203 protein-coding genes and 1 pseudogene are annotated in these 229,444 nt (G+C 72.9%); 85 read left to right on the top strand and 119 right to left on the bottom strand.

All coding sequences use genetic code 11. The features are described from left to right. Positions 1-9 precede the first annotated feature (9 nt). From ACIA8L_RS37510 to ACIA8L_RS37450, 13 genes are all read left to right on the top strand, one after another. On the top strand, positions 10-540 hold the full coding sequence (locus ACIA8L_RS37510; protein WP_395912097.1) for an RNA polymerase sigma factor: 531 nt from the start codon (positions 10-12) through the stop codon (positions 538-540). Between the two features lie 13 nt (positions 541-553). Continuing rightward, positions 554-1,342, top strand: a complete 789-nt coding sequence (locus ACIA8L_RS37505; protein ID WP_395912096.1) for a hypothetical protein — start codon at positions 554-556, stop codon at positions 1,340-1,342. Beyond that, positions 1,339-2,181 (top strand): ABC transporter ATP-binding protein, encoded by an 843-nt coding sequence (locus ACIA8L_RS37500; protein ID WP_395912094.1) that lies wholly within the window; start codon positions 1,339-1,341, stop codon positions 2,179-2,181. Before ACIA8L_RS37505 ends, ACIA8L_RS37500 begins: the two co-directional genes overlap by 4 nt. Further along, positions 2,178-2,924, top strand: coding sequence for a hypothetical protein (locus tag ACIA8L_RS37495; protein WP_395912092.1), 747 nt, complete (start codon positions 2,178-2,180; stop codon positions 2,922-2,924). The genes ACIA8L_RS37500 and ACIA8L_RS37495 overlap by 4 nt, the downstream gene beginning before the upstream one ends. After that, positions 2,921-3,550 carry a hypothetical protein gene (locus ACIA8L_RS37490; RefSeq protein ID WP_395912090.1) on the top strand — a complete coding sequence of 210 codons (630 nt, stop codon included), beginning with the start codon at positions 2,921-2,923 and terminating at the stop codon, positions 3,548-3,550. Before ACIA8L_RS37495 ends, ACIA8L_RS37490 begins: the two co-directional genes overlap by 4 nt. 278 nt (positions 3,551-3,828) lie before the next feature. Further along, on the top strand, positions 3,829-4,410 hold the full coding sequence (locus ACIA8L_RS37485; protein ID WP_395912089.1) for a hypothetical protein: 582 nt from the start codon (positions 3,829-3,831) through the stop codon (positions 4,408-4,410). A 414-nt stretch (positions 4,411-4,824) separates the two neighbouring features. Then, positions 4,825-7,005 (top strand): DUF3488 and DUF4129 domain-containing transglutaminase family protein, encoded by a 2,181-nt coding sequence (locus ACIA8L_RS37480; RefSeq protein WP_395912088.1) that lies wholly within the window; start codon positions 4,825-4,827, stop codon positions 7,003-7,005. 117 nt (positions 7,006-7,122) lie between these two features. Beyond that, a complete protein-coding gene (locus ACIA8L_RS37475) occupies positions 7,123-7,380 on the top strand; it encodes a hypothetical protein (protein ID WP_395912086.1) in 258 nt (85 codons plus the stop codon). A 167-nt stretch (positions 7,381-7,547) separates the two neighbouring features. Continuing rightward, positions 7,548-8,219 (top strand): YesL family protein, encoded by a 672-nt coding sequence (locus tag ACIA8L_RS37470; RefSeq protein ID WP_395912085.1) that lies wholly within the window; start codon positions 7,548-7,550, stop codon positions 8,217-8,219. 14 nt (positions 8,220-8,233) lie between these two features. After that, a complete protein-coding gene (locus ACIA8L_RS37465) occupies positions 8,234-9,772 on the top strand; it encodes an extracellular solute-binding protein (protein WP_395912083.1) in 1,539 nt (512 codons plus the stop codon). Positions 9,773-9,777: 5 nt separating this feature from the next. Further along, positions 9,778-10,662, top strand: a complete 885-nt coding sequence (locus ACIA8L_RS37460; protein WP_395912082.1) for an ABC transporter permease — start codon at positions 9,778-9,780, stop codon at positions 10,660-10,662. Continuing rightward, positions 10,662-11,528 (top strand): carbohydrate ABC transporter permease, encoded by an 867-nt coding sequence (locus ACIA8L_RS37455; protein WP_395912081.1) that lies wholly within the window; start codon positions 10,662-10,664, stop codon positions 11,526-11,528. Before ACIA8L_RS37460 ends, ACIA8L_RS37455 begins: the two co-directional genes overlap by 1 nt. Beyond that, positions 11,525-13,996: a hypothetical protein gene (locus tag ACIA8L_RS37450; RefSeq protein WP_395912079.1), complete on the top strand. Its 2,472-nt coding sequence runs from the start codon at positions 11,525-11,527 to the stop codon at positions 13,994-13,996. Before ACIA8L_RS37455 ends, ACIA8L_RS37450 begins: the two co-directional genes overlap by 4 nt. On the opposite strand, the gene ACIA8L_RS37445 is transcribed toward ACIA8L_RS37450, so the two are convergent. The 4 genes from ACIA8L_RS37445 to ACIA8L_RS37430 all read right to left on the bottom strand — a co-directional run bounded on the left by ACIA8L_RS37445 (position 13,986) and on the right by ACIA8L_RS37430 (position 19,535). Next, a complete protein-coding gene (locus ACIA8L_RS37445) occupies positions 13,986-16,244 on the bottom strand; it encodes a S8 family serine peptidase (RefSeq protein ID WP_395912077.1) in 2,259 nt (752 codons plus the stop codon). The genes ACIA8L_RS37450 and ACIA8L_RS37445 overlap by 11 nt on opposite strands. Positions 16,245-16,339: 95 nt before the next feature. Continuing rightward, positions 16,340-17,059 carry a discoidin domain-containing protein gene (locus tag ACIA8L_RS37440; protein ID WP_395912325.1) on the bottom strand — a complete coding sequence of 240 codons (720 nt, stop codon included), beginning with the start codon at positions 17,057-17,059 and terminating at the stop codon, positions 16,340-16,342. Between the two features lie 35 nt (positions 17,060-17,094). Beyond that, a complete protein-coding gene (locus ACIA8L_RS37435; protein WP_395912075.1) occupies positions 17,095-18,390 on the bottom strand; it encodes a glycosyltransferase family 2 protein in 1,296 nt (431 codons plus the stop codon). Next, on the bottom strand, positions 18,387-19,535 hold the full coding sequence (locus ACIA8L_RS37430) for a glycosyltransferase (protein WP_395912073.1): 1,149 nt from the start codon (positions 19,533-19,535) through the stop codon (positions 18,387-18,389). The genes ACIA8L_RS37435 and ACIA8L_RS37430 overlap by 4 nt, the downstream gene beginning before the upstream one ends. Positions 19,536-19,570: 35 nt before the next feature. On the opposite strand from ACIA8L_RS37430, the gene ACIA8L_RS37425 reads away from it, so the two are divergent. Beyond that, the gene (locus tag ACIA8L_RS37425) at positions 19,571-19,828 is read left to right on the top strand and encodes an acyl carrier protein (protein WP_395912071.1); all 258 of its coding nucleotides are present in this window, start codon (positions 19,571-19,573) and stop codon (positions 19,826-19,828) included. Here ACIA8L_RS37425 and ACIA8L_RS37420 read toward each other — a convergent pair. Genes ACIA8L_RS37420 through ACIA8L_RS37410 form a run of 3 tightly spaced genes read right to left on the bottom strand, consistent with a single transcriptional unit; the run spans position 19,803 to position 22,683 of the window. Continuing rightward, positions 19,803-20,480 carry a hypothetical protein gene (locus ACIA8L_RS37420; RefSeq protein ID WP_395912070.1) on the bottom strand — a complete coding sequence of 226 codons (678 nt, stop codon included), beginning with the start codon at positions 20,478-20,480 and terminating at the stop codon, positions 19,803-19,805. The two genes, ACIA8L_RS37425 and ACIA8L_RS37420, sit on opposite strands and share 26 nt — an antisense overlap. Before the next feature lie 5 nt (positions 20,481-20,485). After that, the gene (locus ACIA8L_RS37415) at positions 20,486-21,412 is read right to left on the bottom strand and encodes a 3-oxoacyl-[acyl-carrier-protein] synthase III C-terminal domain-containing protein (RefSeq protein WP_395912069.1); all 927 of its coding nucleotides are present in this window, start codon (positions 21,410-21,412) and stop codon (positions 20,486-20,488) included. Next, positions 21,409-22,683 carry a condensation domain-containing protein gene (locus ACIA8L_RS37410; protein ID WP_395912067.1) on the bottom strand — a complete coding sequence of 425 codons (1,275 nt, stop codon included), beginning with the start codon at positions 22,681-22,683 and terminating at the stop codon, positions 21,409-21,411. The genes ACIA8L_RS37415 and ACIA8L_RS37410 overlap by 4 nt, the downstream gene beginning before the upstream one ends. A 194-nt stretch (positions 22,684-22,877) precedes the next feature. On the opposite strand from ACIA8L_RS37410, the gene ACIA8L_RS37405 reads away from it, so the two are divergent. After that, positions 22,878-24,503 carry a class I adenylate-forming enzyme family protein gene (locus ACIA8L_RS37405; protein ID WP_395912065.1) on the top strand — a complete coding sequence of 542 codons (1,626 nt, stop codon included), beginning with the start codon at positions 22,878-22,880 and terminating at the stop codon, positions 24,501-24,503. Positions 24,504-24,786: 283 nt separating this feature from the next. Next, positions 24,787-25,887 carry an LPXTG cell wall anchor domain-containing protein gene (locus ACIA8L_RS37400; RefSeq protein WP_395912063.1) on the top strand — a complete coding sequence of 367 codons (1,101 nt, stop codon included), beginning with the start codon at positions 24,787-24,789 and terminating at the stop codon, positions 25,885-25,887. Between the two features lie 116 nt (positions 25,888-26,003). Here ACIA8L_RS37400 and ACIA8L_RS37395 read toward each other — a convergent pair whose 3' ends face one another. The 5 genes from ACIA8L_RS37395 to ACIA8L_RS37375 form a co-directional block, all read right to left on the bottom strand. After that, positions 26,004-28,400 (bottom strand): FtsX-like permease family protein, encoded by a 2,397-nt coding sequence (locus ACIA8L_RS37395; RefSeq protein ID WP_395912062.1) that lies wholly within the window; start codon positions 28,398-28,400, stop codon positions 26,004-26,006. Positions 28,401-28,503: 103 nt separating this feature from the next. Beyond that, positions 28,504-29,229, bottom strand: a complete 726-nt coding sequence (locus ACIA8L_RS37390; RefSeq protein WP_395912060.1) for an ABC transporter ATP-binding protein — start codon at positions 29,227-29,229, stop codon at positions 28,504-28,506. Beyond that, positions 29,226-29,807, bottom strand: a complete 582-nt coding sequence (locus ACIA8L_RS37385) for a PadR family transcriptional regulator (protein ID WP_395912058.1) — start codon at positions 29,805-29,807, stop codon at positions 29,226-29,228. The genes ACIA8L_RS37390 and ACIA8L_RS37385 overlap by 4 nt, the downstream gene beginning before the upstream one ends. Positions 29,808-29,889: 82 nt before the next feature. Continuing rightward, entirely contained in the window at positions 29,890-30,318 is a 429-nt protein-coding gene (locus ACIA8L_RS37380; RefSeq protein ID WP_395912056.1) for a LuxR C-terminal-related transcriptional regulator, read from the bottom strand. 14 nt (positions 30,319-30,332) lie between these two features. Next, complete coding sequence (locus ACIA8L_RS37375; RefSeq protein ID WP_395912054.1) at positions 30,333-31,229, bottom strand: hypothetical protein; 897 nt, start codon at positions 31,227-31,229, stop codon at positions 30,333-30,335. A gap of 50 nt (positions 31,230-31,279) precedes the next feature. Between ACIA8L_RS37375 and ACIA8L_RS37370 the strand changes: the two genes are divergently transcribed. Beyond that, a complete protein-coding gene (locus ACIA8L_RS37370) occupies positions 31,280-31,495 on the top strand; it encodes a hypothetical protein (protein ID WP_395912052.1) in 216 nt (71 codons plus the stop codon). Here the strand turns inward: ACIA8L_RS37370 and ACIA8L_RS37365 are convergent. From ACIA8L_RS37365 to ACIA8L_RS37355, 3 genes are read right to left on the bottom strand one after another with little or no spacing between them, the layout of a single operon-like run. Beyond that, positions 31,484-31,792 carry a hypothetical protein gene (locus ACIA8L_RS37365; RefSeq protein ID WP_395912050.1) on the bottom strand — a complete coding sequence of 103 codons (309 nt, stop codon included), beginning with the start codon at positions 31,790-31,792 and terminating at the stop codon, positions 31,484-31,486. The two genes, ACIA8L_RS37370 and ACIA8L_RS37365, sit on opposite strands and share 12 nt — an antisense overlap. Positions 31,793-31,806: 14 nt before the next feature. Further along, positions 31,807-32,463, bottom strand: coding sequence for a DJ-1/PfpI family protein (locus ACIA8L_RS37360; protein ID WP_395912048.1), 657 nt, complete (start codon positions 32,461-32,463; stop codon positions 31,807-31,809). A 55-nt stretch (positions 32,464-32,518) separates the two neighbouring features. Next, a complete protein-coding gene (locus ACIA8L_RS37355) occupies positions 32,519-32,935 on the bottom strand; it encodes a MarR family winged helix-turn-helix transcriptional regulator (RefSeq protein ID WP_395912046.1) in 417 nt (138 codons plus the stop codon). Positions 32,936-32,999: 64 nt separating this feature from the next. On the opposite strand from ACIA8L_RS37355, the gene ACIA8L_RS37350 reads away from it, so the two are divergent. Together ACIA8L_RS37350 and ACIA8L_RS37345 are read left to right on the top strand one after the other, a co-directional pair. Then, positions 33,000-33,362, top strand: coding sequence for a hypothetical protein (locus ACIA8L_RS37350; RefSeq protein WP_395912045.1), 363 nt, complete (start codon positions 33,000-33,002; stop codon positions 33,360-33,362). Beyond that, entirely contained in the window at positions 33,359-34,894 is a 1,536-nt protein-coding gene (locus ACIA8L_RS37345) for a multicopper oxidase family protein (protein ID WP_395912043.1), read from the top strand. The genes ACIA8L_RS37350 and ACIA8L_RS37345 overlap by 4 nt, the downstream gene beginning before the upstream one ends. A 50-nt stretch (positions 34,895-34,944) precedes the next feature. Here the strand turns inward: ACIA8L_RS37345 and ACIA8L_RS37340 are convergent, their stop codons facing one another. From ACIA8L_RS37340 to ACIA8L_RS37325, 4 genes are all read right to left on the bottom strand, one after another. Next, positions 34,945-36,408, bottom strand: coding sequence for a flippase-like domain-containing protein (locus ACIA8L_RS37340; RefSeq protein WP_395912042.1), 1,464 nt, complete (start codon positions 36,406-36,408; stop codon positions 34,945-34,947). Positions 36,409-36,496: 88 nt separating this feature from the next. After that, a complete protein-coding gene (locus tag ACIA8L_RS37335; protein ID WP_395912040.1) occupies positions 36,497-38,113 on the bottom strand; it encodes a M48 family metalloprotease in 1,617 nt (538 codons plus the stop codon). A gap of 160 nt (positions 38,114-38,273) precedes the next feature. Beyond that, positions 38,274-38,648, bottom strand: coding sequence for a BlaI/MecI/CopY family transcriptional regulator (locus ACIA8L_RS37330; protein WP_395912039.1), 375 nt, complete (start codon positions 38,646-38,648; stop codon positions 38,274-38,276). A gap of 46 nt (positions 38,649-38,694) precedes the next feature. Continuing rightward, positions 38,695-39,306 carry a DedA family protein gene (locus tag ACIA8L_RS37325; protein ID WP_395912038.1) on the bottom strand — a complete coding sequence of 204 codons (612 nt, stop codon included), beginning with the start codon at positions 39,304-39,306 and terminating at the stop codon, positions 38,695-38,697. A gap of 232 nt (positions 39,307-39,538) precedes the next feature. On the opposite strand from ACIA8L_RS37325, the gene ACIA8L_RS37320 reads away from it, so the two are divergent. After that, positions 39,539-40,390 carry a hypothetical protein gene (locus ACIA8L_RS37320; RefSeq protein ID WP_395912037.1) on the top strand — a complete coding sequence of 284 codons (852 nt, stop codon included), beginning with the start codon at positions 39,539-39,541 and terminating at the stop codon, positions 40,388-40,390. Positions 40,391-40,440: 50 nt separating this feature from the next. Here the strand turns inward: ACIA8L_RS37320 and ACIA8L_RS37315 are convergent, their stop codons facing one another. After that, the gene (locus ACIA8L_RS37315) at positions 40,441-41,424 is read right to left on the bottom strand and encodes a LacI family DNA-binding transcriptional regulator (protein WP_395912035.1); all 984 of its coding nucleotides are present in this window, start codon (positions 41,422-41,424) and stop codon (positions 40,441-40,443) included. A gap of 169 nt (positions 41,425-41,593) precedes the next feature. On the opposite strand from ACIA8L_RS37315, the gene ACIA8L_RS37310 reads away from it, so the two are divergent. After that, the gene (locus ACIA8L_RS37310; protein ID WP_395912033.1) at positions 41,594-44,563 is read left to right on the top strand and encodes a TIM-barrel domain-containing protein; all 2,970 of its coding nucleotides are present in this window, start codon (positions 41,594-41,596) and stop codon (positions 44,561-44,563) included. Here the strand turns inward: ACIA8L_RS37310 and ACIA8L_RS37305 are convergent. The 10 genes from ACIA8L_RS37305 to ACIA8L_RS37260 form a co-directional block, all read right to left on the bottom strand. Further along, on the bottom strand, positions 44,556-45,560 hold the full coding sequence (locus tag ACIA8L_RS37305; RefSeq protein ID WP_395912031.1) for a LacI family DNA-binding transcriptional regulator: 1,005 nt from the start codon (positions 45,558-45,560) through the stop codon (positions 44,556-44,558). The two genes, ACIA8L_RS37310 and ACIA8L_RS37305, sit on opposite strands and share 8 nt — an antisense overlap. An 85-nt stretch (positions 45,561-45,645) precedes the next feature. Further along, on the bottom strand, positions 45,646-46,038 hold the full coding sequence (locus tag ACIA8L_RS37300) for a cupin domain-containing protein (protein ID WP_395912029.1): 393 nt from the start codon (positions 46,036-46,038) through the stop codon (positions 45,646-45,648). Further along, on the bottom strand, positions 46,038-46,454 hold the full coding sequence (locus ACIA8L_RS37295; protein WP_395912027.1) for a cupin domain-containing protein: 417 nt from the start codon (positions 46,452-46,454) through the stop codon (positions 46,038-46,040). The genes ACIA8L_RS37300 and ACIA8L_RS37295 overlap by 1 nt, the downstream gene beginning before the upstream one ends. Further along, positions 46,451-47,278, bottom strand: a complete 828-nt coding sequence (locus tag ACIA8L_RS37290) for a phosphoenolpyruvate hydrolase family protein (RefSeq protein ID WP_395912026.1) — start codon at positions 47,276-47,278, stop codon at positions 46,451-46,453. The genes ACIA8L_RS37295 and ACIA8L_RS37290 overlap by 4 nt, the downstream gene beginning before the upstream one ends. A 2-nt stretch (positions 47,279-47,280) precedes the next feature. Next, positions 47,281-48,558 carry a Tm-1-like ATP-binding domain-containing protein gene (locus ACIA8L_RS37285; protein ID WP_395912024.1) on the bottom strand — a complete coding sequence of 426 codons (1,278 nt, stop codon included), beginning with the start codon at positions 48,556-48,558 and terminating at the stop codon, positions 47,281-47,283. Between the two features lie 37 nt (positions 48,559-48,595). After that, complete coding sequence (locus ACIA8L_RS37280) at positions 48,596-49,204, bottom strand: hypothetical protein (RefSeq protein WP_395912022.1); 609 nt, start codon at positions 49,202-49,204, stop codon at positions 48,596-48,598. Positions 49,205-49,296: 92 nt separating this feature from the next. Beyond that, a complete protein-coding gene (locus ACIA8L_RS37275; protein WP_395912021.1) occupies positions 49,297-51,570 on the bottom strand; it encodes a bifunctional lysylphosphatidylglycerol flippase/synthetase MprF in 2,274 nt (757 codons plus the stop codon). Continuing rightward, the gene (locus ACIA8L_RS37270; protein WP_395912019.1) at positions 51,567-52,883 is read right to left on the bottom strand and encodes an alpha/beta hydrolase-fold protein; all 1,317 of its coding nucleotides are present in this window, start codon (positions 52,881-52,883) and stop codon (positions 51,567-51,569) included. Before ACIA8L_RS37270 ends, ACIA8L_RS37275 begins: the two co-directional genes overlap by 4 nt. Beyond that, positions 52,880-53,149: a hypothetical protein gene (locus ACIA8L_RS37265; RefSeq protein WP_395912018.1), complete on the bottom strand. Its 270-nt coding sequence runs from the start codon at positions 53,147-53,149 to the stop codon at positions 52,880-52,882. The genes ACIA8L_RS37270 and ACIA8L_RS37265 overlap by 4 nt, the downstream gene beginning before the upstream one ends. 109 nt (positions 53,150-53,258) lie before the next feature. After that, positions 53,259-54,857: an alkaline phosphatase D family protein gene (locus ACIA8L_RS37260; protein ID WP_395912016.1), complete on the bottom strand. Its 1,599-nt coding sequence runs from the start codon at positions 54,855-54,857 to the stop codon at positions 53,259-53,261. Between the two features lie 115 nt (positions 54,858-54,972). Between ACIA8L_RS37260 and ACIA8L_RS37255 the strand changes: the two genes are divergently transcribed. Next, positions 54,973-55,488: a SigE family RNA polymerase sigma factor gene (locus ACIA8L_RS37255; RefSeq protein ID WP_395912014.1), complete on the top strand. Its 516-nt coding sequence runs from the start codon at positions 54,973-54,975 to the stop codon at positions 55,486-55,488. Then, complete coding sequence (locus ACIA8L_RS37250) at positions 55,485-56,663, top strand: hypothetical protein (RefSeq protein ID WP_395912012.1); 1,179 nt, start codon at positions 55,485-55,487, stop codon at positions 56,661-56,663. The genes ACIA8L_RS37255 and ACIA8L_RS37250 overlap by 4 nt, the downstream gene beginning before the upstream one ends. A gap of 119 nt (positions 56,664-56,782) precedes the next feature. Here the strand turns inward: ACIA8L_RS37250 and ACIA8L_RS37245 are convergent, their stop codons facing one another. Continuing rightward, a complete protein-coding gene (locus ACIA8L_RS37245) occupies positions 56,783-56,947 on the bottom strand; it encodes a hypothetical protein (RefSeq protein WP_395912010.1) in 165 nt (54 codons plus the stop codon). 153 nt (positions 56,948-57,100) lie between these two features. Here ACIA8L_RS37245 and ACIA8L_RS37240 point away from each other — a divergent pair, with 153 nt between their 5' ends. The 3 genes from ACIA8L_RS37240 to ACIA8L_RS37230 are packed head-to-tail and all read left to right on the top strand — an operon-like array spanning position 57,101 to position 59,990. Further along, entirely contained in the window at positions 57,101-58,282 is a 1,182-nt protein-coding gene (locus ACIA8L_RS37240) for an ATP-binding protein (protein WP_395912008.1), read from the top strand. After that, complete coding sequence (locus tag ACIA8L_RS37235) at positions 58,270-59,346, top strand: hypothetical protein (RefSeq protein ID WP_395912007.1); 1,077 nt, start codon at positions 58,270-58,272, stop codon at positions 59,344-59,346. The genes ACIA8L_RS37240 and ACIA8L_RS37235 overlap by 13 nt, the downstream gene beginning before the upstream one ends. Then, positions 59,334-59,990: a response regulator gene (locus tag ACIA8L_RS37230; RefSeq protein WP_395912005.1), complete on the top strand. Its 657-nt coding sequence runs from the start codon at positions 59,334-59,336 to the stop codon at positions 59,988-59,990. The genes ACIA8L_RS37235 and ACIA8L_RS37230 overlap by 13 nt, the downstream gene beginning before the upstream one ends. A gap of 34 nt (positions 59,991-60,024) precedes the next feature. On the opposite strand, the gene ACIA8L_RS37225 is transcribed toward ACIA8L_RS37230, so the two are convergent. Beyond that, a complete protein-coding gene (locus ACIA8L_RS37225; RefSeq protein ID WP_395912004.1) occupies positions 60,025-60,612 on the bottom strand; it encodes a TetR/AcrR family transcriptional regulator in 588 nt (195 codons plus the stop codon). Positions 60,613-60,706: 94 nt separating this feature from the next. Between ACIA8L_RS37225 and ACIA8L_RS37220 the strand changes: the two genes are divergently transcribed. Together ACIA8L_RS37220 and ACIA8L_RS37215 are read left to right on the top strand one after the other, a co-directional pair. Next, a complete protein-coding gene (locus ACIA8L_RS37220; RefSeq protein ID WP_395912002.1) occupies positions 60,707-61,447 on the top strand; it encodes an SDR family NAD(P)-dependent oxidoreductase in 741 nt (246 codons plus the stop codon). 14 nt (positions 61,448-61,461) lie between these two features. Then, on the top strand, positions 61,462-62,367 hold the full coding sequence (locus ACIA8L_RS37215) for an NADP-dependent oxidoreductase (protein ID WP_395912001.1): 906 nt from the start codon (positions 61,462-61,464) through the stop codon (positions 62,365-62,367). Here ACIA8L_RS37215 and ACIA8L_RS37210 read toward each other — a convergent pair. From ACIA8L_RS37210 to ACIA8L_RS37190, 5 genes are read right to left on the bottom strand one after another with little or no spacing between them, the layout of a single operon-like run. After that, positions 62,357-63,559 (bottom strand): cysteine desulfurase-like protein, encoded by a 1,203-nt coding sequence (locus ACIA8L_RS37210; protein WP_395911999.1) that lies wholly within the window; start codon positions 63,557-63,559, stop codon positions 62,357-62,359. The two genes, ACIA8L_RS37215 and ACIA8L_RS37210, sit on opposite strands and share 11 nt — an antisense overlap. A 47-nt stretch (positions 63,560-63,606) precedes the next feature. Continuing rightward, the gene (locus ACIA8L_RS37205) at positions 63,607-64,005 is read right to left on the bottom strand and encodes a S26 family signal peptidase (protein ID WP_395911998.1); all 399 of its coding nucleotides are present in this window, start codon (positions 64,003-64,005) and stop codon (positions 63,607-63,609) included. Beyond that, positions 64,002-65,822 (bottom strand): ABC transporter ATP-binding protein, encoded by a 1,821-nt coding sequence (locus tag ACIA8L_RS37200; RefSeq protein WP_395911996.1) that lies wholly within the window; start codon positions 65,820-65,822, stop codon positions 64,002-64,004. The genes ACIA8L_RS37205 and ACIA8L_RS37200 overlap by 4 nt, the downstream gene beginning before the upstream one ends. A 1-nt stretch (position 65,823) precedes the next feature. After that, positions 65,824-66,354, bottom strand: a complete 531-nt coding sequence (locus ACIA8L_RS37195) for a hypothetical protein (RefSeq protein ID WP_395911994.1) — start codon at positions 66,352-66,354, stop codon at positions 65,824-65,826. A gap of 15 nt (positions 66,355-66,369) precedes the next feature. Beyond that, positions 66,370-66,585 carry a hypothetical protein gene (locus ACIA8L_RS37190; RefSeq protein ID WP_395911993.1) on the bottom strand — a complete coding sequence of 72 codons (216 nt, stop codon included), beginning with the start codon at positions 66,583-66,585 and terminating at the stop codon, positions 66,370-66,372. Positions 66,586-66,727: 142 nt separating this feature from the next. Here ACIA8L_RS37190 and ACIA8L_RS37185 point away from each other — a divergent pair, with 142 nt between their 5' ends. After that, positions 66,728-69,289, top strand: coding sequence for an ATP-binding protein (locus tag ACIA8L_RS37185; protein WP_395911991.1), 2,562 nt, complete (start codon positions 66,728-66,730; stop codon positions 69,287-69,289). 31 nt (positions 69,290-69,320) lie between these two features. Here the strand turns inward: ACIA8L_RS37185 and ACIA8L_RS37180 are convergent, their stop codons facing one another. Further along, positions 69,321-69,974, bottom strand: a complete 654-nt coding sequence (locus tag ACIA8L_RS37180) for a hypothetical protein (RefSeq protein ID WP_395911989.1) — start codon at positions 69,972-69,974, stop codon at positions 69,321-69,323. Beyond that, complete coding sequence (locus tag ACIA8L_RS37175; RefSeq protein WP_395911987.1) at positions 69,971-71,116, bottom strand: type VII secretion protein EccE; 1,146 nt, start codon at positions 71,114-71,116, stop codon at positions 69,971-69,973. The genes ACIA8L_RS37180 and ACIA8L_RS37175 overlap by 4 nt, the downstream gene beginning before the upstream one ends. Before the next feature lie 103 nt (positions 71,117-71,219). On the opposite strand from ACIA8L_RS37175, the gene eccB reads away from it, so the two are divergent. After that, complete coding sequence (gene eccB / locus ACIA8L_RS37170; protein ID WP_395911985.1) at positions 71,220-72,590, top strand: type VII secretion protein EccB; 1,371 nt, start codon at positions 71,220-71,222, stop codon at positions 72,588-72,590. A gap of 3 nt (positions 72,591-72,593) precedes the next feature. Here eccB and ACIA8L_RS37165 read toward each other — a convergent pair whose 3' ends face one another. Continuing rightward, positions 72,594-73,658 carry a glycoside hydrolase family 43 protein gene (locus ACIA8L_RS37165; RefSeq protein WP_395911983.1) on the bottom strand — a complete coding sequence of 355 codons (1,065 nt, stop codon included), beginning with the start codon at positions 73,656-73,658 and terminating at the stop codon, positions 72,594-72,596. A 116-nt stretch (positions 73,659-73,774) separates the two neighbouring features. Between ACIA8L_RS37165 and ACIA8L_RS37160 the strand changes: the two genes are divergently transcribed. Both ACIA8L_RS37160 and ACIA8L_RS37155 read left to right on the top strand, forming a co-directional pair. Further along, positions 73,775-74,629 carry a hypothetical protein gene (locus ACIA8L_RS37160; RefSeq protein WP_395911982.1) on the top strand — a complete coding sequence of 285 codons (855 nt, stop codon included), beginning with the start codon at positions 73,775-73,777 and terminating at the stop codon, positions 74,627-74,629. A 41-nt stretch (positions 74,630-74,670) separates the two neighbouring features. Beyond that, complete coding sequence (locus tag ACIA8L_RS37155) at positions 74,671-78,420, top strand: tetratricopeptide repeat protein (RefSeq protein WP_395911980.1); 3,750 nt, start codon at positions 74,671-74,673, stop codon at positions 78,418-78,420. Positions 78,421-78,427: 7 nt separating this feature from the next. Here ACIA8L_RS37155 and ACIA8L_RS37150 read toward each other — a convergent pair whose 3' ends face one another. After that, positions 78,428-80,320, bottom strand: a complete 1,893-nt coding sequence (locus ACIA8L_RS37150; protein WP_395911978.1) for a hypothetical protein — start codon at positions 80,318-80,320, stop codon at positions 78,428-78,430. Between the two features lie 161 nt (positions 80,321-80,481). Here ACIA8L_RS37150 and ACIA8L_RS37145 point away from each other — a divergent pair, with 161 nt between their 5' ends. Further along, entirely contained in the window at positions 80,482-83,211 is a 2,730-nt protein-coding gene (locus ACIA8L_RS37145; RefSeq protein ID WP_395911977.1) for a hypothetical protein, read from the top strand. A 51-nt stretch (positions 83,212-83,262) separates the two neighbouring features. On the opposite strand, the gene ACIA8L_RS37140 is transcribed toward ACIA8L_RS37145, so the two are convergent. The 7 genes from ACIA8L_RS37140 to eccCa all read right to left on the bottom strand — a co-directional run bounded on the left by ACIA8L_RS37140 (position 83,263) and on the right by eccCa (position 90,894). Beyond that, the gene (locus ACIA8L_RS37140; protein WP_395911975.1) at positions 83,263-83,598 is read right to left on the bottom strand and encodes a hypothetical protein; all 336 of its coding nucleotides are present in this window, start codon (positions 83,596-83,598) and stop codon (positions 83,263-83,265) included. A gap of 15 nt (positions 83,599-83,613) precedes the next feature. Beyond that, a complete protein-coding gene (locus ACIA8L_RS37135; RefSeq protein WP_395911973.1) occupies positions 83,614-85,194 on the bottom strand; it encodes a hypothetical protein in 1,581 nt (526 codons plus the stop codon). 12 nt (positions 85,195-85,206) lie between these two features. Further along, entirely contained in the window at positions 85,207-85,548 is a 342-nt protein-coding gene (locus tag ACIA8L_RS37130; RefSeq protein WP_395911971.1) for a hypothetical protein, read from the bottom strand. 62 nt (positions 85,549-85,610) lie between these two features. Continuing rightward, positions 85,611-85,910, bottom strand: coding sequence for a hypothetical protein (locus ACIA8L_RS37125; protein WP_395911970.1), 300 nt, complete (start codon positions 85,908-85,910; stop codon positions 85,611-85,613). A 16-nt stretch (positions 85,911-85,926) separates the two neighbouring features. Next, positions 85,927-86,247 (bottom strand): hypothetical protein, encoded by a 321-nt coding sequence (locus ACIA8L_RS37120; RefSeq protein WP_395911968.1) that lies wholly within the window; start codon positions 86,245-86,247, stop codon positions 85,927-85,929. 37 nt (positions 86,248-86,284) lie between these two features. Further along, positions 86,285-86,899 carry a hypothetical protein gene (locus ACIA8L_RS37115; protein ID WP_395911966.1) on the bottom strand — a complete coding sequence of 205 codons (615 nt, stop codon included), beginning with the start codon at positions 86,897-86,899 and terminating at the stop codon, positions 86,285-86,287. Positions 86,900-86,967: 68 nt separating this feature from the next. Further along, the gene (gene eccCa, locus ACIA8L_RS37110) at positions 86,968-90,894 is read right to left on the bottom strand and encodes a type VII secretion protein EccCa (protein WP_395911964.1); all 3,927 of its coding nucleotides are present in this window, start codon (positions 90,892-90,894) and stop codon (positions 86,968-86,970) included. Positions 90,895-91,070: 176 nt separating this feature from the next. Between eccCa and eccD the strand changes: the two genes are divergently transcribed. The 6 genes from eccD (at position 91,071) to ACIA8L_RS37080 (ending at position 97,673) form a co-directional block, all read left to right on the top strand. Beyond that, positions 91,071-92,462, top strand: a complete 1,392-nt coding sequence (gene eccD / locus ACIA8L_RS37105; protein ID WP_395911962.1) for a type VII secretion integral membrane protein EccD — start codon at positions 91,071-91,073, stop codon at positions 92,460-92,462. Next, positions 92,459-93,718, top strand: a complete 1,260-nt coding sequence (locus ACIA8L_RS37100) for a S8 family serine peptidase (protein WP_395911961.1) — start codon at positions 92,459-92,461, stop codon at positions 93,716-93,718. Before eccD ends, ACIA8L_RS37100 begins: the two co-directional genes overlap by 4 nt. 268 nt (positions 93,719-93,986) lie before the next feature. Next, positions 93,987-94,907: a hypothetical protein gene (locus tag ACIA8L_RS37095; protein ID WP_395911960.1), complete on the top strand. Its 921-nt coding sequence runs from the start codon at positions 93,987-93,989 to the stop codon at positions 94,905-94,907. Further along, complete coding sequence (locus ACIA8L_RS37090) at positions 94,904-95,419, top strand: hypothetical protein (RefSeq protein WP_395911959.1); 516 nt, start codon at positions 94,904-94,906, stop codon at positions 95,417-95,419. Before ACIA8L_RS37095 ends, ACIA8L_RS37090 begins: the two co-directional genes overlap by 4 nt. After that, entirely contained in the window at positions 95,416-96,696 is a 1,281-nt protein-coding gene (locus ACIA8L_RS37085; protein ID WP_395911957.1) for a ThiF family adenylyltransferase, read from the top strand. Before ACIA8L_RS37090 ends, ACIA8L_RS37085 begins: the two co-directional genes overlap by 4 nt. 95 nt (positions 96,697-96,791) lie before the next feature. Then, complete coding sequence (locus ACIA8L_RS37080) at positions 96,792-97,673, top strand: hypothetical protein (protein WP_395911955.1); 882 nt, start codon at positions 96,792-96,794, stop codon at positions 97,671-97,673. Here ACIA8L_RS37080 and ACIA8L_RS37075 read toward each other — a convergent pair. From ACIA8L_RS37075 to ACIA8L_RS37060, 4 genes are all read right to left on the bottom strand, one after another. After that, the gene (locus ACIA8L_RS37075; protein ID WP_395911953.1) at positions 97,660-98,730 is read right to left on the bottom strand and encodes a DUF3616 domain-containing protein; all 1,071 of its coding nucleotides are present in this window, start codon (positions 98,728-98,730) and stop codon (positions 97,660-97,662) included. The genes ACIA8L_RS37080 and ACIA8L_RS37075 overlap by 14 nt on opposite strands. A 4-nt stretch (positions 98,731-98,734) precedes the next feature. Beyond that, positions 98,735-99,598, bottom strand: a complete 864-nt coding sequence (locus ACIA8L_RS37070) for an ion transporter (protein ID WP_395911951.1) — start codon at positions 99,596-99,598, stop codon at positions 98,735-98,737. A gap of 71 nt (positions 99,599-99,669) precedes the next feature. Further along, positions 99,670-101,235, bottom strand: coding sequence for a pectate lyase (locus ACIA8L_RS37065; protein ID WP_395911949.1), 1,566 nt, complete (start codon positions 101,233-101,235; stop codon positions 99,670-99,672). A 191-nt stretch (positions 101,236-101,426) separates the two neighbouring features. After that, complete coding sequence (locus tag ACIA8L_RS37060; RefSeq protein ID WP_395911948.1) at positions 101,427-101,870, bottom strand: hypothetical protein; 444 nt, start codon at positions 101,868-101,870, stop codon at positions 101,427-101,429. Between ACIA8L_RS37060 and ACIA8L_RS37055 the strand changes: the two genes are divergently transcribed. The 3 genes from ACIA8L_RS37055 to ACIA8L_RS37045 are packed head-to-tail and all read left to right on the top strand — an operon-like array spanning position 101,848 to position 102,800. After that, positions 101,848-102,168, top strand: a complete 321-nt coding sequence (locus tag ACIA8L_RS37055) for a phage tail protein (protein WP_395911946.1) — start codon at positions 101,848-101,850, stop codon at positions 102,166-102,168. The two genes, ACIA8L_RS37060 and ACIA8L_RS37055, sit on opposite strands and share 23 nt — an antisense overlap. Before the next feature lie 5 nt (positions 102,169-102,173). After that, positions 102,174-102,299 (top strand): hypothetical protein, encoded by a 126-nt coding sequence (locus ACIA8L_RS37050; protein ID WP_395911945.1) that lies wholly within the window; start codon positions 102,174-102,176, stop codon positions 102,297-102,299. A gap of 9 nt (positions 102,300-102,308) precedes the next feature. Beyond that, positions 102,309-102,800: a phage tail protein gene (locus ACIA8L_RS37045; protein WP_395911943.1), complete on the top strand. Its 492-nt coding sequence runs from the start codon at positions 102,309-102,311 to the stop codon at positions 102,798-102,800. A gap of 13 nt (positions 102,801-102,813) precedes the next feature. On the opposite strand, the gene ACIA8L_RS37040 is transcribed toward ACIA8L_RS37045, so the two are convergent. The 11 genes from ACIA8L_RS37040 to ACIA8L_RS36990 form a co-directional block, all read right to left on the bottom strand. Next, the gene (locus tag ACIA8L_RS37040) at positions 102,814-103,050 is read right to left on the bottom strand and encodes a hypothetical protein (RefSeq protein ID WP_395911941.1); all 237 of its coding nucleotides are present in this window, start codon (positions 103,048-103,050) and stop codon (positions 102,814-102,816) included. A 12-nt stretch (positions 103,051-103,062) separates the two neighbouring features. Beyond that, on the bottom strand, positions 103,063-104,058 hold the full coding sequence (locus tag ACIA8L_RS37035; protein WP_395911939.1) for a hypothetical protein: 996 nt from the start codon (positions 104,056-104,058) through the stop codon (positions 103,063-103,065). Between the two features lie 239 nt (positions 104,059-104,297). Continuing rightward, positions 104,298-104,471 (bottom strand): hypothetical protein, encoded by a 174-nt coding sequence (locus tag ACIA8L_RS37030; RefSeq protein WP_395911938.1) that lies wholly within the window; start codon positions 104,469-104,471, stop codon positions 104,298-104,300. Positions 104,472-104,536: 65 nt separating this feature from the next. After that, entirely contained in the window at positions 104,537-105,220 is a 684-nt protein-coding gene (locus ACIA8L_RS37025) for a GPP34 family phosphoprotein (RefSeq protein ID WP_395911936.1), read from the bottom strand. A 32-nt stretch (positions 105,221-105,252) separates the two neighbouring features. Next, positions 105,253-106,515 (bottom strand): sensor histidine kinase, encoded by a 1,263-nt coding sequence (locus ACIA8L_RS37020; RefSeq protein WP_395911935.1) that lies wholly within the window; start codon positions 106,513-106,515, stop codon positions 105,253-105,255. Beyond that, positions 106,512-107,183, bottom strand: coding sequence for a response regulator transcription factor (locus ACIA8L_RS37015; RefSeq protein WP_395911934.1), 672 nt, complete (start codon positions 107,181-107,183; stop codon positions 106,512-106,514). Before ACIA8L_RS37015 ends, ACIA8L_RS37020 begins: the two co-directional genes overlap by 4 nt. 18 nt (positions 107,184-107,201) lie before the next feature. Continuing rightward, positions 107,202-108,482: a cation:proton antiporter gene (locus ACIA8L_RS37010; protein ID WP_395911932.1), complete on the bottom strand. Its 1,281-nt coding sequence runs from the start codon at positions 108,480-108,482 to the stop codon at positions 107,202-107,204. Then, a complete protein-coding gene (locus ACIA8L_RS37005; protein ID WP_395911930.1) occupies positions 108,479-109,810 on the bottom strand; it encodes a cytochrome P450 in 1,332 nt (443 codons plus the stop codon). Before ACIA8L_RS37005 ends, ACIA8L_RS37010 begins: the two co-directional genes overlap by 4 nt. After that, positions 109,807-110,832, bottom strand: coding sequence for an alpha-hydroxy acid oxidase (locus ACIA8L_RS37000; RefSeq protein ID WP_395911928.1), 1,026 nt, complete (start codon positions 110,830-110,832; stop codon positions 109,807-109,809). Before ACIA8L_RS37000 ends, ACIA8L_RS37005 begins: the two co-directional genes overlap by 4 nt. After that, positions 110,822-112,363 carry an NAD(P)-binding domain-containing protein gene (locus tag ACIA8L_RS36995; protein WP_395911927.1) on the bottom strand — a complete coding sequence of 514 codons (1,542 nt, stop codon included), beginning with the start codon at positions 112,361-112,363 and terminating at the stop codon, positions 110,822-110,824. Before ACIA8L_RS36995 ends, ACIA8L_RS37000 begins: the two co-directional genes overlap by 11 nt. 5 nt (positions 112,364-112,368) lie before the next feature. Next, positions 112,369-113,844 (bottom strand): aromatic amino acid ammonia-lyase, encoded by a 1,476-nt coding sequence (locus ACIA8L_RS36990; protein ID WP_395911925.1) that lies wholly within the window; start codon positions 113,842-113,844, stop codon positions 112,369-112,371. Between the two features lie 63 nt (positions 113,845-113,907). Between ACIA8L_RS36990 and ACIA8L_RS36985 the strand changes: the two genes are divergently transcribed. From ACIA8L_RS36985 to ACIA8L_RS36975, 3 genes are read left to right on the top strand one after another with little or no spacing between them, the layout of a single operon-like run. Further along, the gene (locus tag ACIA8L_RS36985; RefSeq protein ID WP_395911924.1) at positions 113,908-115,458 is read left to right on the top strand and encodes an NAD(P)-binding domain-containing protein; all 1,551 of its coding nucleotides are present in this window, start codon (positions 113,908-113,910) and stop codon (positions 115,456-115,458) included. Further along, positions 115,448-116,815, top strand: coding sequence for a class I adenylate-forming enzyme family protein (locus ACIA8L_RS36980; protein ID WP_395911922.1), 1,368 nt, complete (start codon positions 115,448-115,450; stop codon positions 116,813-116,815). Before ACIA8L_RS36985 ends, ACIA8L_RS36980 begins: the two co-directional genes overlap by 11 nt. A 28-nt stretch (positions 116,816-116,843) precedes the next feature. Next, positions 116,844-118,076 (top strand): glycosyltransferase, encoded by a 1,233-nt coding sequence (locus ACIA8L_RS36975; RefSeq protein ID WP_395911920.1) that lies wholly within the window; start codon positions 116,844-116,846, stop codon positions 118,074-118,076. Here ACIA8L_RS36975 and ACIA8L_RS36970 read toward each other — a convergent pair. The 3 genes from ACIA8L_RS36970 to ACIA8L_RS36960 all read right to left on the bottom strand — a co-directional run bounded on the left by ACIA8L_RS36970 (position 118,059) and on the right by ACIA8L_RS36960 (position 120,678). Continuing rightward, positions 118,059-118,361 carry a hypothetical protein gene (locus ACIA8L_RS36970; RefSeq protein ID WP_395911919.1) on the bottom strand — a complete coding sequence of 101 codons (303 nt, stop codon included), beginning with the start codon at positions 118,359-118,361 and terminating at the stop codon, positions 118,059-118,061. The two genes, ACIA8L_RS36975 and ACIA8L_RS36970, sit on opposite strands and share 18 nt — an antisense overlap. A gap of 132 nt (positions 118,362-118,493) precedes the next feature. Beyond that, positions 118,494-119,087 carry a GrpB family protein gene (locus tag ACIA8L_RS36965; protein WP_395911917.1) on the bottom strand — a complete coding sequence of 198 codons (594 nt, stop codon included), beginning with the start codon at positions 119,085-119,087 and terminating at the stop codon, positions 118,494-118,496. A 28-nt stretch (positions 119,088-119,115) separates the two neighbouring features. Continuing rightward, positions 119,116-120,678, bottom strand: coding sequence for a condensation domain-containing protein (locus ACIA8L_RS36960; protein ID WP_395911915.1), 1,563 nt, complete (start codon positions 120,676-120,678; stop codon positions 119,116-119,118). 173 nt (positions 120,679-120,851) lie between these two features. Between ACIA8L_RS36960 and ACIA8L_RS36955 the strand changes: the two genes are divergently transcribed. From ACIA8L_RS36955 to ACIA8L_RS36910, 10 genes are all read left to right on the top strand, one after another. Beyond that, on the top strand, positions 120,852-121,532 hold the full coding sequence (locus tag ACIA8L_RS36955; protein WP_395911914.1) for a hypothetical protein: 681 nt from the start codon (positions 120,852-120,854) through the stop codon (positions 121,530-121,532). A 45-nt stretch (positions 121,533-121,577) separates the two neighbouring features. Continuing rightward, positions 121,578-122,375 (top strand): AIM24 family protein, encoded by a 798-nt coding sequence (locus ACIA8L_RS36950; RefSeq protein ID WP_395911912.1) that lies wholly within the window; start codon positions 121,578-121,580, stop codon positions 122,373-122,375. A 2-nt stretch (positions 122,376-122,377) separates the two neighbouring features. Beyond that, positions 122,378-123,271: an AIM24 family protein gene (locus ACIA8L_RS36945; RefSeq protein WP_395911910.1), complete on the top strand. Its 894-nt coding sequence runs from the start codon at positions 122,378-122,380 to the stop codon at positions 123,269-123,271. Positions 123,272-123,346: 75 nt separating this feature from the next. Next, on the top strand, positions 123,347-124,360 hold the full coding sequence (locus tag ACIA8L_RS36940; RefSeq protein WP_395911908.1) for an arabinan endo-1,5-alpha-L-arabinosidase: 1,014 nt from the start codon (positions 123,347-123,349) through the stop codon (positions 124,358-124,360). Positions 124,361-125,017: 657 nt separating this feature from the next. Further along, entirely contained in the window at positions 125,018-125,851 is an 834-nt protein-coding gene (locus ACIA8L_RS36935; RefSeq protein ID WP_395911906.1) for a lysostaphin resistance A-like protein, read from the top strand. Beyond that, positions 125,848-126,933 carry a sensor histidine kinase gene (locus ACIA8L_RS36930; RefSeq protein WP_395911904.1) on the top strand — a complete coding sequence of 362 codons (1,086 nt, stop codon included), beginning with the start codon at positions 125,848-125,850 and terminating at the stop codon, positions 126,931-126,933. Before ACIA8L_RS36935 ends, ACIA8L_RS36930 begins: the two co-directional genes overlap by 4 nt. Further along, positions 126,930-127,592: a response regulator gene (locus ACIA8L_RS36925; protein WP_395911902.1), complete on the top strand. Its 663-nt coding sequence runs from the start codon at positions 126,930-126,932 to the stop codon at positions 127,590-127,592. The genes ACIA8L_RS36930 and ACIA8L_RS36925 overlap by 4 nt, the downstream gene beginning before the upstream one ends. Before the next feature lie 604 nt (positions 127,593-128,196). After that, positions 128,197-128,886: a Crp/Fnr family transcriptional regulator gene (locus ACIA8L_RS36920; protein ID WP_395911900.1), complete on the top strand. Its 690-nt coding sequence runs from the start codon at positions 128,197-128,199 to the stop codon at positions 128,884-128,886. Between the two features lie 219 nt (positions 128,887-129,105). Then, entirely contained in the window at positions 129,106-130,110 is a 1,005-nt protein-coding gene (locus ACIA8L_RS36915) for an SDR family NAD(P)-dependent oxidoreductase (RefSeq protein ID WP_395911899.1), read from the top strand. Positions 130,111-130,281: 171 nt separating this feature from the next. Continuing rightward, a complete protein-coding gene (locus tag ACIA8L_RS36910) occupies positions 130,282-131,229 on the top strand; it encodes an alpha/beta fold hydrolase (RefSeq protein WP_395911898.1) in 948 nt (315 codons plus the stop codon). A 91-nt stretch (positions 131,230-131,320) separates the two neighbouring features. Here the strand turns inward: ACIA8L_RS36910 and ACIA8L_RS36905 are convergent, their stop codons facing one another. After that, on the bottom strand, positions 131,321-131,833 hold the full coding sequence (locus ACIA8L_RS36905; protein ID WP_395911896.1) for a class I adenylate-forming enzyme family protein: 513 nt from the start codon (positions 131,831-131,833) through the stop codon (positions 131,321-131,323). A gap of 98 nt (positions 131,834-131,931) precedes the next feature. Here ACIA8L_RS36905 and ACIA8L_RS36900 point away from each other — a divergent pair, with 98 nt between their 5' ends. From ACIA8L_RS36900 to ACIA8L_RS36885, 4 genes are read left to right on the top strand one after another with little or no spacing between them, the layout of a single operon-like run. Then, positions 131,932-132,282, top strand: coding sequence for a hypothetical protein (locus ACIA8L_RS36900; protein WP_395911895.1), 351 nt, complete (start codon positions 131,932-131,934; stop codon positions 132,280-132,282). Then, a complete protein-coding gene (locus tag ACIA8L_RS36895; RefSeq protein ID WP_395911893.1) occupies positions 132,233-132,967 on the top strand; it encodes a WD40 repeat domain-containing protein in 735 nt (244 codons plus the stop codon). The genes ACIA8L_RS36900 and ACIA8L_RS36895 overlap by 50 nt, the downstream gene beginning before the upstream one ends. Positions 132,968-133,022: 55 nt before the next feature. Further along, complete coding sequence (locus ACIA8L_RS36890; RefSeq protein ID WP_395911891.1) at positions 133,023-133,784, top strand: cyclase family protein; 762 nt, start codon at positions 133,023-133,025, stop codon at positions 133,782-133,784. After that, entirely contained in the window at positions 133,781-135,397 is a 1,617-nt protein-coding gene (locus ACIA8L_RS36885; RefSeq protein ID WP_395911890.1) for a thiamine pyrophosphate-binding protein, read from the top strand. The genes ACIA8L_RS36890 and ACIA8L_RS36885 overlap by 4 nt, the downstream gene beginning before the upstream one ends. Before the next feature lie 162 nt (positions 135,398-135,559). Here the strand turns inward: ACIA8L_RS36885 and ACIA8L_RS36880 are convergent, their stop codons facing one another. Continuing rightward, a complete protein-coding gene (locus ACIA8L_RS36880) occupies positions 135,560-136,078 on the bottom strand; it encodes a GtrA family protein (RefSeq protein ID WP_395911888.1) in 519 nt (172 codons plus the stop codon). An 80-nt stretch (positions 136,079-136,158) separates the two neighbouring features. On the opposite strand from ACIA8L_RS36880, the gene ACIA8L_RS36875 reads away from it, so the two are divergent. Further along, the gene (locus ACIA8L_RS36875) at positions 136,159-136,416 is read left to right on the top strand and encodes an acyl-CoA-binding protein (RefSeq protein ID WP_395911887.1); all 258 of its coding nucleotides are present in this window, start codon (positions 136,159-136,161) and stop codon (positions 136,414-136,416) included. Positions 136,417-136,517: 101 nt separating this feature from the next. Here the strand turns inward: ACIA8L_RS36875 and ACIA8L_RS36870 are convergent, their stop codons facing one another. Further along, positions 136,518-137,225, bottom strand: coding sequence for a TioE family transcriptional regulator (locus ACIA8L_RS36870; RefSeq protein ID WP_395911886.1), 708 nt, complete (start codon positions 137,223-137,225; stop codon positions 136,518-136,520). A 59-nt stretch (positions 137,226-137,284) separates the two neighbouring features. Between ACIA8L_RS36870 and ACIA8L_RS36865 the strand changes: the two genes are divergently transcribed. The 3 genes from ACIA8L_RS36865 to ACIA8L_RS36855 are packed head-to-tail and all read left to right on the top strand — an operon-like array spanning position 137,285 to position 143,775. Then, the gene (locus ACIA8L_RS36865) at positions 137,285-138,124 is read left to right on the top strand and encodes an alpha/beta fold hydrolase (RefSeq protein WP_395911885.1); all 840 of its coding nucleotides are present in this window, start codon (positions 137,285-137,287) and stop codon (positions 138,122-138,124) included. 9 nt (positions 138,125-138,133) lie between these two features. Beyond that, the gene (locus tag ACIA8L_RS36860) at positions 138,134-140,887 is read left to right on the top strand and encodes an FtsX-like permease family protein (protein ID WP_395911883.1); all 2,754 of its coding nucleotides are present in this window, start codon (positions 138,134-138,136) and stop codon (positions 140,885-140,887) included. Continuing rightward, the gene (locus tag ACIA8L_RS36855) at positions 140,884-143,775 is read left to right on the top strand and encodes a hypothetical protein (protein ID WP_395911881.1); all 2,892 of its coding nucleotides are present in this window, start codon (positions 140,884-140,886) and stop codon (positions 143,773-143,775) included. The genes ACIA8L_RS36860 and ACIA8L_RS36855 overlap by 4 nt, the downstream gene beginning before the upstream one ends. Positions 143,776-143,786: 11 nt before the next feature. Here ACIA8L_RS36855 and ACIA8L_RS36850 read toward each other — a convergent pair whose 3' ends face one another. From ACIA8L_RS36850 to ACIA8L_RS36835, 4 genes are all read right to left on the bottom strand, one after another. Continuing rightward, positions 143,787-144,605 (bottom strand): endonuclease/exonuclease/phosphatase family protein, encoded by an 819-nt coding sequence (locus ACIA8L_RS36850; RefSeq protein WP_395911879.1) that lies wholly within the window; start codon positions 144,603-144,605, stop codon positions 143,787-143,789. Between the two features lie 107 nt (positions 144,606-144,712). Then, the gene (locus tag ACIA8L_RS36845; RefSeq protein ID WP_395911878.1) at positions 144,713-145,249 is read right to left on the bottom strand and encodes a snapalysin family zinc-dependent metalloprotease; all 537 of its coding nucleotides are present in this window, start codon (positions 145,247-145,249) and stop codon (positions 144,713-144,715) included. Positions 145,250-145,321: 72 nt separating this feature from the next. After that, positions 145,322-146,914, bottom strand: a complete 1,593-nt coding sequence (locus ACIA8L_RS36840; protein ID WP_395911876.1) for a mucoidy inhibitor MuiA family protein — start codon at positions 146,912-146,914, stop codon at positions 145,322-145,324. 24 nt (positions 146,915-146,938) lie between these two features. After that, positions 146,939-147,757, bottom strand: a complete 819-nt coding sequence (locus ACIA8L_RS36835) for a S1 family peptidase (protein WP_395911874.1) — start codon at positions 147,755-147,757, stop codon at positions 146,939-146,941. Positions 147,758-147,887: 130 nt separating this feature from the next. Here ACIA8L_RS36835 and ACIA8L_RS36830 point away from each other — a divergent pair, with 130 nt between their 5' ends. Together ACIA8L_RS36830 and ACIA8L_RS36825 are read left to right on the top strand one after the other, a co-directional pair. Continuing rightward, positions 147,888-149,789, top strand: coding sequence for a hypothetical protein (locus ACIA8L_RS36830; protein WP_395911872.1), 1,902 nt, complete (start codon positions 147,888-147,890; stop codon positions 149,787-149,789). Beyond that, the gene (locus ACIA8L_RS36825; protein ID WP_395911870.1) at positions 149,786-151,003 is read left to right on the top strand and encodes a CHAT domain-containing protein; all 1,218 of its coding nucleotides are present in this window, start codon (positions 149,786-149,788) and stop codon (positions 151,001-151,003) included. The genes ACIA8L_RS36830 and ACIA8L_RS36825 overlap by 4 nt, the downstream gene beginning before the upstream one ends. A gap of 30 nt (positions 151,004-151,033) precedes the next feature. Here ACIA8L_RS36825 and ACIA8L_RS36820 read toward each other — a convergent pair whose 3' ends face one another. After that, positions 151,034-151,519 carry a hypothetical protein gene (locus ACIA8L_RS36820; RefSeq protein ID WP_395911868.1) on the bottom strand — a complete coding sequence of 162 codons (486 nt, stop codon included), beginning with the start codon at positions 151,517-151,519 and terminating at the stop codon, positions 151,034-151,036. 127 nt (positions 151,520-151,646) lie between these two features. Between ACIA8L_RS36820 and ACIA8L_RS36815 the strand changes: the two genes are divergently transcribed. After that, the gene (locus tag ACIA8L_RS36815) at positions 151,647-153,413 is read left to right on the top strand and encodes a P-loop NTPase fold protein (RefSeq protein ID WP_395911866.1); all 1,767 of its coding nucleotides are present in this window, start codon (positions 151,647-151,649) and stop codon (positions 153,411-153,413) included. Between the two features lie 22 nt (positions 153,414-153,435). After that, entirely contained in the window at positions 153,436-154,125 is a 690-nt protein-coding gene (locus tag ACIA8L_RS36810) for a class I SAM-dependent methyltransferase (protein ID WP_395911864.1), read from the top strand. On the opposite strand, the gene ACIA8L_RS36805 is transcribed toward ACIA8L_RS36810, so the two are convergent. The 5 genes from ACIA8L_RS36805 to ACIA8L_RS36785 are packed head-to-tail and all read right to left on the bottom strand — an operon-like array spanning position 154,122 to position 162,106. After that, a complete protein-coding gene (locus ACIA8L_RS36805) occupies positions 154,122-156,473 on the bottom strand; it encodes a glycosyl hydrolase family 95 catalytic domain-containing protein (RefSeq protein WP_395911862.1) in 2,352 nt (783 codons plus the stop codon). The two genes, ACIA8L_RS36810 and ACIA8L_RS36805, sit on opposite strands and share 4 nt — an antisense overlap. Positions 156,474-156,508: 35 nt before the next feature. Beyond that, entirely contained in the window at positions 156,509-158,482 is a 1,974-nt protein-coding gene (locus tag ACIA8L_RS36800) for a beta-galactosidase (protein ID WP_395911860.1), read from the bottom strand. A gap of 4 nt (positions 158,483-158,486) precedes the next feature. Then, positions 158,487-159,431, bottom strand: coding sequence for a carbohydrate ABC transporter permease (locus tag ACIA8L_RS36795; protein WP_395911858.1), 945 nt, complete (start codon positions 159,429-159,431; stop codon positions 158,487-158,489). Then, positions 159,421-160,407, bottom strand: coding sequence for an ABC transporter permease (locus ACIA8L_RS36790; protein WP_395911857.1), 987 nt, complete (start codon positions 160,405-160,407; stop codon positions 159,421-159,423). Before ACIA8L_RS36790 ends, ACIA8L_RS36795 begins: the two co-directional genes overlap by 11 nt. 25 nt (positions 160,408-160,432) lie before the next feature. Continuing rightward, a complete protein-coding gene (locus tag ACIA8L_RS36785; RefSeq protein ID WP_395911855.1) occupies positions 160,433-162,106 on the bottom strand; it encodes a hypothetical protein in 1,674 nt (557 codons plus the stop codon). 251 nt (positions 162,107-162,357) lie between these two features. Between ACIA8L_RS36785 and ACIA8L_RS36780 the strand changes: the two genes are divergently transcribed. Both ACIA8L_RS36780 and ACIA8L_RS36775 read left to right on the top strand, forming a co-directional pair. Further along, on the top strand, positions 162,358-164,649 hold the full coding sequence (locus tag ACIA8L_RS36780) for a beta-glucosidase (RefSeq protein ID WP_395911854.1): 2,292 nt from the start codon (positions 162,358-162,360) through the stop codon (positions 164,647-164,649). Between the two features lie 84 nt (positions 164,650-164,733). After that, a complete protein-coding gene (locus ACIA8L_RS36775; RefSeq protein WP_395911852.1) occupies positions 164,734-166,434 on the top strand; it encodes a protein kinase in 1,701 nt (566 codons plus the stop codon). A 3-nt stretch (positions 166,435-166,437) separates the two neighbouring features. Here the strand turns inward: ACIA8L_RS36775 and ACIA8L_RS36770 are convergent, their stop codons facing one another. Then, the gene (locus ACIA8L_RS36770; protein WP_395911850.1) at positions 166,438-169,233 is read right to left on the bottom strand and encodes a BTAD domain-containing putative transcriptional regulator; all 2,796 of its coding nucleotides are present in this window, start codon (positions 169,231-169,233) and stop codon (positions 166,438-166,440) included. A gap of 352 nt (positions 169,234-169,585) precedes the next feature. Here ACIA8L_RS36770 and ACIA8L_RS36765 point away from each other — a divergent pair, with 352 nt between their 5' ends. Continuing rightward, positions 169,586-171,451, top strand: coding sequence for a BTAD domain-containing putative transcriptional regulator (locus ACIA8L_RS36765; protein ID WP_395911848.1), 1,866 nt, complete (start codon positions 169,586-169,588; stop codon positions 171,449-171,451). A 3-nt stretch (positions 171,452-171,454) separates the two neighbouring features. Here the strand turns inward: ACIA8L_RS36765 and ACIA8L_RS36760 are convergent, their stop codons facing one another. Further along, a complete protein-coding gene (locus tag ACIA8L_RS36760) occupies positions 171,455-173,074 on the bottom strand; it encodes a GH25 family lysozyme (protein ID WP_395911847.1) in 1,620 nt (539 codons plus the stop codon). 73 nt (positions 173,075-173,147) lie between these two features. Further along, positions 173,148-174,596, bottom strand: a complete 1,449-nt coding sequence (locus tag ACIA8L_RS36755) for a CHAP domain-containing protein (RefSeq protein ID WP_395911846.1) — start codon at positions 174,594-174,596, stop codon at positions 173,148-173,150. Between the two features lie 211 nt (positions 174,597-174,807). Here ACIA8L_RS36755 and ACIA8L_RS36750 point away from each other — a divergent pair, with 211 nt between their 5' ends. Both ACIA8L_RS36750 and ACIA8L_RS36745 read left to right on the top strand, forming a co-directional pair. Beyond that, positions 174,808-176,217, top strand: coding sequence for a cellulase family glycosylhydrolase (locus ACIA8L_RS36750; protein ID WP_395911844.1), 1,410 nt, complete (start codon positions 174,808-174,810; stop codon positions 176,215-176,217). Between the two features lie 125 nt (positions 176,218-176,342). After that, positions 176,343-177,848 carry a family 43 glycosylhydrolase gene (locus ACIA8L_RS36745; protein ID WP_395911842.1) on the top strand — a complete coding sequence of 502 codons (1,506 nt, stop codon included), beginning with the start codon at positions 176,343-176,345 and terminating at the stop codon, positions 177,846-177,848. An 81-nt stretch (positions 177,849-177,929) separates the two neighbouring features. Here ACIA8L_RS36745 and ACIA8L_RS36740 read toward each other — a convergent pair whose 3' ends face one another. Next, the gene (locus tag ACIA8L_RS36740; RefSeq protein ID WP_395911840.1) at positions 177,930-178,445 is read right to left on the bottom strand and encodes a TlpA family protein disulfide reductase; all 516 of its coding nucleotides are present in this window, start codon (positions 178,443-178,445) and stop codon (positions 177,930-177,932) included. Between the two features lie 70 nt (positions 178,446-178,515). Further along, positions 178,516-178,707: a hypothetical protein gene (locus ACIA8L_RS36735; protein ID WP_395911839.1), complete on the bottom strand. Its 192-nt coding sequence runs from the start codon at positions 178,705-178,707 to the stop codon at positions 178,516-178,518. Positions 178,708-178,871: 164 nt separating this feature from the next. Here ACIA8L_RS36735 and ACIA8L_RS36730 point away from each other — a divergent pair, with 164 nt between their 5' ends. Beyond that, positions 178,872-179,600: a GntR family transcriptional regulator gene (locus tag ACIA8L_RS36730; RefSeq protein ID WP_395911837.1), complete on the top strand. Its 729-nt coding sequence runs from the start codon at positions 178,872-178,874 to the stop codon at positions 179,598-179,600. Here the strand turns inward: ACIA8L_RS36730 and ACIA8L_RS36725 are convergent. From ACIA8L_RS36725 to ACIA8L_RS36715, 3 genes are all read right to left on the bottom strand, one after another. Further along, positions 179,534-180,322 carry an aspartate/glutamate racemase family protein gene (locus tag ACIA8L_RS36725; RefSeq protein WP_395911835.1) on the bottom strand — a complete coding sequence of 263 codons (789 nt, stop codon included), beginning with the start codon at positions 180,320-180,322 and terminating at the stop codon, positions 179,534-179,536. The genes ACIA8L_RS36730 and ACIA8L_RS36725 overlap by 67 nt on opposite strands. Next, positions 180,322-181,842 (bottom strand): NCS1 family nucleobase:cation symporter-1, encoded by a 1,521-nt coding sequence (locus ACIA8L_RS36720; protein ID WP_395911833.1) that lies wholly within the window; start codon positions 181,840-181,842, stop codon positions 180,322-180,324. The genes ACIA8L_RS36725 and ACIA8L_RS36720 overlap by 1 nt, the downstream gene beginning before the upstream one ends. Positions 181,843-181,916: 74 nt before the next feature. Further along, positions 181,917-182,576, bottom strand: a complete 660-nt coding sequence (locus tag ACIA8L_RS36715) for a TetR/AcrR family transcriptional regulator (protein WP_395911831.1) — start codon at positions 182,574-182,576, stop codon at positions 181,917-181,919. Positions 182,577-182,765: 189 nt separating this feature from the next. On the opposite strand from ACIA8L_RS36715, the gene ACIA8L_RS36710 reads away from it, so the two are divergent. Further along, positions 182,766-183,455, top strand: coding sequence for a Crp/Fnr family transcriptional regulator (locus tag ACIA8L_RS36710; protein WP_395912323.1), 690 nt, complete (start codon positions 182,766-182,768; stop codon positions 183,453-183,455). Positions 183,456-183,512: 57 nt separating this feature from the next. On the opposite strand, the gene ACIA8L_RS36705 is transcribed toward ACIA8L_RS36710, so the two are convergent. Then, positions 183,513-184,190, bottom strand: coding sequence for a Crp/Fnr family transcriptional regulator (locus tag ACIA8L_RS36705; protein ID WP_395911829.1), 678 nt, complete (start codon positions 184,188-184,190; stop codon positions 183,513-183,515). Between the two features lie 175 nt (positions 184,191-184,365). Here ACIA8L_RS36705 and ACIA8L_RS36700 point away from each other — a divergent pair, with 175 nt between their 5' ends. Continuing rightward, complete coding sequence (locus ACIA8L_RS36700; RefSeq protein WP_395911827.1) at positions 184,366-184,689, top strand: putative quinol monooxygenase; 324 nt, start codon at positions 184,366-184,368, stop codon at positions 184,687-184,689. On the opposite strand, the gene ACIA8L_RS36695 is transcribed toward ACIA8L_RS36700, so the two are convergent. From ACIA8L_RS36695 to ACIA8L_RS36675, 5 genes are all read right to left on the bottom strand, one after another. Further along, positions 184,686-186,569, bottom strand: a complete 1,884-nt coding sequence (locus ACIA8L_RS36695; RefSeq protein ID WP_395911825.1) for an Hsp70 family protein — start codon at positions 186,567-186,569, stop codon at positions 184,686-184,688. The genes ACIA8L_RS36700 and ACIA8L_RS36695 overlap by 4 nt on opposite strands. A 79-nt stretch (positions 186,570-186,648) precedes the next feature. Next, positions 186,649-187,515 (bottom strand): PIG-L deacetylase family protein, encoded by an 867-nt coding sequence (locus ACIA8L_RS36690; RefSeq protein ID WP_395911823.1) that lies wholly within the window; start codon positions 187,513-187,515, stop codon positions 186,649-186,651. Between the two features lie 35 nt (positions 187,516-187,550). Further along, a complete protein-coding gene (locus ACIA8L_RS36685; protein WP_395911822.1) occupies positions 187,551-188,639 on the bottom strand; it encodes an alanine racemase in 1,089 nt (362 codons plus the stop codon). Then, the gene (locus ACIA8L_RS36680; protein WP_395911820.1) at positions 188,636-189,472 is read right to left on the bottom strand and encodes an amidohydrolase family protein; all 837 of its coding nucleotides are present in this window, start codon (positions 189,470-189,472) and stop codon (positions 188,636-188,638) included. The genes ACIA8L_RS36685 and ACIA8L_RS36680 overlap by 4 nt, the downstream gene beginning before the upstream one ends. Then, positions 189,469-191,043, bottom strand: coding sequence for an amidohydrolase family protein (locus ACIA8L_RS36675; protein WP_395911819.1), 1,575 nt, complete (start codon positions 191,041-191,043; stop codon positions 189,469-189,471). Before ACIA8L_RS36675 ends, ACIA8L_RS36680 begins: the two co-directional genes overlap by 4 nt. Before the next feature lie 6 nt (positions 191,044-191,049). On the opposite strand from ACIA8L_RS36675, the gene ACIA8L_RS36670 reads away from it, so the two are divergent. After that, positions 191,050-191,430: a RidA family protein gene (locus ACIA8L_RS36670; protein WP_395911817.1), complete on the top strand. Its 381-nt coding sequence runs from the start codon at positions 191,050-191,052 to the stop codon at positions 191,428-191,430. Positions 191,431-191,438: 8 nt separating this feature from the next. Here ACIA8L_RS36670 and ACIA8L_RS36665 read toward each other — a convergent pair whose 3' ends face one another. The 9 genes from ACIA8L_RS36665 to ACIA8L_RS36625 form a co-directional block, all read right to left on the bottom strand. Then, positions 191,439-192,302 carry an IclR family transcriptional regulator gene (locus ACIA8L_RS36665; protein WP_395911816.1) on the bottom strand — a complete coding sequence of 288 codons (864 nt, stop codon included), beginning with the start codon at positions 192,300-192,302 and terminating at the stop codon, positions 191,439-191,441. Continuing rightward, on the bottom strand, positions 192,302-193,348 hold the full coding sequence (locus tag ACIA8L_RS36660) for an ABC transporter ATP-binding protein (RefSeq protein ID WP_395911814.1): 1,047 nt from the start codon (positions 193,346-193,348) through the stop codon (positions 192,302-192,304). Before ACIA8L_RS36660 ends, ACIA8L_RS36665 begins: the two co-directional genes overlap by 1 nt. After that, a complete protein-coding gene (locus ACIA8L_RS36655; protein WP_395911813.1) occupies positions 193,345-194,319 on the bottom strand; it encodes an ABC transporter ATP-binding protein in 975 nt (324 codons plus the stop codon). The genes ACIA8L_RS36660 and ACIA8L_RS36655 overlap by 4 nt, the downstream gene beginning before the upstream one ends. Continuing rightward, positions 194,316-195,203, bottom strand: coding sequence for an ABC transporter permease (locus ACIA8L_RS36650; protein WP_395911811.1), 888 nt, complete (start codon positions 195,201-195,203; stop codon positions 194,316-194,318). The genes ACIA8L_RS36655 and ACIA8L_RS36650 overlap by 4 nt, the downstream gene beginning before the upstream one ends. Beyond that, positions 195,200-196,159, bottom strand: coding sequence for an ABC transporter permease (locus ACIA8L_RS36645; protein ID WP_395911809.1), 960 nt, complete (start codon positions 196,157-196,159; stop codon positions 195,200-195,202). The genes ACIA8L_RS36650 and ACIA8L_RS36645 overlap by 4 nt, the downstream gene beginning before the upstream one ends. 65 nt (positions 196,160-196,224) lie before the next feature. Next, the gene (locus ACIA8L_RS36640) at positions 196,225-197,820 is read right to left on the bottom strand and encodes an ABC transporter substrate-binding protein (RefSeq protein WP_395911807.1); all 1,596 of its coding nucleotides are present in this window, start codon (positions 197,818-197,820) and stop codon (positions 196,225-196,227) included. Positions 197,821-197,873: 53 nt separating this feature from the next. Next, on the bottom strand, positions 197,874-198,725 hold the full coding sequence (locus ACIA8L_RS36635; RefSeq protein WP_395911805.1) for a fumarylacetoacetate hydrolase family protein: 852 nt from the start codon (positions 198,723-198,725) through the stop codon (positions 197,874-197,876). Continuing rightward, a complete protein-coding gene (locus ACIA8L_RS36630) occupies positions 198,712-199,584 on the bottom strand; it encodes a Gfo/Idh/MocA family protein (RefSeq protein WP_395911803.1) in 873 nt (290 codons plus the stop codon). The genes ACIA8L_RS36635 and ACIA8L_RS36630 overlap by 14 nt, the downstream gene beginning before the upstream one ends. Beyond that, positions 199,581-200,582, bottom strand: a complete 1,002-nt coding sequence (locus ACIA8L_RS36625; protein ID WP_395911802.1) for a Gfo/Idh/MocA family protein — start codon at positions 200,580-200,582, stop codon at positions 199,581-199,583. Before ACIA8L_RS36625 ends, ACIA8L_RS36630 begins: the two co-directional genes overlap by 4 nt. 135 nt (positions 200,583-200,717) lie before the next feature. On the opposite strand from ACIA8L_RS36625, the gene ACIA8L_RS36620 reads away from it, so the two are divergent. From ACIA8L_RS36620 to ACIA8L_RS36610, 3 genes are read left to right on the top strand one after another with little or no spacing between them, the layout of a single operon-like run. After that, the gene (locus tag ACIA8L_RS36620; protein WP_395911801.1) at positions 200,718-202,040 is read left to right on the top strand and encodes an aspartate aminotransferase family protein; all 1,323 of its coding nucleotides are present in this window, start codon (positions 200,718-200,720) and stop codon (positions 202,038-202,040) included. After that, positions 202,040-203,332, top strand: coding sequence for a histidinol dehydrogenase (gene hisD / locus ACIA8L_RS36615; RefSeq protein ID WP_395911799.1), 1,293 nt, complete (start codon positions 202,040-202,042; stop codon positions 203,330-203,332). Before ACIA8L_RS36620 ends, hisD begins: the two co-directional genes overlap by 1 nt. Further along, positions 203,329-203,952, top strand: a complete 624-nt coding sequence (locus tag ACIA8L_RS36610) for an SGNH/GDSL hydrolase family protein (RefSeq protein ID WP_395911797.1) — start codon at positions 203,329-203,331, stop codon at positions 203,950-203,952. Before hisD ends, ACIA8L_RS36610 begins: the two co-directional genes overlap by 4 nt. Here the strand turns inward: ACIA8L_RS36610 and ACIA8L_RS36605 are convergent. Together ACIA8L_RS36605 and ACIA8L_RS36600 are read right to left on the bottom strand one after the other, a co-directional pair. Then, positions 203,939-204,955, bottom strand: coding sequence for a zinc-binding dehydrogenase (locus ACIA8L_RS36605; protein ID WP_395911795.1), 1,017 nt, complete (start codon positions 204,953-204,955; stop codon positions 203,939-203,941). The genes ACIA8L_RS36610 and ACIA8L_RS36605 overlap by 14 nt on opposite strands. Then, complete coding sequence (locus ACIA8L_RS36600; protein ID WP_395911793.1) at positions 204,937-205,836, bottom strand: SMP-30/gluconolactonase/LRE family protein; 900 nt, start codon at positions 205,834-205,836, stop codon at positions 204,937-204,939. The genes ACIA8L_RS36605 and ACIA8L_RS36600 overlap by 19 nt, the downstream gene beginning before the upstream one ends. 27 nt (positions 205,837-205,863) lie before the next feature. Here ACIA8L_RS36600 and ACIA8L_RS36595 point away from each other — a divergent pair, with 27 nt between their 5' ends. Beyond that, complete coding sequence (locus tag ACIA8L_RS36595) at positions 205,864-207,570, top strand: IlvD/Edd family dehydratase (RefSeq protein ID WP_395911791.1); 1,707 nt, start codon at positions 205,864-205,866, stop codon at positions 207,568-207,570. Between the two features lie 6 nt (positions 207,571-207,576). Here the strand turns inward: ACIA8L_RS36595 and ACIA8L_RS36590 are convergent, their stop codons facing one another. Then, positions 207,577-208,311, bottom strand: a complete 735-nt coding sequence (locus ACIA8L_RS36590; RefSeq protein ID WP_395911789.1) for a VOC family protein — start codon at positions 208,309-208,311, stop codon at positions 207,577-207,579. Between the two features lie 90 nt (positions 208,312-208,401). Here ACIA8L_RS36590 and ACIA8L_RS36585 point away from each other — a divergent pair, with 90 nt between their 5' ends. Together ACIA8L_RS36585 and ACIA8L_RS36580 are read left to right on the top strand one after the other, a co-directional pair. Beyond that, positions 208,402-209,259, top strand: coding sequence for a family 43 glycosylhydrolase (locus tag ACIA8L_RS36585; RefSeq protein WP_395911787.1), 858 nt, complete (start codon positions 208,402-208,404; stop codon positions 209,257-209,259). Between the two features lie 34 nt (positions 209,260-209,293). Then, positions 209,294-210,721 (top strand): RICIN domain-containing protein, encoded by a 1,428-nt coding sequence (locus ACIA8L_RS36580; protein WP_395911785.1) that lies wholly within the window; start codon positions 209,294-209,296, stop codon positions 210,719-210,721. Between the two features lie 164 nt (positions 210,722-210,885). Here the strand turns inward: ACIA8L_RS36580 and ACIA8L_RS36575 are convergent, their stop codons facing one another. Further along, on the bottom strand, positions 210,886-211,362 hold the full coding sequence (locus tag ACIA8L_RS36575; protein WP_395911784.1) for a winged helix-turn-helix domain-containing protein: 477 nt from the start codon (positions 211,360-211,362) through the stop codon (positions 210,886-210,888). Positions 211,363-211,412: 50 nt separating this feature from the next. Here ACIA8L_RS36575 and def point away from each other — a divergent pair. Further along, a pseudogene (def, locus tag ACIA8L_RS36570) lies at positions 211,413-211,922 on the top strand (peptide deformylase); the annotation flags it as partial. 167 nt (positions 211,923-212,089) lie between these two features. On the opposite strand, the gene ACIA8L_RS36565 reads toward def, so the two are convergent. Together ACIA8L_RS36565 and ACIA8L_RS36560 are read right to left on the bottom strand one after the other, a co-directional pair. Beyond that, positions 212,090-212,746 (bottom strand): hypothetical protein, encoded by a 657-nt coding sequence (locus ACIA8L_RS36565; RefSeq protein WP_395911783.1) that lies wholly within the window; start codon positions 212,744-212,746, stop codon positions 212,090-212,092. After that, positions 212,743-214,140: a cytosine permease gene (locus tag ACIA8L_RS36560; RefSeq protein WP_395911781.1), complete on the bottom strand. Its 1,398-nt coding sequence runs from the start codon at positions 214,138-214,140 to the stop codon at positions 212,743-212,745. The genes ACIA8L_RS36565 and ACIA8L_RS36560 overlap by 4 nt, the downstream gene beginning before the upstream one ends. A 91-nt stretch (positions 214,141-214,231) precedes the next feature. Here ACIA8L_RS36560 and asnB point away from each other — a divergent pair, with 91 nt between their 5' ends. Further along, a complete protein-coding gene (gene asnB / locus ACIA8L_RS36555) occupies positions 214,232-216,109 on the top strand; it encodes an asparagine synthase (glutamine-hydrolyzing) (protein ID WP_395911779.1) in 1,878 nt (625 codons plus the stop codon). 43 nt (positions 216,110-216,152) lie between these two features. Here the strand turns inward: asnB and ACIA8L_RS36550 are convergent, their stop codons facing one another. The 11 genes from ACIA8L_RS36550 to ACIA8L_RS36500 all read right to left on the bottom strand — a co-directional run bounded on the left by ACIA8L_RS36550 (position 216,153) and on the right by ACIA8L_RS36500 (position 229,212). Beyond that, a complete protein-coding gene (locus tag ACIA8L_RS36550; RefSeq protein WP_395911777.1) occupies positions 216,153-218,246 on the bottom strand; it encodes a diguanylate cyclase in 2,094 nt (697 codons plus the stop codon). Between the two features lie 394 nt (positions 218,247-218,640). Then, positions 218,641-219,849, bottom strand: coding sequence for an MFS transporter (locus ACIA8L_RS36545; protein WP_395912321.1), 1,209 nt, complete (start codon positions 219,847-219,849; stop codon positions 218,641-218,643). Between the two features lie 33 nt (positions 219,850-219,882). Further along, on the bottom strand, positions 219,883-220,188 hold the full coding sequence (locus tag ACIA8L_RS36540) for a hypothetical protein (RefSeq protein WP_395911775.1): 306 nt from the start codon (positions 220,186-220,188) through the stop codon (positions 219,883-219,885). Between the two features lie 12 nt (positions 220,189-220,200). Further along, positions 220,201-221,379: a glycoside hydrolase family 27 protein gene (locus ACIA8L_RS36535; protein WP_395911774.1), complete on the bottom strand. Its 1,179-nt coding sequence runs from the start codon at positions 221,377-221,379 to the stop codon at positions 220,201-220,203. A gap of 34 nt (positions 221,380-221,413) precedes the next feature. Then, positions 221,414-222,682, bottom strand: coding sequence for a Gfo/Idh/MocA family protein (locus tag ACIA8L_RS36530; protein WP_395911773.1), 1,269 nt, complete (start codon positions 222,680-222,682; stop codon positions 221,414-221,416). A gap of 34 nt (positions 222,683-222,716) precedes the next feature. Beyond that, positions 222,717-223,613, bottom strand: coding sequence for a PmoA family protein (locus ACIA8L_RS36525; protein ID WP_395911771.1), 897 nt, complete (start codon positions 223,611-223,613; stop codon positions 222,717-222,719). Then, positions 223,610-224,719 (bottom strand): Gfo/Idh/MocA family protein, encoded by a 1,110-nt coding sequence (locus ACIA8L_RS36520; RefSeq protein ID WP_395911769.1) that lies wholly within the window; start codon positions 224,717-224,719, stop codon positions 223,610-223,612. The genes ACIA8L_RS36525 and ACIA8L_RS36520 overlap by 4 nt, the downstream gene beginning before the upstream one ends. Beyond that, complete coding sequence (locus ACIA8L_RS36515) at positions 224,709-226,022, bottom strand: ABC transporter substrate-binding protein (protein WP_395911768.1); 1,314 nt, start codon at positions 226,020-226,022, stop codon at positions 224,709-224,711. The genes ACIA8L_RS36520 and ACIA8L_RS36515 overlap by 11 nt, the downstream gene beginning before the upstream one ends. Before the next feature lie 11 nt (positions 226,023-226,033). Beyond that, positions 226,034-226,840 carry a carbohydrate ABC transporter permease gene (locus tag ACIA8L_RS36510; RefSeq protein ID WP_395911766.1) on the bottom strand — a complete coding sequence of 269 codons (807 nt, stop codon included), beginning with the start codon at positions 226,838-226,840 and terminating at the stop codon, positions 226,034-226,036. A gap of 76 nt (positions 226,841-226,916) precedes the next feature. After that, positions 226,917-227,843 (bottom strand): carbohydrate ABC transporter permease, encoded by a 927-nt coding sequence (locus ACIA8L_RS36505; RefSeq protein ID WP_395911765.1) that lies wholly within the window; start codon positions 227,841-227,843, stop codon positions 226,917-226,919. Positions 227,844-228,162: 319 nt separating this feature from the next. Next, entirely contained in the window at positions 228,163-229,212 is a 1,050-nt protein-coding gene (locus ACIA8L_RS36500; protein WP_395911763.1) for a LacI family DNA-binding transcriptional regulator, read from the bottom strand. Positions 229,213-229,238: 26 nt separating this feature from the next. Between ACIA8L_RS36500 and ACIA8L_RS36495 the strand changes: the two genes are divergently transcribed. Further along, positions 229,239-229,444: hypothetical protein (locus tag ACIA8L_RS36495; RefSeq protein ID WP_395911762.1), on the top strand; the 206-nt coding region annotated here is incomplete at its 3' end.

Here is a 229,444-nt window from a genome sequence, read left to right as displayed (position 1 = left end):
AGTAGGGGTGTGGACCCAGACCCCCGCGACGACGCCCGGCTCCTCGCGGCGACCGCCGACGGTGACCGGGCGGCGTTCGGCGAGCTGTACCGGCGCCACCTGCCGTGGCTGCTCGCCCGGCTGAGCCGGCGCTGCGCCTCGCCGGAGCTGGTCGACGAGGTCGTCCAGGACACGTTCGTGGCGATCTGGCGCTCGGCCGGGAAGTGGGACGGCCGGGGCGAGCCGGCCGCGTGGATCTGGGGCATCGGCATCCGCCGCCTCGTCGACACGCTGCGCCGCAGCCACCCACCGGCCGGCGAGCTGATCGAGTTCCCCGGCGTCGAGACGTCCGCGGAGGAGCACGTGCTGCTCGCCGTCCAGTACGGCGACGTCGGCGCGGCCCTGGCCAGCCTGTCGCCGGAGCTGCGGGCCGTGGTGCAGGCGACCGTCCTCGACGGGCTGACCACGCGGGAGGCGGCCCGGCTGCTGGGCATCCCGCCCGGGACCGTCAAGACGCGGATGATGCGGGCCCGGGCCCAGCTCCGGGAGCGGCTGACATGACGGGGGGACGGCGATGACCGAATGGCACCTGGAACCGGCGACGATCGGGCAGTACACCCGAAACGCCCTGGCTCTTGAGCAGACGGCGTCGGTGGAGGCGCATCTGCTGCGGTGCGGGCAGTGCCGGGCCGTGCTCGCGCCGCACGTCGACGCCGGGCGGGCCGCGGCGATCTGGGCCGAGGTGGCCGACCGCATCGACGCGCCCCGGCCGGCCTGGCCCGAGCGGCTGCTGATCCGGCTCGGCGTCCGGGCGGAGACGGCCCGCCTGGTCGCCGCGACCCCGACGCTGCGCGGGCCGTGGCTCCTCGCGATCGCCGCGGTCCTCGCGTTCGCGGTCTGGGCGGCCCAGCTCGACCAGCGCCTCCTGCCCCTGTTCCCGGTCGCCGCGCCGCTCGGGCCCCTCGCCGGGGTCGCGGTCGCCTTCGCCGGCGGGCTCGACCCGACCCGGGAGATCGGGCTGGCCGCGCCGTACTCGGGCCTGCGGCTGCTGCTGATCCGCACGGCCACGGTCCTGGCCGTGACCGTACCGATTGTCGCCGTCGCCGGGCTCGCGCTCCCGGGTCCGCACTGGGCGGCCGCCGCCTGGCTCCTGCCGACGGCCGGGCTCACCGGGGCCGCACTGGCGCTCACCGGCCGCCTGACCCCGCTCGCCGCGGCCGCCGTCGTGGCCGCGGCCTGGCTGCTCGTCACCGTGCCGATCACCGCCGCCGGCCGGCTCGACCTGGCGTTCGGCGCGGCCGCCCAGGTCTTCTGGCTCGCCCTGGCCGCCGCCGCCCTGTTCAAGCTGAGGAGCATCGCATGAGCACCGTTGTCGTGCGGGGCGCGACGAAGTCCTTCGGCCGCACGGCGGCCCTCGACGGCGTCGGCTTCGAGGCCGGCCCGGGCGTGACCGGGCTGCTCGGGCCGAACGGCGCCGGCAAGACGACACTGCTGCGGATCATCGCCACGGTGCTGGCCCCCGACGCGGGAACGGTGACCCTGCTCGGGCGCGACCCGGCCCGCCCCGGCGAGCGCACCGGCATCCGGGAACGCCTCGGCTACCTGCCGCAGGACCCCGGCTTCCACCGCGGCTTCACGGTCTTCGAGTTCATCGACTACGTGGCGATCCTGAAGGAACAGACCGACCGCCGCCCCCGCCACGACGAGGTCCGCCGGGTCATCGCCGAGACCGGCCTCGAGTCCGTCAGCGCCAAACGGATCCGCTCGCTCTCCGGCGGGATGCGCCGCCGGGTCGGCCTCGCCCAGGCCCTGCTCGGCCGGCCCGACCTGCTGGTCCTCGACGAGCCGACGGTCGGCCTCGACCCCGAGCAGCGCCTGCGCTTCCGCGAGATGATCTCCGCCGCGGGCGAGGGCCGCACCGTGGTCATGTCCAGCCACCAGACCGAGGACATCACCGCCCTGTGCACCCGGATCGCCGTGATCCATCAGGGCCGCGCCCGCTTCACCGGCACCCCGGCCGAGCTGACCGCGCAGGCCGCCGGCCGCGTCTGGACCGAGGGCCGCCGCTCCCCCGCCGCCCTCGCGGCCTGGGGCACCGGCGACGGCACCTACCGCAACATCGGCGACCCTCCACCCGGCGCGGCCCTGACCCCGCCCACGCTCGAGGACGCGTACCTGCTGCTGATGGCGGCGCCGTCATGACCGCGCTGACCCTCCGCGAGTCGTACCGCCTGGCCCGCCACCCCGTCATCTGGCTGATCCCGGTCATCGTCCTCACCGCCTCCGCCCTGGACGGCGCCACCAACGGCCGCGGCCCCGCCTACTGGTACGACACGATCTTCATCGCCCTCACGTTCTTCGGCCCGATCTTCACCCTCTTCGCGGCCAACCTCGTCGCCGGCAGCGCCCGCCGCAGCCGCGCCGAGGAGATGCTCCAGGCCACACCCGCCTCCGACCCGGCCCGGACCTGGGCGATGGCCCTGGGGATCGCCCTGCCCCTGCTCGCCGCCGGCCTGATCGGCGTGGGCGCCATGGCCCTCCTCGACACCGGCTACGACCTCCCGCCCGACGTGGCACTGAGCCCCGGCGAACTCGCACAACTCCCGCTCATCCTGCCCGGCGCCGGCCTCCTCGGCCTCCTCGCGGCCCGCCGGCTGCCGTTCACGGGCGGCGTCCTGATCATGTTCGTCGCCGCCACCATCGGCGCCCTCGTGCTCTTCCGCCGCTTCGACGCCGGCCTCTGGTGGATGTGGTGGACGACCGCCCAGCCCCCCGAGGGCACCGCCCCGCCGCCGGGCCGGCCGTGGCTGCACGCGGCCTACCTGGCCGGCCTCTGCACCTGCGCCGCCGTGGCCGCCGTCCACCGTGACCGCCGCCGCCTCCTGCTCACCGGCGCGCCGATCCTGGCCGCGACGCTGATCGTCGGCTGGCTGCAGCTGCGGTGACGGTCACCTGGGAACTCGTCCGGGCCGGGCACCTGGTGCGCAGCGTGCGCCTGGCCCCGCTCCTCCCCGCCGTCGCCACCGCCGCCGTACTGCTGGTGACCCGCCGCGACGGCACCCCGGACGCCTTGGGCGACCTGCGGTTGCTGGCGTTGCTGCTGGCGCTCGGGTGCGGCTACGTGCTCGACGACAGCGCAGCCGGCTTGCTGCAGGCCAGCCCCTGGAGCCTGGCCCGCCGCCTCACGCTGCGCATGGGCTGCGCCACGGCCGTCACCGCTCCACTGTGGACGCTGATGCTGGCCTACCTGCTGCCCTCGGCCCCGGCGGCCGACCGCTGGGACCTCGGCCTCGGCACCACCATCGAGCTGGCCGCGGCCCTCGGAGTCGTCTGGGCGGTCGCGGCTTGGGCCCGCCGCCGCGGCGTCGACCACCCCGGCCTCATCACCAGCCCGGCCCTGCTCGCGGCGCTACTCCTGGCAGCGTCGATGTCCCGCGCGCCGATGCTGGTGAGCACAGGTCCACAGTGGACGACAGCGCACCTGCGCTGGTCCGCCGTCCTGGCCGCCGCGACCGTCACGCTCCTGGCCGCAATGCGCGACCCAGCCCACCGACTCCCGCATATTCCGTAGCCGAAGGCCCCCGCCATGCTCCTGGCCGCGATGCGCGACCCACCCACCGACTCCCGCCTATTCTGTGGCCGAAGGCCCCCCGGCCCGTTACCACCGAAAGACGACCACGACGGACCCGCCGGATTCTTCACGGACCGCAACCAACAAACCGCAACCAACCCACGGTCCGGACCACGCTACCCGGTAGTTACCATCGGCCGAGCTCACATCGCGGTGCCCCTCGAACCGGCCGTAAAATGGGTAGTGCGAATGATCTTTAGGTTTGCGATAATCAATACATGCGGGGGCAGATGAGCTTCTTCAGCAAGAGCGAACAGGCGACAATGCGCGATCGGACCCGGTCGCGGAAATACAGCCCGATGGTGGAAGAGTTTCGCCGCGTGCACCAGGAACAGCGCGACTGGGGCCTCGAACAACGCCACGCCGCCAAGCTCCGCCGGATCTATGGCGACAACGTGCCGGTGACCAAGGAGGAGTGGCTGCAGGCCCGGGCTGCTCGGCTTGCACAGGTCGTCGAGCCGTCGGAGCAGATCGTCGAGCCGCTGGTCGTTGAGCCACAGGTCGTCGAACCGCAGGTCGTCGAACCGCAGGTCGTTGAGTCGCCGGAGCAGGTTGTCGAGCCACAGGTTGTTGCGTCCCGGGAGGAGGCCATCGAGTCGCGGGTCGTCGAGTCGTGGGAGGAGGTTGGAGAGCTTGAGCGGACTTGCCCGGTGAGTTATGGACCGTCGCGGTCGGGGCGTCCGGCTGGTCGGCGGGTGTTGCGCTCGTGGGGGGCCCGGTTCACCATGTGCCGGTTGGAGGGGCACCGCGTTGTGGGCTCGGCCGATGGGAACTACCGGGTAGCGTGGTCCGGACCGTAGTTTGGGTGCGGTTTGTTTGGTTGCGGTTCGTCTGTCGGTGCGCGGTCCGTCGTGGCCACTTTTCGGTGGGCGCGATTCGTGGCGCCTTCGGCGAGGGGAATTACTTTCACTCGTGGGCGCGATTCGTGGCGGCTTCGGCCGAGGGAATTACTTCTATTCGTGACCGCGATTTGTGGCGGCTTCGGCTAGGGAGTTACTTCATCGTGGGCGCGATTTGTGGTGGCTTCGGCCAGGGCAAAGATTTTGGGTCTTGGTTGCTATTTGTGGCGGCTTCTGTTGGAGTCATGAATTGGTTCGTGGTCTTTCGGGGTGACGGATTCCCTCGTCGGCGTTGATGTCGTTTTGTGTGGCGCTTCGGGTGGCTGCCGTGCGCGGCTCGTCTCGTCTTCGGTTTCGGGCTGCCTCGAAGGGGTCATGGGCGGTCGGCAACCTTGGGGGGGCGTCGGGCGTTCTATCGATATGAACGAACGTGTGCGGCTTACGCCCGTCGCTCTCGGTGCGGCTGGGCTGGCTGCTTTGCCGCTGGTGAATCTGTTCACCGGATACACGTGGGTTTGGGAGTCGGCGCTCGTGCTGGTCGCCATGGGCTTGGCCGGGGGGTTCGTGCGGCGGCTGCCCGCGCCCGCCTGGTTCGCGAGTGCGGCGATGGCGGGGGTGGCCTTGGTCGTGGTCGGCTGGATGTTTCGCGGCAGTTCGCCCGGCGTGCTCGTCGGGGAGGCGGTGGCGCAGCTGCGGCGGTTCGCGGCGCCGGTCGACGAGTATGACGGGCTGCGGTTTCTGGCCGTCGCCGGGGTCGCGGCCCTCGGGCTCGTCGTTGACGTGCTCGTGGTGGAGCTGCGGCGGGCGGCGCTCGCCGGGCTGCCGATGCTCCTCGTCTACACCGTGCCGGTGGCGGTGCTGCCGGATAGCACCGGGTGGTTGCCGTTCGCACTCGGGGCGCTCGGGTTCGTGTGGCTGCTCGGCGCGGACTGGATCGGGCGGGTGCGCGGGTTCGGGCGCAACGTCGGCGGTGACGGGCGGCGGGTCACGGCCTCGCTCGCGGCGGCCGGGCGGGGGCTCGGGCTGGCCGGGGTCGCCCTCGCGGTCGTGCTGCCGTTCCTGGTGCCGGCCGCGCTGCCCGCCGTCCGGCCGTGGGAGGCCGGCGCCGGTGCTCCCGGGCGCGCCGACCCCGGCGACGTGGACCTGCTCGCGATGCTGTCCGGTGAGCTCAACCGGCCCGACAAGGTCGACCTGCTCGAGGTCACGGACGTCGACGACACCGCGCCCGGCAACCTGCGGATGGCGGTCCTCGAAGGGCTCACCAACCGCGGGTTCGAGCCGCTGCCGCCCGGGCCCTCGGTCCCCGTCGCCGCCGGCCTGCCGCGGCCCGGCTGGGGACCGGAGACGCGGGCCGGGGCCCACCGGGCCGAGGTGCGCGTCAGCGACCGGTTCCACGCCCAGCAGCTGCCTGTCTACGCAACGCCGACCGGCATCGAAGGTGTCGATCCGAGCTGGCGGTTCGACACCCGGACGCAGCAGGTGTACTCCGAGCGCCGCACAACCGCGAGCCAGCGGTACACGGTCGACTATCTGCGCCCCGAGCCCGTCCCCGAGCAGCTGCGGCGCGCGGCCGCGGTGGACGCCGCCGACCCGGCGCTGCGCGATGTCCTGGCGGCGCCGGCCAACCTGGTCGTGCGCTCCCTCGTGCCACAGCTGGTGGCGGGCCGGACCAACGAGTACGACCAGGTCACCGCCGTCCGGGAGTACTTCGCACCGGCGAACGGCTTCGTCTACGACACGGCGACCGGGCCGGCGACGAGCGGTACCGCCATCATCGATTTCTTGCAGAATAAACGTGGCTTCTGCACGCAGTATGCCGCCGCCTTCGCCTGGCTCCTGCGCGCGGCCGGCATTCCGGCCCGCGTCGCCATCGGCTTCGCCACCCACGGCGGCCGCGGGCGCACGACGACGCTGACCAACCACGACCTGCACGCCTGGACCGAGGTGTACTTCCCCGGCCACGGCTGGCTCCCGTTCGACGCCACCCCGCCCGCCGCCACCGGCGCACCCGCCCCGGCCGCGACCACCCCGCCGTCCGCCACCCCCGCGCCCGCAGCGCCGACCGCTTCGGCCGCCCCCGCCGCGCCGCTGTCCGGATCGAGCTCGACGCCGGGTGGGCCACCGGCCGGGTGGGCGCTCGGCGGGCTGCTGGTCGCGCTGCTGGCCCTGCCCGCACTGACCCGGGCCCGCACCCGCCGCCGCCGGCTCCGCGCCCGGGCGTCCGGCGGCGCCGCGGTCCACGACGCGTGGGCCGAGCTGCTCGACTCGCTGACCGACTACCGCGTGGGGGCGAGCGGGGCGGAGACACCGCGGACGGTGGCCGGGCGCCTCGCCGGCCTGGGCGAAGCGGCCGAGGCGGGCGGGCGGGTGCTGCAGACGGCGGAGGAGCACGCCCGGTATGCGGCCCGGCCGCGGCCGCCGGAGGACCTGCGGGCCGCGGTCCTCGCGGTCCGGGCCGGCCTGGCCGCCCACGCCACCCACCGAACCCGCCTCCGCGCCGCCGTCCTGCCGCCGTCGGTCCTGCGCCGCATCAGGATCAGGCGAGCCGGCCGGTGACGCGCTCCCGGCTCCGCGCAGCGTTCTGGGCGGAGCCGGTGCCGCCGCTGTCGTTTGCCGCCGCCGCCGCTGTCGTTTGCCGTCGCCGCCGTCGTTTGCTGTCGCCGCCGCTGTCGTTTGCTGTCGCCGCCGCTGTCGTTTGTTGCCGCCGCCGCTGTCGTTGTCGTCGCCGCTGTCACTGTCGTCGCCGCCGCAATCGCCGCAGTCGCCGTGACCGCCGCCGCAACCGCCGCAATCGCCGTGACCGCCGCCGCCGCAACCGCCGCAACCGCCGTGACCGCCGCCGCCGCAACCGCCGCAGTCGCCGTGGCCGCCGCCGACGCCGCCGCTGTCGGCGTCCTCGAAGCGCCCGTCGTGCACCAGGCACCCCGATGAAGGCGTAGTCGCTGCGCGGGAAACTTTCAGCCCGGCGGGGCGGCGGCGGGGACTTTGAGCGCTGTCGATTGACAAGTATGACATCGATCGTGCACTATCTGGCGAATCGCGCGGCTGTGAGCGCTCACACACACCCAATTGAAACGTTCGATCGGCGGTGATGGACCATGACGTCGCACCACTGGACCGTGCGCGTGCACGCCGCGGCCTCCGTCGTGGCCTGGTGTTGTGCGCTCAACGCGATGTGGCTGGCGTTCACCCTGCTCGGCGGCGTGGTGTTCGGCGTCGGGCCGGCCACCGTCACCGCCTGCGTCCTGGCCCGCCGGCACGCCCGCGGTGAGGCGGTCGGCGTGCGGGACTTCGCGCGGACGTGGCGGCGGGAGTTCGTCCGCGGGAGCGTCGTCGTGCTGCCGATCCTGGCCGTGGCGGCGGTGCTGTGGTCCAACTACGCGACCTTCTCGGCGCTGCCGGGCACCGGGCCGGGCCGGGTCGCGACGCTCGTGGCGTTCGGGCTGACCCTGGCCGCGCTCATCTACGCCGGGCCCATGTACGCGCACTACGAGCTGCCGCTGTGGCGGTACGGGCCGATGGCGCTGCGGTTCGCGCTGCGCCGCCCGCACGCGACGGTCCTGCTGCTGCTCGTCTTCGCCGCCTTCGCCTTCGCGAGCGCGGCCCAGCCGATCCTGCCGCTCACCGTGAGCGTGGGCGCCTGGCTGCACACCAGCACGTGGCTCGGCGTGCGCTTCTTCACCGAGAACCAGCGCCGGCTGGCCGCCGGCGACGACCTCGGCGATCACGACGGCGCCGGCCTCCCCGCCGAACCGCTTCGCATCCTGTGAGAGGGCAGACAACCGTGAGATGGAACGCCTCGATCGTGCCGGCCGTGCTCGCCGTCGCCGTGCTCGCCGCGTGCACGTCCGCGCCGGAGAGCGGCCCGGCCGACCCCGCGGATCTCGCCACGCTCGACATGATGGCCCCGGTCATCAGCACCCAGGCCCCGGCCGCGACGGGTGAGATGCAGAAGGCCGTCGAGCAGCTCACCGGCAAGAAGCTGAACATCACGTGGGTACCCAACTCCAGCTACAACGACAAGACGAACATCACCCTCGCGTCCGGCACGATCCCCGAGGTCATGGTGGTCCAGGGGAAGATCCCGGCGTTCGTGCAGAACGCGAAGGCGGGCGCGTTCTGGGATCTCACGGACCGGATCGACAAGTATCCGAACCTGGCCAAGGCCAACAAGCAGACCCGGCAGAGCGCGTCCGTCGACGGGCACCTCTACGGGCTGCCCCGGGAGCGGCAGCTGATGCGGGTGGCGGTGACGATCCGCAAGGACTGGCTGGCGAAGCTCGGCCTGGCGGAGCCGGCGACGGTCCAGGACCTCTACGCGGTGGCGAAGGCGTTCACCGAGAACGACCCGGACGGCAACGGCAAGCGGGACACGTACGGCGTGCTGTTCCCGAAGTGGCCGAGCGGGTACGCCTCGGGCAGCCCCTATGACGTGATCGAGACCTGGTTCGGCGCGCCCAACGGGTGGGGGCCGCGGGACGGGAAGCTGGTCCCCGGGTTCGACACGGCGCAGTTCCTCGACGGCGCGCGGTACATCCGCCGGCTCTTCGACGAGAAACTTGTCAACCCGGACTTCGCGACGCTCGACTCCGGCAAGCCGTGGGAGGACGCGTTCACCAACGGCAAGGGCGGCATCATCATCGACACGAGCTCGCGGTCGCTGAACATCCTGAGCACGTTCAAGCAGAAGGACGCCGCGAACTACGGCAAGTATGTGACAGTGGTCGGCAACCTGGCCGGGCCGGACGGCGCCAAGCATTCGCTGCCGACCACCGGCTACTCGGGCTTCCTGGCCGTGTCCAAGCAGAGCGTGCCGACGGAGGCCGAGCTGGGCGACGTCCTCGGGGTGCTGGACAAGCTCGCCGCCAAGGAGGGGCAGATCCTGCTCAACAACGGCCTGGAGGGGCGCAACTTCACCCTCTCCGGCGGCGGGGCGAAGCCGGTGACGAGCACCGACCCGGCGATCGTGACGCTGAAGAACGACCTGCAGTCCTTCGGCCAGATCGGCTCGCTGGGCAACGACTTCTACCAGCCGGTGCCGGCCGGGGCGCCGGAGCAGGAGATCGTCGACAAGCGGGCGGTGTTCCACGCCAAGGACCTGGAGACGGCCGTCTACAACCCGGCCGCGCCGTTCGTCTCCGCCACCTACACGTCGCAGGGCGCGCAGCTGGACCTGATCGTCGGCGACGCGCAGGTGAAGTACTTCGCCGGCCAGCTCGACGAGGCCGGGCTCAAGAAAGAGACGCAGCGCTGGCACAGCGAGGGCGGGGACAAGGTCGCGAGCGAGATGAACGAGCTCTACGCGAAGGCCGGTGGAAAATAAACGCAATGCTGCGATACCGGTGGCTGTACCTCATGCTCGTGCCCGGCATCGCCTACTTCGCGATCTTCAAGTACGGGCCCATGTACGGCGTCGTCATCGCGTTCAAGGACTACGTGCCGTTCCTGGGCATCAACAACAGTCCGTGGGTCGGGCTCAAGTACTTCCAGCAGCTCTTCGCCGGCCCCGACTTCGTGCGCATCCTGACCAACACGCTGATCCTGGCCGCGCTGAAGCTGGTGTTCGCGTTCCCGGCCCCGATCGTCGTGGCGCTGCTGCTCAACGAGGTGCGGGTGGCGGTCGTCAAGCGCTGCGTCCAGACCGCCATCTACATCCCGCACTTCCTGTCCTGGACGATCGTGGCGTCACTGACCTACCTGCTGTTCGCGGTGGACAGCGGCGCCGTCACCCACCTCGCCAACGCCGTATTCGGCACCGAGTTCGACTTCCTCGCCGACCCGGACTGGTTCCGGCCGCTGATCGTGCTCCAGTCGCTGTGGAAGGACACCGGCTGGGGCACCATCATCTACCTGGCCGCCCTGGCCGGGGTCGACCCGACGCTGTACGAGGCAGCGCGGATGGACGGCGCGAACCGGTGGCAGCAGGTGCGGCACGTGACCCTGCCGGCGATCCGCTCGACGGTCGTCATCATGCTGATCCTGACCCTCGGGCACGTGCTGGACACCGGCTTCGACCAGATCTTCCTGATGACCAACGCCCTGAACCGCTCGGTCGCGGACGTGTTCGACACGTTCGTCTACACCATCGGCATCACGCAGGGCGCGTTCAGCTACTCCACGGCGATCGGGCTGTTCAAGGGGGTGGTCGGCGTCATCCTGGTGGTCGGCGCCAACTGGCTGGCCAGGCGCAAGGACGAGGCCGGGCTGTTCTGATGCGGACCAGGCCGAGCGTCTTCGACGTCCTCAATGTGCTCGTGCTGACGGCCATTGCGATTTCGACGGTACTGCCCTTCGTCTACGTCCTCGCCGGTTCGCTGGCGAGCGAGGCCGAGATCGGCGAGCGCTCCTTCTTCCTCTGGCCGCGCGAGGTCGTCACCGGCACCTACCGCTACATCTTCGCGACCAACGGCGCCTTCGTCCGCAGCCTCATCGTCACGATCGCCGTCACCGCAGTCGGCACCCTGGTGCACCTGGCGCTGACGTTCACGATGGCCTACCCGCTCGCCAAGCGCCGGCTGCCCGGCCGCAACCTGCTGCTGAGCCTGGTCGTGTTCACGATGGTCTTCAGCGGCGGCCTGATCCCGCTGTACCTCGTCGTGCGCAACGTGGGCCTGCTCAACTCCTACTGGGCGCTGATCCTGCCCGCCGCGATCAGCCCGTTCTACCTCATCATCGTGAAGAACTTCCTGCAGGAGCTGCCGGTGGAGCTGCAGGAGGCGGCCGAGATCGACGGGTGCACGGAGCTCGGCGTGTTCTGGCGGATCGTCCTGCCGCTGTCCAAGCCGATCCTGGCGACGATGGCGCTGTTCTTCGCGGTCGGGATCTGGAACGACTTCATGTCGCCGCTGCTGTACATCTCCGACCCGAGCATGTGGACCCTGCAGATGTTCGTCCGGCAGGTGACCGTCTCCCCCGACGTCAACTCGACGCTCGGCGTCGGCGACCCCAACATCCAGCCGCCGGAGCAGGGCCTGAAGTTCGCCGTCATCGTCGTCGCGACGCTGCCGATCCTGCTGATGTACCCGTTCCTGCAGAAGCACTTCGCCAAGGGCATGCTGATCGGCTCGGTCAAGGGGTGACGACGCTGCGCTGGCTCACCGTCCCCCACACCGCCGGGGTGACGTGCGGCGTGCCCTGGCCGCGGGGCACCGTCCCGGCCGGCAGTCCGTTCGCGGCATCGGTGCCCGTGCAGAGCTGGGTCACCGCGACGTGGCCGGACGGCTCGGTGAAGTGGTCGGCCCACGCGTTCGCGCCGCAGTCCGCGCCCGCCCCGGCCTACACCCTCGTCCCGGGCGAGGAGCCCGCGCCGGTCGCGGAGCCGATCGAGGTGACCGAGTCCGAGGACGCGATCGTCGTGGACACCGGGGCCGCGACCTGGGTGCTGCCCCGCGGCGGCCCGGTCCTGGTCCGCTCGGTCAGCCGCGGCCGCCGGGAGGTGGCCCGGGACGTGCGCACCACCGATCCCGGGCTGGTCGAGACGGTGACGGTCGAGCAGGCGGGGCCGATCCGGGCCGTGGTGAAGCTGACCGGCCGGTCCCGGCGGCCGTTCACCGTCCGGCTGTACTTCTACGCCGGCGCCGCCGAGGCCCGACTGCTGCACACCGTCGTCTGGGACACCGATGCCCCGGTCACCGGGTTCGGGTTGCGGGTGGACGTCCCCATGCGTGACGAGCTCCACGACCGGCACGTCCGGCTCGCCGGTCCGGAAGGGCAGGACGGCCGCCCCGGCTTCCTCACCGAGGCGGTCAGGGGCATCACCGGCCTGCGCCGCGACCCCGGTGCCGCCCATCGCGCGGCCCAGGTCGCCGGGCAGCCGTGCGGCCCGGTCACCGCCTGGCCGGAGACGGTGTCGAAGCGGATCCATCTCGTCCCCACCTTCGGCGACTGGACCCTCGACCAGCTCAGCCCCGACGGCTTCACCCTCGCCAAGCGCACCCGGCCCGGCCACGCCTGGGTCACGATCCCCGGCGCGACCCGGGCGGCCGGCTACGGCTATGTCGGCGGGGTCAGCGGCGGCCTGGGGTTCGGGCTGCGGGACTTCTGGCGGCTGTACCCGACCCGCCTCGACGTCCGCGCCGCCGCCACCGGCACCGCGACCGCCACCGTCTGGCTGTGGTCGCCGTCCGCGCCCGCCATGGACCTCCGCGGCTACCACGACGGGCTCGGCCAGGACACGCACGCCGAGCAGCTCGAAGGCCTGGAGATCACCTACGAGGACTACGAGCCCGGCTTCGCCGACGCCCGCGGTATCGCCCGCACCCACGAGCTCGTCCTGCGCCCCTATGCGGCCACCCCGGGCGGCGACGTCCTGGCCGCCGACGCCGCCGCGCTGAACGACCCGCCTCAGCTCGTACCCCCGCCGCATCGGCTCTTGGAAGCCGACGTCTTCGGCGATTGGTCCACAGTGGACCGCTCGACACCACGGCGGGCCGCGATCGAGGACCGTCTGGACTTCCTGTTCGACTTCTACGCCGGGCAGCGCGAGCAGCGCCGCTGGTACGGGTTCTGGGACTACGGCGACGTGATGCACACCTACGACCCGGACCGGCACCAGTGGCGCTACGACGTCGGCGGCTACGCCTGGGCCAACTCGGAGCTGTCACCGGACCTGTGGCTGTGGTACCAGTTTCTGCGCACCGGCCGCGCCGACGTCTTCCGGTTCGCCGAGGCGATGACCCGCCACACCGGCGAGGTCGACGTCTACCACACCGGCCCGTGGGCCGGCCTCGGCAGCCGGCACAACGTCCAGCACTGGGGCTGCAGCTGCAAACAGCTGCGCATCTCCAGCGCCGTCTACCGCCGGTTCCACTACTACCTCACCGCCGACGAGCGCACCGGCGACCTGCTCCGCGAGGTGGCCACCGCCGAACTCCCCGGCCTCGACCCACTCCGCAAGATCCGCCGCGACCCGCACCCCGGCGCCGTCACGATCGGCCTCGGCACCGACTGGGGTGCCCTGGCCGCGGCGTGGCTGACCGAGTGGGAGCGCACCGGCGACGAGCGGGCCCGGGACAAGCTGCTGACGTCGATGGCCGACATCGCGGCCATGCCCGACGGCTTCTTCACCGCCGAGGCCGTCCTGGACCCGCGGACCGGCCACCTGACCCCGCTCGGCGAAGGTCCCGCGATCTCCCACCTGTCGGCGGTGTTCGGCCTGGTCGAGATCTGCTCGGAGCTGATCGCCCTCACCGCCGCCACCGCGGTCGGCCCGGCGTTCGAGGCGGCCTGGCTGCGGTACTGCCGCCGCTATCTGACCTCGCCCCTCCCGGGGGTCTCGCTCATCCAGGCCCACAGCCGCCTGGCCGCCTACGCCGCGGCGCGGACCGGCGACCGGGACCTGGCCGCCCTGGCCTGGCGCGCGTTCACCGACGGCCCCGGCGACCAGCTCAACACCAACCCGCTGCAGGCCGAGCCGGTGTGGCGGACCACCGCGGTGACCGGCCCGCAGGTCCTGACCCCGGTCGACGAGGCCGCCTTCGTCTCCACGAACGACGCCGCCCAGTATGCCCTGGCCGCCATCCAGCTCCTGGCCCTGCTCACGGAGTGATGTCGATGTAGTTCGACCAGCCGCCGGCGTAGTACTTGTAGTACGCGTGGCCGTCCTGCGCCAGGGTGTAGGCCTCGGTCGTCCCGAACCGCGGGTTGTACAGCACCGACGGGCTGCCCGCGGTCGTGCCGCCGAGGTTGTTCCAGCCGGACCACCCACCCAGGTAGTACACGTACTGCAGGGTGTCGGCGGGCGTGTGGACGTACACCTCCGTCGTCCCGGAACCGCGGTTGTAGATGACGCCCGGGTCCTGGTCGAGGGTCCCGCCGAGCCCGGTCCAGCCCGACCAGCCGCCCAGGTAGTACACGTACGCGAGCTCGTTCGTGGCCGTGCGCAGGTAGACCTCGGTCGTGCCGTACTTCGGGTTGTACAGCACCGCCGGCGCCCCCTGGACCGTCCCGCCGAGGTTGATCCAGCCGGACCAGCCGCCGAGGTAGTACTGGTACTGCAGGCCGGTCCCGGTGACCGTGTAGGCCTCGGTGGTCCCGTACTTCGGGTTGTACAGGACGCCCGGGTCACCGCTCAGCGTGCCGCCGAGGTCCGTCCACCCGGACCAGCCACCGGCGTAGTAGACGTAGGCGAGGGAGTTCGCCGCGGTGCGCACGTAGACCTCGGTCGTGCCCGACTTCGGGTTGAAGATGACCGCCGGGTTCCCCGCGAGACTCCCGCCGAGATCGATCCACGGGGACCACCCGCCGGAGAAGTACCGGTAGCCGAGGTGGTTGTTCGACAGCCGCGCGTAGACCTCGGTGGTGCCGTAGTTGGGGTTGTACAGCACCGCCGGGTCGCCGACGATCGGGCCGCCGAGGTCCATCCAGGCCGACCAGTCCCGGGACCAGTAGGCGTAGATCAGGTGGTCGGCGTTGTCGGAGCGGGCGTAGACCTCGGTGGTGCCGTACTTCGGGTTGAACAGGGTCCGGGTCTTGCCGACCGGGCGGGCCGGCTCGGCCTGGCGGACGTAGAGCAGCCGGTTCTGGCTCGCCTGCGACGCGTACGGCGGGATGGCGGTCATGTCCAGCGCGCCGACCGTCGAACCCTGGATGAGGGCGCCGCGGACCTGGGCCGGGGTGTAGTCCTGGTGCGCCTGCAGGATCAGCGCGGCCGCGCCGGTCGCGTAGGCGGCCGCCATCGACGAGCCGCTCATCGTCACCGTGTCCACGTCCGACGCGATCCCGTCGCCCGGGATGCTGTCGCCGGGCGCCCACAGGTCCAGGCAGCTGCCCCAGTTCGAGTAGTAGGCCGGGCTGTCGTAGTAGCTCGACGCCCCGACGACGAGCGTGTCGGCGCCGCCGGTCGGCGAGAAGTAGCAGGCGTTGTCCCCGCCCTGGTACCAGTCGCCGGCCGGGACGATCCAGGTGATCCCGGAGCCGATCGAGCGCTGGACGGCGGCGTCGATGAGGATGGTCCGGCGGTACCAGTTGTCGAGCTCGGCCACGGCCGGGTGCTGGGCGTGCGCGGTGACCCAGTCGATGCCGCCGACCGCCTCGGAGACGAACCCGGCGCTGAGGCAGTCCAGCACCCGGACCGCGACCAGCGCGATCTGCTTCGCCACACCGTAGGTGGTGCCGCCGACGGTGCCGGCCGAGTGGGTGCCGTAGCCGTCGCAGTCGTTGGCGTTGGCCGGGTCGTTGCTGTTGTTGACGTTGGCCGGGTCGGGGATCGGGTTCAGGACCCGGTCGACGAAGTTGCGCCCGTAGGTGGCCCGCCCGGCGAAGTCGTTGTGGCTGATCCGGATGCCGCCGTCGAGCAGGTAGGCGGTGACGCCGGGAGCCGTGTTCGGATAGTCGAACGCGCCGTCGATGCTCCGTTCGTGGTGGTCGATGCGGTCCAGCCCCCACGTCGGCCCGCTCTGCGTGCCACCATTGGCCGTGATCGGCGGCGGCTGCGGCGAACGCTTCATCAGGGCGTTGCGCTCGACCACGGCCACACCGGGCGCGGCCGCGAGCTGACGGGCCCGCGTCTCGTCGATACCGGTGATCGCGAAGCCGCTGATGGCGCTGCTGTACTGCGCGCTGACCGTCCCCCCGAAGCGTTGGGCGAGATCATCGGCCCGCGATGCGACGAAATCGGCGGCGGCCGCCGCGTCCTGCGCCCCGGGGGCGTCCTGGAGCTGGACGACGTAGCCGGAGTACACCGCATTGGGGTCGCCGTAGACGGTTCCCTCGCCCGGTGCCGCGCTCGCGGCCGAGCCGGCCCCGCCGACCACCGCGGCCACGACCGCTGCCACAACACCGAACCTGCGCGCCATCAGCTCTCACCCCGTGAGACGATATGATTACTCAGGGTGATGATAGCAGCTCATGGGGCCACCGGCCGCAGAGGCGACAGCGGCCCGGCGTGCGTTCAGCCGCCGTAGACGGCGAACTCCCAGAGCGAGAAGCCGTAGTGGGTGCCCCGCTTCGCGGCGTCGAGGCGGACGTACCGCGCCGGCGGGTAGCCGGAGCTGCCGCCGATCACGTCGCCGCCGTAGCCGGTCGTCGTGCTGAACTGCGGCTGCCAGGTGACGCCGTCGGCCGAGGTGCGGATGGCGTACTCGACCGCGTAGGCGGCCTCCCACAGCAGTTTGTAGGAGGTGACGGTGTACAGCCCGCCGAGGTCGACCTGCAGCCACTGATTGTCGGCGAACGCGCTCGACCAGCGGGTGGCGGGGTTGCCGTCGAACGCCGCCGCGGCGGGGAAGTGGGCGCTCTCGACCGACGAGGCGGTGGCCGGCCTGCCGCGGGCCAGGCTGCCGGGCGGCTCGGCGATGTAGGGCAGGCCGGACACCTGGATCTCGGTCAGGGAGAAGCCGGACCCGGCCGCGGCGACCAGGCAGTTGACCCGCACGTAGCGGGCCGCGAAGCCGGCGTCCTGGTCGCCCGTGGCGAGCGGGGTCTTCAGGCCGGGGCCGTCGTTGCCGGTCGTCATGTAGGGGGTGCTCCAGTGCACCCCGTCGACCGAGAGCTGCAGCTCGTACGCGAGGGCGTGGGCCGCGCCCCAGTACAGGTCGACCCGGGTGAGGCTGTAGGTGGCGCCGAGGTCGATGCGGATCCACTGCCCGTCGCGGCCGGCGCGCTCGACCAGGCGGTGCCGGGCCCGGCGCAGAGCGGGCGCCTTCCTCAGCGGACCGTGAGGACGGTACCCCCGCCATGGGTTGTCGTTGCCACTTTGAAGTGGGCGCCGAGCAGATCGGCGACGTAGCCGACGTCGCCGACGAACGGCAGCGGCAGCAGGCTCTCCGGGGCGGGGGCGCCGGCCGTGGCGACGAGGTCGATGCGGTCCGCCTTCATGAGGCCCTTGGTCACGAAGAGGTTCAGGTCCTCGGGCATGAGGAAGCGCCACAGGTCGATGTTGACGATGCGGTCGAACTGGCCGGTCTTGAAGTGTTGCAGCATCAGGCCGAGCAGATGCCAGTTGGTGTCGCTGGGCGGGGCGTCGTGGTCGAACGTGTGTGAGCCCTCCCCCAGCGCCAGCTTCGCGACCCCGAACCCGATGGCCAGGGTGCGGGCCGGACCGGAATCGTCGAAGGCACCGGGGCGGCCGAGGCCGAGGCGGCGGCAGGTGTCGATGGAGTCGCCGTACAGCCGGACCCGGCCCAGGATGTCGCCCAGGGCGCCGGGGCTGTGCATGGCCTCGAAGTCCCAGCGGCGGTGCTTGCGGGCCACGTAGTTGATGTTGTCCAGGGTCGCGAGGAGGGCGCGGGTCGGGCGGTAGTGCGGCAGGTGGTACGCGACCGCGTCGTCGCTCAGCGCGAACACGTCCGGCGCGCCGCCGTGGTGGTGGAAGACCCGGTAGAACAGCTCGGTGTCCTCCAGGCCCCAGCGGACGATGGCCTCGTCGAAGCCGCCGACCGCGGTGAACGTGGCCCGGTCCACGGAGACGTTGTGGCTGAAGCCGAGCAGCCACGGCGCGCGGTGCAGGTCGGCCCGGTGCTGGGGCAGCACGACGTTGGCGTCGCGGGGGTCGCCGCGGTATCCGTCCAGCATCGCCGCCGTCGGCGGCTCGCCCCGGCGCAGGGCGTCGACGCCGGCCCAGTCGATGTCGAACCGGCGCCCGAGCAGCACACCCGGGCGCCCCGCCCGGTCCGCGTGGAAGGCGGCGTGGTGGCCGAGCAGCTCCGGGTGGGGCACGGTGTCGGAGTCCAGGAAGACCAGGACGCCGGCGCGGGCCTCGGCCGCGCCGGCGTTGCGGTTCGCCGACCGGCCCCGGTTCTTCTCGGCGCGGACGCAGCCGATGTTCAGGCGGTCGGCGTACTTGTCGGCCACCGGGCCGAGCGGCTCCCGCGAGCCGTCGTCGCACACGATGACCTCGAACTCGGCCGCCGGGAACGTCTGCCGGGCCAGCGCGGCCAGGGTGACGTCCAGCTGGGAGGCGTTGTCGTAGGCGGGGATGATCACGCTCAGGCGGATAGTCATCGGCGCACCGTTCCTCTCGGGAGCTGTTCCAGGTGCCGGACCGCCGCGGCGGCACCGCCGGCGGCCGGGAAGGAGTCGCCGACGCGGCGGGCGCCGGTGCGGTAGGCGGGGTCGTCGAGCACAGTGGTGACGGCGGTGCGCAGCTCGTCCGCGGTCAGGCCGAGGAACGGCACGCGGACGCCGGCCCCGGCCGCCGCGACCAGGTCGGCCACGGCGGGCTGGTCGTAGCGGATGGGGGCGATGACGAGCGGTACCCCGTTGGCGAGGGCCTCACCGACGATGCCCATGCCGCCGTGGGCGACGACGGCGTGCAGCTGCGGCATCATCCGCAGGGTCGGGACCCGGCCGGTGACCAGGATGTGCGGGGGCGGGTCGGGCACGGCGGCGGCCGGGGCGATGAGCACCGCCTGGAGCCGGTCACCGAGGTCCGCGAGGGCGCGCACCGCAGTACCGAAGAAGGCTCGGTCAACGCCGTCGGCCAAGGTGCCGACGGTGATCAGGACGTGCTGCCGGTCCGGATCGAACCAGTCCCAGTCGAAGCCGTCGTAGGCGGGGCCGCGGCCGTGCGCGGGGCCGACCGGGACGCAGGACTGCGGGAGGCGGGTCGAGCCGAGGAGTGCCTTCGTGGTGAAGGCCAGGACCAGGTGCGGCGAGAAGAGGATCTCGGCGACCGGGCCCGGCGGCAGGCCGGCCTTCTCCCGGAGCCGGTCGAGGTGCGGCTTGGCCAGGTCGTCGGCGTCGGGTCCGCGGGTCAGCTCGAGGGCGCTCGGGGCCAGGGTCGCCCAGGGCCGGCCGTGCCGGAGCGCGACCAGGGCGCCGGCGAAGGCGTGCTGGTCGGCCACGATGACGTCGGGCTGGTACGCGGCCACGGCCCGCTCGACCTTGGCCAGGGTGAAACGGGCCATCGGTACCAGATAGGACTCCCAGACGAAGCGCAGCGCCTCCGGTCCGTGGCCGTCCTGCTCGGGGTAGTAGCGCGAGCCCGTCGGATGGACGGCGGCGTCCGGGCCGACCAGCGGGCGCAGATAGGACTCCGGGCCGCACCAGGCGACGTCGTGCCCGGCCCGGCGCAGCGCCTCCGCCACCGCGAGCGGGGCGTTGATGTGTCCGGCCAATGGGAGTACCACAAACAGGAAGCGAGTCATTTGACATCCATCGGCGGCGCTGTTGTCATGTCGGCATGGCGGAGCTCAGGGAGCAGGTTGTCGCGTCGATGTCGGATCTGCTCGTGCGGATGCTGCGGCTCGAGCGGCCGGTGACCGAGGGGTCGAAGCTGGAGGAGGAGCTCGGGATGAGTTCGTCCCAGGGCGTGCAGCTGATCCTCGACCTCGAGCGGGACCTGGCCATCATGATCGATGTCGAGGACCTCGAGCAGGAGGAGCTGGCGACCGTCGGCGAGCTGGCCGACTTCATCACGGCCCACGCGACGCCCCAGTAGTTTCGAAGGTCGCGGTGCACCGGTAGCGCAGCGCCGGGTCGTAGCGCTCGACGGTCGCGGGCAGGTCCCACCAACCGGCGGTGAGCGGCTGCGGGTCGGCGCGGCCCGCGGAGTCGGTGCGCACCCGGATCTCGCCGAGCCGGACGGGGCCGGGGTCCGCACCGCACAGCAGGGCCACGCCGGCATTGCGCGCCGTCACCGGGGCCGGATAGTGCAATGTGGACTGTTCGAGGATCAGCAGCAGGGCCCGCCGGCAGGTGCCCGAGTCGACATAGGAGCGGATCAGCCGCAGCGCGGTGAACGGCGCCGCGACGCCCTGGTCGCAGATGGCGAACGAGCGCGGGTTGCCGGGGCAGACGTGGCTCAGGTACGTCGCCGTGGCCCGGCCGGGCCGCACGTCGGGCACGTCGAACGCCAGGACCAGCAGGTCGACGGGCTCGTCCGGGCCGACGACGGCGGCGATCAGCTCGGCCCCCATCTCGCCGTAGGACTGCCCGGCGCCGGTCGCGAGGAGCTCCTCGTCCAGGGCCAGGCCGTGCGGGCGCAGCAGGTCCGCCACATACGTCCCGATCTCCGCGCGGTGCCGCGGGGTGCGCAGGAACTCGCAATCCCCGTCGAAGGTGCGCCGCTCGACCCGGTTGATGTACAACACGGCCCCTAATGCTCGATGACCAGCGCGGAGAACGTCGCGCCGAGCCCGGCCCCGGCGGCGGCGACGAGATATCGCTCCCCCGCCCGTAACCGGCCCCGCTCGCGCGCGGTCTCATAGTTGAGGAACATGTCGGCGCAGAACATGTGCCCGGCTTTGAGGACATTGTCCAGAAGCACTTGCTCCGGGGGTACTGCCAGAGCCTTGCACACCCGCCGCCAGGACCCGAGATTCACGTTGTGCGGCAGGATCACACTGAGCTCGTCGAGTGTGACGCCCGCATCCTCGAGCGCGGCCCGGATGGCGGCCGCCATGCTCGGCGTGTAGCCACGCTGGAACAGCGGCGCCACCTCGTCCGGCTCGCCGTCGAAGTCGCCGCGCTCCAGGCTGGCGTAGGCGAGCACCCGGTCGCGCGGACCGTCCCGGCTGACCAGGCACGCGGCCGAGCCCTCGGAGAAGATGGAGGTGCCGTCCAGCATCCGCGAGTCGCGGGTGAACGCCTTCTCCCCGGCGACGACGAGCGCGAGGGCGGCCGGCTCCGCACAGTCCGCGAGGAGCCGGCCCGCGAGGTCGATCGCGAGCAGGCCGGTCGCGCACGACTGCTGGGTCACGGTGAACGCCTCCGCATGGCCCAGCCCCCGCAATGCGCACAGCTCGTGCAGCGGGTTGACCGGATACGGCGTCACCACCGGAAAGGCGCGGGCGTGCAGCACGAACCGGACCCGGTGTTCGTTGCCGCGCAGTGCTTCGAGTCGGTCGACGGCCGCGAGGAGCAGGTCCCGCAGGGACTCGTCGGCCCGGCGGACCTCGGTCAGCTTGTGGAACCGCTCGAACATCGCGACCTGGATCGACGACAGGCCCAGCTCGCCGGCCAGCGCGGCAACGGGGACCCGGCGCCGCGGCACGTAGGTGGCGACCGCCTCGATCGCGGTCATCGCCGCACCGCCGCTTCGACGGCGATGGCCTCCATCTCCCGCAGCACCGCCTCGAGGTCGTCCGGCGCGAGGTAGTGGGTGTCGGTCCACGCGGTGAGCTCGACGACGTCGGCGGCGTCCTCGGCGTTGACGAACAGCGGCTCTCTGGGGTGGTCGGTCCTGCTCTGCCAGGTGAAGGTGCTCGTGCCCAGCGCCGCCTTGACGTCGGCCGCGCCGGGCGTGGCGCCGGTCGTGCGGTCGATCCGCCGGTCGTTGAACAGGCAGCCGAGGTCGAGCGCCTCGCCGCGTTCCGCCTCGATCCGGGCGATCAGGCCGGCCCGGGCCCGCGGGTCGTAGTACGCGTGCTTGTAGACGCTCATGCTCCGGCGGCGGCTGCCTTTTACGAGATCGTCGATCGACGCTGTATTGACGTCCAGTACCCAGAGGCCGGCCTGGTTGACCGGGGCGAACACGTCGGCCAGGTGCGAGTGGAACCGGTTGCCGACCACCAGCTGCAGCACGACCGGGTCGGCGCCGGTCACCCGGTTGAGGGCGAGCGCGAACACCGCGAGGAGCGGCGCGGTCGCCGCGCCCGCGCCCGGCGCGATCGCCTGCAGCGCCAGGTACAGCGCTCGCGACCGGAACTCCGCCTGCCACCAGCGCGGGGTGCGCGGATCGGTCGGCGGCGCGAACCGGCGGGCCGGGATCGCCCGGAGCTGCTTCTCCCAGTACGCCATCGAGGCCGCGCTCAACCGGCGGGCCTCCGCGCCGCGCTCCCACTCCGCGAGCCGCAGGGGCTGCGGGCCCTCGCCCCGCACCTGCCGGGCCAGGGCGTCGAGCACCAGATGGCAGTACACGCTCACCAGCAGGACGGGCGTGCTGTGGCGCAGCACGACGGCCGGGCGGACCGGCCAGTCCTCGGCGTGGTCGTGGGGCGTGGCCGAGTAGCGCCGGCTGATCTCGGCGGCGAGCGCGGCCGGGTCACCGTCGCCGGCCTCGAAGACCTCCAGGCCGATCGCACCGGCCGCGGCCACGACCTGGCGCGGCTCGCCGTCCGGCCCGAACTCCAGCCTGGTGCGCATTGCGTCAAATCGCAGTATTCGGGACCGCAGCATTTCCACGACGTCGTCGAGCGTGGTGAAAGATTCAAGCGGCTCGGTGAAGAAGATCGGCAGCCAGGACCGCTGGCTGACCATCGCGTTCCAGATTTCGCGCTGGCCCCACGTCAGCTCCCCGGCGCCCGAGGTCGAGGCGTGGAACGGCACGACGATCCGGCGTAACGCGCTCTCCAAGGCCGGTCTCCTCGCTGGATGTCGATGCCGCGAAGCCGCCGCTGGCCGACTGCGTGTGTGCCGACGAGGCCTGTGTCGCCTGCGCAGTATGACCGCCGAGTGCGGGACAGTTCAATATTTACATTCGCGGAAGGCCGGTGGTATCAAGTAGCCGCGCCCTGCCCCGAAGTCCGCCGCGAATGAGGGAGATGACCGTGGGCTTACCCAGCCTTCGCACCAAACTGGTCGCCGATACCGACCTCGGCGCCGGCAATGTCCTGGCGAAGCTGCGGGAGCACGGCGTCTCGCCCGATGAACCGACGATCACCTTCGACGTCGAGGTCGACGGCCACCCGGCCTGGACCGCCCTGACCCTGGGCGAGCTGGAGAGCCGGGTCGCGGCCCGGGCGGCCTGGCTGGAGGGGCACGGCATCGGCCGGCGCGACCCGGTCGCCGTCTACGTCACCTCGGCCGCCGACGTGTTCCTCAACTACCTCGCGCTCACCTGGCTGGGCGCGATCCCGGCACTGATGAACGGCAACATGCCCGGCGACGTCGCGGCCGGCTACATCCAGCGGCTGGGCGCGGCCGCGGTGATCACCGCGGCCGCGCACCGGGACTTCGTCGGCAGCGCGGACACCGTCTTCGCGGCCGCCGACACCGGCACCGGCGATCCGGCCCGCGCACCCGCGCATTTCCACCACCATGCGGACGATCCGATCGCCATCACACATTCTTCGGGTACCACGCGCGTGCCGGCGCCCGTCGTGCACTCCCACAGCAGCCTCTTCGCCGCCGTCCGCGCGATCCGCCTGGCGGAGCCGCGCTCGCACGAGCCGGTGCGGCACATGTCGGCCCTGCCCGCCGCCCACGCGGCCGGGATCATCACCCTCAACCAGGCCCTGTGCAACCGCTACGAGCTGCTGTGCCTGTCGGCGCAGGGCGGGCCGTTCGGCCACAACGGCGCGGCCGTCGTCGACGCGATCGAACGCTGGCGCCCGACCGGCGTGTTCGGGTTCGCGGTGACCTGGGCCGAGATCGCCGCCCTCGACCTCAGTGCGCGGGACCTGGCCTCGGTGCGGGTGTGGTTCAACACCGGCGACTGCGCGCACGAGACCCACGTGCGCCGCCTCATCGCCGCCGGCAGCCACCCGACGTGGACCCGGCAGGGCCTGGTCACCGTCCCCGGGTCGCGCTTCACCGACGGCATCGGCTCGACCGAGATGGGCCACTCGGCGTTCCACGTGACCCACCGCGAGGGCACCGACCACTACGACCGCTGCGTCGGCAAGCCGTACCCGTTCGCCGACGTCGTCCTGCTGGACCTCGACACCGGCGAGCCGGTCGCGGACGGCGAGGTCGGCCACGTCGGCCTGAAGTCCCCGACCCTCGCCCCCGGCTACTGGAACGACCACGTCAACACCTACCGCAACCGGCTCGGCGGCTACTACCTGACCGGCGACCTGATGTACCGCACCGAGGCCGGCTGCTACCACCACGTCGACCGCGCCGTCGACGCCGTCGAGCTGGGCGAGGGCCAGTGGCTCTACACCGCCCTGGCCGAGGAGCGCATCCTGGCCCGCTGCCCGGACGTGCGCGACTGCACGGTCGTGGCCCGCCGCGAGGGCACCGAGGTCGACACCGACGTCCTGCTGATCCTCGCCTCCGGCGCCGACCCGGCGGCCGACCGCACCGAGCGGATCCGCGCCGCGATCGGCGGCCCGGCCGGCGCCACCGTCCGCCGCGCCGTCGTGGTGAGCGAGGACGACATCGTCCTCGGCCCGACGGGCAAGGTCCGCAAGTTCCTCATGCGCCAGCGCCACCTCGCCGCGACCCGCTGACCGGCCGTTTCCCGCGGGCGGTGCCGGCGCCGGCTGTTCACCCGCCGGCGCCGCCTCCGCGCGACCCGCTGAGCGGCCCGTTGCCGCCGGCCGAGGTCGTCCTTGTCGGGTGATCGGGCAGATCGCCGCTCCGGCCGGTCCGGCAACCCTCCGAGTCCTTGTGAGCAACCGAACCGCTCCCGCACAGTGACTCCACCGAGCTGATCACTCTTCGAAGTTGCTCGGTGACCCACAGTTCGCTGTTCGGAGGTACGTCATGCACAAATGGGTGTTGCGTGGTCTCGTGACCGCGGGGTTCGCCGGTGGGGTGTGGTTGCTGAGCGCGGGGGCCGCACAGGCCTCCGACGCGCCCGGCGGCCTGGGGCTCACCATTCCGGGCGTCGCGTCGATCACCGTGGGCGGCTCGGGCGCGTCGGTCAACGTGGGCGGCGGGCTGGCGACCGTCGACCTGGGCACGACCAACGGCGTCCAGGCCGGCGTCACTGTCGGGTCCGGAGCCACCGGAACCACCGGCACGGGCGGCACAGGCGGCACGGGCGGCGCCTCGGGCGGTGGCGGCGTGCAGGTCGGCGTCACCGTCGGCGGTGCTCCCGCGTCCGGCGGCGGCTCCAACGGCGGCGGTGGCTCCAACGGCGGCTCTGGTGGCGGCGGGGTGCAGGCCGGGGTCACCGTCGGCACCATCGCGAACGTCGACGCGAACCTGGACAACTCGGGCATCCAGGCGACCATCGACCTCGGCGGCACCGCACCCGCGACCGCTCCGATCAGCGTGGTCGTCGACGCCGGCACCACCGGCACGACGGCCGGCGTCACCGTTGACGACATGGTCGACGTCGACCTGACCATCGACCTCACCGACCCGTCCCTCGACCTCGCGGCCGACCTGGGCGACGACGTGTCCGCCGACGCGACGCTCGACCTCGCCGACGGCATCGCCGCCGACGCGACCCTCGAGGTGGGCGGCATCGCCTCCGTCGACCTGGACGCCGGCCTCGGCACCACGGACCCGGGCCTGTCGCTCGACGTGGCCCTCCTGCCGCTTGCCACCTCCGAAAGCACGGGCTCCGGCACCGACCCGGCCACGGGCCCCGGTACCACACCGGGCAACGGCAACGGCGAGGGAACGGTCACCAACCCCGGCCCGGGCACTGGAGCCGGCGATGGAACCGGAGCCGGGGCCGGGACCGGCGCGGGCACTGGGACCGGTGTCGCAACTGGAGCCGGCACCGTCACCGTCGTCGACCTCACAACGGCCGCCGCCGGTGGCTCCACGGGCGCGGGCGCCCTGCCGGTCACGGGGGTGCAGACGACCGGCATCGCCCTCGTCGGCCTGATCATGATCGGCCTGGGGCTGCTGCTGCTCCGTCGCCGCCGCCAGTACTGAGCGGCCCGGCTGCCATCGCGCCGCACAGGAGACCGCCGGTGGGGCCCGTGCACGGTCGCGGGCCCCACCGGCGGCGCGGCACTGTCGCGGGCCGGGCGCGCCGCCCCGGTGGCCGGTCACTCCAGGGGCGGCCGGGCGATCGCGCGGGCCTCGCGGCCGGTGAGGAGCCAGCCGCCCAGGTATGCGACGACCGGGAGGCCGGCCAGGATCGCGGCCAGGTTGAGCAGCGGCGGGTGGTACAGCCAGTGCGGCTCGCGGTGGAACCAGGCCAGCATCGCCAGGTACGCGCCGGCCGTGCCGATCACCGCGCCCGTCAGTGCCAGCGAGCCCGCCGTCGCCGCCGTGAGTGCGCGGCGGGTGCGGCGGCGGGCGCCGGCGGCGGCCAGGGTGCGCAGGTCGCGGGCCGTCTCGCTGCGGATGAGGCCGACGGTCATGGCCAGGACGCCCAGGGCGACGGTGATGCCGGCCGCCGTGAACTGCGAGGCCAGCCGGGCCTCGCCGGTGCCGGTCGGGCGGGACTCGATGCTCACGCCGGCGGCGAGGGCGGCCTGTTCGGCCCGGGTGACCTGGGCCGGGGTCAGGGCGGCCGGGGCGTCCAGCAGCCAGCCGACCGGGCGCGGGGTCAGGTTTCGCGCGGCCAGGCCGTGTTCGGTGATGAGGACGGTGGGCAGGGAGGTGTAGGCGGGCAGGACCACCCGCTGCAGGACCGGCCGCCAGCCGCTGTTGCGGCCGGGGATCAGGTCGTAGCCGTCGACGCTCGGCAGCGAGGTCAGCAGGTCGGTGCCGGGGTTGATGCTCGCCGGGTCGATGCCGTAGTGGGCCAGGAGCTCCGGGGTCGCGACGAACACGCCGAGCATGTCAGTGTCGCTGTACACCACGTTGCCCGGTTCGCCGGGGCCGGGGTCGTGCGGCTTGCCCAGGGCGGCCACCGGGCGGCCGCCATCGCGATCAATGGGCCATGTGGGGTCGTAGGCGCCGGTCAGCGGTACCAGTGCCGCGTCCGGCACGTCGGCGGCGATGCCGGTGACCTGCCGCTGCAGCGCGTCCAGCGGCGCCGGCGCAACGACCGAGACGGTGCCGGTCATGCCGCCCGGGGACAGCCAGACCATGACCTGGTCGGCCGGCAGATTGCCGCCGGTGGGGGCGGCGGCCTTGGCGGCGGTGACGGCGGCGGCCAGGGTGACGACGGCGGCGATGCCGACGGCCAGCGCGATCGCGGCCAGGGCGGCGCCGGAGCGGGACCGGTAGCGGGCCAGGTCGCGCAGGGCCAGCCGGGGCGCGAGCGGGGCGTGGCGGGCCAGGCGGCCGAGGGTGGCGATGCCGGCCGGGGCGAGCAGCAGCAGCGCGACGGCCGTGGTGAGCACGCCGCCGATGATGTACGGCGCCTTCGCCTGCTGCGCCAGGTACAGCAGCAGGAGTCCGGCGACCAGCAGTACCGCGCCCAGGGCGGCGAACCGGTGCGCGGGGCGGGGCGGGGCCGGGCGCGCCGACAGGGCCGCGACCACCGGGATGCGCGCGACCGCCCGGGCCGGCCACCACGCGGCGGCGACGGCGGTGACGATCGCCAGCACGACGGCGACGAGCACGGTCCCCCACGGTACCGAGAGCCGGTCGATCCGATGCCCCAGCGGCGACTCCAGCAGCGGGCTGAGCCCGATCCAGCCGACGGCCCCGGCGGCCGCCCCGGCGAGCGCACCGGCCGCGCCGACGACCGCGCCGTTGGCGAGCAGGACGAGGCGGATGTGCCGGTGCCCGGCCCCGATCGCGGCGAGCATCCCCAGCGCCCGCAGCCGCCGCTGGGCCATCACCGTGAAGCCGGCGACGGCGAGCAGGCCGACGAAGACCAGACCGACGGTGCCGAGGACCAGGACCAGAATCTTCGCGGTGCCGGTCTCGCCGTCCGAGCGGACCTGGGTCGTGGCGCCGTCCGGGCGCGGTCTGCCGCGGTACTGCTCGTCAGAGACCCGCAGCAGCACGTCGACCCGGCTCAGCGCGGCCGCCTGCCCGGGCGCGACGAGGACGAACACGTCACGCAGGTCCATCGGGTTCTCGACCACGCCGACCACGGTCCGGGCCCGCCCGTCGCGATCCCAGGCGCCACCGACGCGCAGTCCGAGCGCGGTCGCGACCCGCTCGGTGACGGCGATCTCGGCGGGACCCTGCGGCCAGCGGCCCTCCCGCAGGTGCAGCATCGAGCGGCCGTACGGTCCGGCCGGGTCCTGGGCGCGCACGTCGATCCCGTTGGCCGAGCCCGGCAGCGCGACCTTCCGGCCGTGCTCGACGACGTCGACGGGGCCGAACGAGCCGCGCAGCGTCGCCACGCCGGCGTCGGCGCCGCCCGGGTCGAGCGTCACGAGGTGATCGGCGGTGCCGAAGACGCCGGCCTGGGACGGCGCGTTGGCGGCGATCGCCAGGCCGACCGTCGTGGCGGCCACCGCGAGCCCGAGCATGGCCAGCACGAGCAGCTGCTGGCGCCACTCCCGGCGGAACAGCCGCCACGCCCATCGCGCCACCGCCCGCCGCGCCGCCGGCGAGCTCCTGCCTCGCCGCGGGCCGCTCACGCCTTGCCGCGTGCCGCTCACGCCGTCGCCCCCGCTCCGCCGCGCGCCGTGGCGCTCACGCGTTCACCTCGCCGGTCAGCAGCGACTCCGGGCCGGGGCGCGGGCCGGTCCGGTCGACCAGGCGGCCGTCGCGGATGAAGACGACCCGGTCCGCCCACGACGCCAGCTGCGCGTCATGGGTGACCATCACCGCGGCCAGCCCCCGTTTGCAGGCCGTGAGCATCATCCGCATGACCGCCTCGCCGTTGGCGGAGTCGAGGGCTCCGGTCGGCTCGTCGGCCAGCAGCAGCCGCCGCTCCCCCACCACCGCCCGGGCGATCGCGACCCGCTGCCGCTCGCCGCCGGAGAGCTGGTCCGGGAAGCGGCCCGCGCGATCGGCCAGGCCGAGCTCGTCCAGGGCCCGCAGGCCGGCCGCCCGCGCCTTGGCGGCCTTGAGCCCGTCGAGCTCCAGGGGCAGGGCCACGTTCTCGGCCGCGGTGAGGCCGGGCAGGAGGTTGAAGTCCTGGAAGACGTAGCCGATGGCGCGCCGCCGTAGCCCGGCCCGCTCGTCGCGGGACAGTGCCGACAGCGGCTGCCCGGCGATCAGCACCTCGCCGGCGGTCGGCTCCTCGAGGGTGCCGGCGATGGTCAGCAGCGTGCTCTTGCCGGACCCGCTCGGCCCCATGACGGCGACCAGCTTGCCGGCCTCGACGCTCAGGTCGACATCGCGCAGGGCGTGGACCTCGTCGGCGCCGTCCAGATAGGACTTCGACACCTGCCGCAGCTCGAGGACCCCGGTCATCGCCGCACCCCCGCCCGGCGGCGCAGCTGCGGCCCGGCCGCCCGGGCCGGTGGCGCCGGTTCGAGCGCGGCCCGCTTGAGCCGGCCGTCGGCGGTGTCGAGCCAGCGCACGACGGAGTCGAGGCGGAACAGCTCGGCGTCGACGACCAGGGCGAGCCCGAGGTCGAGGTCGCCCTCCTCCTCCTTGAGGTGCGTCCATTGCTGCATCAGCTCCAGGAGGTACCGCCGATGCTCCTGAATGATCCCGTGGACGTCCACACCGGGCAGCCGTACCGCGATGAGAATCTTGATGACGAGCTCGTCGCGCGGGGGCGAGGCCAGGTCCGGCGGCGTCCGCAGCCACACGGCCAGCGCCTCGGCCCCGTCCGCGGTGATCTGGAAGCCTTTCTGCGGCCCGGGCTCACCCTCGTCGTCGGACTCGACCAGGCCGTCGCGCTCGAGCCGCTGCAGGGTCGTGTACACCTGCCCGACGTTGAGCGGCCACACCTCACCGGTGCGCGCCTCGAACTCCTCACGCAGTTGCAGCCCGTACTTGGGCCCCTCGTTGAGCAGCGCCAGCAGCGCATACCGGATCGACATGCCGAGTATCATACCCAGTATACAGTCGCTTCGACAAGGCCGGCGATGCCGAGCCGGTTGACGGGAGCTGCGCTACGGGCCGTCAAGGCCGCCCCAGGCCGGCCCGGCGGGCGTGGAGCATCGCCTCGGCCCGCCCGGTCAGGTGCAGCTTGGCGAAGATGCTGGAGACGTGGTTGCGCACCGTCTTCGGGCTCAGATGCAGCCGCACCGCGATCGCCGCGTTGGTGCACCCGTCGGCGAGCAGCTGCAGGATCTCCCGCTCGCGCGGCGTCAGGTCGGCGAGGCCGTCGCGCGGGCGCGCCGCCGCGAAGTGGTCGATGATCCGGTGCCTGGCCGCGGCCGTGCGCGAGCAGGCGGCCCGACTCGGCGGGCCGGTCGCCATCACCGTCGACGCCGGCCACGGCGCGGCGGCCCGCCCGCGGTGTGCCGGGCCGGGGTGGGGCTGCGCTCGATCCGGGACCGGTGGCGGCGCCGACGTGCGCACCGCGGCCGGGGGCGGGACCGTGGTCACCGCCCGGCTGCCGATCAGCTGAGGGGCCGGTGGTACAGCATGGGGCCGCCCTCGCCGTCGGCCGCCCCGGCGTGGAACAGGTAGGCGGTGACCACCAGCGTCGGCCGCGGACCTTCGAGCAGGGTGACCGCCGGGTTGGCGATCGCGGCGCTCCCGCCGTGCGTGCGGATGGGCAACGGCCAGGCTGTCTGCGCCGCGACGTCGTACAGGTAGGTCCGCCAGGTGTGCCAGCCGCCGGGCTCGGTCTGCCCCTCGATGAGCAGGTACTCCCGCCCTTTCCAGGTGAACGCGTCACGCCCGCCGATGTTGCCGCGCACGCCCCAGTGCTCCAGGGCGGCGTCGATCCGCGGCTCCCGCCGGGTGGACCAGTCCGCGAACCCGGTCAGCACCCCGCGCGCCTGCCGGTCGACCCGCCCACGCCGCCAGTAGTGGAACCCGATGTCGATGCGCGAGCGGTCCGGGGTGGCGGCGTAGATGTTCGGGGTGCCTTCCGCGTGCTTGCGCCGCGGGACGAGCGTGTGCGGCGCGTCGAACCGCCGGGCCGCGGCGCCGGCGAGCAGGTCGTCCCGGCCGGCGTAGTCGAGGACCCGCACCCACGGCGGCGTGCCCGCCCCGCCCGCCTCGAGGGCGACGAGGAACCCGCCGTCGGGCATGGCCACGATGTGCGGCTGGGACGCGAGCTCGTCCAGCCGCGCCCGCCACGCCCAGCGGGCCAGGTCCGGGGAGGTCGCCACGTGCACGTCGAACCGCCCCCGGCCGACGCCGCAGTGGTAGACGGCCAGGTAGCCGCCGGCCGGGTCGGCGATGACCTTCAGGGTGTCCATCGCCCGCCCCTGGTCGTCACGCAGGTCGTAGGCGACGGTGGCGCCTGTCACATCACAAAGCGCTTCGACGAGGTCCGGCTCCGGCATCGCGCCATTGTCTCAAGGTCGCCACAGGTTCGCCTCCGTAGCGTGTCGGCATGACCTCCGTGCTGACGTGCGCCGCCGTCGCCGCGGCGGTGCTGCTGCTCGCCCGCGTCCGCAACTGCCGCCCCGCACCACCCCCGGCCCGCCCGTCCCACGCCCGCCCGTCCCACGCCCGCCCGTCCCACGCCCGTCCGACTGGTCGCCGCCGGCTCCGGCCGCGGGTCCGGCGCCGGCGGACCAGGCCGCCGGCCCGCGGGTCACGCCGCTGAGCGCCGGGTGCCGCTGACCGCGGTGCCGGGCAGGCGGCCGGCGCGGGAGTGCCCGGTGAGCGTCTCGCCGTCCACGACCACGTCGAACTCGAGGTTGAGGCGCATCGGCCGGGTGACGGACTGCCGCCAGGTCACCCGCGGCCCGTCGGACCGGATGTCGGTGAGCTCGACGGTCTCGGACTTCGTCGCCGCGGTGCCCGTGAGCCCGCCGCCGGTGTCCGTGAACGCGTATACGGCCTGGATCGTGCCGATCGGGGTCTTCATCCGGACGTCCCAGGTGCCGAGGATCGATGCCATCGCGGGTCCGCCGTTCAGACCGTGACGGGCGTGCGGCCGGTGTTGCGCCAGACGATGCCGCGCCGCTCATACTCGAAGAGCGTCTCGACCGCGTGCGCGACCCGCGGCCCGAACTCGCGCTCCACGATGTGCAGACCGAGGTCCAGCCCGGAGGTGACGCCGCCGGCGCTGATGAGGTCGCCGTCGTCGACGACCCGGGCCCGGACGACGTCGACGCCGGTCGCCTCCAGCACGTCCAGGCCCACGTGGTGGGTCACGGCCGGCCGGCCCTCGAGCAGCCCGGCCATGGCCAGGGCCAGTGACCCGCCGCAGACGGTGGCGACCGTCACCTCGGGGTGCTCGAGGGCGGCCCGCAGCAGCGGCACCGCCGCCGACTGGGCGAACCGGGCCAGCAGCACGGGGATCGTCTCCACGCCGTCGTCGGGGTCACCGGCGATCGGGCCGCTGGCACCCGGTACCACCACATAGCCTGGGCGGTCAGGCCGCAGCGCCGCGGTCGCCCGCAGCGTCAGTCCGCGCGTGCCGCTGACCACCTCCCGGGGCCCCTCGGCCGCCACGAGCTCGACGTCGAGCCCGCCTCCGGCCGCGTCCCCGCCGGCCGCGAGGACCTCGAACGGCGCGACGACATCGAGCGGGTCGAACCCGTCGAACAACACGATCTGCACCAACATGCCCTTGATCCTCGGCCGCGCCGGCGCCCCCGAACAGTGGCCGGAATGCCAGGCCTCAACGGGTTTCGGCCGCCAGGAAGCGGCGGAGGTGGTGGCGGAGGCCTTCGCGCTCGTCCGCGGTCATGTGCGCCAGGAGCTCGTCGTTGACCCTGGCCGCCACCCGCTCGGCCGCGGCGAAGCGTTCCCGGCCGGCGTCGGTGAGCTCCACGACGTTGACCCGGCGGTCGCCCGCGGCCGCGCGCCGCACGACCAGCCCGCGGGCCGCCAGCTCGTCGATGGTCCTGGTCATCGTCGACTTGTCGCTGCCGGTCCGCCCGGACAGCTCCCGCTGGTTGGCCGGGCCGCCGCGGTGCAGGTTGAGCAGCACGCCGAAGTGGCGGCCCTCGATGTCGAGCGGGGCCAGCCCGGCCGCGAACGCGTCCGCCGCCCGCCGGCCGGCCAGCCGCAGCAGCGGCCCGAGGTTGTACTCCATGCCGGCCATCCTAGTCGCAGGTGATACCTTCTCACATGAGAACATCTCAACGGGGAGGAACACTATGCGCTGGCCGTTCCGGATCGCCATGAGCACCACGGCGGTGATGCTCTTCGACCAGGCCGTCTTCGCCGGGCAGTTCCTCGCCGGGACGTTCGGGGCGCTGCACACGCACCGCGCCAACGCGACCTACAGCGGGATCGCGGTCCTGGTCGCGGCCGCGGCCGCCGTGCCGCTGCGGTGGCCGGGGCGGGGGCCGCTGTGGCCGGTGCTCGCGTGCCTCGGGCTGTTCGGGCTCATCGCGCTGCAGATCGTCCTCGGGTTTCAGCGGCTCCTCACCGTGCACGTCCCGCTCGGGGTGGCGATCATCGGCCTCGCCGCCGGGCTGGCCGTCTGGTCGTGGCGGCCGGACCGGGTCGCCGCGTGAGACGGCGGGAGCTGCTGGGGCTGCTCGCGGCCGCGGCCGGCGTCGGGGTGCCCCTCGCCGGAGGCTGGCGGGGTTCGACGTCCACCGGGCTGCTGCTGCCGAGCCGCCGCCCGCGGCCGGTGCCGTTCCGGGTGCCGCTGCCGGTGCCGGCGGTGCTGCGGCCGGTCCGCCACGATGACGAGGGCGAGCACTACGAGATCGTGCAGCGGGTCGCCCGGGTGGAGATCCTGCCCGGGGTGTCGACGGAGATCTGGGGGTACGGCGGAAGCTTCCCCGGGCCGACGATCCTCTCCCGCTCCGGCCGCCCCGCGGTGGTCGTGCACCGCAACGAACTGCCGGTGCCGACCGTCGCGCACCTGCACGGCGGGCGGACACCGGCCGAGTCCGACGGCTACCCCACCGACCTGCTGCTGCCGGCCGGCTCCAGCGACCACGCCGCCCACATGCCGGCGATGTTCGACGCGCGGGCCGTCATCAAGACCGGTTCGCGGGGGTACCGCTACCCGCTCCGACAGCCCGCCGGCACACTCTGGTATCACGACCACCGCATGGACTTCACCGGCCCCGGCGTGTGGCGCGGCCTCGCCGGCTTCCACCTCGTCAGCGACACCGCCGAGGACAACCTTCCCCTCCCCCGCGGCCCGCGCGACCTGCCGCTGATGCTCATGGACCGCTCGTTCGGCCCCGACGGCGAACTGCTGTATCCCAGCGCCGACCCGGCCCTGGTCACCCCCGGCGTCACCGGCGGGTTCGGTGCGGGCGTGCTCGGCGACGTGATCCTCGTCAACGGCGCGCCGTGGCCGGTCGCCGACGTCGACGCCGCCCGCTACCGGCTGCGGCTGCTCAACGCGTCCAACGCCCGCCGCTTCCGGCTGGCCCTCGACCCGCCCCGGGGCGGCTTCACCCAGATCGGCGCGGACGGCGGCCTCCTGGACCGGCCCGTGCACCACGACGCGGTGGAACTGGCCCCGGCGCAGCGGCTCGACGTTGTCGTGGACTTCAGCGGATACCGGATCGGGCAGGAAGTCACGATCCTCAACACCTTCGGCACCGGCGGCACCGAGAACGTCCTGCGGTTCCGGGTCGTGCGCGCGGCCCCGGACGACACCGCGATCCCAGCGACACTGCCCGGCGAGCCCGGTCCGGCCACCGACGCCCGCACGCCGGTGCGGACGATGGAGTTCCGCCACGCCGAGGTCGGCGGCATGCCCGGCTGGGCCGTCAACGGCCGGCCGTTCGCACCCGACGCCGTCCACGCGCGGGTGCGCCGCGGCGGGGTCGAGGTGTGGCGCCTGGCCGGCGACTTCCACCACCCGATCCACCTGCACGGCGCCACGTTCCAGGTCCTGACCCGCGGCAACGGCGGCCCGGGCCCCTACGACGCCGGCTGGCGCGACACCCTCGACCTGCGCCCGGCCGAGCAGGCGACGATCGCGGTCCGCTTCGGCGACGACCCCGGCCGGTACGTCTTCCACTGCCACAACCTCGAACACGAGGACATGTCCATGATGGGCAACATCGTCATCGAGTGACCGCTCCCCTCACCGGCGCGGCGCCGTTCACCCGACCGGCGCGGCTCCCTTCACCCGACCGGCGCCGCCGCCTGAGCGCGGAGCCCTTCCGCCGCACTGACCCGGAGCGGTGACCCCGCCGTGCCCGACTTGAGCGGTGTCGGCGCCGTGCTGGGCTGGAGCGGTGCCGATGCCAGGCTCGGCTGGAGCGGTGTGCCCGCCGTGCGGGGCTTGAGCGGTGCCGGCGCCGTGCTCGGCTGGAGCGGAACGTTCTCGGTGGCGGGGGCCGGGGCCGGGGTGTTCGCTTTGGTGGCGCGCCAGGACAGCAGGCCGACGGGGAGGTCGATCCAGCACGAGAGGATGCGGTACAGCAGCACTGCGGCCGCGGCCGGGGCGGCGGGGGCGCCCGCGGTGGTCAGGGCGACGAGGAGGCTCGCCTCGATCACGCCGATGCCGCCGGGGGTCGCGGGGATCTGGCGGAGCAGCTGGGCGATGAGGTAGCCGGTCGCGATGGTCGTGGCCGGCACGTCGAGCCCGGCGGCGCGGACGGCACAGATGAGGCAGGCGAGGTCGGCCAGCCAGTTGAGGACCGCTATCGACAGTACCGCCAGCCAGCGGCCCGCCGACACGGTGAACGCCAAGGACAGCGTGTGCCGGAGGATGGCCTTGACCTTCGCGACCCGACCGGCGTCGGCGGCGAGCTCGGGCTCGGCCACGCTCCGGCGATGCTCCTGCCGCGGCGCGTCGACCCCGTTCGCCGGCGCACTCGAAAACCTGCCCACGCCTCGGTCCGCGTCGATGGCCGTCGCCGACGCGCGCGAAGGCCCGACCACGCCTCGGTCCACGTCGATGGCCGTCGCCGGCGCGCGCGAAGGCCCAGCCCCGCCTCGGTCCGCGTCGATCGCCGTCGCCGGCGCGCGCAAAGGCCCAGCCACGCCTCGGTCCACGTCGATGGCCGTCGCCGGCGCGCGCGAAGGCCCGACCACGCCTCGGTTGGCGTCGGTGGTCGCGCCCGCGCGCCGTACCGCCCGGGCATGCACCACGCCGAGGACACCGGCGACGGACACGGCGCCGATGATGCCGAGGGCGGCGGCCGAGGGGCGGGCGAGGACGAGGACGTTGCCGGCGTAGAGCAGCGCCAGCCCGACGAGCGACGCCGCGCCGGACAGGAGCATCACCGCGGCCGCGACCGCGCGGGTGGCACCGTTGGCGCGGAAGCGGCTGAACGCGTAGCCGGCCGAGACCGCGGACCCTGCCGGCAGCGCGGCCGCCATCGCCGAGCGGGTGTAGGTGAGGCCGAGGGAGGCCCCGGCCCCCATCCGCGAGCCGAACGCGGCCAGGAGCTGCCGCTGCTGCTCCGAGAACGCGACCATGGCCACGATCGACAGTGCGGCCGCCGCGGCCAGCCACCCGGTCCCGGCCGTACGCAGCGTCGCCCAGGTGGCCCCCGGCGACGGCAGGTGCCCACGCAGTTCCAGCCCGCCCACGACCACGCCGACGACGAGGAGTCCGGTCCGCCAGTACCTCAGCTTCACGGACTCAATCTTCGGCAGCCACAGTAAGAACGAGCCCGCCCCCCGCATAAGAATTACGTGAGAGAACGCCGCCCGCCGACGCCCCCGCTCAGCCCGCCGGCAGCCAGGCCTGCAACAGCGCCACGAACTCGAGGACCGCCAGCCCGGCCACCGTGACCGAGAGCACACCCACCCCGGCAGCCCCCGACACCGTGAAGTCCCGCGCCCGCCCCCGATCCGGCCGGACCAACGCCTCGACCCGCCGCACAGTACTGGACCCGCCAAACCCGAGCACGTCCGGCGAACCCGGCACACCCTCCGGCCCGCCATGCACACCGCCCGCCCCACGCCCGCCCTCCGAGCCGCACGCGACATCCGAGGCGGGCAAGCCATCGGAGCCGCGCGCGAGATCGGAACCGCGCGCGAAGTCGGAGCTGGACGCGCACTCGGAGCCGTGGGCGGCGAGCGCGACCTTCGCGATGCTGTGCGCGACATCCGGCCCATGCGCTACATCCGAGCCACGCGCGAGATCGGAGCTGGACGCGCACTCGGAGCCGTGGGCGGCGAGCGCGACCTTCGCGATGCTGTGCGCGACATCCGGCCCACGCGCTACATGCGAGCCGCGCGCGAACTCGGAGCTGGACGCGAACTCCGAGCCGTGGGCGGCGAGCGCGACCTTCGCGATGGTGTGCGCGACGAGCCGCCGGTCGGCGACGGTGCGGGCGGCGTCCTCGTCGGCGCTGCGTTCGACCAGCAGGCAGACGGCGGACTCGACCGGGCGCAGCAGCGGGTTGATGGCCGTCGCGACCGCGGCGACGGCGGTCGTGCGGTGATGGTTGTAGCGCAGATGGGCCCGCTCGTGCGCGAGGACGGCGGCCCGCTCCCGGGCGTCGAGCAGCCGCAGCAGACCGCTCGTCACGAGCACATGTCCCCGACGACCGCGTCCGGGTGGCACCGCGACCGCGCGCGGGCTGTCCCAGTCGGCGACCACCAGCCCGTCATCACCCCACCCCGCATCGCCCCGCCTCATGCCGCGCAACCCGCCCTCGCCCGGCCCGACACTGTGCTCCCCGACATCGCCCGGCCACGCGCCGTGCCGCACGTCCTCAGCCGGTCCCGCGTTGTGCGGCGCATCCTCGGCCGGCCCCGTGTTGTGCAAAGCATCCTCGGCCCGCCCCGCGACGTGCAAAGCATCCTCAGCCGGCCCCGCGACGTGCAAAGCATCCCCGGCCGGCCCCGCGACGTGCAAAGCATCCCCGGCCGGCCCCGCGACGTGCAAAGCATCCCCGGCCGGCCCCGCGACGTACAAAGCATCCCCGCCCCGCCCTGCTATGTGCGACGCGTCCTCGGTCCGCCCGGTGCCGTGCAGCGTGCGGGTGACGGTGCGGCGGCGGTGGAGGCCGGTCGCGAGGCGGGCGCCGATCCAGAGCAGCAGCAGGGCCGCAGTGATGGCCAGGGGGTCGGGGACGGGTTCGGGCAGGTGGCGGCCGTCGGCGGTGGAGAGGTGCGCGTACCGCTCGACGGCCGGCAGGTCATCCACCAGCGTGGCCGCGACGAGCAGGAGGCACACCAAACCGGAGACCCCCGTGGCGAGTGAACCCGCGGCGAGGGCCCGGGCCGCCCGCTCGGGCCGTCCGACGCGCGCGGCCAACCGAGCCAACGGCCACAGCAGCGCCGGCAGCAGCAGCATCAGCATCGCGGCCGGAGCGTGCACGAGCCACGTCATCCGGCGTCCAGACCGGACGAACAAGCCAACGCCAAACCGGGCGAAGAAGCCAACGCCAAACCGGGCGACGAGGCCAACGCCAAACCGGGCAAAGGCGCCGACACCAGACCCGGCGACGAGGCCAACGACGGAGCCGGCGCTGGAGCGGGCACGAGCCAGGTCATCCGGCGTCCGGGTCTTGGAGCAGTGCGCGCAGGAGGGCGGCGTCGGCGGGCTCCAGGTCGGCCGTGAACTGGCGCAGGACGGCGGAGCGGTCGCCGGGGCCGTCGAGGGCGGCGCGCATCCGGCGGGCGGCCGCGGTGGCCTGGTCCTCGGCCGGGAAGTATTCGTAGCCGCGGCCGCCGCCGAGGCTGGCGCGCCGCCGCACCCGGCCCTTCTCGAGGAGCCGGGTCAGGATCGTCAGGACGGTGTTGTAGGCCCGGTCGCCGCCGAGGCGCTGCTGGACCTGGGCCGGGCTCAGCGGGCCGTCGGCGGCCCACAGCGCGGCCATGACGTCCGACTCGAGGGAGCCCCAGGCGCGGCGGTCGGTACTCACCGGGCAACAGTACCGAGCGGGCGGCCGGACGCGGAACGACCGGCCACTATCGGGACCGGGCGCGGGTGCGGGCGCGGAGCAGTTCGACGGCGATGGGGACGACGGAGAGCACGACGATGCCGATGAGGATGAGCTCGATGTTGTCGCGGACGAACGCGATCCGGCCGAGGAAGTAGCCGAGGGTCGTGACGCCGCAGGACCAGATGACGCCGCCGATGATGTTGTAGAGGACGAAGGTGCGGTAGTGCATGTGGCTCGCGCCCGCGACGATCGGGGTGAAGGTGCGCACGATCGGCACGAAGCGGGCCAGGACGATGGAGCGGGCGCCGTAGCGGTCGAAGAACTCCTGGGCCTTCGTCAGGTTGGACTGTTTGAACAGCCGGGCGTCGGGGCGGCGGAACAGCGACGGGCCGACGCGGCGGCCGAAGAGGTAGCCGACCTGGTCCCCGGCGATGGCGGCGATCGAGATGAGCAGGCAGACGAGCCACAGCGGCTGGTGCAGGTAGGTGCCGGAGGCGACCAGCAGGCCGGTGGTGAACAGCAGCGAGTCGCCGGGCAGGAAGAACCCGATCAGCAGGCCGGACTCGGCGAACACGATCGCGAGAATGCCGATCAGGCCGAACGTCGAGATGAGGTACTGCGGATCCAGGAAATGCATGGCGCGGGCGACCTCTTACATATTGTAGGTGACGACCTCCCCCGACCATACCCGGGCTTCCTGAAAACAAGTTGAGAGCCGTGCTCTGAAAATTTCAGCGCGAAACACCAGCTCAGGCCGCATGCGAGAGATCGATTGAACCCTGGCCGCACAGGTTGCCGTACCACGCGACGAGACCGCCGCGGGGCCTCACGGAACCAACCCATAGCTGCTCTGAAGGGTCGGCACTCGCATGTCCACAATCGACACCAAGACATCTATCTTTCGACGGCGGAAGTGGCTGCTCCTCGGCGCCGGCGTGGCCGCGGTGGCCAGCGTCGGGCTCGGGCTCGGCGTCGCGGGCGCACAGACCAGCTCCGGCGCGAACGCCTCGCCCGGCAACATCGTCTGCCCGACGGTGTCGGACAAGCTGCCGGCGGTCCCCGTCGAGGCCCGGGCCGAGGTCGAGCGCAACCTGCAGCTGCTCAACACCCAGGTCGCCGAGGCCAATCAGCGTCTGGTGAGCAGCGTCGGCCAGGGCGGCGCCAACTTCGTCAACAACGCGATCCTCGGACCGCTCAAGGACAAGCGGGCCTCGACCATCGACCGGATCGCCATCGCCATCGGCCGGCACGCGGCCAAGCCGACCGGCCTGGAGTCCCTGGCCGGCTGCCAGCTCGTGAAGGGTCAGCCCCCGGCGACGGCCGTCGTGCCCGCGCCGGTGGTGACGAAGACGACCACGGCGACGAGGACGACCGCGCCACCGGCCGGCAACCAGACCGGCGGCAACCAGACGGGCGGCAACCAGGCCGGCCGCACCATCGCCTGCCCGTCCGTCGCCGACAAGCTGCCCGCGATCCCGGCACCGGCGCAGGAAGAGGTCGACCGCAACCTGACGCTGCTGCAGACCCAGATCGCCGAGGCCGAGCAGCGCCTGGCCACGAGCGTGGGCCAGGGCGGCCCCAACTTCGTCAACAACGCGATCCTCGGACCGCTGCAGGACAAGCGGTTCGCCACCATCAACCGGATCGCGACCGCGATCGGCCGGCACGCGCCCCGCCCGGAGGGCCTGGCCGAGTCCCTGTCCACCTGCACCCTGGCCTAGAACCACGAACATTCGGCGGGGGTACTGCGGCGGCCGCAGTACCCCCGCCATCAATGCTCTGGGCCCGTCGAGCCGCGCACGATCAGCCGGGTCGGCAGCGAGAGGCGGGCGGCGGCGGGGCGGTCCCGGTCCTCGATCAGGTCGTTGAGGAGGTCGACGCCGGCCCGGCCGCACTGGTCCTTCGGCTGGGCGACGGTCGTGAGGGCCGGGCTGACCAGGGCGGCGGCCGGAATGTCGTCGAAGCCCACGATGCTGACGTCGGCCGGGACCCGCACGCCGCGGATGGCGAAGCGGCTCATGAGGCCCAGGCCGATCATGTCGTTGTACGCGATGACCGCCGTGACCGACGCGGCCAGGACGAGGTCGGCGGCGGCGACACCACCCTCGAAGTCGGGCGACACCGGGCCCGTCTCGGCCACCTCGAGGCCGAGGGCGGCGGCGACGGCGCGCACCGCGCGGGCGCGTTCGCGGTTGACCCAGGAGGCCCGCGGGCCGGCCACGTAGGCGACCCGCCGGTGGCCGAGGGCGGCGAGGTGGGCGAGGGCCTGGCGGACGCCGTCGGCGTTGTCGAAGATGATCGACGGCAGCGGGCCGACCCGGCGGTTGAGCAGGACGACCGGGATGTCGCCACAGACGGAGCGCAGCTCGTCGTCGGGAGCTCGGGGCGCGCACAGGACGAAGCCGTCGACCTGTTTCGTGAGCGTGCGGATGACCTCGACCTCGGTGGCGGGGTCCTCGTCGGAGTCGGCGAGCAGGACGGCCAGTCCGAACTCCCGTGACCGGCGCTGGGCCGCCTTCACGATGCCCGGGAAGAACGGGTTGGCGATGTCGGGCACCACCAGGCCGATGGTGCCGGTGCGCCCGGTGCTCAGGCCGCGCGCGATCCCGCTGGGCCGATACCCGAGCCGGGCGACGGCCCGCTCGACCCGCTCCCGGGTGGCCGGCCGGACCTGGTCCGGTGTCGCCAGGGCCCGGGACACCGACGACTGGGAGACCCCGGCCAGCCGGGCCACGTCCTTGATCGTCGCCGCCATGCGAGACCTCCCGACGCCCGCTCGAACCGGTTCCAGAATGTGTCAGTTCCTGACGGCAAAATACGGTGGTGATCGATGTATTGACAAGTATCGAGCTACGGGACCAGGGTGGAACCGTTTCCGGAGAGCTCGTCCGCCAACCAGCCCGGAGACCGAGGAGAGCCGACACATGAAGAGAAGGAACCTGCTCGGCGCGGCCGCCGGGCTGTCGATCGGCGCGGTCGCCGCCGCACCGGGCCGGGCCGTCGCCGCCGTCGGTGAGCAGCTCGGCAACTACGCGAGCCACGTCACCGACGCCCGCAGCGTCACCGTCACCAGCGCGTCCGGCCAGCGGCTGCGCATCACCGCCTACGGCAACCAGATCGTCCGCGTCCGCGCGATCCGCAGCGGCGAGACGTTCTTCGCCGACTCGCGCTACGAGATGGTCGTGCCCGCCAACCACGCCGGCATGGGCGGCACGCTGACCGTCACCGACGCCGGGGCCGCGCTGACGATCGTCACCGGTGCCGCCGACGGCGTCCGGATCGTGCTGTCGAAGAACCCGCTGCGGCTGGAGTTCTACCATCGGGGTACCGGCGCGCTCCTGGCCAAGGAGGACGCCACCCGCAGCATCACGTGGGGCGGTACCAACAACAGCATTGTCACGGAGGCGTTCGTCCCGCCGCCGGCCGACGAGCACTTCGTCAAGGGCGGTCACGGCTTCTTCGGGCGCTCCCCGCGCGTCGACCGCACCGGCGACGTCGTGGCCCACAACTACGGCACCGTCCGCAACGACCAGGCCCCGGCGATCGTGCCGCTGTATTTGTCCACCAAGGGCTACGGGGTGTTCTGCAACACGACGTTCGACGTCACCTACTCCTTCGCCGCCGGCACCGCCCGCGACTACTCGTTCGCCACCGACGAGCACAACACCGCCGGCGTGCGGCCGCAGCTGGACTACTTCCTCATCAACGGGCCCGAGTTCGCGAAGCTGCTCGACCGCTACACGCAGCTGACCGGCCGCCCGCGCCTGCCCCGGCTGGCCATCTTCGGCCTGCACATGACCGACAAGAACTTCCCCGACGTCAGCGACCAGACCTGGTGGCGCACGAAGATCACCCAGCACCGCAACGCGGGCTTCCCGTTCGACCACCACGTCAACGACAACCGCTGGCGGGCCGGGACGGGCGCGTGGGGCGGCTCGTGGTTCGAGTTCAGCCCCGTGCGCTGGCCCGACCCGGCCGGCTACCAGACCTGGGCGGCCGACAACGGCGTGACGATGACGCTGGACTACAACCGCAACAACTCCAACCTCATGGCCGGCTGGGTCGGCGGACCGCCCCCCGGCTACAGCTTCAAGGCCGCCGACCTCACCGGCGTCGCCGACAACGGCTCGGTCCCCGACTGGAGCAACCCGGCCACCCGCGCCTGGGTGTGGAGCGTGTTCTGGTCAAAGGCTTTGAACCCGTCGCTGGGGTACCCGGGGGACGGCCTCTGGCTCGACGAGCCCGACGAGCTCGGCCCGATCCCCTACAACGCCGACAGCGCCGGTGGCAAGAAATGGTCGGAGCTGCGCAACGCCTACTTCTTCTACCTCCACAAGGGCGTCGGGGAGGAAGGCTGGGACCGCGCCCTCGCGAGGCGGCCGTGGACCTGGAGCCGGGGCGCGTCGGCCGGGCAGCAGCGCTACGGGCACTACTGGACCGGTGACATCGCCTCCACCTACGACGAGATGCAGCAGCAGATCCGCGGCATGCTCAACGGCGGGATGGGCGGGTTCCCCTACTCCAACATCGACGGCGGCGGCTTCCAGGGCGGCACCGGCGGCCTGATCTCCGAGCCGTTCTACCGCAACTGGACGGCCGCGTGGTCGAGCCTGTCGCCGATCTGGCGGCCGCACAGCGGGGCCAGCACCACCTCGCAGGGCGCGGTCGCGTCCCGCTGGCCCCTCGATCAGAGCGCGGCGATCCAGGCCGACTTCCGCAAGTACGGCGAGCTGCGGTACACGCTGCTGCCCTACATCTACAGCATCGCCCACGAGGCCGCGGCCACGGGCCTGCCGATGGCGCGGGCGATGGTCATCGACTACCAGAGCCGCCCCAACGCCTACACGCACGACCTGCAGTACCTGTGGGGCCCGTCGATCCTCGTCGCCCCGGTCACGTCGGACGGCGGAGCCACCCAGAACGTCTGGCTGCCGGCCGGCTCCACCTGGTACAACTTCTGGGCCGACGTCAAGCATGTCGGCACCGACGCCGCCGACCTGCCCTACGTCACCCACACCGGCGAGATCGTCCTGTTCGTCAAGGCCGGCGCGATCCTGCCGAAGTACCAGTACGCGCAGAGCACCGCGTACCTGAACAAGCGGCAGCTGGAGCTGGAGATCTGGGCCGGCGCCGACGGCTCGTTCAACCTGGTCGAGGACGACGGCGTCACCGAGGCCTACCGGGTGTCCGGCGCGAAGAGCACCACCACGCTCACGTGGACCGACGCCGCGACCCGGGCCACCGTCGGCACACCGCAGGGCACCTACACCGGGGCACCGGCCGCGCGCCGCTACGTCGTGCGGATCCACGGGCTGACCGCTCCGGTCGGCATGCGGGTCAACGGCGGTGCCACCCTGCCGGCCTACAACACCGAAGCAACGGCCATGACAAGCGGCGGGGGTACTGTCTGGGACGGCACCCGGAAGATACTGACCGTCGTCACCTCGTCGATCCCCACCACGACCGCGGTCACCGTCGAGCCGAGCGGAGCCGCGTTCCCCGCGGCCACCGGCGGCACCGCCTACCCGGCGGAGCGGGCCGTGCTCAGCGGCGCCGTCATCGACACCCGCCACCCCGACTACACGGGCACGGGTTTCGTCGACTTCTCCGACGCGACCGGGGCCTATGTGCAGTGGACGGTCGCCAACACCACCGCCGGCGCCCGGACCCTGACGTTCCGCTACGCCAACGCCGGCACCGCCAACCGGCCACTGTCCATCTCGGTCAACGGCACGGTCGTCAACGGCGCCCTGGCCTTCAACCCGACCGGCTCCTGGGACACCTGGGCCACCACCTCGTTCACGACCACCCTGCCGGCCAGCGGCTCGATCACCGTCCGGGCCACGACCACCGGCGCCAACGGTGCGAACATCGACAGCCTGACGGTCAGTTAGCGCGTCGGGTGCTGCGGCGGACGACCAGGTCCGGGGCGAACACCCGGTGGCTCGCCGCGGCACCCTCGAGGACGGCCAGCAGCAGGTCGAGGGCGGCGATACCGAACTCCTCGTGCGGCGCCCGCACGGAGGTGAGCGGCACCAGGGAGTTCTCCGCGTACTCGATGTCGTCGTAGCCGACGACCGCGATGTCCTCGGGGACCCGGACCCCGCCGGTCGCCAGGGTCTGGATCAGGCCGATGCCGAGCAGGTCGTTGACCGCGAAGATGCCGTCCGGGCGGCGCTCGGCGGGCCGCTCGAGCAGCTGCGCGGCGATCCGGTGCCCGGTGGCGATGACCCGCGGCTCGACGTCGATGACCTCCAGGGTCACGGTGCCGGCCGCCCGGACCGCGTTGCTGGCCCCCTGGAGCCGGTCCGCGACCTGGCGGATGCCGAGCGGCCCGCCGACGAACGCGATGTGCCCGCAGCCGGCCTCGATGAGGTGCTGGACGGCGAGGTACCCGCCGGAGACGTCGTCGATCGACACCGACGGCTGGGCCGCGCCCTCCGCCGCCCGGCCGACGAGGACCGACGGCGTCCCCCGGTCCCGGATCGCGGCCAGGCGGTGCTCGATCGGGCGGGGCGAGGCGACCAGCATTCCCCGGACCCCGTGCTCCTCGAACAGCTCGAGGTAGGAGTCCTCGCGGGCCGGGTCGCCGCCGGAGTTGGCGATGAACATCGACAGGCCGGCCGCGGCCGCGCGGCGCTCCGCCCCCTCGGCGATGGTGGCGAAGAACGGGTTGCTCACGTCCGGGACGATGTACGCGATGGTGGTCGAGTGCCCGAGCCGCAGCTGCCGGCCCGCGTTGTTGCGCACGAAGCCGAGCCGCTCGATGGCGTCCTGGATGCGCTTCGCCTTCTCCGCCGACACCCGGTCCGGGTGGTTGAGGTAGTGCGACACCGTGCCCAGGGAGACGCCGGCCGCGTTCGCCACGTCCCGGATGCCGATCCTCGCCAACTCCCACCATCCACCCCGAGCCGGCCCCGCGCCGCCTACGCGGGACCGGCCCCCTTTACCCCACTCGGTGCAACGCTTGTGTTCGTTACCGGTTCGGGAAGTCCTCCGGCACCGGGCCGGCGGGCACGGCGTGGCCTTCCGCGTCGGCCGGGTCGCGGTACAGGTGGCCGAAGCGGCCGCCGGTCGGGAACCCCGTCTGCACGAAGAAGCCGTGCAGGTCCTCGTAGACCGCGAGGACGTCGTGGGTGTCGCCGGCCTGGGTCAGTACCATGTCGCCGGTCTGCACGTAATGCTCGTCCCCGTCGACCAGGACCCGGGCCTTCCCGCCCGCGATGAACCACAGCTCGTGGTCGTCGTGGTGGTGCCGCTCGAACCGGCCGCCGGCCACCGGCACCGCGAACCGGCCGGCCCCGGCGACCTCGCACCACTCGGGCCGGTCCGCCGGATTGAGCCAGCGGCCGGGCGGGAACACCGGCATCAGCGGACCTGGCTCCAGGCCGGCGCCACCCCGGGGTCGATGATGCGGGCGTCGGGCAGCCCGTCGAGGCCCGTCTCGGCGCCGCCCGGGGTGTAGACGACGACCAGGCGCAGCGGCCGCCACGTGGTGTTGTAGGTGGAGTGCAGGGTGTTGGCCGGGATGTACACGGCGTCGCCCTCCCGGATCGGGAACGCCGGCCCGTCGCCGATCGTCTGCTCGCCCTCGCCGGAGATCACGTAGATGACCTCCTCCTCGTTGGGGTGCACGTGCGGCGCGTGGCCCTGCGCCGGGTAGACGATCACCTCGCCGGTGGTCAGCCCGGCGCCCTCGTCGAGGTGCGGAGTGACCAGCCACTTGATGGTGCCCCAGTCGAACACCCGGGTCGGGTTGTCGTCGGGGCGGCGGAAGGTCGTCATGCGGACTCCTTGATGGCTTTGAACGCGGTCAGCTGGGCCTCGATGGCCCGTTCGGTGGGGAGGCGCTCGACCGAGGAGGCGCCGAAGAAGCCGACCACCCCCGTCGTGTTGGCCAGGATGTAGCGGGCGTCGTCGGGCTCGGCGATGGGCCCGCCGTGGCAGAGCACGATGATGTCCGGGTTGACGGCCACGGCCGCGTCGCGCATCGCCTGCACCCGCCGCGCCGACTCCTCCAGGCTCAGCGCCGTCCGCGCGCCGATCGAGCCGCTGGTCGTCAGCCCCATGTGCGGCACCAGAACGTCGGCCCCGGCGTCGGCCATGGCCGCGGCCTGCTCGACGTCGAACACGTAGGGCGCGGTGAGCAGCTCCCGCTCGCGCGCCAGCCGGACCATGTCGATCTCGAGCTGGAAGCTCATGCCGGTCTCTTCCAGGTTCTGCCGGAACACGCCGTCGATGAGCCCGACGGTCGGGAAGTTCTGCACCCCGGCGAACCCGAGCCCGGCCAGCTCGTCGAGGAACCGCCCCATGACCCGGAACGGATCGGTACCGTTGACACCCGCGAGCACGGGGGTGTCGCGGACGATGGGCAGTACCTCCCGGCTCATGTCCACGACGATCTGGTTCGCGTCGCCGTAGGCGAGCAGCCCACTGAGCGACCCCCGCCCCGCCATCCGGTAACGCCCCGAGTTGTAGATGATGATCAGGTCGGCGCCACCGGCCTCGGCCGCTTTCGCCGAGATCCCGGTCCCGGCCCCGGCCCCGATGACCGGCCGCCCGGCCGCGACGGTGGCCCGCAGCCGCTCCAGCGCGGAAGTCCGATCCATGCTCACACCACCGCCGTCGAGCGCTGGGCCGCGATGAGCGCATGCAGCCGCTCGGCCGCGGCGACCGCGAACTCGGGATCGTTGATGTGCAGGGGCGAGTCGACCACTTCGACCGCGCCGGCCTCGTGGAGTACCGCGTCGAACAGCGCCTTGGACGCGTCGGGGTCCTCGAACGGCATCCCGGGGGCGTCGAGCGCGGACACCCCGCCCCGGGGCACCGCGAGGACGGTCGGCCCGGTGGCGGCCGCGAGCTTCCGCCCGATCCGGCGCCCGAGCTCCGCGTTCTCCTCAGGGGTGGTCCGCATCAAGGTGACGGTCGGGTTGTGCACGAAGAACTGCCGATGCGCGAAGGCCGGCGGTACCGTCTCCCGGGGCCCGAAGTTCACCATGTCGAGCGCCCCGAGGCTGACCACCTGCGCAACGCCGGCGATTCCGGCCGCGGTGAGCCGGTCCGGCCCCGCCGACAGCACACCCCCGACGAGGTCATCGGCGAGCTCGGTCGTCGTCAGGTCGAGCACGCCGGCGAGGAGCCCGGAGCGGGCCAGCCCCTCCAGGGCCCGCCCACCGGACCCGGTGGCGTGGAAGACGAGCACCTCGTAGCCGAGCTCCTCCAGCCGCCCCCGGGCGGCGTCGACGGCCGGCGTGGTGACCCCGAACATGGACGCGGCCACCAGGGGCCGATCGTCGGCGACGGCCTCCCGCCGCGAGTAGGCGGCCGCCATCCCCGCGATCCCGGCCGCGGCGTTGCCGAGGATGGCCCGGGAGAGCTGGTTGATGCCCGAAATGTCGACCACGCTGTACATCATGGTCACATCCGCCGCCCCCACGTACGGCGAAACGTCTCCCGCCGCCATCGTGGACACGATCAGCTTCGGCAGCCCGATGGGCAGATCCCGGACCGCCCGGGCCGCGATGGACGACCCACCGCTCCCCCCGAGCGCGAGCACACCGTGCACAGCCCCCCGGGCGACGAGCGGCGCGAGCACAGCGGCGGCCCCTTCCCCCATGGCCGTGACCGCAACCCCACGATCGTTCCCGTCCCGAAGCGCGGCAATGCTGGTCCCAGCCGCGGCCGCGACGTCTTCCTGCCCGATCACGGACGAGGGCGCCACGGGCGTCAGGGGCGCCGGAAACCCAACACCCGGCCGAATCCCGACGTCGACAACCAGCACCCCAACCCCGTGCCGAGCGAGCCGCTCAGCCACCCACTCGTACTCAGCACCTTTGGTATCAAGCGTCCCCACCAGGGCCACAGTCGGACGCGAGCCAACGTCAGTCATGCGCACGCCCGGGGTGCGTGCGGCGGTATGAGTAGCGTCACCACCCCATCCTGAATCCCATTCTGAAACGTGTCAACCACTCGGATGGTGCGCACGAGGATCTTGTTTTGGAACGTGTCAGCCCAACGCTGCGCGGCGAGTTCGAAGGCGACGCGCAGGAGGTGGCCTCCCAAACCGGACCCTTCCCGCCCAAGCCCCCAACGACCCGGCCGCCGACCACACCGCACACAGGCACACAGCGGCAGCGCGCGGACGCGCACACGAACCAACGCACGCAAACGCACACGCGCACGAAACAGCGCACGGACGCGCGCACGAAACAGCGCGCGGACGCGCGCACGAAGCAACGCACGGACGCGGACAGGAAGCAACGCGCGAACGCGGATGCGAGCACGAAGCGATGCGCGAACGCGGACGCGAGCACGAAGCGATGCGCGAACGCGGACGCGAGCACGAAGCGATGCGCGAACGCGGACGCGAGCACGAAGCGATGCGCGGACGCGGACGCGAGCACGAAGCGATGCGCGGACGCGGACGCGAGCACGAAGCGATGCGCGAACGCGGATGCGAGCACGAAGCGATGCGCGAACGCGGACGCGAGCACGAAGCGATGCGCGGACGTGAAGCAACGCGCGGACGCAGACACGAGCACGAAGCAGGCCGGCCAGTGGGGCGGCCGTCGTGGGGAAGCCGCGCCCAAGTCGTGAGCGCGGTCGTGGGCGTGCGAGGTGGGTCGGGTTAGGAGCGCAGTAGGCGGCGGGCCAGGCGGACGCTCTGGGTAGCGGTCAGTTCGGGTAGGTAGGCGCGCAGGACGGCGGTGCCGATCGCGGGTAGGGCGGCCGGGTCGGTGTAGGCCAGGTACAGGGGGCGGTACTGGGGTTGGAACTTGGATTTGAAGGCCAGGAGGGCCCGGAAACCGTACACCGGCTCGAGGCGGGTCGCGGCGTGGTGCAGGAGGTGGGGCAGGCCGGTTGGTGGGGGTGGTTCGCGCAGGGCCAGGGGAACGCCGGAGAGGCTCACGTATTCGGCGCCTTCGTCGCGGAACTGCTGGGCGGCGGTGGCGATCAGGAACTCCATGACGCCGTTGGCGCTGCCCGGGAGGCGGCGCATCACGTCCAGCGTCCAGGCCTTGACGGCGCCCTCGCAGTACACCGGAAGCCAGCTCGTGATGCCGTGAACCTGGCCGGCCGCGTCCACAGCGATCAGGCAGCGCACCGCGTCGTCGTTGAGCTCGTTGACGCCGCCGAGGGTGAAGCGCATCTCCGGCAGGCCCTTGGCGTCCGTCCACTCGTCGGAGACAGCCCGGATCTGGGCGGCGATCGCCGGTGGGGCTTCGCGGAAGCGGTGCCATTCGGCGGTGAGGCCGTCGCGGGCGGCCCGGTTGAGGGCGGTGCGCACATCCTGCCACTGCCGGCCCCGGAACGTCAGGGCGGGCAGGCCGACGCGGGTCTCCTCGGCGACCTGGACCAGGCTCCACCCGGCCGCGGCCAGGGATCGCGCGGTCTCCTCGTCGATGCTGTAGAAGCACGGGCGCCAGCCGCGGGCCAGGCAGTCGCGGCTGAACGCCTCCATCGCGGCGGCGCGGCCGGCCGGGTCGCCGACGGGGCCGCCGAGGGTGAGGGCCACCGACGAGTGGACGCGGTAGGCGATGGCGGTGCGGCCGTCGGCGCTGAACCAGTAGGTGTTGCCGGGCCAGGTCAGCATGTAGGACAGGGCGTCGCCGCCGTGCTGGACGAGCAGGTCGCGGGCGCGGGCGGCGTCGTCGGCGGCGGCCGGGGCGCGGTCGCCGGCGTAGGTGCGGGCGATGCCGGTGAGCACCGCCAGCCAGGCCGCGGTCCCGGCCCAGCCGAGCAGGACCGTGGCGGCCGGGGAGCGGGCGACGAACGCGGGCGGGACGGCGTCGAGGTAGCCGACCGGCAGCAGCCGTGTCGGCAGGTCCAGCAGGAGACCGGTGAAGGTCGGGACGGGCTCGAGCTCGTGGCGCAGCAGCCAGCCGCCGGCGAGGTACACCCCGCACGCCAGCAGCGGCCCGCCGGCCCCGAACGCCCACGCGGCCCGCACCCGCGCCGGGTCGGAACGGGCCGGGAAGTAGCGCCGGTGGGCGGCGAGCAGGGCGGCGACGAGGAGCGGCAGGGCCACGGACGCGACGACGGCCACCGCCTCGGCCGGGTCGTCGAACGGCGCACCGGGCGCGCGCAGCCGCGGCACCAGGTCGAACGCGAGCGCCCCGGCCAGGGCCAGCACCACGTTGGCGGCCACGGCCAGCCACAGCCCGAGCCGCCGGCCCCGCCGCAGCCCCTCGGCCGCGAGCAGCAGCAGCCCGACCGGCAGCACGGACAGCAGCAGCGGCCCGAGCCCGTCGGCCCGCAATTGCGCGACCAGGGACCGGCACTGGGCGCGCAGCTCCGGGTCGGTGCACGCGGCCTGCAGTTCCGTGACGTCCGGCGGCGTGGCCAGGACCACGAACCGGAGCACCGCGAGGGGTCCTTGGGGCTCGGCCGCGAGCACGGCGATCAGGGGCCCGACGGCACCGGCGGCGACGACGAGCGCCAATAACGTGCGGATTTCGGGGGTACTGGGAGCAACCGGCACCCCGCCACTGCCCCGCCGTCGCAGCAGCGGCCCTACCGCCAGCCCGGCCCCGGCGCACACGAGCAGCGCGAAGTCGGCGGGCCGGCCGGCGTAGAGCAGCATCATGCACGCGGGCACCAGCAGCAGCCGGGTCCGCCGCCGCCACAGCGGGGCCAGGACGGCACTGCCGGCGAGCGTCAGCCCGAGCACCGCCGGCAGTGCCCCGATCGTCAGCAGGGTGCGCACCAGCGGGGCCGGGGCGGGCGGCGGCACCCACCAGCCGGGGATGCGGTCCAGCACCGCCAGCAGCGCCAGCGCGGCGGGCACGACGACGAGCTCCAGCCCGGCGAGCACGGCGGCCGTGCGCAGCCGGCCGATCCGCCGGGCGAACGGCACCGCCAGCCCGAACACGGCGGCCGTGGTCACGAGCGCGGCGATCATCGCGGCTCCCCGGCGGTGAGGCCCAGCCGGGCGGTGAGCACGGGCAGCGCCACGACCAGGCCCTGGCCCCAGACGGCCCAGCTGTGCGGGCCCGGCAGCTCCCACCACTCGACCCGCATCGCGGCGCCTTCGCAGGCCAGCCGCATCCGCTTCTGCTGCGGCCCGTAGTCGGTGTCGTCCCGCCCGGAGACCAGCAGCGCCAGGCTGTCGGGGAACTGCCGGGCGGCCAGGATGTCGCGCGGGTTGGCCCGGGCGAAGGCGGCCGCGTCGCCGCCGAACGCGGCCGCGACGGTGCTCTTGCGGTCGTTCAGGGTCGGCTCGTCCTGGCCGGAGATGTCCAGGAACGTCGGGTATCGGTCGGGCCGCCGGACGCCGAGCTGCAGGGCGCAGGTCCCGCCGTAGGAGTAGCCGCCGACGGCCCAGTGCCGCGGGTCCGGGTCGACGTCGAGGTGCTCGCGCAGCCAGGCCGGGACGTCATCGGCGAGGTAGGTCTCGGCGTTGCCGAGCTTCGAGTCCATGCACAGCGGGTTGGCCATCACCGAGCCGAGGCCGTCGGGCATGACGACGATCGGGGCGAGCCCGTCGTGGTGGCGGGCGAAGTCGTTCATGAGCGTCTCGACGTGCCCGCCGTCGAGCCAGTCCCGCGGCGTCCCCGGCTGCCCGGAGATCAGCACGAGCACCGGCAGCTGGGCCCGGGGCGTCGACAGGTAGGCCGGGGGCAGGTAGACCCAGGCCGGGCGGGCCGTGAACCCGGACCGGGTCCCCGGGATCGGCGTGTTCATCAGCCGCCCGTGCAGGCCGAGCTCGGCCGGGCGCCGCCACACCGGCGCGAGGCCGCGCCCGGGGGCGGGCGTGACCAGCCGGGGCGCGGCCACGGTGGCGTCGGCGACGCTGATGGCGTTGGACGGGCGCAGCCCGAGCGCGGCCCGGAGGCTGTCGTACTGCCCGAACATGGCGTTGATCTCGGAGGCGCAGCCGAGCACCGCGACCCCGGCCACGACCACGCTGAGCAGCCGCCGCAGCGTGCGGGAGCCGGGCCACCACAGGGCGGCCAGCCCGACCGCGGCCAGGCCCAGCCCGGCCCACACCAGCACCATCGTGGGCAGCCGGTCGGGGAACGGCCGCCAGACCCGGTCGACGAGGTAGCCGGCGGTCAGGGCCAGGGTCGCGGCGACACCGCAGGTGACCAGGGCGCGGCCGGGGCGGCGGCGGGCGACGCCGTGCAGCAGCAGGCCGAGCGCGACGATCGCGGCCGCGGACACCGCGAACGGCACCGGTCCGTGCAGCAGCGACCAGTCCAGGGGCCGCTTCATCGGGCCAGGGTCCGGGGGCCGGGCCGGTCGGGGCGCACCGGGTGCATCGGGTGGCCCTTGGGGCGGTGGCAGTGCCAGGTCGAGCGGCGGCCGGGCGGCAGGGCCCGGTGCGACGGCGCCGGTGACCGGGCGGCCGAGCGGCTCGGGCACGAGGGCGTGGTGTAGTCCGTGCGGATCACCGCGGGCTGTGGCCGGCCCGCGGCCGCCGAGACCAGGTCGACCGCCGCGCCCAGCACCACTGCCGCGCCGAGCAACGCCGCCGCCATCCGAGTTCGCACACTCTCATGACGTTTCGATCGAGACGCCTGGTTCCTTCCGCGGCCACGAAAAATCCGGGCGGCTGCGGAGCGCAGCCGCCCGGTGCCGGTGCGTCGATCAGGCGGCGTGCAGGGCCGAGGTGCCGGCCGCCACGGCGTAGGACGCGGTCGTGGTCACCGGCGTCTGGCGGACGTCGATCGTGTCGACGGTGCGGGCGTCGGTCCGCCACTCGTGCCGGTCGACGGTGCAGCGCAGATAGCCGCGGCGGGAGCCGTCGAAGTAGCGCACGTGCGGGTTGAGGGTCGGGTTGAGCGCCTTCAGCGGGGCGTCGAACGCGATCGGGAAGTCGGAGCTGATCGACGTGGCCGTGAACTCGACCGCCACCGGGGCCTGCTCGGGCCGGTCGAAGTCGACCCGCAGCTCGCTCATCCAGGTCGAGTGGATGTCACCGGCCAGGATCACCGGGTTGCGGACCTTCGCGTCGACGAGGTGTTGCAGCAGCCGGGCCCGCTGCGGGGCGTAGCCGTCCCACTGGTCCAGGTTGGCGATGATCGGGGGCACGCCGCCGGTCGGGTTGGGGAACTTGATCCGGCTCATCATCACCTGCTGCGCGATGACGTTCCAGCGGGCCGGCGAGTGGTTGAGCCCGTCGGCCAGCCAGCGCTCCTGGTCCTCGCCGGTCAGGGTGCCGGTGACGTTGGCGGTGCCGGCCTGGGCGAGGCCGAAGTCGCCGGGGAAGCCGCCGGGCTGGTCGGTGCGATACTGCCGGGTGTCGAGCACGTTGACCCGGGCCAGCCGGCCGAAGTCGAAGCGGCGGAAGATCCGCAGGTCCGCACTGCCCGGCTTCAGGTTGGCGCGGATCGGCATGTGCTCGTAATACGCCTGGTAGGCCGCGGCGCGCTGGCGGGCGAAGTCGGCCGGCGACTGGTGCTTCGCGCCCGTGTCGTCGACCTCGTCGACCAGGGACGCGTAGTTGTTCTCGGTCTCGTGGTCGTCCCACGTGACGATCCACGGGAAGGCCGCGTGCGCCATTTGCAGCACGGGGTCGCTCTTGTACTGCGCGTGCCTGGCCCGATAGTCGGCGAGCGTGACGAGCTGATCCAGGCCGGGTGTCACCGGTGTCGTGTGGTTGCGGTCGGCGAAGCGGCTCGACGGGTCGTACTCGTAGATGTAGTCGCCGAGGTGGAGTACCACATCCAGGTCTTCGGCAGTAACGCCCGCGTAGGCCGGCCAGTAGCCGTTCTGGAAGTCCTGGCAGTTGACGATCGCGAAGCGCAGCCGGCCGTTGTCCTGCCACGGCGCCGGCGCAGTCTTGGTACGCCCGGTCGGGCTGATCGCGCCCAGCGCCCGGAACCGGTAGAAGTACTCCCGGGCCGGCTGCAGGCCCCGGGCGTCGACGTGCACCGAATAGGCCAGCTCGGGCCGCGCGCCGACCTTGCCGGAGCGGACCACCTTGCGGAACCGGTCGTCGAGCGCGACCTGCCACTCCACCTCGACCGGCCGGTCCGGCCGGTCGGCGCGCAGCAGGCGGGTCCAGAGGATGACACCGTCGGGCAGCGGATCGCCGCTGGCCACGCCGAGCGCGAACGGTGTGGCCGGGTTGCCGGGGTGTGCGTGATCGTCGTGGCCGGTGTGCGCGGACGCCGCGGTGGCCGGCAGCAGCACCGCGCCGGCCGTCACCGCCGCCCCGCCGAGGACTTGCCGTCGAGTCAGCATGCGATCACCCTGCCGGGTGCACCCGAACTCCGGCCAAACTCCCACTGCATTTTTTGAACCCGGCCCGGTGTACCGCGCATTCCTCATACGGACACCCGACGGAGGGAGACAACGCGTGCGTGCCGAGCTCGAGCACGACTACGTGGAGTATGTGCGGTCCCGGCTACCCCGCCTGCACCGGGTCGCGTACCTGGTGCTCGGGGACGCCGACGCGGCCGACGACGCGGTCCAGAACGCGCTGACCGTGCTCTACCGGCGGTGGCCGCGGATCGCCGAGGTCGAGCACCTCGACGCGTACGTGCACACCATGGTCGTGCGGGCCTGCCTGGCCGACCGGCGCCGGCCCTGGTCGCGGGTCGTGCTGGTGGACCGCCCGCCGGAGACCGGGGCCGGCGACCACGGCCGCCGCGTCGACGACGCGCTGCTGGTCCGCCAGGCCCTGCACCGGCTGCCCGAACGGCAGCGGATCGTCGTCACCCTGCGTTACCTGTGCGACCTGCCCGTGGCCGAGGTCGCCCAGATCCTCGGCCTGGCCGAGGGAACGATCAAGAGCCGCACCGCGTATGCGCTGCAGGCGCTCCGGCAGGTCATCGAGGGGCCGGCCGCCGTACCGAAAGGGAGCCTTCCATGACCGACGAAGCGATGCGGGTCCTCGCCGAGCAGGCGGTGCCGCCGTCGCGGCTGCAGGCCGAGGGGGTCCTCGCGGTCGCCCGGTCCAGTGCCCGCCGCCGGCGCCTGGTCGCCGTGATGGCCGCCGGTGCGCTCAGCGCCGTCGCGCTGACCGGGACCGCGGTCGCCGTGTCGGCGGGTGACGGCGCCGGCCCCCCGGTGGTCGCCGGCCCGGCCACCTCGGGCCATCCCTCCAAGGGCGGCTCGACCGAGGCCAGCCCCCCGGGCCCGCCGCCGGCCACCGTCGCCCCGCCGAACTGCACCTCCGCGGCCCTGGCCGCGCCGGCCACCGCGGGCCCGCTGACCGTGGACGCGATCGACCCGGGCGGCCGGTATGTGGTCGGCCTGGTCGAAGCCGGGGCCGAGCAGCGGCTGGTCGTCTGGACCGACGGCACGCCCGCCACCCCCGGCGGCGGCCGTAACTTCTCACCGCACGACGTCAACGCCACCGGGGTGATCGCCGGGGCCGAGCTGGCCGACGGCGGGAAGAGCCGGGCCGCGGTGTTCAGCAACGGCAAGCTGACCCGGCTGCCGCTGCCGGCCGGGGCCACCGCCAGCAACGCCGTCGGCATCAACGCCCGCGGCGACGTTGTCGGCGACGCCGACTTCCCCGGCGACCGGATCAAGGCCGTCCTGTGGCGGGCGGGCGCCTCGACCCCGGTGGTCCTGGCCGGGGGCAGCCAGTGGGCGACCGCGAACGGCATCGCCGACGACGGCACGGTCGTGGGCACCCTCGACGACGGCGGGCAGCCGTACACGTGGGACCCGTCCGGGACCGGCCACGCACTGCCCCAGCCGGCCGCACCCGACCCGGGCGGCAAGGCCTGGGACGTCAGCGGCGACTGGATCGTCGGCTGGGCCGGGCGCACCGGCACCCAGCCGCAGCCCGTCCGCTGGAACCGCCGCACCGGCGCCGTCGAGGCGATGCCCGGGCTCCTCGCGCACGAGATCAGCGCGACCGGGGTGGCCGTCGGTGTGACCTCCGACCTGCCCGGCGGCCCGGCCCTGTGGCACAACGGCGTCGCCACCCTGACCGGCCCGGGCGGCGGCAACGGCGGCGAGCTCGTGGACGTCAGTGCCGACGGCCGCACGATCATCGGCAACGGCGGCAACGGACCGGCGATCTGGCACTGCTGAGCCCGGTGCTACGCGGGCGAGGGAGAACGACGCCCGCGCGGCCGTGGAACCGGGCCGGCGTCCGGATGCGGGCCCGGCCGCCCGTCGATGCGGCGGCCGGGCCCGGCCTCCCCCCGATCTCAGACCGCCGGCGCGCCCGTCCCGCCGCCGTGCTGGACGATGTAGCCCGAGCCGCAGTCCCGGCCCACCGAGCACGGGTTGACCGGGCCGCCCGTCGTCCCCGCGGCGAAGCCGACCGCCCCCGCCAGCATCGCGGCCGCCGCCAGCAGCATGCGTCTGTACAACCTGATTCCCCCCTCGCGACATCAACATGACCGGACGGGAAGGACCGTAGCGGGCGGGCGGGGGCTCGTATGAGCGTCGAACGACCCTCAATCGCTTGCGCGGCTCGGTTAGCGTGGCCGCGGATCGGTCGGGCGCGGCGCGCGGACGGGAGGGTGGACATCGGACCGGTCGAGACGTCGGTGACGGCGGGCGCGGCCCGGCTCACGATCGCCCTGCGGGTGGTCGTCGCCGGCTGGTGCACCGCCCTGCTGCCGCTCGGCGCGCCGCTGGCAACGTCACTGGCGATCGTCGCCGCGGCCGTCGCCTGGCAGGCCGCGTTCCTGGCCGCGACCCGGCTCGGGCGGCGGCCGGCGGCGCTCGTCACGGCGGCCGACGGGGTGCTGCTCGGGGCGCTGTGCGTGCTGCTGCCGGTGTGGTCGCTGCCGCACGGGTACCTCGACCTCGACGACTGGGCGCGGCAGGTGACGTCGATCGTCGGGGTGACCGTGCAGTGGTACACGCGGCCGCTCGGCGGGGCCGCCACCACCCTCGGGCTCGCCGCGGCCGTCGTCGCCGGAGCCCTGCTCGTGACCGGCGACGACCGCCTCGGCGGCCTGAACCTGCCAGCGCCGGACTGGAACCTCGGCGCCGACCACGCGATCGTCATGCTGTGGCAGGGCGCCCTGTCCCGGTGCCTGGCCTGGCTCGTGGCCCGGGGCGGCCGCCGCGTCGACGAGCTCGCCGCCGCCGTCACCGCCGGCCGGCGCGAGGCCCAGGTCGCCGCGGCCCGCCGGGCCGACGTCGAGGTGCACATGGCGCAGCTGCACGACACCGTCGCCGCGACCCTGACCGCGGCCTGCTCCCCCGGCGTCGGCGGCACCGGCCTGCGCGACCGGGCCCGCGCGGACCTGGCCCGGCTGTCGGTGCAGACGTGGCCCGGGGCCGACCTGACGGCGGTACCGGCCGGCCTCACCCTGCGCGTCACGACCGTCCTCGACGGCCCGGGCGGCCCCGGCGCGTGGGCCGAGGCGATGGGCGCGGTCCCCGCCGAGGCGGCCGCGGCCCTGGCCGCCGCCCGCGACGAGGCGCTGCGCAACGTCGAGCGCCACGCCGGCACCGGCGCCGCCGTCGTCGAGCTGCACCGCCCGCCGGGCGGCGGCCTGCGGATCGACATCGTCGACGAGGGCCCCGGCTTCGACCCGGCCACCGTCGACCCGGACCGGTTCGGCGTCCGCGTGTCGATCGGCGCGCGGATGCGCCGGGCCGGCGGCCGCGCCACCGTGGACAGCGCACCGGGCCGCGGCACCCGCGTCTCGCTGCAGTGGCCGGACCGGGGCGGCGCATGGAACGGCTGAGCGACGTGCGGGCCGCGCTGCGCTGGGGGGCCTGGGTCTTCGCCGGCGTGACGCTGCTGGTCTTCTACCGCACGCCGGCCCTGCACACGGCCACCGGCTACGGGCACCCGGGGGCGCAGCGGGCCGCGTACTGCGCCAGCGTCGCCGTGTGGCTCCTGACCGCCCTGCTGCCGGCCCTCCCCCGGGCCCGCCGGGCCGCGACGTGGACGCTGGTCGCCGCCACGCTGGCCGGCACCGCCGTCGCCACCGTCACCGTGCCCGCGGCCCAGCAGCACACGTCAACCAGCTGGGCCGCGGCCGCCAACGGCTGGCTGCTGCTGGCGATCACCTCGGGCCGGCGGCACCGGATCGTCGTGCCCCTGCTCCTGGCCCCCGTCGGCGGCGCGGTTGTCGTCGCGGGCACGGGCGGTACCCCCGAAATGGTCCTGATCCTGTCCCGGACGGCCGGCATCCTCGGCCTGCAGGTGCCGGTCGCGCTGGCCGCGGAGGCCCTCGAACGCATCGCCCGGACCGCCAATCTGCTGCGCCTGCAACGCGACGCGATCCACACCGCGCGGGTCGTCGCCGACACCGTCCACGACGACCGGCTGCGCCGCTCCCGGGCCGTCGCCGCCGTCGCCGAGCCGGTCCTGGCCGGCCTGGCATCACCGGACACCGACCCGGCGGCGCTGCGGACCCGCTGTGCCATGGCGGCGGCGCAGGTGCGGCGGCTGCTCGCCGAGTGGTACCGCGACGGCCCCGACCCGCTCGGCGCCGCGCTCGCGTCGTGCCTCGACCGGGTGCAGGCGGCCGGGGTGCACGTCCACGTCGCCGCGCCGGCCGTCCACCCCGACATCGCTCTGCCCGCCCCGCTGAGCGCGGCCGCGTGCCGGGTCGTCTGCGCCCTGACCCGGGCCCCGGTCACCCGGCTGCGGGTCACGGTCCTGGTCACCGCCGGCCAGGCCCGCGTCGGGATCGCCGCCACGGGCCCGCCCGCACCCGTCCCGCCCGTCCCCGCACCGCTGACGGTCCGCACGACCGTCGCCGGCGCCGCGTCCCTGGTGGAGCTGGCGTGTCCGCTGTGAGCGTCACCGTCATCGACGACCACCCGGTGGTCCTGGCCGGCGTCCGCGCCTGGTTCACGGCCGCCGGCATCACCGTCGCCGCCGCCGGCCCGGACCCGGCCGTCGCCTGGACCCCGCCGGGCCGCTCGGCCGACGTCGTCGTCATCGACCTCCACCTGGCCGACCGGCGCCCCACCGCCGGCGCGGGCGCGTGGGACGACATCGCCGCCCTGGTCGCCGCCGGCCGCCGGGTCGTCGTGTACACGATGCGCGACGACCGGGAGACGGCGCTGCGGTGCCTGGAGGCCGGCTGCGCCACGTTCCTGACGAAGGCCGAGGGCGAGGAGCACCTGGTGGCCGCCGTGCTGGCGGCCGCGCGGGACCGGCCGTACGTGCCGCCGGCCCTGGCCGGGGCGATGTCGGCCGACGAGACCCCGGACCGCCCGCGCCTCACGGACCGGGAGCGCGAAGTGCTGCTGGCCTGGTTCCAGTGCGAGTCGAAACACCTGGTGGCGGCCCGGTGCAACCTGTCGCCGCGCACGGTCGAGGGCTACATCGACCGGGTCCGCGTCCGCTACGCCCGCGCCGGCCGCCCGGCCCCGACGAAGGCCTCGCTGGTCGCCCGCGCCCTGCAGGACGGCCTGGTCGCCCTCGAAGACCTGTGACGACCGGTGGGACCGCTCCGGGCGCCGAGCGGGTTCAGGGGTGGGGGACGGCGCGGAGGGCGAGGTCGACGGTGGCGTGGAGGGAGGGGCGGTCCGCGCCGGCGGCGGCGTGGACGGCGTTGCCCTCGCTGACCACCATCACGTAGCGGGCCAGGGCGACGGCGTCGGTGCCGGGTGGCAGGTCGCCCTCGTCGACCGCGCGCGCCAGCCGGGCGGCCAGGGCCTGTTCGCCGGTGCGGCGGCTCGCGGCCAGGAACTGCGCGGCCTGGCCGGAGTCGCTGCCGCCGGCCAGGCCGCCCTGGATGGACAGGCAGCCGGGTGGGCGGTCGGGGCGGGTGAGGGCGTCGGCGTTGGCGCGCAGGAAGTGTTCGATGACGGCGTAGGCCGAGGGTTGCGTCAGCGCGGCGCGGGCATAGGCCATGTCGAACTCGGCGTAGCGGGCCACGGCCCGGCGGAACAGTTCGTCCTTGTTGCCGTACGCGGCGTACAGGCTCGGGCGGTTGATGCCCATCGCCTCGGTCAGGTCGGTCAGTGAGGCGCCTTCGTAGCCCTGCCGCCAGAACACCTCCACGGCGCGGTCCAAAGCGGCGTCGGCGTCGAACCCGCGGGGGCGGCCGGCCATCTATTCCTCCTGCTCCAGGTGACGCTCCTCATCTTAACCGATCGGTACAGAAATGATAACGTACCGATTAGTACAGAACCCGAAGGAGTAGATCATGACTACACGAACCGCCCTCATCACCGGAGCCACCTCCGGCATCGGGCTCGCCGCGGCCGAGCGCCTCGCCGCCGACGGCACCTTCGTCTTCCTCACCGGGCGGCGCCAGGACGCGCTCGACGCGGCCGTGCGGGAGATCGGGCCGAACGCGGCCGGCATCCGGGCCGACGTCGCGAATCTGCCGGACCTGGAGCGGGTCGCCGCCGCCGTCCGGGAGCGCGGGCAGGGGCTCGACGTCCTGTTCGCCAACGCGGGCGGTGGCGAGTTCGCCGCGCTCGGTGACATCACGTGGGAGCACTACGCCACCACGTTCAACACCAACGTCGGCGGTACGTTGTTCACCGTGCAGGCCATGCTGCCGCTGCTCAACCGCGGCGCCTCGGTGATCCTCACCGGGTCCAACATCGACGTCAAAGGCGCGGCCGCGTTCAGCGTCTACGCGGCGACGAAGGCGGCCGTGCGCTCCTTCGCCCGCAGCTGGGCGGCCGAGCTCGTCGGGCGCGAGATCCGGGTGAACGCCATCGCGCCGGGGCCGGTCGGCACACCCGGCCTGCGTGGGCTGGCCGAGGGCCCGGAGGCGGCCGAGCAGCTGCTGCAAGGACTGGCGGCGGGGGTACCGATGCGGCGTCTCGGCCGTCCCGAGGAGATCGCTGACGTCGTGGCGTTCCTCGCCTCGCCCGCGAGCTCGTTCATGACCGGCGCGGAGCTGTATGTCGACGGCGGCGCGAGCCAGATCTGAGAAGGGGCATGTCGATGCGAGCGATACGGACAACGCGGTACGGAACGCCGGACGTTCTCGAGGCCGGTGAGCTTCCCGTGCCGGAGCCGGGGGCGGGGCAGATCCGGGTCGACGTCCGCTACGCGGGGGTCGGGCCGACCGATCTCGCCATCCGCGCCGGGCATCTGCGGGCGGCGTTCCCCCTCGAACCGGGCGGGGTGCTCGGGTTCGAGGCGGCCGGCACCGTCGGCGCCGTCGGGCCCGGCGTCGACGATGTGACCGTCGGTGACGAGGTCGCCGTGTTCCTGCCGAAGCTGGGCGGCTACGCGGAGTCGGCGCTGGCCGAGTTCTGGGTGCCGAAGCCGGCGAACGTGTCGTGGGCGGACGCGGCCGCGCTGCCGGCGTCCGGTGAGGCCGCGGCCCGGGTCCTGGACCTGCTCGAGCCGAAGGCCGGCGAGACGCTGCTGGTCCTGGGCGGCGCGGGCGCGGTCGGGAGGATCGCCACCCGGCTGGCGGTGGCCGCCGGTGTGCGGGTCGTCGCGGCCGTCCGGCGCGGCGACTTCGGCGCGGTCGAGGAGCTCGGCGCGACACCGGTCGACTACGCGGAGCCGCTGACCGACGCCGTCCGCGCGGTCACGGCGACCGTCGACGCGGTCCTGGACGCCACTGGCCGCAGCGATCTCGCGGCGGCCGTGGCCCTCGCCGGCGGTACCCACCGGGTCGTCACGCTCTCCGACCACCGCGGCCCCCAGCTGGGCGTCACCCTGTCCGGCCCGGACCCGGCGCACCTCACCGAGCGGCTCGGGCGGGCGATGACCGCCCTGGCCGACGGCACGGTGACGCTCCGGCCGCACGTCGAACGCCCGCTGGCCGACGCGGCGCCGGTCCACGCCGAGCTGGAGCGGGGCGACCTGCGGGCGAAGGTCCTGCTCAGGCCATGAACGCCCGCAGCCCGGTGAGGACGCGGTCTATGTCGGACCCGTCGGTGTAGGGCGCCAGACCGAGGCGCAGGCCGTGCTCGTCGCCGGGCACGGCCAGCCGCCGCCACGGCTCATACGCGTAGAATGACCCGGCCGGCGCGAGCACGTCCCGCGCGGCCAGGAACTCGAACGCGTCCCACGTCCGCCGCCCCGGTAGCGTGACCAGCAGCGTGGGTGTCCGCACGGCCGCCCGCGAGTGCACGACCACGTCCAGTTCCTCGAGTCCCGCTTCCAGAAGCGACAGCAGCCGTGTCTCGTGTACCTCAACCGCGTCCCACGACAACCGCAGGCGCTCCCGCCGATCGGTCGCCGAGCCGGGCGCGATGGCGGCGATGAAGTCCACGGCGGCGGTGGCCCCGGCCATCACCTCATACGGCAGCGTCCCGAGCTCGAAGCGCTCCGGCACCGCGTCCGTCGCCGGCCGCAGCTTGTCCGGGTGCAGCGTCTCCAGCAGCGAGGGCGCCGCCGCCAGGACCCCGCAGTGCGGCCCCAGCAGCTTGTACGGCGAGCACACGAACAGGTCCGCCCCCATCGCCGGCACGTCGATGAAGGCGTGCGCGGCCAGGTGCACGCCGTCGACGTACACCAGCGCCCCCACGGCGTGCGCGGCCGCGGCGATGGCCGGGATCGCCGGCCGGGTGCCGATGAGGTTCGAGGCCCCGGTGACGGCGACGAGGCGGGTCCGCGCGGTGACGGCCGCGGCGACCGACGCCGGGTCCACCTCCGACGTCGCCGGGTCGAAGTCGATCCACCGCACGACGGCCCCGGCCCGCTCGGCCGCCTGCACCCACGGCCGCACGTTGCAGTCGTGGTCGAGCCGGCTGACGACCACCTCGTCCCCGGCGGCCCAGGTCCGGCCCAGGGCCCGCGAGAAGTCGTACGTCAGCTGCGTCGCACTGCGCCCGTAGACGATCCCGGCGGCGGGCACCCCGAGCAGGTCCGCGTACGCCGCCCGGAACGCGCCCACCGCCCCGTCGGCGTTGCGCTGCGACAGCCCGGTGACCCCGCGGTTGGACAGCGGCCCGGTCAGCGTGGCCGCCACCGCCGCCCCGACGGCCCGGGGCGTCTGCGTGCCCCCGGGCCCGTCGAAGTAGGCGATCCCGGTGTCGAGGGCGGGAAACTGGCTGCGCAGGGCGGCGACGTCGTACGGCATCCCCACAACGAACCAGGCCGCGCCGCCGATGTCCAGAGCCGGCCCGGTCAGTCCGCCGCCCCCGGTGAGACGACCCGCGCGACCACCAACCCGAGCGGCAGCGGCCCGAACTGCCGGGAGTCGACACTCACCGGACCGTCGCCGAGCAGAAACACATGCCGCGGGGGTACTGTCCGGCCCGCCGGTCCGGTCTCGCCGGCCATCGCGGCGACCCGTTTCACCAGCAGCGGCGTGAACCGCCGGTCATAGCCCGCGGGGGGCCGGCACACCACCACGTCGCCGGTGCGGATGGGGCGGCCCAGACCCCGGCGCAGGGCCAGGACCCGCGCGCCCGGGCGGTATGTCGGCAGCATGCTCGGGCCGGCCACCCGCACCCGCAGGAAGCCGAGCCGGACGACGGCCAGGGCGGCGACCGCGGCGGACGCGGCGATGAGCAGCGCCGTCACGAGGTGCCGCGCTCGGTCAGGGCGAGGTCGGCATACCCGGCCGCCTGCAGCCGGAACAGGCGCGCGTACTCGCCGTCGCGGGCCAGCAGCTCGTGGTGGCCGCCCAGCTCCGCGACCCGGCCCCGGGCCAGGACGACCAGGACGTCGGCCTCGCGCAGCGTGCTGAGCCGGTGCGAGACGAGCAGGCTGGTCCGGCCGCGGCGCAGCGCCCGCAGGCGCTCGTGCAGGGCGTGCTCGGCCTCGGCGTCCAGCCCCGAGCTCGGCTCGTCGAGGATCAGCAGGTCGGCGTCGGCCCGCATGAACGCGCGGGCGACGGCGATGCGCTGCCACTGCCCGCCGGAGGGCAGCGCGGCCCCGGCGTCCTCGTCGTCGGGCACGTAGTGACGGCTGAGCATCGTGCGGTACCCCCATGGAAGCTTGGACAGGTAGCCGTCGATGCCCGCGGCCGCGCCGGCTCGCCGCACCGCCGCGACGTCCTCGACCGCGTCGAGCCGGCCGAGGCCGATGTTCGTGGCGGCCGGCAGGTCGTACTGCATGAAATCCTGGAACACGGTGGCGATCCGGGCCCGGACCGCCGCGACGGGCAGGTCCCGCAGGTCGACGCCGTCCCAGAGGATGCGGCCCCGCTGCGGTTCGTACAGCCGGCCCAGCAGCTTCACCAGCGTGCTCTTCCCGGCACCGTTGAGCCCGACGAGCCCGACGGACCGCCCGGCCGGGATCCGCAGGTCGAGGCCGCGCAGGATCCATGGGCCGTCGTCGCGGTACCGGAACCAGACGTTCTGCAGTTCGATGCCGCGCTCGAGCGGCGGCGGCGGCCCCGAACCGGTCGCGGCGGGCGGCGGGACCGGCTCGGTGACGATGTCGTGGTAGGCCGCGAAGAGCAGCAGCGACTGGTACACCAGGGCCACCGCGGTGGCGATCGCCCCGGCCCCGGCCAGGATGCCGGTCCCGGCGGCGATGAACATCGACACGTCCCCGGCCGACAGCCGCCCCCGGACCGCCAGCCCGACCGCGACCACCACCCCGGCCGCGCCGCCGAGGGCGATCAGCAGCTCCAGCACCAGGTCGACGGCGGCCACCCGCAGCCCGAGCGCGGTCTCGGCCCGGTTGGCCGCGCGCAGCTCGCGCAGCATGCGGTCCTCGAAGTAGCGGCCGAGCCCGAACAGCCGGACCTCCTTGGCCGCCCGGGCGTCGGTGAGCAGGCTCTTGTAGAGGAACTGCCGGCGCATCGTGGCCGCCAGGTCCAGCCGCAGCCGGGCCCGCCGCCGGCTCACCCCGGCCCGCAGCATCACCGACGGCACGGCCACGACCAGCGCGACCAGCAGCATCGGCGGCCAGATGAGCAGCATCGTGGCGGCGAACCCGGCCGTGGTCAGCGCGCAGCGGGCGATGGTGACGAGCCCGTGCAGGATCTCCGCCGGGGCCTGGTCGCCGGACTCGTCGGCGACCCGCAGCCGGTCCAGGAACGCCGGGTCCTCGAACGGCCCGATCCCGGTCTCGGCGTTGACCCGCCGGAACAGCCGCTCCTGCGCGGCCGCCACCAGCCGGCGGCCCAGGATCAGGTCGTTGCACTGGGCCGCGATCAGCACGGCCGCGCCCAGCAGCCCGGCCCCGGCCAGCAGCGCCGCCGCCGGCCACACCCGGGCCGCCGGGTCGGGGGCGGTGAGGCCGTCGATGACGGCCTTCATCCCCCACGCGGCCGTCACCGGCGTGACCGCGCCGAGGACGGCGAGGACCACGGTCGCGGCGAACGGACCGGGCGCCGCCCGCCAGCCCAGGGCGAGCGCGAACCGGGCCCGCCGGGCGAGGACGCCCACGTCAGCGCACCGCGCCCGGGACCAGGTCGCCCGGGGCGTCCGCGACCTGCCGGACCACCCCGCCGCCGGCGACGACCAGGCACGGGAACGCGCCGACGCCGAGCGCGGCGGCCAGCCCGGCGCCCGCGTCGTCCTGCTCGACGACCCGCGCGACCGGGCCGAGCGCCCGGACATACTCGGCCCGGCCGGCCGGCGCCCCCACGACGACCGCGATCGGCCGGGGCTCCCCCGGCGGCGCGTCGGCCATCAGCCGCCGGATCGCCGGCAGCTGGGCCCGGCACGGCCCGCAGCCCTCGAGCAGCAGCGCGACCAGCACGTCCGGGCCGGCCAGCGCGGTTTCGTCGAGGGCCGCCCCCGTCGTGTCGGCCGTGGCGAACCGCAGCACCGGCGTGCCCGGCGACGGCCGCGGTGGGCCACCGCGCCCGGAGTCGCGCAGCTCCCGGACCCGGGCGGCCAGCCGCAGCCCGAGCGCGAGGGCGGCGGTGGCGATCACGGCAGTCAGTGCGAGCGCGCTCCAGGCGACGGTGGTCACGGTCTCCTCCTCCGCTTACGCTTTGCAGTCGCCGTAGACCGAGCCGACGTATACCCATTTCCACTCGCAGTAGCCGGGGTACGCGCAGACGTTGCACCACTGCCAGCGGTCGTAGTAGCCGCCGCCGCGGTACACGCACTTGTACTTCGCCTGGCAGGCGGCCGCGTGCGCCTCCACCTCCGGTGCCAGCTGCCTGATCAGTGCCCCCGCCAGACCGCGGACGAATCCCATGCCGATCTCCCTTCGTTCGGTGACTGCGGGTAACGGTAGGAAGGTTCGACGGACGTCGACACGTCACGGACCGGCAACTCGGCCGCAACTGCGGCCCGATCGGCGGGCCAGCGGGTGGGAGCGCTCCCGGTACGCTGGGTCGATGGGGGATTTCGGGCAATGGGTGCGCGAGACCCGGACCGGCCTGCTGCTGACCCAGGAGGAGCTGGCCGAGCGGGCCGGGGTCAGCATCCGCACGGTGCACCGGCTGGAGTCCGGCCATGGGGGCGCGCCCCGGCCGGCCACGCGCCGGCAGATCACCGCCGCGCTGGACCGGGCCCAGCCGCCCCCCGGCACCGCCGCCGCGACCGCCGCCCCCGGTCCCGTGCCGGCCCAGTTGCCCCTGGACGTCAGCGCGTTCACCGGCCGGGCCGGCGAGCTGCGCGACCTCGACGACCGGCTCGCCCGGGCCGTCGCCGACCCCGGCACCCAGCCGCGGGTCGTCGTGCTGACCGGCGCCCCCGGCGTCGGCAAGACCGCCCTGGCCGTGCACTGGGCGCACCGGGTCGCCCACCGCTTCCCCGACGGGCAGCTCCATCTCGACCTGCACGGGTATGACCTGGAGCGCCCGGTGGAGCCGGCCGAGGCCCTGGCCGAGCTCCTGCGCGCGCTCAACGCCGAGCCCCGCGACCTGACCAGCGCCCGCTACCGCACCCTCCTGGCCGGCCGGCGGATGCTGATCCTGCTCGACAACGCCCGGGCCGTGGAGCAGGTCCGCCCCCTGCTGCCCGGCGGCCGCTCCTGCTTCGTCCTCGTCACCAGCCGCGACAGCCTCGCCGGCCTGGTCGCCCGGGACGGCGCCGCCCGGGTCACGCTGGCCGAGTTCACCGACGAGGAGGCCGCGGGCCTGCTCCGCGCGACCATCGGCCCCCGCGCCGACACCGACGGGGCGGCGGTCACCCTCCTGGCCGAGCGCTGCGCCCGCCTCCCCCTGGCCCTGCGCATCGCCGCCGAGCGCGCCGCGGCCGCGCCGGGCGCGTCGCTGCGGTCCCTCGCCGACGAGCTGGCCGACGAGCGCCGCCTGCTCGACCTGCTCGACGCCGGCGATCCGCGCTCGGCGGTCCGGGCCGTGTTCTCCTGGTCGTTCCGCGAGCTGCCGGCCGCCGCCATCGAACTGTTCGACCTGCTCGGCCTGCACCCCGGGCGCGACACCGAGCCGGAGGCCGCGGCCGCGCTGTGCGCCACGGCCGTCCCCGCGGCCCGCGCGGCCCTGGCCGAGCTGGCCCGCGCCCAGTTGCTGACCCGGCCCGGCGCCGGCCGCTACGGCGCGCACGACCTGCTGCGCGTCTACGCGGCCGAGCGCGCCGCCGCCCTCCCGGAGCCGATCCGCCGGGCCGCCCTGACCCGCCTCCTCGACCACTACCTGGCCGGCGCGGCCGCGGCGATGGACGCCCTGTATCCCCACGAGCGCGACCGCCGCCCCGCCCGCCCCGACGGCGTCACCCCGCCGCGGATCGAGGACGCCGAACAGGCCCGGGCCTGGCTCGCCGCCGAAGTGCCGAACCTGATGGCGGCCGGGGCCGCCGCGGCCGCCGGGGGCTGGACCGGCCACGCGGCCGGCCTGGCCACGACCCTGCGCCGCTACCTGGACCTGGCCGGCTACTGGGCCGAGGCCCTGACCCTGCACTCGCGGGTCCTGGCCGCGAGCCGCCGCGACGGCGACCGCCCCGGCGAGGCCGACGCCATGCACATGCTCGGCGTCCTGCACTGGCGCCTGGGCCAGCTCGACGACGCGCTGCACGCGTTCCACAACACCCTGGCGATCCGCCGCGAGACCGGCGACCGGGCCGGCCAGGCCACCGCCCACAACAACCTCGGCGGCGTGTACGTCCAGCGCGGCGAGTACGACGCCTTCTTCGAGCACATCCACCGGGCGGTGACCCTCCACCGGGCGACCGGCAACCGCCCGGGCGCCGCCGCGTGCGTCGGCAACCTGGGCCTCGTCTGCGTGCAGCTGGGCCGCTACGCCGACGCGGACCGCTACCTGCACGAGGCCGCCGCCGAACTGCGCACCGTCGGCGACGACAGCGGCCTGGCCAACGTGCTGGAAGAGATGGCGGGGGTACATCTACGCCTGGCCCGATACCCCGAAGCCGAACGCTGCCTCACGGAGTCGCGCACCCTGACCCGCCGCGTCGGCGACCGCCTGACCGAGGCCAACGCCCTGACCGGCCTCGGCTCCCTGCGCACCGCGACCGGCCGCTACGAGGAGGCGGTGACCCTGCACCGCGAGGCCCTCGCCAGCTACGAGGAGATCGGCGACCGGGCCGGCACCGCGGACGCCCTGGACAACCTGGGCGTGGCGCTACGCCACCGCGGCCGGCTCCCCGAAGCCGTCCGATGCCACCGCCAGGCCCGCACCATCATCGACGAGATCGGCGACCGCCGCCGTGCGCCGAAGGTCCTCAACGGCCTGGCCGAGGCCCTGCGCGCGACCGGCCACCACGCGGAGGCCCTGACCCACCACCGCCGCGCCATCGAGCTGGCGGTGGCCAGCGGCAACCGGATCGAGCACCCGCGCGCCCTGTGCGGCATCGCCGAAACCCTCGAGGCCACCACCGGCCCGGCCGCCGCCCGGCCGGTGTGGGCGGAGGCGCTGGCCCTGTACGACGCGCTGGGCACCCCGGACGCCACCGCCGTCCGAGCCCGCCTGGACCCGGCCTGACCCGGCACCGGCCGGGCGCGTCAGGCCGGGGTCACGGGGTGGGCGGGAAGACGATGGGGACGATGCCGTGGCGGTCGGCGAGGGCGATCTCGCCCGGGCGGAGGTCGTCGGCCGAGGCCGCGTCGGCGTGGCCCCAGCGTTGGGCGACGACCGTGGCGTAGCCCTGGGCCGTGATCAGCATCGTGTCCACGTTGGCCCAGAAGTCGGAGCCTTCCGGGGCGTCGCTGCTCACGTGCATCACCGTGCACCACGGCAGTTCGCCGACCCACAGCGGCGGGGCCGTCGGGTAGTCCACGATGAGCACCTGCGGGCCCGGTGCCGACGTCGGCGGGGTGCCCGGGGCCGCGGGCCAGCTCGTCGGGGCGTCCAGCCAGGTCAGGGCCGGCCCACTGACTTTGGCCCGCAGCGCCTCCCAGTACTGCGACCCGCCCGTCAGCACGGCGACCTGGCACCCGACGCCGAGCAGCCGGTAGGCCAGCGCGGTCGCCCAGGCCGGATGGCCGAGCAGCCCGATCCGCACGGGCCGGGGCTGGATCGCGGCGACGGCCACGGGGCGCCCGTCGCGGTCGGTGCCGAGCACGACGCCGCCCGGTGGGATGTCGAGGGTCAGGTCGACCTCGCGCGGGCCGGACCACCGCACGGCCGGCAGCGCGGCCAGGTCGACGTCGCCGGAGCTCTGGGTCATCGCGGTGTCCATCCGATCGCGCCGGTCAGCGGGCGTGGGCCGCCGCCCAGGGGCAGGGTGGCCAGGACGCCCGCGGCCTGCGCGCCGGGCAGGGGAACGGCCAGGCCGGTGTCGAGGACCTGCTGGCGGGCCTGGCGGGCGCGGGCCTGGTCGGTGCTGACCAGGCGGACCGCGGACCGGGTCCGGGTCGAGGGGCCGTCCAGCTCGACGGCCAGCGAGAGCACGGCGCGCTCGGCGGGCGAGTGGGCGGCGGCCTGCAGGAGCTTCTGCCAGTCGGCGGCCGAGGCGATCGTGGCGCCCAGGCAGTGGTGCTGGGCCGGGCCGGCGCTCCAGCCGTCGCGGTGCAGGGTCGCCTTCGGGGCCGGATCGCCGACCGTGCGCAGGGTGCGGGTCAGCTCGGCGGCGTCCAGGGGGACGGCGGCCAGGCCGTGGCGGAGCAGGCGGACGCGGAGGCGGGCCAGGGCCGCGGCCACGGCCCGGCGGGCGCCGTCGGCTCCGCCCTCGCCGCGGCGGCGGGCGGCCTCGGGGGCCCAGATGGGCTCGTAGCGCAGGGCGACCCAGGCCCGGCGCATCAGCGGTACCTCCGCCCCCGGCCACGGGTCGCGCGACGGGCCCGGGCTGTTGCCGTTGGCGCGGGCGCCGCCGAGCTGCTCGATGAGCAGCTGCACGCCGGCCAGGGCGACGTCGTCCTCGGCCGCGTAGGCGGCCAGCCGGCCCAGGTCCAGCCGCAGCGGCGTCTGGGTGTCGAGCTCGAGGGCGGCGGCGAAGCCCTGGCCGTCCCAGGCCACCCCGACCGCGTCGGCGTTGCGCTCGTCGGCGCACTCGGCGACCTCGAGCCGGGGCGCGATCGCGGCCACCGCGCCGAGGTCGCGGGCGGGGCCGCCGGTGGACGGCTCGGCCGGGGCCAGGGAGGCGACCCGGAACCGGGCCGCCAGCAGGTCGGTGGCCCAGCGGCCGTCGCGCCGGCCCAGGGCGACGGCGAGGACGAGGACCGCCACGCCGAGCAGCACGTAGCCGCCGATCCCGAGCAGCGCGCCGCCGGCGATGGCCGCACCCGCGGCCGCCTCGATCGCGAGGAGCCGGCCGCGGCCGATCCGGGTGCGCCGCCCCGGCCTGACCCGCTCCTGTAGTTGTGCCGTCACCGTGACGTCGCCCCCGTTCCGGTCATCGGATCGATTTTGGTGCACGTACTATGAAGTCGCAAAACCCGACGGACATATCGACGGCGAGGAAGCAACCGACGCGATGGCGACCACCCGCGACCACGTCGCAGCCTACGACTACGAGAGCCGGCGGCGGGTGACGAGCCTGGTGCGCGGCGAGGACGAGGCCGGCCAGGACCCGCAGCGCCGGCTCAACCGGACGCTCGTGGGCAGTGCGGTCATCGCGGTCCTGGTCATGGCCGGGTTCGGCATCGCCGGGCTGCTCGGCGGCGGCAGCGGACCGAGCCTGCCGGACTCCGGCGCCGTCCTGGTCAAGGGCAGCGGCGACCGATACGTCCTGGTCGACGGCGTCCTGCACCCCGCCCTCAACCTCAGCTCGGCGATGCTCGTCGGCGGCAACAAGCCGATCGAGGTCCGCGCCTCCGCCCTCGACGGCAAGCGCCGCGGCCTGCCCGTCGGCATCCCGGGCGCGCCCGACGGCCTGCCGCAGCGGCTGACGACCGGGCCATGGACGGTGTGCGTGCTGCCGTCCGGTTCGCAGGTCGTCCGCCCCGAGATCCTGGTCCTGGCCGGGCCGGCCGCGCCGGCGGAGGGCGAGCTCGGCGGCAACGCCGCGGTCCTGGCCGAGGACGCGGGGACGACCTGGCTCATCACGCAGGGCCGGCGATACCGGCTCACCGGCAACACCCGCGCCGTGCTCGGCCTGCAGGACGCCCGCTCGATGGCGGTGCCGGCCCGGGTCCTCGACACCCTGCCGGAGGGCCCGGAGATCGCCGGGCCGACCGTCCAGCACGGCGGCGCGCCGGCGACGGCGCTCTCGGTGAAGGCCAACATCGGCGACGTCATCCAGACCGAGCTGGCCGGGCAGCGCCCCAGCTACTCGCTGGTCCAGGCGGACGGGCTGACCCCGATCACGCCGCTGACGGCGACGCTGCTGACCGCGGCCGGCAGCAAGCTCGTGAAGAGCACGGCGGCCGTCGACGCGGTCGGCTCCAAGGGCGCGGTCCCGGGCCGGCCCGGCTGGCCGAAGGAGGTGCCGCAGGCCGTCGACCCGGTCCGCGGCCAGCCGCTGTGCGTCAGCACCACGCCCGGCACGCCACCGGGCGACGCCGCGTGGGCCGCGACCGTGAGCATGCCCGCGGCGATGCCGTCGGTCGCGTCGGCCCCGCCGATCGCCACGAAGCTCGGCACCGACAGCTTCCTGGCCACGTCGGTGGCGATCGTCCCCGGCACCGGCGTCCTGGCCCAGGCGACGACGACGGCCGGCCAGGACGGCGGCTACAACCTGGTCACCGAGGCCGGGCAGCGCTTCCCGATCGTGTCCGCGGAGGCGGTGGCCCGTCTGCAGCTGAACGCGGGCGCCGCCGCACGAGTACCGCTGCCGTTCGTGGCGCTGCTGCCGTCGGGCCCGACGTTGGACCCGACGGCGGCCGCGCAGGAGTATGTGGGTTAGCCCCTATTCAAAGAATTTGAGCCCGAAGCCGGTGTCCGTCGTGGCGCCGGGCACATTCGATCGGCGGTACGTCACGCTGCCCCACCAGACCGCCGAGCCGATGTACCAGTAGCGGGCCGACCACGAATACGGCGTACCTTTGGCGACCGCGTGGAACATCGTCGGGAATCGGTTCCCCGACGGCGGGCTCGCGGCGATGTCGCCACGCTCCAGCACGAACGTGTGATGCCCCGGCCCGTCGACGTTGAGCGTGGTGTCCCACCCGGCCATCATGCTCGGCGCGTACGACCCGAACAGGCAGCCGTTGCTCTTGTACCAGTCCCACACGTAGGTCGGGTCCCCGCCGGCCCGCAGGCGCAGTTCGGCGAGGCAGTACTTGCTGCTCCAGCTGCCGTTGGCGGAGTACACGACGTGCAGCTGCCCGCGCGGGTCCAGGATCGGCTCCGGCGCCTCGTTGATGTACGGGTTGCCGACGACCCGCTCCCACGCCTCCCGCGGCTGCGAGATGACGTACCGCGCCCCGGTCGCCGCCGTCGGGCTCGCCATCCGCGCGATGTACAGGTTCTGCTCGACGTTCGTGGTCCCCGCCCACCCGGACCAGACGAACCACCGCTGCCCCTGGAACGTGAACGGCACCCCGTCGATGGCCCACCGATCGTCGGGCAGCGCGACCTTGACCGCCGCGCCGTAGCCGGAGTCCGCGGTGGCCGAGTCGATGTGGTACATCCGGTGCGCCGCCCCGGTCCCGGCCGAGAAGTACACGTGATACCGCCCGTCCTGGAACACGATCTCCGGCGCCCACACCTCCCCGAGCCCGGTGTCCTTCCAGACCTGCTTCCTGGGCGCGCTCGCGATACCGTCCAATGTGGACGCGGTGCGGATGGCCACCCCGCCGTCGACCGACTTGGCCGCGACGTAGACCCCGTTGACCTTGATGACGCTGGGGTCGGCCCCGCCGAGCGCGGTGGCCCCGGCGCTGGCCGACGGTGCGGCCACCACGACGGGCACCAGCGCGAGCGCCCCGGCCAGCAGGAGCGCGGCCACCCCGGACCGCCGGATGCGAACCATACCGAAACCTCCCGCAGCTGATGCACTCTCGTCGATACCTTGGGCAAATAGTAAGGTTTATTTAGAGCCAGCACCACCCAGTGGTCACGTCGGGAATTTTCGACGACAATCAATGCATGGGGGTACGGGGACCGCTCGCACGACTAGCCGGGCTCACGGCGACCATCGCACTGTTCTGGGTGCTGCACGAGCAGTTCGAGGGCCGCTCCGCCGCCGGCCCGGCGCTCGTGCTCGGCGGTGCGCTGCTCACCTGGTGGCTGCTGCGCTCCGCGTTCACCGGCGTCGGGTGGCGGGTGCGGCTGGGCCGCCTCGCGACCGGCCTGATCCTGAGCGGCGGCGCCGTGTACTACGGCCGGGCCCCGCTACGCCTCGACGTAGTACTCCTGGCGCTGGCCGTGGCGATGCTGGCCGCCCGCGCCGTGTGGTACGGCAAAGTCCCGTGGCGGGCCCTGATCGCGCCGTGGCTGGCGCTGGCGATCGCCGGCCGATACGTCGGCCAGGCGCTGGCGCTCACGGTGTTCTGGGTGCCGGACCGGCTCATCGGCCTGACCGACGGCGCCCTCGCCGTGCTCGTCGGCGTCGTGGTCTGGCCGCTGTGGGCGGCGGTCCTGGCGTTCACGCTGGGCGTCTACCAGTCCTACACGCTGGTCCGCGAGCGCGTCACCCACAGCGTGTCGACGTCGTGGGGCTACGGCCCGACCACACACACCGACACCACGGAGGACTGGCAGGAGCAGGTGCTGCAGGGCCCACCCCCACCGACCCACCTCCGCCCCCTGACAACCCTGGGCTACACGAACGGCGGCTGGCACACCAGCTCCTCAGGCGGCGGCAGCTACCGCTCAATGTCGACAACGTCCTGGTCAACCGGCCGCTGGCACCACCGGGGCCTCCAGTTCCCCCCGGCCTACATACCGGTATGGGCGACCTGGCTGAAGTCCACCATCCGCCGCAAGCGCGCCGCCGAGTAAGCCCGCGACCAGGCGCTCGCAGCTGTCCGTCAGGTACCGGTATGACCACTCGCGGCGAACCGCTGGACGTGACGCTGTCCGTTTCGGACTCGGCGGTACGGCTGGCGGGCGCGGGTGTGGACGTGACGGCGGACCACGGCGGGGTGCGGCCGGGGCTGCGCAACGCGCTGCACGACGTCCGGCTCGAGCGGACCCGGCAGACCGGCCTGCCGTCGCGCCCGCGCGATAGTGGGGCGGCCGTCCGCGACCTGTCACCGGAGGTGAGCGACCGGCCCGGGCTGGTGTCGCTGCGCCGGGCCGGGCAGCTCCTGGCGGAGTCCTTCCTGCCCGCCCCCGTCTCGCAGGCACTGCGGAGCCTGGTGGAGCGGGCCGTCGCCGGCCACGCCGCGCTGCGGATCGGGATCGACGCGCCGGATCTGGCCGGGCTGCCGTGGGAGGCGCTGCCGGAGCCGGTGTCGGGTCTGCCCTTGGCGCTGCATCCGCAGGTAACGGTCTTGCGGCGGTCGGCGTCGAGCGAGCCGGCGCGGCTACCGGGGCCGCTGCGGATCGTGGTGGCAATCGCCTCACCGGAGACGGGCGGCGGCCCCTTGCTGGACTACGAGCAGGAGCTGCGGGCGGTCCTGGCCGCGGTCCGCCCGGCGCGGCGCAGCCAGGCCCAGGTCGAGGTCGTACCGTTCGCGACGACCCGGGCCATCCGGGCCGCGCTGGACGGGCCCGGCGGGGTGCACGTGCTGCACATCTCGGCACACGGCAAGCCCGGCGCCCTGCTGCTCGAGGACGAGGACGGCGCGGCCCGCGAGGTCACCGCCGACGAACTCGTCGAGGAGGCGATCCCGCCCGGCCGGATGCCGCCGGTCCTCGCCCTCGCCGCGTGCTACACGGACGTCGCCGGCGAGGAGCAGGGTTCGTCGTTCGCGGCGCGCCTGGCCGCCCGCGGGGCCTGCGCGGTCATCGGCACCCAGACCAGCGTCACGGACCGGTACGCGACACTGCTGTTCGCCAAGGTGTACGCGGAGCTCGCGGCTTCCCGGGACCCCGACGTGGTGCGGGCACTGACCGACGCCCGGCGGCTGGTCCAGCGCGAACTGCTGCAGGCACCGAGCCCGGCCGCGCGGGCCCTGGCCGGCATGGACGAGTGGGGTGTCGTCACCCTCCTGGCCAACGCGCCCGCCCTGCCGGTGATCGACCATCGCGCGCCGCCGGTGGTCGTGTCCGCCCCGCGCACGGCCCAGTGGGGCCCGGTGGCCGCCCGGCCGGTCGGCCAGTTCGTCGGCCGCCGGTCGCTGCAGCGGCGGCTGCCCTCCGTGCTCGGCGGCGACGAATACGCGGGGCTGGTCCTGCACGGCATCGGCGGGGTCGGCAAGACCACCCTGGCCGCGGAGATCCTGCGCCGCACCGTCGAGGCCGACCCGCAGTGGCGGGTGGCGACGCTGTTCGGCGCCATCACCGCCGACCAGGTCCTGGCCGAGGTCGCGGCGGTGGCCCGCCGGGAGCTGGTCGTGCGCGAGACCGTAGCGGGCCCGGCGACCGTCGCCGTCCGCGCCGCCACGCGGGTCGACCTGCCCCTCGCCGACCGGTTCGCGCTGCTGCGCGAGCACCTGCTGGACGAGGTGCCGGTCCTGCTGGTGCTGGACAATTTCGAGGACAACCTGACCGCCGGCGAGATCATCGACGCGGGCCTGGCCGAACTCCTGGCCGCCTGGGCTTCCGCACCTGCCCGCAGCCGGCTGCTGATCACGTGCCGGCATCCGGTGCCGCTCGGCGGGCTGCTGGCCGTGCCGGTCGGGCCGCTGACCGCCGCGGAGACCGGGAAGCTGCTGTGGTCACTCCCGCACATCGACCGCTGCGTGGAGACGGACACGGTCGGCGAACGGATCTGGCGGGCGGTCGGCGGGCATCCGCGGTCGCTGGAGTACCTCGACGCGCTACTCGGCCAGGGCCAGGGCCGCTTCGACGACATCACCGACCGGCTCATCGACGCCGCTTCGGCCCGGCTGGGGACGGACCGTTCAGCGGCGTGGCTGGCACAGGACCGCACCCTGGACGCCGCGGTCGCCGACACGGTCACCCTGGCCGCCGACGACATCCTGCTCACCGAACACCTCAACCGCCTCGCCACGATCCCGGGCGCGATGGAGGTGCTGATGGCGATCAGCGTGTACCGCGAACCGATCCCGGCCATGGCCTTGTCGTTCCACGTCGGCGTCCCCCGCCCCGAGGACGAAACTCCCCAGCAGGAAACGACCGCCGACAACATCACGACATTGCTGGCCCGCAACCAGCTCACGATCGACCAATTGGACATTGCCTTGGCCGAGGACTCCCCACTCAAGGCCGGCGAGCGCGACACGCTGCAGCACCTGTTGAGCGAGTTCCTCCAACCGCCGCGGCCGCCTTACACCGAGCCAGCAGCGCTCGCCGCGTTGTTGCAGAACCTGGTCGGCACCAGTCTCGTCCATCACGACACCGACCATGACCTGGTGTTCATGCATCGATGGACCGCTACCGAATTGCACGACCGGTGGCGCCCCACAGCCACGCTCGACCCGGGAAAAGGCCCGTTGCGCCGTGCGCATCACACCGCCGCCGAATACTGGCAGTGGCACGTGCAGTTCTGGCCGCAGAACCGCGACGCCAACCTGCACGACCGATTCGAAGCCCGCCACCACCTTCTCGCCGCCGGCGACCTCGACGCGGCCGGTGCCGTCACCGAATCGATCTGCGCCCGCCTGCAAGACACCGGAGCCTGGGACCAGGCCGCCAGCCTCATCGACGAGACCCTACGCTGGCTGCCCACCGCCTCCGCCCGCCGCCCTGTTTACATTCACACGCTTGGTGTTCTTGCGCACCGTCGCGGTGACCTTGCAGAGGCCGAACGCCGCTTTCAGCAATCCATCGCCATCAACGAGCAGCTGGGCAACCAAGCGCGGCTCGCCGACAGCTATGGAGAACTTGGCAATCTTGCCTACAGCCGGGGTGACGACGCGGAGGCCGAACGCCGCTATCAGCAGGCGCTCAGCATCGCTCAACAGCTCGGCGACCAGAACGGCATCGCCTTCGGCCATCACCAACTGGGCATGCTCGCCCACCGCCAGGGCGACTATGCCGGGGCCGAACACCGATACCGGCAATGCATCAGCATTAAAGAGCAACTCGACGACCTAATTGGCCTCGCCCGCAGCTATCACCAACTCGGCCTGCTGGCCCACGACCAAGGCGACTACGGCATGGCAGAACAGCACTACGAGCGGGCGCTCAGCATCAACCAGCGGATCGGCAACCGGGCTGGTCTGGCCTACAACCTCGGACAGCTCGGCAACCTTGCTCACAACAGGGGTGACTACGCCGAGACTGAAGCGCGCTATCAGCAAGCGCTCAGCATTCATCAACAGCTCGGCGACCAGGCCGGCATCGCCATCGCCTACCACCAACTCGGCCTGCTGGCCCAGAGGCGAGGCGACTACGCAGAGGCCGAACACCGCTGCCAGCAGTCGCTCAGCATCGAACGGCAGCTCGGCAATCAGGTCGGCATCGCCACCAGCCTGAGTCAGCTCGCGAACCTGCGTGTCGTGAGCGGCCACAACGACTCAGCTGTACCCCTGCACATCGAAGCGCTCGCCATCAGACTCGCCGTCGGCGTGCCGCAGGTCGCCTACGACATCGGCCGACTCGTCCAGATCCGCGATGAGATCGGGAGAGCCGCATTCGCCGATGCGGCCAAGGCTGTGCTCGATGGCGAGTCGTACGACAACCTCGTCGCGATGCTCGACCGCGCATCGCTCGCCGATTGAGCGCGGATCAGGGTTGCAGAGGTGGGCGGAGGTAGACGGTGTTGCGGGTGCCGGCCGCGGAGAGGGTGCGGGTGAAGAGGCCGTGCATGCGGGGGGACCACTCCGTCCAACCTGGACGGACGCGGGCGGCCATCGTGTTGAAGGTGCGGGCGTCGCCCGTGGTGGTGAGCCAGGCGCTGACGCGGCGGGCGAGTTCGTTGTTGCCGATCATCGGGCGCATGAAGGCGGCCGCCGTCGTCACCTCTGTCACCGCGCCGGTGGTCGGGCTGATCCGCAGGGCGATGCCGGCCCGGCGGGTGGCGGCAACCTCCTCGTTCATCACGCCCGGGATGACCGGGGCGACGAGCGCCGGGTCGGCGGGGAGGCCGGCGTCCGCGAGCACGGCGGCGACCAGGTCCGGCTGCCAGCCCGCGACCTCGTAGTACACCTTCACGCCTAGGCGGCCGTCGGGAGCCAGGCCGAGGCCCAGTTCCTGGCAGAACCCGTAGCCTTCCAAGCGGTTGAGCAACGAGAAGGCCGGCGCCGACGGGGGCAGGCCGAGCCGTTGCAGGGCCGCGGCCACCCGTTCCAGGGCGCGGCCGTCGGCCAGGTCGTGGTGCAGGCTGGAGAGGTACACCTTCAGTACCTCGCCGCCGGCCGGGGACGCGTCCGCGCCGGCCCAGACCCAGAAGCGGCAGCCCTCCGGCACGGGGAGGGCCGGGTGCACCATGGCCTCGACGGCCGGGCGGGCGGCGGTCCACGCGGCGGTGCAGTCGAGCAGCGCCGCGGTCCGCCCGAGCGCCTCGAGGCCGCTGAGCGCCCTGGCGTAGGCCGGCAGGACGGGGTTGCCGATCTCGACGGTGTACCGCAGCGCGGGCGGCCCGTCGGTGGCGGACAGTTCCAGTGGGAGACCGCCGGCCAGGCCGGACAGCTGCGCGCTCGGCCACGGCGCCGGTGCGGTGAACGTCTCCCGTGTCAGTTCGGCGAAAACGGCGGCGGCGCGGTCGGGGTCCAGGCCGATGTCGGCGGCCACCGTGGCGATCACCCGGTCGTACAGCAGGCCGGCCTCGGAGCGCTGCGGCGGCCCGGCGAAGTCACCGGCGGGCAGGTCGGGGCCCGCGGCCAGCAGCGCGCGCAACGCTGTGGCCGTCGTGAAGACGCCGCGGGCGTCGAGGCTGCGTTCGTTGATGCCGCCGCCGCTCGGGTCGGGGACGAGGAGTTCGGCGTCGCCGCCCCAGCCGCCGGTCGGGCGTTCGGCCGACAGCAGCGGGTGCGCGTCGGCCGGGCCGTCGGTCAGCGCGTAGGCGTGCAGCCACACCGCGTGGCCGAACGCCGTGGTGGGCGGGCGGACGGGGGCGGGTACCGGGGCCAGGCCCGGCCGGCCCGCGACCGCCCACGCCTCCAGGGCCAGGACCGTCGGGTAGCCGTCCTCCGCCCACCAGATGCTCGTCCACCGCCCCGGCGGCCGCAGCCAGCCGGCGATCAACTTCGTCCAGCCCGCGGCCAGCTCGGCCCGGTCGAGGGTGCCGGCCTCATACCGGGCCAGCAGCGCGGCGGCGCTGACGTCGGGGGTCGGCTCGGACCAGTGGCCGGCCCGGTACACGTCGGCGTATGTGCGGTACCCCGTGTCGCTCTCGTGTTCGGCCAGGAAGGTCAGGGCCGACTGTGGCACGGGGCGGCCGCGGGCGGCCAGGAGGCGCACGGCCCACGCTGTCGAGTCGGCGTCGGGGGCGACGTTGCCGTGGTAGCCCCAGACGCCGCGCGCGCCGGCCGCGCCGAGCAGCCAGTCCGCGGCGGCGTCGGCGCCCTCGGCGGCGGCCGCGCGTACGGCCGGAGGGAGGTGCCCGGACCGCGCGGCGGCGGCCAGTGCGGTGCCGGCGTAGCCGGTGACCCAGGCGTCGGAGGTCCCGACGGCCACCATGAAGTCGCTCCAGCTCCCCCGCGGATGCTGCAATCGACGGAGATGGTCCACCGCCCGTGCCGCTGCCTGCATGCGCTCCCCCAAACCACACGACCTGCAACTATCGACGTGCATGGCAGAATACGGGGATCACGGGGTGCATACCGACACGGGGAGCGTCGATGGGCGATTTTTCGCAGGAGTCGTTGGTGGCGGCCGCCGGGGTGGACCCCTGGAAGCTGCAGGCCCAGTTCGCGGCCGGGGATCCCGAAGAGATCTACGCGATGGCGAAGGGGTTCAACCAGGCCGCGTCCCAGCAGGGCGACGCGGTCACCCTGGCCACCAAGGGGCTCGAAACCGCCGGTGACGGCTACAAGGTCGACAATGCGACCCCGATCGATGTGAACGCGCAGGTCAGCGAGGCGTCGAAGTCGCTGGGCAACAAGGGCGAAAACCTCGGGAAGATCGCGCGGCTGCTGTCCGAGACCGCCAGTGACCTCGCCACCCGCACCACCACCGCCAACACACAGGTGCAGACGCTGGTCAGCGACGTCAACGGGATCATCGGCGAGTGGAACGCGGAAGTCCGGCGGATGCACAACCTGCCGGAGTTCCAGCAGGACCGGCAGTCGTTCATGAAGCCGTACCTGGACCGCGCGGTGGCGAAGGTCAAGGCCACCGGCGGGCCGCTGAAGACGTCCATCGCCGAATACGAGAAGTATCTGGCCGATCACCTCAAGGCGATGGCCGACCTCGGGTACATCCCGCCGAACGCGCTCGACGAGGGCCCCGGCGACGTCGACGTGCCCGACCCGACGGCCGCCGCCAACGGCACCGTCGCGGCGACGAAGCTCGGCGACCCGAACGCCGCCAAGGCCGCCTTCGACCAGAGCACCCAGTATCTGGACCTGCTGAACAAGAAGCAGAAGGCCGGCGTCGCGCTCACGGAGGCGGAGAAGAACTGGCTGAAGGGGTACTACGAGACCCTGACCCCGCACTTCGGCGAGATCAAGGACTGGGCCGACAAGACCGCCGGGGTCAAGCCCGGTGCGAAGCCGGACCAGAAGGACCCGTTCGTCCAGATGGTCAGCCGGGTCGGCGACGGCTTCCTCAACCTGTCGCAGAACGTGCCCTATGACGAGCTGCCGAAGTCGGCGCGGGACATCATCGCCAGCAACCTCGGCGTCACCGACCCGGCGAATCAGGTCGGCTTCTTCGCCACCCCGGGCGAGCGGCACCTCGGCGACTCCTGGCCGCCGAAGACCGACCCCGCGCTGCTGGCCGCGGCCGGGTTCACGGGGCTGCTCAACGACTACTCCAGCGACAGCGTGAAGCCGAGCAACGACCTGGCCTCGCACATGAAGGACGCGTCGCTGCGCTGGAAGCAGCAGATCAACGTCATGTACGCGAACTACAAAGCCGACTACCCGATCGCGCACGCCTACGGGTACGCCGGCAAGGAGCTGACCGAGGCCGAGTTCAACAAGCTGATGCCGGACGAGCTGGCCTCGGACGGGCTCGGCGTGGTGGCCCGCAACCGGGACTTCACCAACGACTGGATCGTGCACAACGCGGCCGAGCGCCGCGAGGTCATGGGCATGAACTGGCAGTCCGGGCAGGGCGCGGCCGACGTGATCCTGTCGGCGACGATGCGCGGGCACGGGCTCGACGACAACCGGGCGGCGCAGGCCGGTCTGGCCATCGTGCAGGACGCGTCGACCGACTACGACGGCCTGGCGAAGATGGCCAACACGAAAGTCAAGGGCGCGATCGCGGACGTGGGCCTGGTCTACGTCGACTCGTTCTCCAACTACGACACCGGCCCGGACGGGGTCACCACGATCACGCTGCCGGACGGCTCGAAGGTCTCCGGTTTCACGATGACCGACGCCACCCGCGGCAACTTCCTGAAGTTCGTCGCGGCCAGCGATCCCGCCATCTACCAGCACTTCCGCGAGGGCACGCTGACCCGCGGCAGCGAGTATCTGCAGATGGCGATGGCGGCCGGGCACACCGACCCGCACGACCCCGAGTACATCAAGGCGATGAACAACGCCGTGCGGCTCAACGGCATGACCGACGGCGCGGCGGCCGCGGTGCTGCTCGACGCGGCCCGTGACGGCGCGAGCGCGGACCAGCAGAAGAAGATGGCCGAGGACCTGGCCTACGCGCAGGCGATGTCGGACTACAAGGTGAAGCAGGGCTACGTCGAGGGCGTGAGCACGCTGTTCGACCTGGCCGGCCTGATCTCGCTGCCGACCGGGGCCGGGGTGGCCCTGGACGTCGGCTCGACCGCGTTCGGCATGATCACCGACGCCGCCATCCAGGAGCCCGAGGCACCGGACCAGAACACATACATCACCAACCTGCAGGGGTACATCGGGGACCTCGCCAACGCACAGACAGCGGATGCGGCCGCACATGCCCGGGCCACGGACAACATGGTCGCGATGACGATCGACGCCAACACGAAGGCCGGCCACCCGATCACCTACACCGACGCCTCGGGCAACGTGGTCGCCGTCCAGCAGGACTCCGACGGGCAGTATCCGGAGTCGGTGGTCCAGGACATCTACAACAGCCAGCAGCCCTACACCCAGCAGCTCGGCGGGCACACGATCGACCAGCTCATCGGCGGCGGGGCGTCGGACAAGGACTCCCACGGCGGCGGCTCCAACAGCCAGTTCTCCCAGTCGGCGTCGGGGTCGGGGCCGCTGCAGGTCGGCTCGGTCGGCGACGCGGGCGGCAACTGGTCCAACACCGACGACCAGTACCGCATCTACTACGGCGACGAGACCCGCTTCCAGTATCACGAGCCGACCCAGTGGGACGGCGCCTACGTGGACAAGCAGGTGCCGGACAACAAGGGCGACACGAAGACCACCGACCCGTCGGTGCCGGCGGCCGGATAGGCGAAAGGGGGGCCGCGCGAGCGGCCCCCCTTGCTACAAACCAAGCACTGTCTAGACCATGCCGTCGGCCACCGACTGCGAGACGCCGTTCTGCGCGGCCACGGTGGTCACCTGGGTGAGGGTGTCGCCGGCGTCGGCGGTGACGTCGGCCCGCTGCCCCGAGACGTCGGTGTTGACCGATGCCGTCGTGGCGCCCTTGGCGTGCTCGGCCTTGGCCTGGTCGAGCACGTTGGCGAGCGCGCCGGCCGGGCCGACGTCGCCGAACGCACCGGCCGAGACGAGGGTCCCGTTGACGGTCTGCCCGGCCGTCTCGGCCGTCTGGCTGGCCTGCCGGCTGATCCGGCCGCCCTGCCGCAGCTGCTCGGTGTCGTACTGCATGTCCGCCACGCCGGCGCCCCTCCCCTAGTCCTCGCCCAGCACGGACGGCGCCGCCTGCTGGCCCGACGACCATACATCGTCCTCGACCAGCCAGTCGGGCCGCTTGCGCCGCTTCTCCCGCCGCTCGTCGGCGGCACCGGCCTGGGTGGGCGGCAGGTAGGAGTTGCGGCCGCCGGCCTGACCGGACGTGCCCCGGCCGGCGACCGGCTCCATCGGCTCGCCGGGCAGGCGACCGGCCCGGCCCCGGGACGTCGCGTTGGCCCGGGCCGCGGCACCGGACCCGGCACCCAGCATCGGCTCCTCGGCGACGCCGCCGCTGAAACCGCGGCCGCCACCGCCGCCACCGCGGCCGAGGGTCCGGGCCAGGCCCCGGTTGGTCCAGGTCGACTCCGGCTCGGTGATCAGCGACCGGCGCCGGTTGGCGCCGCGGCCGCCGTCGAGCCCGCCGGCCATGCCGCCCTGCATCGGCGGCACGAACGGCCGGCCGCCCTGGCTGGCCTCCTTGAGCGCGAGCTGCTCGGCCGCGTAGGCCTTGGCCGCCATGCGGTCCGCGGCCTGCTGCTGCAGCTGCAGCGCGGCCGGGTTGCCGGGGGCCAGGCTCGGCGGCTGGAGACCGCCGTAGAGGCCGGTCAGCCCGCCGCCGCCACCGCCTCCGCCGCCGGCGAGCGCCGGGGTGAGGCCGGGTGCGCCGCCGAGCAGGCCGGTCGCGGGGTTGCCGCCGTCGAGGCCCTCGAGGCGGTTGGCGTACTGCTCGACGTCGCCGAACGGCTTGCCGGTGACCGGGTCGATCCAGCGGCCGGTGGTCGGGTCGAACTCCTGGCCGGTGGTCGGGTCGATGAGGTAGCCGGTGCGCGGGTCCTTGACCCAGCCGGCGAAGTCACCGTCGCCCGGCGCGACCACGGACGAGCCCGGGAACTGCCCGTTGCCGACCTGTGTGCCGTTGCCGGTCGTCGTCGTCCCCGCGCCGACGGTACCGACGCCGACGATGGCGGCCGCCGCGCCGTTGCCGTTGCCATTGCCGTTGCCGTTGCCGTCGTTCGACACCGGCTGAGCGCCGCCGCCACCGCCGTTGCCGCCGCTGCCGCCGGCCCCGTTGTCGGCCGAGCCGCTGCCGGCCCGGGTCGGTGCCGAGTCGAGCGCACCGGGCTGGAAGGCGTTGTAGGCCGCCGTCCACTTGGTGAGCTCGGCGTTGAGCACCTGGGCGGCCTGGTTCTCGCGGCGCTCGATGGCCTGCGCGCGGCCGACCGAGAGCGCGCCCTCGGGCCCGACGATCCGGTCGACGTCCGAGCTGAACGCGTAGCTCTCCTCGTACATCGTCATCTGGGCCTGGCTGCCGGTGGTCGACGCCTTGGAGAGGCCCTCGGCGACTTCGGTGGCGTAGCCGCTGACGTTGTTCATCCAGCCGGCCACCGGGACGGCCCGGTCGCCGAAGTTCTGGTACGGCTCGCCGTACTGCGCGGTGACCTTGTCCGCGGTGCCGCGCAGGTGGCCCGAGGCCGTGCGCAGCGCCTCGGCGAAGTTGCGCCAGGTGGTGGCCACGGACTCGAGCGAGTAGGGCTCACCGCTCTCGATCTTTTCCTTGGCCGTCCAGTAGTCGTAACCCATGTTCGCTCCGGTCTACTCGGGCACGCGGCCGTGCCGGGCCGCCGCCTGGGTGGCCGGGTCGACGGCGTGCGCCAGCTGCGCCGCCGCGAGCGTGCGGCTGGCCAGGTCGGTCATGTCGATCCCGACCTTCTCCAGCTCCGCGGCCATCGACTTGTAGGCCGCCGACAGCCGGGCGTATGCGGCCGGGCCGCCGCCGATGTCCCCGAAGGCGGCCTCCGGGATCAGGTTGCTCAGCAGCTGCGCCTGCAGATCGGCCGGCTTCTGGTTCTTGCGGATCTCCTCCGCGGCCTGCTCCAGCCGGAGCGGGTCGAAGACCTGCCGGCCGTTGTCGGTCCATCCGTACGACTCGCCCACGTCTTCCCTCCAGGCGACCTGACCTTACGGGCCGGGTGATCCCCGGCCCGTTCCCCGTGTGTTCAGCCGGCGATGACCCGGCTCATCTGCTGGTTGGTGTCGACCGAGATGTTGCCGACGTTGTGCACCGCCTGCTTCTGCTGGTTGAGGTCGGCGGTGTACTGCTGGGTCTTCTGGTGGTACTGCGCGGAGCGCTCGTCGAGCGAGGAGCCGGTCAGCGCGTCGAGCGCCTCGGAGACCACGCCGCTGAGGCGGGTGCGCACACCCTCCCAGATCCGGTCCCAGTCGGCCTGCGAGTTGCCGGTGATGTTCGCGATGTTCGCGATGTCCTCGTTCTTGAACTCGATGTAGCTGCTGGTCATGGCGATGAGCCCTCTCTCACATACCCGACGCGACGGACGCGCCGGCACCGGCACGGGCGGCCTGGGTGGCCTGGTCGGAGCCGGCCTCCGCGGTCGCCCGCAGTGCGGCCAGGTCGGCCTGCAGCTGGCCCAGCGTCTCGGACAGGGCCTTGCCGCCGCCGCCGAGGCCGGAGAACGTCGACGAGGTGATCTGCCCCGCCGGCGCGCGCATGGCCGCCTCGCTGAGCCCCGCCTGGGCGAGGATCTTCTGGGTCACGCCTTCCATCTCCTGGATGGCGCTGCTCACGACGCTCTCGGCGGCCTGCACGGCGGCCAGATCGATCTTTGCACCGGACACTTCGTACCCTCCTCAGGGTTGGTTCCTTGCCAGTCGGTCACTGCAGGGCCGAGCACGACTCCGTCAGGTGGTCCTCCGCGGTGCGGGCCTTCGCGTAGACGGCCAGCACCGTGGAGTCGTCCTTGGCCTTGGCCGCCGCGACGGCCGCGGAGATGGCCGCGTCGGCGTCCGCGAGGTCGCTGTAGATGACGAAGCTCTCCGGCACCTTCGCGTCCTTCAGCCGGGACCGGGTCATCGCGATACCCCCGTGATAGCCCTCCGTCACGCTCGCCGTCTCGGCCCACGTGTCGTCCGGCACCTTCTGCCCTCGCTGCACCCACTTGACCTGGTTGGAAGCCCACGAGGCGGCGAAGATGTGGATGTCGCCCTGGGCATAGGTGCAGGTCGAGCCGGAGATCGGCGCGACGCCGGCCGGCCGGGTGAGATTGCGCGACGGCGGTTTGGTGTACGTCGCCGAGGGTGCCGCCGAGGCGGCGGGCGTGGTCGCGGAGACCGCTGGAGCGGCCGGCGTCGAGGTCAGGCCGACGCTCGGCGCCGTCTGCGGTTCGGACGCGTCCGAGCACGCGGCGGCGAGTGCGAGGACCGTCCCCGCCGCGCCCGCCGCCCGCAGAATAGTCAAGACCTTGAACAAACCGGCACCCCCGTCAGACACCTCTGTCAATATATCGGCCCTGGGCAACCGCTTGGGGCCATCTAAAGATTTACCTGAGGAAACTTTGATCAAACCGTTTCCGGGCGAGCGTCCAAACGCGCCATTTGCACCGGTACTGTCCCGAACTTGCGATGCACCAGGGTCCCCCGGCCCGGAGGCAACGTCGCGGGCCGGACGCCGAACATCGGCGCCTCGTCGCGCGGCGCGCTCATCACGACGGCCGGGAAGCTGAGCTCGCGCATCGCACCCAGGAACGGGTCCATCAGGGCCCGGGAGGCACCACCGGCGCGGCGCGCGACGTACGGGTACATGCCGATGTCGCGGGCCTGGGACAGGAACGGCAGCAGCGGCACGAACGGGTTGGGGCCCGAGGTGATCAGCTCGTAGTCGTCGATGAGCAGGTAGATGTCGGGCCCGGTCCACCAGCTGCGGTTGCGCAGCTGCTGCGGCGTCACGTCGGGCCCCGGCAGCCGCCGGGTGAACCCGGTGACCAGCCCGGCGACGAGGTCCTCGGCCTGGGCCTGGTTGGCCGCGTAGCCGAGCATCGACTCACCGTCGAACTCGCCGAGCATGCCGCGGCGGTAGTCGAACAGGATGACCTTGGCCTGCTGCGCCGGGAACGCCTCCACGACCTGCCGGCCGACCGCCCGCAGCGTGGAGGTCTTGCCGCACTCGGCGTCGCCGAGCAGGACCAGGCCGGGCTCGCGCCAGTCGAACTCGACCGGGCGCAGCCGCCGCCCCTCCAGCCCCAGCACGATGCCCTGCTCCCGGGACTCCTTCGGCAGGTCGGCGAACTCGACCAGCGACGGCAGCAGCCGGACCCGGGGCGCGGCCGGCCCGTCCCAGTAGTCGGTGACGGCCTGCACCAGCCCGCCCACGCCGGTGGACAGGTCGTCGACCTGGCGACGACGGTCGATCCGCGGTACCGCCGCCAGAAACTGCATCTTGTCGGCGCTCACGCCGCGGCCCGGGCGGTCGCCGGGCACGGCCAGCTGGGCCTTGCGGTCGATCTCGGAGTCGAGGGCGTCGCCGAGCTTGAGCTCCAGTTTGGTGCCGATCAGGTCGCGCAGGCCGAAGCGCAGGTCGAGCCAGCGGTTGGCGGTCATGATCAGGTGCACGCCGTAGGTCAGCGACCGGGCGGCCAGGCTGACCAGGGCCGTCTCCAGGTCCTCGTAGTCCTGCCGCAGCACCGACCAGTTGTCGACGATGAGGAAGACGTCGCCGTAGCGGTCCTCGCCGCCACCGCCGGACTCGCGCAGCCGCCGGTAGTCGGCCATCGTGTCCACGCCGAGCTCGCGGAAGCGCCGCTCGCGGTCCTCGATGACCGAGGTGACCTCGGCGACGATCCGGCGGACGGTCTCGGCGTCCTGGCGGCCGGCGACCCCGCCCATGTGCGGCAGGCCGGACAGGCCGAACAGCGTCCCGGAGAAGTCCAGGGCGTAGAACTGCACCTCGCCCGGGGTGTGCCGCAGCGACAGGGCACAGATCAGCGTGCGCAGCAGCGTCGACTTGCCCGAGCGCGGGCCACCGGCGATGCCGACGTGCCCGCCGGCACCGGCCAGGTCCACCCACAGCGGGTCGCGGCGCTGGTGGAACGGCCGGTCGACGATGCCGACCGGGACCCGCAGCGGCTCGGTCAGCGGGTCGGCGCCGAACCCGCGGCCGGGCCGGACCCGCAGCTGCGGCAGCAGCATGTCGAGGGTGTCGGGGCTGGCCAGCGGCGGCAGCCAGACACGGTGGGCGGGGGTGCCCTGGCCGGTCAGCTGGCCGACCATCGTCGAGAGGATCGTCGGGCCGCCGCTCTCCACCTCGGCCAGGTTGACCGTCTGCGTCGTGTCGTCCGGGTCCGGGGCGGGCCAGGCCGAGCCCGGCTCGGCCGGGGACTCCGGGGCCGCCTGGTACTCGGCCCGGAACGGCCGCACCTCCAGCCCGCCGCCCAGCAGCTGGTCACCGACCTGCTCCTGGGTGCCGTAGGGGCCGGACACGTAGGCCGCCCGGAACCGGCGCAGGCTGGCGCTCTCGCCCCGCATGTAGCCGTGGCCGGGGGCGCTGGGCAGGCTGTAGGCGTCGGGCACGCCCAGGACCGTGCGGCTCTCCTGCTCGGTGAACGTGCGCAGGCACACACGGTACGACAAATTGGCTTCGAGGCCTCGCAGGCGGCCCTCGTCCAGGCGCTGCGAGGCCAGCAGCAGATGCAGACCGAGGGAACGGCCGAGCCGGCCGATCTGGGCGAACAGGTCGGCGAAGTCCGGTTTCTGCGACAGCAGCTCGGAGAACTCGTCGACGACGATGAACAGGCTCGGCAGCGGCGGCAGGTCGGCGCCGCGCTGGCGGGCCCGGTCGTAGTCGCGGATCGAGACCAGGTTGCCGGCCGCGCGCAGGATCTCCTGGCGCCGGTTCATCTCGCCGGACAGCGCCTCCTGCATGCGGTCGACCATCGTGAGGTCGTCCTGCAGGTTGGTGATGACGGCGGCGACGTGCGGCAGCCCGGACATGCCGGCGAACGTCGCACCGCCCTTGAAGTCGACCAGCACCAGGTTGAGCTGGTCGGGCGGGTGCGTCGAGGCCAGTGCCAGCACCAGCGTGCGCAGCAGCTCCGACTTGCCCGAGCCGGTGGCCCCGATGACCAGGCCGTGCGGGCCCATGCCGTCGTAGGCCGACTCCTTGATGTCCAGCTCCAGGACCCCGCCGTCGGCGGCGATGCCGAGCGGGGCGCGCAGCCGGTCCCGCAGCGGTCGCGGCGCCCACAGCGCGGCCAGGTCGAGCTCGCCGGGGTCGGTCACGCCGAGCAGCCCGGGCAGCGTCTGGTCGACCGTCGCCAGGTCCTCGGCCTGCGCGGTGACCACGTCGAGGCGGAACTCGGCGATCTGCTCGGCCAGGGCCGCGGCCACCGCCGGGTGCAGCGCGTCCGGCCGGCCCAGCGCGGTCAGCGTCGCGCCGACCCGGGTGTCGACCCGCCCGTCGGCGACGACCAGCTCCACGCCGTGCCCGCGGACCAGCTCGGCCGTGCGACCGTCGAGGTCGATGACGGTCGCGGCCTGCAGGCCGTCGGGGTTGAGCAGCAGCTCCTGGCCGGTGGTCAGGCCGCCGTCCAGGATGACCAGCAGGTGCGGCAGGTCGGGGTCGACGGCCGCGTGCCGGTTGAACCCGGCCCGGTTGGCGAGGTCGTCGTCGAGCCACTCCTCCAGGGCGGCCAGGGACGGGTTGACCAGCCGGACCGGACCGGCGTGGTCGACCTCGGTGCGGTGCTGGGCGTGCGGCAGCCACTTCACCCAGGACCAGCCGGACGCCTCGGCGTCACCGGTGCACACGACGACCCGCAGGTCGCCGGGGGCGTGCCAGGTCACGGCCTGCGCGACCAGCCCGCGGGCCAGGGCGCGGGCCTCGTCGCGGTCACCGGACAGGGCGATCGCGGCGTAGCGCCGCAGCGACAGCTGCACCGGCAGCTCGGGGACGGCCGAGTGGCTCGCGATGAACCGCCGCAGTGCCAGGGCGCACAGCGGGTCGAGGTCCTCCACCGGCCCGGACTCGCCGGGGACGAGCCGGGTGGCGAGATACTGGGTGCCGACGCCGAGGCGCAGCCACCCGTAGTCGCCGTCGGTCGCCCGCCGCTCCCACAGCCGGGCCCCGGCCGCGGCCGTCCACAGCTGGTCAGGTGCCGGCGCCACCCACTCGGCGGCCTCCCGCTGCGCGTCGACGGTGCGCCGCACGCGTTCCCGCATCCGGTCCAGGTAGCGCAGGTAGTCGCGGCGGTTGTTCTCGGCGTCGGCGCGCTGGGTGGCCCGGGCCCGCAGCAGCGAGCCGGCCACCATCGCCAGGGACGAGAACAGGAAGAACGAGCCGGCCACGTAGGTGATCGGGTTGCCGGGGGCGGCGAAGAGGTACGCGACCGAGCCGAGCCCGGACAGCGCGGGCAGGGCGGTGAGCCACACGTTGCCGGTGTCCGCCTTGGTCAGCTCCGGCGGCGGCTGGAGGAGGACCTCCCCCTCGGGCACGCTCGGCCGCGGTACCCGGGGCGGGCGCCGGAAAGCGGTCGTGGGCAACTTGACACCCCCGTGTCACGTACAGTGACCGTCGATACGGTCCGCTGGCAAGCTTCGATCGATGAAGCTACCCTACGGTCGATTGCCACACGGCATTCGAGCAGGCCGCGATCGCCGGCGGGGGAGCGATGACTCGGAGTATTGCCGTGCCGCCGAAGGCGGACACGGGTCACGGCGGCGCGTTCTGCCGCATCCGGCTGGCCGCGCCCGGCGTGCAGGTCGACCTGGCCGTGCCGTCCGCGGTCACCCTGGCCCGGCTGCTGCCGATGCTGCTGCGCCAGGCCGGCCAGGCCGAGCACGACGCCGCCGGCTGGGTCCTGTCCACGGCCGACGCCCAGCGCCTCGACCCGCACACCACGCTGTCCGACGCCGGGGTCCCCGAGGGCGGCCTGCTGGTCCTGCACCGCGCGGCCGAGCGCACCGCGCCACCCGTCTACGACGACGTGGTCGAGCTCATCGCCGAGGGCGGGGTCCGCCGCCCGTGGGCCACCCGCGAGCTGCGCCTGGCCTGCGCGGCCCTGGTCACCGTGGCCCTGCTCGGCAGCCTCGGGGCCCTGGCCGCGGCCGGTGGCGTCCTGCCGGGCGCCCTCGCCGGCGGGGTCGCGGCGCTGCTGCTGGCGATCGCCTGGGCGATGTCGCGGGCCGCCGACGACCAGCCCGCCGCCACCCTCGCCGCCGCGCTGGCCGCGCCCGCCGCCGCCCTCTGCGCGGCCGAGCTCCTCGGCGGCGGCTGGGGCCGCGGCCACCTGCTCATCGCCGGCGCCGCCGTCCTGCTCGTGGCGGCCGTCTCCCCGGCCGTGGCCGGCGGTGGCGACCACGTGTTCGCCGCCCTCGGCATCATCGGGGTGTCCGCGGCCCTGGGCGCCGTCATCGCCATCCTGGCCGGGACCCGCGCCGCGGCCGCCGCGGCCGTCGTCGCCCCCCTCGCCCTGGCCGCCATCACGATGCTGCCGACCCTTGCCCTGCGCTCGGCCCGGCTGCCCCGCCAGCCCCTCCCCCGCACCGCCGAGGACCTCAGCCAGGTCCCGGGCCGCCTCGACCTCGAACGCACCACGCAGCAGGTGGCGCGGGCCCGGCAGCTGCTGTCCGGCCTGCTGGCCGGCTGTCAGGCGGTCATCGCCGCCGGTGCGCTCGTCCTGGCCGCCGACCCGTCGCTGTGGTCGCGTCTGCTGGCCGGGGTCCTCGCCCTGCTGGCGCTGCTGCGCGGCCGGCTGTTCCGCGAGCGCGAACAGGTCGCGGCCTCCGTCCTGGCCGTCGCCTTCATGCTCCTGGCCGGCGCGGGCATCCTCGTCGTCAAGTTCAGCGGCCACGCCGTGGTCCTCGTCGGCATCCTCGCCCCCGCGCTCGCCGCGATCGCGGTGCTGGCCGCGGTCATCGGCGGCCTGTCGGGGCGGCGGCGGGCCACCCCGCGCCTGGCCCGCGGACTGGACGTGCTCGAGACGACCCTCATGCTGTCCGTCGTGCCCCTGGCGCTGGCGGTGTGGGACGTCTACCGGACGCTGATGGACCTGCGGGCGTGAAGCTCCTCATCGGCCTGCTGACGGCCGCGCTGCTCGGCCCGGTCCCGGCGCAGGCCCCCGCGGCCCGGGCCCCGGCACCGTGCCGCAACCCGCCGGCTCCGGGCCAGCCGCTGCCCGACGGCGCCCCCCGCGACCCGATGATCGCCCGGCTCGGCCTCGAACGCGCCTGGGAGCTCGCCACCGGCGCCGGGATCACCGTGGCGGTCGTGGACTCCGGCGTGGACGGCAACCAGCCGAAGCTGCGCGGCGCCCTCGCGGCCGGCTTCGACTTCGTGGCCTCCCAGACCCCGCCGGGCTGGCAACGGGTCGCCGGTGGCCTGGGCGACTGTGGTGACAACGGAGCATCGCACGGTACCGCCGTAGCCGCGCTCATCGCCGCCCGGGCCAACGACGACGACCGTGTCGTCGGCGTGGCCCCCGGCGCCACCGTCGCCCCCGTCCGTTTCGTCGACGGCATCGACAACGCGGCCCCGGAGATGATCGCCAACGCCATCCGCACCGGCGCCGAGCTGGGCCAGGTCCTCAACCTGTCGTTCGCGGTCCCGGTCGACCGCCCGGTGATCCGCGACGCCGTGCAATACGCGCTGAGCCGCAACGTCGTCGTGGTCGCCGCGGCCGGCAACGAGTCGTCCGGCGGCGACGAGAAGTTCTACCCCGCCGCCTACCCGGGCGTCCTGGCCGTCGCCGCCCTGAAGCAGGACGGCACCCCCCTGGCCCAGTCCAACCGCGGCGACTGGGTCGGCATCGCCGCGCCGGGCGAGGGCCTCACCGCCCCCGTCTCCGGCGGCGGCTACGCCGGCGTGAGCGGCACCAGCTTCGCCACCGCCCTGGTCTCCGGCGTGGCCGCCCTGGTCCGCTCCCGTTACCCGGCCATGCCCGCCGCCGACGTCGTCAAACGCCTGACCGCCACCGCCGTCCCCCTGGGCGCCGCCCACGACGACCGCGTCGGCGCCGGCATCGTCGACCCGTTCGGCGCCCTGACCGTCCTCGGCCCCGCCCTCCCCGCCCCGTCGGCCTCCGGCGCCCCGGCCCCGGCCGCGGGCCGCGTGCGCGTCCTGCCCCTCCCGGACACGGGCGGCGGCGTCGCCGAACGCTGGGGCTCCCTGCTCGGCATCGTCGGCATCCTGATCCTGGCCGCCGTCCTGGCCTATCTGGGCCGCCTGGCCTGGCGCGCCGCCCGCCACCGCCGCACCCGCCCACACCCGGGCCGCCCGACCGACGACCCCCTCGACCCACCGGACATCAGCCTCGCCTGACGCGGGCCGCGGATTCGGCCGCGCGGGCCGGTCCCCGGCCGCTGGTCGGCCGGGGGCCGCGCTGGATGCCGGAACTCGGACTCTCTCGGGACCGCAGCCGCCCGAGTCCCGGCCGAGCACAGCTTCGCCGGGCGGCGTTGTGGAAACGTTGGGAATTTGTTGCACCCCAGGCCGGTGCGGGCGCGGGTGATCCAAAACGTGCCACGGGTTGGGGAAGCCTCTAGGCTGGGGGTCCGCCGCTGGAGTTCGGTCCTCCCCGAGGTGACGTGTGGACGTTGACACCGCGTTCGACCGGTTCGACTCGGTCATCACGCCGTCGGCCGCGCAGCGGCGGGTCGCGGCGGGGCGGGTCGCGCGGTTCACCGCGATGCTCGAGGCGCTTGGGCACGGTGTCGAGGTGCTGAGCTCGGACGCCGGGTTCATCGTCGTCTACCCGGCGGAGGCGGCGCCGGGGCGGGGGTCGGCGGCGGCGCTGCGGCAGGTTCGCAACGCGGTCGCGGAGCAGCTCGAAGCACACTTCGGGCGGTCGCCGGGCTGGACGACGACGTTGCGGGACGGGGTCGTGCGGTGTTCGATCGACAGCGCGGGTGCGGCGAAGGGGTTCTCGGTCGACGTGATGCCCGCGGTCCGGGACGGGTCGCGGCTGCGGGTGCCCGGCCGGCGTGGCGACGGGTGGCGAGACATCGATCCGCAGGAGCGGCGGGCCGGGGAGTGGGAGCACTACCCGGCGATGGTACGGCTGCTGCGGTACTGGGGCCGCGACAGCGTCGCCCCGCTCACCATGGAGCTCCTCGCCCGGCGGTGCCTGCCGGTGCACGCGAGCCGGACCGCGGCCCTCAAGCGGTTCTTCACCGCGGCCGCCGCCACGGGCGAGGTCGAGCCGGGTGTCCGCGACCGGTTCCGGGTCCAGGCCGACCTGGCCGCCACCGCCGAGGCCTGGGCGCGGTCGGGGCACCCGGACGGGCCCGACATCGCCGTGCACTTCCTGCGTCTGATGGTCGGCCCGCAGTTCCCGAAGCCGGCCCGGGACTGGAGCGACGTCGGCGTCGGCGGCGACGCCGGGCCACGGCCCCGGGCGGCGGCGGCCGGTGGGGTCTCGCTGCGCAACCCCGACGGGCACCGGGCCGCCCTGCCGGCCGCGTTCGTGGCCGCCCCGGCGGCGCCCCGGGCCGAGGACCCGGCCGGATGACCGCGGCGCCGATCACCTGGTGGCAGGACGACGAGCAGCGGCTCCTGGCCGAGTGTGTCGCGCTCGCCGCGGCCGCGCCCGACCTGCGCTGGGAGCCGAAGGGGCCAGGCTACTGGCGGGGCGCGGTGCCGCTGTGGCCCTTCGACCGGCCGCAGCCAGAGGGGCTGCCGGCCCTCGTCGGCGGCCGCCCGCTCGAGGTGGCCGTCCTGTGCCGGCCGCCGCACCCGATGGTCCCGCCGATCGTCGTGCCCTATTCGGTCACGCCGCCGACCCGGGCGCTCGGCTACGCCAGCTGGCACCTGCTGCCCAGCGGCGCGCTGTGCCTCGTGCGGGGCACCGCCTGGTGGGATCCGCAGCGGCTGATCGCGAGCCTGGTGCCGAAGATCAGCGGCTGGTACATCGAGTTCCAGCTCATGATGGCCGGGCTCCTGGACGAGATGCCGGCCCGCGGCGTCGACCGCGACGACGGGCTCGACGCCCTCATCGACCGGGCCCGGGAGCCCGCCCGTTGACCGACTCCGCGATCGTCCTCATCACGAGCGGGTCGGCCGCCCGGATCACCGCGTCCGAGCAGCTGTGGGGCCGCACCACCGTGGCCACCGACGGGCCGGGCGGCATCATCGGCGTGGTCGGGACGTCCAACGCGCACGGGCCGATGGTATTCGACGAGCCCGCCGCCGAGCAGCACCCGATCGCGTCCGCGGCCGAGCGCCGGCCCGGGGTGTGGGCCGTCACCCACGCCGACGTGCACGAGGTGCTCCACAAGCGCCTGGCCCGCATCCAGGGCCGCGTCCCGATCGAGGGTTTCCAGCGGCGGTGCATCCCCGCGGTCCCCGACGACCAGCTCCGCTCCGACGGCTGCGTCGTGGTCACCCGGGCCCCGCAGGCCACCCTCGAGTGGGCCGTGTGGCGGCTGGAGGGCGGGTTCGCGGCGCCGGTGGACTTCGAGCGGCTCGCGCCGGCCGATGCCGACCCGATCCGGGACCTCGGCGCCCACTGGCCGGTCGGCGACCTCGACCGGCGGGTCGTGCTCGTCGGGGCCGGCAGCATCGGCAGCGCCGCCGCGCACGCCCTGGCCCGCTACGGCGTCCGCGACCTGGTCCTGGTCGACTCCGACCGGCTCCGCTCGCACAACGTCGTGCGGCACCAGTGCGGTCGCGAGGACATCGGCCGGCACAAGGTCGACGCCGTCCGCGACGCGCTCGTGCGGCGCTGGCCGGGCCTGCGGGTCGAGGCGCTGCGCCGGGACGTGATCGCCGCCGCCGACGACATGCGTCCGCTGTTCGGCGGGGCCGCCCTCGTGCTGTGCGCCGCCGACGGTGTCGCCGCCCGCCGCACCGTCAACCATCTCGCCCGCCGGGCCGGGCGCACCGCCGTGTTCGCGTGCGTCCTGCGCGACGGTGCCGTCGGTGAGGTGCTGCGCACCCGGCCCTGGCCCGGCGCCGGGTGCCTGCTGTGCGTGCGGGCCATGCTCGTCGAGCACGGCGCCGTCGACCCGGAGCCGGCCCTCGACGCCGGCTACGGCCGCGGCGACTCGCACCGGCCGATGACCGCCGTCGGCTCCGACCTGGCGCTGGTCGGCGAGTTCGCGGCCAAGACGGCCGTGGCGACGCTGCTGGAGGAGGCCGGCCACTACGAGCACGTCTTGCGGCGCGACTGGGCCCTGATCGGCCTGCGGCTGGACCGGACCGCGCCGGAGCCCTTCGACCTGTACCCCGGCCAGGTCCACTGGCGGCCGGAGACCGGCGGCCCGATCCCGTCCCGGCCCACGTGTCCCACCTGCGCATAACCGGATCCGATTCACGAGGGCGGCGGAAAATACATAACTGTCGGTAGCTCGTCCGGTCGCGCACCGGGACCCCGCGGCGGTTCTAGGTTCACGGTATGGCTGGGCCGAAGAAGCGGAGCTCGACGACGCGCAAAGTGGTGTGGGGCGCGGTCGGCTACCTGGTCACCACGCTCGGGACGCTGCTGACCGACTACCTGACGAAGCTGGACATCAGCCCGCTGCTGGGCTCGGTCCTGGCCACCGCGGTCGGGCTGGTGCTGGTCGTCGCCGGTGTGCTCGTCGACGCGGGCAAGGAGGGCGAGCAGGAGCGGGTCCCGGCCACCGCCGGCTATCCGCAGCCCTACTACGAACCGTATCGGCCGTATCAGCACGGTCAGCCGCATCACGACGGGCAGACGTATCAAGGCGGCACCTACCAGCCGGTGGCCCGGCGGCCGCGGCGTGGCACCGCGAGCGTCGCCGGGGTGCTCGCGCTCGTGCTGGTGTTCTGCGGTGGCGGCGGGTTCGCGGTCGCGTACGGGGCGCAGGCCGCCGGGCAGCGGGCCATCCGGTGGCTCGACGAGCAGGGCAAGCCGGACTGGGAGAAGAAGACCGAGGACCCGGGGCGGGAGCGCATCGCCAAGGCCGCATCCCGGACCGAGGGCGCGCTGACCGTCACCGTCACGTCGGTGCGGGTCAACACCGAGGTCGTGATGGTGACGATCACCGCCAAGAACACCGGCGCCGACTCGCTCAACCTGCCGGTCTTCAACAACGCCCAGCTCAACGTGGTCGGGGCGGACACGCTCAACGCCGACCCGGCGTCGAGCACGTTCAGCGGCACCGTCGCCGCGAAAGGTCAGGCGAGCGGCACCGTCACGTTCGACGGCGCCCTCCCGGCCGGCGCGACCAAGGCCACGCTCTCGTTCGCGCACGTGCAGGGCAGCCTCAAGGGGCCGAACAGCATCTCGGTCGACATCCCGCTCACGGCATCTTGATCAGATCGGCGAGCACGGCGCCGTCGTCGGTGAGGCGGGACGGGGCCGGGCTGTCGTAGACGACCAGGAGGCGGTGGCTGCCGGGCGGGCCGACGAGCGTGATGCCCTCCGCGTGGTCGTCGCCGTCGCCGAACGGCAGGTCGAGCTCGCGGCTCAGGTCGCCGGCCCGGATCACCTGCGGGGCGGCGGCGTGCGCGGCGTGGTGCCAGCGGTACAGCCGGACCGGCCCGTCCAGGCTCATCGACGGGCCGGCCAGCAGGAGCAGGTCGTCGCCGTCCGGACACATGTCCCGGATGCCCAGGCCATCAAGGGCCAGGACGTGTTTGCGGTACTGCAACCCGTCGTCGAACGGCCGCAGGCGTAGACGCTGCGGGTCGTCGGGGTCCGTGTAGGGGCGCAGCTCCAGGACGAATGCCCAGCCACGCAGGACCGGGCCGCGCAGGCCGAGGTACACGCGGTCGCCGTGCACGGCGATGCCCTCGACATCGAGGCCGTTGTCCTTGCCGGGGATGGCCAGGAACGGGGCCAGGTGCGGGTCGTCCGCCAGCAGCGCGCGGAGGTTGCCGGCGCCGCTGAGCACCGCCGCGTGCTCGGTGCGGCCGTTGTGCCGCACCGACGGTACCGGCGAAGGAAACCCATCGACCTCGGCGATCGGCAGGCGGACGAGCACCTGCCGGTTGTCCTGGCCCTCGACCCGCGCCAGGCGCTTGAGGGGCTTGGGGCCGGCGTGGTGCGGTTTGATCTGCTTGCGGCGCAGGCTGTGCGAGCCGACCGCCCACAGGAACGCCCCGGACCGGGCCAGGCCCTCGATGTCGGCCTCCTCGTCGGCGTCGGCGCCGGGCAGCGGCACGAAGTCGGCGAGCCGGAAGGTGGTCTCGTCGGTGTAACGCCCGGGGTCGCGCTCGTCGTCGCTCACGAGGCGCTCGATGGTCGCGGTCTCGTCACCGGCGACCCACAGGACCCGTCCGTCGGCGCGGACCGCCGAGAGGTTCGTGTGCGTCGTCGCGGCCCGCGAGCGCTCCCCGAGGTACAACCGAATCGTCTTGGCTCTTGTCACCCACTCATCGTGACACCGCCGCGACATCGGGTTGCTCACTTAGGGCCGGTCCCCGATGCGGCGCCGCCTCCAGCACTTCCTGTTCGAGGTCGTCGAGGGCCTTGCGCAGCGCCGCCAGCCGCTGCTCGAGACCGGCGCGGGCCGGCGGTGCGGGCTCCTTCTCGGCCTCGTGCGCCTCCTGCAGGGCGTTGAGCACGACACCGACGAGCAGGTTGGTGAGCAGGTACGACGCGGTGATCATGTAGGACAGGTAGAAGAGGATGCCCCACTCGGTGACCTCCCGGCCGGCCTGCAGCGTGTCGGTGATCCCGTCCAGCGACAGCAGCAGAAACAGCGTCAGCATCGCCTGCCCGACCGTGCCGTACTGCTCCGGGTAGGCGGCCCCGAACATCATCCAGCCGACCATCGCGTACCCGTACAGGACCAGCAGCGTGATGAGCAGGAAACTACCCAGACCGGGCAGGCTGCGCCGGATCCCGACGAGGATGACGCGCAGGCTCGGGAACAGCCGGAACGCGCGCACGATCCGGGCCAGGCGCAGCAGCCGGAGCAGGGTCACGTTCTCGCGCACGCCGGGGACCAGCGGGGCCAGGATGATGGCGAGATCGAAGAGGTTCCAGCCATCCTTGAAAAAGCCGCGGGGGTACGGCAGATACGCGCAGAAACGCACCAGCAACTCGACCGAGAAGCAGGTCAGGAACACGTACTCGAGCACATGGAACGCGGAGCCGGCCGAGTCGACGACGCCGTGGTACGTCTCCAGGCCCAGCGTCATCGCGTTGAGCACGATGACGGTGAACGATGCCGCGTTGAACCACGACTTGCCGACGAGCGCGCGGCCGGCGGCTCCCACCCGATCCAGACTCACAGGCGGCGAGCCTACACACGACCGCCCGGTGGCCTTGATCGGCCACCGGGCGGCTGGGCGGGGTGTGGGGGTCAGGCGTAGGTTTCGAACTCCGCGATCTGCGGGGTGCCGCTCGCGCCGGTGATCTCGAACGTGACCTTCTTCAGCGAGGTCTTCGTGAACGAGATCGTGCCCGCGCCGGAGCCGGAGGCCAGGACCGCGCCGGTGTCGGCGTTGAGGACCCGGTAGCTGCCGATGCGGCCGGTCGCACCCGAGGACTCCCGGATGGTGATCCGCGAGATCGAGGTGGCGGCGCTCCACTTGACGGAGATCGAGCCGGTGGTGCCGTTCGGCGACCAGTAGGTGCTCGTGCTGCCGTCGATGACGTTGCCGTAGCTGGTGCCGCTGGCCTTGCTGGAGCCGTCCGCGCCGGCGCCGATGCTCAGGTTGGTGCCGCTGCCCTGGGTCGGGGTCGGGCTGGCGGTCCGGCTCGGCGTCGGGCTGGCGGAGGTCGGCCGGGGCGAGGAGGTGGTCGGGCCGCCGGTCGGGCTGGTCGGGGTGCAGCTGCCGTTGGAGACCTGCAGGCCCTTCCCGGCGCCGGCGGTGCTGGCCAGGACGCTGGGGACGCAGCTGGCCGGGTCGAGGGAGTAGGAGTAGGGCACGCTGATGGTCGTGTTCGACGTGACGTTCGGGCCGGCCGGGTGGTTCTCGGTGCCCGGTGCGGTCCAGGTGACGTTGTCGAAGATGTTGCCGCTGACCTGCCAGGAGCCCATCAGGTCGGTGTAGAACGTGCCGAGGACGTCGGCGGAGTTCTTGAAGTAGTTGTTGTCGACCTTGGCCTTGCCGCCGTCGCGAGGGTTGATGCCGGACTTGGTCAGGCCCAGGTAGTAGTTGTTGTAGATGTGGGCCGTGGCCGCCCGCAGCAGCGGCGTGCGGGAGTCGATGTTCTCGTAGATGTTGTGGTGGAACGTGACCGGGCCGTTGCCCGTGTCGCTGTCGCTGGAGCCGATGAGCCCGCCGCGGCCGGAGTTGCGCAGCGTGTTGTAGGAGACCGTGACGTACTTCGTGCCGGCCTTCATATCGATCAGCGAGTCGTAGCCCTCATCCTCGCCGCCCGACGCGTACAGCGTGTTGTGGTCGACCCACACGTTGCTGACGTCGCTCTCCATGCCGATGGCGTCGCCGCCGTTGGAGGTCGGCGAGCCGGACTTCTTCACGTTCCGGACCGTGACGTTCTGGATGATGATGTTCTTCGCCTCGCGGATGTGGATCCCGATCTGGTCGAAGATGGCCCCGCTGCCCACGCCGATGATCGTGATGTTGCTGATCTGCTTGAGCTCGATCACCCCGGCCGCGGTGTTGCAGCTGCCGGAGACCTTGGCCGTGTTCCCGACCGTGATGGTGCCCGACACCTGGATCGTGAGCGGGGTGGTGTCGGTGGCCCGGCTGCAAATGGCCTGGTGGATGGCGGTGCCCGTGCTTGCCGTGACCACCGCCCCGCCGGCACCGCCCGTGGTACCGCCGTTCTGCGTTGCGTAGCCGGTGACCCCGCCGGTCGCGGCGGCCGCCTCGGGCATCGCCTGCAACGCGACGAACCCGACACCGACCGCGCCCGCGGTCAGCACCGGCAGAAGCCGCCATGCGACTGCTCGCCTCATCTCGCCTCACCTTCGTCTGCAAACGCTTGGGGTGACCCCGGCTCCGGCTGTTGGCGGCAGCGGATCGAGGAAAGCGCTTTCCTTCGCCGGAGCATAGGAGTCAGTCGATCGCGAAGCAAGGTGTCAGGGTGATTTGCGGCATTTTCAGCATGTAAATTTCACTACCGGAGCGGAGTTGCTGCAAACGTTTGTCATGGCTCCTGCCTTACCGATCGCGCGGCCGCGCCGGCGATCACGAGGGCCAGACCGACGAGGATCATCCGGGTGAGCGCCGAACCGGTCACCGGGAGCGTCGTCGCCGGACCGGACGGCGTGGCCGGCGCGGCCGCCGGAGCGACCGTGAGCTCCAGCTTGAGGGCGTGGGTGGCGCCGCCGGGGTCGGTGCCGAGGGCCACGAACGAGTGCTCCCCCACCGGCAGGTCGGCCGGGACCGTGACCGGCACCGAGAACTCGCCGTTGCCGTCGGCCGTCACCGTGGTCAGGACGGCCGGGGCCGAGTACACGGTGATGGCGACCGTCGAGTAGGGCGCGAAGCCGGTGCCGGAGATGGTCAGCCGCTGGCCGATCGCGATCGTGCTGATCGGGCCCTGGTCGGTGACGAGGGTCAGGTTCGTGGCCGGGCGGCTGCCGCCCATCTCCGGCAACGAGGCGCTGTTCAATCTGGTCGGCACCACCTACGGCAGCGACGGGCAGAGCACGTTCGGCGTCCCCCACCTGCGCGGCCGCACCCCCATGCACATGGACACCGGGCCCGGCCTCACCCCACGCACGATCGGGCAGGCCGGCGGCGCGGAGACGGTCACGCTCACGGTCAGCGGCCTCCCGGCGCACACCCACCAGCCGGCCGCGGCGAGTGGGCCGGCACCGCCGACAGCCCGGCCGGCGCCGTCTGGGCCGCGATGCCCGACGCGCCCTACGCGGCGAGTCCGGTGAGCCGGGTGCCGATGCACGGCGCCGCGCTGTCCCCGGCCGGTGGCAGCCAGACGCACGAGAACCGCCCGCCGTTCCTCGCCGTGCGGTTCATCATGGCGCTGAACGGCATCTATCCCCCGCCGCCGCCCTAGGAGCACCGCATGAGTGACGCCTACCTGGGCGAGATCCGCCTGCTCACCGCCAACTACGCGCCCAACGGCTGGGCGCTGTGCAACGGCCAGCTGCTGGCCATCGCCCAGAACCAGGCCCTGTTCGCGATCCTCGGCACCACGTACGGCGGCGACGGTGTGACCACCTTCGCCCTGCCGGACCTGCGCTGCCGCCTGCCGGTCCACTTCGGACAGTCCTATGTGTCCGGGCAGCGCGGCGGCACCGAGACGGTGACCCTGACCGCCGCGCAGATGCCGGCCCACACGCACGTACCGCGGGCCGCCGCCACCGGCACCCAGAACGCCCCGACCGGCAACGTGTGGGCCCCGCTCACCGGCGGCTACGCGGCGAGCGCCGACACGACCCTGGCCGCGGTGTGCGTGGCGAGCGCCGGCGGCGGCCAGCCGCACGACAACCTGCCGCCGTACCTGACGCTGACCTTCATCGTCGCCCTGACCGGCATCTTCCCGCCGCGCCCGTAACGCGGTGGGCCGCCTACGGCTCCTGGGCCTCGGGCTCGCCGGCCGGTCCGTCCCGGCCGCCCTCGGGCTCCGGCGCGGGGTCCGGCGGCGCCGTCTCGGCCCGCAGGGCGCGCACACGGTCGCGCAGGATGGCGGTCACCGTCTCGGGGGTGGCCCCGGCGGCGAGAGCCGCGTCCCGCAGCGCGCGCAGCTCCGACTCGATCAGCCGGGCCAGGTGTTCGCGCTGCTCCGGCGACAGCTCGTTCGTCATGTGCCATGCAGGCTACTCCGCGGGCGGGCCGAGGATGTCCAGGACGGCACCGGCGATGCGCGCGATGACGGCCGCGTCGGCCAGCAGGGCGGTGACCTGCTCGTCCGGTGCGGGCCCGCGGCCCGGGATGCGATCGATGGCTTCGGTACCCGTACCACCCGCGAAGACCCGCCCGACCACGGTCCGCACGGCGTCGGCGGGGCTCTCCCCCCGGCCCAGGCGGCCCTCGATCGCGCGGACCGCCTCGCCGGCCAGGGCCCGCAGGTGGGCGTCGTCGCGCTCGTGCGCGTCGGCCAGGGGCAGGGCGTCGTCCTCGATGCCGGCGGCCGGGTGCTGCGCTGCTGTCACGGGGGCCTGCTTCCTGCCGAGCGGCCGCTCGACGAAGTTCGCGTACCAGACCGCGCTCTGCCGCATCGCCCGCAGCACGGTCTCCACGTCCCGGCCGACGAGCGCCTCGCCGGCCGTGCGGTCGCCGGTGACCGCCAGCCGCAGGCCGGTCCACGCGGCGAGGGGCCACAGCCCGGCCCCGGCGGTCGCGGGGACCCCGACCCAGACGAGCAGCTCGACGGCGAGGCGGGTGAGCCAGGGGTCGTCGCCGAGGGCCCGGCCCAGCCACTGCGGCAGCCGCGGCCGCTGCAGCGCGCCGCGGGCGCCCCGGCGGCGGCGGTGGGCGTCGACGGTGGCGGCGGTGATCCGCCGGGCGATCCAGCCCTCCAGGTTGCGAATCGGCACCTTGGCGTTGTGGAGCAGGTCGTCCAGGACGGCCTCGACGTCGTCCTGGAAGCGGTCCAGGCACTCCGGGCGCAGGCCCCGCACCGAGGCCGCGCACGCAGGGTGGCGGCGGCGCAGTTCCAGGCCGCGGGTGTGCCGCTCGAAGACGACCGGCCACACGATGTCATAGGCGCCGGCGGTGAGCCGGGCCCGCTGACCGACGTCAATGTCATAGGCCCGGACCGCCAGATCGCCGTGCCGGGCCAGGTCGCGCACCAGATCCGCCGAACCGGTCACCGGTCGTTCCTTCCGCACGGGATGTGACGCTCAGCGTGCCCCAGCACACCCGCGACGGAAAAGGCCACCCGGGCAAAGATCCCACCTCGGGAAGGCAAGCAGAGGCGATCGGCTTTCCGCGCTCCACCGCTCGGCGGGCGGCCCGGCTGATCGGACATCCGGCGGCAGCCATTCACGGCCGAATTCCGTGAATGATTTCACCGACGCCGATGTCTTACCTTTTCGGCGCGGGCCGCGGCTCAGCGATCGTCCCGGCGCAGCGCGCCCAGGCGGTCCCGCACGATCGCCCGGACCTCGTCCGGGGTGGCCCCGGCCGCGAGGGCGGCGGCCCGGGCGGCGATGAGCTCGGCACAGAACAGGTGCAGCAGCCGCCGGCGCACGTCCGGATCGAGTCGGTCCCCTGCGCGTGTCAACCGTGCCTCCCGCCGTCGCTGCCCGCCCTGTACTGACGGACAGCGATGGCGGCGGCCGGCGGGCCTCAGGCCCGGGCGTTGCCCAGCGCCGTCTGGATGGCCTTGACCAGCACCGCGACGACCAGGGCGACGGACGGGCGGATCGAGGACTCCTCCATGCTGACCGTGCCGGTGAAGCCGGCGTGGTCGCTGATCTTCCGCAGCTGCTCGTGGGCGGTGGCCGCCTCGGCCCCGGACAGGCCCAGGGCCGGCTCCATCCGGACCGCGGCGACCAGCGTCGCCAGGGCCGCGGTGCGCTCGTCGAGCTGGTCGTCGCCGATCAGGGCCCGGCGCAGCCGCTCGCGGACGTCGGCCTCGACGGAGGGGTCGATCGTCGGATACCGGTGCAGGTGGATGAAGCCGTCGGCGGTCGTCTCGTCCACGTCACAGATGATGTTGCGGGCGCACAGGTCGGCCAGGACCCGGTCGCGCAGGCCGTGCCGGAGCCGCTGCAGCCACGAGTCGGGCGTGTGCGGGCTGTCGGCCGCCATCCGGCCCAGGACCTCGTCCTCGATCGGCTCACCGGTCGGGTCGGCCTTGGTCACCACCAGCGAACCCCCGACGTAGGCGATCCGCCCGGCCAGCGCCAGCTCGACCAGCACGGCGGCGACCATGCCGAGGTCGAGCCCGATGTGCGACCCGGAGGCCCGCCCCGACTCGTTGTCGTAGGCGAGCAGGAGCAATTCCTCGGCCAACGCTACTGAACCCATGCCCCGGGACGTTAGCGCGTGCGCGCCATTGGTCAAGTCCCCCGGCCAGCCGGGGCGGGGTCACCCCGGCGGTGCCAGCGGGGACGCGCGATGCGCACCTCCTCACGCAGTGTCAGCAATGGGATGCAGAAGGTGAAGACGGCTCCGGAGCCGTGGGGGCTTCGGGCCGTGATCGTGCCGCCGTGGCCGGTCACGACCTCCTGGAGGAGGGCCAGGCCGAGGCCGTGGCGGCGGTCGCCGGCGCCCGGGCCGCGGTGGAAGCGGTCGAAGATGCGGCCGGCGTCGGCCGGGTCGAAGCCGGCGCCGGTGTCCTGGACGACGACCTCGGCCTGGTCGCCGCGGCGGGCGACGGTCACCGCGATGCGGCCGCCGGGCGGCAGGTGGGTCAGGGCGTTGGCCAGGAGCTCGCTGAAGACCCGGCGCAGGGCCGACTCGATGCCGGCGACCAGCAGCGGGCCGCCGGGCGTGGTCAGGGTGATCGTGCGGCCGCGCTCGGCGGCCAGGTCGGACTCGGCGGCGACGGCGTCGGTGGCCAGGGCGACCAGGTCGACCGGTTCGACCTCGGGGCGGGCGTCGGCGGCCAGGCGGGCCGAGAGGAGCAGCTCGTCGACGATCTCACCGAGGCGGCGGGTGGAGGCGACGAGCCGGGCCAGGTCGCGCCCGCCGGTGCCGCGGCGGGCCAGGAGCTGGGCCCGGGTGTGGACCTGGGCGATCGGGGTGCGCAGCTCGTGGCTGGCGTCGGCGACGAAGCGGCGCTGGCGGGCCAGGGCCTCGACAAGCGGGGCGACGGCGTGCCGGCCGACCAGGACGCCGGTCAGGACGGCGGCGAGGAGGCCGACGAGAGCGGCCAGGGTGAACGCGTACAGCAGGTGCCGGCGGTCGGAGAGCTGGAAGCGGGCGTCGAACACGACCTGCACGACGGTGTCGCCGCGGCGTTCGGTGTGGACGTAGTAGCGGGTGCCGTCGCGGGTCAGGCGGGAGTCGTGGGGGTGGCCGGTGGCGGCGACCAGTTCGGCGTCGGCGCGCACCGGCAGGCCGGGTGGCGGCGGAGTGTTCGAGCCGAGGAAGGAGCCGTGGGAGTACCAGAAGACCCAGGAACACGCGGGCGGCCCGGGCACGGTGCCGTTGGCCGCGCCCCATGCCAGTTCGCTCTTGATCTGGGCTTCCTGCCCGCGGACCAGGACCGCGTAGGAGATGCCGCCGGCCAGGGCCAGCAGTGCGGTGATGACCAGCCCGACGCCGACGCCGAGGTGCCGGCGGGCCCGGCGGACGAGGGCCTCCTCGGGGGTGTTCACAGCACCCCGAGCCGGTAGCCGAGGCCGTGGACGGTGCGCACGATCGGGCGGCCGAGCTTGCGGCGCAGGTAGTAGACGTAGGTGTCGACGATGGAGGCGGCCGCGGCCTCGTCGAAGACCAGCCGGCGCAGCTGCGAGCGGGAGTGCACCGCGCTCGGGCGGGCGGCGAGGACGCGCAGCAGTTCGAACTCGCGGGCCGACAGGGCGACCCGGGTGCCGTCGGGCCGCACGGCGTCGCGGGCGACGAGGTCGAGCCGCCCGGCGCCGACCCGCAGCGCCTCGTTCGGGGCCGGGACGCGCCGGACCAGGGCCCGGACGCGGGCCGTGAACTCGTCCAGGTCGAAGGGCTTGACCAGGTAGTCGTCGGCGCCGGCGTCGAGCCCGGCGATGCGGTCGCCGACGGTGCCCAGGGCCGTGAGCATGAGCGCGCGGGCCGGCACCGAGCACGACCGCAGCCGCATGACCAGGGCGAGGCCGTCGAGGGCGGGCAGCAGGCGGTCGATCACCATGACGTCGTAGCGCCGGGTCAGGCCGAGGTGGAGGCCCCGCTGACCGTCGTGCGCCCGGTCGACGACGTAGCCCTCGTCGACCAGCGTCTCGGTCACCATCTCGCTGAGCTCCTCGTCGTCCTCGACGACCAGGAGCCGCGGGGCTTCCACCTCACGCACACCATGACAATGGCACTGTTATGGGGCAACGGGAGAGTGATCGATGTCTCTATGTTGAACGCTTGCGGAATCGACGCTCTTCGTCTCCCGGCGATCGATCCACGTCAGCAGCGGCGTCGTCATGATCGTGGTGACCAGCGCGACGAGCACCAGGACGGTGAACAGCGCCGGGCCGACGATCCCGGCCTCCAGGCCCACGTTGAGGGCGATGAGCTGCATCAACCCGCGGGCGTTCATGAGCGCGCCGACGCGCAGGGCCACGACGTTCGGCTCGCCGCGAACCCGGGCCGCGGCCCAGCAGGCGCCGAACTTCCCGGCGATCGCGAGGACCACGCAGGCGACCGCGAACAGCAGCACGGCCGGGTCGGAGAGCAGACCGAACTCGGTGCGCAGCCCGGAGAACGTGAAAAACAGTGGAAGGAACACGATGGACGCGATCGGGGTCAGGGTGTCGACGACCTTGTCGGTGCGCTCGTTGTGCGGCATGACCACGCCGGCCGCGAAGGCGCCGAAGACGGCGTAGAGGCCGATCTCGTCGGTGTACCAGGCGACCACGAACAGCAGCGCGACCAGGCCCAGGAGCCGGCCACGGTCGCCGATGCGGTCGTTGTTCATCAGCGTGTTGGCGGCGCGGCGGCCACCGAGCCAGAGGACGGCGATGAAGAGGATCGCCCCGCCGACGGTGATGATCGCCCCGCCCGGCTTGCCGGAGGAGACCGCCAGCACGACCGCCAGCATGATCCAGGCGGCCATGTCGTCGATGGCGCCGGCGGCCAGGGAGAGCGAGCCGTGCCGGGTCCCGTCGATGCCGCGCTCGGTGATGATCCGGGCCAGCATCGGGAACGCGGTGATGGCCAGGGCGACGCCGACGAACGCGGCCGTGATCGCGACCGACGTGCCCTCCTTGCGCACCGGGGCAAGGCCGTCGGTGCAAAACACCAGCAGCGCGCCGAGCGCGAGGGGCGCGCTCACCCCGGCTATGGACACCGCACCGGCGGTCCCGGCCAGGCGGGTCGGGCGGTGCCCGGCGAAGGAGTACCCGGCCTGGAACATGAACAGCACCAGGCCGATCTGACCGACGACGTACAGCACCGGCAGCAGTGGCGCCGGGAACAGCCAGTGCTCGACGTCCGGCAGCAGCAGCCCCAGCAGCGACGGGCCGAGCAGCACGCCGGCGAGCATCTCGCTGACCACGGGTGGCTGCCCGGCCTTGCCCAGCAGCCAGGAGACGCCCTTGGAGAAGATCAGGATGACGGCCACGGCGATGAAGAACGCCGGTGCGAGCTCGGTGGGTTTCACGGTCGTACCTCCTCGAAGAAGGTGGAGCACAGGCGAGCCCGGCGGGCATCGACCACCATGTAGGTGCCGAGCACGAGCTGGACGACGGACCGCCCGGCCCCGGCCCACCGGTCGCGCAGCGCCTGGGCGGCCAGCCGGAGCCGGCCCGGGGCGGGCGCACCGGCGGGGGTCAGGTAGGCGGGGCCGCGACTGGGCAGTGAGCGGGTGTGGACGGCGGCGGAGCTCAGGCAGTACCGCCGCAGCACTTCTCGGGTTGTCGCACGGAGCATCACGGGGGCGGCTCCGCGGGCCGGGCAGGCGCGGTTGGCCACGACGCCGTAGGGGATGAAGTGCGCGTCGCGCCGGGCCACGCGCAGCCAGCGGTCCGGGTCGAAGGCGTCGTCGGCGGCGGGGCCGGTGCGCTGGAACGCGAGGTAGTTGAAGAGCAGGACCGAGCCGGTCGGGAGGGTCACGCGCTCGTCGACGACGATCGGGGCCGAGGTGATCCGGTGGGCGACGCCGAACAGCGGATGCACCCGCAGGGTCTCGTCGATCGCCCGGTCCAGGGCGGCGTCGTCGTCGGGGTCCGGGGCCTGGTCCGGATGCTGAGCGAGGCTGAGCAGGATGTGGGCCATCGCCTCGGACATCTGCACGACGGCGGTGTTGAAGAATGCGCCCTGCAGATACCAGGCCGTCTCCTGGGCGGTGAACTCGGCCGGCAGCACCACCGGGCAGGTGCCGGCCTCGATGCGGCCGAGCAGGTAGCGGGTGAGCGCGTCGCGGCGGTCCATGTGCCGCAATGCGTTGCCTTTCAGCGCGGTGACGACGTCGTTCGCGTTGCCGACGATCAGGTCGACGGCGTTCGGCTCCGGCGGCTCCCCGAAGACGAGCTCGTGGTACACCTCGGCCCAGATCGGCATCATGAGGTCGCGCAGCCGCACGTGGCTGGTGCGGGCGGGCGGGAGCGTGTCCAGGCGGCGTCGGGTGGCGAGGGTGGCGAGCTCGTCGGAGCGGGCGTGCGGGACGGCGAGGACCTGGCGGGTGGTGCGGGCGACGAGGCGGTACCGCTCCCCCGGCTCGAGGTGCTCCTGGTGCATCTGCGGGCCGGGGGCGAGCCAGTACCAGAACAGGTCGGAGAGCCCGGCGCCGCGGCTGCGGCCGTCGGCGGCGGGGTCGGCGTAGACCCGCTCGAAGTGCTCGGCGCCGACCAGGGGCCCCGGGATCGCGATGCCCTCCTCGCCGTTGACCCGCCGGAAGATCCACTCGCGGAGGCCGACGACGCCGGCCGGGAGCCACCACGGGACCGTGCAACACAGCGCAACCGCAACTGTTCCAGCGATCCACGTCATCGGGTCGCCACCGCGTCCGGGGTGACTTCGGCCGGGGTGCGGAAACCGGCCAGCGCCAGGACCCGGTCGAGGTCCTCGCTCAGCGAGTCCAGGACGAGCCGCACGCCGTCCGCCCCGCCGGCCGCGAGCCCCCACAGGACCGGCCGCCCGACGAGGACGGCGTCGGCGCCCAGGGCCAGCGCGGCCAGGACGTCGGCGCCGCGCCGGATGCCGCCGTCGACCAGGACCGGCAGCCGCCCGCCGACGGCCTTGGCCACCGCGGGCAGCGCGTCGGCGGTGGCGACGGCCCCGTCGAGCTGGCGGCCGCCGTGGTTGGAGACGATCAGGCCGGACACCCCGTGCTCGACCGCGAGCTCGGCGTCGGCCGGGTGGAGCACGCCCTTGAGCACGATCGGCAGCCCGGTGACCCCGCGCAGCCAGTCGATCCCGGCCCAGCCGAGGCCGGCGTCCATCACGATGTCGCGCACGGCACCGGTCGCGTCGCGCAGGTTCTCGCAGCACAGGCCGGGCGGCAGGTCGTGAAACGCGTTGCGGTGGTCGCGTTCGCGCCGGCCGAACACCGGCGAGTCGGCGGTCACCACCAGCGCGCCGCACCCCGCGGCCTCGGCCCGGCGCACGAGGGCGGCGGTGAAGTCGCGGTCGGGCTGCGGGTACAGCTGCAGCCACCACGGTCCGGCGACCGCCGCGATCGCCTCGACCGGCGTGGTCGCGGCCATGCTGACCACGTAGACGGTGCCGGCGGCCGCGGCGCCGCGGGCCGTGGCCAGCTCGCCGTCCGGGTGGGCGAGGCGGTGGAACGCGGTCGGCGCCACCAGGATCGGCGTGCGCAGCCCGGTGCCGAACAGGGTGGTGCCGAGGTACCGCGGGCCGGTGGAACGCAGGACACGTGGAACAAGCCGCAGCCGTTCGAACGCCTCCTCGTTGGCGCGCAGGGTCCGCTCGTCCCCCGCGCCGCCCTCGAAGTAGTCCCAGTGCGCGGGCTCCAGCACCTCGCGGGCCCGGGCCCGCAGATCAGCGAACATCGAGCTGCCGGCTGAGAAACGCGACAAGCGGCCGCACGTGTACTGCCGGTCGGTTCCACTCGTTCTCGAGGTTCTCGGCCAGATGGTGTACCGCCACGACCTCCCGGTCGCGGTACACGCGCACGACGGGGTGCAGGTAGGCCGCGTCGTGCGCCTGCCCCACCGTGTCCTGCGCGATCCGGCTCACGCTGATGTCGAACGGGTCGACGGCGTCGTGGTCGGGCCCGTATTCCAGGGTCGTCACGAACGCGAGGGGCGCCTCGGCGGTGTCCTTGAAGTAGTCGACGGGCACCTCCTCCAGGTAGGTCACCTGCTCGCCGTCGACCGTCACCACGTCGGCCATGACCGCGAACTGCTGCCACAGTGCCGACGTGCGGTTGATCCGGGCGATGATCGCGTCGGCGATCGCCTCCGGCGTGGCCTTCAACGTCGTCGCGGGCCAGGGCGTGTCGTGGTGGCGCGACTCGAGGATCCGGTGCAGCGCCCGCACCCCGTAGCGGAAGCCGTGGATGAACCCGTTCGTCGACTTCTTGAAGTCGCGCTGCTGGGTGAGGGTGCCGGCGAAGTACAGCCCGGGCACGTTCACCGACTCGAACGCCGGGGTCTGAGCCGGGAACCGGTCCTTGATGACCAGCTCCGGCCGGGCGGACGCGTCGAAGATGGACGCGTCGAACCGGAAGCCCGTGCACGCCAGGACGCGGTCGTAGTACAGCTCCTTCTCGACCTCGTTGACGCGCGAGAAGCTGAACGTCACCTTGAAGCGGTCGCCGTCGCGCTCGATGCGTCTGACGTTGCCGTCGAGGATGGCGTTGGAGGACTTCAGCTGGTACGTGTCCAGGAAGTTGTTGTTCACGGCCCGCAGGTGCCCGGCATAGTGCGTGCGCCAGGCCATCTTGACCGAGCTCGGGCCGGCGACGTGGATGACGGCGGTCGTCTCCATGAGCGCGTCCGCGGTCTCGAACGCCGAGTTGCCCTTGCCGATGATGAGGACCCGCTGGTCGAGGAAGTCGCGCGGGTCGACGGCCATGTCGGCGTAGTTGTCGGCGAGCTCGTAGCCGTCGATCGGCGGCTCGTAGGCCTTCGACACTCCGGTCGCCACGATGACGCGGTTGGCGCTGTACGTTTCACCGCCCGCGGCAACGGTAAATGTTTCACCGGCCCGGGCGACGCTGGTGACGCGGGCGTTGTAGCGAACCTTGACCTTGGTGCGCTCGGCGAAGTCGGCCAGGTACTGCACCATCACGTCGGCGGACGGGAAGTACCGCTCGGTGTAGCGCGTGAAGAGCAGCTCCGGGTCGTCGCTGAGGATCGAGTTCCAGTCGACGCGCAGGTTCAGCTCCGCGTCGGCGGTGCCGGTGTGCGGCTTGTTGATCGAGATCAGCGTCCGGTGCCGCGGAAACCGGCTGAAGAACGCGCCCGGACGGTCCGCGCCCTCGAGGACCAGGTAGTCGCGGCGCCCCTCGCGTTCCAGGTGCGCGGCGAGCTGCAGCCCGGCCGGGCCGGCCCCGATGATCAGGTAGTCGAGCGTCACGACGGTCACCTTTCGAGCTCCTCGACGACGTCGGCGGCGCGCCGCACGTCGTCCTCCAACGGCCGGTCCGGGTCGATCGGGGGTATCGCGGCGGCGAGCGCGTCCAGCAGCTCGGCGCACGCGGGGGCGGTCGGGGTACGGGCGCCGACGTGCACCGCCTGGCGCAGCCCCAGCGCCAGGGAGCCGACGATGATCCGCAGCAGCCGGGCCTGGTCCAGGGCCCGCAGCGCGGCCTGGGTGCCCAGCGGCACGACGTCCTGGTTGTGCAGGTTCGTCGGCAGGCTCTGCATGCTGGCCGGCATGGCGTCGCGGCGGATCTCGGCGACGAGCGCGGTCGAGGCCAGCTGCACGCCCTGCAGGCCGTGCTGCTGCCCGGGCCCGGCCGCCAGCATCGGCGGCAGGCCGGTGTTGCGGTGCGGGTCGACGAGCAGGTCGAGCTGGCGCTCGGCGAGGTTGGCGACCTGGGCCACGACCATCGACAGCAGGTCGGCGGCGAACGCGGCCGGCTGGCCGAAGAAGTTGCCGCCGTGCACGACCGCGTCGTCGCCGGGGAAGAACAGCGGGTTGTCACTGACCGCGCCGAGGTCGGCGGCGACGACCCCGTCGACGTAGCGCAGCGCGTCCTCGGCCGCCCCGAGCAGCTGCGGCGAGCAGCGCAGGCTGTAGGGCTCCTGCAGCGGCCGCTGCCCCGACGGCGTGAGGCCTTCGGCGAATCCGCGCATCGCGGCCCCGACGGCGGCGACACCCGGGTGGCCGTAGGCGCCGAGCAGCCGCGCGTCGAGGAACTGCGGGTCGCTGCCGAGCAGGTCGGCGAGCAGGCAGGTGAGCCGCTGCACGGCCCGGTGCGCGGTGCGGGTCTCGGCCAGGGCCAGGGCGGCCGCGGCGGTGGTCAGCGAGGTGCCGTTGACGAGGGCGAGGGCGTCGCGGCCGTCGAGCGGCAGCGGCTCCAGCCCGGCCCGCCGCAACGCCTCCGCCGCCGGGAGCCGCTCGCCGCCGACGTACGCGTGGCCGCGCCCGCGCAGCGCCTGGGCGGCCGCGCCGAGCGGGATCAGGTCGCCGCTGGCGCCGACCGAGCCGTAGCGGGGCATCGCCGGGACGAACGTGGTCCCGAGGGCGTCCGCGAGCGCGTCGATGACGTGCGGCGACACCCCGGACGCGCCCCGCGCCAGGGACCAGGCCCGCACCAGCAGCGTGGCCCGGGCGACCGCCGGGTCGATGTCGGGGCCGTGACCGGCGCCGAGGTGGGCCAGGGTGTTGTCGGCCTGGTCGCGCAGGTCCGCCCGGCCCGCGTAGCCGACCAGGGCGCCGAACCCGGTGGTACTGCCGTACACCGCGCGGTCGTCGCCGAGCACCTTGGTCAGGAAGACCCGGCCCGCCGCGACCCGTTCGCGCACCGCGTCGGCGGCCGTGACCCGGATCGGTTCGCGGGCCGCGAGGAGGTCCGCGATCCGCAGCGATGCGGCGAGGTCGATGTCGTTCATGGGTCGGGACGCTAGAGCGCGATTCTCAGAAGCCTCTGAAATCGTCTCGTTACGGTCCGCCGCATGACGCTGGACTACCTCATCATCGGAGCCGGACCGGCCGGGCTGCAGCTCGCCGCCCTGCTGGAGCGCGACGGCCGCGACTACCTGGTGCTCGAGGCCGGCGCGGCGCCGGGAACGTTCTTCGGCACCTATCCGCGGCACCGGACCCTGATCTCCATCAACAAGATCTGGACCGGCTCCGAGGACGCCGAGTTCAACCTGCGCTCCGACTGGAACTCGCTGCTCAGCGACGACCCGGAGCTGCTGTTCAAGCACTACAGCCGGCGGTACTTCCCGCCGGCCCCCGACCTCGTGCGGTACCTGGCCGACTTCGCCGACCGCCTGAAGCTCAGGATCGCCTTCGACACCCGGGTCACCCGGGTCGACCGGGCCGGTGCGACATTTACGGTTGACGCGGGCGGTGAAACATTCACGGCCCGGCGCGTCATCGTGGCGACCGGTGTCTCACAACTCTACGTCCCGCCGATCCCCGGGGCCGAGCTCGCCGAGCGCTACGACACCGTCAGCGTCGACCCCGACGAATTCACCAACCAGCGGGTCCTCATCATCGGCAAGGGCAACTCGGCGTTCGAGACGGCCGACGCGCTGGTCGAGACGGCCGCCGTCATCCACGTCGCCGGCCCGCACTCGGTCAGGCTGGCCTGGCAGACGCACTACGTCGGGCATCTGCGCGCGGTGAACAACAACTTCCTCGACACGTATCAGCTCAAGAGCCAGAACGCGGTGCTGGACGGCACGGTCGAGCGCATCGAGCGGCGCGCCGACGGCGGGCTGCGCATCGACTTCCGCTACGCGCGCACGGTGGAGAAGCTGCGACAGCTGGACTACGACCGGATCATCCTGGCCACCGGGTTCCGCTTCGACGCGTCCGTCTTCGCCGGCTCGGCGCGGCCGCGGCTGGTCATCGACGACCGGTTCCCGGAGCAGTCCCCGGCGTTCGAGTCGGTCAACGTCCCCGGCCTCTACTTCGCCGGGACCCTGACCCAGCAGCGGGACTTCAAGAAGTCGACCAACGGGTTCATCCACGGCTTCCGCTACGGCGTGCGGGCGCTGCACCACATCCTCGGCGTCCGCCACCACGACACGCCGTGGCCCTCGACCCCGGTGGAGGCGGCCCCCGACGCGATCGCGGACGCGATCATCGCCCGGATCAACGTCACGTCGGCGCTGTGGCAGCAGTTCGCCGTCCTCGCCGATGTCGTGCTCGTGACTGGAACAACCGCGTCCTACCTGCCCGAGGTGCCGGTCGCGTTCCTGCGCGACGGCGGCCTCGGCGACATCCCCCTCGCGTTCGTGACGACCCTCGAGTACGGCCCCGACCACGACACCGTCGACCCGTTCGACATCACGATCCCGCGCATCGCCGAGAACGACGCCGCGGCCGCGCACGACGCCAGCTACCTGCACCCGGTCGTGCGCGTGTATCGAGACTCGGCGGTCGTCGCGGAGCACCACCTGGCCGAGAACCTCGAGAACCACTGGGACCTGCCGGCAGTACACCAGGAGCCGCTTGCTCTGTTTGTCAAAGGTGTGCTCGCCGATGCCGGCTGAGATCTGGCCGCAGCCGGTGCTGGACCTGCTCGCCACCGGCGATGACCGGCCGGTGTTCGAGGACGGCGAGCGGGTCGTGACCGCTTTCGAGATGGCCGGCCTGGTGCGGCGGCTCACGGCCGGGTTACGGGCGGCCGGCGCGGGGCCCGGCACACCCGTGGCGCTGCCGCTGGGCGTCACCGCGGAGGCGTTCGCGGCCAACCTGGCCGCGTTCACCGTCGGCGCCATCGTCTCCGGCCGCTCCTTCCACCCCCTGGAACTGGTACTCGACGCAACACGAGTCAAGGCCCTGCTGGACACGCCCGACGACGGGGGCCCGCTGCGCGCCGCCGGCCGCCCGGCCGACGTGGCCCGGCTGATCTGGACCAGCGGCAGCACGGGCCGGCCGAAGGGCTGCGCGCAGACGTACGCGGCGATGAGCGCGGCCTGGGCCCCGTACCCGGACCGGTGGCCGCCGGCGATCGCCGAGCTCGCCCCGCGGCTGCGGCGATACCTCGTGTTCGGCTCGCTGTCCAGTCAGGTCATGCTCGAGTACGGCATCCTGACCCTCGCCGCCGGCGGCACCCTCGTCGCCGCGCGCCCGCCCGGCTTCCCCGAGATGATCACCCGCCACCGCGCCACCGGCAGCGTCATCACCGTCGGCAAACTGCATCAGCTGGTACGTTCCCAGCGCTCGACCCCGGCCGACCTGTCGACGCTGCGGGCGCTGATGGTGTCGGGCTCGCCCCTGGAGCCGGCCCGCCTCGCGGAGACCCTCGACGTCCTCGGCCCGGTCGTGTTCCACGGCTACGGCCAGACCGAGACCGGCATGATCGCCATGGCCACACCGGCCGAGATGCGAGCCGACCCGCGCGTCCTGTCCTCCGTCGGCCGCCCGCCCGCGGTCCACGGCATCGACATCCGCGACGGCGAACTGTACGTGCGCACGGCCGCGCAGGCCTCGTTCTACTGGGACGACCCGGCCGAGACCGCGGACGTCTTCCAGGACGGCTGGGTCCGCACCCGCGACCTGGCCACGCTCGACACCCGCGGCTACCTGCACCTGTCCGGCCGAGCCCGCGACGTCATCATCGTCCAGGCCAACCTGGTGTACGCCGGCCCGATCGAACGCGTCCTGGCCTCCGACCCCGCAGTGGCCGAGGCGTACGTCGTGGGCCGCCCCGACGACCACACCGGCGAGGCGGTCCACGCCTTCATCGTCCCGTCCCGCGGGTCACTTCCCGACATTTCGCATTTGTCGGACCTGGTGCGCTCAGCGCTCGGCGACGCCTCGGTCCCAGCCAGCCTCCAGGTGATCGCCGAGGTCCCCCTGGCACCGAGCGGCAAGCCCGACAAACGCGCCCTCCTCTCAAGGTGATCACAGGCCGATCCGTGATGCTCGTCCCATGGTGCGAGTGGCGATCATGGCGGTTGGGAGCCGTGGTGACGTCGCGCCCTACGCCGGGCTGGGCGTGCGGCTGCAGGAGTCCGGGCACCGGGTCACGATCGCCACGCACGGGGTGTTCGAGGAGCACGTGCGCCGCCACGGCCTGGGCTTCCACCCGCTGCCCCTGGACACCCAGGAGCAGCTGGCCGCCCGCCTGCCCGCCGGTAGCCCGGCCCGGGCCGCGCTGGCGTGGAACCGTGTCCTGGCCGAGCACGCCACCCCGATCGCCGCCGCCATGCTGGCGGCCGCTCGCACCGCCGACGTCCTGCTCCTCACCCCCGCGAGCTGGCTGGGCGCCCACATCGCCGAGGGCCTGAACATTCCCAGCATGGGCACGTACCTCCAGCCGATGACCCCCACCCGCGAGTTCCCGCCCCCGGCCCTCACGACGCGCTCGCTCGGCGCGTGGGGCAACGACCGCGCGGCCCGGTTCCTGCTGGAGGCCGGCCAGCGCCCATACCGCGACGCCGTGGGCAAGCTGCGGGCCGAGCTGGGGCTGCCGCCGATCACGGCGCGGGAGTTTCTGGCCCGGGCCGAGGAGCGACACTGGCCGATCTTCTACGGGTACAGCCCGATCGTCGTCCCGCCGCCGCCGGACTGGGACCCCGCGCACCGCGCCACGGGCTACTGGTGGCCGCCGACCGACCCGGCGTTCAAGCCGCCGGAGGCTCTGGAGCACTTCCTGTCGAACGGTCCGCCGCCGGTGTACATCGGCTTCGGCAGCATGCCGTCCCGCGACCCCGCCGCCCTCTCCGCCCTGCTGCTGCGGGCGATCCGCCGGGCCGGCGTCCGCGCGGTGGTGTCCGGGGGTTGGGCCGCGCTCGACGTCACCGCCGATGACGTCTGCACCGTGGCCGACGTGCCGCACGAGTGGCTCTTCCCGCAGGTGGCCGCGGTCGTCCACCATGCGGGTGCGGGCACGACCGGCGCCGGGCTGCGCGCGGGGGTGCCCGCGGTGCCGGTCCCTCACGCCGTGGATCAGCCGTTCTGGGCCCGGCGCCTGACCGATCTGGGGGTCACGCCAGGCCCGATCCCGCGCCGCCGGCTGACCGCCGACCGGCTCGCCGAGGCCATCGCCGCGGCCGTGCGGGACCCGGTGTACCGGCACCGCGCGGAGGCGCTGGCCGTCCGTCTGTCCGAAGAGGACGGTGCGCGGCCGGTGCTGCGGGCCCTGTCAGCCGTCCGCGCGTAGCGTCCGCAGGTCGCGGCGGGCCTGATGGCGGTCGCGGCGGCGGTCCTGGCGGCGCAGGAACGCCCATTCGCGATGGCCGTGGCTCTCGCGGCGGCGCATGTTGTGGGCCGCGGTGGCGGACCAGTGGCAGCCGCTGCGGCGGGCGCCGGGCAGCGTGCGCACCGGGGTGGTGTCGAGGGGCAGGGTGCAGGCGGTCCAGCGGTGGTCGTGCACCGGGACACAGGTCGCTCCGGGCGTGTCGGCGATCTGCACCCACCAGGGGCGGGTCTTGTCGGTTCGGCTCATGCGACGGGCACCTTCCGGCTCCGTGCGGCCCCGGTCCGGGGCCGTCACTAGATCGGGTGCATCGCCATCACCTCCGTGGATTCATCGCCGTCACGATGTGTGCAACTCTACCGGGCGGCCGGGCGTTCACCGTCAGACGCGGTCAGGGGACCAGCCGGTGGCGGTGGCCCACTCCTCCGCGACGGCGACGACGAGGTCGACCACGGGATCTTTCACCTCCGTGTAGACGACCGGGTCGCCGACGGCGGCGGCCAGGACCTCCTTGAACCGGGCGTACGCCGGCACCGCCTCCGGGTGGGCGCGGAACCAGTCCCGGAACAGCAGGGCGAGCCGCTCGTTCGGGCTGCCGACGAGCCGGCAGTGCAGGTTGACCTGCTGCTCGCCGGGGACGCGCCGGTTCCAGTAGCGCTTGGCCCACCGGTGCGGCGGGTCGTCGTGGCCGGCCGGCACGTGGTCCTGCTCGAACGGCCGCCGAGTGAAGCCGAGGGCGGCCAGTGGCACGTCGAACGCGGCCGCGGCGGCGTCGAGGTCGGCGACGCTGACTTGCAGGTCCAGCAGCGGCTTGGCGGCCATGCCGGGGATTGCGGTGCTGCCGATGTGCTCCACCCGCCGCGCCGCCGGGCCCAGCGCGGCCCGCAGCCGCCGGATCAGCGCCGCGGCCTGCTCCGGCCAGGCCGGGTCGGGCCCAGCGATGAACGTCGACGCGGCCGGCTCCGGAGTGATCATGCCGTGCACAGTACCGGGGCGGATCTTCCTATCCCCCGCAAACGTATTGGCGGGGCGCGATGGCGGCGTGGCGGCCGGGTAACAGGGCCAGGCAGCGTTCGTGTGCCGTTTCCGGGTCCACGGTCGGGTCCGAGATGTGTGCGGTCAGGTCGGGGCCGGACAGGCGGGCCGTGCCGGGGCCGAAGGCGTCGTCCAGGAGGCGCTGAACCTCGGCCAGGTCGACCCAGCAGCCGTCGATCAGGTGCCAGCCGGGCGGGCGCTCGATCGGCTCCAGGTCCAGGGCCGCGGCGACGGCCGCCGCGTCCAGGTCCCCGACGGCCGCGGCGACCAGGAGGCGCTCCAGCGCCAGGACGAGCTCGCGGGTCTCGGCCGGGGTCACGCGGCCGGTGTCGCCGGTCCACACCCGGGCCACCATCGTGTCGTCGATCTGGCCCAGGTCGAAGCGCAGCAGGATCTTCGTCGGGGGCAGGTCGGCCCAGGCCAGGTCGGTCGGGGCGGGCGGGCCGGGCGGGAGCGGCGGGTCGAAGCCGCGGGTGTCCACGACCGAGCTGTTGAACAGCGGCTCGAAGCTCGGCGCGACGCCGCGCTCGGCCGTCACCGCCAGGGTGCCCTCGTTCTGGCGATCCACGTGATAGGCGCCGTTCACCCCGGCCTGCAGCACGGCCCCGAAGGCCCGGCGGACCAGCTCGTCGAAGCCGGCCCCGGCGACCTCCACCGACACGAACGTGGACTGGGCTAGCGTGCCCACGAAGTCCCGTAAATCGGATTCGAAGCGGTTCGCGGAGAGCATCACGAAACGGCAGGTGTCGTACCCGGTGCGCCGATACAGCAGCGCGCACCACGCGGCGAGCACGATCGTCGGGCGGCTGACCCGGGTCCGGGCCGCGATCCGGTCGAGGGCCTGGGCCGCGGCCTCGGAGGAGATGCCGTACGCCCCCGAGCCGGTGTCCGGCGTGACCCGCGGTCGGGCGTAGAGGTGCGCGGGGGCCGCCCGCAGGTGCCGGGACCAGTGGCGCATCGCCTGCTCCTGACGGCGCCGGCGGGCGGGCTGGCGCTCGGCGTCCGCGCGGTCCACCGGCTGCTGGGCGACCTCGCCGAGGCGGGCCGCGGGGTCGCGCACCAGGGCCGCGAACTCCCGGTGCAGGACCAGGAGCGCCTGGAAGTCCACGGCCAGGTGGGAGTAGACGGCCACCAGGTCCGTGATCGACTCCTCGGTGCCGGCGGCGACAAAACGTACCGGCGGATCCAATGCCACATCGAGCGGCTCGGCGCGGCCGTGGTCGGCCAGACGGTCTTTTTCGGCCGGAGGCAGGAGGCGCAGCGGCACCTCACCCGACTCGAGGACGCGCTGCTCGCCGGGGCCGCCCAGGGTGTAGCGGCTGCGCAGGCCCTCGTGGCGGCTGAGCAGCGCGCCGAGGGCGGCGACCACCACCCGCAGCGGCGTGCCGGGCGGGACCGGGAGCCGCTGGTCGAGCAGGGCGGCGGGCGAGTGCGGAATGGCGACCAGCCACTTCGCGACGTTGAGCTGTCCGACGGTGAGCGGGGCGGAGACGGCGCGTTCGCCACGGAAGGCGACGGGGATCACCTGCACGCATCGATCATCCGGACCGGGGGTACTGATCGCCATCGACCGGCCGTATGTGCCGACTTTCGAAAATCCGACAAAGCGCGAGGCTTTGGTCCTGGTTACGGCGATTCGGCGGTACCGCGGGCCGACCGATCTCAGGTACTGTGCGCGAGGCATTCGGCGAGAGGACGAGGGACATGACGCAGAACGCGATGCGCCAGTACGACGACCGCATGGCGCCCGGCGTCATGCACCAGCAGGGCGGCGGCGACGACCAGGCGAAGGCCCTCGCCGTGCTCACCATGGCCCAGCGCACCGCCGAGGAGCACATCAACACGGCGATCTCCGAGGCCGAGCAGATCCAGGCCCAGGCGCACGCCAGCGCCGGCCAGATCGTCTCCGAGGCGCAGGCCCAGGCGGGCGCGCTGCGCGACGAGGCCGAGAAGATCCTCGGGCGGGCCCGCGCGGCCGCCGAGAAGATCGCCCGCGAGGCCGAGTCCTACGCCGGGGAGACCGAGCGCAACGCCGGCGAGGTGCTCGCCGACGCGCAGGCCCGGGCCGAGGACATCGTGCGCGAGGCCGAGGACAACGCCTACAACATCAAGCAGCGGGCCGAGCAGATCTACGAGGACGTCGTCGGCGGCCTCACGTCGAAGCGGCAGGCGCTGCAGCAGCAGATCGAGGCCCTGGAGCGCTTCGACCAGGAGTACCGCTCGCGGCTGACCTCGTTCATGCAGCAGCAGATGCGGGCCCTGTGGGTCGGGCAGCCCCAGGTCGACGCCGGGCAGGACTACGAGAGCGCGGCCGTCGCCGGCGAACTGCTCCCGGCCCAGCGCACCTCGCACGAGGACGAGCGGGAGGCGCAGGCCGCCGAGTAGGAGCGGTTCGGCGTTTTCTCAGGAAAGACCATTAGCGTCCGCCGTGTGGAGCGGATCGAATGCCAGTGGTGCCGGCTGCAGAATGCGCCCGGTGCCACCTCCTGCCTGACGTGCGGCGCGCCGCTCGACGTCGCCAACATGGTGAGCGACTCGGGCTGGCGCGAGGCACCCCGGCTGCGCGACATGACCGAGTTCCGGTTCTCCAACTCGGTCGCGCAGGTCGAGGGCGAGCTCGTCCCCGTCATCGACATGGCCCTCGCGCCCGGTGACGCCGTGTACTTCGAGCATCACGTCCTGCTCTGGAAGGACGAGGCGACGCCGATCGCGGCGATGCCGACCGGCGGCGGGATGCGCCGGGTCTTCGGGGGCATGCCGTTCGTGCTGACCCTCGCACACGGCCCCGGCCGGGTCGCCTTCTCCCGCGACTCCCCCGGCGAGCTGGTGGTCCTGCCGCTGCACCCCGGCATGGAGCTCGACGTGCGCGGCCACGCGTTCCTGCTCGCCACGCACACCATCGGCTACGACTTCATCCGCATCCAGGGCCTGGCCAACGTGCTGCACGGCGGCAACGGGATGTACCTCGACCGCTTCGTGACCACGGCCGCACCGGGGCTGCTGGTGCTGCACGGGTACGGCAACGTCTTCGAACGGTTCCTGCGCCCCGGCGAGAAGATCCTCGTCGAACCGGGCGGCTTCCTCTACAAGGACGCGTCCGTCGGCATGCAGGCGGTCCAGATGCCGGTCAAGACCGGGCTGATGCGGCGCGGCATGTACCTCGCCGAGATGACCGGGCCCGGCCGCGTCGGCATCCAGTCGATGTACGTCCACCACCACGCGGAGTGACGATGAGCGCCGTCCCCGAGGGCTACACCGTCTGCCGGTACTGCCGGATGGCCCACCCACCGGCCGGCCCGTCCTGCCCGAGCTGCGGTGCGGCGCTGGACGTGCGCCAGGTCGTCACCCGCTCGGGCTGGATCGAGCAGCCCCCGATCAAGGACATGGCCCGTATCCAGTTCGGGCAGTCGCGGGTCCAGATCGAAGGCAAGTACGTCCCCGTCGCCGACTTCACCCTGGCCGGCCCCGAATGGATCTACTTCGCGCACCATTCGCTGCTGTGGACGGAGCCGGCGGTACACCTGGGAAATTCGTCGTTGTCCGGCGGCTGGAACCGAATGCTGTCCGGGCTGCCGCTCATCATGACGGAGGCGCGCGGGCCGGGGCGGATCGCGCTGTCCGGTGACCGGCCGGGCGATCTGATCGCGCTCCCATTGTTGCCGGGCCGCACCATGTGGACGCGCGAGCACCGCTTCCTCACGGCCACCGGAAACGTTACATACACCTGGCAGCCGACCGGCGTCTGGTACGACACCGGCACCGGCGACGACCGCGAGACGCACTATCCGCTCGGGCAGTTCGGTGACCTGTTCTCCGCGCAGCAGAGCCCGGGCCTGCTGCTGCTGCACTCGCCGGGCAACACGTTCCTGCGCGACCTGGCCCCCGGGGAGACGATCCTCGTGCAGCCCGGAGCGCTGCTCTACCGCGACCTTTCGGTCCAGACGCACCTCCATCTGGAATACCCACGCGGCGGGGGGACTGTCAGCTGGCGCTCCTCATTCAGCCAGCGCAACGTGTGGCTGCGCCTCATCGGGCCGGGCCGCGTCGCGGTTTCTTCGGTGTTCCACCACACCAGCTCGGAGCGCATCACGCGCAACTCGGGCGCTACGGCACAGCACTGGTAAGTTTCAGACGAACTTGACAACCATCGATGTCTACCCTCGAATGATGTTAGCGCTCACATTCGAGGAGATACTGCCATGTCCCTGCGCTTGTGGATTCCGGCCGCCGCCGTCGCGGTCGCCGGATTCGTCGCCGTGATTCCGTCCAGCAACGCGGCCACCGTCTCGCCCGCCGTCGCCGCCGCACCCACCAGCCCACCCGCGAGCTACCCGAACCCGGGTGTCGTCACCGGCAACACCGGCGCGCACGACCCGTCGGCCGTGAAGACTCCCGCGGGCGGCTACATCGTGGCGTACACCGGAACGAACATCCAGCTGAAAACCTCGACCGACCGCACCGCGTGGCGCAACGCCGGTGCCGCGTTCCCCAACGGCGCGTCGTGGACGCTGCCGTACACGGGCGGCAGCAACCAGCTGTGGGCCCCCGACATCTCGTACCGCAACGGCACCTACTACATGTACTACTCGGCGTCGACGTTCGGCTCGAACCACTCGGCGATCTTCCTGGCCACCAGCTCGACCGGCGCGTCCGGCTCGTGGACCAACCGCGGCCTGGTCATCGAAACCCAGACGTCCAACAATTACAACGCGATCGACCCCAACCTGGTCGTCGACGCGTCCGGCGGCTGGTGGCTGACGTTCGGCTCGTTCTGGACCGGCATCAAGCTCATCAAGCTCAACCCGTCCACCGGCCTCCGCGCCGATTCGTCCCTCGCGTCGATCGCCCAGCGCACGGTCAACTCGGGCTCGATCGAGGCCCCGTACATCTTCCGCCACGGCTCGTACTACTACCTGTGGGCATCCTTCGACTTCTGCTGCCGCGGCGCCTCGAGCACCTACCGCGTGATGGTGGGCCGCTCCACGTCGATCACCGGCCCGTACGTGGACCGCAGCGGCGTAGCCATGACCAAGGGCGGCGGCACCCAGGTCCTCGCCACCCACGGCAACATCCACGGCCCCGGCCACCAGGCCGTCCTGTCCGACAACGACGGCGAGGTGCTGTTCTACCACTACTACGCGAACAGCGGCGCCTCCTACCTGGGCATCAACCTGATCGCCTACGACTCCGCGGGCTGGCCGTTCGTGTACTGACCCCACCCCTTGACGGCGGCGGGCGACCCGCCAGTCGCCCGCCGTCGGCACCCCGCTGTCGGTACCCGCTGTCGACTCCCCGCTTGGCGGGGCACCGCGACGTGAGCACGGCCGATGGGAACTACCGAGTAAGCGTGGGCGCGACCGTGGTTTGGTCGCGGTTTGTTTGGTTGCGGTCCGCCTGTCACTGCCGGGTCCGCCGTGGTCACCATTCGGTGGTAACGATTCGCGGCGCCTGCGGCGAAAAAGGATTGCGATTCGTCGTGGGTTAAATTCATAGCCCCCGACCTAAAGGCGCCAAAGGCGCCCGAAAAACCAGCCAACAACGAACCAAGATCTGCCCTTTTCGCCGCAGGCGGCCCCCGCCCCGTTCCCACCGAATAGCGACCACGACGAACCCGCCGGCAAACCACGAACCTCAGCCACCGATCGGGCAACCAAAGAACGGTCGCAACCAAAGCTACTCCGGTAGTTACCATCGGCCGAGCTCACACCGCGGTGCCCCTCCAACCGGGCTGCCGCAACGCCCTCCACCTGAGCCAATCGCGACTAACGGCATCCCCCGTGCGAGCTACCGCAACTGTCCACTGTGTGGTGACGACGCCGGACCGGCTTCTTCATAGCGTTCGTACGTCCAGAACTCATGGAGGAGCTGAGATGCGTCTCGTACTACAACTGCTCGTCGTCGCCGCCGTCGCCATGGCCGGCAGCGCGGCCGTTCAGGCGGCCAACTGGAACATGCCGCTGACGCTCGGGTTCGGGGTGGCGACCGGGGTGTTGCTGATCCTCGCGTACGCCTGGATCGTGCGGCGCACCGAGCGGCGGGCGGTCGACGAGGTCGCCCCGCGGGCCGCGGTGTCGGGGCTCGGGCGTGGGCTGCTGCTCGGGGTCGCGCTGTTCGCGGCCGTCATCGTGAACATCGCGTTCCTGGACGGGTATCACGTCATCGGGCGTGGGTCGGTGAGCGGGGCGGTGGCGTTGTTCGGGTTCGCGGTCGCCGCGGCCGTCACCGAGGAGTTGCTGTTCCGCGGCGTGTTGTTCCGGATCTTCGAGGACTGGGCCGGGACCTGGGTCGCGCTGGTCGCGTCGGCCGCCCTCTTCGGGCTGTCGCACGCCTTCAACCCGCACGCCACGGTGTGGAGCACCCTGGCCGTCGCGGTGGAGGCCGGTGGCATGCTCGGCGCCGCGTACGCCGCCACCCGCACGCTCTGGGTGCCGATCGGGCTGCATCTGGGCTGGAACTTCGCCGAAGGTGGGATCTTCGGCACCGACGTGTCCGGCACCGACGGGCCCGACGGGCTGCTGCGGGCGACGCTGTCCGGGCCGGCCCCGCTCACCGGTGGCGGGTTCGGGCCCGAGCTGAGCCTCTACGCCGTGGCCGCCGGGGTCCTCGCCACGCTCGTCTTCCTGGGGCTGGCCCACCGCCGCGGCCGTATTCTGCCCCGCCGCGGCCGCCGCCCGGCCCAGGCCAACGCTACGCTTTCCCGATGATCGAACGGTGGCGCCGCCTCGACGTCACCGTCCGCGACCTGCCGTTCGGGCTGCTGCTGGCCGCGCTGTCGCTCATACCGGCCGTCAACAGCCACGGCACGCAGTTCGGCGGGGTGGCGACCCGGCCTCTGGACGCCTGGGCCTTGGCCGTGATCGCCCTCGAGGCCCTCCCGCTCGCCATCCGCCGCCGGCGGCCCGCGCTCGGCCTCGCCCTGGTGGGTCTCGGTTTCGCGATCGATCAGCTGCGGGGATACCACACGGTCGCGGGCAGTGCACTGCCGATCGCGCTGCTCAGCGCGGGCGCATACCTGGAGCGCAACCGCCGGCTCACCATTGCATTGACAACCGCAATTTTTCTGGTACTGACCGTGCTCCTGCGACACCAGGGCTCCGACGAGGGCCTGGCCGGCTTCGCCACGTTCTACTTCGGCATGGCCCTGGCCTGGGGCACCGGCTCCTGGCTGCGCCTGTCCAGGGCCGCCGAGGCCGAGCGCCGCCACCACATCGCCGAGACGACCCGCACCGCCGAACGCACCCGCATCGCCCGGGAACTGCACGACGTCGTGACGCACCACGTGACGGCGATGGTGGTGCAGGCGGAGTCGGCCCGTTACCTCACCGCCGCTCCCGACCGCCTCGACCAGACCCTGACCGCGGTCACCGACACCGGCCGCCGCGCGATCGCGGACCTGCGCACGCTGCTCGACGTGCTCAACCCGGCCTACACCGACCTGCCGCCGCTGGTGGAGCAGGCCCGGCGGGCCGGCCAGCCGGTCGAGTTCACCGAGTCGGGCCCGCCCGGCCCGGCCGAGGTCATCGTGCACCGGATCGTGCGCGAGGCCCTCACCAACGCCCTGAAACACGCGCACGGCCGGCCTACCGTCGTGCGCGTGCGCCGTACCAACCGGGAGTCCTTTGTGGAGGTCACCACCGACGGCCCGGCGACTGCGGCGACCGTCCTGGAGGGCGGCGGCCACGGCCTGGCCGGTCTGCGGGAGCGCGTCACCGAGCGGGGCGGCGAGTTCACCGCCGCACCGACGTCCGGCGGCGGCTTCGCGGTCCGCGCCCGCATCCCGTCATGACCGCCCCGATCCGCGTCCTGGTCTGCGACGACCAGGTCCTGATCCGCACCGGCTTCGTCACCATCATCGACGCCCAGCCCGACCTGGAGGTCGTCGGCGAGTGCGAGGACGGGCGGGCCGCCGTCGACCTGGCCCTGGCCCTGCGCCCGGACGTGGTGGTGATGGACGTGCGCATGCCGGTGCTGGACGGCATCGAGGCGACCCGCCGGCTGGCCGGGGCCGCGGTGCCGGACCCGGTGAAGGTGCTCGTGGTGACGACGTTCAACCTCGACGAGTACGTCTACGAGGCGCTGCGCGCGGGCGCGAGCGGCTTCCTGCTCAAGGACGCCCCGGCGACGCACCTGCTGCAGGGCATCCGCACGGTCGCCGCGGGCGCCGCCCTGCTCGACCCGGACGTGACCCGCCAGCTGGTGGGCCGCTACGCCGCCCGGATCCGCCCGGCCGGCCCGTCGCCCGCCGGCGGTGCCCTGACCCCGCGCGAGCTGGAGGTGCTGCGGCTCATCGCCGAGGGCTTGTCCAACCGGGAGATCGCCGACCGGCTCGTCATCAGCCAGGAGACGGTGAAGACCTACGTCTCGCGGATCCTGGCCAAGCTGGGCCTGCGCGACCGTGTCCAGGCGGTCGTGTACGCCTACCGCCACGGGGTCGTCTCGGCCTGACCACCCGGCCCGGCCGCCGATACGCACCGTCAGCTGACCGGCACCTCCAGCGGCTCGAGCACCCGCGGCGGGCAGCGGCCCGCCGACATCGAGGCCGGCCGGCGCCAGGCGCGTTCGGTGGCACCGCCCGCAGCGGCTGCCGCTGGGCCGGCACCGCCGCGCACAACATGCGCCGCTGCGAGAGCCACGGCTACCGCGAATGGGCCCACATGCGCCGCCAGGACCGCCGCCGCGACCGCCACCAGGCCCGCCGCGACCTGCGGACGATGCCGGACGAACGCTGACCGGGTGCGCAGGGCCCGCCCCGCACCGTCCACTTCGGACCGCCGGGCGGTGCGGGCCTGCGCGCAATGATGGCACCCTGGGTTGCGCACCGACACGTGACGGCGGGAGCCCGGTCGTTGGTCGAGCTCCGATGAACCCTTCCCGGCCCAACTCCGGCGATCCGTCCACTGTGGTCGTTGTTCGGATGATCGGGCGCAGCGCGGGCCCTGGGAGGTCATGCCGGCGTCGTGCGCGGCGACCCGTCCGGCGGGGGTCGCCGGAGCCGGTGCGGTCCCCGGGACCTGGACTCTGTTCCGGACGGTCGACTACCGTCATGGGCGTGACCGGCCGGGATCTGGACGATGCGCTGGGGCGGAGCTTTCTGGCGCGGTTGCCCGTGGACCTGGTCGGCCGGCTGCGCGAGGATGGCGAACGGATCGACTACCCGGCTGGTACGACCATCTACCGGGCCGGGTCGCAACCGCGGGCGGCGGCCCTCGTCATCCGAGGCATGCTCCGCGTATACCTGAGCTCGCCCGGTGGTCGCCAGGTCACCGTGCGCTACGCCCGGGAGGGCGACGTGCTCGGCATCGCAGTGCTGGTCGGCGGCCCGGCCCATACGAACGTCCAGACGCTGGAGCCGTCCAGCGTGTACCGGATCAGCATGCGGACGCTGACCGGCGCCGCCCGGCACGACCCGCGGGTCGGGTGGGCCCTCGCCGAGGAATTGAACCGCAGGCTCTACGCGGTGCTGGAGCAGACCGCCGTCAACGCGTTCGGATCGGTGCGCCAGCGCGTCGCCGTCCACCTGCTCGACTTGGCGTCGGACCGGCAAGGACCGCAGGGCGGCCTGGTCGCCCACGTCTCGCAGCAGGAGTTGGCCGACGCGACCGGTTCCGTCCGTGAGGTGGTCGCCCGGTCGCTGCGAGACCTGCGCAACGCCGGAATCGTGGCGACCGAGTCCGACCACATCGTGATCCTCGACGCCGCGCGGCTGTACGCGGAATCCGGCGGCCGGACCGGCCTGTGACTTGAGTCGACGAGCGCGGGACTGAAGTTACTGACGCGATCGTGCGTGGACGGCAACCTGTGACGGGCCATCGCGCGCCGGAGCACCGGTCGATGTGACGCGCGACCGGCCGGTCCTTCACGGACCGCACCCTCTGAAGCCCGCCGCCGGACCCGGTCGTGGTCACGCCCGGCACGCTTGGCCAGTGCCCGAAACGGAGGATCGCGTGAACATCGATGTGTGGCAACCCCTGGGGCGGCGGTCCCGGTGACCGCGGCCGACGTGCTCCTGCTCGGCGCCGCCGGCAGCAGCGGCCACCAGGTCGCGTGGGAGTTGGCCCGCCGAGGGGCATCGCTGCATCTCGCCGGCCGGCGGCCGGCACCGGTGGCCGCGTTGGCCGGGGAAATCGCCGGCACCGGCGTCGCGGTGGCCGGCCTGGCGCTCGACGTGACCGACCCGGCGGCGGTGCGCGCCGCCGTGGAACAGGTCCGCGTCGTGGTCAACACGGTGGGGCCGTTCGTCCGGTACGCCCCGGCGGTGCTGGACGCCTGCCTGGCCACGGCGGTGTGCTATGTGGACATCGCCAATGAGTCGACGGCCGTGCGTGGGGTCCTCGATCGGGACGCCGAGGCCAAGGACCGCGGGATCACCGCGGTCACCGGGGCGGGGTTCGGACCGGCCGGCTCCGAGTCGCTCCTGCTGGAACTCGTCGATGCACTGGCGGAGACCCCGGCACTGGTCCAGGTCGCGACGGTACCGGCGAACACCCGTGTGAGCCAGGGGGTGCGCGACACGATCGCGGCGTTGCTGCCGGAGGGCGCGACGACGTATGTGGACGGTGTTCTGCACGGTGGCCCCTTCGGTACCGGCGCAACGGTGTTGACCTTTGGCGGCGCGCGCCGCTCGATGTTGCCCGGCCCGGTCGGCGACCTGGAGGCGGCCCGGGTGGTCAGCGGCGCCCCCAACGTCAACGCCTACTTCGCCGATCCCGCACAACGGGTCGACGGCGACGGATGCTCGTACTCCTACGCCGAGGTGATCGCCGCGTCGGGCCGCCGGCTGGCCGCGCAGGCGCGGGTGGGCGACGGGGTCGCGGCGGGCGCCGCGGTCGCGGCCGAGGTGGCCCGGCGGGTGCTGGCCGGGGCACCGCACGGGGCGTGGACCCCGGGCCGGCTGTTCGGGGCCGGCTTGTTTCGGGAGGCCACCGGCGCGACGGTGACCCGGCTCGCCGCGGAAGGGGTCTGAAATGGGACTGTCCGGCCCGATCCGGGCCCTGCCGGTGGTCCTTACGGGGACCGTCGGCATCCGGCCCCAGCACGTGCGGTCCACCGGCTCGCCGGCCGCGGAGCCTCACGATGACCCCGTCCGGTTCGCCACCGGGCAGAGCCGCGCGGCGTCGTGGCGGGGCCGGTCCCGATGATCATCGACGAACTGGAAGAGCTCAACCTCGGCGGCATCCCACAGTCGATCCGGGTCCGGGGCACGAACCGGTCGAACCCGGTGCTGCTGCTCATGCAGCAAGGTCCGGGGCTGCCGATCATCAACGAGGTCCGTGTCTTCGAGCGGCTGCTGCACCTGGAGGACGACTTCACGGTCGTGTACTGGGACCAGCGGGGCACCGGGCGGTCCGCCCGGCGAGGCCGCGACCGGTTCGAGATCGCCCCGGCCCGTATGGTCGAGGACACCGTCGAACTCCTGGAACTGTTGCACGCCCGGTTCGGCGGCAAGGCGGTCGTGGCCGGGTTCTCGTTCGGCGCGACGTACGGGGCGCAGGCTGCCGTTCGCCGCCCCGACCTGGTGGCGACGTTGGTGGCGACCGGCATGGACATCGACGTTCCGGCCGCCGAGTCCTACACGTACGACTTCGTGCTGCGCACCGCGCGCGAGCGGGGTAACCGACGTGCGGTACGGCAACTGGAGCGCATCGGTCCACCGCCGCACACGGGGGCCAGGCAGTTCACGAAGCGGGCGCGTTGGGCGATGAACTTCGGCGGCGTCACGGTCGGCAAGTCCGCCAACGACATCCTCCGGTCGGTGCTTGTCGGCCTGGTCCGCTCGCGCGACTACCCGCCCGCGGCGGTCATCCGGGCGGTGCGCGGCATCACCGCGTCACAGGACGCTTTGCTGCCCGGGCTCGCCGGCACGGACCTCGTCGCCACCCTGCCCGCGCTGGACGTGCCGGTCGTGTTCGTGCAGGGCAGGCTCGACCGGGTGGCCCCCGGTGAGGCCGCCGAGCGGTTGTACGAGTCGTTGACCGCGCCGAGCAAGCGCCTGGTGTGGTTCGAGAACTCGGCGCACACGCCACACTTCGACGAACCCGAACTGTTCCGCCGGGTGCTCCTCGAGGTCAAGGCGGCCCTGTGAAGGTTGCGCCCGGCCCTGACACCGGCGCACTGCGACGACGCCCGGAAGCTCGACGTCGTCGGCCCGCAACACGGCGCCGGCGAGGCTCTGATCATCCCGGTAGGAGGGCGCGCTTGTCGGGCTTGCCGCTCGGTGCGAGCGGCACCTCCGTGATCACCCGCAGGCTGGCCGGGACCGAGGCGTCGCCCAGTGACGAGCGCACCAGGTCCGACAGGTGCGCGATGTCGGGGACAGCGCCGCTCGCCGGGACCACGAAGGCGTGTACCGCCTCGCCGGTGTGGTCGTCGGGGCGGCCTACGACGTACGCCTCGGCCACTGCGGGGTCGGAGGCCAGGACGCGTTCGATCGGGCCGGCGTACACCAGGTTGGCCTGGACGATGATGACGTCGCGGGCGCGGCCGGACAGGTGCAGGTAGCCGCGGGTGTCGAGCGTGGCCAGGTCGCGGGTGCGGACCCAGCCGTCCTGGAAGACGTCCGCGGTCTCGGCCGGGTCGTCCCAGTAGAACGAGGCCTGCGCGGCCGTGCGCACGTACAGTTCGCCGTCGCGGATGTCGATGCCGGGGGCGCGGCACAACTGCGGCCGTTCCTGTCCGGCGGCGGCCACACCGTGCGGCTGGTGACCACCCGGATGCCGTGGGTCCTGCCCCCGGACGCCGCGCAGGTACAGGTCGACGCGATGGACGCCGCCGACGCCTCGACGTCGTGAGCGAGAACGACCGGAGCCTGGCGGTCGCCGCGACCATCGACGCGAGCCTCTCGGTGCTGGCGGAATGGAAGCGGCAGCGGTACCGCGAACTGGCCATCTTCCCCGAGGACACCGAGATCCCGGCGGCCGCGCTGCACCTGCTCTGGAACGCTACCGGCGGCCTGTCGGCGACCTCCGCCGACGCGCTGGCCGACGAGTTCGCGCAGCTGTCGCTGGCCATGCGCTACAAGCCCGACGTGCAGTCGTTGCAACTGCACGATGTGGTACTGCAATATCTGCGCGGCCGGCACACGCCCGATGCCATGGCGGCGATCCACGGCCCGGATCTGGGCCGCCCCGGCCGATGACCGCTTCTCGGCCGACGGCCGGTCCACGACGCCCCGGCGACCGCGCCGCACCAGGGCCGCGGGCACGGTGCTGCGCCACCCGGGGCACCCGCGGGCCCGGACGGTGACCGGGTGCGCGATCGCCCCCGACGGCACCTGGCTCGTCACCACGTGCAGCGATGGACTCGCCAGGATCTTCCTGCCGGGCAACGGCAAGGCGCGCACCGTGCTCGCCGGGCACACCGGGCCGGTGCTCGGCTGCGCGATCGCGCCCGGCGGGGAGTGGCTGGCGACCGCCGGCGCGGACGGCACCGCGCGCCTGTGGAACCCGCGGGGCGGGCCGGCCACCACGATCCTCGACGGGCACCGGGGGCCGGTCCAGGCCTGCGCGGTCTCGACCGGCGGCGAGTGGCTGGCCGGCGTCGGCCGCGACGCGCGGGTGCGCGTGTGGGATGTGGCCGGCGGATCCACGCGTTCGGTGCTCACCGGCCACGAGGCCCCGGTGCTCGGCTGCGCGGTCGCCCGGGACTCGGACCTCCTGGCCACGGTGAGCGGCGACGGGGTCGCGCGGATCTGGAGCGTGCCGGACGGCGAGTGCCTGACGATGACCCGCGTCGACGGACCGCTGCGAAGCTGCGCGTGGGGCCCCGCGGGCCTGCTGGTCCTCGGCGGCACGGGGGGCACCTACGTGTGGCAGCTGCGCTGATCGGCGGCGGCGAGGCGTGGCTGCGGCGGCAATGAAAACGGCGTACCGTCGCCGCATGTCGCTCTTGCACGATCTCGTCGAGGCCGTCGCGGCCGGGTCCGTCGAAGTTGTCGATCTCACCGCGCCGCTGTCCGGGGACACGCCGATTCTGCGGCTGCCGGAGCCGTTCGGGAACACGTGGCGGTTCCAGACGGAGGAGATCAGCCGCTACGACGAGCGCGGGCCGGGCTGGTACTGGAACAACTTCCGGTCCGGCGAGCACACCGGCACCCACTTCGACGCCCCGATCCACTGGGTGACGGGGCGCGACGGCGAGGACGTCGCGCAGGTGCCGGCGCGCAAGCTGATCGCGCCGGCCGTGGTCCTCGACCGGTCCGCGCAGACCGTCGACAACCCCGGATACCTGCTCGAGATCGACGACGTGAAGGCGTGGGAGGCCGAGCACGGCCCGCTGCCGGCGGGCGGGTGGCTGCTGTACCGCACCGGCTGGGACGCCCGCGGTGACGACGACGACGCCTACCTCAACGCCGGCAACACCCCCGGCATCTCCCCCGAGTGCGCGAAGTGGCTGGCGACCGAGACGCCGATCGCGGGCCTGGGCGTGGAGACGGTCGGCACCGACGCCGGGGCCGCGCACTCGTTCGACCCGCCGTTCCCGTGCCACTCGTTCCTGCTCGGCGCCGGCAAGTACGGTCTGACGCAGCTGCGCAACCTCGACCGCCTCCCGGTCACCGGCGCGGTCGTCATCGCCGGCCCGCTGCCGATCGTCCGCGGCTCCGGCAGCCCGGCGCGCGTGCTGGCCCTGGTCGAACGTTGACCGTCAGCGCGCGCATCGCCGAAGCCCTCGCGCCGGCCGTCAGGTGCGCGTTCGGTGTCGTCGGCAGCGGCAACTTCCACCTCACCAACGCGCTGATCGCCAACGGCGTGCGGTTCGTCGCGGCCCGGCACGAGGGCGGGGCGGCGGTCATGGCCGACGCCTACGCCCGCACGTCCGGCGAGCTCGGCGTCGTCACCCTCCACCAGGGTCCCGGCGTCACCAACGCGCTGACCGGGGTGGCCGAGGCGGCCAAGAGCCGGACGCCGATGGTGGTGCTCGCGGCCGACACCGGGGCCGCCGGGGCCCGCTCCAACTTCCGGCTCGATCAGGCGGCCCTCGCGGCCGGGATCGGGGCCGCGTACGAGCGGGTGGCCACGCCCGCCTCGGCCGTCGAGGACGTGCTGCGGGCCGTGCGCCGGGCCCGCATCGAGCGGCGGACCGTGCTCGTGAGCCTGCCGTTGGACGTGCAAAGTGCCGAAGCGCCGGATTCGGTACTGCGGGCAGAGCCGCTGCCGCCGGTACCGATGCCGAATCCAGAGTCGGTGCGGGCCCTCGCCGATCTCCTCGAAGCCGCGCACCGCCCTGTCTTCATCGCCGGCCGGGGTGCCCGCCGGCCCGGTGCCGCCGAGGCGATCGCGCGCCTGGCGGAGCGATGCGGGGCGCTGCTCGCCACGTCGGCCGTCGCCAAGGGACTCTTCAACGGCAGTCCGTGGTACCTCGACGTCTCCGGCGGTTTCGCGTCGCCCGCGGCGGCCGAGCGCATCGCGGGCGCGGACGCGGTCGTGGCGTGGGGCTGCGCGCTGAACATGTGGACCACCCGGCACGGCCGCCTCATCGGCCCCGGCGCCCGGGTGGCCCAGGTCGACGTCGACGCCGACGCCCTGCACACCGGCCTGGGTGTGCTCGGCGACGCGGCCGCGACCGCCGGCGCCGTCCTGGCCGACCTGACCGCCCGCGGCCCCGCGAGGACCGGCTACCGGGCCGAGCCGCTGCCGAGCGTCCGCTGGCGCGACGTCCCGTTCGACGACACGACGGGCGGCGGCCGCATCGATCCCCGCACCCTGTCGATCGGCCTCGACGACCTGCTCCCGGCCGAGCGCACGGTCAGCGTCGACTCCGGCAACTTCATGGGCTACCCGTCGATGTACCTCTCCGTGCCCGACGCCCCCGGCTTCGGCTTCACCCAGGCGTTCCAGTCGATCGGCCTGGGCCTGGCCACCGCGATCGGCGCGGCCGTGGCCAGACCGGACCGGCTCCCGGTCGCGGCCCTCGGCGACGGCGGGTTCCTGATGGGCATCGCCGAACTGGAGACCGTCGTCCGCCTCGGCCTGCCGATGGTGATCGTGGTCTACAACGACGCCGCCTACGGCGCGGAGGTCCACCACTTCGGCCCCGGCGGCCACCCCTTGGACACGGTGAGGTTCCCGGACACCGACCTGGCCGCGATCGCCCGCGGCTTCGGCTGCGAGGGCGTCACCGTCCGCGCACCGGCCGACCTGACCGCGGCCCGCGCCTGGCTGACCGGCCCGCGCGACCGCCCGCTGCTGATCGACGCCAAGGTGACCGCCGACCGCGGCGCCTGGTGGCTCGAGGAGGCATTCCGCGGGCATTGAACGCGCCGCGGCCGAGCACCCCGGCCCGGCGGCGGTGTGCGCCGCGGCAAAGCGCGACGGCAGCGGCGCGGGCGGGCGGACGGCGGTGCGCGGCGGGGAGCCTCGGCCCAGTCTTCATCGCGGGGCGGGCGGCGGTGCGTGACGCGAAGCCTGGGTCCGGTCTCAGTCCCGGGCGGCGACTGGAGCGGCCGGTGAGACCGTGGCGTCGGCGGCGGCGACGGTCGCCGACTTCGCGGGGGCGTCACGGAACACCCACCAGCGCGACGCCGAGTAGGTGAAGCCGGCCACGAACCCGGCCGCGACGAGCCGCGCCACCCGGCCGTCCAGCCCGAGGTGGAACAGCCCCGACGTGACGCCGACGGTGATGAGGTAGTCACCGACGGCGACGAGCGCGTAGCGCAACGCCTGCCGGCCGACCGGCGCGTGCGAGCGGAAGTTCACCGTCCGGTTGAGCACGAAGTTGAGCGCGAACGCCGTCAGGTAGGCGATCGACACCGCGACCGGGAACCGCAGGTGCGTGAAGTGCCGCAGCAGCGTCAGCAGCACCAGGTCGACCGAGAACGTGAACGCGCCGAGCATCGCGAACCCGGCCAGCTCCCGCGGCAGATACCGCCGCAACCGCGGCGGCAGGCGGTCCACCCACCCGGTCAGCCGGTCGCCGGCGCGTTCCGCTGCGGTCATGCGCCCCATCCTGCCCTACGTGACCAACGCCCCGGCAATGCCCCCGAGAAGCCCGGGCGAACACGGGATAGGGTCGGAGCATGTCGGTGAGCGACGAGTTCCAGCAGGCCCAGATCGATGTGAAGAAGCTCGGGGCCCGCCCCGCCAACGATGTGCTCCTGAAGCTTTACGCCCTGTTCAAGCAGGGCACCCAGGGCGACGCCACCGGCAGCCGCCCCGGCATGTTCGACCTGACCGGCCGGGCCAAGTACGACGCCTGGAAGGCCGTCGCCGGCACCCCGCAGGACGAGGCCCAGCAGCACTACGTCGACCTCGTCCGCCAGTTGCAGGGCCGGTAGATGACAAAAAGATGACTCGGCCCGCACGGCTGGCGCGAACCCCGCATCACAGCTAACATGATCGATGAGTCCGGCATCTTCCCCCGTGGATGCCGGACTCCTTACGTTTCCGCGCGGGTCCGCAGGTATGCGTCCAGGCGGCCGGCCGCGAACAGCATCGCCCGGCCCCGCGCCGTCAGCCGGGCCCGCCAGGCACTCAGCGAATCCGCCAGGGCCTCCGGGCCGCCGGCGTCGCGCACCTGGCGCACCACCGCCGCGATGTGCGCCAAGAGGTATCCGCCCCGCCGCAGCAGATGCGCCAGCTCCGCGTCCCGCACATCCGCCGGGCCGTACACCCGCTGCCGCGAGGCCCGGTCCCGCTCCGGGGTCAGAATCCCGGCCCGCTCCCACTTGCGCAGCGTCGCCGGCCGCACCCCCAGCCGGTGCGCCACGGCCCCGATCGGCAGCGGGCCCGCGACCGGCGGCGGCAGTGGCCCGGCCAGGACCGCCACCGCCGCCGCCACCCCGTCCAACGTCTCCCGGTCCCGCAGCAGCTGCGCGTGGCTGGCGTCGACGGCCCGCAGCGCCCCGTCGACGTCATCCGCCCCCACGGCCCGCAGCACCTCCCCGGCCACCGCATACCCGTGCGCGGGCACCAGCGCCAGGAACGCCCGCAGCGCGGCCGCGTGCACGGGCGTGTAGCGCCGATAGCCGCTCGCGGTCCGCTCGGCCGGCGGCAGCACACCGTCGCGCTCGTAGTTGCGCACCGACTGCGCCGAGATCCCGTGCTCCCGCGCCAGGTCAACCGGCCTTTGAGACTTCACAGGCATTCCTCCGGGCGGGCTCGTGCGAAAGCTTCACACGGTGGTGCAACGATACGGTAGAGGTCATGCTGGTACGACTCCACGACGGCGCGACCATCGACGCCGAGATCCACGGCCGCGGCCCGGTCGTCCTCCTGCCCGTCAACCCGACGCCGATCGAAGGTCCCGCGGCCGACGAGCTGCGCCGCTGGGGTGGCGACCCGGCGCATGGGCGCACCCTCGTCGACGGCCTCGCGGACCGCTGCACCGTCGTCGCCTTCGACTACGAGGGCCACGTCCTGGCCGACCCGAAGCCGGACACGCTCACGGCCGACACCATCTGCGCCGACGTCCTCGCCGTCGCCGACGCGGCCGGCGCGGACCGGTTCGCCTTCTACGGGTACAGCTGGACCGCCCTCAGCGGCCTGCAGCTGGCCGCCCGCACGGACCGGATCACGGCCCTGGCCATGGGTGGCTGGCCGCCGCTCGGCGCGCCGTACCAAGGCATGCTGCAGGTCACGACGGCCACCCACGCGATGGCCGCCGACCCGCCGGCCACCCGCGCGCAGACCGGCAACGCGTGGGCCGACGCCGAGTTCACCATGTCGGAGCCGCAGACCCGGCAGTTCATGCACCTGTACCAGGGGCTGCAGGACTTCGACGAACGCGCCGCCCTGGCCCGGATCGGCTGCCCGCGGCTGTGCCTCATGGGCGGCGCCGACACGATCGACTACGTCGAACCCTGGGGCGGCACCACGATCGACCTGGCCACACCGGTCCGCGTGCACCAGGCCGAACTGGAGAGGCTGGGCTGGGAGGTCCACGTCCTCGACAACCTCGATCACATGCAGACAATGCAGGCGGCGACGGTACTGCCGATGCTCAAGCCGTTTTTCGGGAGAGCGCTCTCTGAGCAAACCGGATAGTCTCGCGCGATGCTGCGGTTGGTCTTGGGCGCGCTGCGCCGCCGGGGTGCGCAGAGTCTCGCCGGGTTCGCCCTCGCCACGCTGTTCGTCGCCGTCGCCGCGGCCGGGCCGTTGTTCGACGCGGCCGCCGCCGACCGCACCACCGCCGCCGACCTCGCCGGGACCACGGCCGCGGACCGGCTGCTGTCGGTGCGCCGCCCGGTGGGGACGGGCGCGGACCCGGCCGCGGCGCTCGACGGGTTCGCACGCGCGGCCGCGGCCCTCATGCCGCCACCGCACGGCCCGGTCACGCTCGGCCTGACCCAGACGCTTGTCGCCCGGGCCGACGGGATCGGCAAGCTGGTGCCCCTCGCCTACCGCGACGGCGCCTGCGCGCGGATGCGCATCGACGGCGCCTGCCCGGCCGCGGTCGGGGAGGCCGTCGTGAGCCGGGCCGCCGCCGGGGTACTGCACGTCAAGCCCGGCGACCGCCTCGAGCTGCGCGCCCAGCAGGCCGGGTCGGCGCCGCCGCTCACGGTGACGGTCATCGGCCTCTACGAGCGCACCGACCCCAGCGGCGAGTGGTGGAGCGACCCCGCGTTCCCGTCCGGCCGCATCGCCGCCGGCGAGGAGACCGTCGACCCGGTGTTCGTCCCCGTCGGCGCGTTCACCGGCGTGCTCGCCGCGCCGACGGCCGTCTACACCACCGAGACACCGCGGACGCTGCTCGAGGACGGCCTGGACGCGACCGGCTACGCGCTCAAGTCGGCCGGGTTCGCCTACACCGGCCCGCCGGACGAGCTGCTCACCCGGGTCGCCGGCGACCGCGCGGCCATCCGCCGCGGCGTCCTCGCGGGCTGGGTGCAGGCCCTCGTGCTGTGCGCCCTCGCGCTCGGGATCGTCGGCCGGTACACCGCGCAGGACCGCCGCCCCGACTACGCCCTGCTGAAGCTGCGCGGCACGACCCGCCTGCGGACCGCCCGGCTGACCGTCTGGCAGCAGCTCCTGCCGATGCTGGCGGCACTGCCGTTCGGCCTGGCGCTCGGCGGGGCCGCGGCCCGCCTCGCCGCCGGAGCGGCTGTCCCCGCCCGCGCGCTGCCCCCGGCCGGGATCGCCGCGGCCGTCGCCGTCGCCGCCGGGCTGGCCCTGCTCGTCCTGGCCGACCTGCCGCTGCTGCGCACCCCGGTCGCCGAGCTCCTGCGCCGCTCCCGCGCGACCGGAAAGCGCGGAGCGGCGGTGTTCGACGTGGTGCTCCTGGCGGGCGCCGCCGTGGCGCTGATCCAGCTGCGGTCCTCCCCCACGTCAACGGGCCTCGGCGTGATCGCCCCGGTCCTGCTGACCCTGGCCGCCGCGACCGTCCTGGCCCGCCTGGTCACGGCCCTCGCCGGCTGGACCGGGCGGGCGGCGCTGCGGGCCGGGCGGGTCCGGCTCACCCTGGCCGCCCTGCACTACCACCGGCGGCCGGGCACGGACCGGATCTTCGCCCTCGTCACCGTCGCCGTCGCGCTGCTCGGGCTGGCCGGGAGCGACCTGCTCGCCGGGCGCACCGCGCGGGCCGAGCAGACCGAGCTGGAGCTGGGCGCCGAGCGGGTCCTGACGGTGCGGGCGGCCAACCAGACGGCGCTGCTGCATGCGGTACACCTGGCGGATCCCCAAGGCCAGGACGCCATGGCGGTCGCCCGCGACGACGCGTCCTCGCCACCGGTCCTGGCCGTGGACGCGGCCCGGCTCACGGCCGTCACCCACGGCGCCGGCGCCCTCTCCCCCGCCATCGCCGCCACCCTCACCCCGAGCCGCCGGCCCGACCTCGCCGCGATCGACGGGACCGCCCTGACCGTGGCCGCCCGCAACGACTCCGGCGGCCCGCTGCGCCTCGTCGTCCAGCTCACCAACCAGACCACCGGCGTCAACGGCTCGGTGGTCCTCGGCCCGTTCCCGCCCGGCGAGCGGACCGCGACCGCGCCCGTCACCGGCTGCCGCGACGCCCCCGGGCCGGCGCCGGGAGGTTCAGGCCGCGAACGCGGCTGCCGGATCGCCGGGCTCACCCTGGTCGGCCCCGGCGACCGCGACGGCAAGCCCGAAGCCCCTCCACCCACAGCATCGTTGTCGGTACTGTCCGCGCGCCAGACCGGCCCCAGCGCGCTCGTCCTGGACGCGGCCGCGCTCGGCGACCCGGCCCGCTGGAGAGCGGCCCTGTCCGGCCCCGGCATCGTCGTCGCCCCCGCGCGCGGCGTCCTGACCCTCGCCGTCCCGGACGCCGACACCCGGCCCGACAGCCAGGCGTACGTCGTCGACGGGGCGCTGCCGATCCCCGCCGTCCTGGCCGGGGAGCCACCGCGGGACTGGGCGTCGGCCGAGCCGTCCGCGGGCCCGTTCGGCGCCCCGGTCCAGCCGCTGCGCATCGTCGCCCGGGCCGCCGTCCTGCCGGTCCTGGGCCGGGCCGGGCTGATCGTCGACCTCGACGCGTTCCACCGGGCCGTGCCCGCCCCCGGCAACCCGGGCACCCTGCAGGTGTGGCTGTCCGCGGGCGTGTCCGCGGCCCGCGCGGCCGCGCTGATCGACCGGCTCGCCGCGGCCGGTGTCGAGGTCACCGGCTCCGAGACCGCGGCACAGCACCGGGCCCGCCTGGCCGAGCGGGGCAGCGCCCTGGCCGACCGGTTCCGGCTCGCCACCGCCGTCGCCGGGCTGCTGCTGGCCGCGGTCGCCGTCGCCGCCGCCGGCTCGGTCGAGCGCCGCGTCCGCGCGGCCGAGACCCGGGCGCTGCGCGTGCAGGGGGTCCGATGATCGCGCTCGTCCTGGCGATGCTGCGGACCCGCCGCGGCCAGGCCGTCGCCCTGGTGCTGCTGAGCCTGTTCGCGGTCGGCGCGACCGTGGCCGTGCCCGCCTACCTGGCCGCCGTCGACGTCGCCGTCACCCAGGGCGAGGTCGCCGCGGCCCGCCCCGACGAGCGGGCCATCACCGTCACCGCCGAGGCCGACGTGCGCGGCACCGCCTACAGCATCGACTTCGACAGCGTCGCCGGGGCCCTGCTCGACCAGCCCGGCTTCACCCACACCTACTCGGTGCGGTTCCCGGTCGTCGGCCTGGAGCCGGGCGGCGACGGCGGCTCCCACCTCGAGTACCGCCAGGACGCCTGCGCCCATGTGACACTGCGCTCCGGCCGCTGCCTGCTCGGCGCCGGCGAGATCCTGATCAACGCCGAGACGGCCGACCGGCTCGAGCTCGAGGCCGGCGACCGGGCCACGATCGCCTACGCCCGGATCGTGTCCAACTCGCTCAGCGGCGTGTCCTTCTTCACCCCCGACGGCCCGTTCAGCGAGGTCGTGATCGTCGGCGTCGTCACCGGCACCGGCCCGGTCCTCACCAACGCCGCCACCATCGAGCGGCTCCAGCCGCAGCAGGCCGCCGTCGCCCTCGACGCCACCGCCGACCCCGCGGTCTTCGACGACCTCCCGGCCCTGCGCGCCCGCCTGGCCCAGCTGCAGCAGCGGGCCAAGGCCGTCGGCGGGGCCTACCAGGTGACGACGAACCTGCCCGCCCTGGCCGACCGGGTCGAGCAGAGCCGCGACCTGGCCCGCCGCAGCGTCCCCGCCGGGGCCGTGCCACTGCTGCTGCTCGCCTACCTGGCCCTGTACCTGGCCGTCGACTACGGCGCCGAGGGCCGCCGCCCCGAGCTCGCTGTCGTCGCGCTGCGCGGGGCCCGCTGGTGGCACCGGCTCCTCCTGGCGATCGGCGAGCCGGTCGCCGCGATCCTGGCCGGGTCCGTCGCCGGCCTGATCGCGGGCCGCCTCGCGGTGGCCGCGCTGGTCGGCTGGCGCCTGCCCGGCGTCCCGGTCGCGGCCGGGCTCGGGAATGCGGACGGTACCGGCCTGGCCGCCCTCACCGCCCTGGGTGCCGTCGCCGTCGCCCTCCTCGCTCAGCGCCGCCACCTGGCCGGCCCGGTCACCGAGCTGCTGCAGCGGGTCCGCCGGCGCCCCCGGCTGGGCTGGCGCTCCGCCGTCGTCGTCGCCGTCCTGGCCGCGGCCGCCCTGGTCCAGCTGTTCACCACCGGCGGCCGCCTCGACGGCGTGGGCCTGCTCGCCCCGGCCCTGTGCATCGCCGCCCTCGCCGTGGCCGGCGCCCGCCTGCTCGCTCCGGCCGCCCGCGCCTTGGGCCGCTCGGCGCTGCGCCGCGGCCACCTGGGCCTCGCCCTGGCCGCCCTGCAGGCCGGTCGCCGCCCGGCCGCCCAGCGGATGCTGCTCCTGCTCATCACCGCCGTGGCCGTGCTCGGCTACGCCGTCAGCGCCACCGACGTGGCCGCACAGGACCGCGACCTGGCCGCCCGCATCGGCACCGGCGGCACCCGGGTCCTCGCGATCGGCCCGGCCACCCGCCAGCAGCTCCTGCACGCCGTGCGGACCGCGGACCCGGCCGGCCGCTGGGCGATGGCCGTCGCGCAGCTCCCGCCCGGCGCCCCCGGCGAGCCGGCCAAGCTGGCCGTGGACACGCCGCGACTCCCGGCCGTGGTGCCGTGGCTGCGGCAGTACGGCGACCTCGACCCGGCCCGGCTCCCCGCCCTCCTGCACCCGCCGGCCCGCGACCCGGTCGTCCTGGAGGGCAAGGCGGCCCGCTTCGACGTGGACGTGACCAGCACCGGCAACGAGCCGGTCCGGATCAAGGCCGTCCTGGAGTCCGTGACCGGCCGCGGCTCCGCCGTCCTCGACCTGGGCACGGTCGCCGCCGGCCCCTACACGCTGACCCGCACGGACGCGGTCTGCACCGACGGCTGCCGCCTGGCCGCCCTGAAGCTGAGCTCCGACCGCATCGGCGGGGCCGCGATCGACGCCGTCATCACGCTGCGCGGCCTCTCGGCGCCCGCCGCGGACCTGGCCGACGCCGACCGCTGGCGCGCGACCGGCGGCACCCTGACCGCCACCGGCGACGGCCTGCGCTTCACGGTCAAGGGCGTGCTGACCGACGGCGCCTGGCTCCAGCCCGCCGACGCGCCCTATCCCTTGCCGGTCGTGGCGACGGTACCGCTGCCGAATCGTCTTGCCGGTCTGGACGGCCTCCCGACGGACGTCCGCACCGCGGGTCGCGCCGCCGCCCTCCCGCGGGTCGGCTCGACGGGCGCACTGGTCGACCTGGAGTACGCCGACCGCGTCTCCGCCGACGGCGGCGCGGCCCGCGCACCGGAGGTCTGGCTCACCGCCGCCGCCCCGCCCGACGCGGTACAACGCCTGACCGACCAGGGCCTGCAGATCACCGCCGACCGCGACACCGCCACGGTCCGCGCCCGCCTCGACCGCGAGGGCCCGGCGCTGGCACTGTGGTTCCACCTGTTCACCGGCGCCCTCGCGGTGCTGCTCGCGGCCGGGGGGCTGCTGATGATCGCGGCGGTGGACCGGTCGGCGCGGACCGCGGACCACACCGCCCTGCGGACCCAGGGCGTGCGGCTGCGGTCGGTCGGGTGGGTGTACCCCGGCCTGGTCCTGATCGGTGGCATCCTCGGCCTGGGCGCGTCCCTGGCGGTGTGGCGCCTGACGGGTTGGTCGCTCCCGGTCTTCGGCGCCGCGACCGAACGGCCCGACCTGCCACTGCCCCACTGGCCGGCGACACTGGCACTCCCGTCGGCCTGGCTGGCGTGCATGCTGCTGCTGACCACGGTCGCCTACCGCCCGGCCCGCGGCTGAGGAGCACGCCCTCACTCGCGCCAGCGCAGGTCGGCGACGACGGCCAGGTGGTCGGACGGGTAGGTGCCGCCGACCGGTTCGCCGGCCAGCCGTACCCCGTCCACCAGCACGTGCTGGTCCTCCCGGCCGGGGCGGAAGAAGATGTGGTCGATGCGCTGGTCGATCAGCTGCGGGCCGGCCTCCAGCGGCGCGGACGGATGCGTCGACGGCAAGGTGACCGCGTCGGCCGGTCCGCCGCCGGCGCTCCAGGCGTCGGTCAGCACGTCGCGCACCGGCCGCAGCACCGGAGAGTCGACGGCCGCGTTGAGGTCGCCCATCAGCAGCACCGGGCACGGGCCGTCGAACGCCGGGTCGGTCGCCGCGTCGGCTATGCACGCGCCCTGGGCGATGCGGTCGTCGGTGTACGGGACGCCGTAGTCGAGGCAGGCGGCGACGATCGGCAGCGGCCCGGCCGGGTGTTCGACGCGGACGGTCAACGCGACCGGGTCCCAGGCGCGGTGCCGGGCCGGCAGCACCTTCGTGGCGTGGTCGCGGATCGGCCACCGGCTCAGCACGGCGATGCCCAGCTCGATCCCGACCCAGTCCGCCTCGTCGCCGGCCGGTGGCGCGGGCGGGTACGACGGCGCGGCGAACACCGCGTGCATCCCGAGCGCGCCGGCGAGTTCGTCCGCCTGGCTCGTGCCGCCACCGGCCCAGGTTTCCTGCAGCGCCACGACGTCCGGGCGGACCCGCTCCAGGGTCGCGCGGATGCCCGGCTGCCGGTCACGCCAGTGCGGGCCGAACCGCCACCACACATTCCACGTCATCGCGCGGACCGTGTCGTCGGCCACCGGCGCACCTCCCTGCCGTCGTGACGTCGCGACCTCAACGTAACGCCGGGCGGCCGGGACCGCAGGCCGAGCGGGGCCGCGCCGGGTGGGCGCGGCCCCGGGGCGGGTCAGCCGATGTAGACGACCTCGGCGCCGTCCGTGGCCGGGGCGAAGCCGCCGGCGAAGTTGCGCTGGACGCGGGCCGCCTCGGCGGTGCTCGGGTTGGCGTTGGTGCAGGAGACCGGGGCGCTGCTGCCCGACATCAGGTCACTGCACAGGCCCGTGCGGTTGTCCGGCAGGCCCAGGATGTGGCCGAACTCGTGGGTGGCGATGCGCAGGCGGTAGTAGCCGTCGTTGACCGCCTCCCGGCCCATGTACCAGTAGCCGTTGCCGAGCGACGACGTGTAGGTGCGGGGCCAGCCGTTGTCGGCGTACACGCGCACGTTCGCGCTCTGGCCGGCGCCGACCTTCACGAATCGGACGCTCGTCACCTTCGTGTTCCACAGGCTCGCGGCCTGGTCGACGACGGGGACGAACTCCTGGGCCTGGCTGGAGTCGTAGTACAGGGTGCGGACGGCGGCGAAGGCGGGGGCGGTGGTGACGACCTGGACGCCGGCCAGGGTGGCCAGCGCCAGCAGGACGGCGGCCAATCTGCGTCTGAGCATGGGGGTACCTCCTAGACCCCCCACGCTAGAACGCATTAATCAATATCGATAGATGTCAGCCGGCTCATATCATCATTCGCGCCAGCCGGACAGCTCGATGCCCTTCGAGGTCTCCACGCGGTAGCCCAGCCGCAGGGAGTACACCTGGCCCTCCGGCAGGGTGGCGCGCCACGTGAGCACGCCCAGGTCGGTGCGCTCGGCCGGCGGCGGCTCGACCACGTGCTCCTTGACCGTGATGCCCTCGTGGCGGCTGACCGGCAGCTGGTCCAGGACCGTCAGGCGGATCGCGCGGCCCGTGTAGTTGGTGACCGTCGTGCGGTATTCGACCTCACGGCGGCGGGTCGAGCCCAGCGTCGCCTTCGTCGCCGTGCGGCGGACCAGCTCCCGCTCCACCCGGACCCGGTCGTCGAGGCCGAGGGCGAGCTCGAGCTCCTCGCCCGGGGCCCAGGTCGACAGGGCCGTGCGGCTCACGAAGTCCGCCTCGTGGAACACCGCGGCGGGGCCCGGCGGAAACGTGTGCGCGGACGAGTTCGTCGCAAGAGCCCGCAGGTGTACATCCAGTGCGTTCGCCGGCGCCGTGACGTGATCGAGGTGCGCCGCCAGGTCCAGCACGGCGATCGTCGCGCGGGCGGTGGAGCCGTCGGCGGGGACGGCCACGGCGCGCGCGGGCCGGTAGGTGGCCGCGGTCGCGCCCTCCTCCACCCGGGCCTGGCTCTGCCGCATCGGCGGGGCGAGGTCCAGGGCCATCTCGGCCATCGGCTGGGTCATGGGCGCGGCCGCCGCCATCGGTGCGGGCGGCGGGCCCCCGGGTGCGCCGCCGTACGCCCGGGACGCGTAGATCGGCGGTGCCGGGACGAACGGGTCGAGGTACCACGGCGACAGCTCCGGAATCGTCGCCGTCCCCGACGTCCGGGCGGTCGACAGGGCCAGCTCGCACTCCGGCCAGTCCTCGCCGGTGCGCTGCTCGACCAGGCCGAACCAGCTCAGCTGCAGCGTGTCACCGGTCAGCCGCACGTCGTAGGTGGACCGCCAGCCCGCCTCCGGCACCTGGTAGGACACGTCGAGCTCGACCCGGCCCGGCTCCGACACGGCCAGGACGACGACGGCGAACCGGGCGTCCGGCTGACGCTTGCCGGACAGGTCGCGCAGCTGCCGGTCCAGGGCAGCGATCCGGTCGGCGATGTCCTTGCGCCGCCGCTCCAGCTCGCGCACCCCGGCCAGGACCGCGGCCAGCTCGCCGCCCATGGTGGCGCTGAACGCGGTGACCGCCTCGGCCGCCGTGTCCCCGCCGGCCAGCGCCCGCGCGTAGGCCCCGGTGGCCCGCTCGCCCAGCGCGATGAGGAAGGCCTGACGCTGGCGCAGTACCATCTCAGCGTCATCGATCTCGCCCGACTCGGTCTCGAGCCGGCGCCGCTCTTCGGTCACGGCCCCGACGGTCGCGTCAGCCGGCTTGTCCCGCCGCCGCAGGACGACGTCGACGCCGAGCACGGTCGCCGGCCCCTTGCCGCTGACCCGGATCGAGTCCCCGTCGAAGGTCAGCGGCAGTGGCCCGACCTCGACGCTCTGCTCCCCGGCGGCCAGCTCGATCCGCCCGCGCCGGGTGACGCGTGCCTGCGTGGGGTACACGGTGACCGCGACGATGGCGGCGTCCAGCGAATTCGACACGCAGCGCACGCTAGCGCATGAACGCTAATAGGGCGCCACGCCGTAGCCGGTGGCGGCGCGGGCGGCCGAGGCGAAGTAGGTCGTGCCCCCGCTGGTGCAGTTGCCGCTGCCGCCCGACGTCAGGCCCAGCCCGACGGTGCCGGCGAACAGGGGCCCGCCGCTGTCGCCGGGCTCGCTGCACACGGAGGTGCGGATCAGGCCCACGACCGTACCGTCGGCGTAGTTGACCGTCGCGTTCAGTGCGGTGATCCGGCCCGTGTGGATGCCGCTGGTACCGGTCCGCGTCACCGCCTGCCCCACGGTGCCCGGGCCGAAGCCGGTGATCGGGCTGAGGGTCCCGTTCGGCAGGTGGACGGCGCTGGGCTTGGCGATCGCCGTGTTCGTGTAGTGCACGAGCGCGTAGTCGTAGGTGACGTTCTTCGTCGCGACCGCGCCGAGGACGACGGTGTGGGCGCTATCCCCGTACACCGCCGAGCCGACCGCACCGACGCAGTGGGCCGACGTCAGGAAGTAGTAGTCCGGCAGCGACCGCGCGTTGAACCCGATCAGGCACCGCCCGCTGCTCGCGCCGAAGAACGGGTCGGCGCCGGCGATGTGCCGGCGCAGTACCCCCGGCTCCCGGATGACGACCCCGCCGGAGCGCCGCACCGCCCGCACGAGGGTCGCCGACGAGACGGTGTCGTCCAGGCTCACCGTCAGCCGCCCGTCGGCCGGGTCGTGCCACCACGCGGTCCCGGCCGTGCGCTCGAACGCCGTCACGCCCGGTGCCGCCTCGGCCGCGGTGGCCGGGACGAGCACGGCCAGAACGGCGGCGGACACCAGCAGAGCCCGGGCCCGACGCATAGCTACCTCCAAATATAGACAACTATTAAATCCTGTCGGAACCGGCCGCTGTCAAGCGGGCCGAAGCCGCCCTTTCGGCGTACCCCCGTCGTGGCCAACCCATCGGCCGCCGAACTCGGGCGAACGCCCGGTGGAGTCCGGTTCGCGGATCGGTACAAGTAAGGGTCATGAGTGCTTCTCCGGCCCGGCCGCCGCGGTGACGGCGGCCCCCGCGGGTCACCCGGTCGTTCCCGGCCAGCCGGGGCCGGTCAACGGCCGGCGGACGTCGTTCGGGCACCCGGCCGCGACACAGCGGCTGCCGCTCAACGACACCACGCGCCAGCTGTGCGCGGCCGCCTACCTCAACGACGACTTCGCGTACAAGATCATCGGCGAGACCACCGGGGACGACCAGCGCTCGGTGCCGCTGTCCCTCGGCTTCGACATCGAGCCGGTGATCCGCCACGCGTTCCGGGCCCGGCGGATGCTCGTCGTCCGCGAAGCCATGCTCACCTCCGTCATCGTCACCGGGCTGGTGCTCGTACCGGGCGCCACCCTTGCCTGGCTGGCCCTCGCCGCCGGCATCCGCACGCTGCGGCGCGGGTGGCGCGGCGACTCCCTGCGGACCCGGGCCGGCTGGGCGCTGATCGCGCTCTCACCGGTGCTCTACTGCTGCGTCGGCTGGTTCAGCCCGCTGTTCTTGCTCGCGTCGCCGGACCGGCCGGACGCGTCGGCAACCGGCCGGTACGACACCACGAGCCCGGCCGGCGACCTGCCGGGCCGGATCTCGGAGCTGTACAACACGTCGCTGGTCGTGCTGGTTGTGGCGCTGCCGCTGATCCTCGCCCTGGCGACGCTGGTGGTCGCCCTCATCGGCCGGGTGCGCAGCCTGCACACGCTGACCCGCACGCTCGCGCCCGGCACCCGGGCGCCGCTGCCGACACTGCCGAACGCCCGGATCGAGCAGCGGGTGGCCTGGCTCGCGGCCGCCCAGCGCGGCAATGTCTCGCTGCACTCCCGCGACCCGTTCATCGGCGCCGGCCGCAGCGAACTGCAATGGTCGATGGCCGTGCTGCTGCAGGGCGCCGCGGTGCGCGACGGTGCCCGGCACGGCAACGAGCGGTTCACCCGGGAGACGTTCGACCCGCGCGCCATCTCCGCGGTGCGGCTGCAGCAGCTGATCCGCGACTCGCTCATGCGGCTGCAGGACCCGGCGCTCCCGCCGCACCAGCGCGTCCCCGGTGTCCGCCTCCTCGACCGGATCGTCGCCGGCGGTGAGCGCGGCCACGGCGACCCGCTCATCGACCCGCTCCACCACACGCCGCTGCAGGGCGCCACCCCGGAGGTGATCGCCGCGATCACCGAGCAGCCGCAGGGCGGCATCCGGCACTACCTGCACGTCCTCGTCGCCGTCGAAGGCCGCGACGTGCGGCTGCGCGACGGGAGCGTCGCGCTGCCGGCGCAGGCCCAGGACGTCGTCATCTCCGCGTTCATCCACGTCGCGGTCGAGGGCGGCAAGCTCTACATCGAGTTCATCCGCAGCGTGCTGCCGCCGGTTGCGGACGAGTACCGGCTCGTCGACCGGCTGCGACCGGCGATGGGGTATCTCATCGCGCGGTCGCTGCCCAGCCTCCTGTCGGACTGGCTGAACTCCGTCGCCGCGCCCGTGCGCCTCACCCGGCACCTGCGTCAGATCGCCCTGCACAACTACCGGGTGCGGGAGGCGCGCGAGGACGCGAAGCTGTTCCGCTCGTACGAGCACGGTGCGCGGCTGTGCGCCCGGGAACTCGCCGCGGCCGGCGAGGTACAGACGTTCCTGCAGTCCCTCGACGCGAACAAGTACCTCAAGCTGGTCGAGCGCACGGTCCTGTCGACGGTGCTGGACTACCTCGAGCGTTCGGGCGTGGACACCTCCGAGTTCCGCATGCAGATGACCAGCGTCCAGACGACAACCGTCTTCAACGGAGCGACCACCATGCACGGCCCGGCCGCGTTCGGCACCAACGCGTCCGCTTTCCAGGCCGCACCGCAGCCGACGGGAGCATCGGCATGACGGCGAACGGCGGCGGCGACGGCATCGTCTTCAACGGCCCCACCACCATGCACGGCCCGGCCGCGTTCGGCACCAACGCCACCGCGTTCCAGCCCGCCCGCCCGGAGGCGTCGCCGGCGCGGCCACGGATCCGCATCCTGTGGCTCGCCGCCAACCCGCTCGGCACACCCCGGCTCGCGCTCGACGAGGAGGCCCGCGAGGTCGGCGAACGGCTCCGCCTGGCCGGCGACCGCGACGTCTTCGAACTCGTCACCCGCTGGGCCGTCCGCCCCGCCGACCTGCTGCAGCACTGCAACGAGCACCGCCCGCGCATCGTGCATTTCAGCGGCCACGGCGACCCGACCGGCATGATCACGCTCTCGGACGGCGACGGCGACCGCCGCCCGGTCCCGCCGGCCGCGCTCGCCGCGATGTTCCGCACCATGCGCGACGAGGTCCGCGTGGTCGTCCTCAACGCCTGCTACTCCGACATCCAGGCCCAGGCGATCAGCCAGCACATCGACCACGTCGTCGGCATGCGCCGCCCGATCAGCGACCGGTCCGCCACGATCTTCGCCGCCGCCTTCTACTCGGCCCTCGGCTTCGGCCGTTCGATCCTCACCGCGTTCGAGCAGGGAACAACCGCCCTGCTGCTGCACGGCCAGCCCGACCACGAGGTCCCGAACCTGCTCACCCGCCCGGGCGCCGACCCCCGCCACCACCATCACCTGACCGGCCCCGTAGACGGGCCGGCGCGAGTCGTCATTCCCGGGTCGGCCCGGGCGCCGCGCCGACCGGCATCCCCGGCCGAGCGTGGCGATCGGCACGTACTCGAGGACCAGGACGCCGAGCAGCACGCAGACCCCACGCAACGAGAGGGCATCGGCCAGCACCTGGGCCGCGGCCGTTCCGGCGACGGTCGCCAGCCTGCAGGCGGGCAGGACCAGCCCGAAGGCGCGCCCCAGCACGTCGTCGTCGAGCTGCGCCTGCACGGCCGAGTCGCACTGGATCTCCGTGACGACGTTGGTGCCGCCGAGGATCGCGGCGACGACGACGGTCAGCTGATCGGCGAGGATGCCGAGCAGCAGCAGCGAGCCGGCGGTGCCGAGCAGGGCCATGCGCACCAGCGGCAGGGGCCGGAGCCGGCGGCCGAGCCACGCGGTGCCGAACGCCGCCACGCCACCGCCGATGCCGGTCGCCGCCATGAGCGTGCCGTAGCTCCCGTCGACCGGTAACGCGGTGACTCAGCAGGAGCAGCAGCACCGTCAGGCGCCGAAGACGGCGCTTTCGAGGATATCGGCGCCGACCAGTCGCCATATTGCCGGACGACCCTTCATGGCCTGCCAGCCGACGGACACATCGCGCAGCAGCGATCGGCGCGATCCTTCAAGACAATCATCCGGGGGTACTGCGATTCGCGGCAACCGGACCAGAATGATCGCCGAGATCAGGAAGCTCGCGGCGTTCAGCAGGAACGGCCCGGCATCGGGCCGGCGGCCGTATCCGATCGCGAACACCAGCGGGCCGAGCATGGCGCTCACCTCTGCGACTCCCGCGCGAGCGGAGTTGGCGACCGTCAATTGGTCCTTGCCGGCCAGCGCCGGGACGAGCGCGGCCAGCGCGGTGTCAAACGGTGCCGACGCCGCCGAAGAAACGGCAATGAAGTCGCCTGACCGGGGATGGGCCACCCGTATCCGCAGTTCCACCGTTTCCCGCCGGACCGCACCGAACAGATCCGCGCCGACAACCACCTGCGGACCGCCATAGGCATTCGGCCCAGGCCGGATGACCGTTTTCCTGTACTCGCGTCAGCCGACCGGCCGACCGTGCGAGACAATGCCCTCGTGATGACCGGCTACGCGATTTACGCTGAGCCTCATGTACGCCTCGGGCGATGGCGGTTTTCACCTGTTGAACGATCTGCCGATCGACGACAGATTTCCAGACCTGCTCGGCACGTCGCAGGTGGCGAGCAGGCTGGCCGATCTGGTGCACGACTCAAGAGGAAACACGCCGTTCGTGCTGGCGATCCAGGGTGGCTGGGGTACCGGCAAGAGCACGCTCATGCGCCAGCTCGCAGCCGATCTGCGAGCCCGCAACGAGGTGCGGGTCGCCTGGTTCAACGCCTGGACGGCCAGTGGCGTCAGCGCCCTCAAAGGCGTCCTCAAACTTGTCTTGGAGCAGGTGGACCGGAGCATCGTGCGACGATCCTTCAACCGCCTGCGACACAATGGCATTTTGACCGACTCGCTACGGCTTGGTCTGACCGTTGTGGCTGGATTCTTTCGAGCGGACCGCGCGCTGGACCAACTCTGGGAGCGCATGTCGGTCGATGCGTCGGCACCTGATGACGCCCGGCGGATCATCGCGGAGGCGATCACCGGCTGGGCCGGTAAGGCCGGTGCACCGAGCCGGACGATTGTCGTGTTCGTCGACGACCTCGACCGGTGCGACGATCTGACCGTCGTCGAGATCTGTGAAGTCATCAAGTTATACCTCGATGTACCCGGGGTGGCATTCGTGCTCGGATTCGACATCGCTGTGCTGGAGCGTGTGACGCTGGCTGGAGCGGACCGTCCGGCTCACGTCCGGCACTATCTCGAGAAGATCATCCAGGTCAGCTACCAGATTCCCGCACCGGCCGAGGCGACGACGCGGGGAATGATCGAGGGATACGCACAGCGGTCCGGCACCTCCGAGTTGTTCACGGAGCCGCTGGTGCGGCTGGTCGGCCGCCAATCCCTGGGCAACCCTCGCCGGGTCAAACGTCTGATCAACAGTTTCGTCACCGAGTATCAAGTCGACCCGCAATGGCGTGACTCGGCAACCGACGATCTGATGAAGGCCGTTGTCCTGCAGCACTTCTACCCGGAGTTCTATCAAGAAATCGTGCACACCACCGGCGACGTGGTGCTCGACGTCCTGAGCTATCGGCAGGCCCGCGACTGGCTACGTGAGGGCGGGCAGTCGTCGGAGCCGATTCACGTGACGTTGGAGGTCCTGCATCGATGGAAGGTGCCTCGTCCGGCGGACCCTGACCAAGCGGCGTGGCAAGGCTGCCTGGCGCAACTGGACGAGCGGATACCCCGCGGACTGCGCATGCTCGTCGACAATGACGATTTCCTCGACCTGCTACGCGAGTTCGGCGACGCGGCCGAGCGCCTCCGGCTGCAGGAGCGGCTGCGGCTGCGACCTCTGCGGACAATGCCGACGGCCTGGGAGCAGGACATCGGACCGCGGAAAGACCTGAGTGGGCTGAGGCTGCTGTGGATCGACGACCACCCGGAGGGAAATGAAACGCTGATCAACGCGTTCATGCACCGTGGTGCCCAGATTCGTACAGCCCTGGACGGAACGAGCGCTCGCCGGACGTACTCGGTGTTTCTGCCCGATGCTGTCATCTCCGACGTGGAACGCGGCGGAGAGGAAGTCGGCTTCGACGACCTGCGAGCGTTGCGTGAAGCCGGGTTCGCCGGTCCGGTGCTGTTCTTCACCGGGCGAGTCTCACCACCACTTGTGGCGATGGCCGCCGCGGTCGGCGGAACGATCACTGCGAGTAACCCGGACGTCGTCGCGTGGATCGAATCAGTGGCTCGCACGCTGCGACAATCACCCGATGGCTCCGGCCTGCGGGCCGAACGGTAGGCGAGAGGTGGGGGTGGCGCACGTGCCGGGGTGGGATGAGGCGGCGGACTGGTATGCGGGGATGGTCGCCGATCCCGCGAGAGGCTTCAACGACCTGGCCGCCTCCACCGCGCTCGAGCTCCTGGGCGATGTCCGGGGCCGGGGCGTGCTCGACCTCGGATGCGGGGAAGGGCACGTGAGCCGGCGGCTGGCCCGGGCCGGGGCGCGGGTCGTCGGGGTTGATCCCACCGCGCGGCTGGTCGAGCTGGCGCGGGGGGCGGAGGCCGCGGAGCCGCTCGGCATCCGGTACGAGCTCGGGCGGGCCGAGCGGCTGGACGGGTTCGGCGACGGGACGTTCGCGGCGGTCTGTGCCGTGCTGGTGCTGCATCACACCGATCCGCTCGACGCCGCGCTCGGGGAGGTGCGGCGGGTGTTGCGGGCCGGTGGGGCGCTCGTCGCCGTGGTGCCGCATCCGGTGCTCGACCATCCGGGCGCCGGCTGGGTGGACGGGCGGCGGGTTGTCGGGCGGTACACCGACGAGCGCTTCTGGTCCACCTCCACCGGCGGGCCGGTCAAGGCCGTCCACAACATCGGCTGGCACCATCGGACGCTCGCCACGTGGATCAACGCACTGGCCGGGTGCGGGTTTCGGATCGAGCGCCTGGTCGAGCCGCTCGGGCGGGGTGACTGGCGGGGCCTGCCGCGGTTCCTGGCGGTGCGCTGTTCCAGCTAGTTGATCAGGTACCCGGTGCCGTTGCGGGCGGCCCAGCACAGGCGGTGGCGGCCCGGTGGGGCGCCGGCCACTTCGATCGTGGGTACCGGCCGGCCGTCGGCTGTGCGTACCGTGGCCGGGCCGGTCAGTTCGATGGTCAGCGGGCCGATCGCGCCCGCCACCACCGACGCCGACCACAGGCGGCCGGCGTCCCAGGTCACCGAAGCGGTGTGGCCGCCGCGGCAGCGGATGCCGGTCACCGTTCCGGCGGGCCAGTCGGGTGGCAGGGCACGCAGGAACGCGATCGCGCCGTCGTGGCTCTGGATCAGCAGTTCGGTCAGGCCGGCCACGACGCCGAGGTTGCCGTCGATCTGGAAGATCTGGCCGCTCGGGCGGCCGGCATCCGGGTGCAGCGTCAGCAGCGACACCGAGCAGAGCTCGTGCAGCATGGCGGTGATGGTCTCCGCGGCCAGGTCGGGGTCGCGGAGGCGGGCGGCCAGGGCCAGGATCCAGGCGCGGCTCCAGCCGGTGTGGCCTGAGCCGTGTTCCAGCCGGATCGACAGGGCCCGGCGGGCGGCGGTGAAGTCGGCGGGTGTGCCCGTCTCGGTGATGCGGGTGCCCGGGTAGAGGCCGTACAGATGGGACAGGTGGCGGTGGCCCGGCTCGCGGGGCGGGCGGTCGTCGTACCACTCCAGCAGCGCGCCGTCCGGGCCGGTCGGGACCGGGCGCAGGGTCCGCAGTGCGGTGGCGGCGTCCCGGGCCAGGGCGGCGTCCGGTGGGGCCGGCCAGCGGGCGGACAGGGCCACGAACCTGGTCAGTACCTCCCGGGCGAGCTCCTGGTCCAGGGCGCAGCCCCAGGATGTGGCGGCGAAATCGTGCGCGCCGAACCGGAAGTGGTGCTCCGGTGACGTCGACGGGCTGACGACCAGGGCACCCTCGGCGTCGGGGACCAGCAGGTCGAGGAGGCAGCGGGTGGCCGCGCGCAGGACGGGCAGGGCCGTGGCCCGGCCGAAGTCCGGGCCGGCGCCGTACGCCAGGTGGTCCCAGACGTGCGCGGCCAGCCACAGCAGGGCCGACGGCCAGTTCGCCCACTGCGGATCGCCGGGGACGGGGGCCGTGAACCGCCACAGGTCGCTGTTGTGGTGCACGGCGGCGCCGCGGGCCGCGTAGTGGCGGGCGGCGGTTCGCTCGCCGGTGACGGCCAGATCGCGGGTCAGGGCGAGGAGCGGCTCGTGCAACTGTTCCAGCGCGGTGCTCTCGGCCGCCCAGTAGTTCATCTCGGTGTTGATGTTCAGGGTCCAGTTGCTGCTCCAGCCCGGGCGCACGTCGGCGTTCCAGATGCCCTGCAGGTTGGCGGGCTGGCTGCCGGGGCGGGAGGAGGCGATGAGTAGATAGCGGCCGTAGTGGAACAACAGCTCAGCGGCGGACGAAGTGCCCGCGAGCGCCGCCGACGCCGAGAGGTCGAGGTCGGCGCGGTCGAACAGGTGGCGATGGTCCGAGACGTGGCGGGTGCGCAGGTCCTGCGGGGCGCGGGCCAGGGCGGCGGCCAGGCGGGCCACGGCGGCGTTGGTGAGGGTCGTACCGTCGGCGATCGGGCGGCGGTCGTGGCCGCGGAAGCCGGTCTCCACGGCCACCAGCAGGCGCAGGCCGTCGGTGGTGCGGCGGACGGCAGTGGCCACCGCGAAACCCATCCCGGCCGCGACGGTGCCGTCCGCGTCGGGTGCGTCGGTGGCGTAGACGACGGCCGGTCGGCGGTCGACGACATAGTTCGGCAGGACGTGCGCGGGGGCCCGGCCGGTCCAGACCAGGCACGGGCCGGCGGCCGGGTCGACGATCCGAGACGCCGTGACACCGGGATGGGGGCTGTGCAGTCGGGGGGCGACGGCGGCCGGTACGACACCCGCGCCGGCCGCGGTCAGGACGAGGATGCCGTCGGGGGCGGACACGAACGCGGTCACGCGGACCGGGCCGGACACCGCCGAATACGCTGTCACCGTTTCAGCGTGTAACAGATCCAGGTGCCGGTGATAGCCGGTGATGTCCCGCTGGTCGCCGTGGCGCCACTCCAGTTGCCCGAGCGGTTGATACGACTGGGTGTACGCCGTGCCCTGCAGCTGCCGGGCCAGGGATTCGGCGCGCGCATGGTCGCCGGCGGCCACGGCCGCGCGCACGGCCGGCAGGAGGTGGGCCGGGGCCGGGCCGGCCGGGGAGACAATGGGGCCGCCGGACCAGAACGTGTCGGCGTTCAGATCGGCGAGCTCGACGCCGGGCCGGCCGTGGAGCATCGCCCCGAGCCGGCCGTTGCCGATCGGGAAGCCCTCCTCGAACTCGGCGGCCGGCGCCGTGACGTCAATGCGGTAGCGCGTCATGCCAAACCTCAATGCCGTAACGCGTCATGCCAACCTCAATGCGGTAACACGTCATGCCGCACCTCGACCGTGCCCGCGTCATGGTCGAGCAGGAACACGACTGGGCCCCGCCGCACGGCTTCCACACCCGGCGCGAGCCCGTCCAGCACCGGCCCGACCCCAGCGTCGGCGCAGACCCGGGCCAGCAGTCGACCGAGCCCGTCCGCTGACGGCAGGGTGCCGACGTACCAGGCCGTCCCCGCCCCGTACCGGTTGCGGAATATCAGCGGCCGCCCGGCGAGCGGCCCACCGGACCCCGACCCGGCCCCACCACCCACCGCCGCGACGACCGACGCACCGCCGGCGTCGGCACCGGCACCGGCACCGGCGTCAACCTCGACCCACTCGGCCCATGTGCCGGCCGTGAACGGCCCGAGCTCCTCCGACTCGACGACCAGCGAAGCACCGTCGGCCAGCGGCCAGTGCTCCTCGACCCGCACACCGAAGACCTCACGCAGCGGCCCGGGCCACCCCCCGGTGTAGATCCGCTCATCGGGGTCGGCAACACCGCTGAACGGACCGAGCACAAGGGTGCCCCCACGGGACACGTACTCGGCCAACGAGGCCGCGGCGACCGCCGACACCTGATACAGGTTGGGCACCAGCACGAGCCGATACCGCCCCAGATTCCCGGTGGCAGGAGCGAAGTCGCAGGTGATGTTCGCGTTCCAGAGCGGCTCGTAGTACTCGGTGAGCCGGTCGACGTAGCGGAACTCGTGATGCGGCTGGTGCGGCAGCTCGACCGCCCGCCACGCGTCCCAGTCCAGCACGATCGCCACGTCGGCGTGGACGTCCGCGCCCAGCAGACCGTCCACATCGGACAACGCGCCGAGCTCGGCCCCGAGGTCGCAGATCTCCCGGAACACGCGGGAGCCGGGGCCGGCGTGCGGCAGCATCGCACCGTGCGCACGCTCCAGGCCCTGCCGCGACGCCCGCCACTGGAAGTGCAGGACGCCGTCGGCGCCGCGGGCCAGGGCCTGCAGCGACCACAGCCGGTTGAGGCCGGGCCGCTTCGGCGTGGCGACCGGGCGCCAGCTGGCCGCGCCCGGTGACTGCTCCATGAGCAGCCACGGTCCGCCGCCGAGGGATCGCATGACGTCCTTGGACATCGCGCCGAGCATCGGGGCCCGGGGGTCGTTCGGGTCCGGATAGGTGTCGAGGCTGACGAAGTCCTCCTCGGCCGCCCAGCGCCAGCCGTCGACGGGGCGGTAGAAGTCCATGAAGTTCGTGGTGACCGGCACGTCGGCACCGGCGGCGCGGACCGCGTCGCGTTCGGCGATGTAACACTCCAGGAGCAGGTCGGAGGAGAACCGCTGAAAATCGAGGTCCTGTAACGGGTTGCCGATGTACTGCACGGTCACTGGCGGCGATATCTCCGGCCACTGGGAGTACCGCTGCGACCAGACGTTTGTTCCCCAAGCGGCGTTGAGCCCCTCCAGGTCCCCGTAGCGGGTCCGCAGCCAGCCGCGGAAGCGTTCCGCGCACAGGCCGCAGTGGCAGACGGTGCCGAACTCGTTGCCGATGTGCCACATCCGCAGGGCCGGGTGGTGGGCGTACCGACCGGCCAGGGCCGCGGTGACGGCCAGGGCGGCGGCGCGGTAGGCGGGGGCGCTCGGGCAGTAGTGCATGCGGGAGCCGTAGTGGCGGCGGACTCCGTCCGGGCCCTGCGGGAGGGTCTCGGGGTGCCGGTGGCCGAGCCACGGCGGCGGGGACGCGGTCGGCGTGGCCAGCGCGACCCCGATCCCGGCCCCGTGCAACAGTTCCAGGACGGTGTCGAGCCAGCCGAAGTCGTACTCGCCCGGTACCGGTTCGAGGGCCGCCCACGCGAAGACGCCGACCGTCGCCAGGTTGACGCCGGCCTGCCGCATGAGCCGCACGTCCTGCGGCCACACCTCCGGCGGCCACTGCTCGGGGTTGTAGTCGCCGCCGAACAGCAGCCGCCCGCGGGTCGCGTCACCGAGGTCGGGCACGGCCTCAGCCCTTGATCGCGCCGACCAGCATGCCCTTGGTGAAGTGGCGCTGGACGAACGGATAGACGAGGACGATCGGGATCAGCGTCAGGGTCACGACGGCCATCTGCAGCGAGAGCGTGGCGATCTCCTGATGGCCGGCGTACTGGCCCGTGCCGGTGACGCCGGAGCCGGGCATGCTGGCGCCCTGCAGCGTGTAGAGGTACATGACGACCTGCAGCGGCCACTTGCCGTTGTCGGGCAGGTACAGCAGCGCGTTGAAGAAACTGTTCCAGTAGCCCACGGCGTAGAAGAGCGTGATGACGGCCAGCACCGCGCGCGAGGTCGGCAGGACCACCGACCACAGGATGCGCCACTCCCCCGCCCCGTCGACGCGGGCGGCGTCGAGCAGCTCCGGGGCGGTACTGCTGAAGAAGCTGCGCATCACCAGGATGTTGAACACCGACACCGCGCTCGGCAGGATCAGCGACCAGTAGGCGCCGTAGCCACCCAGCTCGCTGACCACGAGGAACGTCGGGATCAGGCCGCCGCTGAAGAACATCGTGACGACCAGGAACATCAGGATGAACCGGTGCCCGAACGAGCCGTGCCGGGACAGCCCGTAGGCGCACAGGACGGTCACCACCATCGAGATGAACGTGCCGATGACGGCGATCGCCAGGCTGACCAGCAGCGAGTGGGTGACGAGCTGGTTGGTGAAGATCTGGTGGTAGGCCTCGACCGTCAGCTCGCCGGGGACGGTCACCAGGCCGCCGGCCTTGTTGATCGCGCCCTGGGTGGAGAAGCTGGTGAGCACGATCGACCACAGCGGAAACACGATGAGCAGGACCACGACGACGAGCGTGATCCCCTTGAGCCCCTGCCCGACCGGGCCGGAGCGCTCTTCCCAGACCGGGCCGTCGTGCTTGCGGCGCGGTCGCGGCGGCGCGAGTGAAGTATCAACGGTCATCTCTACGGTACAACCCGTCCTCGCCGAAGGCGTGCGCAAGCTTGTTCGCGGCCAGGATCAGCAGCAGGGACAATATGCCCTTGAACAGGCCGGCGGCCGCGCCGTAACTGAAGTTGTTGTTGACGACGCCGTAGTAGTAGGCGAACGTGTCGAGCACCTCGGCGGCGTCCCGGCCGACGGCGTCGCGCTGGATGAGCATCTGCTCGAAGCCCACGGTGAGGGCGTTGCCGAGCCGCAGCACCAGCATGAGCACGATGACGCTGCGCATCCCCGGCAGCGTGATGTGCCACATCCGGCGCCACTTGCCGGCCCCGTCGGCGGCCGCGGCCTCATACAGCGACTGGTCGATGGCGGCGAGCGCGGCCAGGAACACGATGATCCCCCAGCCGGCCTCCTTCCACACCGCCTGCGCCGTGACGAGGTACTTGAACGCGTCGGCGTTCGTCATGATGTCCCACGTCTCCCAGCCGTGCCGGCGCAGGAGGGCGTTGAGAGCCCCGGCCCCGCCGAGCATCTCCTGGAACACGGTGACGACCAGGACCCAGGAGAAGAAGTGCGGCAGGTACACGATCGACTGCACGAACGAGCGGACGCGCCCGTTCGCCACCTCGTTGAACAGCAGGGCGAGGGCGATCGGGACCGGGAAGTACAGCGCCAGCTGCACGGCGCTGAGCACCAGGGTGTTCTCGAGCGCGTGCCAGAAGATCGTGTCGCTCAGCAGCCGCTGGAACTGATCCAGTCCGACGTATGGGCTGTACCAGAAACCGTTGTAGATGTCGTATTCCTGGAACGCCGTGATCAGCCCGAGCATGGGGGCGTAGGCGAAGACGGCGAGCAGCACCACGGCCGGCAGCGTCATGATCAGCAGCGAGCGGTCCCGGCGCAGGTTGAGCTTCCAGCGCTTGGGGCGGGGCGCGGCGGCGCCGCCGGCCTCCTCGGCCGGCGGCGCCGTTTTCGCGGGGGTGGTCGCGGTCACCGTGCGCCTGGTTTCCCTTGAGGGCTCACTTGCCGGTGCCGTACTTGGTGCGGATGTCCTCGTAGAACTTGCGCAGGTCGTCGCCGCCGGTCTTGCGCCACTGCTCGACCGCGTCGGTCCACGCCGAGATCGGCTTGCGGCCGAGCTTGACGTCGGTGATCGTGTCGATCATCGGCTTGCCGAGCGACCCGAACCGGGACGGCTCGCTCACGTTCATGCCGTAGAACAGCGGCTTGTAGACGTGCTTGACCATCTCGGCCTGCCACGCGGCGTAGTCCTTGACGACCTGGGTGGCGCCGGACTGGACCGTGACCGCCGAGGCCGGGCAGGCCAGGAACTGGAACGTGGTCGCGACCTCCTTGCTGCCCTGCTCGGTCAGCAGCGGGTTGCCGTCCTTCATGTTGTAGTCGGTGCCGGGCTGGCCGAAGTTGACGGTCAGCCACTCGGCCGAGCCGTAGGGCGCGGCCAGGTAGTTCGCGACGTTCAGCAGCTCCTTGATCTGGGCGTCGCTGAGCTTCTTGTTCAGGTACGCGAACATCCCGGCGCCGTTGCCCAGCTCGATCTTCGGGTCGGCCCCCTTGGCGTTGAACAGCTTGAAGGCCTGCCGGTTGTAGGTGGGGTTGGCCGCGCTGCCGGACTTGTTGTCGTCACCGGCCCAGGCGCCGGTGCCGTCCGCGCAGATCAGGACCTTGCCGCTCCAGAACCGCTGCTTGCCGTTCTGGGTGTTGTTGGCGATGACGTCGGGGTGCACGTAGCCGGCCTTCACCATCTTGGCGTGCCAGTTCAGCGCCTCGACGATGTTCTCGGTCTCGTAGCGGTGCACCAGCTTGCCGCCCTGGTCCTGCCACGGGTAGCTGCCGCTGCCGAACTCGAACAGCTGGTTGATGTAGGCCGCGTCGTTGCCGAACAGGTCGTCGAACGCCCACACGCCGGCCGAGGCGTTGGTCAGCTGCTTGCCGAGGGCCTCGAGGTCGGCGATGCTCTTGATGTCGGCCGAGGCGCCGGCCTTGTCGAAGAGGTCCTTGCGGTAGTAGTAGGCGCCGGCGACGACCGCGTTCGACGAGTAGATCGGCAGCCCGTAGAGCTTGCCGTTCCACACGCCGGAGACCCAGGCGTTGGGCGACAGCGCGGCCAGGTTGGGGTACTGCTTGACCTTGTCCCCGGCCAGGTAGGGCGTCAGGTCGGCGAACTTGTTCGCGACCGCGTCGCCGAAGCTGAGGTTGCCGGTGACCCAGACCGGGATGTTGATCCAGTCCGGCAGCTTGTCCGCGGCGAACAGCGGCGGCAGCTTGTCAGCGTAGGTGACGCCGTCGGCCGGCTGCAGCTTCAGCGTGGTGCCGAGCGCCTTGTTGACCGTGTCGTAGTAGACGTTGCCGCTGGAGGGCGGGATCGAGCCCCAGAGCGGGGTCATGGTCGTGTAAGAACCACCGGAGCCGACGGCGCCGGTGACGGACTTCGGCGGGTTGGCCGGGTAGGTCAGGAAGGCCGGGTCGGTGGTGGCGCCGTTGACGCCGTTGACCACCGGGATGTCCGGCTTGACCGCGTTGCTCGGCACGTAGGCCGGCAGCGCCTTGGTCAGCTCGTCCTGGTTGGTCGTGCCCTCGTTCTTCGCCTTGGGGCTGCCGCAGGCGTCCAGTAAGGGCGCGGCGGCGACGATGGCGACGGACGCGAGCAGGCCGCGCCGGCTCAGGCTTGCCATGGGATGGACCACCCTTCAGGGGGATGGGATCGTGCACGCGGACGAAGTCGGCGCTCCGGGAGTTTCGAAAGGGGTGTCGAAGCGCTTCGAATCACAGACCCTAGGACATCGATCGGAGTGCGACAAGGACATCGAGGACGATCGCCGCCGCACTGGGCAATCACGGGCCGATCGCATGAAAGTTGCGCGCAGTTGACATGCTCGCGGCCGCCAATCATCATCGAAGCGCTTCGACTCCAGAAGGGTTCCCCGTGGTCGACGACCTGCTCAGCCGCCTCACGCTCGCCGAGAAGATCGCCATGCTGCATCAGACCCAGCCGGCGGTACCGCGCCTGGGCCTGGACGAGTTCCATACCGGCTGCGAGGCCGTGCACGGTGCCGCGTGGATGGGCCGGGCCACGGTGTTCCCGCAGGCCGTGGGCCTGGGCGCGACCTTCTCCCGCGCACTGCTGACCGCGGTGGGCACGGCCGCCGCGACCGAGGTCCGGGCCTTCCACCACGACCCGCCGCTGGGCTCCCCGCGGGCGTCACTGAACGTGTGGGCGCCGGTCGTCAACCCGCTGCGCGACCCCCGCTGGGGCCGCAACGAGGAGGGCTACAGCGAGGACCCCCTGGCCACGGCCGAGCTCGCGATCGCCTACTGCACCGGCCTGCGCGGGCCCGACCCCGTGGTGTGGCGGACCGCGCCGGTGCTGAAACACTTCCTGGCCTACAACGTGGAGACGTCCCGCGACGTGATCGACGTGCACGTGCCGGAGCGGGTCCTGCGCGAATACGAGCTGCCGGTCTTCGTGGAGCCGCTGCGCGCAGGCGTTGTGGCCGGCGTCATGCCCGCCTACAACCTGGTCAACGGCGTGCCCAATCACGTGCATCCACTGCTGGCGACGGTACTGCGGTCCGCCCGCGCCGACGTCGTGATCTGCTCGGACGCCTACGCCCCGACCAACCTCGTCGAGAGCGAACGGTTCTTCCCCACCCATGCGGAGTCCCACGCGGCGGCACTGCGCGCCGGTGTCGACAGTTACACCGACAACGACACCAACCGCGCTCCGACGATCGAACGTTTCACGGAGGCCCTCGAGCGCGGCCTGATCACGGAGGCCGACATCGACGCCGCCGTGGGCCGGGTCCTGGCGCTGCGCGCGAGCACCGGCGAGTTCGACCCGGCGAGCGACCCGTACGCCGGCACCACCCGGGACGTGATCGCCTGCACCGACCACGCCCGCCTGGCCGCACAGGCCGCCCGATCAGCGCTCGTGCTGCTGAAGAACGAGGCACAGGCGCTGCCGCTGCGGTCTCCGGCGACGGTCGCGGTGATCGGCCCGCTGGGGGGCCGGGTGCTGCGCGACTGGTACAGCGGCAGCCTCCCCTACGCCGTCTCCGTCGAGTCCGCCCTGCGCGACCGGCTCGGCCCCGACCGCGTCCTCGCCGCCGAGGGCCTGGACCAGCTCCGCCTGGTCGCCCCCGACGGCCGGCACGTGCACGTCGACCCGGCCGGCGCGCTCACCCTGGCCGACGGCCCCGGCACGGTCTTCACCCACCAGGACTGGGGCACGAGCGTCCAGTGCCCGGTCCCGGTCCACACGCTGCGCGCCGCGACCGGCTACCTCACCGTCGACGACGGCGGTGTGGTGTCGGCGACGGCGGCGACGCCGGACGGCTGGGTGGTGCGGGAGCTGTGGGAGCTGCACCCGGCCGGCGACGGATACGCGCTGCGCAACCAGGCCGCGCCGGCGGACCGGCCCGACCTCGTGTTCCGGTTCGAGCGGGTCGCGTCCGGCGTGGCCGAGGCGGTCGCCGCCGCGAAGGCCGCCGAGCGGGTGATCGTCGTGCTCGGCAACGACCCGCACATCAACGGCCGCGAGACCGTCGACCGCGACGGTCTGGCCCTGCCGCCGGAGCAGGAGGCGCTGCTGCGGGCGGTGGTCGCCGCGAACCCGGCGACGGCCCTGGTCCTCGTCTCCAGCTACCCGTACGCGATCGACTGGGCCGCGGAGCACGTGCCGGCCATCCTGTGGACCGCGCACGGCGGCCAAGAGCAGGGCAACGCCGTGGCCGACGCGCTGCTGGGCGCGTACAGTCCGGGCGGCCGCCTCCCGCAGACCTGGTACCGCGCCGACGAGCGGCTGCCGTCCCCTGTGGACTACGACGTGATCGGCTCCGGCTGGACGTATCAGTACCACCGCGGCGATCCGCTGTTCCCGTTCGGCCACGGCCTGTCGTACACCATGTTCGACCACGGCCCGGTCACCGTCGTCCCCGGTGCGCGGTCGTGGACGGCGACGGTCGAGGTGAGCAACACCGGCGACCGCGAGGGCGACGAGGTCGTGCTGGTGTTCGCCACGCCCAACGACTGGCCGGTCCCGGCCCCGGACCGGCGCCTGGTCGCCTTCGACCGCATCACCATGGCTCCGGGCGAGACGCGGTCGGTCACGCTGACCATTCCGGTGTGGGTTTTGTTGTACTGGCACGAGAACCAGCTCAACGGCCCGGGCACATACACGTTCACCACTGCCACCCGGAGTGCGTCCACCCATCGATGACAGGCTCGGGCCGATCGGTGTAGCCATGCCGGGTGCGCCCCCTCGTACGGTTGCCGCACCGGCACCGCTACGAAGGGCAGCGGCATGGATGACGACGATCGTTACTGGGTGGGGCCGGCGGCGTCGCCGGACTCGTATCAGCTCATCAGTCAGCTCGGGGGCGGCGCCGAAGGCCAGGTCTGGCGGGCGGTCGTGCCGCTGTCCGGCAGCGGGCGCAGCCTCGTGGCCGTCAAGATCCTGCCGCCGGCGCCGGACGCGTCCGAGCGGGACGGGTGGGAGCAGTACACACACCTGCTGCGCAGCCTCGACCATCCGGGCCTGGTGCGGCTGGTCGACGCGTTCACCGGCCCGCCGATGCACCGGCGGGGCGCCGCCGCGGCGGACGGGCAGCACCGGTACATCGTGATGCGCCTCGTGGAGGGCGTCACCTTCCGGGAGTGGCTCGACGAGCACCCCGACGCGTCGGTCGCGCAGCGGCTGCGGCCGCTCACCACGGTCGCCGGGGCGCTCGACGAGATGCACTCCGGGCGGGCCACCGGGGTGCCGGTCGCGCACGGCGACGTCAAGCCCGGCAACATCGTCATCCGCGAGGACGGCTCCAGCGTGCTGGTCGACCTGGGCCTGGCCCGGGTCACCGACGCGCCCGGGCGGCCGGGGCGGAGCCGCCCGTACGCGGCCCCGGAGCTGTTCGCGGCGGGCGCGGTGCCGACACCGGAGGCGGACCGGTTCGCGTTCTGCGCCACCGCGGTGCACGCGGTGCTGGGCGACGCGCCACCGACCGCCGGCGACTACGGCCCGGACCTGAGCGCGATCGCGGTCCGGCTGCTGCACACCCCCGCGGCCGCGCGGCGCCCGCTGCTCGGGCAGGCCCTGATCGGGGCGCTGCAGTTGCCGCCACAGCATCGACCGGCCCCACTCGCCCTCTGGCTCGCCGCGCTCACCGACACCCCCACCCAGACGACCCCACCGGCTCCGCCGCCGGCCCCCGCGCCCCCACCCCAGCGGCGGACCGGTCTGCTGGTCGCCGGGCTCGGGGTGGTGGCCGTCCTGCTGGTCGCCCTGATCGCCGTGCTGCTGTTCGTGCCGATCGGCGGCCGGGCGGACGATTCCCGGACGGCCGTGGCGGCCCCGCCGACGACCAAGCCCCCGGCCACCAAGAAGCCCGGCGGCTACACGACGACGGCGCCGTTCCCGCTGTGCGATCCCAACGGGGCCGAGTGGAGCCTCGGGGGCCTCGAGTCGAAGAGCCCGAACGCCTGCTCCCCCGGGCAGACGCCGGTCACCGTCCCGAACGGCACCTTCGGCTTCGCCACCGTCGAGCAGCTGCCGGGCCTGCCGTCGATCGCACCGGCCAACACCGTGTCGGTGAGCGGGAGCCTGCCGGAGCCGCTGTACCACAAGCGCTGCCTCGGCGTGGCCGACGGCGACGGGCAGAGCGCGTACTTCGCGTACATCTGCAACACCGGCGACTGGCACGTGGCCAAGGTCGCGGGGCTGGGCTCGAAGGGGGCGGCGGTCGGCGCGGCGGTCACCGACGGGCAGTTCCCGTTCGGGGCCGGGAAGTCCTACAGCGTCAGCCTGACCCTGCGCGCCGACACCCTCACGGTGGCGATCGCGCTGACGTCCTCGACGACGGCCCCGCTCAGCCAGAAGGTCACCGTCGCGCCGGTCACCCCGGCCGTGGTCGGGTTCGGCGCCTTCTGCGCGGACGGTGTCATCCCGATCGACCCGTCCGGGCTCTACCCACGGGTCAACGAGTTCACCTACAAGCCCGAGACCGGCTGACGGTCACGGCGAGCGGCGGGGCGTGAGCTCGGCGGACAGCGCCGCGAGCTGGTTGCGGACCGTCTCGGCTTCCCGGGCACCGAGGCCGGTGAAGATGGTCAGCGCCTCGCGGTAGTCCTGCCGGGCCCGTTCCCGGTCGCCCGCGGCCCGCCGGGTGTCGGCCCGGTGGGTCAGGACCAGGCCGGCGTAGAAGCGGGCGCCGGAGCTCAGGCCCTTCAGCGAGCGGTCGAAGCACTCGATCGCCTTGGCGTGCGCGCCCAGGTGGTGGTTGGCCACGCCCAGGGTGTCGTAGACCCCGGCGAGGGCCAGCTCGCCCTGGGCGCCGGCCGCGGTGAACAGGTCCAGGGCCCGCTCGCACGTGGCGATGGCATCCACGTAGCGGCCGGTCATGGTCTGCAGGGTGGCGACACCGCCGAGGGAGCGGGCCTCGCCCAGGGTGTTGCCGTTGCGGCGGTACAGGTCGCAGGCGAGGCGGGTGTAGGTCATCGCCTCCTCGTAGCGGCCGGCGCCCTCGAGCAGCTCGCCCAGCGTGCCGGTGGCGTGGGCCAGGCCGTTGGCGTCGCCGATCTCGCGGTAGAGGGCGACCGCCGCGCGCAGGTGCTCGGTGGCCTCGTCGTGCTGGTGCAGGCGGCCCAGGGTGCGGCCGAGGCTGCGCAGGATGCGGGCCTCCACGGGGCGGTCGGCGGTGCGGCGGACCGCTTCCAGGGCGGTACCCAGGACGGCGAGTTTGTCTTGCCAGCGACCCGTGCGCTCCAGATACACGACGCAGGCGCAGGCCAGCTGCCAGGCGTGGGACGGGTGGTCGGCGCCGGCCCGCTCCACCGCGGCCAGCAGGACCGGGCGTTCGGCCTCGAACCAGGCCATGGCGTCCGGCCGGTCGGCGACCGGGTCGAAGACGACCGCGTCGGCGGCCGGGTCGATCGGCGTCGGGGTCTGGTTGGGGTCCAGCAGCAGGGTCGCCGCATACGCGGAGTGCACGAGGTGATCGAGGAGCCGCCCCAGGGCGGCGTCCCGGTCGCCGTCGGGGTCGGTCGCGTCGGCCAGTTCCACGGCATAGGCCCGGATCAGATCGTGGGAGGTGTACCGCCCTGGGCCCGACTCGTTGAGCAGGCTCGCGGCACAGAGGCGGCGCAGCGCCTCCCCGGCCGCGTCCGGTGCCACCCCGGCCAGGCTCGCCGCCGCCCCCACCGTCACCTCGGGGCCCGGGTGGACCGACAGGAGCCGGAACATGCGGGCGGTGTCGTCGTCGAGCACGCGGTAGGACCAGGAGAAGACCGTCCGCGGGTCGGTGGCCGCGTCGACACCGGCGAAGCCGTCCAGTGCCCGCCGGGCCCGGGCCAGCTCCCCCGCGAGGGCGGCCAGGGACGGGGTGGAGGTGACGGCGGCGCGGGCGGCGACGACGCTGAGGGCCAGGGGCAGGCCGCCGCAGCGGGCGATGACGGCCGCGACCGACGCCGGGTCGGCCACCACCCGCCACCGGCCGAGGCGGCGTTCCAGCAGGTCGGCGGCCTCGATGGTGTCGAACAGGTCGAGCATCATGGGCCGGGCCCCGGCGGCGGCCAGGCCGGTGAGCGGGTCGCGGCTGGTGACCAGGGCCAGGCAGCCGGCACCGCCGGGCAGCAGGGGGCGGACCTGGGCGGCGTCGTGGGCGTTGTCGAGCACGACCAGGACCCGGCGGGCCGCGACGACGCTGCGGTAGAGGCTCTCGCGCTCCGCCGGGTCGGGCGGGATGTCGCGGGGGCGGACGCCGAGGGCGGTCAGCAGCAGGCTCAGCGCCGCGGCCGGCTCCAGCGGGGTCCGCACCGGGTCGAAGCCGTGCAGGTTGAGGTACAGCTGGCCGTCGGGGAAGCGGTCGGCGACGCTGTGGGCCCAGTGCACCGCGAGGGTGGTCTTGCCGATGCCGCCGGCGCCGCTGATGGTCACGACCTGCACGTCACGGTCGGCGTCGTCGGCCGGCAGCAGCTCGTCCATCCGGGCGAGCCACTCGGTGCGGCCGGCGAACCCGGCGACGCGGGCCGGGAGCTGGCGGGGGACGACCGCGGCGAACGGGGCCGGCTCGGCGGGCCGGGCCGGCGGGGCGTCGTTGCGCAGGACGGCCAGGTGCAGGTCGCGCAGCTGCGGGCTGGGGTCGAGGCCGAGCTCGTCGGCCAGGACCTGGCGGGCCGACTCGAAGACGGCGGCCGCCTCGGCCCCCCGCCCGACGCCGACCAGGGCCCGCATGAGCTGCCCTCGGAAGGTCTCCCGGAGGGGGTACTGCCCGGTCAGCGCCCGCAGCTCGGCGATGATGCCCTCATGCCGGCCGCGGGTCAGCTCGATCTCGAAGCGCTGCTCCAGGGCCTGCAGCCGCAGCTCCTCGAGGCCGGTGGCGTCGGCGGCCAGCGCCGGCACCGACTCCAGGCCGGCCAGGGCCGGGCCGCGCCACAGGGCCAGGGCCGCCTCCAGGGACTCCAGCGCGCGGTCCGGCTCGGGCTCGGCGCGGGCCGTGGCGAGCAGGGACCGGAACCGGGCGGCGTCGAGCTCACCCGGCTCCAGCCACAGCACGTAGCCCTCCGGGCGGCGGCCGATGCGGTCGCCGCCGAGGGCCTTACGCAGGTGGTGCACGTAGACCCGGACGTTGGCGTCAGCCCTCGCGGGCGGCGCGGACCCCCAGAGCGACTCGACCAGGACCTCGGCCGAGACGGGCCGCCCGGCGTGGGTGGCGAGCACGGCCAGCAGGGTCCGTGGCTTGCCTCCGGGCAGCTCGACCGGCACGCCGTCGTCGTCGATGACCTCCAGCGGCCCGAGCAGGCCGATCCGCACGGGTCAGGGCGTCCGGTTCGACGTCGGCGTCACGGTCGGCGTCGGGCCCGGGCAGCGCCATTCCCCGGCATCGGTGAAGCACGGCATCTGTATGGCCTGCGCGGGTGCCACCGCGACGATCCCGCCGGCGGCCACGGCTCCGGCGGTCAGTAACGCGAGCACTAACCTTCGCATCTAGCCCCCCAATAAGGTCCTGACTGGGACGGATCATACGACCCGGAACGACCGTTTGGGCATCCTCGATATTCGCCATCGACAACGTCTCAACGGACCTTTAACGGATTTACAACGCGACTCCGCCACGCTCCGCGTGGCGGTCGCCCGCAGAGGGCGGCCCGATAGGGGGTACGTCGTGACCGACGTCATTATACCGGCGCTCACCTTCGGCATTCTGGGACCGGTCGAGATCCGGGCCGGCGACCGGCGGGTCGCCGTCACCTCGGCCAAGCAGCAGGCCCTGCTCGGCGCGGCATTACTGCAGGCCAACGCCGTTGTACCGACGGCCCGGCTGGTCGACGCGATCTGGGGCGACGAGCCGCCGAACACCGCACCCGACCTGGTCCAGACGTACGTCTCCACCCTACGGCGCTCCATCGGCCGCCCCGGCGCCGGCTGCATCGTCACCCGGCCGCCCGGCTACCTGGTGAAGGTGGAGCGCGGCGCCCTGGACCTGCACGAGTTCGAGCGGCTGACCGCCGAGGCGGAGCAGGCCGCGGCCGCGGGCGACCACGAGGGCGCGACGCGGCTGCTGGGCGACGCCCTGGCCCGCTGGCGCGGCCCGGCGCTGGCCGGGCTGGACTCGCCGCTGTTCCGGGCCGCGGCGACCCGGCTCGAGGAGCTGCGGCTGCTGGCCACCGAGCGGCGCTTCGAGTCCGCCAGCCACCTCGGCGACCCGGCGTGGATGGTGCCGGAGCTGACCTCCTTCGTGGCCGAGCACCCGCTGCGCGAGGGCATGCGGGCGCTGCTCATGCTGGTGCTGTATCGGCTGGGCCGCCAGGCCGACGCGCTGCGCGTGTATCAGCAGGGCTACGCCGTGCTGCGCGAGGAGCTCGGCGTGGAGCCGGGGCCCCGGCTCCGGCAGGCCCACAAGTCCATCCTCGACGGCGAGGCCGGCGCCCCAGCCGCCGACCCGCCCCGGGAGCCGCTGCCGGCCAAGCCGGCCGCCGGCCCGCACCCGCAGCCGCCGGCCGGCCACCCGTACCAGCTGCCGCCCCCGCCGGCGCGGCTGGTCGGCCGGGCCGCCGACGAGCGGGCTCTGGCCGACACCCTCGCCGACGCGGCCGCGGCGAGCCGGCCGGTGCTGGTCACCATCGACGGTGCGGCCGGGGTCGGCAAGACCGCCCTCGCCCTCGCGGCCGCCCACCGGGTCCGCGACCGCTTCCCGGACGGGCAGCTGTTCGTACCCTTCCACGCGACCCGCCCCGAGCCGACCCCGATCGACAGCGCCCTGGCGATGCTGCTGCGCTCGTTCGGTGGCCCGCGCACGGCGCTGCCGCCGTCCGCCGACGAGCGGGCCGCGCTGCTGCGCTCGACCCTCACCGACCGGCGGTTCCTCCTCCTGCTCGACGACGTCTGGCTGGCCGCCCATGTCCGCCCCTTCCTCGCCGCCCACCCGGGGTGCGCGGTCCTCGTGACCTGCCGGCGCACGCTCGCCGACCTCGATGCCGACCTGCGCCTGTCCCTCGCCCCGCTGCCCCGGGCCCAGGCGGTGGAGCTGCTCGGCCAGGCCGTCGGCGCCCGCCGGGTCGCGGCCGAGCCCGCGGCCGCCGCCGCCATCGCCGCCGCCTGCGAGGGCCTGCCCCTCGCGATGCGGGCCGCGGCCGCCCGGCTCGTCGCCCGGCCCGGGCTGGCCCTGGCCGCGTTCGCCGACCGGCTCGGCGACCCGGCCGACCGCCTCGAACAGCTGGCCGCCGGGGACCTCGACGTGCGCGAGCGGATCGAGGGCAGCCTGCTGCAGCTCGACGCCGAGGACCGGGCCACTCTCGCCCAGCTGGCCGTGTCGGCGCAGCTGGCCGGGGCGGCCGCGGGGCAGCCGGCCGAGCTGACCCGGGACCGGATCGCCGGGCTGCTGCGGGCGCCGGTCGGCGACGCCGAACGCGTCGCCGACCGGCTGGCCGACGCCCGCCTGCTCGAACACCACGGGCTCGGGTACCGCATGCCCGGGCTGGTGCGCCTGGTGATCGCGCGGGACCTCGAGCGGGACCTCGAGAACTCCTGAGCGTCAGCCGGTCGGGATGACGGTGGCGGGAAGGTCGTTCCCGCCGCCGTACTGGTGCGAGGCGAGCAGCTGCACGCCCCGGTGCGGGCTGAGAATGTTCCACTGGCCGGTGGTGACCCGGAACAGGCCGAAGTCGGCGTATCCGTCCCCGTCGTAGTCGCCGGTCAACGCAATGTCATCGCCGCCGCCGTACTGGTAGGAGGCGAACAGCTGCACCCCGCGGGCCACGGACTTGACGTTCCACTGCCCGGTCGTGGTCCGGAACAGCGCGATGTCGTCCTTGCCGTCGTTGTCGAAGTCACCGGCCATCGGAATGTCGTCGCCGCCGCCGTACGGGTACGACGCCACGATCTGCACGCCCCGGTGCAGCGACAGAATGTTCCACTGCCCGGTCGTCTTGCGGAACAGCGCCAGGTCGTCGTAGCCGTCCCCGTCGAAGTCGCCGGCGAGCGGCGTGTCGTTGCCGCCGCCGTACGGGTAGGACGCGACGATCTGCACCCCACGGTGCAGGCTGAGGATGTTCCACTGCCCCGTGGTCCGGCGGAACAGCGCGATGTCGGTGTACCCGTCACCGTCGAAGTCTCCGGTGAGCGGCGTGTCGTCCCCGCCGCCGTACGGGTAGGACGCGTACAGCTGCACACCGCGCTTGACGCTCTTGATGTTCCACTGCCCGGTCGTCTTGCGGAACAACGCGATATCGGTGTACCCGTCGTTGTCGAAGTCACCGGTGAGCGCGACGTCGTCACCGCCGCCGTACGGGTACGAGCCGTACAGCTGCACGCCCCGCGCGGCCGACTTGATGTTCCACTGCCCCGCGGACGGCCGGAACAGCGCGATGTCGCTCTTGCCGTCGGCGTCGAAGTCGTTGACCGGCCGGCGGCCACCGGCGAAGGCGGCCAGGGCCACGGCCGAGCCGTTGAACACGTCCTTGTCCACGCCGGTCTTCACCCCGGCGACCGTGCCGGCGTCGGTGTGCTGCCAGAACGTCCACGTGCTCCAGCCGGCCGGCAGCGGCGTCGGGTTGGCCGCGGTGTTCGAGTTGTAGTCGGCGATGGACAGCGGCGAGCTCCCGAACGAGGTGTTGCTGCCCGTGCACGGGTTCCACCAGGTGGTGTTCGTGTAGATGACGGTCGGGCCGCCGGTGCGCTCCCGCACCCGGTCGATGAAGTCGTGCAGCCAGTTCACCAGGGCCGACGGGGTCATCCCGTAGCACGGCGAGGGGCTGCCGGACGGGCCGTCGGGCCACTCGATGTCGACCATCGGCGGCAGCGTCCGGCCGTCGTGGCGGAAGTTCGCGCGGTCGAGGAAGTAGTCGGCCTGGGCCGCGCCGCCGCTCTTGTCCGGCAGCGCGAAGTGGTACGCACCGGCGTAGAGGCCGTTGCCGCGGGCCCCGGCGTAGTTGGTCGTGAAGGTCTCGTCGGTGTAGTCGACGCCCTCGGTGGCCTTCATGTAGGCGAACTGCTGGCTGTTGCCGGCGACCGCACCCCAGTCGATGACGCCCTGGTGGTGGGAGATGTCGATACCGCGGACGCTGAAGTCGGCCGGGGCGGCCAGCGCGTCCCCGGTGGGCACGGCGGCGGCGAGGCACGCGGCCAGCGCCGCGACCATGGCGAGCTTTCTCATGACGTGTGCTCCAGGCATGGCGAGGGCCGGGCCGCCCGGGGGGATTGGGCGGCCCGGCAGATCGGGATGGGGACTAGTACTTCGCGGTCGGGATGGTGGTGGCGGGCAGGTCGTTGCCGCCGCCGTACTGGTGCGAGGCGAGCAGCTGCACGTCGCGGTGGAGGGACTCGATGTTCCACTGGCCGGTGGTCACGCGGAACAGGGCGATGTCGCTGTAGCCGTCACCGTCGTAGTCGCCGACGAGCGGGATGTCGTTGCCGCCGCCGTAGGGGTGGGACGCGTAGAGCTGCACACCGCGGGCGACGGACTTGATGTTCCACTGGCCGGTGGTCTTGCGGAACAGCACGATGTCGTCCTTGCCGTCGGCGTCGAAGTCGCCGGCCATCGGGATGTCGTCGCCGCCGCCGTAGGGGTACGACGCCACGATCTGCACGCCCCGCTTGATGCTGTAGATGTTCCACTGCCCGGTCGTCTTGCGGAACAGCGCGATGTCGTCGTAGCCGTCACCGTCGAAGTCACCCGCGAGCGGGATGTCGTCGCCGCCGCCGTACTGGTGCGACGCGAGGATCTGCACGCCCCGGTGCAGCGACATGATGTTCCACTGCCCCGTGGTCTGGCGGAACAGGGCGATGTCGGTGTAGCCGTCGTTGTCGAAGTCACCGGTGAGCGGGATGTCGTTGCCGCCGCCGTACTGGTAGGACGCCGCGATCTGCACGCCGCGCTTGACACTCTTGATGTTCCACTGGCCCGTGGTGGGCCGGAACAGCGCGATGTCGGCGGTGCCGTCGGCGTCGAAGTCACCGGTGAGCTGGATGTCGTCGCCGCCGCCGTACGGGTACGAGCCGTACAGCTGCACGCCCCGCGCGGCCGACTTGATGTTCCACTGCCCCGCGGACGGCCGGAACAGCGCCAGGTCGCTCCTGCCGTCGGCGTCGAAGTCGTTGACGACCTTGCGCGGCGTGGCCGGCAGGACGGGCGCGGTGAAGCCGATGACGTCGCCGTTGCTCATCGAGTAGTCGTTGCGGGTCACGTGGCCGTCCCCGCCGCCCTGGTTGCCGCCGATGATGTGGATCGTGCTGCCGCTGAAGGACTCGACGAGCGCGACGTGGTCCATCGGATGGGGGTCGCCGCCGTCATGGTCCCAGTCGAAGACGACCGCGTCGCCCGGCTGCGGGGTGTAGCCGCTGGTGCGCGAGTGGAACGTGCCGTTGGCCTCGCCGTAGTCCTTGAACGACTGCGCGTAGGCGTTGAGCCCGTCGCGTTCGCTCACGCCGCCCTGGCCCCAGGTCCAGCGGGCGAACTCGGCACACCACTCGACCGTGCAGGAGCTGTAGTAGCCGGGGTCGCACGGGCCCTTGCCGAGCTGGCTCTGGGCCACGTCCACGATGTGGGCCCGGATGTCCGAGGCCGGCGAGGCCGCGGCCGGCGTGGCCGTGAACGCCGTGGCCGCCAGCATCGCGGCCCCGGCCAGGCCCAGCGCCGACGTCATCCGCGCGGCCCGCTTGAAGATGTTCGTGTTCATGGGATGCTCCGATCCGTTCGTTGCCTGCTTCGTTTGCTGCGAACACGAATAGGTTCGGATCGAGCGCTGGAGTCCCGGCGGTCGTCGCGCTGCAGTGCGGCTGTAGTCCGGCTGTATCTTTCAGGCGCTTAAGCTCGCTTCACGCATGTCAGCGAGCACCTCGAAGCGCTTCGATTGAGTTTCGAAATATCGCGGCGTAGTCACATACCTCATGAAGAGACGACTCACGATCTTCGGCGCGGCGGTCCTGATGGTCGCCGCGTCGTTCGTGGTGTACGCCCAGGAGGCGTCCGCCGCCGTCGGCCTCCACACGAGCGGGCGCAACATCGTGGAGGCCAACGGCCAGCAGTTCATCATGCGGGGGGTCAACCACCCGCACGTCTGGTACACCGGCAACACGCAGGCGTTCGCGGACGTGAAAGCACTCGGCGCCAACACGGTGCGGGTGGTGCTCGGCTCCGGCAAGCGCTGGGGGCCGTCCAACGACGTCGCCAACGTCATCTCGCTGTGCAAGGCGAACAAGCTCATCTGTGTGCTGGAAGTGCACGACACCACCGGTTACGGCGAGGACGGCGCCGCCGCCACGCTCGACGAGGCCGTGAACTACTGGATCAGCCAGAAGAGCGTGCTCGTCGGCCAGGAGAGCTACATCTCCATCAACATCGGCAACGAGCCGATCGGCAACAACAACCCGTCGCAGTGGACGGCCGCCACCGTCGCCGCGATCCAGAAGATGCGCAGCAACGGCTTCCAGCACCTGCTCATGGTGGACGCCCCGAACTGGGGCCAGGACTGGCAGAACGTGATGCGCGACAACGCGCAGCAGGTGTACGACGCGGACACGCTGAAGAACACCGTGCTGTCGATCCACATGTACGCCGTCTACGCCAACGCGCAGACCATCATCGACTACCTCGACCGGTTCCAGAACAACAACTGGCCGCTGGTGATCGGTGAGTTCGGCTGGCAGTTCCAGTCCGGCGAGGTCGACCACGAGACGCTCCTCGCGCAGGCCGACGCCCGCGGGCTGGGGTACATCGGCTGGTCGTGGAGCGGCAACACCGACCCGGTCCTCGACATGGCGACGAACTTCAACCCCAACCAGCTGACCACGTGGGGCCAGCGCATCTTCAACGGCGCCCACGGCATCAAGGCCACCGCCAAGGAGGCCTCGATCTACAGCGGGGTCACCAGCCCGTCGCCGTCGCGCTCGTCGGTGAGCGCGTCGCCGAGCCGCAGCGCGTCCACGAGCGCGTCGCCGTCGCGCAGTTCGGCCTCGCCGAGCCGCAGCGTCTCCAGCAGCGCGTCGCAGGGCGGGTCGAAGTCGTGCACCGCGGCCTACAGCATCGTGGGCCAGTGGCCGGGCGGCTTCCAGGGCCAGGTCACCGTCACCGCCGGCGGCCAGGCCATCTCCGGCTGGACCGTGAAGTGGACCTACGCCAACGGCCAGACCGTCAGCTCCTTCTGGAGCGCCAACATCACCAGTAGCGGCGCGAACGTCACCGCGACCAACGTCGGCTACAACGGCACCGTCGGGGCCGGGCAGAGCACCTCGTTCGGCTTCCTCGGCGCGTCCGGCAGCACCAACTCGGTGCCGACCGCCACCTGCACCGCCGTCTGACCAACCGCACGACAGGGGGCCGAAAACTTTTCGGCCCCCTTAACAATTTGTCACAACATTGACCTGCATGACTTCGCCGGTCCACCATCTCCGAAAGGGTTTTCGGAACCCGAAGGAGTTGAGACATGATCAGAAAAGCCGTCCTGCTCGCGGCCGTCATGATCCCGATCGCCGCTCTCCAGGCCGCCCCGGCGTCCGCCGCGCCGGTGACCTTCACCAGCACCGTCGTGCTGCAGTCCGGCGGCAACTGCGCCGAGGTGCCCGGCGGCGCCTCGACGGCCGCGCTGCAGCTGCAGAACGCCGCCTGCAACAGTTCCACGCGCCAGAGTTACACGTTCACGCCGGTGTCGGGCACGACCGACCAGTACACCATCGGCACCCTGACCGCCGGGTCCTGTGTGGACATCTCCGGACAGTCCACTGCGGACAACGGCCTGGTCATCCAGTACCCCTGCAACAGCCAGAACAACCAGCGGTTCCGGCTGCAGGCGGTCGCGATCTCCGGGGTCACCAACACGTTCAACCTGGTCGGCGTGCAGTCCGGCAAGTGCGTCACGCCGGCCGCCGACAGCACCGCCGTGAACGCGAAACTGGTGCAGCTACCGTGCACGAGCGCGACCACGCGGGTGTGGCGGCTGGCCGGGTACAACCCCGGAACCGGCGGCGGCACCGGCGGCACCTTCAAGAACCCCCTGGACACGCAGGGCCCGGACCCGTGGCTGACGTACTACAACGGCTACTACTACCTCGCGGCGACGACGTGGAACCGCACGATCACCATGCGGAAGTCGGCGACGCTGGGCGGCCTGGCCACCGCCCCGGAGACCGTCATCTTCAACCTGACCCGCTCCAACGGCGCGGGCACCATGTGGGCGCCCGAGTTCCACCTGCTCAACGGCCCCAACGGGCAGCGGTGGTACCTCTACTACGTGGCCGGCGTCGAGCCGTACAACCTCGGCACGCAGCGCATCCACGTGCTCGAGAGCTCCGGGCTGGACCCGATGGGCCCCTACACGTTCAAGGCCGACCTGCTCGACCCGAGCCAGGACAACACGTGGGAGCTGGACCCCACGATCCTGCAGCTCAACGGCCAGCTGTACCTGCTCGGCACGTACTACACCGGCTCGCAGCCGATGTTCATCCGCCCGCTGTCCAACCCCTGGACCGCGAGCGGCACCCGGCGGCTGCTGTCCTCCCCCACGTACAGCTGGGAGACGGTCGGCGGCGCGGTGAACGAGGCCCCGGAGGTCATCCAGCACGGCGGCAAGGCGTTCATCGTCTTCTCGGCCAGCCACTGCTCCACGCCCGACTACAAGCTCGGGATGCTGACCTGGAACGGCGGTGACCCGCTGAGCTCGTCGTCGTGGGTGAAGACCTCGACGCCGGTGTTCCAGCGCAACAACGCGGGCGCGGTCTACGGCCCCGGCCACAACGGCTTCTTCAAGTCGCCCGACGGCACCGAGGACTGGATCGTCTATCACGCCACGACGAACTCGGCCGGCAACTGCGACATGAACCGCAGCACGCGGGCCCAGAAGATCACCTGGAACGCCGACGGCACGCCGAACCTCGGAGTTCCCGCATCGCTGAGCACGGCCCTCGCCGTACCGTCCGGCGAACCGTCCTCCTGATCCCCACTCGGCACCCCCGGTGAGCCCGGTCCCGGCGTCACTTCCTTCCCTGTGGCGCCGGGGCCGGGCTTCTCCATGCGTTCAGGTCAGGGCGGGCACCAGGTAGCCGGTCGACTCGACGACGCCCTCCTCGCGCACCATGACGAACGCCGGGAAGCCGCGCACGCCGAATGCCTGCGACAGCGGGCCCTCGGGGTCCTCGAGCACGACCGGGGTGCCGCCGAGGCCGCGCAGGACCGGCTCGAGGTCGCCGCCGTCGCGGATCACGACCGCGTAGGCGTCGCCCGGGAAGCGGGCCGCGGTCGCCTTGAAGTCGCCGAGGCGCTCGTGGCAGGCCGAGCAGTCGGGTGAGAAGAAGCCGAACAGCGTGGTGCCGCTCAGCGTGTCCCGGGACACCTTCCGGTCGTCCACAGTGGACGTGACGAACTCGGCCACCCGCGCACCCACGGGCGTGGAGAGCACCGGCGCGGCCTCGGCCACGCCGCCCAGCCGGGTCTCGTAGGAGCGGACCCGGCGCACCACGCCGAGCACGACGATGAGGTTGAACAGGGTCAGCGCGGCGAGCAGCATGACGGCGACCAGCAGTGCGGTGGTCATGGGTTTCCTCCTGGGGGATAAGGCGACGGCGCCCGCCCGGGGTGGGGGCGGACGCCGTCGCGGTGGGGTGTCAGCAGGTGCCGGTGACACCGCAGGAGTAGCAGTGGTTCGGCACGCCCGAGCAGCCGTACATGCACTTCTTCTTGTACATCAGGCCGCCCTTGCAGTAGCAGATGTACCAGTCGTAGGTACAGCCGGCGTCCGCCGAGGGGGCGAGACGCTGCATGACGCGGTCCGCGATGCGACCGAGCGTTTGGGCCATCGCTGCAATCCTCCCGTGTTGAGAACAGTGACGACGGCGAGCTTGATCGCAGCATCGTTTGCTGTCAATGGAAGCGCTCCCAGATCGGTTTAGTAGGTTTCGTGAATTCGCCGGAAACACGCCGATAACGCGGTGCCGTTACCCTCGCTCGCGGGAGGTGAGCGATGCCCGGTCCCCGGCGGCGCTCGGCGCTGGTCGCGCGGCTCACCGGCCCGCGGGCCGGCCGGTCCCAGGCCGCCATCCTCGATGACCTGCGGACCTGCATCCTGGACGGCGACGCCCCGCCCGGCTCGCCGATCCCGGTCGACGCCGTGGCGGCCGCGTTCGGCGTCTCCCGCATCCCCGTGCGCGAGGCGCTCATGACGCTCATCGGCGAGGGCCTCGTCGATCACCGCCCGAATCTCGGCTACCGGGTCGCGAAACTTACAGCCGAGGAGTTCGGCGAGATCTATCTCGTCCGCGAGGCGCTGGAGACGGCGGCGATGCGCGTGGCGATCGGGCAGGCCGGCGGCGAGGACGACGAGCGGGCCGCGGCCGCCCACGCCGTGCTGGAGGCCGCGGTGCGGGCCGGCGACGGCCGGGCCTACCACCGCGAGAGCCGCCGGTTTCACCTCGCCCTGATCCGCCCGTGCCGGATGCGCCGGCTGCTGCACATGCTGGGCACGGCCTGGAACATGACCGAGCCGCTGCAGCCGATGACCCACCTCGGCCCGGCCGACCGGGAGCTGCTGCACCGCGACCACGCCGCCATGCTGGCCGCGTTCACCGCCCGCGACGCCGACGCCCTGATCGCCGCCTGCACCGCCCACCACCGCCGCCTGCAGTCCTACATCGCCCTGCTCCCCCGCGACACCGGCCTGTTCGCCGACTCCGGCGGCAGCGTTTCCATTTGAAACGCTTCCAGGCCGCCGGTGTACTGCTTGGGCCGCGGCCGCGCGAACTCCGAGCGCTCCGACGTGCGCAGTCCGAGCGTCACGAGCGACTGCGCCGCCAGTGTCGCGGCCGAGACGCCGTCGATCACCGGCACGCCGCCGAGCCGCTCGGAGACGGCCGCGCACAGCCCCGCCATCCCGGCGCAGCCGAGCACGATGACGTCGGAGCCGTCCCGCTCCAGCGCGCGGCCGGCGCGGGCCGCGACCCGGTCGGCCAGGTGCGGGTCGGCCTCCAGGTCCAGCACCGCGATCTCGCAGGCGTGCACGCCGCGGCAGGCGCCGGGCGCGGTGTACCGGGCGGCGAGGTCCCACGCCCGCCCTATCGTCCGGTCGAGGGTGGTGACGACGCTGAAGCCGCGCCCGAGCAGTGCGGCGGCGTGCATGGCCGCCTCGGCGATCCCGACGACCGGGCCACGGGCCAGCTCCCGGGCCGCGTCCAGACCGGGGTCGCCGAAGCAGGCGACGACGTACGCGTCGATGCCGCGTGTTTCACCCTCGGCGACCGCGGCCAGGAGCCCGGGGACGCTCAGCGCCTCGTCGTAGTGGCTCTCGATCGACGCCGGCCCCATCGCGGACGTGACCGCCTCGACGTGGACGCCCGGGCCGGCCACGGCCCGGGCGCTCGCCCCGATCAGCGCGGTCATCGCCGCGGTGGTGTTCGGGTTGACGACGCGGATGCGCACTATTCGGCGCTCACCGCGGCCGGTGCCTGCGGCCGGTACGCCAGGGCCAGGTAGGTGAGCAGCCCCAGGCCCATGCCGATGAACCAGCTGTACTGGGCCGTGGTGTGCATGCCCGGGCCGCCCGACCACAGCACCGGCACCACCGCGACAACGGCGCCGACGGCCGTGGCGATGAGCGCCGGCGGGTTGTAGCCCTTGCGGTAGAAGTATTTGCCGTCCGGGGCCATCGTGAACATCGCGTCCACGTCGACCTTCTGCTTGCGGATCAGGTAGTAGTCGGCGATGAGGACGCCGAACAGGGGCCCGATCGCGGCGCCGAGGATCTCCAGGGTGTAGTGGATGACGTCGGGGTTGTTGTACAGGTTCCACGGGGTGATGAGGACCGAGCCGACCGCAGCGATCATGCCGCCCGCGCGCCAGCTGATCCGCTGCGGGCTGACGTTGGAGAAGTCGAACGCGGGCGAGATGAAGTTGGCGACGATGTTGATGCCGATGGTGGCGATCGTGAACGTCAGCGCGCCGAGGACGATGGCGAAGGTGCTGTCGATGCGGGCCACGGTCTGCACCGGGTCGGTGATGAGCTCGCCGAAGATCGGGATCGTCAGCGAGGACGTGACGACGACCAGGATGGAGAAGGCCAGGAAGTTGACCGGCAGGCCGAGGAGGTTGCCGGTGCGCACCGACTTGAACGACCGGCCGTAGCGGGAGAAGTCCCCGAAGTTCAGCATCGGGCCGGAGAAGTACGACACCACCAGCGCGATGGCGCCCAGCATGACGGGCAGTGCGTCGAAGCCGTGGTACTTCACCTCGCCGAGGCTGAGATCAATCGCGCCCCAGCCCGCTTTGTAGATCAGGTAGCCGGACAGCACCGCCATGACGACGTAGACGGCCGGGCCGCAGAAGTCGATGAACCGGCGGATGGTCTCCATGCCGGTCCAGAAGACCGCCGCCTGCAGCACCCACAGCAGCGCGTACGAGCACCAGCCGAGCAGCGGCAGGCCCGCGAAGCCCCACTTGTCGACGTCGGCGTAGGGCGCCAGGTCCGGCCACAGCTTCAGCACGACCACGTCCAGCGCGGCCGAGGCCAGGTAGGTCTGGATGCCGTACCAGGCGACCGCGATCGAGCCGCGGATGATGGCCGGCACATTCGCCCCGAGCACGCCGAACGCCACGCGGTTGATGACGGGGTACGGTACCCCCGTCGCCTGGCTCGGCTTCGCGACCAGGTTGCAGAAGAAGTACACGATGCCGATGCCGACGACCAGGGCGACCAGCACCTGCCAGCTCGACAGCCCGAGCGCGAAGAGACTGCCCGCGGTCACATACCCGCCGACGCTGTGCACGTCGGACATCCAGAAGGCGAAGATGTTGTACGCCCCCCACGTCTGCCGGCGCAGGGGCGCGAGGTCCTCGTTGGTGAGCCGCGGGTCATACCCGGGCTTGACGTCCCCGCTGCCGACGGGCATGCCGGCGGCCTCGACGAGATCCTGATGCTGCGGTGTTTCCAGCGTGTCGGCCATGCACTGACGCTAGGAACGACCTGTTTCAGCGGCGTGTTCGCAACTGTATATCTTTGCTGCTCGACGCCTTGTGACTACCGCTTGAGGGCCTGGCGGACGGCCGTGGCGACCTGCTCGGGGTCGCGGGCGTCGCGCAGGACGATCACCATCGAGCCGTTCGCGTCGTGCGGTTCGACGGCGAACAGCTGGACCACCCGGGCCATCGCCGCGTCCAGCTCGGCCGCCGGGTCCGCGGCCTCCCGGCGCAGCCAGCGGCGCAGGACGTGGTTGTGCGCGGAGACGACAGCGGCCGCCATGAGCTCGGCCCGCAGCGCGTCGGCCGGGGCCGGGCCCATCCAGCCGGCGATGAACTCCCGGAACAGCCGCTGGTAGCGGGCGACGCTGGCGATCTCGCGGTCGCGCAGGGCGGCCACCTTGCTGGTGATCGAGTAGCGGCGGCGGGCCCGGTCGCCCTCCTCGACGTAGCTGAGCAGGACCAGCCGCACCGCGTCGGTCACCGCCACGAGCGCCGTGTCGGCGCTCGATGTCGCCAGGCGCTCCCGGACCGCGGCGATGAGCCGGTCGTGATCCGGGAAGATCACGTCCTCCTTGGACCGGTAGTGCCGGAACAGCGTGGTCCGCCCGACCCCGGCCCGGTCGGCGATCTCGTCGGCGGTGGTCTGCTCGTAGCCGCGCTCGTCGAACAGGTCGAGGGCCGCGTCGACCAGGCGCTGCTTGGAGGGGGTTGCGCTCACTGTGCCATCCTCGCGCACCTCGGTTCACCGGCCGTTGCCTTGGTCCATGGTATCAAGTACCGTTCGGGTGGTACTCCGTACCGCCCACCGAGTACCGACCGGCCGACTGCGCCTCCGCCGACGAGGCTCGCGTCGCCTGACAGGGGAGCCGTTATGAGCCTGACTGTTTTGGAGAGCCGCGCGACTCCGCTGGACAGCCGCGTGCTGGGCGCCGCCCTGCTCGACCACGTCGGGGCGGCGGCGGCCGACGACCTCGCCGCCGAGTTCGAGACCGTCGACGCGAGCCGTCGCACCGTGCTCTTCCGCGAGGGCGAGCCCGGCGACCGCCTCTACGTGTTGCGCTCCGGCAAGGTGAAACTGTCCCGCCGCTCCAGCGACGGCCGCGAAGGGCTCCTCGCCCTGGTCGGGCCGGGTGAGCCGTTCGGCGAGGTCGAGCTGCTCGACGGCGGCCCGCGCACCACGACGGCGACGATCGTGGCCGACGCCCGGCTGGCGCAATTGTCGAAGACGTCGCTGTACCGCTGGATGGGCCGGCATCCCGAAGTGGCCGAACAGCTGCTGCAGGCCGTCGCGCGCCGGATCCGGGGCAACCGGGCGACCGTCCACGACCGGCTCTTCAGCGACGTGCCCGGGCGGGTCGCCGGTCAGCTGATCCAGCTCGCCTACCAGTTCGGCGTCGTCGAGGACGGCACCATGCGGGTCGAGCACGACCTCACGCAGACGGAGCTGGCCCAGTTCGTGGGGGCTTCGCGGGAGTCGGTGAACAAGGTCCTCGCGCACTACGCGTCCCGCGGCTGGCTGCGCCTCGAGAACAAGTGCATCGTCATCCTGGACGACGCTCCCCTGGCCCGGCGCGCCCAGCACAAGCGTCGCCGCTGAGGTGTGTCACACCGCTCGGCGCTGGTGGGCGCTGCGTGTGTGACACGCTGCGCTATGTTACACGCGGGCGCGGCGGGCGAGGCGCTCCGGGTCGGCGATGACCACGCTCTTGCCCTCCAGGCGGATCCAGCCGCGGGAGCTGAAGTCGGCGAGGGCCTTGTTGACCGTCTCACGGGACGCCCCCACCAGCTGGGCGAGCTCCTCCTGGGTGAGGTCGTGGGTGACCCGCAGTACACCGCCGTCCCGGATCCCGAACGGCCCGGCCAGCTGCAGCAACTTCTTCGCGACCCGCCCCGGCACGTCGGTGAAGATGAGGTCGGCGAGCGCGTCGTTCGTGCGCCGCAGCCGCCGCGCGAGCACCCGCAGCAGCTGCTCGGCGATCTCCGGCCGCTTGATCAGCCAGGACCGCAGCGACGTCTTCGTCAGCTTCGCGGCCCGCGAGTCGACGACGGCGGTCGCGGTGGCCGTGCGCGCGCCCGGGTCGAACAGCGCCAGCTCCCCCACCATGTCCCCCGGCCCCATGATGGCGAGCAGGTTCTGCCGCCCGTCGTGCGCCCGCCGGCCGAGCTTGATCTTCCCCTGCAGCACGATGTACAGGCTGTCGCCGGGCTCGCCCTCGTTGAACAGCACGTCCCCCCGCCGCACGTCGACGTAGTCGAGCCCGCGCGTGAGCTCCTCCGCCGCCTCGGCGTCGATCCCCTGCATGATCCCGCTGCGGGCGAGCGCCTCGTCCATCGATGTCTCCCCCCACCGGCAATGCCGACCATTCTGGCACGCTTCCCCACCCGAGAGCCGCAACCACATCTTTCCGCCGGGTCCGCCTAGGGTTCTGCTGAGGATGCCCGGTCCGGGTCCGCCCCCGCGGAGCCCAGCGGAACCAGACTGGGCACAGACCGACAGGAGACAGCTCATGATCTTCATTACCGCCAAGTTCCGCGTCCGGCCGGAGCACGCCGAGGCGTGGCCTTCGATCGCGGCGGACTTCACGAACGCCACCCGCGCCGAGGACGGCTGCCTGTGGTTCGACTGGTCCCGCAGCCTCGACGACCCGAACGAGTACGTGCTGGTCGAGGCCTTCCGCGACGGCGACGCGGGCGGGGCGCACGTCAACTCCGCGCACTTCAAGCAGGCGCAGCGGACGTTGCCGCAGTACCTGCGGGAGACCCCGCGCATCGTGAGCACCACGGTCGACCAGACCGGCTGGTCGGAGCTGGGCGAGCTCGCCGTCAACTAACTCGGCTGTACCGTCGCCGCGTCGATCAGGCCGATCAGCTCGACCCAGTCCTCGATCAGCTGGGCCCGGTCGAGGCGGGCGAGTTTCCGGCGGGCGGACCGGGCCGACGGCTCGGTGCGGTGCCGGCGCAGGATGTCGTCGGCCTGGTCGATCGTCGAGTGCTGGCCGACCAGGTCGTCGACGCCGTCCAGGTCGAGGAAGATCACGAGCTGGGCGGCGAGGTCGCGGCAGCGGCAGACGTAGCCGGGCAGCCACGTCTCCGGTGCGCCGCTGAGGTGCTCGGGCAGCAGGTCGAGGTCGAACCGCAGCTCGTCGGCACCGTCGGCGCGAACCCGGGCGCCGGGCACGCAGAGCAGCGGGTCGTGTGCGCCGTGTGCGGCCGAGTAGCGGGCCAGGGCGTTCGGGTCGGAGAACAGCAGCAGGTTGCCGTCGGCGTCGGTCGGGAAGATGTGCTCGACCACCCCGTAGGCCGCGTGCAGCTGACCACGCAGCGTCACGCCCGTGAACCGCGGCGTGCTCACCGAGATCAGCTCGACGATCGTGATCACCGCCGGCGGCTGGGCCGGCGCGGGCGTCGGCTGCACCACCACCGGCGGGGGCGTCCCGTACAGCGGCATCGGCGGCGGAACCGGCGGGACGAACCCGGGCGGCGCGAACGAAGTGAACCCGGGCGCTTGGAACCCAGCCGGCGGCGGAACCGGCGGCGCGAACCCCGGCGGCGCGAACCCGGGCGGCGGCACCGGCGGCGGCGGAGGGGCGAAAGCCGGCGCTGGGGCCACGAAGACCGGACCGGGAGCAGGGGCCGGGGCCGGGGCTGAGGCCGGGACGGGAGCCCCGGTCAGCATCGGATCGAGGCTCCCCGCGGCCACCACCAGCTCCGGCTGGTCGATGACGGTGATCGGGGTGTTCAGCGCCCGCAGCAGCATCGCACCCACGAGCGGCATCCGGCTGGCCCCGCCGACCAGGACCACCCCGCCGAGGGGCATGAGCGGCACCGGGCAGGCCTGGATGGTCATCGAGACGGTGTGCAGCGTCCGCTGGATCAGCGGCAGGGCCAGCTGCTCGAGCTCGGACCGGGTCAGCACCAGCTCCTGCTCGACGAGCGGCACGAACAGCGTGGTGGTGTCGGTCCGGGACAGCATCTCCTTCGCGGTGCGCACGTCGTCCCAGAGCTGCCGCCGGGCCGCCCGGTCGGCGGCGGTGACCGGATTGTCCAGCCGCGCCCACTGCTCCGGCCCGCCGCACCGCAGGCGCAGCCGGGCCACGATCGACGCGTCGACGTCCAGGCCGCCGGCGTCGTCGAGGCCGGCGCAGCAGAGCACGGTCAGGTGCCCGGGCGGGGCGAAGCGGACGATCGCCACGTCGAACGTGCCCGCGCCGAGGTCGTAGACGAGCAGGTCGGACGGGCCGGTGGCGTGCCGGCGGACGTGGAACGCGGCCGCCGCGACCGGCTCCGGGACGAGCCGGACCCGGTGCGGGCCGACGGCGGCCGCGGCCCGCTGCAGCACCGCCCGGCGGGCCGCGCCCCAGGCCGCCGGGTGGCAGACGGTGACCGCGGCGACGGGGGCGCCGGCGATCCGGGCGGCTTCCGTCGCGGCCCGCTGCAGCAGCGCGCCGAGCAGGGACTCGACCGGAACGTCGGCGCCGAGGAAGACCCGGCCCTCGTCGATGCGGCGCTTCGGGGCGGCCTCGAAACGCTCGGGGTGGGCGCGGGCCGAGTGGACCGCGTCGCGGCCGGCCAGGAGCCGGCCGGACTCGTCGGCGTAGACGGCCGACGGCAGCAGCGGCATGCCGTCGAAGAGGACGGGCTCCGTGGTGCCGTCGTCACGGCGGAGGTAGGCGACCGTGTTGGAAGTGCCGAGATCGATCCCGAGTTCCACCGCGTAATCAAAGCAGAGCCGGGCTCGTGCGGCCGACCACCTCCAGGGCCCCGTCGGTCGCCGGGCGGCTGGTTGCCGATCAGGCAGTGTTCCTCGAGGCGCCCGGCAGGGGGTACTCCGCGCGCAGGTCGATGCGGCTGTACTCGACGTGGCGGACCAGGGGGTCGGCCGCCTTCGCCGCGTCGGTCAGCGGCAGGGTCGCGTGGGTCTCGTTGTAGAGGCGGTAGTAGCCCTCGGCGAAGTTGACCCCGGCGGCCCGGCCGGCCTCGCCGTTCGCGGACTCGATGAGCTTGCGGGCGAACAGGCCCGAGTAGCCCTGGCTGTCGAAGCAGTCCATCGCCGCGACCTTGCGCCCGACGACCGGCGTGATGTCGACGAACACGTCATTGCGCACACCGAACAGGCTCAGCCCGTCGATCGGGAACACCGGGAGGGAGGTGAGGAAGACCTGCTTGACGTGGTACTCGGCCTGGCCGTCGAGGTTGCGCAGGTAGGCCCCGGCCCGGCCGAGCGCGGCCAGGACGGTCGTCGTGGCCACGGTGTGCGTGTTGGCCGCCATGACCGGGTTCTGCGGGTAGTCGCAGATGATGACGTCGGGCCGCTCGGCCGCGATCTGCTCGGCGACCGTCTCGACGAGGGCCTCGTGCAGGCCGGCCTCGCGGTCGTCGCGGTCGAGGGTGATGAGCCGGGAGATGCCGACGATCTCGGCCGCCCGCTCGAGCTCGCCCTTCTTGAACGCGATGATCTCGTCGAGGCCGGCGCTCGCGATGGCCGAGTCGGGTGCGTCCTTGCGCCACTCCTCCGCGTAGCGGTTCGCGTGGATCCGCCCGCCGTGGGTGAGGATCAGCGCGACGATCTCGTCGCCGGCGTCGGCGTGGCGGGCCAGGGTTCCGCCGCAATTGGTGATGGTGTCCGCCGGGTGGGCGTAGATGGTCATGACCTTCATGCGGCCATGTCACGTGAAACGTCGTTCCATGTCAACTAGTAGCGGGCGGCGATCTCCCAGCGGTCGACGACCTGGTCACCGCGGACGGCGTACAGGTGGCTCCACATGTTGGTGGTACCGCAGGCGTGGTTGGGAATGATCCTGACCAGATCGCCGACGACCAGGGGCCGCTCGCCCGTGTCGGCCAGGAAGCCGTGCTCCTCGTTGGCGTCCACGAACGCGACACCGGGCCGGTCGACCAGCCCGACCGAGCCGGCCGCGGCGATCGTGTCGGAGCTCATCGCCTTGATACCCGCGTCGATGATCGGCCGCCCGGCCCGCTGCACCGACACGACCCGGGCCAGGACGGTCAGCGCGCAGTCGTCGAGCGTGCAGGAGCCGAGCCGGAACTGGTTGGCGTCGTAGTACACGTAGGTGCCGGGCCGCCCCTCGGTGACGCCGGCCGCGAACGGCGCCGAGGTGGCCCCGGGGGTGGAGCCGACCGACACGACCTCCATCGCGTGCCCGTCCGCCCGCAGCCCGTCGGCGAGGCTCGCCATCAGCGCGCCGGCCGTGTGCCCGGCCGCTTCGAGGGTCGGCCGGTCGGGCTGGGCCGCCAGGTGCCCCTCGTGGGTGAGCAGCCCGCGCAGCCGTAGCCCGGGCAGGGCTGCCAGTTTCGCCGCGACGGCCGGAACATGCTCAGGGTCCACGCCGAGCCGGGCGTGCCCGGTGTTGATCTCGAGGACGAACGGCACGGTCACCCCGGCCGCAACCGCGGCCGCCGACAGCGGCGCCGCCGCCTCGTAGGAGTCGAGGGCGACGGTCAGACCACCCTGACGTGCCGCGTCGATGACGAACGCGACTTTCGGCGGCCCGACCGGAGCATGCGCCCAGAGCAGGTCGGACACGCCCGCCGCCTGGAGCCAGGCCACCTCGGCCGGCGTGGAACACGTCATCCCGAGGGCGCCGGCGGCGACCTGCCGGCGGACCACCTCGAGGCACTTGGAGGTCTTCGTGTGCGGGCGCAGACCCACCCCGGCCTTGGCGAACGCGGACGCCATCCGGTCGATGTTGCGCTCCAGCCGGTCGAGGTCCACGAGCAGGGCCGGCGTGGGCAGATCAGAGATGCGCGAGACAGCAGTCATGCGGACAGCCCCAGCGCCGATCGCGGGTCGCCGTCGATGAGCCACTCGACGGTCGCCGGCTCGATCGCGGGCAGTCCGCCCGGGCGCATCTTCGCCAGCTGGTGCAGCCCGTCCCGGGCCGCGGCGGGTGTCCACATCGGATAGTCGGAGCCGAACAGCAGCTTCGGCACCACGCCCCACTCCTGCGCCCGGACCAGGGCCATGAACCCGTCCAGGGGCCGGGCCCACGACGCCGACACGTCGCCGAACACGTTGCGGTTCTTGCGCAGCACGACGATCGTCTCCCGCTGCCACGGGTGCCCGAGGTGGGCGATGATCTGTTTCAGCTCCGGGTGCCGCCGGGCGACGTCGTCGACCAGCAGCGGGTCGGACAGTTCGAGACGGCCCTCCGGGCTGGGCGTGGTGCCCATGTGCCAGAGCACGATCAGCCCGGCCTCGGTCGCGGCCCGGAAGAACGGGTCGTGGACCTCGTCGCGCGGGTCGAAGTGGGCCAGCACCGGATAGAGCTTGACCCCGCGCAGGCCGCGGGCGAGCCCGTCGGCCAGCTGCTCCATGACGTCCGCGTCGGCAAGGTCCAAAGCCATGAAACCCACCGTGTCGGTACTCGTCCGCGCGCAGAAATCCTCGACGAACGCGTTGGGGGTCAGGACACCGGCGCGGGTGGCCCGCATGCCGAAGACGAACGCGAGGTCCACGCCGCCCGCGGCCATCGCCTCGTCGTACTGCTCGGGCGTGTGGTCGGCGTACTCGTGGCCGTAGACGGGCTGCCAGTTGCGGTGCCACTCGCAGCCCCAGTGCTCGGCCAGGTGGCAGTGGGTGTGAACGTCGATCATCCGGTGGTTCCTCTCGTGCGGTGCAAGACCCTCCCCGCCCGCCGGCCCGTGTGCCGCCCGCGCTCGACGGTCGGCACGCCGCCGACGAGCACCAGGTCGATGCCGGTGGCCAGCTGGTGCGGCGCGGTGAAGGTGGCGGTGTCGGCGATGGTGGCGGGGTCGAAGACGACGACGTCGGCCGGCGCGCCGGGGCGCAGGACGCCGAGGTTGGGCAGGCCGATGCGGCGGGCCGGCTCGGAGGTGCAGCGGCGCACCGCGTCGGGCAGGTCGGTGGCGTAGCGGCTGAGGTATCGCGGGAAACACCCGTAGCTGCGCGGATGGGGCACGCCGGCGCCGGTGATGCCGCCCGGGTCGAGGGCCAGCCCGTCGGACGCGACCACGGCCGCGGGGTGGGCCAGGACCGTGCGCAGGTCGTCCTCGCTGCGCCCGCCCGCGGTCATCATGGCCCCCGCGCCGAGCTCGGCCAGCAGGTCGAGGGTGGCGTCGGCCCCGCCGAGGTCCGCCAGGGTGCGCCCGAGCACCGGGTCGCCGTCGCCCCGGCTGGTCCAGCTGACGGTCAGCTCGTCCCAGCCGGTGGGCCGGTCGACCCAGGCCGCCTTGACCCGGGCCCGGACGTCGGGGTCGCGCAGCCGAGGTGCCCACGCGGCCGCGCCGCCCTCCAGGGCCCAGGCCGGCAGGAGCTGCGACAGGGGCGCGTTGCCGTGCACGTACGGGTAGATGTCGACGCCGATCTCGAAGCCGTCGGCGTTGGCCGCGTCGACGAGGTCGAGAGCGCCGCGGACCGCGCCCCAGTTGCGGCGGCCGACGGCGGCGAGGTGGGAGATCTGCGTGCGGCTGCCGGTGGCCCGGGCGACCCGCACGGCCTGGGCGACGGAGTCGAGGAGCCCGTCGTCGTAGCTGCGCACGTGCCAGGTGAACACCGCACCGGCCGCGGCCACCACCCGGGCGAGGCCGACGAGCTCCTCCTCGCGGGCGTAGGTCAGCGGCGGGTAGACGAGGCCGGTCGACAGCCCGAGCGCCCCGGCGCCGAGCGCGTCGGACAGCAGCCCGCACATGCGATCCAGTTCGTCGACGGTGGCCGGCCGGTCGTCGAACCCGCAGACCCCGGCGTGCAGCGGGATGTGCCCGACGAGCGCGGCGACGTTCACGGACGGGCGGGCCGCGGTCACCGCCGTGAGGTAGCCCGGCAGGTCCGTCCAGCTCCAGGCGATCGCCGGGTCCAGGTCCAGGTAGCTCACGGCCTGGCGGATGCCGTCGAGGTCGGCGCCGGCCGGGAGCGGAGCCACGCCGAGCCCGCAGTTGCCGACGACCTCCGTGGTCACGCCCTGGTGCACCTTGCTGCGCGCCTCCGGGCCGGACAGCAGCGTCAGGTCGGAGTGGGTGTGCAGGTCGACGAAGCCGGGGCAGACGACGCGGCCGGTCGCGTCGAAGGCGGGTGCGTCGGGGACCAGTCCCGGCTCGATCGCGACGATGTGCCCGTCGCGGATCAGCACATCGGCCGCGGCGCCCGCCGTACCGGTGCCGTCCAGCACCGTGCCGCCCTGGATGAGCAACGTGGAATGTGATTCCATGTCGTCATGATCGAACGCTTCCATCCCGCCTCCTTCGCCCCCGTCACCGTTCCGCTGTCACACGCCACGAAGGCCGGTGACTTCGTCTTCGTCTCCGGGCAGGTCCCCACGACCGCCGACGGCTCGATCTACATCGGCGACTTCGCGGCCGAGGTCAACCAGACCCTGGACAACGTCGAGGCGGTCCTCGAGGCGGCCGGGGCCCGGGCCGACCAGATCGTGAAGGTCAACGCGTTCCTGTCCAACGGGACGCTCTTCGCCCCGTTCAACGAGATCTACGCCCGCCGCTTCGGCGCCGCCCCGCCGGCCCGCACGACCGTGGTGGTCGCGTTCGGCCGCGGCGACGTGCGCGTCGAAGTGGAGTGCATCGCCTACGTCGGGGAGTAGGGCGGGCATCAGCGCTTGCCGGCGGGGCGCAGCGAGCGGTGCACGATGCGCAGGGCCGCGGTGAAGTCGGGGTCGTCGGACATGGCTTTGGCGACCTCGTCCAGCGCGGCGACGTACTCCTGCTGCTTCTGCGCCGTGAACTCCCCCGCCGGCCCCGAGACGCTCACCGCCGCGAGCAGCTCCCCGCCGATGCGCACGCCGACCGCGCAGCAACGCAGGCCGATGCTGCGCTCGTTGTCGTCGAGGGCGAAGCCGCGCTTGGCCGTGCGCTTGAGGTCCTTGCGCAGGTCGGCCAGGGTGGTCAGGGTGTTCTCGGCGAAGGCCGGGAACGGCTCGGCCGGCACCAGCGCCGCCAGGTCCCCGTCCGGCAGCTCCGACAGCAGCATCTTGCCCAGGCCGGTGCAGTACGTGTGGTCGCGGGCCCCGAGCGCGGTGGTGAACCGCAGCGGCCGGTCCGGCTCGGCGACGCAGATGTGCAGCACCTGGTCGCCGTCGAGGACCCCCAGGTTGGCGGTCTGCCCCGTGCCCAGCGCGACCGGGCGCAGGTAGGCGTCGGCGACCACGGTCAGGTCGAGCGAAGAGACGTAGGCGCTGGCCAGGCGCTGCACCTTGTGCCCGAGGCGGTATGAGGGCCGCTCGTCGACCCGGACCACGTACTCCATCTCCGCCAGCACCGCGAGGAGCCGCACGAGGGTGCTCTTCGGCAGCGCCGTGTGCTCGCTGAACTCGTTGACGGTCAGCGGCTCCGGCTCGGTGGCCAGCATCTCCAGCAGCGCGAGGCCCCGGGCCAGGGCGTTGGCGTGGTAGTTCGCCGACGCGGGCCTGCTGTCGTCGACGGGCACCGGGCGGACGGTGCGGGTGGAACGGGCCATCACGGCCTCCTCGCGGGGTGGTTCTCCAGGGTGGCGGGCAGTTCGGGGAAGTGGCAGGCGCTCGGATGCCCCACCCCGATCCGGTCGATCAGGGCCGGGGCTTCCTGTGCACAGACATCCTGGGCCTTCCAGCACCGGGTGCGAAAGCGGCAACCCGACGGCGGGTCGGCCGGCTGCCGCCGCCCCGGAGGGTCTTGCACCGTTGGGCTCGGCACGTCCCCGGTCAGCGTGATGCGGTCCCGCTCCTCCCGGCCGACCGGCGTGGGGACCGGGATGGCCGAGAGCAGCGCCTGCGTGTAGGGGTGGGTAGGGCGGGTGAAGATGTCGGCCCGGGTGCCGGTCTCGACGATCCCGCCGAGGTACATCACCGCGACCCGGTGCGAGATGTGCCGGACGACGGACAGGTTGTGGCTGATGAACAGGTACGCCAGCCCGAGCCGGTCCTGCAGGTCCCGCAGCTGGTTGATGACCTGCGCCTGCACCGACACGTCCAGGGCGCTGACCGGCTCGTCGAGGACCAGGAGCTTCGGGTTGAGGGCCAGGGCCCGGGCCAGGCCGACCCGCTGGCGCTGACCGCCGGAGAACTCGTGGGCGTAGCGGCGGGCGTGCTCGGGGCGCAGGCCGACGAGGGTGAGCAGCTGCGCGACCCGCTCCGGGCCGCCGTCGCCGTAGCGGCCCTGGACCCGCAGCGGCTCGGCCACGATCTCGTGGACGGTCATGCGCGGCGACAGCGACGCGTACGGGTCCTGGAACATGATCTGGATGTCGCGGCGCTTGGCCCGCAGCTGCGACTGGGGCAGCCGGGCCAGGTCGGCGCCCTCGAACAGGATCCGGCCCGCGGTCGGCTCGATCAGGCGCACGAGGAGCCGGCCGGTCGTCGACTTGCCGCAGCCCGACTCGCCGACCAGTGACAGTGTTTCACCGGCCGCCAGTTCCAGGTCCACGCCGTCGACCGCGCGGACCGCACCGACCTGCCGCTGCAGCACCCCCTTGCGGATCGGGAAGTGCTTCGACAGGCCCTCCACCTTCAGCAGTGGCTCCGTCATGCGAGCTCCTCATGAAAATGACAGGCGCTGCGGCGGTTCGCGGCAATCTCCAGCAACGGCGGCCGGTCGGTCGTGCAGATGTCCCGGGCCATCGCGCAGCGCGGGTGGAACGGGCAGCCCGGCGGGGGTGCGGCCATGTTCGGCGGGTTGCCGGGGATCGGGTCGAGGCGGTCCGTGTCCGTGTCCATGCGCGGCAGGCTGGCGAGCAGCCCCAGAGTGTACGGATGCCGGGGCTTCGCGAACAGGTCGATGACGCTCGCCGTTTCGACGACCCGCCCGGCGTACATGACGACGACCCGGTCCGCCAGCTCGGCGACGATGCCGAGGTCGTGGGTGATGAGGATGGTCGCGGCCCCGGTCTCCCGCTGGGCCTTCTGCAGCAGCTGCAGGACCTGGGCCTGGATGGTGACGTCCAGGGCGGTGGTCGGCTCGTCGGCGATGATCAGGTCGGGGTCGTTGGCGATGGCCATGGCGATCATCGCGCGCTGCCGCATACCGCCGGAGAACTCGTGGGGGTACTGCTTCACGCGATGCGCCGCATCGGGGACCCCGACGAGGCCGAGGAGCTCCACCGCGCGGGCCCGGGCCGCCTTCTTGTCCTGCTTGCGCTGGTGCAGCAGCACTGTTTCGGCGATCTGGTCGCCGATGCTCAGCACCGGGTTCAGCGCCGTCATCGGGTCCTGGAAGATCATGCCGACCGGTCCGCCGCGGATCGCGCGCAGCGCCCGCGGCGACAGCCCGCGCAGGTCCTGGCCGCGGAAGGCCAGGGTCCCGGCCGAGACCCGGGCCGGCGGCTCGCGGAGCAGGCGCAGAATGGACATCGCGGTGACGGTCTTGCCGGAGCCCGACTCGCCGACGACCGCAACGATCTCGCCCTCGTCGACCTCGAGGTCGACCCCGTCGACGGCGTGCACTACGGCGTCGTCGGTGTGGAAGTCGACGGTGAGGCCCTCGATCTTCAATAACGTCACGACTGCCTCGGATCCACGGCGTCGCGCAGGCCGTCGCCGATGAAGTTGACGGCGAGCACGGTCAGCGCGACCGCGACGCCCGGGGAGAGCCACAGCCACGGCTCGGAGCGGATGACGGTGAGGCTCTGTGCGTCGGTGAGCATGTTGCCCCAGCTGGCCGACGGCGGCTGCACGCCGAGGCCGAGGAACGACAGCGTCGCCTCCAGGGCGATCGCCTGAGCGACGGCGAGGGTGGCGGCCACGCTCACCGGCGGCAGCGCGGCCGGGATGATGTGCCGGCGCAGCAGCCACACCGGGCCGGCGCCGGTGGCCCGGGACGCGAGGACGTACTCCTGCTCGCGCAGGGACAGCGTCACGCCGCGCACGATCCGGCCGCAGACCGGCCACTGGAACAGCCCGATCGCGATGATCATCGTGACCACGCTCGGCCCGAGGACGCCGGCGATGACCACGATGACGACCAGCGACGGGAACGACATGAACACGTCCGCGGCCCGCATGACCAGGCCGTCGACCCAGCCGCCGAGCAACCCGGCGAGGCCACCGAGGACGGTGCCGACGACGACCGCCAGCCCGGCCGAGAGGATGCCGACGCCGAGCGAGATCCGCCCGGCGAACAGCAGCCGGGAGAGCACGTCGCGGCCGGTGGAGTCGGTGCCGAGCCAGTGCTCGCCGCCCGGCGCGGCCCGCGCGGCCAGGAGGTCGATCTGGTTGGGGTCGTGCCCGGACAGCGGCCGCGCGAACAGCGCCGCCAGGATCACGAGGAAGAGGAACACGAGGCTGGCCAGGGCGGCCGGGTTGCGCCGGAACCGCCGCAGCGCCCCGCGCCGCGGGCTGGCCTCGGCGACGCCGGCCACCTCGTCCGCCACCTGAGGGATCGTCATCGCAGCCTCACCCGGGGGTCGACGAGCGTGTACAGGACATCGGCGAGCAGGTTCGACAGCAGCACCAGGATGGCGATCAGCAGCGCGAAGCCGATGATCACCGAGTAGTCGTGCTGGTTGACGGAGCTCACCGCGAGCTGGCCCATGCCCGGCCAGGCGAAGACCTGCTCGATGACGACCGCGCCGGCCAGCAGCTGCGGCACGTTGGAGGCGACGACCGTGAGCAGGGGGATCAGCGAGTTGCGGAAGGCGTGGCGCAGGACCACCCGGCGGGGCGGTGCGCCCTTGGCCTCGGCGGTGCGCACGTAGTCCGCCTGCAGCTCGGTGATCATGGAGCTGCGGACGTACCGCATGAACGGCCCGGAGTTGCCGAAGCCCAGGATGAGCGCCGGCAGGACGAGATGGCGGATCGTGTCCAGCAGGCTCGGCGCGGTCGGATCGGAGATGCCCGATGACGGCAGCCATTGCAGTTTCAGCGTGAAGAAGTAGATGGCGATCAGCGCGACGAAGAACACCGGGATCGACACGGAGCCGAGGCTCACCACGGTCGCGGAGTAGTCCACGACGGTGTTGCGGCGGCGGGCCGCGGCGATGCCGAGCGGGATGGCGACCAGCAGCGAGATGAGCAGCGCGACGCCCATCAGCTCGATGGTCGGGCCGATGCGCTCGGCGAGCACCTCGGTCACCGGGCGCCCGTTGAGCAGCGAGTAGCCGAGGTCGCCCTGCACGGCGTTGACGAGCCAGTGCCAGTACTGCACGACGACCGACTGGTCCAGGCCGAGCTCGTGGCGTTTCTGCGCGATGAACTCGGCGCTGCCGGCGTTGAGCTGATCGGCCGGGACCTGCATGGCGATCGGGTCGCCGGGTGTCTTGTGCACCAGGCCGAAGATCGCGACGGTGATCAGGAAGAACACCAGCACGTTCACCAGCAGTCGGCGGACGAGGTACGCCCCCAAGTCACCCTCCTCTCACGGTGAGAAGCCGGGCGGGTGCGCGTGCACCCGCCCGGCCTCGGCGGTCCTTATCCGCTGATCGTCCAGCTGGCCGGGTCCCAGAAGTTCGCGTCCTGGGAGCCCGGGGCCCGGAAGCCCTGGACCTTCTTGCTCACGCCCCACAGACCGTACGGGTTGTACAGCCACATCAGGTCGACCTGCGCGTTGGACTCGACGGCGGCCTGGTCGTAGAGGCTCTTGCGCTGGGCCGCGTCGACGGTCTGGTTCGCCTGCGTCATCAGCTGGTCGAGCTTCTGGTCGCAGAAGAAGTTGATGTTGCCGCCGGCCGGGTGCTGCTGCACGCACGCCGTGATCACGTTGATCGCGGAGGAGTCGACGGCGTAGTTGCCGCCGCCGTACAGCGTCATGTCGTACGACTTGTCCTTGTACGTGCCGGCGATGTTGGCCGCCTGGATGTTGACCAGGTTGACCTTCACGCCGACCGCGGCCAGCTCGCTCTGCACGATCGTGGCGGTCGCGTCCCGGTCCCGCTGGCCGTGCACCCACTGCAGGTTGATCGTGCGGTTCGGGTCCCACCCGGCCTCGGCGAGCAGCTGCTTGGCCTTGTCGACGTTCTTGGCGTAGTCGTTGAGGCCGGACGGCGAGTTGGCCTTCGCGAAGTCCGACAGCCGGACCTCGGCCTTGTTCATCAGGACCGTCTTGACGATCTGCTGGCGGTCCACGGCGTAGAGGAACGCCTGGCGGACGCGGGCGTCCTTGAAGTAGTCCTTGGACTGGTTGAGCGCGATGCGCACGAACCCGGCGCCCGGCTTCTCCTGTGTCGCGACGCCGCTGAATCCGGAGACGGTGGCCGCGTCGGTCGGCGAGTAGGAGGCGATGTCGATGCCGCCGTTGCCCAGCTGCGCGGTCGCGACATCGGACGTCATCGGCTTGAGGTAGACATCCTTGATCTTCGCGGGACTGCGGTAATTGGGGTTGGCCGTGACATGCACATACTGATTGGTCTTGTACTCCACGAAGGTGTACGGACCCATCCCGACCGTCGGCTTGCGGAAGAACTCGTCCTTGGCCACGGCGTCCGGGGCGTCCTTGCCCAGCACGTGCTCGGGCAGGATCCACGGGTAGCCGATGACGGCGAGCAGCCCGAAGTTCGGCTGGGCGGCCTTGATGACGAACGTGTTGTCGTCCGGCGCCGAGAACCCGCTGATCGCCGGGGCCTTGCCGGAGGTGAAGTCGGCGACACCGGCGACACCGGCGTAGCTGCCGGCCGTGGCGCTGGTCGTCTTCGGGTTGGCCAGCAGGCTGTAGGTGAACAGCACGTCCTTGGAGGTGAACGGCTGCCCGTCACTCCACTTGAGGCCCTTGCGCAGGTGGAACGTGAACGTCGTCGCGTCCGCGGACACGTCGTAGGTCTCGGCGAGGCGCGGCTGCAGCTTGTAGTCGGGGTCGACGGCGAGCAGGCCCTCGTAGACGAAGGACATGACCTGCGAGTCGGCGCCGTTGAGCGGAGCGAGGGGGCTGAACACGCCGGCCGGCTCCTGGTAGAGGTACACGTTCAGCGAAGACTTGCCGGCCGCGGCCGGCGTGTCGGTCTTCGGGCCGGTACAGGCGGCCGAGGCGAGTAATGCCGCGACCGCGGCGCCGGCAAGGAACACCCGTTTCATGGGCACCTCTTTGTATCTGGGGGGTTGGCATGGGCGGAGGGTTGGGCGCGGCCTCAGGCCACCGTGTTGCGCAGTGTTCCCAGCGGGCCCATCTCGACGACCATCTCGTCGCCGGACTTGAGGAACTCACCGGTCGCGGCCCCGACGCCGGAGGGGGTGCCGGTGAGGATGACGTCACCGGGTTCCAGCGTCATGAGCCGTGAGGCGTGTGCGATCAGCTCGGCCACCGAGAAGATCATGTCCTTGGTCGAGCCGAGCTGCTTGGTGACGCCGTTGACGTCGATGCGGATCGGGATCGCCTGGGGGTCGCCGGCCTCGTCGGCGCTGAGCAGCCACGGGCCGAGGGGCGCGAAGCCGTCGCACCACTTGCCGGCCAGCCAGTCGAAGAACCAGACGGCCTTGTCGTCGGTGTCGCGCTCGAAGCCGTAGTCGACGCTGCGGGCGGAGACGTCGTTGGAGGCCATGTAGCCGGCCACGTGGTCGAGGGCCTCGGCCTGCGGGATGTTCCGGCCGGCGCGGCCGATCACGACCGCGAGCTCGGTCTCCCAGTCGACCTCTTTGCTGATGTCGGGCAGCGGGATGACCGCGCCGGGGCCCACGATCGACGTCGGCGGTTTCAGGAACAGCCGCGGTGAGAGGCGCGACTTGTCGAGGGGCTCCCCACCGGTCTCGGTCACGTGGTCCTGGTAGTTGGCCGCCGCGGCCAGCAGCTTGCCGGGCCGTTGCAGCGGGGCCAGCAGGGTCACCGCGGCCAGGGCGACGCTCTCCCCCGGACCGTCCCCTGTGGACAGACCGGCCTCGACCAGGCGCTGCAGGTCACCGTCGCCCAGTTCGACGACGGTGTCGCCGGTCTCCAGGCGGCCGTGGCGCACGGCGCCGTCCCGCAGGTAGCTAACGAACCGCATCGAGCGCCACTCCCCGGTTTTCCTTGATGGACTGCTGGGCCGCCTCGACGATCCGCTGCGCGCGGGCGGCATCGCGCGGGCCGAGCTCGGCCCGGCCGGTGCGCACGCCGGCGGCGAGCACGTCGAGCAACGTGTCGACGGTGCTGGGACCGGTCCAGGCCTGGTGCGTCGCCGTGGCCGTGTGGACCCGCAGCGCCGGCCGGGTCGCGTCGATGACGAGCACGCCGTGGGAGCCGCTGATGCGGTACCGATGCAGGAGCAGGCCGGACGGGGCGACACCCTGCACCGCGGGCACCCGGCCGCAGACGATGGTGCTGGTGACGCCGTTATCGTGGTCGAGCTGCACCGTGTCCAGGGGGCCGCCGGTGGCACTGACGCGTGTGACAGCCAGGCCGAGCAGGTCACAGACGATGTCGATGGGGTACAGGCCGAGGTTGAGCAGCTCGCCGCCGGGTGCGGGGTCGCCGCCGGCCACGATGAAGTCGCACTGGACGTTCCACGGCAGCCCCACCCGCCCCGCGCGCACCGCCGCCTTCGCCGAGCGCAGGGCGCCGCCGAGCCGCTGATGGTGGGCCGGAACAACAACCACGCCGTGCTCCTCGGCGAGCTCGGCCAGCCGGTCGCACTCCTCGGCCGTCGCGGCCAGGGGCTTGTCGGCGAGGACGTGCCTTCCGGCCCGGATCTCGCGCTCGATCGTGGCTGCTCGCTGTTCCAGCGGGACGGTTACCGAAACAACCGGTGCGGCCTCGTCGTCGACGATCGTGAACTCGGGGTGCCGGTCGAACGCGGGCCTGTACATGTCGCGCTGGTGGTTCTGGGTTCCGATCCCGGCCTCGCCGAGCAACCGCACCGGGATCATGCGAGCACCTCGGCCAATGGCACTGTTTCACCTGTCGCGATGGAGCGCTCGGCGGCGACGCCCATGGCGACCGCGAGCACCGCGTCGTCGACCGGCATGAGCGGCGGCGCGCCCCCGATGCTGTCCAGCCAGGCCCGCAGCTGCACCGCGAACCCGTTGCCGCCGGCCGCCGGCACGAGCGCCGGACCGCCCTCGGCGTAGAGCACCGCGGCCTCGCCGTCCCAGTCCTGCCGGACCGCGCCGCCGCTGCCCGCGACGAACAGCTCCCGCTGGTTGAACGAGCCCGGCCGGTGGGCCCGGCTCATCTCGCACACCGCGGTGGCCCCGTTCGCGTAGTCCACCACCATCTCCAGGTAGTCGTAGATGCCGAGCTCGGTGGCGGTCTGCTTGCGGCCCCGGGCCCGCACGGCGACCGGCCGCGCGCCGAGCCACCAGGTGGCCAGGTCGAGCAGGTGGACGCCGTTGTGCAGGGCGTGCCCGCCGGACTTGGCCGGGTCGTTGACCCAGGCGCTCCAGTCGGGCCAGATCCAGCCGCCGAGGATGGCCAGGCGGACCAGGAACGGCTCGCCGATGTCGGCGATCGCGGCCTTGACGGCGCGGCCGTAGTCGTAGGCCCGGTGGGTGTGCGCGGCCGCCAGGACCAGGTCTTTTCCGGCGAACGCGGCCTGCAGGGCGCGCGCGTCTGCGACCGTGGTGGTCAGGGGTTTCTCGATGAGCAGGTGCTTGCCGGCGGCGGCGACCGCGGCGCCGATGCCGGCGTGCGTGAAGTTCGGCGTGCACACGATCGCGGCGTCCACGTCCGGCCACGCGAGGGCCGAGGCGAGGTCGCTCGCGTGCGGGATGCCACCCTGGGAGCGGGCGAACGCGGCCGCCCGGCCGGGGTCGACATCGACGATCCCGGCGATGCGGGCACCCGGCGTCACGGCGACCGCAGCACTGTGTGCATCGGCGATGAACCCGGCGCCGACCAGCAGAATGCCGATCTCGTCCGCTGCCACCCAGCCCTCCTCCACGATGAGTGTGCCAGTTGTTTGGAACGAAGTTTCATGTCCCGCGGGGAACCTGTCAAGGTCCACTCATTGCAACATGGAACGTCTTGCCATGTTGTTACCACGTGGCCTAGCGTCCCGGGCATGCCCTCTGCACAACGGCGGGAGGCCCCGCGCGGACAGGCGATCGCCGAGCGGGCCGCCCGAGTCATCCCCGGCGGCGTCAACTCCTCCACGCGATACATCGGCGAGCCGTACTCCTTCACCGGCGCCGGCGGCGCCTACGTGACGGACGCCGACGGCCGCCGCTACCTCGACTACCACGCCGCGTTCGGCGCGATCCTGCTCGGCCACAACCACCCGGTCGTCAACGACGCCGTCCGGTCCGCGCTCGACGGCATCGACCTCGTCGGCCTCGGCGTCACCGAGGGCGAGGTCCGGCTGGCGGAGCGGGTCGTCGAGCTCATCCCGTCGGCCGAGTCGATGATCGCGACGATGAGCGGCTCGGAGGCCACCGCCCAGGCGATCCGGCTGTCCCGGGCCGCGACCGGCCGCGATCTCCTCGTCAAGTTCCAGGGCGGGTTCCACGGCTGGACCGACTCGGTCGCCCGCAACGTCATCTCGGCCCCGGACAAGGCCTACGGCCGCGACCCGCTCTCCGAGGGCATCCTGCCCCAGGCCATCGACGCGACGCTCATCGCCGAGTTCAACGACCTCGACTCGGTGATCGCGCACTTCGACGCCAACCCGGACCGCATCGCCGCGGTGATCCTCGAGCCCATCCCGCACAACGTCGGCGCGCTGCTGCCCACCCGGGAGTTCGTCGAGGGCCTGCGCACCCTGACCCGCGACCGCGGCGCCGTGCTCATCTTCGACGAGGTCATCACCGGCTTCCGGCACGCGCTCGGCGGCTACCAGGAGGTCGTCGGGGTCACGCCCGACCTGACCACGTTCGGCAAGGGCATGGCCAACGGCTATCCGGTCGGCGGGGTCGCCGGCCGCCGGGACCTGATGGAGCGCTTCAACGGCCGCACCGGCGACGTGCTGCTGGCCGGCACGTTCAACGGCAACCCGATCGGCTGCGCCGCCGCCCTCGCCACCATCGACCACCTGGCCGCCAACCCCGACTTCTACACCCGCACCCACGAGCTCGGCGCCCGCATGCGCGACGGCCTCGCCGCCCTCACCGCCGAGCTCGGCATCGAGGCCACCGTGGCCGGCTTCGGCGGCGTGTTCGCGCTGTACTTCGCGAAGGCCCCCGTCCTGGGCTACCGCGACCTCATGCGCAACAACGACGCCGCCTACATCGCCTTCCACCGCGGCATGACCGAGCGCGGCTTCCTCATGCTGCCGATGGCCCTGAAACGCAACCACATCAGCGGCGCACACACCGCTGAGGAGATCGACCAGTCCCTCGAAGCCGCACGCGAGGTCCTGCGCTCGCTGCGCCCCCTGCTGGAGGTCTGATGGCGTTCCACCTGAAGTCGCCCACCGGCAGCGCCGCCGCCGCGGTGTCCGGGGTCGCCGAGACCGTCGCGACCGTCATCGCCGACGTCGAGGCCCGCGGCGACGAGGCCGTGCGCGAATACTCCGAGAAGTTCGACAAGTGGTCGCCGCCCAGCTTCCGGCTCTCCCCCGAGGACATCGAGCGGATCGTCGGCGGGGTCGACCGGCAGGTCATCGACGACATCCGGACCGTGCAGCGCAACGTCGGCGACTTCGCCCGCCGGCAGCTGGAGTCGCTGCAGGACTTCGAGGTCGAAACGCTGCCGGGGGTGTACCTCGGGCAGCGCTCCATCCCCGTGTCCGCGGCGGGCGCCTACGTCCCCGGCGGCCGCTACCCCCTGGTCGCCTCCGCGCACATGACGGTGGTGACGGCCAAGGTCGCCGGTGTCCCCCGGGTCGCCGCCTGCACGCCCCCGATCCGCGGCGAGATCCCGGCGGCGACGGTCGCGGCGATGCACCTGGCCGGCGCCGACGAGATCTACCTGCTCGGCGGGGTCCAGGCGGTCGCCGCCCTGGCCGTGGGCACCGGCTCCATCGCGAAGGTCGACCTCCTGGCCGGCCCCGGCAACGCCTACGTCGCCGAGGCCAAGCGGCAGCTCTTCGGCCGCGTCGGCATCGACCTGTTCGCCGGCCCGACCGAGATCCTGATCGTCGCCGACGGCGCCGCCGACCCGTTCATCGTCGCCGTGGACCTGCTCAGCCAGGCCGAGCACGGCCCCGACTCCCCCGCCATCCTGATCTGCTCCTCCGAGGCCGTGGCCCGCAAGGCCCTCGAGCACGTCGAGGCGCTGCTGCCGGGGATGCCGACCAACGACTACGCCGGCCCCGCCTGGCGCGACCACGGCCAGATCATCGTCACGGACACGACGGACGAAGCGTTCGCGGTGGCCAACACCTTCGCCGCCGAGCACGTCCAGGTCCTGACGGCCGAGCCGCGGCGGGCCCTGGCGCTGATGCACGACTACGGCGCCCTGTTCCTGGGCGAGGAGACCTGCGTGTCGTACGGCGACAAGGTCATCGGCACCAACCACACCCTGCCCACCCGCGGCGCCGCGCGCTACACGGGCGGCCTGTGGGTCGGCAAGTACCTGAAGACCGTCACCTACCAGGAGATCACCAACCGCGACTCCAGCGCCGAGCTCGGGCGGCTGTGCGGCCGCGCGGCCCGCGTGGAGCTGTTCGAGGGCCATGCCCGCTCCGGCGACGCCCGGGCCGCGAAGTACGCCGGTGATCCCCTACCGTGGGCCGTATGATCTTCGGACCCGGCCAGCGCGTCCTGTTCATCGGCGACAGCATCACGGACGCCGGCCGCACCGGCCCGCTCCCGCCCTACGGCGACGGGTATCTCAACCTGCTCCGCGCCCTGGTCACCGCCCGCCACCCGGAGGTGCCGCTGACGTGGCTCAACCGGGGGATCTCCGGCAACACCGTCCGGCACCTGCGCGAGCGGTGGCAGCGCGACGCGATCGACGAGCGCCCGGACTGGCTGTCGGTGATGATCGGCATCAACGATGTGTGGCGCGCGTTCGGCGACCGCCCGCACGAGGCGGTACCCCCGCCGGAGTTCGAAGCCACACTGCGGGCGCTGCTGACCGAGGCGGTGGAGGCGACGGGGTGCCGCCTGATCGTCGCCACGCCGTACTTCATCGAGCCGGACCTGGCCGATCCGCAGCGCACGCGGAGTGACCGCTATGCGGCCGTGGTCCGGAAGGTGGCTTCGGACCACGGCGCTCTGCTGGTCGACACCCAGGCGACGTTCGACCGCCTGCTCACCCACCGCCCGCCGGCGGCGTGGGCCCCGGACCGCGTCCACCCCGGCATCGAGGGCCACACGGCTCTGGCCCTGGCGTTCCTCGAGGTCATCGAAGGTTAGGGTCGACCAGCAGTTTGGGGCCCGGGCCGGCCGTCGCGGGGCGGTGGCCGGCCAGGACCGCGGGGACGTCGGCCAGGCCGATGGTGGCGCCCACGAGGGGGCGGGGGTCGACGGAGTTCCAGGCGTAGGCGGCGATGGCGCCGGGCAGGCCCGCGGACGCGCCCAGGATGCCGACCGCGGTGACGTCCTTCAGCGCGATCTCGCGGGAGTCGACGTCGCTGCGGACGCCGGACAGGCCGATGTAGACGAGCCGGCGGCCGGGCTCGACCAGGTCGAGGGCGAGCGCCGGGGCCTGCGGGTCGTTGGTGGCGTCGACCACGGCGTCCCAGGCCAGGTCCGGCAGGTCGGGGCGGGTCCAGGCGCCCTGGAAGCCGAGCTCCCGGGCCAGGGCCAGCTGGGCCGGGTCGCGGCCCAGGAGGTGCACCTCGGCCTTGGCGGCCCGGGCGAACAGGGCGGTGAGCAGCCCGATCGTCCCCGTGCCGAGGACCAGCAGCCGCTCGCCGGGCGCGAGGGCGGCCGCGTGCACGCACCGCAGCGCGTTGCCGCCCGGCTCGACCATGGCCCCGGCCGCCGCGTCGAGGTCGTCGGGCAGGTCGTGCAGGGTGTGGGCGGGGACGGCGAGGCGCTCGGCGAGGGCACCCGGGATCGCGCCGCGGATGCCGACCTCGTCGCGGGCCGCGCACACGTGGTGCCGGCCGGAGAGGCAGCGCACGCACCGGCCGCAGCCGATCATCGTGTCGCCGGTGACCCGGCGGCCCAGCAGCGACTCGTCCACATCGGGCCCGACGGCGGTGACCACGCCGCACCATTCGTGCCCGGGCCGCACCGGATACGCCGTGATGCCGCTGTGGAAGTAGCTGAGCTCACCGGTGAACAGCTCGACGTCGGTCCCGCAGACCCCGGCCCGCTCCACGTCGACGACGACCTGGCCGGGCCCGGCGACAGGGTCGGGCACGTCCAGGACCGCGGCCGCCCGCGGCCCGGTCAGGACGAGGGCGCGCACGCGGGCTTCACCCACGGTGCCGTCGGCAGCCCACGGGCCCCGACCTTGACGGTGAACAGCTTCCCGGAGTCCGGGTAGGCGGCGCGCCGCTCCCGGGGCACGCCCCGGGCGGCGGTCGTGATGACGAGGGTGTCCAGGTCCGGACCGGCGAACGCGACGCTGGAGGTGTTGGGGGCAGCCACCTCGACCACGCCGAGCAGCGCGCCCTCGGGGCTGCGGCACTCGACCCGGGCCCCGCCCCAGACCGCGATCCACAGGTTGCCGTCGGCGTCGGCGCACATCCCGTCGGGGTGGCCGCCGTCGGCGATGGTGACCAGGTCGCGGCGCTCCCCCATCGCACCGGTCGCCGGGTCGTACTCCCGCACCCGGACCAGGTTGCGCAGCGTGTCGATGCTGTAGAACAGGTCACCGGCCGGGCTCCAGGCCAGCCCGTTGGACAGGTCCAGGTCGGCGTCGACGACGGTGACGCCCGCATCGTCGAGCCGGACCAGGATCTCCTCGCCCGTGCGCTCGTCCTGCGCCAGGCTGCCGACCAGGAACCGCCCGGCCGGGTCGACGGCGCCGTCGTTCAGGCGGCTCTCGCGGTCGGGTGGCAGTACCCGGGCGATGGCTTCTCGGCTCTGGTCGTTGTTCAGGAGTGTCAGCGTGTGGCGCTCCGCGACCAGGAGCGCACCGTCCGCGGCCACGGCGACCGCCCCGACGGTGTCATCGAACGTCCACGAGCGTTTCGTGGCGATCGGCCCGGACTCCGTCAGTGACCCCTCATGCACCGTGTTGTTCAGGATGTCGACCCACAGCAGCCGGCCTCGGGGCGCGTCCCACACGGGGCCCTCGCCCAGGGCATAGGTGGATTCGGAGGCCGGACTGGCGGAGTACCGCATACCGGGGACAGTACTACTCTCATGGACATGGCCGGGCGACGCAGCGCGCAGTGGTACTCCGGGGACGACCGTAACAGTTACATCCATCGAGCCTGGATGCGCCGGGGGCTGCCCGCGGACGCGTTCGACGGGCGGCCGCACATCGCGATCGCCAACACGGCGAGTGACCTGACCCCCTGCAACGCGCACCTCGACGAGGTCGCGAAGAGCGTCGCCAACGGGGTCTACGAGGCCGGCGGGATTCCGCTCGACCTGCCCGTCGTCTCGCTCGGTGAAACACAGGTCAGGCCGACGGCGATGCTGTGGCGCAACATGGCCGCGATGGCGACCGAGGAGATGCTGCGGGCCAACCCGATCGACGGGGTGGTGCTGCTCGGCGGGTGCGACAAGACGATCCCGGCGCTGCTCATGGCCGCCTGCTCGGTCGACCTGCCGGCGGTCGTGGTGCCCGGCGGCCCGATGCTGACCGGGACGTTCCGGGGCGTGCCGCTCGGGTGCGGCACCGACGTCTGGAAGCTCTCCGAGGAGGTCCGCGCCGGCACCCTGTCCGAGCGCGCGTTCCTGGACTCCGAGTCCTCCATGATCCGCAGCAAGGGCCACTGCAACACGATGGGTACCGCCTCCACGATGGGCCTGCTCGCCGAGGTTCTCGGGATGACGTTGCCGGGCATCGCCGGCATTCCGGCCGCGGACAGCCGCCTGCTGGCCGCGTCCCACGCCACCGGCGTCCTCGCCGTCGACCTGGTCAACCGCGACCACCGCCCGAGCGCCGTGCTGAGCAAGGCCTCGTTCCACAACGCGATCGTCGCCCTGGCCGCGCTCGGCGGGTCCACCAACGCGGTCGTGCACCTGCTCGCCATCGCCGGCCGCGCGGGCGTCGAGCTGACCCTGGACGACTTCGACCGCATCGGCGCGGGGGTGCCGCTGCTGGTGGATCTGCAGCCGGCCGGCCGGTTCCTCATGGAGGACCTGCACCGGGCCGGTGGCCTGCACGCCGTCCTGGCCGAGGTGGCCGACCGGCTCGACCCGGACGCGATCACCGTGACCGGCCGCCCGCTGGTCGAGCCGCTGAGCGACACCCACATCTGGGACGCGGAGGTGATCCGCACCCGGGCCGAGCCGCTGCAGCCGCACGCCGGGATCGCCGTCCTGCGCGGCAACCTGGCCCCGGACGGCGCCGTCATCAAGCCGGCCGCCGCGTCCCCGCACCTGCTGCGCCACCGCGGGCCCGCGGTCGTCTTCGACTCCGTCGAGGACCTGCACGCCCGGCTCGACGACCCGGGGCTGGACATCACCGCCGACTCGGTCATCGTCCTGCGGGGCTGCGGCCCGAAGGGGTATCCGGGCATGCCCGAGGTCGCCAACACGCCGATCCCGGCCAAGCTCCTGGCCGAGGGCGTCCGCGACATGGTGCGGATCTGCGACGGCCGGATGAGCGGCACCGCCTACGGCACCGTCGTGCTGCACGTGGCCCCGGAGGCGGCCGCCGGTGGCCCCCTGGCCCGGGTCCGCACCGGCGACGTGATCGTCCTGGACGTCGCCGCCCGCACCCTGCACGTGGAGGCCGACCTGGACGCCCGCGAGCCCTCACCGGAGTTCCTGGCCGCCCTGGCCCGGCCGACGCGCGGGTGGGAGCGACTCTACGTCGACACCGTCCGCCAGGCCGACACCGGCGCCGACCTGTCGTTCCTGGTCGGTGCCAGCGGTGACCAGGTGCCCCGCGAGTCGCACTGAGGGTTTTCAGCCTGGTGTCAGTAGGCAGAACTCGTTGCCTTCCGGGTCGCGCAGCACCTTCCAGTGGATGTCGCCCACGTCGACGGGGGTGGCGCCGAGCTTCCGCAGCCGGTCCGCCTCGGCCTCCAGGTCGTCGCCGGGGTACGGGCGCAGGTCGAGGTGGACGCGGTTCCAGCCGGTCTTGACGTCGGGCGTGCGCAGGAACTGCAGATATGGGCCGACTCCCGTCGCGGAGCGCAGCACCGCGTTGCTGTCGCTCTCCCGGAGCAGGGTCCAGTCCGTGGCCGCGCTGTAGAACCGGGCCATCGCGTGAGGGTCGGCGCAGTCGACGATCACCGTGGAGATGGGACCGGTGTCGTGGTCCGGGTCGTGCCAGTCGAGGACGCAGAACTCGTTGCCCTCCGGGTCGGCCATGGTCACCCACGACACGTCGGCGCCCTGACCGATGTCGACCGGTGCCGCGCCGAGCTCGCGCAGGCGGGCGACCAGCTCCGTCTGATGCGCCGTGGAGGTGGTGGCCAGGTCGAGATGGACCCGGTTCTTCCCCACCTTCGGCTCGGACGACTTCACCAGGTCGATGACGACGGCGGCCGGATCGGGGTAGTGGAAGCCCGGGGGCTCGAGGTTGGTCACCCCGGGGCCCTCGCTGGAGATCTCCCAGCCGAGCGCCGCCGCCCAGAACGCGCCGAGGGCCGCGTCGTCCCGGGCCTTCATGTTGACCTGTACCAACCGCGTCGCCATGCCGATGATCATAGTTCGATCGGGTTCGAGCCTGAACGGTTCTGTTCGCTTCCTGGTGCGCGCGTCGGCTGAAACGCTGCCATGGGTGGCATGAAGGCATTGAGATCGATGATGGTCGTGCTGGCCGTGCTGGCCGGGGCGCTCGTCGGAGCCCAGCCCGCGAGTGCCGCAACTGCTCTGGTGTACGCCACGTTCAAAGGTGACGCGGCGGCCGACGAGGAGCTGTGGCTGTATCAGTCGACGAACGGCGGCACGAGCTACGGCGTGCTCGCCGACACCAACTTCCGGGGCCCGACCGGCGTGCTGCGCGACCCCAGCATCCTGAAGTACAACGGCCGCTACTTCATCGCCTACACGGTGCAGTCGTGGACGACGAACAGCACCTACTTCAACATCGCGTCGAGCACGAACCTGACGACCTGGACGAACATCGCGAGCGTCCAGTCCGGGATCGCCAGCACGAAGTACACGTGGGCCCCGGAATTCTATGTCGAGGGCAGCAGCGTGAAGCTCATCGTCAGCGTCGCGGCCAGCACCTGTTCCAGCTGCTTCCGGCCGTACGTGTACACCGCCCAGAACGCGGCCCTCACGTCGTGGAGCGGGCCGGCGCAGATGTGGGGCCTGGGCACGAACCACATCGACACGTTCGTGGTGAAGTCCGGCTCGACCTGGCACGCGTTCACGAAGAACGAGACGACGAAGTACATCGAGCACTGGACGACCACCGCGCACCTCACCGAGGGCTGGGTCAACCGCGGCAACCTGTGGACATCAGGTTACGAAGGCCCGTCGCTGGTGAAGCTCGACGACGGCCGCTGGCGTATCTACGTTGATAAATACACGAACGGTGGCATCTGGACCGCGACGAGCTCCGATCTCAACTCCTGGACCGGGCTGAGCGCCGTCACCTGCGCCGGCTGCCGCCACGGTACCGCCATCGCCAAGTGATCTCCGCCGCCGAGTGATCGAAGAGGACACCGCCATGTTCCGAAGAATCGCCGCATTGCTCGCTGTTGTCTGTGTTTCGCTGGCCGCCGCTGCCACCCCGGCCAGTGCCGCCGCCGTCAACGTCCTCAGTGGACTGCAGATGCGCGACACCGCCGGGAATCTCCTGCACGCCCACGGCGGCGGGGTCATCAAGGTGGGGTCGTACTACTACTGGTTCGGCGAGGACCGCAACACCAACGACACGTTCCGCTACGTCGACGTGTATCGCTCCACCGACCTGCGCACCTGGGAGTTCCGCAACCACGTGCTGACCCAGTCGTCGAGCTCGGAGCTGGCCTCGGCGAAGATCGAACGACCCAAGGTGATCTACAACAGCTCGACCGGGCAGTACGTCATGTGGATGCACAAGGAGAACGGCAGCGACTACGGCGAGGCCCGGGCCGCGGTCGCGACCTCGTCCACGGTCGATGGAACTTACACGTATCGCGGCAGCTTCCGCCCGCTCGACTACATGTCCCGGGACATCACGCTGTTCCGCGACGACGACGGCACCGCATACATGATCTCGGCCGCCAACGAGAACGCCGACCTGCACGTGTACCGCCTCACGTCCGACTACCTCGGGGTGAGCGCCCGGGTGCAGCGCCTGTGGCCGGGCTCGTCCCGCGAGGCGCCGGCGATGTTCAAACGCAACGGGGTGTACTTCCTGCTGACCTCGGCCGCCACCGGCTGGGGCCCCAACCAGCAGAAGTACGGCACCGCGACAAGCGTCACCGGCACGTGGAGCGGGCTGTCGAACGTCGGCGACAACACGGCGTTCGGCTCGCAGACCGCCTACGTGCTGCCGGTGCAGGGCACCGCCGGCACCGCGTACCTGTACCTGGGCGACCGGTGGGCCGGGGCGTGGGGCGGGCCGGTGAACGACTCGCAGTATGTGTGGCTGCCGCTGTCGTTCCCGAGCAACACGTCGCTGAGCCTGACGTGGGCGCCGCAGCTGAGCATCGACGCGGCGGCTGGAACCGTTGCCGGGACCGCCGGCCCGGCCGAGCAGCTCGTGGCCCGGCACAGCGGCAAGTGCCTGGACGTGAGCTCGGGCTCGGCCGCTGACAGTGCGCGGACGTTGCAGTACACCTGCGGAACCGGACTCAACCAGCGCTTCACCGTCCAGGACCTGGGCAACGGCTACGTCCGGCTGGTCGCCCGGCACAGCGGCAAGTGCCTGGACGTGAACGGCGCCTCGACCGCCGACGGGGCGACGGTGCTGCAGTGGACCTGCGGCGGCGGCACCAACCAGCAGTGGCAGGTCCAGAGCGCGGGCTCCGGGTACGTCCGCTTCGTGGCCCGGCACAGCGGCAAGTGCCTCGACGTGGCCGACGCCTCGACCGCCGACGGTGCCGCTGGGCTGCAGTGGACGTGCGGCAGCGGCACCAACCAGCAGTGGACCCGCCGCGTGGTCGCCTGATCCGCACCGCCCGACGCAACGGGTACCGGGGCCGCGCAACCCGCGCCCCCGGTACCGCCGGCGACACCATGCCGCCGGGCCTGCAGGACACCACCGCTCGCCTGACGACCCTGGGCCGACCGGTCACGAAGGCTGCAACACAACGCAACCGCCGCGCCGCGGCACTAGTCGATGAGCGGGAAGAACCGGGCGACGGCCGCCACCGGGCCGCGGCCCGACTGGTCGCGGCCGCTGTAACCGGCGACCAGGGCCCGCACGGCGTTGCCGAGCTCGGTCAGCTCCTGCGGCGTCAGGTACACCACCTCGCTGAACGCCTGGTCCCGCCGCCAGCGCTGCGGGGCCCGGTCACGCACCGACAGCCAGTGCTGATAGCTCTCGTCCTCGAGACCGCGGTGCAACGAACTTTGCAAAGCCTCCGTCTCTGGTACGCCCCGGAGCCGCCACGGCCGCGCCCGCCCCTCGGCGGCCACCTCCTCGACCAGGCCGTAGCGGGCCAGCTGCCGGAGGTGGAACGAATACAGCCCGGAGCTGCCGCCCAGCTCCCGCGCGGCTTCCGTGGACGTCACCGTCCCCCGCGAGCGCAGCAGGGCCACCAGCGCGGCCCGCACCGGGTGGTCCAGGGCGGCTTGTTCTTCCGTCACGTTGCACACTATCCTCCTTTGCAAGGTACTTTGCAAAGGAGGTCGGGCGCATGAGCATCGTTCCGGTCCGGACGTTCGGCGACCCCGTGCTGACCACCGCGGCCGACCCGGTCACGTCGTTCGACGCGGAGCTGCGCCGGCTGGTCCGCGACCTGTTCGACACCCTGGCATCGCAGCAGGGCTCGGGCCTGGCCGCGGTCCAGATCGGCGTCGGGCTGCGGGCGTTCGTGTTCCACGTCGACGGCGTGCGCGGGCACCTGGTCAACCCGGTCCTCGAGTTCCCGGACAGCGAGGAGCAGGACGGACCCGAGGGCTGCCTGTCGATGCCGGGCCTCTACTTCGACACGGTCCGCCGGCAGCACGTGGTCGCGCGGGGCCGCTCCGACCGCGGCGACCCGGTCCAGGTGGTCGGCTCGGGCGAGCTGGCCCGCTGCCTGCAGCACGAGACCGATCACCTGGACGGCGTGCTGTTCATCGACCGCATGGACGCCGCCCGCCGCCGCGCCGCCATGCGGGCCGTCCGGGCCGCGCCGTGGTTCGGTGACCCGGCGCCGCCGCTCGATGGCCCGGCAGCGTCGCTCGATGGCCCGGCAGCGTCGCTCGGTGGTTCGGCAGCGCCGCTCGGTGGCCCGGTGGCGCCGGTCGGTGGGCCGGTGCCGCGGGTGAAGGTGCGCCCTCACCCGCTGTACCAGCGATGAGATGCTTGCTGTTCCAGCTGTGGCGCGCGTCAGAGGTGGGTATCGGCCAGGGTGTTCCAGAACATCAGCTCGTAGTCCCGCAGCAGCCGGCCGTATTCGAGGCCCGCGTCCAGGGACTTGCCGCGGTCGAGGGCCTGCTGGATCGCCCGCTCGGCCAGGTGTTGCAGGTCCGGCGCGGGGGTGGCGAAGAAGTCGACGAAGCCACAGGCCTCATCCGGGAAGTGGTACTCGCGGCGCAGCGCCTGGGCCAGAGTGGCACAGTAGCCGCCCCACGCGGCGAAGTTCGCGGTCACGGCCAGGACCACGGCCGCCGGGTCGGCGTTGAGGGCGAGCCAGGCGAGGTACGACGGGTAGGCCTGACAGCCGGCGAGGCGGCGGTACGACGCGCGGGCCTCGGCGTCGTTGCCACCGGCGGCGGCGAGGGCGGGCAGGGTACCCAGGACGATGTTCTCGCCCTTGCCCAGGTCCGCGAAGAAGTCGGCGGTGGCCGGCTCGGTCGCGGCCGCGGCGAGGGTCAGGAACGAGCGCCGGTCACTGGGCACCAGCGCCAGCTCCTCGACCGCGAACGCACCGATCGCCGCGAGGGGCGCGGTGCCGGCGTCGATCGCGGGGACCAGGCGGTTGTGCTGCTCGCCGGGGGCGAGCTCGGTGCGGGCGCGTTCCAGCAGAGCGGTGGCGCTGGTCATCCGGGGGTTCCCTCCGTTGCGGAATAGCCGAGGAGCTCGGCGCGGGCGGGGGTACGGGCGGCCAGGCTCGCCAGTCCGAGGTAGAGCAGGCCGGCCAGGAGCCATGCCTCGACCGGGACCAGGCCCAGGTCGGGCGCCGACGTCTGGCCCGGCAGCAGCTGCAGGCCCCAGGCGCCGAACAGCATCGCGACGACGACGGACACGATCGCCGGCCAGTTCGCGAGGCCGGCCGCGCGCCAGCTCGGGATCCGTTCGACGCTGCGGCGGACACCTGTAACACGCGGCAGGAGGAACTGGTCCACGCACATGACGACGGTGGCGCTGGGCAGGGCGATCGCGGACCAGCCGGCGACGGTGAAGAAGTCCTCCTCCAGGTGCGGGAACCACCAGGCCAGCAGCGCGGTCAGGGCGGCCATGACCAGGCACGTGTACCAGCGTTTCCAGCCGCGCGCGTGGCCGGCGAGGTTCTGCCCGGCGTTGATCATTTCGTAGTAGTTGCCGTCGTTGATCGCGACCTGCAGTGCGGTGGCCAGGATCGCGCCCAGCCACAGCGCGCCGAACAGCGAGTATTCGACGGTGTAACGGAACGCGCCGCCGAAGTCGAGGGCGCTGGTCCCGGACAGGTAGCCCATCATCCAGCCGGCCGCCACGAACAAGACCAGACCCACGAAGAGCGCGATGGTGTACGGCAGCAGCGGCCACGAGAACCGGGGCCGCCCGTATCGCCAGATGTCCGGCTCGTTGCCCCACATCACCGAACCGATCGCGAGCCCGACCCCGGCCAGCAGGGACAGCTGATCCGGGCTGGACGGCCCGCTCCACACCGCGCCCGGCATATCGGTGGCGCCTTTGATCACGAGGTACCCGATCCACAGGATCATCAGCGGGGCCACCAGATACCGCGCGAATGCGGTGATGCCGGTGAAGCCGAAGATGTTGTTCACGATCCCGATCAGCGCGAGCACGATCGTGATCGCCACGATGTGTCCCCAGCCGAAGAGCCCGTCGTAGAGATTCGCCAGGACGTTGAACGCGAATGCGGTCCACCCGGCCGCGATGAGGATGAGCACGACCGACAGCAGGCCCGAGCCGAGCTTGCCGAAGATCGAGCGGGTGAGTAGGGCGTGGGTCTGGCCGGTGGTCGATCCGAGATAGGCGGCCGGCAATGCGTAGGCCAGGTAGCAGACGGCCCCGATGACCCCGGCGAGGATCGCGCGGCCGAGTGACCAGCCGGCGTCGTGGTAGGAGAATCCGAGGAAGAGGTAGGTGATGCCGGCCGCCATCGTCACCCACAGGGCGGTGAAGTGGTAGAGCGACCTGCGTTGCGACAGCGGCACCACACCGTCGCGGCTCGTCGAGTAGTCGTCATTGATCTCGTTGACGATTTCGGTCACCGCCACAGTTTCCTCTTCCCATCGACATTCGTAAAAGCCTGGATTATGTTTCAGGACGGTTACATCGGCCGCGTCGGGGAAGGTGGCTGCGATGTGCGGGATAGTCGGATGGGTCGATCTCGGTGGTGACGGCCGCGACCTGCGCCGGGAGACCGCGGCCGTGCGGGCCATGATGGGCACGATGACGCTGCGCGGCCCGGATGCCGAGGGGGTCTGGGCCCGGGAACGGGTGGCGTTCGGCCATCGCCGGCTGGCCGTGATCGACCTGCTCACCGGTGACCAGCCGATGGTGGTGGAGCACGCGGCGATCACCTACAGCGGCGAGCTGTACAACTATCGCGAGCTGCGCACCGAGCTGCGCGGGCACGGGCACGTGTTCCGGACCGAGAGCGACACCGAGGTGGTGCTGCGGGCCTATCTGCAGTGGGGCGAGGACTTCGTCGACCGGCTCAACGGGATGTACGCCTTCGGCCTGTGGGACGCCCGGCGCGAGGTGCTGCTGCTCGTCCGCGACCGGATGGGCGTCAAGCCGCTGTACTACTACACGGGCGTCGGCGGGTCGGTGCTGTTCGCGTCCGAACCGAAGGCGATCTTCGCCCACCCGCAGGCCGAGGCCGTCGTCGACGTCGCCGGGCTGCGCGAGCTCCTGGCGTTCGTGAAGACCCCCGGCCACGCGATCTACCGCGACCTGCACGAGGTCGTCCCCGGCTCCTACCTGCGGGTCTCCGCCGACGGGACCCAGCGCCGGCAGTACTGGCGGCCGTCCTACGAGGAGCACCGCGACGACCGGGAGACCACGGTCCGCACGGTCCGCGCGCTGCTCGACGACATCGTGGACCGCCAGACGGTCGCCGACGTGCCGCTGTGCGCCCTGCTCTCCGGCGGCCTGGACTCCTCGGCCATCACGGCGCTCGCGCACCACGCGCTGAGCACCCGGGGCGAGGGGCCGCTGCGCTCGTTCGCCGTCGACTTCGTCGGGCAGGTGGAACATTTCCGGCCGGACCCGCTGCGGGCGACCCCGGACGCGCCGTTCGTCCACGACGTGGTCAAGCACGTGCCGGTCGACCACGAGGACATCGTGCTGTCCTCGGCGACGCTGATGGACCCGCTGACCCGCTCCGCCGTCGTCGCCGCGATGGACCAGCCGACGTTCGGCGGCGACATCTACACCTCGCTGTACCTGCTGTTCCGGGCGGTCCGCGAGCACTCGACGGTGGCCCTGTCGGGCGAGGCGGCGGACGAGGTCTTCGGCGGCTACGCCTGGTTCCACGTCCCGGCGATCCAGCGGGCGGAGACATTTCCATGGCTGGCCCTGGGTGAGATCGCCGGCGTCCGCGGCCGGCAGTCGAGCGGATCGGCGGGTGGGTCGGAGCTGACGACCAGCGCGCTGGAGCCGGACCTGTACGAGGCGCTGCGGCTGCCCGAGTACCGCGAAGCGGCCTACCGCACCGCGATCGCCGAGGTCGAGCACGGCGACGATCCGGATCCGCACAACCGGCGGATGCGCGAGATGTCGTACCTGCACCTGACCCGGTTCGTGCAGATCCTGCTCGACCGCAAGGACCGGATGAGCATGGCCCACGGCCTCGAGGTCCGGGTGCCGTTCTGCGACCACCGGCTGGTGCAGTACGTCTACAACACCCCGTGGGCACTGAAGACCTTCGACGGGCGGGAGAAGAGCCTGCTGCGGGCCGCGACCGCCGATGTGCTGCCGGCCTCGGTGGTGGCCCGGACGAAGAGCCCGTACCCGTCGACGCAGGACGCCCGCTACGAGGAGGCGCTGCGCGAGGCGCTGCTGGTCGTCACCGCCGACTCCCCGGCGGCGTCGCTGTTCGACCCGGCCCGCATTGCCGACCTGGCCGCCGCGCCCTATGAGCACGACGGGTTCGGCCAGGCCCGCCGCCAGATCGAGCAGGTCCTCGCCCTCGACCTGTGGCTGCGGCACAGCCCGGTGCGGCTGGAGCTGTGAGCCGGCCCGCGACCCGGTCAACCCGGCCCCGGGTGGCCGATGCCTAAAGGCCGCCCGTTCCCGCGGGTGTCGATGCCTTCTGGTGTACTGCGAGCAGCCGCCCCACCGCCCCCTGTTCGTGCAGAGCCAGGAACGCGTCGACCGCCTCCGGGTCGAACTGGCTCCCCCGGCCCCGCAGCAGCTCGTCGCGGGCCCGGGCCTCGTCGAGCGCGGCCTGGTAGGGGCGGTCGCAGCGCATCGCGGCCCACGAGTCGCAGACCGCGATCAGCCGCGCCTCCGGCCGGATCGTCAGGCCCCGCAGGCCGTCGGGGTAGCCGCTGCCGTCGAACCGCTCGTGGTGCTGGCGGATGATGTCGGCCACCGCATCCAGCTCCGGCACGATCCGGGCCATCCGCGCCCCGAACTGCGGGTGCTTGCGCAGCAGCGCCCACTCCTCGTCGGTCAGCGGCTCGGCCTTGAGCAGGATGTCGCGCGGGATGACGACCTTGCCGATGTCGTGGAACCGGCCGGCCAGCCCGGCCCGCATCGTCACCGACTCCGAGCAGTCCATGTACACGGCCATCGCGGTGGCCCAGCGGGCGATGGCCGCGCTGTGCTCCAGGTCGGAGAGCCAGGCGTCGACCTCGTCCGCGACCTGCTGCAGGTACTCCAGGTGGACCGACCGGCCGACCAGCATCGGGACGGCGGGCGCGGGCACCGCCTTCGGGCCGGCGCCGACGACGACCCGGTCACGGCCCTGGACCTTCGCGCTGTAGAGGGCGCGGTCGGCCACCACCACCAGCTCCGTGTGCGACTCGCTGTGGGCCGGGTAGCTGGCAGTACCAATGGAAACCGTGACTTTGATGTGTGTTTCAGCGTCGAGCCGCACCGGCTCGTCACCGACGCCGCGGCGCAGGGCCTCGGCCAGCGATTCCAGGCCGTCCGGCTCGACACCGGGCACGAGCAGGGCGAACTCCTCGCCGCCGTAACGCGCCACGACGTCACCGGGGCGGGCCGCCCGGCGCAGGCGGTCGGCGATCTCGATCAGGGCGCGGTCGCCGGCCGGGTGCCCGAAGCGGTCGTTGACGGACTTGAAGTGGTCGACGTCGACGATGAACAGAGCCACGGAGCCGCCGCGGCGACCGGCCTGTGCGACCGCGGCGGGCAGCCGGCCCTCGATGAAGCGGCGCGTCGACAGGCCGGTGAGCGGGTCGGTCACGGCCAGGCGGCGCTGGTGGTTGGCGACCCCGGCCATCCGGCCCAGGGTGAGCAGGAACAGCACCGAGCAGGCCAGGGCCGCGGCCGGCACGTCCTCGGTCATCCCGCGCACCGACTGGACCAGCAGCGCGGCCGGCGCGAGCACGGCCGCGGCGCCCAGGAGCACGAACCGGAACGGGCGGGACTCGTCGCGCGGGGCCGGCGCCGGGTCGGCCAGCCCGGCCATGCTCGGGTGCAGCGCGGCCAGGCCGAGCGAGAGGTTCGCGGTGAGCCAGATGGCGTCGAGGAAGTTGCCGGCTTCGTAGACGCCGTGCAGCTGCTGGTAGCTGTAGATCGTGTCGGCCGCGGCGATCCCGAGGAGGTTGCCGACCAGCAGGACGAACGACGCCGACCGGGCGCCGGAGCCGATGAGCAGCCGCACGGTGACAGCGAGCAGGGCGAGGTCCATGACCGGGTACCCGATCTCGGCGCACAGCGCGAGCACGTTGTCGCCGCGGTCGGCGGTCGGGTGGATCAGGAACATCCACGACAGCAGGGCCGCGGCCACGGCGAAGATCAGCCCGTCGAGCAGGCCGAGCACGCTGCGCGGCTCGCGGCGGCGCAGGAGCAGGGCCACCGCCGCCAGTAACAACGGGTAGTGCGACAGGTACAGCAGGTCGGCGACGGACGGGAAGCGCGCGGCGTGCAGCACGTAATGTGAGATGTAGAAGACCGCGTCGGCGGCGGCGTAGACGACCTGGCTCAGGCCGAGCAGGATCCACGGCCCGCGGACCCGTGGCCGGTTGCGCCGGATGCCCCACCAGACGGCCGCGGCGGCGGAGGCGCTGACCGCGAGGTAGACGCCGACCCGCCAGTAGAGGCCGGACCCGTCCTCGGGCAGCAGGAAGTAGGTGGTGATGCCGAGAAAGCCGGTCAACGCGTAGGCGAGACCAACAGTCATATAGGCGCTCCTCGATGAACTGCGGCTTTCGGCGTAAATCGCTCGAGCGTTCGCGGTATTTCGCCTGAAACCGTAGACCACGCGGTGCGCGGCGTGCATGCGGCGGGTTACTCGCGCCAGGTCGGTCGTTGCTCGATGTGCACGCGGTCGACGGCGAGTAACGGACCCGTCACCTCGCCGCGGCGAGCCCGGGAGGTGGGCCGGGACGTCCTCGGCCAGGGCAGGACGTACGGGGTGAGCGTCGAGCCCGGGCCGGATCCCGTCGCCGGGCCACGGCGGGACCTCCAGGCGCTAGAAGGCGGCGCGGGCTTCGAACTCCTCGGGTGCGGACGCCGACTGGCGGGTGCCGTATACGCCGGGATCCAGGATCGTCCGTAGCGCCGCAGCTCGATCACTACGGTAGCGACCGGGCGGCCCCGCGGCCGGAATCGGCAACCGTTGCCGAACGGGCGACCATGAGCCGCCACACCACCAGCTGGACCACGGACAGCCCCAGCGCGAACGGCATCAGCGTCCAGATCCCCCGGTGCTGGGCCAGCCAGCCGGCCAGCCACGGCAGGGTCGAGCCGCCGACCAGCGACAGCCCGTTCATGACGCCGATCGCGGTCGCCACCAGCCGCGGCGGCACGACCTGCGGCGTCACCGCCATCGCGGTCGGGAACAGCGGGCCGAGGAAGAAGCCGAGCAGCACGAACCCGGCGGTGGCCAGGGCCGCGGTCGGGACCGCCCACAGCAGGGCCGAGGCGATCGTCACCCCGACGAGGCAGACGGTCGCCATCCCGGCCGCGCTCAGGCCGGCCCGGGTGGCGATCGGGCTGATCAGGAACCGGCCCAGCGTGAGGCCGAACCAGTAGCCGCTGACCGTGTAGCCGGCCACGACCCCCGGCTCGCCGTGCTCCTCGACCAGGAACGTGAACGCCCATGTGCCGACGCCGAGCTCGAGACCGACGTACACGGCGAGGAACAGCGACCCGAAGACCACCGCCGGGCTGCGCACGGCGTCGGCGAAGACACCGCGGGGGCGCGGCACGTCGGCGGCCTCCTCGGCGGCAAGAGCTTTGCGGGGGTACAGCAGCAGGAATCCGGCTCCCAAGGGCAGACACAGCACAGCCAGTACCACCCAGACCGACGTCCATTGCAGTGACTGCAGCAGCCAGGCCGCCAGGAGCGGGCCGAGCAGCGCCCCGACGCCGAAGAACGCGTGCAGCCGGTTCAGCAGGGTCGTCGCGTTGGGCAGTTCGGTGAGGTAGACGTTCAGGACGCTCTCCAGGACGCCGGTGCCGTACCCGACGAGCAGCTGCACCGCGACGAGCACGGCGAACGGCGGGCGGGCGGCCATGGCGACGGCGCCGAGGGCATACGCGGCGATGCCGATGACGAGGGCCAGGCGGACGTGGACGCGGTGCAGCAGCGCCCCGGTGGTCGCGCCGGCCAGCATGAACCCGGCCGAGGAGGTGAAGAACGTGAGGCCGATGGTGGCCTCGTCGACGCCGTAGTCGGCCATCTGGGCCGGGATCAGGACGCCGTTGACCCCGGAGTTGAGCCCGACGAGCACGAATCCGGCGTAGGACAACAGGACCGGCGCCCGCACCGCGCGGTGCATGAGGTTCACCGCCAGATGGTACGGGCGTCAGCTTTACTGGGACAGACCCGAGATCACCGGGCCGACCTGGGCGCGCCCCACGCCGTCGGCCGAGCACACGGTCTGCGGTGCCGGGGCGAAGTCGGCGGCGGTCTCGTCGGGCAGGAACACGCGGTAGCCGCGGACCTCCACCGGCTTGCAGGTGTCGCCGAAGTTGCCCGGCTGCGGGCTGCGGATCTGCACGGCGCGGTGGCGGCGGTCGGTGCGGTGGAGGCCGGCGCCGCCGCCGTGCTCTCGCCGCTCCCGCAGCCGCCGGCGACCAGCACCAACGGCACCAACACGAGCACGGCTTGTGTACACATGTCGGGTCACTTACCCGGATGTGCCGACCCGATACATCGCGACGCCGTGGGCCGGCACGAGCGCCGTCATCGCCGCGACCGTGGTGCCGTTCCACAGGTCGCGGATGCTCTGTGTTCCAGGAACAGTTGCGGTGATGGTCGCGGCCCGGGCTGTCTCGTTGAACAGCAGCACCGCCACGTCACCGTTGGCCAGCGGCCGGGTCAGCACGTCCAGGCCGTCGTGCGCGGAGACCAGGGTGGCGGGCCGGCCGAGCGGGTCCTGGTCGACCGCGATGACGTCCCGGTTGCCCAGGTCGGCCAGCACGGCGTCACCGGCGGTGGTGAGGTCGTTGCCGGCGATGAGCGGGGCCGCCATCATCGCCCACAGGCTGAGCTCGGCCCGGTCCTCGGCCGCCGTCATGCCGTTGCCGACCTCGAGCATGTCGGGGTCGTTCCAGCCGCCCGGCCCCGCGTATCCGGCCAGCGTGACGGTGGCGTGGAACACGGACAGGAAGCTCGCGAAGGTCGGCTGGATGTCGGTGGTGGTGCGCCACAGGTTGCCGTAGCCGCTCCCCCACGCCCAGACGCGCTCGGCACCCCAGTTGCAGATGCTGTAGACGATCGGCCGCCCGGTCGCGGCAAGGGCGTCGCGCATCGCCCCGTACCGCTGCCGCGCCGGGACCGAACCGTCGTAGCAGGTGTCGTACTTCAGGTAGTCGACACCCCAGGATGCGAACTGTCTCGCGTCCAGTTCTTCAAACCCGAGGCTTCCGGGGTACCCCCCGCAGGTGCGCGTTCCCGCATCCTCGTAGATGCCGAGTCGCAGCCCGAGCCCGTGCACGTAGTCGGCGAGGGCCTTGATGCCGTGCGGGAACCGGTCGGGGTCGGCCCGCAGATCGCCCGACGCGTCGCGGGTCGCGGCCATCCACCCGTCGTCGACGTTGACGTACACGTATCCGGCGTCCCGCAGCCCCGACGACACCATCCGGTCGGCGGTGCGGCGGATCAGGTCCTCGGTGACCTCGAGCCCGAAGGCGTTGTAATCGTTCCACCCCATCGGCGGCGTCAACGCCAGCCCGTTGTCGAACCGCCGCACCGGCTCCGCCGCGCCGGCCGGCAGCAGCACGAGCACCGCCAGCACGGCGAGGAGCGCGCAGATCCCCCGCCCCCCACGCCCGCCGCCCCGCGAACCCCGGCCGTCCCTTCGCATGGCTTGAACGTAATGATGCTTCCTGGCAGCGGGCTCACAGTTCGCTGATCGTCACCGCCCGGCGCTCGGCGAGGCTGACGTTGCCGGCGATGCCCACGAGGACGCTGTTCGCCCCGTCGCGCAGCCCGGCCGCGCGCCCGAGCGGATCGTCCCCGGCCCCCTGAAACACGTCACGCAGCAGCATCGCGTCACCGCCCCCGTGCGCACCCGCGCCGTGCGGAATGGGGATCTCCCGCGTCGGCTGCCAGTGCTGTTGCAGGGTGAGCCGCTCCCGTGACTCGTTCTCGGCTACCGTTCCGGTCGGGTCGACCACCCCCGCGGGCCGGACCTGGAAACGTTCCACGACGTCCAGTTCCAGGCGGCCGGCGGTGCCGTTGAAGGCGACCCGGTAGCCCTCCCAGGGTGCGAACGCCGTCAGGGTGTACGCCATCGTGGCGCCGCCCGCGTAGGTCACGGCCAGCGACAGGCTGTCCTCGATCGAGATGCCGGGGGCGAAGACGTCGGCGTCGCGGTGGTAGCCGTCCTCGGCCTCGGCGTCGAGGTACAGCGCCCGCAGCCGCGGGTCGGCCGCCAGGTCCAGCCGGAACGGGTCGTCCACCGGCAGGTCCCGGCCGAGCGCCGGGCGGGCCGGCAGCCCACGGGCGGCCGCGTTCTCGGCGCCGTAGAAGCGCAGGCCGCCGGTGGCGTAGACGGTGACCGGCGTGTCGGCCAGCCACCAGTTGACGAGGTCGAAGTGGTGGGTCGACTTGTGCACCAGCAGCCCGCCCGACGTCGCCTTGTCGCGGTGCCACCGGCGGAAGTAGTCGGCGCCGTGCGCGGTGTCGAGGAGCCACTCGAAGTGCACCGACGTGACCCGGCCGATGGCGCCGTCGCGCAGGAGCTGTCGCACGAGGCTGTTGCGCGGCGAGTAGCGGTAGTTGAACGTCACCGTGAGCCCGGCCGCCGAGCGCGCGGCCGACTCGGTGATGCGGCGCAGCCGGGTGGCGTCGGTCGTCATCGGCTTCTCGGTGATCGCGTCGACGCCGCGGTCGAGGGCGGCGCAGATGTACCGGTCGTGCGTGGCGTCCGGCGATGTCACGATGACGCTGTCCGGTCGCCGCACCCGCAACAGTTCCAGCAGCTGGTCCGGCCCGTAGCACCCGATCCCGGCCAGGCCGCTGCGCTCCTGGTGATAACGCATGCGGACCGGGTTCGGATCGCAGAACGCGACGAGCTCACCGTCGCCCCGGTGCGCGCCCGCCAGCGCCTCGACGTACATGCCGGCCCGGGACCCGAGCCCGACGATCGCGTACCGCCGCGTCACCGCGCCGGCCCGCCGTCGATCGCGTGTCGCCCGCTCACAGCGCTGCCCGGCCGTGCTCGGCGAGGGCCTTCGTGCCGGCCTCCCCGCGGTCACCGGCCGCGACCACGACGGCGTAGCGGAACGCGAGGGTGTCGCCGTAGGGCAGGTCGAGCTCCTCGCTGAAGAACGGGGCCGGGTTCAGGCAGGCGAACTGCTCGGTGCGGGCGAACCACTGCGGCGGATGCCGCGGGTTGTCGCGGTCGTCGACCATGACAATCGTGGAGGCCCGGTCGGTGCCGTCGTGGCGGCCGCGGAACGCGAACCACTCCGCTCGGGTGCCGCGCAGCTCGTCGCCGCCGGTGCCGTCCGGGGACTGCAGGGTGCCCCCGGTGAACGAGCGCGGGCCGCGCCAGAACAGGCCGCCGTAGCCGGCGTTCTCGCGGCCCTTCGTGGTCGGCGACCCGAACGCGAGGGTGGCCCCGGAAACATTGCGCATTGCCGTGGCGAAGCACAGTACCCACGTATCGTCGTCTATGAGCCGGGCCGACAGCCGCCGCTCCTCGGTGATCACCGGGTCACCGGCCTGTGCCGTCCAGTCGAGCCGGTGCCGCAGCCGCGCCGCGTCGTCGTCGGCCTCGAGTTCCTCCAGGTGTACGTGTTCAGCACGGCCGTTGTTGGCGAGCTGGACGTAGAACCGGCCGGGGACGTAGGTGGGGCCGCCCCAGAAGTTGTGCTCGCCCACGTGCGGCAGCGACCAGGCGATGCCCTTGTGCCAGACGTGGTCGTGCGGCCGGAACAGTGACACGACGTCGCCGGCCCGGGTGCGGATCGGGTGGAGGTACGGCTTCGGCGACTCCAGCGTCGGCGTGTCGGGCCGGTAGACGTAGGTGAACAGCGCGACGCCACCGGCCGAGACGGTCACCGAGCGGCCGAGGGCGTGGTCGACGTTCATCGGGCGAGTACCGCTTCCCATGGGGCTCCAGTTCCGTTCATCCGGGCGGCGAAGGGGTGCCCCGGACCAATCTCTCCACTGTGGACGGGCAGGCCGGTGAAGGCGGAGGCGTAGAGCGCGGCGATGAGTTCCATGGTCGCGCGGGTGTCGGCCGCGGTGACCGGCGGCGGGACCCCGGCGTCGAGCGCGTCCAGGACCGCCGCGAGCTGCTGCGCGTGGCCACTCTCCACAAAGGACCGGTCGCGGCTCCAGTGCTGCGCCACGTCATCGTGGCCCGGTGCGGGCGTCACCGTCCAGTCGTCGTCCGTGTACCCGTACAAGTGCCGCAGTTCGATTGTCGCGTTCGCGTAGTCGATGCGCAGCGCCGACTCCTGCCGCGGCGAGAGGACCGAGTTGACGATCGCCGCCGTCGCTCCGCTCGCGAACGTGACCAGGGCCATCGACACGTCCTCGGTCTCCACGCGCCGGGCCCGGCGGGCGGCGACCGCGGTCACCCGCTCCCACGGGCCGAGGATGGACAGGAGCAGGTCGAACTGGTGGATGCCGTGGCCCATGGTGGGGCCGCCGCCCTCGGTGTCCCATTTGCCGCGCCAGGCCACGTTGTAATAGTCGTCATCGCGGTACCACTGCGTCTCGCACGTCGCGAGCATCGGCGCGCCCAGCTCCCCCGCGGCCCCCATCGCCCGCAGCCGCACCGCGCCGGCGCCGAAGCGGTGCTGGAACACGGTGGCCAGGTGGGCCCCGGTCCGCTCGGAGACCGCGATGAGCCGGTCGAGCTCGGCCAGGGACAGCGTCGGCGGCTTCTCGACCAGGACGTGCACCCCCGCCTCCAGACACTGCAGCGCGAGCGGCGCGTGCCAGGCCGGGGGCGTGCACAGGTGGACCAGGTCGACGTCGCCGCCCGCGAGCAGGGCACTGACGTCGGGGTACACCTGACGCGCTTTCCAGGTTTCGGCGAAGTCGGCCGCCCGGCCGCCGTCGATGTCGACGACGGCCGCCAGCTCGATCCGGTCGCCGTGGGCGCGGATGGCCCGCGCGTGCGCCACGGCGATCCCGCCCGTACCCACCACCGCGGCCCGGTAGCGGGTTTCGGGGTTATGCGGCATCGATCTCCCCCTGCAGTTCCTTGATGAACGCCGCGGCGGCCTGCTGCGGTGTCTTGCGGCTGAACAGCACGTCTTCGGTGTACCGCTTCAGGATGGTCTCGACGCTGCTCGCACCCTTCGGCGTGACGCGGGGCGGGGTGCCGACCTTGACCGCGTCGAGGTACTCGGCGGCCGCCTTGTCGGTCGCGCTCAGCTTGGCCGCGATCGACTGGCGGATCTTGCTGTTGGCCGGGACGCCACGGTCGGTCTGCAGCACGTCGGCCGCCTCCTGGCTGTTGGCGAGGAAGTCGACGAACGCGGCGGCCTCGGCGGCGTGCTTCGAACGCGAGGACACGGACCAGTACATCGACGGCTTGTAATAGGCGCCGGGCGACTTGGCCTGTGCCTCACCGGGGAGTTTCAGCAGTTTCAGGCTCTTGCCGCTGGCCGCCGAGAGCGACGTCAGCTGCGTGTTCCACCAGGTGCCGAACGCGCTGTTGTTCGTGGCCGTGCCGGACTGGTCGAGGCCCGCACCGGCCCGCTCGACGGAGACCGACGCGGGCGGGGCGACCCCGGACTTCGAGATGTCGAGGAGGTACTGCCAGTAGGCGGCCAGCACCGCCGGGTCGATGGCGACCTTGCCCTTGTCGTCGTACAGCGAACTGCCGGCCTGCCGCGCCCAGATGTTGACGCCGCCGATGTCGAAGCCCCACGACTGCACGCCGGTGACCTTCCCGCCGCCGGCCGCCGACACCTTCGCGCCGATCGTCTTCAGGTCGTCCCACGTCCATTTGCTGTCGTCGGGCAGCTCGACGTTGTACTGCTTCAGCAGGTCAGTATTGACGATCATCGAGTAGGTGGTCAGGCCGACGGGCAGCGCGTAGAGCTTGCCGTCGACCTTGCCGGTGCCGAGGGCGTTGGCGTCGAAGTCGGCGGTGGCCAGGTGGTTCGACGCCGTGCCGAGGTCGAGCAGGGCGCCGCGCTGGGCATACGAGGCGAGGTACAGCTCGTCCATCTGGATGATGTCGGGGGCGTCGTTGGCGGCGACGGTCGTGGCGAGGCTGTCCCAGTAACCGTTCCAGTCCTTGAACTCGCCCTTCACCTGGATGTTGGGGTGGGCCTTGGTGAACAGGTCGATGACCTGCTGCGTGCGCTTGTGCCGGGCGTCGGAGCCCCACCAGGTGAAGCGCAGCGTGATGTTGTCCTTGGTCAGGTCGCCGGAGGCGTCGCTGTCGCCGCCGGTGCCGCAGGCGGTGAGGACCGCTCCGGCCCCGACGCCGAGCGCCAGTCGCAGCGCGGTCCGGCGGGAGATACCAGGATTCATGGGGGTGTCCTTTACTTCATTCCGGTGGTCGCGATGCCTTTGATGAGGTACCGCTGGCCCAGCAGGAAGGCGAGGAAGATCGGGAGGAGCGAAACAACGCTCATCGCGAACATGGAGCCCCAGGACGTGGCGACCGTGGAGTCCACGAACGAGCGCAGTGCGACCGGCACCGTGTACATGTCCGGGTCGGTCAGGTAGATGAGCTGGCTGAAGAAGTCGTTCCAGGTCCAGATGAACGTGAAGATGGTGGTCGTGGCCAGGGCCGGCAGCATCAGCGGGAGGATGATCCTGGTGAAGATGCGGGGGTGGCCGGCGCCGTCGATGCGCGCGGCCTCGTCCAGCTCGCGGGGCAGGCCCCGGATGAACTGGACCATGAGGAACACGAAGAACGCGTCAGTGGCGAGCAGCTTCGGCACGATCAGCGGCAGGAACGTGTTGATCCAGCCGACCTGGGCGAACAGGATGTACTGCGGCACGATGAGCACGTGCACCGGCAGCATGATCGAGCCGAGCATGATGGCGAACCACAGCTTCTTGCCGCTGAACTCGAGCCGGGCGAACGCGTAGGCGGCCATCGAGCAGCTGACCAGGTTGCCGATGATGCAGCCGAGCACGACGATCGCGGAGTTGAGCAGGTAGTGGCCGAACGGGCTGGCCAGCGCGTTCCAGCCCTCGCCGTAGTTGTGCGTCTCCAGGTCGGTGAGGACCAGGCCGGGGTCGCGGAAGATCGCGTTGCCGGGCCGGAACGAGCTGACGACCATCCACAGCACCGGATACAGCATCACCGCGGCGAGCAGGATGAGGCCGAGGTGCTTCATCGTCCGGCCGATCGCCGGCTGCCTGAGCCTTACTGAGGGCGGGTTGAAACGCTTCAGTTGCGGGCGCGTTTTGCGATCAGTCATCGTAGAAGACCCAGTGCTTGGCGGCCCAGAAGTTGACCGCGGTGAAGGCGGCGATGATCAGCAGGAGCAGCCAGGCCAGGGCCGAGGCATAGCCCATGTCGAAATTGCCGAAGCCGCGCTGGTACAGGTAGAGCGTGTAGAACAACGTGGAGTCCGACGGCCCGCCGCTGCCACCGGAGACGACGAACGCCTGGGTGAACGACTGGAACGCGTGGATCACCTGGAGCACGAGGTTGAAGAAGATGATCGGCGACAGCAACGGCAGCGTGATGCTCCTGAGCTGCTTGATTTTGGACGCGCCGTCGACGGCGGCGGCCTCGTAGTACATCACCGGGATCTGCCGCAGCCCGGCCAGGAAGATGATCATCGGCGCGCCGAACGTCCACACGTTGAGCACGATGAGCGTCCCGAGCGCCGTCGACGGGTCCGAGATCCAGCCCTTGCCGTGCACCCCGACCAGCTCGAGGGCCTGGTTGACGAGCCCTTCGGCGCCGAAGATCTGCCGCCACAGCACGGCGATGGCGACGCTGGAGCCGAGCAGCGACGGCAGGTAGAACACGGAGCGGTAGAAGGCGAGCCCGCGCAGCCCCCGATCGAGCAGCAGCGCGAGCCCGAGCGCGGCCGCCAGCTGCAGCGGGACGCTCACGAACACGTAGATGAACGTGACGCCGAGCGCCTGGTGCAGCCGGTCGTCGTGCAGCATCCGCTGGAAGTTGTGCAGCCCGGTGAACTTCGGGTCCTGGATCAGGTTGTAGTCGGTGAAGCCGAGAAAGAACGAGATCACGACGGGCCCGGCGGTGATCAGCGCCAGCCCGGCGAACCATGGCAGCAGGAACAGGAAGGCGGCCTTGTTGTCGCGTTTCCGCGGCGGCCCGCCCGTGGAGGTGCCGAGCTGTCGCAGCTCGCCGAGCGCACTCAACGTCGAGTCTCCTATCGCTTTCCCCGCGGGTGAGGGGTGTGTGGGAAAACGTATTCCGCAGTGTGCACGCCCCGCCGGAACCGGTCAAGGCCTCGAGCCCTGTGCGACCATTGCCCCGTTGTGAGCGCGCTCATCGTGCTCTATACGACGCTGCCGCCTTATCGCGCCCAGGTCAACACCTGACAGACAGAAACCCCTGAGAAAAGCGCTTTCCCGCCCCGCCGCTCAACGGACGTGGAGGCTGGCCCCGTCGACGAGCGCGCCGACCACCGTTTCGCGGACCGGCCCCCGTGGGAAAAGCGCTTTCCCGCCCCGCCGCTCAACGAACGCGAAGGCTGGCCCCCTCGACGAGCGCACCGACCACCGTCTCGCGGACCGGCCCCCGTCCAGGGTCGCGGGCGGTCAGGGCCAGGCGGATCGAGCGGGCCCCGATGTCGGCGAACGGCAGGGCGATCGTCGTCAGGCGCGGCGTCATGTCGGCGGCCAGCGGGATGTCATCGAAGCCGGTCAGCGTCAGCCGCCCCGGCACGTCGACGCCGGCGGCCCGGCACGCCGCCAGGGCGCCGACAGCGACGTCGTCATTCACCGCGACCAGGGCGTCGGCGCCGCTCAGGCCGCCGGTCGTGTCGTCGGCCAGGAGCCGGGCCGTGGCCGCGTAGCCGCCCCGGCGGCCGACCTCGCAGTTCACGATGCGCACGTCCTGGGCGTCCACCCCGCCGCCGAGGAGGCCCTCCATGTAGCCGGAGGTGCGTTCCGCGGCGTACGCGCGGTCGCGGGTGCCGGCCAGGATGATCGGGCGTCGGTGACCGGTCGCGGCCAGGTGGGCGCCCATCAGGCGGGCCGAGGCGCGGTCGTCGACGCGGATCGAGTCGAACGGCATGTCGATGCCGCCGTAGATGACCACCCGGCCGCCGTCGCGCTCGTACGCCTCGAGCTCGTCGACCAGGCGGCCGCCAAGAGCTCCGGGCCGGATCCGGCTGGAGGTCAGCACCAGCGCGCGGGGTCGGAAGCCGGCCAGGGTGCGGATCGTCTCCAGCTGCCGCTCGGCCTCACCGCGGGTCGCGGACACGGTCACGAACGCGTCGACGGTCCGCGCCTGGCGCTCCATCGCGGCCACGACCTGGGCGATCGACGGAGTGGTGAGGTCGTCGGCGATCAGGGCGATGGCGTCGCTCTTGCGGCGCATGGCCCGCGCCGAGACGTCCGCCGTGTATCGCAGCGTGGCCGCCGCCTCCAGCACCCGGCTCGCAAACCTGGGCGCCACCGTGCGCGCACTGCCGCCGAGCACCCGGGACGCCGTCGCGACCGACACCCCGGCCGCCGCGGCCACGTCCTTCAGCGTGACGGTCGGCCTCGCAGGATGCGGCAACGTCGTGGTCCCTTCAACGCATCCGGATGCTTCCGCGCAACACCAGCATCACACACGGCAACCTAACCGCACCGCCGCACCACCGCCGCACTGCCGCCGCACCGCACTGCCGCCGCCGCACCACACTCCCGCCACCGCCGCACCGCACCGCACCGCACCGCACCGCACCGCACCGCACCGCACCGCACCGCACCGCACCGCACCGCACCGCACCGCACCGCACCGCACCGCA

The organism is Dactylosporangium sp. NPDC051541 (assembly GCF_044454505.1).
Lineage (GTDB): Bacteria > Actinomycetota > Actinomycetes > Mycobacteriales > Micromonosporaceae > Dactylosporangium.
The sequence above is the reverse complement of the archived record's forward strand: the minus strand, read 5'-3'. Positions and strand labels throughout refer to the sequence as shown.

Coding starts and splice junctions, on each gene's coding strand:
- ACIA8L_RS37435 (WP_395912075.1), bottom strand. CDS start 18,390: ATGACTATCCGCCTGAGCGTGATCATCCCCGCCTACGACAACGCCTCC.
- ACIA8L_RS36700 (WP_395911827.1), top strand. CDS start 184,366: ATGATCTTCATTACCGCCAAGTTCCGCGTCCGGCCGGAGCACGCCGAG.
- ACIA8L_RS36675 (WP_395911819.1), bottom strand. CDS start 191,043: ATGGAATCACATTCCACGTTGCTCATCCAGGGCGGCACGGTGCTGGAC.
- ACIA8L_RS37500 (WP_395912094.1), top strand. CDS start 1,339: ATGAGCACCGTTGTCGTGCGGGGCGCGACGAAGTCCTTCGGCCGCACG.
- ACIA8L_RS36595 (WP_395911791.1), top strand. CDS start 205,864: ATGGCCGGGCGACGCAGCGCGCAGTGGTACTCCGGGGACGACCGTAAC.
- ACIA8L_RS36620 (WP_395911801.1), top strand. CDS start 200,718: ATGCCCTCTGCACAACGGCGGGAGGCCCCGCGCGGACAGGCGATCGCC.
- ACIA8L_RS36740 (WP_395911840.1), bottom strand. CDS start 178,445: ATGACCACCGCACTGCTGGTCGCCGTCATGCTGCTCGCCGCGCTGACC.
- ACIA8L_RS37185 (WP_395911991.1), top strand. CDS start 66,728: ATGGGGGATTTCGGGCAATGGGTGCGCGAGACCCGGACCGGCCTGCTG.
- ACIA8L_RS36940 (WP_395911908.1), top strand. CDS start 123,347: ATGTCCCTGCGCTTGTGGATTCCGGCCGCCGCCGTCGCGGTCGCCGGA.
- ACIA8L_RS36565 (WP_395911783.1), bottom strand. CDS start 212,746: ATGACCAGCGCCACCGCTCTGCTGGAACGCGCCCGCACCGAGCTCGCC.
- ACIA8L_RS37145 (WP_395911977.1), top strand. CDS start 80,482: ATGGGCGATTTTTCGCAGGAGTCGTTGGTGGCGGCCGCCGGGGTGGAC.
- ACIA8L_RS36510 (WP_395911766.1), bottom strand. CDS start 226,840: ATGAAGCACCTCGGCCTCATCCTGCTCGCCGCGGTGATGCTGTATCCG.
- ACIA8L_RS36590 (WP_395911789.1), bottom strand. CDS start 208,311: ATGGCGACGCGGTTGGTACAGGTCAACATGAAGGCCCGGGACGACGCG.
- ACIA8L_RS36985 (WP_395911924.1), top strand. CDS start 113,908: ATGACGCTGGACTACCTCATCATCGGAGCCGGACCGGCCGGGCTGCAG.
- ACIA8L_RS36630 (WP_395911803.1), bottom strand. CDS start 199,584: ATGATCCCGGTGCGGTTGCTCGGCGAGGCCGGGATCGGAACCCAGAAC.
- ACIA8L_RS36690 (WP_395911823.1), bottom strand. CDS start 187,515: ATGAAGGTCATGACCATCTACGCCCACCCGGCGGACACCATCACCAAT.
- ACIA8L_RS37080 (WP_395911955.1), top strand. CDS start 96,792: ATGGCTGGGCCGAAGAAGCGGAGCTCGACGACGCGCAAAGTGGTGTGG.
- ACIA8L_RS37455 (WP_395912081.1), top strand. CDS start 10,662: ATGCGGACCAGGCCGAGCGTCTTCGACGTCCTCAATGTGCTCGTGCTG.
- ACIA8L_RS36545 (WP_395912321.1), bottom strand. CDS start 219,849: ATGCACCGCGCGGTGCGGGCGCCGGTCCTGTTGTCCTACGCCGGATTC.
- ACIA8L_RS36775 (WP_395911852.1), top strand. CDS start 164,734: ATGGATGACGACGATCGTTACTGGGTGGGGCCGGCGGCGTCGCCGGAC.
- ACIA8L_RS37310 (WP_395912033.1), top strand. CDS start 41,594: ATGAAGAGAAGGAACCTGCTCGGCGCGGCCGCCGGGCTGTCGATCGGC.
- ACIA8L_RS36640 (WP_395911807.1), bottom strand. CDS start 197,820: ATGAAACGGGTGTTCCTTGCCGGCGCCGCGGTCGCGGCATTACTCGCC.
- ACIA8L_RS36845 (WP_395911878.1), bottom strand. CDS start 145,249: ATGCTCAGACGCAGATTGGCCGCCGTCCTGCTGGCGCTGGCCACCCTG.
- ACIA8L_RS36760 (WP_395911847.1), bottom strand. CDS start 173,074: ATGAGAAAGCTCGCCATGGTCGCGGCGCTGGCCGCGTGCCTCGCCGCC.
- ACIA8L_RS36525 (WP_395911771.1), bottom strand. CDS start 223,613: ATGAACGTCGACCACGCCCTCGGCCGCTCGGTGACCGTCTCGGCCGGT.
- ACIA8L_RS37285 (WP_395912024.1), bottom strand. CDS start 48,558: ATGACTGACGTTGGCTCGCGTCCGACTGTGGCCCTGGTGGGGACGCTT.
- ACIA8L_RS37155 (WP_395911980.1), top strand. CDS start 74,671: ATGACCACTCGCGGCGAACCGCTGGACGTGACGCTGTCCGTTTCGGAC.
- ACIA8L_RS37165 (WP_395911983.1), bottom strand. CDS start 73,658: ATGGTTCGCATCCGGCGGTCCGGGGTGGCCGCGCTCCTGCTGGCCGGG.
- ACIA8L_RS37160 (WP_395911982.1), top strand. CDS start 73,775: ATGGGGGTACGGGGACCGCTCGCACGACTAGCCGGGCTCACGGCGACC.
- ACIA8L_RS36880 (WP_395911888.1), bottom strand. CDS start 136,078: ATGACCGCAGCGGAACGCGCCGGCGACCGGCTGACCGGGTGGGTGGAC.
- ACIA8L_RS36825 (WP_395911870.1), top strand. CDS start 149,786: ATGACGGCGAACGGCGGCGGCGACGGCATCGTCTTCAACGGCCCCACC.
- ACIA8L_RS37355 (WP_395912046.1), bottom strand. CDS start 32,935: ATGGAGTACAACCTCGGGCCGCTGCTGCGGCTGGCCGGCCGGCGGGCG.
- ACIA8L_RS37375 (WP_395912054.1), bottom strand. CDS start 31,229: ATGCCGGAGCCGGACCTCGTCGAAGCGCTTTGTGATGTGACAGGCGCC.
- ACIA8L_RS37215 (WP_395912001.1), top strand. CDS start 61,462: ATGCGAGCGATACGGACAACGCGGTACGGAACGCCGGACGTTCTCGAG.
- ACIA8L_RS37390 (WP_395912060.1), bottom strand. CDS start 29,229: ATGACCGGGGTCCTCGAGCTGCGGCAGGTGTCGAAGTCCTATCTGGAC.
- ACIA8L_RS36660 (WP_395911814.1), bottom strand. CDS start 193,348: ATGACGGAGCCACTGCTGAAGGTGGAGGGCCTGTCGAAGCACTTCCCG.
- ACIA8L_RS36600 (WP_395911793.1), bottom strand. CDS start 205,836: ATGCGGTACTCCGCCAGTCCGGCCTCCGAATCCACCTATGCCCTGGGC.
- ACIA8L_RS36965 (WP_395911917.1), bottom strand. CDS start 119,087: ATGATCACTCCGGAGCCGGCCGCGTCGACGTTCATCGCTGGGCCCGAC.
- ACIA8L_RS36515 (WP_395911768.1), bottom strand. CDS start 226,022: ATGAATCCTGGTATCTCCCGCCGGACCGCGCTGCGACTGGCGCTCGGC.
- ACIA8L_RS36730 (WP_395911837.1), top strand. CDS start 178,872: ATGCCCGGTCCCCGGCGGCGCTCGGCGCTGGTCGCGCGGCTCACCGGC.
- ACIA8L_RS37325 (WP_395912038.1), bottom strand. CDS start 39,306: ATGCATTTCCTGGATCCGCAGTACCTCATCTCGACGTTCGGCCTGATC.
- ACIA8L_RS36580 (WP_395911785.1), top strand. CDS start 209,294: ATGTTCCGAAGAATCGCCGCATTGCTCGCTGTTGTCTGTGTTTCGCTG.
- ACIA8L_RS37025 (WP_395911936.1), bottom strand. CDS start 105,220: ATGGGTTCAGTAGCGTTGGCCGAGGAATTGCTCCTGCTCGCCTACGAC.
- ACIA8L_RS36910 (WP_395911898.1), top strand. CDS start 130,282: ATGATCATCGACGAACTGGAAGAGCTCAACCTCGGCGGCATCCCACAG.
- ACIA8L_RS37265 (WP_395912018.1), bottom strand. CDS start 53,149: ATGGCGGCGGCGTTGCTCGGCGCGGCAGTGGTGCTGGGCGCGGCGGTC.
- ACIA8L_RS37040 (WP_395911941.1), bottom strand. CDS start 103,050: ATGACGAACGAGCTGTCGCCGGAGCAGCGCGAACACCTGGCCCGGCTG.
- asnB (WP_395911779.1), top strand. CDS start 214,232: ATGTGCGGGATAGTCGGATGGGTCGATCTCGGTGGTGACGGCCGCGAC.
- ACIA8L_RS37370 (WP_395912052.1), top strand. CDS start 31,280: ATGACCTCCGTGCTGACGTGCGCCGCCGTCGCCGCGGCGGTGCTGCTG.
- ACIA8L_RS36635 (WP_395911805.1), bottom strand. CDS start 198,725: ATGCGGTTCGTTAGCTACCTGCGGGACGGCGCCGTGCGCCACGGCCGC.
- ACIA8L_RS37505 (WP_395912096.1), top strand. CDS start 554: ATGACCGAATGGCACCTGGAACCGGCGACGATCGGGCAGTACACCCGA.
- ACIA8L_RS36835 (WP_395911874.1), bottom strand. CDS start 147,757: ATGCGTCGGGCCCGGGCTCTGCTGGTGTCCGCCGCCGTTCTGGCCGTG.
- ACIA8L_RS36745 (WP_395911842.1), top strand. CDS start 176,343: ATGATCAGAAAAGCCGTCCTGCTCGCGGCCGTCATGATCCCGATCGCC.
- ACIA8L_RS36750 (WP_395911844.1), top strand. CDS start 174,808: ATGAAGAGACGACTCACGATCTTCGGCGCGGCGGTCCTGATGGTCGCC.
- ACIA8L_RS37470 (WP_395912085.1), top strand. CDS start 7,548: ATGACGTCGCACCACTGGACCGTGCGCGTGCACGCCGCGGCCTCCGTC.
- ACIA8L_RS37445 (WP_395912077.1), bottom strand. CDS start 16,244: ATGGCGCGCAGGTTCGGTGTTGTGGCAGCGGTCGTGGCCGCGGTGGTC.
- ACIA8L_RS36585 (WP_395911787.1), top strand. CDS start 208,402: ATGAAGGCATTGAGATCGATGATGGTCGTGCTGGCCGTGCTGGCCGGG.
- ACIA8L_RS36805 (WP_395911862.1), bottom strand. CDS start 156,473: ATGACGCGCTACCGCATTGACGTCACGGCGCCGGCCGCCGAGTTCGAG.
- ACIA8L_RS37090 (WP_395911959.1), top strand. CDS start 94,904: ATGACCGCGGCGCCGATCACCTGGTGGCAGGACGACGAGCAGCGGCTC.
- ACIA8L_RS36680 (WP_395911820.1), bottom strand. CDS start 189,472: ATGATCGACGTTCACACCCACTGCCACCTGGCCGAGCACTGGGGCTGC.
- ACIA8L_RS37425 (WP_395912071.1), top strand. CDS start 19,571: ATGGCGGAGCTCAGGGAGCAGGTTGTCGCGTCGATGTCGGATCTGCTC.
- ACIA8L_RS36855 (WP_395911881.1), top strand. CDS start 140,884: ATGATCGCGCTCGTCCTGGCGATGCTGCGGACCCGCCGCGGCCAGGCC.
- ACIA8L_RS36535 (WP_395911774.1), bottom strand. CDS start 221,379: ATGCGAAGGGACGGCCGGGGTTCGCGGGGCGGCGGGCGTGGGGGGCGG.
- ACIA8L_RS37365 (WP_395912050.1), bottom strand. CDS start 31,792: ATGGCATCGATCCTCGGCACCTGGGACGTCCGGATGAAGACCCCGATC.
- ACIA8L_RS37225 (WP_395912004.1), bottom strand. CDS start 60,612: ATGGCCGGCCGCCCCCGCGGGTTCGACGCCGACGCCGCTTTGGACCGC.
- ACIA8L_RS37315 (WP_395912035.1), bottom strand. CDS start 41,424: ATGGCGGCGACGATCAAGGACGTGGCCCGGCTGGCCGGGGTCTCCCAG.
- ACIA8L_RS36785 (WP_395911855.1), bottom strand. CDS start 162,106: ATGGCAAGCCTGAGCCGGCGCGGCCTGCTCGCGTCCGTCGCCATCGTC.
- ACIA8L_RS36795 (WP_395911858.1), bottom strand. CDS start 159,431: ATGACCGTTGATACTTCACTCGCGCCGCCGCGACCGCGCCGCAAGCAC.
- ACIA8L_RS37415 (WP_395912069.1), bottom strand. CDS start 21,412: ATGACCGCGATCGAGGCGGTCGCCACCTACGTGCCGCGGCGCCGGGTC.
- ACIA8L_RS37385 (WP_395912058.1), bottom strand. CDS start 29,807: ATGTCGATCCGGTATGCGCTGCTGGCGCTGCTCAACGAGGGGCCCAAG.
- eccD (WP_395911962.1), top strand. CDS start 91,071: ATGACTCGGAGTATTGCCGTGCCGCCGAAGGCGGACACGGGTCACGGC.
- ACIA8L_RS37210 (WP_395911999.1), bottom strand. CDS start 63,559: ATGCCGTACGACGTCGCCGCCCTGCGCAGCCAGTTTCCCGCCCTCGAC.
- ACIA8L_RS37220 (WP_395912002.1), top strand. CDS start 60,707: ATGACTACACGAACCGCCCTCATCACCGGAGCCACCTCCGGCATCGGG.
- ACIA8L_RS36945 (WP_395911910.1), top strand. CDS start 122,378: ATGAGCGCCGTCCCCGAGGGCTACACCGTCTGCCGGTACTGCCGGATG.
- ACIA8L_RS36895 (WP_395911893.1), top strand. CDS start 132,233: ATGCCATGGCGGCGATCCACGGCCCGGATCTGGGCCGCCCCGGCCGAT.
- ACIA8L_RS37320 (WP_395912037.1), top strand. CDS start 39,539: ATGTCCACAATCGACACCAAGACATCTATCTTTCGACGGCGGAAGTGG.
- ACIA8L_RS36975 (WP_395911920.1), top strand. CDS start 116,844: ATGGTGCGAGTGGCGATCATGGCGGTTGGGAGCCGTGGTGACGTCGCG.
- ACIA8L_RS36650 (WP_395911811.1), bottom strand. CDS start 195,203: ATGACGATCCCTCAGGTGGCGGACGAGGTGGCCGGCGTCGCCGAGGCC.
- ACIA8L_RS37350 (WP_395912045.1), top strand. CDS start 33,000: ATGCGCTGGCCGTTCCGGATCGCCATGAGCACCACGGCGGTGATGCTC.
- ACIA8L_RS37000 (WP_395911928.1), bottom strand. CDS start 110,832: ATGTTCGCTGATCTGCGGGCCCGGGCCCGCGAGGTGCTGGAGCCCGCG.
- ACIA8L_RS37480 (WP_395912088.1), top strand. CDS start 4,825: ATGGGCGGTCGGCAACCTTGGGGGGGCGTCGGGCGTTCTATCGATATG.
- eccB (WP_395911985.1), top strand. CDS start 71,220: ATGGCGACCACCCGCGACCACGTCGCAGCCTACGACTACGAGAGCCGG.
- ACIA8L_RS37005 (WP_395911930.1), bottom strand. CDS start 109,810: ATGACGTGGATCGCTGGAACAGTTGCGGTTGCGCTGTGTTGCACGGTC.
- ACIA8L_RS37135 (WP_395911973.1), bottom strand. CDS start 85,194: ATGGGTTACGACTACTGGACGGCCAAGGAAAAGATCGAGAGCGGTGAG.
- ACIA8L_RS36875 (WP_395911887.1), top strand. CDS start 136,159: ATGTCGGTGAGCGACGAGTTCCAGCAGGCCCAGATCGATGTGAAGAAG.
- ACIA8L_RS36865 (WP_395911885.1), top strand. CDS start 137,285: ATGCTGGTACGACTCCACGACGGCGCGACCATCGACGCCGAGATCCAC.
- ACIA8L_RS37495 (WP_395912092.1), top strand. CDS start 2,178: ATGACCGCGCTGACCCTCCGCGAGTCGTACCGCCTGGCCCGCCACCCC.
- ACIA8L_RS37485 (WP_395912089.1), top strand. CDS start 3,829: ATGCGGGGGCAGATGAGCTTCTTCAGCAAGAGCGAACAGGCGACAATG.
- ACIA8L_RS37190 (WP_395911993.1), bottom strand. CDS start 66,585: ATGGGATTCGTCCGCGGTCTGGCGGGGGCACTGATCAGGCAGCTGGCA.
- ACIA8L_RS37150 (WP_395911978.1), bottom strand. CDS start 80,320: ATGGTGGCCGTCGGGACCTCCGACGCCTGGGTCACCGGCTACGCCGGC.
- ACIA8L_RS36670 (WP_395911817.1), top strand. CDS start 191,050: ATGATCGAACGCTTCCATCCCGCCTCCTTCGCCCCCGTCACCGTTCCG.
- ACIA8L_RS37300 (WP_395912029.1), bottom strand. CDS start 46,038: ATGCCGGTGTTCCCGCCCGGCCGCTGGCTCAATCCGGCGGACCGGCCC.
- ACIA8L_RS36755 (WP_395911846.1), bottom strand. CDS start 174,596: ATGAACACGAACATCTTCAAGCGGGCCGCGCGGATGACGTCGGCGCTG.
- ACIA8L_RS37125 (WP_395911970.1), bottom strand. CDS start 85,910: ATGACCAGCAGCTACATCGAGTTCAAGAACGAGGACATCGCGAACATC.
- ACIA8L_RS37335 (WP_395912040.1), bottom strand. CDS start 38,113: ATGACGTGGCTCGTGCACGCTCCGGCCGCGATGCTGATGCTGCTGCTG.
- ACIA8L_RS36720 (WP_395911833.1), bottom strand. CDS start 181,842: ATGGCCGACACGCTGGAAACACCGCAGCATCAGGATCTCGTCGAGGCC.
- ACIA8L_RS37460 (WP_395912082.1), top strand. CDS start 9,778: ATGCTGCGATACCGGTGGCTGTACCTCATGCTCGTGCCCGGCATCGCC.
- ACIA8L_RS36550 (WP_395911777.1), bottom strand. CDS start 218,246: ATGACTGTTGGTCTCGCCTACGCGTTGACCGGCTTTCTCGGCATCACC.
- ACIA8L_RS36520 (WP_395911769.1), bottom strand. CDS start 224,719: ATGCCGCATAACCCCGAAACCCGCTACCGGGCCGCGGTGGTGGGTACG.
- ACIA8L_RS37290 (WP_395912026.1), bottom strand. CDS start 47,278: ATGGATCGGACTTCCGCGCTGGAGCGGCTGCGGGCCACCGTCGCGGCC.
- ACIA8L_RS36955 (WP_395911914.1), top strand. CDS start 120,852: ATGACGCAGAACGCGATGCGCCAGTACGACGACCGCATGGCGCCCGGC.
- ACIA8L_RS37250 (WP_395912012.1), top strand. CDS start 55,485: ATGACCGACGAAGCGATGCGGGTCCTCGCCGAGCAGGCGGTGCCGCCG.
- ACIA8L_RS36665 (WP_395911816.1), bottom strand. CDS start 192,302: ATGGCCCGTTCCACCCGCACCGTCCGCCCGGTGCCCGTCGACGACAGC.
- ACIA8L_RS36610 (WP_395911797.1), top strand. CDS start 203,329: ATGATCTTCGGACCCGGCCAGCGCGTCCTGTTCATCGGCGACAGCATC.
- ACIA8L_RS37060 (WP_395911948.1), bottom strand. CDS start 101,870: ATGGGCGGCAGCCGCCCGGCCACGAACCTGACCCTCGTCACCGACCAG.
- ACIA8L_RS36935 (WP_395911906.1), top strand. CDS start 125,018: ATGCGTCTCGTACTACAACTGCTCGTCGTCGCCGCCGTCGCCATGGCC.
- ACIA8L_RS36705 (WP_395911829.1), bottom strand. CDS start 184,190: ATGGACGAGGCGCTCGCCCGCAGCGGGATCATGCAGGGGATCGACGCC.
- ACIA8L_RS37180 (WP_395911989.1), bottom strand. CDS start 69,974: ATGACCCAGAGCTCCGGCGACGTCGACCTGGCCGCGCTGCCGGCCGTG.
- ACIA8L_RS36925 (WP_395911902.1), top strand. CDS start 126,930: ATGACCGCCCCGATCCGCGTCCTGGTCTGCGACGACCAGGTCCTGATC.
- ACIA8L_RS36990 (WP_395911925.1), bottom strand. CDS start 113,844: ATGAACGACATCGACCTCGCCGCATCGCTGCGGATCGCGGACCTCCTC.
- ACIA8L_RS36685 (WP_395911822.1), bottom strand. CDS start 188,639: ATGACTGCTGTCTCGCGCATCTCTGATCTGCCCACGCCGGCCCTGCTC.
- ACIA8L_RS37295 (WP_395912027.1), bottom strand. CDS start 46,454: ATGACGACCTTCCGCCGCCCCGACGACAACCCGACCCGGGTGTTCGAC.
- ACIA8L_RS36970 (WP_395911919.1), bottom strand. CDS start 118,361: ATGAGCCGAACCGACAAGACCCGCCCCTGGTGGGTGCAGATCGCCGAC.
- ACIA8L_RS36860 (WP_395911883.1), top strand. CDS start 138,134: ATGCTGCGGTTGGTCTTGGGCGCGCTGCGCCGCCGGGGTGCGCAGAGT.
- ACIA8L_RS36735 (WP_395911839.1), bottom strand. CDS start 178,707: ATGGCCCAAACGCTCGGTCGCATCGCGGACCGCGTCATGCAGCGTCTC.
- ACIA8L_RS37045 (WP_395911943.1), top strand. CDS start 102,309: ATGAGTGACGCCTACCTGGGCGAGATCCGCCTGCTCACCGCCAACTAC.
- ACIA8L_RS37360 (WP_395912048.1), bottom strand. CDS start 32,463: ATGTTGGTGCAGATCGTGTTGTTCGACGGGTTCGACCCGCTCGATGTC.
- ACIA8L_RS36890 (WP_395911891.1), top strand. CDS start 133,023: ATGTCGCTCTTGCACGATCTCGTCGAGGCCGTCGCGGCCGGGTCCGTC.
- ACIA8L_RS36930 (WP_395911904.1), top strand. CDS start 125,848: ATGATCGAACGGTGGCGCCGCCTCGACGTCACCGTCCGCGACCTGCCG.
- hisD (WP_395911799.1), top strand. CDS start 202,040: ATGGCGTTCCACCTGAAGTCGCCCACCGGCAGCGCCGCCGCCGCGGTG.
- ACIA8L_RS36815 (WP_395911866.1), top strand. CDS start 151,647: ATGTACGCCTCGGGCGATGGCGGTTTTCACCTGTTGAACGATCTGCCG.
- ACIA8L_RS37065 (WP_395911949.1), bottom strand. CDS start 101,235: ATGAGGCGAGCAGTCGCATGGCGGCTTCTGCCGGTGCTGACCGCGGGC.
- ACIA8L_RS37430 (WP_395912073.1), bottom strand. CDS start 19,535: ATGACTCGCTTCCTGTTTGTGGTACTCCCATTGGCCGGACACATCAAC.
- ACIA8L_RS37260 (WP_395912016.1), bottom strand. CDS start 54,857: ATGCTGACTCGACGGCAAGTCCTCGGCGGGGCGGCGGTGACGGCCGGC.
- ACIA8L_RS37235 (WP_395912007.1), top strand. CDS start 58,270: ATGGAACGGCTGAGCGACGTGCGGGCCGCGCTGCGCTGGGGGGCCTGG.
- ACIA8L_RS37270 (WP_395912019.1), bottom strand. CDS start 52,883: ATGAAGCGGCCCCTGGACTGGTCGCTGCTGCACGGACCGGTGCCGTTC.
- ACIA8L_RS37275 (WP_395912021.1), bottom strand. CDS start 51,570: ATGATCGCCGCGCTCGTGACCACGGCCGCCGTGTTCGGGCTGGCGGTG.
- ACIA8L_RS36980 (WP_395911922.1), top strand. CDS start 115,448: ATGCCGGCTGAGATCTGGCCGCAGCCGGTGCTGGACCTGCTCGCCACC.
- ACIA8L_RS36870 (WP_395911886.1), bottom strand. CDS start 137,225: ATGCCTGTGAAGTCTCAAAGGCCGGTTGACCTGGCGCGGGAGCACGGG.